Origin of the sequence: Brevibacillus choshinensis (assembly GCF_001420695.1) — a bacterium.
Lineage (GTDB): Bacteria > Bacillota > Bacilli > Brevibacillales > Brevibacillaceae > Brevibacillus > Brevibacillus choshinensis.
Genome location: NZ_LJJB01000007.1, coordinates 325,233 through 555,918, shown reverse-complemented (window position 1 = coordinate 555,918; position 230,686 = coordinate 325,233). Strand labels below are relative to the sequence as shown.

Here is a 230,686-nt window from a genome sequence, read left to right as displayed (position 1 = left end):
GCGAAACCTTGGCAGAGCTGAATCAGCAGCTAGAGGATCATCGTTTGCAAGAAAAGGAATATGCAACGCTTCTCAAACAGCATGAGGAGACGATTTCCCATTATGTGTCACAGGAATCCGAATGGAGCGAGGCTTTGGATCAACTGCGACAACGGCTCGAAGCTTCTCATCAAACGGATGAGCAATGGAGCGAAGCGCTAGCAGAGCTCAACCGACAGCTCGATGCTCACCGTTTACAAGAGGCGGAATACGCAGCGCTTCTCAAGCAGCATGAGGAGACCATTTCCCATTTTGTGACACAGGAATCGGAATGGAGCGAGGCTTTGGATCAACTGCGCCAACAGCTCAAGGCTTCCCTTCAAACGGAAGAGCAATGGAATGAAAAGCTAGCTGAGCTCAACCGGCAGCTCGATGCTCATCGATTGCAAGAAGCAGAATACGCAGCGCTTCTCAGGCGACAGGAGGAGACCATTTCCCATTATGTGTCACAAGAATCCGAATGGAGCGAGGCTTTGGATCAACTGCGCCAACGGCTCGAAGCTTCCCATCAAACGGATGAGCAATGGAGCGAATCGCTAGCAGAGCTTAACCGACAGCTCGATGCTCATCGATTGCAAGAGACGGAATACACAGCGCTTCTCAAGCAGCATGAGGAGACCATTTCCCATTTTGTGACACAGGAATCGGAATGGAGCGAGGCTTTGGATCAACTGCGCCTGCTCAACCGTCAGCTCGACGCTCATCGATTGCAAGAAGCGGAATACGCAGCGCTTCACAAGCAACAGGAAGAGACCATTTCCCATTATGTGTCACAGGAATCGGAATGGAGCGAGGCTTTGGATCAACTGCGCCAACAACTCGAATCTTCCCTTCAAACGGAAGAGCGATGGAGCGAATCGCTAGCAGAGCTCAACCGACAGCTCGATGCTCATCGTTTACAAGAGGCGGAATACACAGCGCTTCTCAAGCAGCATGAGGAGACCATTTCCCATTTTGTGACACAGGAATCGGAATGGAGCGAGGATTTGGATCAACTGCGCCAACAGCTCGAGGCTTCCCAACAAACGGAAGAGCAATTGAACGAGGAGCTAGCAGAGCTCAACCGGGAGCTCGATGCTCATCAATTACAAGAAGCAGAACACGCAGCACTTCTCAAGCAACATGAAGAGACCATTTTCCATTATGTGACAGAGGAATCGGAATGGAGCGAGGCTTTGGATCAACTGCGCCAACAGCTCGAGGCTTCCCATCAAACGGAAGAGCAATTGAACGAGAGTCTAGAAGAGCTCAATCAGCAATTAACTACGTATCGGCAACAAAGTACCGAATTCGAGCAACTCCATGACCAACAAATGGAGAATATTACACGCTATCAAGCCCAATTAGAGGAAATGAATAACTCCCACGAGCAAATCAACCAACAGCTGGAGGAATACCGTCAAAAGGAATTGGAATGGAATGAAACTGTTGCTGCCCTAAAGCAGCGTTTGGAAAATAATCCTGATACGGAATCCCAGTGGAATGAGAAACTGGAGGAACTTACTGGAAAGCTAGAGCGTGCAAAACTAAAAGAAGGCCAACTTAACCATCTGCGTAAGAATCAAGAAGAGACGATTGCAAATTTTCAGGAACTGGAGTTGGAATGGAACCATACTTATGAACGATTAAACCGCAAGCTCAAGGACTCTCTCCATTCAGAGAACCGTTGGAGAGAATCCATGGAAGAGTTGAGCCAACAACTAGATGAGTATCGTCAAAAAGTAACGAAATCCGAAGAGCGGCTCAAAGTCCGAGAAGAGACAATTGCCCATTACCAAGAGCAGGAAGCCGAATGGAAACGGACTCTCGATCAGTTGAAGGAGGAACAGCAGGTTCAGCACTCCAATCACGAACTCGAGATCGAGTATCAACAACTACAGGAGGAAAAAAACGAGATCATTGGCCAGTATCAAATTCAGGAAGCAGTCTGGAAAAAAACAATCGAGTGCCTTAACCATACGATTAAAGAATATAAGGAAAAAGAAGAGAAGTACAAACAGGCCATTCTGGATTTTACGGCAAAGGAAAAACGGGGCTTGAAGGGATATGATCAGCCAAGAAGGCATCAAGCTCAACGGCCTGTAAGTCCTCCTCCGGTCGTTCAGTTGCCCTCAAATACGCATGCAACCTATTTCAAGCAGCATCAAACACCGCAAGTCAACACATTTAATCCTTTCCATTTCGGGCAGAAGTAGCCAACCATATCAATAGAAAGCACATTTTGAAACGAACCATGACTTTCCTCGTCTGGCAAATGTGCAATTGCCGTTCCCCATAAATTGGTTTTGGAATACAACATAATTAGAAATACCGAAAGGAAGGGATCTCTATGACACCTGAAGAAATTCGCAGGTTATATCAGCAACAACAAATGAGGCCCGTTAGAAATCACGCGCCTAATCCTCAAATGAACAAACCAGCCATGCCCAGACCCCCGCAATACCCGTCCAACAACAGTGTTCGCATCGTGAACCCTCTTCCTAACTCGGGATCCACCGGGGGATGCTGCGGAAGACGGCGCAGTCAAGGTTAAGACATTGGAAACCGCTCTTCCGATAAGCAAAGCCGTATGGCGTGAAATGCTCAACCATTGTTTAGCGGAACAGCCATTTGAAGCTTGCGGACTTCTTTCGGGAAAATATGGGCGTGCGGAAACACTATGGAAAATGGCAAATGTGGATCGTAGCCCCGATTCCTTTGCCATGGATTCAAGACAAATCCAACAAGTATTCCATTTGATCAGCAAACGAGGGGAACAGTTGGTGGGAATCTATCACTCCCATCCGACTGCTCCCCCCTATCCATCCATGGAAGATATTGCATACGCCTCTTATACGAATGTAGCCTATCTGATCTTGTCGCTCGCAGGCACCCAGCCTGCCCTTAGATGTTTCAATATTAGGGGAATACATGCTATTCCCCAGCGATTTGTTTTGTTTTAGCCATGTCTGAAAGCGGGAGCCATTACTCCCGCTTTTTATTTTTTCTCCAATCGGAGGAGCTCTATTTTTTCCCAGCTGACAAACTCATCCTCCCACAAGACATGGCAACGGTCCTCTTCGACACGGATGACAATTCCCCGGACTCCATCCTTTAGAAATACGACTTTGTCGCCCTCTTGTATCATTGTGCTTCCCCGCCCATTAACCGAGTCTGAAGATAATTCCGTGGCCGCCTTTTGGGTACTCCCACTTGATGTTTTCATAGGGACAGCCGATACGGCAGCTTCCGCATTCGTGACACCCTTCGTATCCCACATGCATCCGCACCTCTTCCCATTTGTATACTTCCGCCGGGCAAAAAATGGTACATAGCTTATCCGGACATTGGGTCGCGCAAACATCTGCACTTAACACGTGGAGGTGGGACTGCGTATCTGCCTTAAAACGGACTAGATACTGCTTTTCTTCGATCGACTGGCCTTTGGGTATATTCGACATCACTTCATCACCCTCCATGCATTCATCAGATCGCGAGCCATTTTCCATTTGTCTTTAGCAGATCCGAGATCGCTCCAGATCTTTTTCTGCTTGCTCCATTTCGATGTGCCGTCTATCGTAAACATCTGGCTGGCTGCTTTGTTCATCATGGGAATGTACTGCTCAAAGTACTGCGGGAACTTTTCGAAGTGATGGGTAGCGTCCTTATATTTCTTTAAGTCCTGCCCCACAAAGCTATTCAACAGATTCGTGCGGTAGGAATCGAGCATTCGCTCCGAAAAATCCCCAGCTTCTCGCGCCTGCATAATGGTTTCCGCTGCCATCACGCCGGATGCCATCGCCATATTCGAGCCTTCCCGATGGATGGCGTTGACCAGCTGAGCTGCGTCACCTACGACGATGACACCGTTCCCAACCACTTTGGGCATCGACTTATAGCCGCCTTCTGGAATCAGATGTGCCAAGTATTCCTGCTGTTCAACCCCATGTAAATAGGGACGAATCATCGGGTGGTTTTTAACATAATCCAGCAGCTCATACGGTTTGATCTTGTTTTTGATCAGCCCGGAGAGCATCGTTCCGACCCCGATATTCAAGCTGTCCTTGTTGGTGTAGAGCCAGGCCGTGCCGAGAATTCCTTTAGTCGAGTCGCCAAAAATCTCAATCGTACAGCCGTGATCCCCTTCCAGATTGAAGCGGTCCTCGATGATTTTCCGATCCAGCTTGAGGACCTCCATCACAGCGAGTGCTACCTCATCAGGGCGAAATTCCTTGTGAAAGCCCAATGATTTGGCGAGGAGCGAATTGACACCGTCTGCCAGAACGACCACATCCGCAAAAATATCCCCATCTGGTCGATCAGTGCGAATCCCCGCGACTTTTCCATTCTCGATAATGCACTCGAGAGCGACCGTTTCGTTGAGCAGCAACGCTCCCTCTTGCACGGCTTTGTCAGCAAACCACTGATCAAATTTGGCCCGTAGCACGGTGAAGTTGTTGTATGGCTCCTGTGCCCACTCCATCCCCTTGTAGCTAAAATTGAGTGCCGATTCTTTGTCCAGCATCATAAAACGCTGTTCGACAATCGGGCGTTCGACGGGAGCTTCCTTATAAAACTCAGGAATAATGTCCTCCATCGTCTTGCGGTATAAAACGCCACCCATCACGTTTTTAGAGCCTGGGTATTCGCCCCGCTCCATCAACAGGACATTCACTCCTTTTTTAGCCAACGTATAAGCACATGCTGTACCCGCCGGACCTGCCCCGACCACAATGACATCAAACTTTTCCGCCATATTGTACCTCCCTGTCCGGCTTCTTTTGAAACGCTTCCATTAATAAAGGCACAATTTCAAAGGCATCTCCCACAATCCCGTAATGGCACGATTGGAAAATGAGTGCGTTTGGATCTTTGTTGATCGCTATGATCAAGCCTGAATTGCGCATCCCCACTAAGTGCTGGATGGCTCCCGATATTCCAATGGCAAAGTAGATTTTCGGCGTGACGGTCACTCCGGTCTGCCCAACCTGATGATCATGATCGATCCATCCCGCTTCGACAGCGTCCCTGCTCGCCCCAACGGTAGCACCGATCTTTTCAGCAAAACGATGAATCAGAGCAAATCCTTCCTTGCTCCCCAGCCCTTTTCCTCCGGCGACGATGACATCTGCTTCATCCAACCGGACCTTTTCTTTGGTCTCCCGCACGATTTTTAGCACTTTTGTGCGAATATCTTCTTCGAGCAAGGTGATGGTCTCTTCAATGATTTCCCCTGTTCGCGCAGTATCGGGCTCCAATGCCTTCATCACTTTCGGCCGAACCGTGGCCATCTGCGGCCGATGTTTTTTGCACAGGATCGTCGCCATAATGTTGCCACCAAAGGCCGGACGGCTCGCTTCCAGCAGTCCGGTTTCTGCATTGACATCGAGCATCGTCGTATCGGCGGTAAGCCCTGTCTCGAGGTCTGTTGCGACTGCGCTCGCCAGATCCTTCCCTGTGGAAGTAGCCCCGTACAGGATGATTTCCGGTTTGTTCTTGTTTACACATTCGATAACGGCGCGCATGTATGACTCCGTGCGGTAATCACAGAAGATCGGATCATCGTATAAATAGACCTGGTCTGCGCCATAGGGAAAGGCGGTCTGCGCTAGATCCCTCACGCCCTCACCGATCAAGAGACCAGCGAGAGGAACGCCCCTTTTGTCTGCCATTTGACGTCCAGCACCCAAAAGCTCCAGGGAAACCGGTGCGATCCTGCCTTCATGCACTTCCAAGTACACCCAGATGCCGCAATATTCCTCCAGATTCATACCTGACCCTCCTTAACCCGGAACAATCGTTGTTTCTCTGCCAAGATCTCCATGAGCCGCGCGACTTGCTCCCCGGAAGAACCTTCCAACATTTCTCCTCCTTTTGGCTTTTCGGGCGGCCAGACCTTGGCTACGATCGTCGGCGAGCCTTTTAAGCCGAGCAATGTGCGGTCAATATCCCCCAAATCATTCACTGCCCAGATGACCGGATCATAACGTGCCGCTCGCAGCATATTGGGCAACGGAGAATAAGGAACTTCATTTATTTCTTTTTCCACGGAAAAGAGACAAGGCAACGAGGATTGAATGACTTCGTAGCCATCCTCCAGCTTGCGGTGGACGATGGCATATCCTTCTGCCTTGTTCACTTCCACCACCTTTTTGACACTGGTCAGCGGCGGGATATCCAGCCTTCTCGCGATACCTGGCCCTACCTGCCCTGTATCACCGTCGATCGTCATCTTGCCACAGATAATCAGGTCTACCGGCTGAGTCTCGGCTATTTTCTCGATAGCCTTGGTAATCGCGTAGCTCGTCGCCAACGTATCGGCACCGGCAAAAGCACGGTCTGTGACCAGATACCCGGCATCAGCCCCGATTTCAATGCACTTGCGGATCGCCTTGACTGCTGGCGGCGGACCCATCGTCACGACAGAGACCACGCCGCCATAGCGCTGCTTCAGTCGTACAGCTTCCTCGACCGCATGAGCGTCGTACGGGTTTAGGATCGCAGGTGCGCTCGCACGATCCATTGTGTTGGTCTTCGGATTCATCTTGATGATCTTGGTGTCCGGCACTTGTTTAATACAAGCGACAATGTGCAGCATGTAATATTCCCCCCTTGCCGCCTGGCCGCGAACGCTTGCTTGTGCTCGTGCAGATGGTTGTCTCCTTTTCGCGCGATTGCTTCGGGCAGCTTGTCGTTCATTGATATAACCTATTGCATGATCGCTTTGCTTAGACCAGCAAACAGGGAGAAGTGCTGATTGAGCAGAGTTGTGTGGACAGGCTTTGCAAAGGCGCCGGTATGTTTTATTTCCAATTGGAACGATTTCTTTCCAATTCTCTCCGCTTTTTCCTAACACGCCGCATGATCTTCACTCCTTCTCATATGGCACACATCGTGCATGAATACGCTTTTACAAATCTATCGTGAGGTGATTTTTCCATGAATCAGAACCAAATCATGCATAGGCAAAAAAAGCAGGGGCTATCCACAACCGCCATTCATGCCGGTTACCATTCCGATCCGCAAACCGGCGCGTTGGCCACACCGATTTATCAGACATCGACCTTTGTTTTTTCCTCTACTGAAGAAGGGGCAAAGCGATTTTCTGGGGAAGAAGCTGGCTACATCTATTCACGGCTAGGAAATCCGACGATCACTGTACTCGAAGAAAAAATGGCTGCATTGGAAAAAGCGGAAGCAGGTCTTGCTTTTGCCTCAGGAATGGCAGCCGTTTCATCCATTCTCATGGCTCTCGTCAGAACTGGCGACCATATTCTTGGTACAAAAGGATTGTACGGCTGCACCTATGGATTACTAACCTTGATGAAAGACCGTTTTGCTGTCAATTACTCCCTTTGCGATATGACGGATGAAGATTCAATCCGCCAAATGCTCCAACCTACTACCCGTGTGATTTACGTGGAAACACCGATCAACCCAACGATGGAGCTAGTCGACTTGAAGCTGGTCGTAAAAATTGCCAAAGAAATCGATGCTTACGTCGTCGTGGACAACACGTTTATGTCCCCTTATTTACAGCGCCCCATTGAGTATGGCTGTGACATTGTCATCCATAGTGCAACAAAGTTTATCGGTGGACATGGGGATGTCATCGCTGGCGTTGCTGTTGGTCCCAAGTCAATCATGGACAGCATTCGCATGACCACTCAAAAGGATATGGGAGGCATCCTCGCGCCTTTTGATGCTTACTTATTGATTCGTGGTCTTAAAACACTCGGTGTGCGTATGGATCGCCATTGTGAAAACGGCCAGAGAGTCGCGGAGTTTTTGCACAACCATCCGAAAGTAGCAATCGTTCATTACCCCGGCTTGCCCCATTTTCCCCAGTATGAATTGGCTTGCGAGCAAATGGATGGCTTTGGGGGACTCCTCGCTTTTGAACTAGAAGGCGGCATGGAAGCAGGCATTCGCATGATGAACAATGTGCGCTTGTGTAAGCGAGCTGTCAGCCTGGGTGACGTTGACTCTCTCATCCAGCACCCTGCCTCGATGACTCACTCTGTTATCCCAGCCGAAGAAAGATGGAAAATGGGAATTACGGATGGGCTCATTCGCTTGTCTGTAGGAATTGAGGACGTTGAAGATATCATAGATGATTTGGATGCGGCCCTTTCTTTTGCTTGAGCCATTGTAGCCTGGTGCATATCGCACCGGGCCTTTCTTTGCTATGATGGGAGCAAGGAAAAGACTGTGCGACGGGTGAGGTGTGAGTGCGTTGACGGGAATAACAATGGAGATCAAAGGCGTGGACCGGGTCGGGATTACTCATGAGGTCATTGCTTGCTTTGCCGCCAACCAGCTAGACATCATTGGTATGGAAGTGAAGCCCCACTATATTTATGTGAAAATTCCTGCCGTGCCTCCAAGCCAAATCACGACGATCATGGAAATGATAACGCAGGTAAAAGGTATCGAACAGGCAAGGATGATCCCCTACCTCCCTGCTGAAGAGCGTGAAAACCGCATACACACGATCCTCACAACCGTTTCAGAAGGAATTCTACTGCTGGACGATCAGCTGCGAGTCACCACGATTAATCGTGCTGCTCAAGCTATGCTAAACATGGAGCCCGAACAGCTATTACATCACTCCATCGAAAAACTATGGGGCGAAGCTGCGATCGAGATTCAGAGATGTCTCCATGAAGCGATTGAACTGCCTAGTGTTCAAGTAAACTTGGTCATCGGGCAAAAACTCCCCATTTCCTACATCTGTAGCTATCATCCCATTATCCCAGAAGAAAAAAGCGAGCGACAAGGCGTCGTGATTGTACTTCGGGACAACAAGCAAATCCAGGAGCTTCTATCCACTGTTCAGAGAAATGAATGTTTTACTTTTGAAGAAATTGTGCAACAAAGTGAAAACATGAGAAAATGCATAGAGACGGCAAAGCGCGTTGCCAAGAGCGATGCAACCGTATTTTTACAAGGCGAAAGCGGTACGGGAAAAGAACTGTTTGCCAGAGCGATTCATTTTGAAAGCAGCCGTCCGACCGGTCCTTTTGTGCCGATCAATTGCGCCGCCATTCCAGATGCCTTATTGGAAAGTGAGCTTTTTGGGTACGAGCAGGGGGCGTTTACAGGAGCGACAAAAGGCGGAAAACTTGGACTTTTTGAAATTGCCCAAGGAGGAACTCTTTTTCTCGATGAAATAGGAGATCTCCCCCTTCATCTGCAAGCAAAGCTCCTTCGTGTCTTGGAAGAGCGAAAAGTAAGAAGAGTAGGTGGCAGCAAACCGATTCCGATTGATGTAAGAATTATTGCAGCAACCAATCGGAATCTCTCTGAAATGACCAGCAGAGGGCAATTTCGCGAAGACTTGTATTACCGCTTGCACGTCATCCCGATCATGATACCCCCGCTTCGAGAACGGAAAGGTGACATCCCTATGCTTGCTCAATTTTTCATGAATAAAGTATGTCGGGCGACGAATCAGCCCATGATGCAGGTTGCTCACTCTGCCATACGTGCCCTGCAGGCTCACCATTGGCCGGGAAACGTACGTGAGCTGCAAAACGTGATGGAGCGAACCGTATATCTTTGTCCGAGCAATGAAATTCAAGCACAAAACTTGTATCTTGATATCCAGCAAGATTCATCAGGGACTGATCCCCTTTCCTCTCTGCCTTCATCCCACCTTCTCCGAGAACAAATGGACTCGTATGAAAAAAGGTTATTGATGCAGGCCTTGAAAGAACATTCCTCTATTAGACAAGCTGCTACTTATTTAGGTATCAGTCATACGGCAGTCCTGCAAAAAATGAAAAAATACGGTCTATCATACACATAGATAAAGCAAGCGACGATCGTTCCCGATAGAGTTCCGGGAGCGATCGCCGCTTTATTCAACCGTTTGTTATTTTTTGATCGAGAACTCGACTTGAGCGTTCGTAAATTTCTTGGACACTCGGGTCAATTTGATTTGCAGACCGATCTCAGGCAGGATTTTACCGATTTCCGGCACCTCTGGCATCGTGTAGTCATCGCTGTCTTTGAACACGGTAATTCCCTTTAAAGGCTTATAGTCCATCGTGCCAAAGATATAGTCTAGATTCATTCCAGAGGTTTTGTTCGGGCTGAATGCCGCATCGTTCACCTGGTAACGGGAGTCGGCAATCGCATCCTTGTTCCCCTTATCGTTATTCCAGTAACGAACTTCTTGATGGGAATCCACTACACCCAGCATACCGTAGCCTGGATGGTTGCTCGTATTGTTGTCTTGTGTTTTACCATAGCGTCCATCGTAGTACCAGATTACCAAACCTGGATCGTACGTGAAGAATGTGTCGTTGCGGCGGAAGTACTCCAGACCTGCATCTACACCCTCATGAGAGCGCAGTTCCACCAAGTAGTACGCATCGTACATTTTGCCTTCACCGTCGAAGTGGAGGAATCCATCCAGCTCGAACTTCTTGTCGCCTTCTGCGTCATCAGAGAAGACTACTTCGCCGTCAGCTGTAACTTCGAAGTTGTCCAGATAGAAACCGGACATCGCCAGTCCACCATCTGTTACGTAATTGAATTCGACTTTAATCTTTTTGCCAGCGAAATCACTCAGGCTGATTTCTTCCTTATCCCAGCCTTTTGTTTCATCGTCGTATTCCTTGACCTTCGTGCTCTCACCCGTTGCCGTATCAATCACGTTCACGTAGAGATAGTCATACCCTGTCTCGATTGCTCTCCAGGAATCAAAGCTCATGGATGCGGAGCTTGCGCCTGTCAGGTCAATCTCTTCAGAGGTCATCTTCGTGTTCAGGTTGTCGCCTTCATCAGAGAAGTACGAATAGTCGCCATCTTTTGGCTGAACCGGTGGCTTTTTCTCGACTTGCGGCATGTTCAGCTTGATCACTTTTCCAGACTCATCAATGCTGCTACCATCCACGAGAGAAGCTGTTTTTTTGCGTTTTTTCAAATTTTCATAACTGATTACTTCTGGCTCAATCCATTTTCCGCCATACATTTGTTGCAGCATCATTTTGGACCATGGATCAAATCCAATCGGTTGGGTTTGGAAAATTTTCCCTGTGTGACTTCCCGAAGACATCAGTGACCATGCGCCTACTGGCGAATCATGTCCCAATCTCGTCGTATCGTACAGGTCAGGCAGTCCCAGGTTGTGTCCGTATTCATGGGCGAACACGCCAGGTGCGCCATCTTCTGGCTGAATCATATAGTCGTACGCTACCAGGTCGGTTCCTGGAATTTCCGTAGGCTTTTTCAATGTCCAGCGATGCGACCAGATCGCGTCTGCATCTTCTCCCGTTTCTTCTCCGATACCAGAGTGAACGAGCATCAGATTGTCCAGCATACCATCCGGCTCCATCAGATCACCATCGCCATCCAAGTCGTACGGGTCGCGCTGGTCGTATTCGTCTTCATGACCCTTGATTGCATCGCCGACGGATTCCAGTGTCTCGATTACCAAGTCACGAGGGTTACCGTCGTTGCCATCTTTATCGTTGCCACCGTAATATTTTTTATCTTTCTCAGCTGTTTGCCATGGTGTAACGACACCATCTACCATCCAGGTATTACCTGATTGCTCATAGTAATACTTTGCCATGGTCGTCATGCTGATTCCTTCAGGCGTTTCATAGCCTTTGGGGTCAAACAGCATTTCTTTGTAGTGCTTTTGATTAAAATCTGCCGTCCACAAAGAATCGCTCTGTTTTGGTACATGATTGTGCTCCAGATCAGAGAACTCTACCAGGGCAATCACCAGATTATCCGTATGTACTCGTTTGGATGCGCGTACCTGACTGTCTTCCTTCAGCTTGGATACTTTGCTAGCTGCTTTTGACACAGCTGAGATTTGTGATTTGTTTGCTTTTTTCCCGAAAGAGCTAGAATCATCAATACCGTGGGGAACTTTCTTGTCTCTCAAAAACTTCTCCACTGCATCATTGATTTCTTCCTGGTCGGCATCCTCGTCGATTTCTCCCTGATCAATCAACGCTTTGACCAAACGGTCCATGTTCACAGTGGACAAATCCACTTCGAGTGGTGGCTTGTCCTTCGACTTGGCCATCCCTGTAGCCGGAACCGCCGCAATGCCGCTTAATACCAGCGAGGAAGAAAATAGGATGGATAAGAGCTTTTTGCCTTTCTTCACTGCGTTCACCCTCTTCTGTATCTAGTGATTTGTCGGAAAATCAACTACCCCCAGTCCGACTATTCACAATTATTACATGATAATTGAATATTACCAAATTTTTTTATTCGACAAAAAACACTTCTCTATAAGAACAGTTTTTATCCATAAGAAACACGACCTATTTCGACGAGCAGACCGTAAACAAGTCTGTAAAAATCCTTGAAGGTAGTCCCCCCAAAAGACCTAGCTCTTTTTTGTCGAAACAAGTCGTATTTGCATGAATATCCCGTTCGTTCGGACTAGTCTAGCTGTCAAAGCTCCTAGCATTTTACACTCAATGGATCGGTAAATGGACGGTAAATGTCGTGATACCTGCCGTCGAACGCACTTGAATCGTTCCTTTGTGCTTCTTCACAACCTCCTGGACAATACAGAGGCCAGCCCCGCGAGCTGTCCCTTTGGAAACCGTCTTGGTGGAAAACCCAAACTCAAACAGCTTTGCTTGTTGCTCTGGCGTAATATCTGGTCCTGTGTTCTCGACCTCGAAGACGTACCCTTTTCCCTCTTGCCTGCAGCCGATTCGAATCCACTTGTCCCCGATTGTTCCAGCTGTGGCATCGATGGCATTATCAATCAGATTGGAGAGAATCTTCACTAAATCAATCGAAGGAATCTGCTCAAAGGAATCTGGACATTCGGCAAATTGCATCACGATGTGACGGGACTTGGCCTGCTCCCACTTGGTATGGAACAGAACCATCAAGGCTGGGTGAGAAATGCGGACTGTAATATCCAGCACCTTCGTCTCTTTCATGAGAGATTGGACGTAATCGCGCGCCTTGTCAAAATACCCGCACTCGATCAACCCGTACAGCACCTGCATATGGTTGACGAAGTCATGTCGGATGGAGCGAATGGACGAGATCACGGAGCGCAATTCATCCTGATACGTCTGCTCTGCATCCCCGACAGCCGTTTTCAGTTCTCGCTGATACCAGCGTTGTAAACCGAGGATGACAAATACGAGTACGGCTACAAACAGCCCTTGAAACATGAAAACAGGTAAACTGCGTTTCACGACATCACTTCCGATGTCATTGATGAGGCGCACATCCATATCTACACCCACGATTCCCAGGAGTTGCCCACGCTCTCCTAATAGAGGTGCACCCGCGGACATGTATTCCCCGTAGACAGGATCTGAAATGATGCCGGAGTCGTAGGTATACCCACCCCTGATCATGCTGATTTGCTCCGCGTTAACGAAGCAAGGATCTCCAATCTGCAAGGTTTGCTTGGAGTCAGGCGGAAGTGCCGCGACCATGACTCTCCCACCTTGCAAATCTTCATCAATCTTAACGATATAGACATAGAGCGCCCCAATATGGTTCCGCGCTTCTGCCAACTGCTGTTGCAGATGTTTAAATGCCTCATTATCTTTAACCGGGTTCTCCAGAAATGATTGATACGCTCCCGCATCCAGTCGACTCGCCACAAAAGAAGCCGCCTTCATGCTCTGATTGGCAACGGAAAGGCGGACGGATTGAATCGTATTGTAGTAGGATGCAGCAATACTTACGCACGTCATTGTAAAGATCAGCATGCCAGACACTAGCAAGATGATCAGAACCCGATTATTTTTCTTGCAGGAAGTAACCATGTTCTCCTCGACCATTGCCTTTCTCTCTAAAGTCGGCACCATTCCATTCTAGTCTATCTGTTTTGGAAATGTCCACCTCAGGAGAAATGGCTACCCATAATCGAAACTATCAATTTATTCCCGTCACCTTGCTTCATTTGAGTTTTGCAATTGCCCTGACTCCCTTCGCTGTCGACTCATGAATACCAAGGACAATGCAATGACCGTGAGGATAATCCCAAGAACTCGAAATCCCTCGAAGCTAAACTTTCCTCCCATTACGATGCCTATCAACAATGAAGAGAGAATGGTTCCCAAGTATCTTGATGTATTAAATAATCCGGATGCTACACCGATTATTTCTTTTGGTGAACTTTTGAACAAGGCCGCTTGCATACCGACATTATTCAACCCGTTGCTAATACCGAATGCAGCTAAAGCCAAACACACACTGATAACCGGCGATGTTTCATTCAAAGTCACGATCCACACTGACCCAAATGTCATCAGCACTGCAGACACGAGCAATGCTGGTCGAGGTCCTGATTTATCGATCCATCGTCCTGCTATTGGAGAAGCAACGAGCGAGCACAATCCTAAGGCTAGCATGAGAATCCCTGTTTGGTACTCACTTACATGACGCACCATTTGCAAGTAGGACGGAAGCCCGAAAAAGAGCGAGTAAAAAAGCACGTTAACGAGCATGAATTCGACATTGACCCAAGTCATCGCAGGATATTTGGCGAATGTCCGCAAAGGAATAAAGGGTGACGTCGTTTTTAACTCATGTCGTACGAAAGCCAAAAGTAGCACCAGGCCGATCAACCCAACAATGATATGCCACAAGGAGACATGCCCGGATGATTTTGCTGACAGTAATCCAACGAGCAGAGCAACCAGACCCACTGTGAAGAGCAGGATCCCTGATGCATCAATCAAATCCAACCATTTGCGAAAGGACATGTTGCGTGCAACGGATGTTGGAGGTTCATCCTCAGGAATCATCCTCCAAGCTAACAGAAAGCTCGCCACCACGAACGGAATATTTACGAAAAAGATCGAAGACCAATCCCACCAGTGAATCAAAACTCCGCCAATAAAAGGTCCAATGGCTGCCGCTCCGGATAGGAATATGGACAATACGGACAGCGCAGTCGCTTGTTTCTCCGTAATATGAATTCGTACAATGGCCATACCAACCGCAACCATCATGCTTGTTCCGATGGCTTGCACAATGCGAAACACGATGAGCCACCCAAAGTTGGGTGATAGTGGAGCCAATAATGATGCAACGAAGGATACAACAAGCCCGGTAAGAAATATCTTCTTGCGACCGAACAAATCGCTTGCCTTTCCCATGATAGGCTGAGCGATAGCACTCGCAATGTAGAAAGAGAAAATAATCCAGGAAACAACAGTGAAGTCAAGGCGGTACACATTTTGCAACCTAGCAATAGCAACAGAAATCATCGAAGAATTTAATGGGTTCAATAGTATCCCCAGCCCAACGGAAATCATCAACCACCTGCTGCGAGCCCCCATTTTTAGCCCCCCTAAAGCGTTTTGATGATATCGTACTGTAAATCAAGCATTTACTCCAACGCATTTCATGTTATGATTTCATTGATTCGAAGGAATGAGTGGAGGGTGCGAAATGGAACTTCTTCAACTGCAATACTTTCTCGCGGTAGCTCGCTTGGAACATGTGACCGAAGCTGCACGAAGTCTACATGTGACTCAATCGTCACTAAGCAAAACGATTCAACGATTGGAGGAAGATCTAGGGGTCCCTCTATTCGATCGAACAGGGAGAAAGCTGCGATTGAATGAGTTCGGGTGCAAATTCCTTCGCCGTGCGGAAAGAGCTTTGTTTGAATTGGAACAGGGCAAGCAGGAGCTTAGCGATTTATCCAGCCCGGAACATGGTACACTTGAATTGGCGGTTACCACTGCAAGTACGTTGCCCAATATCCTTCGAGAGTTTCGGAAAAAGCGTCCCTATATCCATTTTCATGTACAAATGCTAAGCACGTCGGAAATGGTTACGCTTCTTCATAGGGGAGAGGTCGATTTTTGCTTGTCCTCACCTCCTATACAAGAGGATGACATTGAATGTCAAATCGTGTGCATTGACCCCATCCTCGTAGCTGTTCCAAGAGGACATCGGCTGGCAGACCGAAGCGTCGTTTCCTTGACTGAACTGAGGGATGAATGGTTTGTCGGTGTAAAGAGAGGCTACGGTACTCGCGATTTAGTAGACTCTATATGCAAATCAGTTGGATTTGTACCAAACTATGTGTATGAGGGAGATGAACCTGCAAGGCTAATCACTCTTGTGGAAGCAGAAATTGGCATAGCCTTCATACCAAGCACAGCAAGGGATTCACGGGAACAGATCAAATATCTCCAAGTAGAGAATCACGAATTGGTGCGGGAAATAGCTTTATTATGGCACAGGAGTCGGTACATTTCGCGGGCTGCTCTGGAATTCCGGGAGGTAGTTGTAGAATATTTTGGGACGATATCCAAACAGACAATGTAATCATGCTGCACCACTAATACTGATACCATTCGCGGTATCGGCTCCGGCCGTATTGCGGCTGACTCCCATGTGATCGGCCAAATCGTTCACCCGCAGATATCCTTCCGCCAAAAGCAAAATAAACGACAAATGCTTGACCCGACTAAAAAGACCATACCTATCTCCTTACCGTCCAAAAGCGTCTGTCCTTGCTTGAGCTTCATTATAGAAAACGCTTTTCTGACGGTAAAGTACGTTATTCGACGGCAAATGCGCTTGTGCAGCAGGATGGACAAGTCTATGCTCGATAAATATAGATTGCCAAGCATTTCTGAATATTTTTATAATGAAGAGGTTACATAAATCTTTTTCTGCCAAAAGGAGTGGGTAGCGTGCGTGAAAAGCTTTTTGCCCGATTGCAGGAGATTTATCCGGAGCTAGTCCAATTCAGACGTGATTTACACATGTACCCGGAGCTTTCTTTCCAAGAGGAAAACACGGCGAAAAAAGTGGCTGACAAGCTGGCATCGTTCGGCATTGAGGTACAGACCGGCGTAGGTGGCATGGGTGTCGTAGGATTGCTTCGCGGCGGCAAGCCAGGGAAAACAGTCGCGCTTCGTGCCGATTTTGACGCCCTGCCCATCCAGGATGAAAAAGAGGTAGAGTACAAGTCCCGCATCCCTGGTGTCATGCACGCGTGCGGACACGACATTCACACTTCTGGTTTGCTGGGCGTGGCGCAGGTTCTGAGCGAAATTCGTGACGAGCTGCCAGGAAACGTCGTGTTCCTGCATCAGTTTGCAGAAGAACTCCCTCCAGGTGGGGCCAAAGCGATGGTCGAAGCCGGTTGCCTCGAAGGCGTCGATGTCGTATACGGTGCACACGTCGCCTCTGATCTCCCTGTCGGACAAGTAGGAATCGGTACTGGTCATGTGACAGCTGCCGCCGACGGATTTGAGATCATCCTGTACGGAAAAGGCGGCCATGGAGCTTACCCGCATACGTCGATCGACCCGATCGTTCTCGGCAGCCAGGTCGTCATGAATCTGCAGCAAGTGGCCAGTCGCCAAGTTGACCCGCTGAAGCAAGTCGTCCTCTCTGTCTGCTCCTTCATCGGCGGCGGTGAAGCCTTCAACGTCATTCCGGATCAGGTTCGTCTAAAAGGCACGGTCCGTACGTACGATGAACAAGTGCGTGACGCTGTCGAAGCCTCTCTCATCCGTATCGTCGAAGCCAATTGCCAGGCAGTCGGAGCCCGTTGCGAGATCAAATACCAGCGTGGCTATCCTGCGACGTATAATGACCCAACAGAAACATCTCATGTAGTAGCTGAGGCGAAAAAACTGTTCGGCGAAGAAGGAGTCTACAACATGCCTCCAGGTATGGGCGGCGAAGACTTTGCGTACTTTGCCCAAGAACGCCCCGCTACCTTCTTTATGGTAGGCGGACGCAATCCTGACATCCAGGCGACGTATCCTCACCACCATCCGAAGTTCGATGTGGATGAGCGTTCTATGCTGCAGACGGGCCAATTGTTTATCGGTGCCCTGCTCGCGTATCAGGAGCGCAATCAGGAAGCGGTCGTGGCACAATCATAAACCATACTAATATGTATGAAAAAACGGGCAGAAGAGCTGATCGCTCCCTGCCCGCTTTATATTTTGACTAGAAGAAATTCATACTCAAGTATCGCTCTCCCGAATCCGGTGCGATACACACGACTCGTTTACCCTCACCGAGTCGCTTCGCCACCTCAATAGCTGCAAAGACGGATGCACCTGAGGACGGACCTACCAGAATGCCTTCTTTAGCACCAAGAAGCTTCATTGTCTGCAACGCATCCTCATCGGCAATTTGCATGATCTCGTTGTAAATGCTGGTGTTGAGAATTTTCGGGACGAAGCCAGGGCTGGTGCCGACCAGCTTGTGCGGACCTGGTTTGCCTCCGGACAAGACAGGAGAGCCTTTTGGTTCCACTACGGTGATATACAGATCCGGTAGCTTTTCGCGCAAAGCCTCTCCGGTTCCCGTAATCGTGCCTCCCGTTCCCGCTGTCGCTACGAAAGAGTCCAGCTGCCCATCCAGCTGCTCATAGATCTCCTTTGCTGTCGTCACTCGATGAATATCGGGATTAGCCTTGTTCTCAAATTGCTGGGGAATGAAGCTGCGTGGGATTTCTTTTTGCAGCTCTTCCGCTTTCGCGATCGCTCCCGGCATCCGCAATTCGCTCGGGGTCAGCACAACCTGTGCCCCGTACGCTTTCAACAGGTTGATTCGTTCCTTGGACATGTTGTCCGGCATGACGAGGATCGCTTTATAGCCTTTGGCCGCAGCGTTCATCGCAAGTCCGATGCCTGTATTTCCACTCGTCGGCTCGATAATCGTATCTCCTGGCTCGATCAATCCGGCCTGTTCCGCCTTCAAAATCAGATTGTAGGCTGCCCGGTCTTTTACACTACCGGATGGATTCAGCTTCTCCAGCTTCACATATACCTCTGCCGCTCCAGCCGGAACGATCCGATTGATTCGTACGAGAGGGGTATTTCCGATCAACTCGGTTATATTTTGATAGACGCTCATTATGAACCTCCTACGAAGACACTGGTTGAGACGATATATTCTCTCTTAAGAATAATACAAGTAAGTCGATATGAAAACCCTATATCGCTGCAATGAAAAACCCTCCTTCTCTACCAACAACAGTGAGAAAGAGGGACAAAGCTTGCTTTATTTCGGCGCTACCTTGCTCAGGAGAGCGTTCGCATCTCCATACAGCTTCGACGCCTTTTGTGTAGCAGCCGCCTTTTCATTGTCTATCGCTGTCATGCGTTGCTTTGCCTGCTCCATCGCTTCTGTAGCTGTCTTCACTGCGGCATTAAACGACTTTTGGCGATCATCGGGATTAGGAACACTTCCCTTGATTTCCTCCCAGGTCGTTTTTGTATCTGCCACATCCGTTTCTAGGACGCTCATAATATCCGTCATACGCTTTTTCTTGTCTTTGACACTTGCGTCCATCGACTGCATGCCAACTACGAGGACCTTCATGGCTCCCACCGTTTCCTTCATGACCTCATACTCGGTTTTTTGCAACGCCGGCTGCCCCGCGTACAGTTTGATTTCATCCAAAAGTCCCTGCAGTTCGGTCACGTGGTCCTGGTACACAGAAGCTTCGTCTGAGAACTGCAAGTCTGTCAAATATTGCGCATTTTCTACGAGGTCTGCTTCCAGCCTGCCCGTCTTTTCCACCTTCTGGGCAAATTGGACTCTCGCTTCTTCCTTTGCTCGTTTCTCTGCGACCTCTTTTTTCTTCACCTCTGCCAGTTCATTGATCCGCTTCGTCATCGTTTCCAATTGCTTCTGATAGAGTGCGGGCTGAGTAGCTACGAGCTTTGGCGGAGCTTGTCCTCCGTCTTTTAAAGGGCTCAGGAATACCAGCTCTTTCGCACTGACGGTGGCGTTTACGCCCTCTCCGGACTGCGGCTTTAACGCCAGCTTGTCTCCATCCATACTTCCCGTATACGTGTGCGTATCGGTTTTGATGGCGGGAACACTATCCTGTGTCTCTACATACGTGTCGATGACCTCCACCTTTGTCTGGTCAGAGTCCGGTGTTACTTTGGCAAAAATGATTCGATTCTCTTCTTCGTACCAATAGCCTTCTGCGACGGAAACTCCTCCGAATAGTCGACTCCCGACTAGACCCGCTACAACAACCAGCACGACAAGAGCGATGACGCTCAGAGTGATTTTGTTTTTGTTTTTCTTGCCCATACGGTGACCCCTTACCCTCCTCTTTCTCCTCCATTCGACCCGATTATCCTGCCAAATGGTACCATGTCACCATCATACATGAAGAGAAGGGGAAAACCCTATGAGTCGAAAGGCCAATAATAGAGGCATTGGAAACGAATTCCTTTCCCATTCGTATGTAGAAGGGACACACTTTTCGGAAAGGGGAGAACCTCTCCATGAATGAAAGCTCTCCACACAAAAATGCTCAAGAAAGAAAAGAAGCCGATTCGTTGGTTTGCATACTTTGTTTGTGCATGTGTATTCGTAGGCGGTCTTATTCTCGTGTTCAAGTTGGTGACCTGAGTTCATCCCAACTTCTATAAACCTATACGTCCATTGTCATCACGAGAAACAAAACATCCTTGTTATGAAAGGACCCTACTTCCCGAAAGCCAACCTTCGAATATAGCCTGATCGCTCTTTGGTTAAATGCTGCTACACTCAGTCGCAATTGACTCGGTGAGTAATGCTGCAGCGCAAAGTCAATCCCCCAGTTTAGAAAGGTCTGCCCGAACCCTTGACCTGTTAGCTCCGGTTTCATCCCAAGCCCAAGGTCCCACACATTTTCGCCTTCGTATAGACCTGTCTCTCTTCCCACTGGCACCTGTGCATTCTTTCCAAAGCAAAAGAACCCAATGAGTTGACCTGTGACGTCACGCACAGAAAAGTACGTTCCATCCAGCAGCTCCTGCTTTACTTCCTCATTGTCTTCAAAATGATAGAAGGAGTATGGTTCAGGGTATTTCCAAGTGATGATTTCGTTTGACTCTGCTTCGGTCAAAGTCTTCAGATTCATGTAAGCTTCCCTCATCTTTCTATGCATCCTTTGTCGTTGCTACGGATTTATTTAACTTTAACAGAAACTTCCATATGCAAGAAACGTAAAATTGGTTAATTCAAAAAAGGCGAGGACAAGGGGTTTTCTGACGCCCGTGGAACAGAGGTGGAAGAACACATTTTGATTGGAAGGTCATAAGGGCAATTGAAAGCCACATTTCTACTTCTCAACGAATAAAAAGGAGCGTGTCCCATGTCAAACCTTTTTAAGCGCATTGATACCGTTTTTGTCCCTACCCGCAATATCGAACAAGCCCTGGATTGGTATGTCACTGTACTAGGAGGCTCTCCGGGATGGCGAAGTGAAAAGGGCGAATATCAGAGTGTCACTTTTTCCGATACGTCGATCACGTTGTTTCTGACGAACGATGAAAATGAGTATTTGCCCAGACATTGCGCATTCAATTTTTATGTACCTGGTGCAGAGGCAGCATACGACCATTTAGTCTCTCATGGCGTTAAGGTCGAAGAAATCAGCGAATATGGAGCCAAGTACTTTGCTTTCTATGATCGCGATGGAAATCGATCGGAGGTTTGTGAGTATTAATGGCATCACAATAAGCAACTTTTCCCTCTACCTCCCCCTCAATAACATGCACAAACAACGTACATACGCATCTAGAAGGAGATCACACACCTTTCAAAAAACTTGGCGAACTCCTAGAATCGACGGGAGAAACAGAAGTGAAAGCCTTTGTTGACGGCCAACTGGTTCAAACCGATGTAGCACCTTTCGTAAAAGATGGAAGAGCTTTGGTACCTGTAAGAGCCATTAGCTCCGCTCTGAAGGCAGACGTGAAATGGGATGCTGATACACGTACTGTCATCATTACACGTGGCGAACAGTCCATCACGCTTTATTTGGATAAAAAAGAAGCAACCGTGGATGGAAAGACTATTACACTGGATATCGCACCCGTTCTGAAAAATGGTCGTGCATTCCTACCTCTTCGTTTTATCAGTGAACAATTTAAAGCCAACGTAGATTGGCAAGAAGAAGGAAAGATCGTCATCATTGACGACTTACAGGTGTCAGACGAAACAAATGAAGAAGACCAGGATTCTGCCTCTACCGATGATACAGACGCAGAAACTGCTACTGATACGAACTAATTCATACTACAAGCCCTCGTTATGTTAGCGAGGGCTTGCTGCTGCTTATCGTTCTCAAATTTGATATCCAGCAAAAAAACCACCTTTTACTCAGGGTGGTTTTTTTGCTGAATCGGTTCATTTTCTTTTAGCCAACCTGCTGGATGTTGCTTTGCGCAAACTGGCTATTATACAAGTCTGCGTAGAATCCGCCCTTTTCGAGCAGCTCTTCATGATTTCCTTGCTCGATGACGGTTCCTTCATTCATAACGAGAATCAAATCAGCGTCGCGAATCGTCGAGAGTCGGTGCGCGATGACAAAGCTCGTTCTACCCTCCATCAGACCTGCCATCGCTTTTTGGATCAGCACTTCTGTCCGAGTGTCGACGCTGCTCGTCGCCTCGTCAAGAATCAGGATGGAAGGATCAGCTAGAAAAGCTCTAGCAATGGTCAATAGCTGCTTCTGCCCCTGTGAAATATTCGACGCCTCTTCGTTGAGTACCGTCTCGTACCCTTCCGGCAGTGTGCGCACGAAATGGTCAGCATGTGCTGCTCGAGCTGCTTGCGCGATCTCCGCTTCACTCGCTCCTGCCCGACCGTAGGCGATATTCTCCTTGATCGTGCCATTGAACAGCCACGTATCTTGCAGCACCATCCCGAACTTGCTTCTCAGCTCCCCACGCGGCAGGCTGCGGATATCCTGTCCATCGATCGTGATCCGTCCGTCTCCGATCTCATAGAATCGCATGAGCAGGTTGACGAGCGTCGTCTTGCCAGCCCCAGTCGGACCGACAATGGCCACAGTCATGCCTGGACTAACATCGATGTTCATATTTCGGATGAGCGGTTCACTCTCTTTGTAGCCAAAGGAGACATTTTCAAATTTCACATGTCCTTCTTGGCCAGAAGAAGCAACAGGGGAGACGGTATCCTCCAATTCCTCTGGTTCATCGAGAATTTCGAAAATCCGCTCCGCAGAAACAAGCGTGGATTGAATGATGTTCGCAATGTTGGCCGTTTGCGTAATCGGTTGTGAAAATTGTTGGGCGTACTGGATAAATGCCTGCACGTCCCCGATGGAAATACTACCACGCGTCACAAGGATCCCGCCGACTACACAGACGAGCACGTAACCGATATTCCCCACGAACATCATAAGCGGCATCATGATTCCGGCGATAAATTGAGCCTTCCAGCCGGACTCGTACAAGCGCTCGTTGATCGAATCGAATTTTTCAATCGCTCTTTTTTCACGACCAAACGCTTTGACAATTTTATGCCCTGTGTACATTTCTTCGACGTGGCCGTTTAACGCTCCGAGAGCCTGCTGCTGTCCTTTGAAATGGGGCATGGAACGAGAGGCCACCTGCTTGATGACCACAAAGCTGAGTGGAAGGGTAACTATCACGATGAGAGTCATGAGTGGGCTTATGGTCAGCATCATGATGATCACACCGATCAGTGTTATGACAGAGGTAATCATCTGGGTCAGGCTTTGCTGCAACGTCCCACTGATCGTATCCACATCATTGACTACCCGACTCATGACTTCTCCGTGGGTACGCCCATCAAAGTATTTTAGTGGTAATCTTGCCAGCTTTTCATTCACTTCTTTTCGCAGCGCATAAACAATCTTCTGCGCCACTCCCGCCATGAGGTACTGTTGAATGTACGCAAATAGCGACGAAAAGAGATAGAGTACGATCAAGGTCAAAACGATTTGCCACACAGCAGAAAAATCAAATGTCGCCCCTGGCACTCCTTTTACTTTTCCCATAAAGCCTTCGAAAATGGTCGTTGTTGCATTCCCGAGCAATTTTGGGCTGAGAATGCTAAAGACCGTGCTAAGCGCAGCTGTCAAAAACACGACCACCAGCTTCAGCCGAAATGGCTTTAGATAGCCGAGCAGGCGACGCAGTGTTCCCTTAAAGTTTTTTGCTTTTTGGCCAGGCATGGTCAGCATCCCTGGTCCACCAAATCCCATCGGTCTCTGCGCTCCTGGTCCTGGTCCCGCTCCTGGAGGTCCGGGAGGTGTGCGCCGTTGTTCTTCACTCATGCGATTTCCTCCTCCGTCAGCTGGGATTTCACAATTTCCTTGTATATACGACTGTTCGCGAGCAATTCCTGGTGAGTACCGATACCTGCGACTTCGCCTTCCTCCAGCACGACAATCTGATCAGCATCCATGACTGTATTCACCCGCTGAGCGACAATTATGACCGTCGCTTCCCCCGTTTCATGTTTCAACGCAGCACGCAGCTTGGCATCTGTCTTGAAATCAAGGGCGGAAAAGCTATCGTCGAATACGTACACATCTGGCTTACGCACTAGGGCTCGAGCGATAGACAATCGTTGTTTTTGTCCCCCAGACAGGTTCGCCCCACCTTGCGCAAGAACGGTATGGATCCCATCCTTCATGCCAGCGATAAAATCCGAAGCCTGTGCGACCTGCGCAGCATGGTTGACTTCCTCATCGGTCGCCTCTTCTTTTCCATAACGAATGTTGTCCGCGATCGTTCCCGTAAAGAGCAGCGCCTTTTGTGGTACGAACCCGATTTTAGAGCGAAGCGTACTTTGGGACATATCCCGCACATCCGTATTTCCTATGCGGACACTTCCACTCTCGATATCATAGAAACGCGGGATCAGACTGACAAGCGTCGATTTACCGGAGCCAGTCCCCCCGATGATTGCCGTTACTTGACCCGGCATAGCTGTAAACGAAATGGAAGACAGAGCAGGCTTCTCTGCACCTGGATAGCGGAACGTCACCTGATCAAATGTCACTTGTCCCCAAGTGTCTGCTTCTGTTGCTCCAGCCTTTTCACTGTCGAGAATCACTGGATCAGTCGCGAGCACTTCATGAATCCTGACCGCAGATGCGGAAGCCCTCGGGACCATGCTGAACATCATAGAAGCCATCATGAGCGAGAAAAGAATTTGCATCGCATATTGCAAAAACGCCATTAAATCGCCGACCTGCATGTGACCTGTACTGATGCGCAAGCCACCGAACCAAATGATGGCAATCGAAGTCACGTTCATCATCAACATCATGATCGGCATCATACCTGCCATAATTTGATTGGCTTTGATTGCCGTCTCAGTCAAGTCTTCGTTCGCCTGATTGAAACGGTCCTGCTCATGTTCCGTCCGATTAAAAGCACGGACGACGCGAATTCCCGTCAAATATTCACGCAGAACCAGGTTCAGCCTATCGATCTTGGTCTGCATCGCTTTGAAATACGGAATTCCTTTGGACCCAATCCAGAAAATCGCCAAAGCCAGGATCGGGATTGCCACAATGATGACGAGAGACAGATGAGTATCCTTGGACAAGGCCATAATAATCCCACCGATACACATCATTGGCGCCATGACCATCATCCGCAACATCATGTTCAACACTTGTTGGACTTGCGTAATATCATTTGTCGTCCGGGTAATCAGCGATGCCGTACCCAGCTTGTCGAATTCCTGAAGAGAGAATTTTTCAATGTGGCTAAATACGCTGCTGCGAAGTCTCATCCCAAAACCAGAAGCGGCTCGGGAGGACAAATAGCTGGCGGCGACAGATAACGCTGCCCCTACTGCAGATACTAGCAGCATCAGCCCACCGATTTTCCATATATAGCCTGTGTTCTCTTTGACGATCCCTTCGTTGACGATGTCGGACATCAACGTCGGCAAATACAGATTCGCAATCGATTGAAGCAGCACAAATACCATGGTCATCACGACCATATACCGGTAAGGCCGCAAGAAACGCAGTAATTTTAGCAAAAGAACCACCCTCCGGTATGGATTGAACTATGATGGTACATTCAGACTGATTATCGCGGCGCAGGTTCTCGTCGCGTCTTCTACTTCAGGCTTGAGAAGCTGCTCGGCCTCTTCCATGGTTTTACCTTGTTTGAGCAACGCTTCCCTTTTCCTTTTCAAGAAGCCCATCCCGTGCATAATAGCACCCCAATATTGTTCCGTCAGCAACTCAGGGGACATAAGCCGGATTTGCCCTGCCTCCATTCCTTTTTGGAGCGTCTCCACTACGACCTGCAAATTGTTATCACGCCACAAGAGGTTGTGCAATTCTTCTTTTGTGAACAACTCTTGCAGATCTAGGCGCATTCGGAAAAAAAATAGGACGTGCTCGGAGTTCTCGAATAGATTTTGATACATGACGGTAGCAAATTTCGCACACAGCTCTACCGCTGTTCCTTCCTGTGAAAAATGCTTGCGGGTGTGTAAGTTGGACAACTGAAACATATGCATAAACAGATCTCGAAACAGCGATCGCTTATCTTTGTAGTAGTAATACACCAGCCCTCTAGCTACCCCGGCACGTTCAGCAACATCCCCGATATCTGCCGCGGCGTAACCATTTTCCACATAAACGCTCAGAGCGCCCTTCATAATTTCTTCTTTTCGCCGAAGACGTATCTCTTCGTTCTGCTCTTTCGTGCGAGGCACGAGTCATTCCCCTCCCGCTCGATTTTTGATTGACTTTCTTGTCAGTCAAAATATAAACTCCTCCGGATGATGTGTCAATAGGTGAAAGGATCGTGTTCTAAACAAGGGAGCTATTTCCAAGATTCTGCTACTAGAGTGACCATCTAGGAAGAATGATGTTTGTGCCATACGGGATCGGTCACAAGCGGTCTTGGACAGAACGTCACACCAGATCTGTACTGCTTATGTATTCAAGTGGTGAACGTCTGTTTCATCAATGCTGCAGGCGAATGGTTCCTAGACACCCCCCTGGCCATGTTTCTTTTTTCGAGAAGAAGAACGTGCCCTTATCGCCGGTGACGCTTTTATAAATGTAAGACAAGACCCCCTGTCAGGCGCAATGCTCACAACTGGCTCAGCGAAACTGGCAAATGATTTTAATCGTGTCGCCATTCATTTCTACATCGTTTTGATAGTCTTCTATCTCTTCGTTTTGGGATTACTCTCACTTTTTGTTTATACGTTAAGGTACAAACTACTGAGATCTTCACGCATTATGTATGGGGATGGCACTCTTTTTATGTTCGCACACTTGTGCAAATTTACTCCATTCCTTTGCATGAGCATGTTCATCAGGTTTAATGTAAGCCGCACCCAGAAAATAAAAAAACCTCCCTTCCGACCATGGGAAGAAAAGGGAGGCTGGGTGGACTGGGTTCAAATCTCTAGTTCACCAAGTCGAACAAGTTCGACTACTGCCTGAGATCGACCTTTGACACCTAATTTTTGCATAACATTGCTAATGTGATTGCGTACAGTCTTTTCGCTGATGAAGAGTTGTCCGGCAATCTCTTTGGTTGTCTTATCTTGGACCAAGAGTTCAAACACTTCTCTTTCGCGATTCGTTAACAACGGCTTGGTTTGGTCGCTACCCTTCAATCGTGCCACCCCTCCTTGTGGGCTCTACAGGAACAAGGTTGAGGGATTACAGAGTCACCTTATCCTATGATGGGGGGTGGGTGATGGTGCCGGAATTTCAAGGATTTTAGGCTTTTGCCATACATCCTATTCAAAAAATGGGCAATGGGTTCCGAACACCTACATCTCTGCTGTCTCATTTTCGAGAACCATGTTTCGAGCCTAAGATTCGTGCGATTTCATTTTTCGGTAAAGTTCGGCAGGCGCCGCGAACTCGTTGCACGCCAGGACGACGATGGCCGCCAGTGTAAAAGGAAGCTGGCGTCGGAACCCAAGGCCAACACCGCCCCCGACACTTCAGTCTATTCAGCTGACACCTGTACTGCTCCCGTTCTTTTTCACTTCTTTTCAACCTCGTTTAACGCTCCTCACACAGAAAAAACCCCGGATCCAGTATGATCCAGGGCTTTGCTTCTAGATAAATGGCGTGCGATGGTAAGTCTGCTCGAATTTTTCCCGGAGTCCTTTTGCCAATAGCGTAAAGGAGCCGATTGCCCAGACAAATGCCATCAAAGGCGTGAGAAAGATCCACGTGTAGTTGCTGTATACAAATCCTCGATAGGATCCAAGTAATCCAGCCCACTCATGCGTGATGGAGTGGTACAAAACTGGGTCCGTCGTCATTTTTGTGCCACCGACGAACAGATCAAACATTCCTAAAAGCCCCATCAACGTCATGATCGCGACCATCTCCGTCACCAGGATGATGATGAGCTGCTCTTTTAAATGGGGTAAAATGTGCCGGAAAATAATCTGCTCACGCCCCGCTCCAAGTGATGTCGCTGCCAGTACATACTGAGTTTCCTTGATCTGCTCGGTCTTTTGTCGAATAGACGAAGCGACACTCGGTGCACCCAACACAGCGACTACACCGATAAACAGTGCGACCAGCGTCGATGTGGGCATGAGCGGGTTGATGCTCACCCCTTTGATGAGAAAATATACGGGGATGAAAATCGGCATATAGCTCCAGGCATTTTCGATGGCCATCCACCAGCGCTGAGGCTTGTCCTGTACACCAATATACAACCCAATTCCGGTGCCAATGACCAATCGGATGAGAGCAACAGCCAACGTCACGAAGACAGTGTAAGGAGCTCCGTGCAACAGCAGGGTCAGCATGTCGTAGCCCCACTTGTCCGTACCAAATACGTGCTCATTGGACGGTGGCAGCGGCGGGGAAATGATCACCGTCTTGCCGTTGACCACCTCGTTACGCAGCTTTTCTTGGAAGTCGAGCTCGTACGGAGCCACATAAGGTCCGATCACTCCGACGATGACCAGGATCAGCACCAGAACAGCGCCGATCCATAATGACCAATTCATTCGTTTACGCATAGAACAACCTCACTCGTGGCAATAAAAGTAACGACTATTTATAAACAACCGCGCGTTCAAACAAGTACAAAATCACACGGATCAAGAGATAGACGAGAATGGACAATAAAATAATTCCTAATAACCCCATGACGGCTGCATTGAATTGATACGCCCCGCTCTTACTAAAAATAAACCGCGTCAGACCGACCACATTGAGTAAATACTCGACGATAAACAGGTTGGCGACGGTGATCGCGATCGTTTTTTTCAAGTCAGCCAGTAAAAATGGCTTGATGTTCTTGTACACATGATGGATCAGCACATGCCAGATTCCCATTCCTTTCGCCAGCGCTGTCTTGATATAATCCTCTCCGCCAATCTGGGTATATTTCAGACTGATTACTTTCATGAGAAAGATCGTGGGACCTATCGCCAAGAGCGTCATCGGGAACCAGTTGTTATCTGCGTCGCTCGTCGGTGACAAGGTAATGATGCGGATATTGGTCAGCTTGTAAAATCCGATCGCCGCTAGAATCGACACAAAAATCAGAATAAAATCAGGAATCGTAGCCACCAGATCCAATCCTTTTTGGATATGGCGAACCATCCCAAAGCGTTGCAAGAACAATCCAAACACGAGGCTCACGACCACCGCAATCAACACACTGGAAAATAGCAGCTCAAACGTACTCAGAGCAAATGGAAAAATATCTTCTGCAATACTTCTCTCATTCTCCCCTAAATAATAGGTTCCCAGGGATCCCCCTGCTATTTGCTGGATCAGGTATACCGTGCGCACCACTACATTCTCCGGAGCAAACACGATTTCTTCCTTTACTGTATACAGCATGAACGGCCCGCCACAGACGGCGATGACCAGGAAAAACATTCCTAGCAGTTGTTTCACATATGACAAGCATTCATACCCCCTTGCTATTTCCAACAATACACTATCTAAAAAAAATCATCCAGACAATCAAAAATATTTTATGTTTTTTTATATTTCAGATAACATCTCCACTGACAGCCTTTGTCAGTAGTCAAAGATTACCATAATAGTTAGAACAGCATCCATTTAGGAGGTAATTGATGATGAGCCAGACAAATACTTTACGAGGACTCACTACTATCAGCTTTTGGGCAACTGATTTGATAGCAGCTACGAAATGGTATAGTGAGCTGTTAGGCTTCGCTCCTTATTTTGAACGCCTAGGATACGTCGAGTTTCGCCTTGGCGACTACCAGCATGAGCTCGGTATCATCGATAGCCGCTATGCGCCCGATGGTTTAACAGCTGGCACTGGTGGAGCTGTCGTCTATTGGCATGTTGACCATGTGGAAGCAACTTTTGAGAAGTTACTTTCCATGGGAGCTACCCTGCTTGACGCACCCATTGACCGTGGACAGGGGTTCATCACTGCTTCCGTAATCGACCCTTTTGGTAATATCCTCGGCATTATGTATAATCCACATTATTTAAAAGTTCTGGATACCTTCACTAGCGGTGAATAACGATCATAGAAAGAGGCAGCTCCAATCCAGTCGGGAGCTGTCTCTCACATGATCGATTCAACGAATCAAGTAGTATTCCATTTGGCTTTTTGCAAGATACTGCACCTTGTTTGCGATAAACGAAATCGGCTCTTCCAAATAAACCGGTATTTCCTGATCCCATTCAGGGATGTACTGACGAATGTTGAATTCCATGGCGTAGCAGGTGTTGTTTTGCAGGGCCAATTCACCTCTGATCGGTATCTCCTGCTGCTTGTCGTACATGCCAATGAGTGGTCCCGCTGCATGACAATGGTTTCCTAGTGGATGCGAATAGATCATGGCTTGAATGCCTTCCTGGTTTGCCTGCTTCACGCTTTTCTGAAAAATATCGTTGCCCGTCCGTCCTTCTACGAAATTTTCCGCGATGATCTCTTCCATTCGGATAGCTGTCCGCATCGCAGCCAGTAAGCCTTCGGGAGCTTCCTCCTCACCGGCATGCAGCACGTATGCAAGCTGTTGTGTATCCGTTGCCAGTCCCAAGTAGTGAATCCCAAAGTCAATGTGCACGACATCCCCAGGCAAAATAACGACTCCCTCCAGCCTATCTCCCCCTTTTCTGACTACATCAACGGTAGGATAAAAGGAGGTCTGAACTCCCAAATCGTTGACTCGCTGGCGAATCCAGTCTACAACATCCGTCGTAGTCGTAATTCCCGGATGAATCACCTTGTTGGACAACGCTTCCTGAGCTAGTCCCCTCGCAGTCTCCGCGACCGCAGGGTAGGCGGCCAATTCTTCCGGGCTGCGAATTTCGAGCCAATCGAGTGCTACCTTTTCAGCACTCACTACTCTTGTTGCGTATTCCTGCCCCACGACCTCCCGTAGCTTTTCATAAAACGTATGCGACAATCCATCGCAAAAGCTGTAGTGCTGGGACATGTTCACCCCGATCTGCCTCGGGTTCTTTTCATCTATGAGTCGGGCCAAACATTCCCACTGATCTTCGTCAGCTTGCTTCCATACCCTTTCATAAAAGGGATCAAAAGCGGGATTGGTATGTATGACATATCGATTTACAGTCTTGTCTTCATTCAGGAAGAAGGCAAACAATGTCAACCGACGAGAGCTGTCCACGGCTGCTGGAAAAAGTGTTTCCACGATGGGATCTTCGTGATACTCGCGCCCAACGATGACCCACACATCCAATTGATGCTTGTCCATAATGGCGGGCAGGATAGTCTCAAGCCTCTCCTTCAGCCAACGATCTTTTGTCTTCTCTCTTTCTTTTACAGGTAGAATCGTTCCGCCAAATTCATATCCAGCCATTGCAGTTTCCCCCTTGGAAAGCCTCACGTATAGAATGAATTCTCTTGCTTTCGATGAGTATCACAGTAATGCATGGTGCAGGTAATCGTCAATATTTTCCGACTTTTTTTGCTCATAACAACATCCATAATCTGGATAATAAAAAAGACGGCCTCTGCCGTCCTAATCCACTACCACCATCTGGATTTCCATCCGACCCATATCGTGCAGATCCAGTGGCGCCGAAAGTGATGTACCGGTAATATTCTGCATTTCCTGTTGCAGCAAAAATAGCGGAGGAGTAATATCGACAGCTACACCACGATTGGACAAGATCGTACTCGCATTCCCAGAGATCATATTGCCCAATTCAGATATCGCGCTCTTCCCCAGTTCATCCATTTCCTGAACGGGAAAGCCTCCCATCATGGCGGAAACAATGCGCAAGGCTAACTCTTCCTGCAATCCAAAAAAGACGGTCCCCTGCAATTGGCCTGTCATTCCAATTCGAATCCACGTGTGGTTTTCCGGATAGACCCAATCCTTTTCAGCCATTTCTCCACGAGATATGCCGACATTGCAGACTTGCTGAATCACGGACGAAGCTGATTCAAGAAATGGATCCAAGAAATCATGGTCTTTCATCTGAGCTATCTTCCTTTCCCGGGCAATTATCTCTGTAATAGCCTTATCATAATGTCGATTTTTGGCAGAATCAAGAGTCTCACAAAAACTTTGTAGGAATTTGGTCACACAAACAAGGAACACCGGGAAAGAGAACTTCGACTTTCGCCTCAGGATCACTTGTGAAAATGTACACACAAGTTCGTAAATCCAGCACCTCTACCCCTACCTCATGACTGCTTAACTGCCACATAGGGAGACTCAAGCGCTCAAAGGCAAAGACAGTATCTCCAAACGCCAGGCATTCCTGGATGCAACGTGACGATGGGTAAGTCTCATCGGCTTCCAGTAAATGAATAGGTTCTAAACCAAACTGCTGCATCAAGTGCAGCCTGTCCAGCAATTGTTCCTGCTTTTTTCTTTTCACTGTACGCCGCGGCGATAGCAACGGGTACTCCCTACACACATATTCCCATTTTATCCCGTGATAAAACATGAGTTTTTCCTCCATACAGGTGAACACCCGGAGTAGCAATCGAAAACGCTACTCCGGGTGTATTGATTACCGTTTTTTTCCATTCACATTCAGTTCTGCTCGTGCTTCTCTGCCCAATGAATCCACGGCATTCATCGTCAGTTTGTGTTTTCCATCCAAGACCTGATCGAGCACAAACCGAAATTCTCCGCGGTCGTTGATATCAGCTTGAAATTTACGTTCTCCGTATGAGACGGTAAGCGTAATGGCTCCAGTACCCGTTACTTTTCCGCTGATCGGGACTGACTCACCGGATTTGGCGTCCACTAGTTTTTCTGTGAGGGTCACCGTAGGAGCAGGTATGGCCCTTGCCTGATACGTATAGCGCTGCTCACCTTGATGCAAGACGACGGAACCCGCAATCGCGTCTACATAACCGTATACGACGAGCGCATTTTGATTTCCAGCACCGTCCTTGGCCTCGATCAGGATTCGGTTTTCCCCTTGTTTGAGTGCCAGCGTCTGTGTCAAATTCTTTTGGACCGGCTTTTCCAGCTGATCTTCTTCAAAGCTGGAGACAATTTGCCCATTTAAGCCTACTTGACCTTTGTATGTCTGATCCCGATACATAAACCGGATGGGGACCATCACATGCTTGGTGTTGGCGTCAAACAAGACATCTTCCGTCCCGTCGTTTTGGAACTGCAGGAGCGGCACCGTCGTGTCTACAATCACTCGTTGTGTAAACTGACGTGTGTTTCCGTACATATCCTGTACGCTGTAATTGACGTAATTGAGCCCTTCCGGAAGATGCAAAATGGTCTCGAACGCTCCATCTGCCTCTACCTTCACCGGGGCTTTATTGATCGACAACCGCACCCGATCGAGCAGATCTTCACCTGTGACCTTCCCACGGATCGCAATATCTGGTTGTTTGGATATTTTCACGTAGGTGAATAGATCGTCTGGGAATTCCACGAATGGCGGGACGGTGTCACTTTTTCCGTTAATGTCCACCACACTGATATTCCCGGCAAAGTCATAGGCAACGACGCTCATCCGCTTTTCAGGCTGGTTGATGATCGTGCTGGACACGTTGCTCGAGTAAGGTCCACCTGCTTTTTTACCATTCACATAGAGCACGTAGCCTTGGACGTCCTTGTCCCGACTGCTCCATTGCACACGATTGCCGGATAGTGAAGCGGATATCACCGGCGGCTTGGTATCTACGCGAATCGGCAGGATAAGTGTTTGCCAGTTGGTGTTTCTTCCATCAATTTTTGCCTTGATGACAAATTGATAGGCGCCATCGGGAACTTTTTCATAGATGCCTTTTTCGGACGAAAAGGCTTTGCCATCCCAGCTCCATTCTTCCCGTTCCGTGTAATAGTAGGGTGTCCCTAGCTTGGACTGATCGAATTTGCTGATTCGATCCACTCGCGTCAAAGAACGGATCAGCTTGCCTGATGAATCGGTGACGTCCACGACAACCTGACGGGCATTACGCAGAAACGTAATGGAAGGTGCTGCCGTATCAAAGTGTCCATCTCCGTTCGGGGAAAAGGCGATCTTGGTCGGATCGATCTGAACCGTTCCGTCTTCTCCTACGCCTGTTACACCGAGATAATCCCGGTATTTCCACTTGTCATTTTGCTTGTCGTGGAACCAGGTCGTTTTGATACCCGTACGCTTTTCCTGACTGCCTGCGTCCCACATCGGCTCATCCATCACACGTGGTTCATCCCATTCGCCATAAAAACCGTAATAAGGAACACGCAGCTTCGGAAGCTCTTTTTCATCAGGCTGGAAGGCGATGAAACCCTCCACAAATTGATTTCGTTGGGCTTCCTTCGGGATGGTTAGTGTCACCTTTACCTCTGCCTTGGTTCCAGGAGCAACCGTGACCTGTTGCTTGGAAAACTGCAGCCCGGCACCCTCGATGTTCGTCTCTGTCAGCAGGTTCACACCATTTCTGCGCAAGTCTGTCAGCACGCCAAACTCGTCCTGAACCGTATACGTAATGGGTTTTTTCCCAAATTTGTTGTCCACGAACAAGGAAAACTCGGTTTTCTCTCCGACCTCTCCAAGTGAGACACCTGCTTTACCCTTGCGATCTACGACGATGACAGGCGTCTGGATGGCTTTTACAATCTGCATCAGTCCAGCCCCTTGCACACGAGGGCTATACGGCATTTTTTTCTTTGCTTTTTCAGCAAGTACCGAGACAGCCTGCTGCGGGTCAATGATAGGCTCCGCTGTGTTCATGGCTGCTGCCTTCAATGTCTCGACCAGCACCCTGCCTTGCAGTCCACGTCCTTGCTTTTGATACGCCTCTTTTAAGAGGGCCATGCCTCCAGCCACGTGTGGAGTAGCCATGGAGGTTCCGCTTTTCACGGCATACTCAGACTCGCGAACGGTTGATAAAATGCCGCCGCCTGGAGCTGCAATCTCAGGCTTGAATTGCAGATCAGGCGTCGGACCCCAGGAGGAAAACGCGGACATCGTTCCTCCATCCGGGTACGGCATAGGATTTTGCCCATACTGTCCATCAAAGGTAATCGTCACTTTCTTTCCTTTTTTCAAAGCCTGGGCTAGCTGCTCGCCCATCTGCTTTAAAATAGAAACAGCAGGAATCTGCTTCAAATGCTCCGCACTGATCAGGAGTGGACCTGTCTCATTATTGTAGATGACTGCTCCAACAGCCCCGGCTTCCTTGGCGAGTCGCAGCTTATCATCAAACGAGATGTCCCCTCGCTCCAACAGCACGACCTTCCCTTTGACGGAAACATTGTAGTCCTCTTTCTTCCCTTTGCCCATATAAACCAGCTGATAAGGCTTTAACAACTCAGAGACTGGTGTAATCGCCGCACCGCTCCCTACATGTCCGTGCAGGTAAACGACACGCTCTAGCCCCGATACGCCTTGCACTCCAAAGCTGTAACCCGCCAGTGTCGTCGCATTGACGGAAGCTACGGATAGTGCATCTGGCGTCAGACCGGGAGAACCAATCATGGACACATCGGGGTTCTTCTCCCGTACCTTGTTACTACCGAAGTAAGCATCGTTTCCCGCAGCGGCTACCACAATAACACCGTTGTCCACCGCCCGTTTGACAGCATACTGCTCCGTATTCGACTCGTCCACGTATCCTGCTGAGGAGCCGAGGCTCAAATTAATGACATCCGCTTTTTTGGTGACGGAATCGTTAATCGCAAACAAGATTGACTCGCTTAGACCAGGTACTTCTCCCTGATAGTTCGAGAAGACCTTTTGGCTCATGATTTGTGCCTCTGGCGCAACACCTTTCATTTTTCCATTGGCTGCAATGATCCCCGAGACATGCACGCCATGCTGAGACTCTCCTACATCTACGGTTACTTGATTGCGGTCGGCCCAGTTAAAGCCCGGAATCACTTTTTGCGTGGAGCCTGATTTTTGCTGAGCCAATCGCTTCTCCTTTGGTGCAGGCATATCCGGATGTTTTGGATTCACCCCGGTATCCACTACGGAAACTAGCATGCCCTCGCCTTTCACGCCAATCTCCTCCCACGCTTTGGGAGCCTCGATCATATCCAGCGTCGAAGTCGAGGCTGACGACACCTGTTCCCCTAGAAACGAATCACTAGCACGTGACCACTCATCAGCAGAAGCCCGCACCTCATTTTGTATCGCGACAGACAACCTTCCTGTATAGGACTGCCACTCCGTCCCTCGTAAATCTTGCATAACCTGATTGTAAAAAGCAGAGGAATCAACCTCGGAATCTGCTCTTACCTGAGAAATGTTCACTGTTGTCGCGGGAAGCAAAACCAACGCCAACCCTAAGCTGAAAACTCGTTTTCTCATCGTTTGCCCCCTTTTTGGAAAAGCTTCCATTGTATTTAAGTTTTCACTGGGAATCGCCAAGGTATTCCCCGAAGTGAAAATGTGTAGTTGACATGCCAATCAATTCCGTATATATTTAAACACGTTAACTATTAGCTGCGTGAAATATTCGCAACGAAAAATGTGTGACTTCGACTAGGAGCTGAGGCTATGCAACACGATACCAACCAAGCGATGGAACGCCTGCAGGAAGCTGTACGGTCTACCATGCGCGTCTTGGGTCCACAATTGTCTGAACCAGTCTTTGGCTTGACCGGACCCCAATTTTACATTCTCCATCAGCTAGATCTAAAGGGTAAATGTACGGTCGGTGAATTAGCAGATTCCATGGCGGTCAAGCCAAGCGCCATCACTGCCATGATCGACCGATTAGATAAACACGAATTCGTCGTCCGTGACCGAGATGATCACGATCGCCGGGTTGTCCACATTAGTCTCACAGCATCCGGTCGCGATACGTTGAGCCAGGTGAAAAAACACAGACAGGGAATCCTGAAGCATTACTTGTCCCATTTGACACAAGAAGAGCTGAGCAGCATGATTCATGTCTTTGAAAAGCTCTCACGGGTGGCTCCCGCCCCAAAAAGGGAGTAGGTTTACCTTTTCATACGCTACGTTTGTTACTATCCCATTCCCTTCATCCAAACAACCAGATGTTTTTTGAACAAGAGTAGGAGTGATAGAAATTGGAAGAACAAATGAAGAATCGAGGGTTATTGATTGTCGGATTACTCGTGGCGATGCTCTTTGCCGCGCTGGATGGAACCATTGTTGGGACAGCGATGCCCCGTATTGTAGGTGAGCTCGGTGGTTTAGGGGTCATGACTTGGTTAACCACTGCCTATATGCTTACTTCGACTACCGTTGTACCGATTGCAGGGAAACTGGCTGACATGGTCGGGCGCAAATCCGTCTATGTAACGGGGTTGGTTATTTTCATGATAGGGTCGATGCTGTGCGGCATGGCCCAAACGATGAACCAGTTGATTTTCTTCCGCGCCTTGCAAGGGATTGGCGGGGGGATCATGATGCCGATGGCGATGATTATTATCGGGGATATATTCACCGGCGAGCAACGGGCAAAATGGCAAGGGGTTTTTGGTGCCATCTTTGGACTTTCCTCCATCGTCGGCCCTCAAGTCGGTGGCTGGATCGTCGATTCTCTCGACTGGCGTTGGGTCTTCTACATTAATCTGCCGGTAGGGATCATCGCAACTGTCTTGATTTCCATTGCCTTGAAAAGTTACAAAGCGACTGGACCTGTGAAAATTGATATCTGGGGCATGTTCACCATGATTGCCGGGGTCGTCAGTCTTTTACTTGGACTCACATTCGGTGGAAAAGATTATGCATGGGGATCGTGGCAAATCGTCTCGTTGTTTGCGGCGGCTGTCGTCTTCTTGACCAGCTTCATTCTCATCGAGTCCAGAGTTAGCGAGCCTATCCTGCCACTACGTCTCTTTAAAAACAAAAGCTTCTCCTTGTTATCCGGGATCGGCTTTCTGATGTCCGTGGGTATGTTCGGAGCAATCATGTTCGTTCCCTTGTTCATGCAAGGGGTAGTTGGAATTAGCGCTTCTGAGTCGGGTACTGTGATGATCCCGATGATGCTGTCCATGATGCTGACCAGTATCTTCGGCGGGCGCTTGGTGCATAAGCTCGGGATGCGGACACAAATGTTGATTGGTATGATCGCCATGAGCGTCGGGTTCTGGCTACTCTCTGGCATGGGTATCGATACCACAAAACTGAGTGCCATGAGTTACATGGTCGTGCTGGGTCTTGGTATGGGTCTCGTCATGCCACTGATCACCATTGCCCTACAGGAATCGTTCCCTAAATCAGAACTGGGTGTCGTGACCTCGTCCAGCCAATTCTTCCGTCAGATTGGCGGAACGTTTGGGATGACGATTCTCGGAGCTGTGATGAATGTTCAATCAAGCGGTCTTTTAAACGCCAAGCTTGTTCCGTATCTGGAGAAGCTCCCAGAGCAATCGCATGATATGGTACAGCAGATGGAATCCATGATTGCCACAAATCCTCAAAGTCTCTACTCGATGATGTACAGTCCGGAGACATTGGCACAGATTCCAGCGGCTATTCGCGATACGCTCTTGCCGATTCTAAAGTCTTCCATGGTCGAGTCGTTGCACCACGTCTTCCTGTACGGTATGGTCTTTGTCCTGATCGGTGCTATCTGTACGTTTTTCCTCGGAAAGATTACGATCAGCAAGCCAGTGAAGGCAGATGACACCCCACAGGTCGATGCGTAAATCCGTAAATCGCAACAAAAGCCAGCAGCTCTTTTTAGAGTCGCTGGCTTTTCTTTATTCTTGCACGGCGCTTCCCCATTTTTGTACCCATTTCTCTATCTCTTTCAAGGCAGTCTGAAAGTCGCTTCCTTTTCCGTCAGAGAGTATTGAACGGTAACTGGCACCGTCGGGAAAAGTATCATCCTTCGAATTTTTATTCTTTCCGATCGTACAAAAAAGCGTGCAACCCGAGATTCGGATTACACGCTTTTTTTTACCCAAACGATTACGAGAAGAAGAATTTCTTCACAGCATGTTTGGTTGTTTCTTTGTTCATGTGGGCGATGGAAGTTGTCAGTGGAATGCCTTTTGGGCATGCCTGTACGCAGTTTTGCGAGTTACCGCAATCACCGATACCGCCGTCTTCCATCAACGCTTCCAGACGCTCATGTCTGTTCATTTTACCTGTTGGATGCTCATTGAACAGGCGTACTTGAGAGATCGCAAACGGACCGATAAAGTCGGATTTCGCATTTACGTTCGGGCAAGCTTCCAGACAAACACCACAAGTCATGCACTTGGACAGCTCGTACGCCCATTGACGATCCACTTCCGGCATACGTGGTCCTGGTCCGAGGTCATGTGTACCATCGATTGGAACCCATGCTTTTACCCGTTTCAGTGCATCGAACATACGGCTACGGTCTACCGACAAGTCACGTTGAACAGGGAATGTGCTCATTGGTTCCAGACGGATAGGTTGTTCGAGCTTATCGATCAGGGAAGAGCACGCTTGACGTGGTCTTCCGTTAATAACCATCGAGCATGCACCACATACTTCTTCCAAGCAGTTCGATTCCCAGTTTACCGGTGCCGTTTTTTGGCCTTGAGCGGTCAGCGGATTGCGCTGAATTTCCATCAGTGCACCGATTACGTTCATGTTTGGACGGTAAGGGATTTTGAACTCTTCCTTGTACGGAGTGCTGTCAGGGCTATCTTGACGTGTAATAATCAGGTGAACTAATTTTTCTGCCATGATCAGTTACCTCCTATCTTTTAGTGCTTTTTCTCAGACGTGTAGTCACGTTTACGTGGCGCGATCAGGGAAACGTCGATATCTTCGTAGTAGATTTCAGGCGCAGTTGTTTCTGCATTGAACTTCGCCATCGTCGTTTTCATAAAGTTATCGTCATCGCGTTCTGGGAAGTCTGGTTTGTAGTGAGCGCCACGGCTCTCGTCACGCTTGAGCGCGCCGATTGTGATCGCACGAGACAGAACCAGCATGTTCCACAGGTGACGAGTAAACGATGCACCAGCATTGCTGAATTTGTTTGTATCGTTGATGTTGATGTTTTTGTAGCGTTCCATCAGCTCAACGATTTTGTCGTCTGTTCTTTGGAGACGGTCGTTGTAACGTACTACCGTTACGTTGTCTGTCATCCACTCACCCAGTTCCTTGTGGATCAGGTAAGCATTTTCGGTACCATCCATCTTCAGGATGTTATCGTATTTGGTTTGCTCTTGTTTGGTGAAACCTTCGAAGAGTGTAGAAGACAGATCGTTTGCAGATTGCTTCAGGCCGTTCATGTATTCAATCGCTTTTGGACCAGCTACCATACCGCCATAGATCGCGGACAGGAGGGAGTTTGCGCCCAGACGGTTTGCACCATGTTGGGAATAATCGCACTCACCTGCAGCGAACAAGCCAGGGATGTTGGTCATTTGGTTGTAATCTACCCACATACCGCCCATCGAGTAGTGAACAGCAGGGAAGATTTTCATCGGAACTTTGCGTGGGTCATCCCCTACGAACTTCTCATAAATCTCGATGATACCGCCCAATTTCACATCGAGTTCTTTTGGATCTTTGTGAGACAGATCGAGGTATACCGTGTTTTCACCGTTTACGCCCAGCTTCATGTCTACGCACACATGGAAGATTTCGCGAGTCGCGATGTCACGCGGTACCAGGTTACCGTACGCTGGATATTTTTCTTCCAGGAAGTACCAAGGTTTACCGTCTTTATATGTCCATACACGTCCACCTTCACCACGAGCAGACTCGGACATCAGACGCAGTTTGTCGTCGCCCGGGATAGCAGTCGGGTGAATTTGGATCATTTCGCCGTTCGCATAAATAACGCCTTGTTGATAAGCAGTAGATGCTGCTGTACCTGTGTTGATAATCGAGTTCGTCGATTTACCAAAGATGATACCAGGGCCGCCAGTCGCCAAAATAACAGCATCTGCACGGAAGGATTGAATTTCACCGGAACGCATGTTTTGTGCAGTGATCCCTTTACAGGTTCCTGTGTCGTCCAAAACGGCTCCGAGGAAATCCCAATATTCGTACTTGGTTACCAGACCTTCCGCTTCGTAGCGGCGTACTTGCTCGTCCAGTGCGTAAAGCAACTGTTGACCAGTAGTTGCACCAGCAAACGCTGTACGGTGGTGTTGAGTTCCCCCGAAACGACGGAAGTCCAACAAACCTTCAGGTGTACGGTTGAACATAACACCCATACGGTCCAGCATGTAAATGATGCCCGGCGCTGCGTCACACATTGCTTTTACAGGCGGTTGGTTCGCCAAGAAGTCTCCGCCATAAACTGTATCATCGAAGTGCTCCCAAGTGGAGTCGCCTTCCCCTTTTGTATTCACCGCACCGTTAATACCACCTTGGGCACAAACGGAGTGGGACCGTTTAACCGGAACCAGGGAGAAAAGCTCGACGGGAACGCCTTTTTCTGCTGCTTTGATGGTAGCCATCAAGCCGGCCAAACCACCACCGACAATGATTAGTTTACCTTTTGCCATGAGTAAGTCCCCCTATCCCTATACAATGAAAGCTGACATCGCACGCAAGCCGATGTAAGTAACAACTACGAAAACGATCAATGTGAAGTAAGTAGCAATACGTTGGGAACGTGGTCCGACCGTAATACCCCAGTGAACCAGGAACGACCAGAGTCCGTTAGAGAAGTGGAAAACAGTGCTGATGATACCGATCGCATAGAACACGATCATCGCTGGGCTACTGAAGATGTTCGCCATCATATCGAAGTCCACAGTTGCTCCCATTGCTTTTGCAATGCGGGTTTCCCATACGTGCCAAACAATGAAAATGAGCGTAATGATACCTGTTACCCGTTGCCACAGGAACATTTGGTTCCGGAAGTAGCCGAAGTTCCCTACATTTTGCTTTGCCTGGAAAGCAATGTAGATACCATAAATCGCGTGAAACAGGATCGGGATGTAGATGAAAACGAATTCAACTACTAGTAGAATAGGAACGGATTCAATTGCGCCGACCGTAGTGTTGAAGGCTTCCGCTCCGCGGGTTGCTTGATAGTTTGCTGTTAAGTGGAACAGCAGAAACAGCCCGATTGGAAACAACCCAAGAAGTGAGTGTAGCTTGTGACTGAGAAAGCTATTGCCTTTCGCCATACTATGGTCCCCCTTTCAATGTATGTAACTCTCGTTTCTGTGAAAAACGTCTAGACGTTTTTCATGAAAATTTGATGTGACCGCTAGCGGTCGTCAAAACGGTCGTGACCGTTTTGATAGACCTTTCCCCCATATCCTAACCCATTGCATCATCCATTAGACATTGCATGATTCTCTCCACCAAAATGTCTATAAGCGTCGAAATGTGTCAGAACACGAAAAAAAGTCGGGCAAAACTTTGACCAAAACAATTGTACTCCTGTACTCGGGGAGCGTCAAGACAGTGAATAGACTAAATCCATTGATAGATCAAACTTTCATATAGGCGATATTTTCCTACTATTCTGTCATAAACTCAAACTCTTCCACATAATCTAGTACAGACAGGAGGGGAACACAATGAAAGAGACGGATCAACTGTCCGCCTTGCTGCCTCAGGAGTCTATTGCCTATGCGGAACGGATGAACATGCCCTATCTCGGCTATCATCTATTTCGAGAAACACTAACGAACACCTTGCTCGGTGATAGTGAAAGTCCTATCCTCTATTGGCTTGGAAAAGACATCGGAGTAAAGATTCCGATCCAGTCCTCTGCAGGAATTGTCTTGCCATTTATGCGACTCGGTCTCGGACAATTGGACCTCATGGAAGAATCGGAGCTACAGATTCAGTATAAACTCTCTCATGCCATCTTTTCCTACATGACCGATCAAAGGCTCAGTCGCGCACTCTCTTTAGAGTGTGGGATCATCGCTGGCGCTATTGAGCGGTGGAGAGGAAAGGAAACGACCGCTCAGCTCTTGATGGAAGGGAAAAGTGACATTCGTATTGTCGCTAGTCATTAAATTCTGACCTGACTGGACGTAGCAAACATGGAGAACCCCTCTTCCTCAATAGGGAAGAGGGGAGTGGTTGAATAATAAACAAACCGAGTCTATCTACCTACAATCCATGTACAACCGCGGTTTCTGCTACATCTAGCCCATACGCTGTATGCAAGCTACGAACAGCCAGTTCCGACAAATGGGCCGGAATCACGCAAGAAACCTTGATATCCGAAGTAGATACCATTTTAATAGAAATTTCTTGTTCAGCCAAAACGCGGAACATTTCTGCCGCGACGCCTGGATTGTTAACCATGCCAGAGCCGACAATCGATACTTTGGTCAAGCCTTCTTCGTAATCAACTTTCTCAAAACCTAGTGTTTCCTGATGAGCCGCAAGGGTGTCCAGAGCCTTTTTCAGATCATCGGATGCCACGGTAAAAGAAATGTTGGTCACCGCTGCATCATAAGAGCTCTGAATGATAATGTCCACATTGACCTGGTTATCAGCCAGTGTATTGAAAAGGCGAGAGAGCGTCCCTACTTTTGCAGGCATCCCGACTACCGTTACTTTGGATACATCTTCATCATGCGCGACTCCACTAACCACTCTTCCTGTTTCCATATTGGCAACCTCCTCTACGTACGTACCATCTTCAGCAGTAAAGCTGGAGCGGACTACCAGCCGTACCTTATATTTTTTTGCGGCTTCTACCGATCGTGGATGCAGGACTCCTGCTCCAAGATTCGCCAGCTCCAACATCTCATCATAGGAAATGCTGTCCAGCTTGCTTGCAGCCGGAACGACCCGCGGGTCAGCGGTATAGACACCGGACACATCCGTGAAGATCTCGCATTTCTCTGCATTCAGGCTCGCTGCCAACGCTACTGCCGACGTATCCGAACCACCACGTCCCAGCGTAGTAATTTCCCCTTCATCGCTGATGCCTTGGAAGCCTGCAACGATGACCACTCGACCGCGTCCCAGCTCCGATTGAATGCGCTCAGGATTAATCTGTTGTATCCGTGCTCTACCGTGGATGGCTTCCGTCGTCACCCCTGCTTGCCAGCCTGTCAACGAAATCGCGTCGTAGCCTTTTGTATGCAATGCCATCGACAAAAGCGCGATTGATACCTGCTCCCCCGTGGTCAGCAGCATATCCATTTCCCGCTCCGATGGGTAGGCCGTAATCTGCTTTGCCATGTCTACCAACACATCTGTAGACTTGCCCATAGCAGATACGACGACGACTACATCATGTCCTTCTTCTTTGTAGCTGATAATTCGGTCCGCAACTCGCAAAATTCGCTCAATGGTACCAACGGAGGTTCCTCCGTATTTCTGCACGATCAACCCCATGAGGCTTCTCTCCCTTTTCCTGTTATCCCATTCATTGGTGGTTTTATCCTATACTCGTATGGTTTTCTTTTTTCTCTATGTTCATACCGTAATCATTCACGCTACTAGAAAACTTGGCTACGCCAGGCTTTTTGGCGGAGCCTTAGTACCCAAAGGGCACAAGTCTCGCTTTCTCTCACTTCGTTCGAAGTCTCGCTATGTTGCACTTGTACTGGATAGGATTCTTATAAATTCCTATCTGTATAAGAAAAGGCACCGACTAGGAATAGTACCTGCCGCTGCCTATTGTTTCGACATCCCGGTTCCTCCCTTCCAATACACGCGGCCAGCGCACAGCATGACAAAACCATCCGTCATGACTCACACTGACACACCGTGAGATAGCACTCCATCTAGCAACTGGTGATTGCCGAGATGACAGTCCTGCGTTTGTTCAACGCAGACCCAGCATGAAGAAAATCGGGTCTTTCTTCACACTTCGGCGAATTCCCCTTTCCCATACCCTTCATAGATTCCCGATCTCAGGGAGGTACTCTTGGTTTTCGCGCCTCTACCTCACTCCATAATGGAAGTGAGGCTAACTATTCTGTTTGAAAGGCATTATATCACGGAGCGGGGAGAGGTTCAATTCCTTTTTGCCAAGTTGTCAGGATTCAAGCTTGTGCAAATGGGTAATAATTTCTTTGGCCAGCTTGTCTCCGATCCCCAGCTGCCGGAAATCTTCCACCGTCGCTTCCCGCATTTTTTTCAAGGAGCCAAAGTGCGTAAACAACAGCTTGCGACGCTTTTCTCCGATGCCAGGAATCTCATCGAGCTGGGAGGAGAGCATCGTTTTCGTGCGTGACTGACGGTGAAACGTAATCGCAAACCGGTGAACTTCGTCCTGGACACGTTGGAGCAGATAGAATTCATAGCTGTCCCGCTTCAGCTCCACAGGCTCTGGTGGGTCGCCAAACATCAGCTGAGCCGTCTTGTGCTTATCGTCTTTGGCGAGACCGCAGACAGGGATGTAGAGGCCCAGCTCGTTCTCCAGGACGTCCATAGCCGCGCTGATTTGACCTTTGCCGCCGTCGATGACAATCAGGTCAGGCATGGAGCCACTCTCTTTTAACAAACGCGAATAGCGACGACGGATGACTTCTCGCATGGAGCCGTAATCATCCGGCCCTTCTACGGTCTTGATTTTAAATTTGCGGTATTCCTTTTTATCTGGACGGCCATCTGTAAAGACGATCATCGCCGACACGGGCTCTGTTCCCTGAATATTCGAGTTGTCAAACGCTTCGATCCGATTAGGTGTGCCAATCCCGAGAATATGGCCCAGGTTATGGACAGCCTGAATCGTGCGGGCGTCATCCTTGGACATCAGAGCAAACTTCTCCTGCAGGGCGATTCTAGCGTTCTCCGATGCCATTTGGACGAGCTCACGCTTTTTACTCCGTTTCGGAGAATGTACTTTGATTCCCAGCCATTCTCCCAGCAAATCGGGATCGCTCTGCTCCGGTAGTAGGATTTCCTTGGGCAACGCATTCTGCTTGTCATAGTAGAACTGACTCACGTACGACATGAAATCCTCTTCTTCGTCTCCATAATAAGGAAACGAAGTTGTATCTCGCTCGATCATTTTGCCTTGGCGCATGTAAAACACTTGAACGCACATCCAGCCCTTTTCCACGGCATAGCCGATGATGTCTCTGTCTACCGTATCGGTCAGCGTTACTTTTTGCTTCTCCATGACCGCTTCGATATTTTTGATTTGATCACGGTACTCTTTGGCACGCTCGAATTCCATGCTCTCAGCAGCATGCATCATTTTTTCCGTCAGCTGCTGCTTCATTTCCTCGTGGCCACCGTCGAGAAACTTGCTGATTTCCTCGACAAGCCGTTGATTCTCCACAGCAGAGACATCTTGTACACAGGGCGCCAGACATTGACCCATGTGATAGTACAAACACACCTGCTTGGGCATCGTGCGGCACTTACGCAGTGGGTACAGCCGATCCAGAAGCTTTTTCACTTCCGATGCTGCCCCGGCGTTTGGATACGGACCAAAATAGCGCGCTTTGTCCTTGATGACCTTGCGCGTGATTTCCAGACGAGGTTGCTGTTCATTCGTAATCTTGATGTAAGGATACGTTTTGTCATCCCGCAGCATGACATTGTATCGTGGGTTGTGCTGCTTAATCAGGTTGCACTCCAGGACCAATGCTTCAATCGCGGAGGAGACGACGATATATTCAAAATCGACAATCTCACTGACCAACAGCTGTGTCTTCCCGTTGTGGCTGCCGGTGAAATAAGAACGGACGCGGTTTTTCAGCACTTTTGCCTTCCCCACGTAGATGATTTCCCCGTTCTTGTTTTTCATCAGGTAGCAGCCTGGCTTCTCAGGCAATACAGCCAGTTTATCTTTCAAGGAGCTGTTCAGTGCTGCTCCCTCCTTTTGCCGTTCATTATCGTACCCATTTCATTTATCGACCAGTAGCTGTGGGCTTTTCCAACACGTATAGCTCGTCTTCTAAGGAAGCAAATCTTTCGAGCATCAGTTTCCGGCAATCCTGCACACCCTGATTATAGAGAATGGGCCCTAATTGCTTCCAAAAGAAATCAATCATCTCTTCCGTCTCCAGGTTCCCCAGATCCTCTCCACGCTGCTCGTGAAAAAAACGCTGGACTTGATGGGTAAGAAATTCTTTTTGCTCACGGGACATTTTATCTGCCATGGGAATGTTAGCACCCTTCCTACTACCTATCTCCATAAGAATATACGTTCCTTCTCCATGTTACCACGGATCGGAAACGAAAAAAACTGCCGCCCATTGGTACCTGCGACAGTTTCTTTCTTCGTGATTCTCTTAATGCTTGCGGCCACCTAAATACGCCTCTTTGACGCGCTCATCGTTCAAGAGCGATTCAGCGGTGCCATCGAGTACGATTTGACCTGCTTCCAGTACGTATCCGTAATCAGCAATTTTCAATGCTTGCTTGACGTTTTGCTCGACAATCAGGACAGTCGTACCTTCCGCATTGATCTGCTTGATAACTTTAAAAATATCGGATACAACGATTGGCGCCAAGCCCATGGAAGGCTCGTCCAGCAAGAGCAGCTTCGGACGGGACATCAATGCGCGAGCGATCGCCAACATCTGCTGTTGTCCCCCTGACATCGTTCCGCCAAGCTGCGTCAAACGTTCCTTTAAGATAGGAAACCAACCCATCATTTTTTCCATATCATCTTTGATGCCTTGCGTGTCATTGCGCTGAAAAGCACCCATTTCCAGATTCTCCAGCACTGTCATTTTCCCGAGAATGGCACGACCCTCAGGTACGAGTGCCAGTCCGGTTTTTACGATCTGATGCGGCCTTGATCCGTCAATGCGCTGACCACGGAAAACGATGCTCCCGCTCTCCGGCTTCAGCTGACCAGCGATCGTCCGCATGGTGGTCGTCTTGCCCGCACCATTTGCTCCGATCAGAGAGACGATTTTGCCCTCTGGCACTTCCAGAGAAATTCCTCGGATCGCTTTGATCTGCCCGTAGGAAGTCGTCAGGTTTTGAATACTCAGCATGCTTTATTCCTCCTCCTTGCCGAGGTAGGCTTCAATTACGTCCTGATTGGTTTGCACCTCTGCTGGCGTACCATCAGCGATCTTGACGCCAAAGTTAATGCAAACGACTTTATCACAAAGGTTCATGACCAGACCCATATCGTGTTCAACCAAGAGTACGGTGATACCATCGTCACGAATTTTACGAACTAGTTCCATCAAAGACTTCGTTTCACTCTCGATCATCCCCGCCGCCGGCTCATCGAGCAGCAGCAGCTTCGGCTCAGTAGCCAGCGCCCGAGCGATTTCCAGTCGACGCTGTTGACCGTATGCCAGCGTATCAGAGCGCACGTCACGGACATCAGACAAACCAACGAACTCGAGCAGTGCCTCTGCCTTTTTCTCCACGTCACGCTCTTCCGCACGCTGCGCTGGAGTTTTTAAGAGCGCTGCCCAAAAGCCTGCCTTCATCCGGGAATGGCAGCCGATCTTGACGTTGTCGAGTGCACTCATATGTCCAAAGAGGCGGATATTTTGAAACGTCCTCGCGATTCCCATCTCCGTAATCTTGTTGGGTGCAACCCCATTTAGCTGCTGCCCACCAAAAGAGAAGGTGCCTGTCGTAGGCGCGAAGATCCCTGTCGCCATGTTAAAAATCGTTGTTTTCCCTGCACCATTCGGCCCAATCAAGCCGACAATTTCGCCTTCCTGCACACCGAAGGAGACGTCCCGCAAGGCTGTAATCCCACCGAAGCTTTTCCCTACGTTCTTCAGTTCCAATAGCACGTTACATTCCCTCCTTCGCTTCATTTCCCGTTTTGCCTTTGCGGCGACGGAAAAGCTTTTGGAATGTATCCGTTCCAATCAACCCATGTGGACGGAATGCCATGACACCCACCATAATCAATCCGTACATGAGCATTTTGTACTCAGCCAATCCACGCAGCACTTCTGGCAGCGCAGTCAACACCAAGGCACCAAACAGAGGTCCCCACACGACTTCGCTTCCCCCAATAACCGCATAGGACAAAATCTCTACGACTTTGTGGTAGTTAAAATCGTCTGGCGTAATGGTCGTAGTGATATGTGCAAACAAGCCACCACATACCCCTGCCAGTACTGACCCGATGATAAAGGCGAGCATTTTGTAGTAAGCCACCTGCAGACCCATCGCACGGGCAGCAGTCTCATCTGCTTTGATCGCTTCAAACGCTCGACCCAATCGCGAGCGGTTCAGACGCAAGGTAAGGAACAGAATGACAGCAAACAAAAGCACCATGAACAGGAAGGTAGACAATGACTTCATCTGCATGACAGAGATGCCAAGCGTTTGCGCCTTCAATCCGATCGCTTTCTCAAAATCGTAGAGATAATTCCCGATCGACTGCAAGCCTGTAAGACCCAGGGCACCGTTTGTAACCTTCATGTTCAGGAAGATTACGCGGATAACCTCACCGAAACCGAGTGTCGCAATCGCCAAATACAAGCCGTGCAGCTTGAGCGTAGGTGCACCGATCAAGAGCGCGATTAACCCTGCAGCCAGTCCACCGATGATGATCGCGATAAACAATGGCATGTCTGCTTGCTTGGTCAAGATACTTGCGGTAAAAGCACCAATGCTCATAAAGCCGGCATGTCCCAGTGAAAGCTGACCTGTCGACAGCGTGATATAGATACTAATGGCCAAAATACTGTTTAATAAGATAAACGTGAGTACTTGTAAATTATAGGGATTTAAGATATCCATGGTTTGCACCTCCTTACGCTTTGCGTCCAAATAGTCCTTCCGGTTTCAGCAACAAAATCACGATAATCAAGCCGAACGCGACTGCATCCCGATAGGATGAATCACCATAGGCAACGGTAAAGACCTCGATAATTCCGAGCAATACCCCACACACCATGGCACCTGGAATACTACCGACACCACCCAGAATCAATACGGCCAAGCCTTTGAATCCGAGGGTCATCCCCATGGTCGGAATCAGCGCGGAGTAAGCCATTCCAATCAGGATCCCTGCGATACCTCCGAGGGCGGACGCCAGCATAACAGTAATGATGATGACCATATTCGTATTAATTCCCAGGATGTTGGCGGTATCCGTATTTTCCGACGTGGCACGAATCGCTTTACCCATTTTTGTTTTTTGAATCCAGAAGTGGAGCACAAACATCAGGACCAGTGAAATTCCTAGAATAACAAGATCTACACTTCGTATTTGAATGACACCCAAATCAAAAGGCTTGTCCCCAAAAGATTGTGGAAAAGCACGCGAGTCCGCACCGAACAATTTGTGCATCGCCTCTTCCATGAGAATCGCAAAACCGATCGTACTGATCAACGATGCCAAGTGAGGAACATTCTTTTTGCGCAAGGGACGCAATGCCGCATATTCCAAAACAAGTCCCAAAAGCGCAGAGATGATGATGGACGCAACGAGAGCAACTCCCAGCGGCATCTGCATGCTCGTCATCAAGACGAGTCCGACCAGCGAGCCAAAAATAAAGATCTGCCCATGCGCCATATTAATGATGCCCAAGACCCCGAAAATGAGCGTATAGCCCAGTGCAATCAACGAATAAGTGCTACCTACTGTCAAGCCATTGACTAACTGCTGCCAAAACAAACTGACTCACCTCACTGTAAAGTGGTTACATGATTATCGAGTCGCACTCCTCATGATCTATGAAGACCGCATCATTACGGAAAGTTATTCTCGCTGGATCAGCAAGCGAAAGATCGGCGTTTATACTTTCTGATCCAGTTAGAAAACTTGGCTCCGTCATAATAGACGGAGCCCTTTCTAGCATTCAGGACATGCGTTTCTCGATGACGTACTTTTTTATATCCCATTCTCTTTGAAAGAAGAGCCCGGGAGTCCCCGGGCAGCCTTCCCTATTCAAATGGAACAAATTTACCGTCTTTTGCTACGACTACTACTGCATCGCCGATTGGGTTACGTTTCTCGTCAAAGGAGAGTTTACCCGATACACCGTTGAAGTCTTTCAGCTGTGCGAGTTGACCGCGTAGTTCTTCACGCTCCGCTTTGCCAGCGCCCAACAGAGATTGGGACATGATGTAGAGAGAGTCATACGCTTGAGCTGCAAATTGGTCAGGCTTTTTGTTGTATTTCGCTTCGAACGCTTTTACGAAAGCTTGTACTTTGTCGTCTTGTTTTTCAGGGCTGAAAGGAGTTGCCACGATCAGACCATCCGCTGCAGGACCAGCGATTTCAAATACTTTCGGGTTGTTGAAGCCGTTACCGCCAAGGATCGTTGCTGTAATGCCCAGTTCACGAGCTTTTTTCACAACCATGGAGCCCTCTTTGTACAGAGCGGAAACCAAAAGACCATCTGGGTTTGTTTGCTTCAGCTTGGTCAGCTGAGCGGAGAAGTCAACATCGCCATTGGAAAAAGTTGCTTCGCCCGTGATTTCCAGACCCATTTTTTCTGCAGTTGCCTTCATCACTTTGTAGCCGTTTACGGAGAAGTCATCGTTGGATGCATAGATCAGAGCAACCTTTTTCAGACCTTTCTTCTCAACAGCCGCTTTCATCGCAGTAGGGATCGCGATGGATTCAGGAAGAGAGTTGCGGAATACGTATTCCCCGATGTCGTTGATACCTTCAGAAGTGTTAGAAATTCCGAAAATTGGAACTTCAGCATCGTTTGCAACTGGACCTGCAGCAAACATCTCACCGGAAAGCGTTGGTCCGATAATCGCTACCACATTATCCTGATTTATCAGTTTATTTACAGCGTTAATCGCACCCTCTTTTTCTCCGCCAGAATCTTCAAACTTCAATTCCATCTTGAGTTTGCCTTTGTTTGCTTCGTTCAGCTCACCCAGAGCCAGTTCCAAGCCTGCTTTTTGTGCTTCACCATACGCTGCACCAGAACCGGACAGGAATCCAACCACACCGATCTTGGCATTGATTTCTCCACCGCTTGCTTCTGCTGCAGGTGCCGGTGCTGGAGTCGATCCGCCTCCATTTGCTGCTGGTGCTGCGTTATTCCCGCTGGAACAACCTACCATCAAAACGGCACCTAATGAAATTGTTGCCAGTGACTTTACTAAACTGAACCCTTTCATTGAAAATCCTCCCTTAATTTTTATAAATCTTTCTAAAAAAATTGAATATAAGAATTTTAATCAATGTATTACGAAAACGCAAACAATTTTCTCCCTTTAAACTTTGTTTTTTGACAAACGATCGTTCAGAATTTGTCTGATCTTGTTGAAATTTCTGCAATCCTTGCCCTATCAGCCCTGAATCAATCATGTGACAATTTTCTTTTTCCTTTATCATCGAAAGGAAATCATTAACAGTTTAACAGCATTAAAAAACGACACCTACGAGTAGATGTCGTTTCTTATTTGTTGCCTTTATTTTCTTACAGGTGTTTGCCAACAGTTGCCATCAGAGCTTCTTTTGGTTGGAAGCCGATTACTTTATCAACTGGCTGACCGTCTTTGAAAACGATCAGAGTAGGGATGGACATAACGCCGAAACGTCCAGCAGAACCTGGGTTGTCATCCACGTTTACTTTCACGATTTTGAGCTGGGAGCCCACTTCGCTATCGATTTGTTCCAATACTGGAGCGATCATTTTGCAAGGGCCGCACCATGGAGCCCAGAAGTCAACCAGGACTGTACCGCCTTGCTCTACTTCCTGGGAAAAGTTTTGGTCAGTACCATTTACAATTGCCATGAGAAGTTACCTCCTTGAATTCAATTAAGGGAAAAGGTTCCACACGCATCAGTATATCATCCCATACTGAAAATGACTACGGCGCATAGCACTTTGTGCGCACTTCACGCTTAGTCTATCCAGTCTTATGCCGCCTTATTTCGTCTGGCGATCCAGTCTATCGTACTTGACAGCTTAGAAAACTTGGTGGCACCAAGCACTTGGCGGAGCTCGTGCAAAAAAAGCGTCCCAAATAAAGGACGCTTTCTGCATGAACCATAGTTGGTTCTACACCAACACTTTTTTGAATTCAGCAGTCAGAAGAGGAACCACTTCAAACAAGTCCCCGACAATGCCGTAATCAGCTACTTGGAAAATTGGTGCTTCTGGATCTTTGTTGATCGCCACGATGACCTTGGAACTGGACATCCCAGCCAAGTGCTGAATCGCTCCGGAAATGCCGCACGCGATGTACAGATCAGGTGTAACTACCTTACCGGTTTGCCCGATTTGCATGGAGTAATCGCAATAGTCTGCATCGCACGCGCCACGGGATGCACCCACAGCAGCGCCCAGGACTTCTGCCAGTTCATTTAGCGTGTTGAAGCCTTCTGCGCTCTTGACGCCACGGCCGCCCGAAATGATGACTTTCGCCTCGGACAGATCCACTTTGCCACTGGTTTTGCGGACGACTTCCTTCACGATGGAACGCAGGTCTTTGATTTCCAATTCAACGGGTACCACGGTTGCTGTTTTGGAAGCATCTTCCGTTCCAACCGCGATATTGTTTGTCCGTATAGTAACGAAGATTTTTCCATCAACAAATTTACGTTGCTGAAAAGCTTTTCCTGCATAGATCGGACGCACGAATACTGGCCCCGCTTCCAGACTTGTTACATCAGAAACTAGACCAAACCCGAGACGTGCCGCTACGCGTGGTGCCACATCGCGACCGATCGCTGTGTGACCGAGAACGACTGCATCTGGATTCGCCAGTTCAATCAGTTGGGTCAAAGCTTGCGCGTAAGCATCTGGGGTATATTGAGAAAGAGCGCTGTGATCAGCGGCGTAAACCGTGCTCGCTCCATGATGTCCGAGAGTCACTGCGAGTTCTGCTGCGTTTGAACCGAATACAGCTGCTGTCACTTCTCCACCTTCTGCCAATGTCTGTGCTGCAGCCAATGCTTCCAACGACACATTGCGAAGTTGTCCGTCACGAACTTCTGCTAATACCAGTACTTTTTTCATGGATATCCTCTCCTCCTCGCTTAGATCACTTTCGCTTCGTTGCGCAACAATTGCACCAGTTCAGACGCTTGAGCCGCCAGATCACCGGAGAGAATACGGCCCGCCTGTTTTTTCGGCGGCAGCGATTGATCGACGATTTCGGTTTTTGCTTTTACATCTTCTATAGAGAGACCCAAATCATCTGCAGAGAGACGATCCAAAGGCTTTTTCTTCGCTTTCATAATCCCAGGTAGGGAAGGATAACGCGGTTCATTCAGACCTTGTTGTGCTGTGATCAATACAGGCAGGCTCGTTTCTACGACTTCGAGGTCACCCTCTACATCGCGTTCTACGCGAACTGCTGTGCCGTTCAGCTCCAGCTTCACAACGGTAGAAACGTGGTTGATGCCCAGCTCTTCTGCGAGACGAGGACCACCTTGGCCAGCGCCAGAATCGACTGCCATTTGACCGCCGATGATGATGTCAAAGCCGACTTTTTTCGCGACTGCTGCCAGAACTTTGGCAGTCGTGAATTCGTCACCAAACAATTCCTCATCATCCACCAGAACAGCTTTGTCAGCGCCCATTGCCAAAGCAGTGCGAAGGGCTGTTTCAGCACGGTCAGGACCAATGCTGATGACGGTTACTTCGCCGCCATGCTCTTCTTTCAGTTTGATCGCTTCTTCCACCGCGTACTCATCGTACGGATTGATAATAAACTCTACACCATCTTCGGAAATTTTTCCGTTTTGGATGACGATTTTTTCTTCCGTGTCAAACGTTTGCTTCAACACAACCAAGATATTCATTACGTTTACCTCCCTCTGAGTGGTAATGCTCGAATGACCTTGTTAGCGGTCAGCGAAATTTGGCTTGCGTTTTTCCAAAAAGGCACCTACGCCTTCTTTTACATCTTCTGAGGTAAATGCTTCGCCGAACAGTTTTGCTTCCTTTGCAAGTCCTTCAGACTGCGAAAGCTCTACTGCTCCTTGGATGGCAGCTAGCGCCAGCTTCAGTGTAACTGCGCTCTTTGTCGCGATCGAGGTGGCCAGCTTCTTGGCTTCATCCAACAGCTGCTCTGCCGGATAAACCGCTTCCACAAGACCGATTCGCAAAGCTTCCTCGGCACCGATCATGTCCGATGTGAGGATCAGCTGCGTCGCTTTTCCACGACCAACTAAACGAGGCAAGCGCTGTGTTCCACCATAGCCCGGAATCAGTCCTAAGTTCAACTCGGGCAACCCCAACTTGGCTTCATGGGCAGCGAATCGAATGTGGCACGCCATCGCCAGCTCCAAGCCGCCTCCCAAGCACGCGCCGTTAATCGCTGCGATGATGGGCTTTGGAAAATTCTCCAGACGGTCGAACAGCGCTTGGCCACTTTTCGCCATTGCTTCGGCATCCGCCGACTGCAGCTCGGTAAATTCCTTGATATCTGCGCCTGCAATGAAAAAGCGTCCTTCTCCGGTCAAGATGATCGCTTTTATCTCGGCGTCGTTTTCCCATTGATCCAACAGCTCACCCAATTGCGCGAGCACAGGTTTGCTCAGTGCATTGGCTGGCGGGTTGGTGATGGTGGCCACGGCTACACGATCGGCGATCTGCACATTCCAACGCGAATCCATTTCTCTCCCCCCAAACTGTATCTTTATTAAAAAAGGAATCGCTATTTGCTGAGCGGACGCTCAGTCGTACAACTTCATTGTAACAAAGGTCACCAAGCAAAAAAAGCTTTTTCTTTCATCATTTTCCCTTCATGCCGTACAGGAAGAGGTTATGAACGGATTCCGTATGATAGACCAGGTCGTACTTGCACTGTTTCATCACCCAAGACGTCGTCACTTCATCCAGCGTACCAAAAATCATTTTCCGCGCCACCCGCACGTCGATGTCGGGATGGAATATTCCTTTGTCGATCCCTTCCCGGATCACTTCGTCGATCAGATCAAAGTACTGCTTCATAACATTGCCGATACCTTCGCTGATATGTGGATTGGACTGGCGCAGCTCGATCTGCGTCACCTTAGCGAAATCGTGATCCAAAGATAATTGGCTAAAGTGCGCATGTACGAGTACATACAATTTTTGCTCGATGGATGATGCTTCTGCGATATGTCTCCGGTTTGTTTCAACAAAATTGCCCATTTTTTCGTTGAACAGAGAAATCAAGATATCATCCTTGTTTTCAAAATAGAGGTATATGGTGCCGTCCGCTACCTTCGCCTCTTTTGCAATCTTAGATACTTGGGCGTTGTGATAGCCCTGCCGAGCGATGACGCGTACAGCAGCATCAATAATGGCTTGATACTTTTCCCCCGTTTTCTTTGCCATACGTACCTCCATGTTTACTAGCAATGACAATAAAATGAATGACCGTTCATTCATGTTCAGTTTATACCAGTCTATGGTCTGTGTCAATCGTACGCACGGAGAGATTGCAGAATTGTTTGTACAGTTCGGGCATACTCAATCTAGAAAGGTCCATTCCCCCTAAAGGAAACGGACCTATTTTGCTAGCTATACTTAGCTGGTTTTGATTTGATTGTCTTCTGCTTCACGCCTTTTTTTGTCTTCGTCCTGCAATTGACGGCGAAGCACTTTACCAACCATTGTTTTGGGTAGATCGGCGCGAATCTCATACTTGCGCGGGATTTTATACGCAGCCAACCGTTGCCTGCAGTGCTTTTCCAGCTCTTCTTCGCTTGCGTGCTGCCCCTGCTTGAACACCACGAACGCTTTGACGGTTTCTCCGCGATATGGATCCGGCACCCCAATCACTGCTGCTTCCTGTATGGCAGGGTGTTCGAAAAGCACTTCTTCTACTTCACGCGGATAGATGTTGAAGCCACCCGCGATGATCATGTCCTTTTTCCGGTCCACGATATAGAAGTAGCCTTCTTCGTCCATATATCCCATGTCCCCGGTCAGCAGCCAGCCATCTTGCAAAATCGCTGCTGTTTCTTCCGGGCGGTTCCAGTAGCCCTTCATCACTTGGGGTCCCTTTACAGCCAGCTCACCTACCTCGCCTTGGGGCAGTGCTTCACCCGTAGCGGAATCAACGATGCGGCAGTCAGTATCAGGCCAAGGCAGTCCGATGCTGCCAGTAATACGCTTGCCCCAGATCGGATTGGAGTGAGTCACCGGAGAAGCTTCTGTCAGACCGTAGCCTTCCACGAGCTTGCCGCGCGTCAGCTCCTCAAATTTGTTTTGTACCTCAACTGGCAGTGGAGCTGATCCACTCACACAGGCCTCGATGGAGGAGAGGTCATGGTTTTTTAGGTCAGGATGGTTGATCAGTGCGATGTACATCGTAGGTGCGCCTGGAAACAAGGTGGGCTTTACCTTGTCGATCATGTCAAAAATTTGCTTTACATCATACTTGGGCACGAGAATGATTTCAGCTGCGATCGAAATTCCTTTGTTCATGACAGTCGTCATTCCGTACACGTGAAAAAGGGGCAATGCACCGAGTATGCGTTCTTTCCCTTTTTTCAGCTTGTAAAGAACAGCCTGGCATTGAATCGAGTTGGCGATGAGATTGCCGTGGGTCAACATGACACCTTTGGCTACCCCCGTCGTACCTCCTGTATATTGCAGTAATGCGATGTCTTCCTCCGGATCGACCTGCATTTGCACAGGAGTGGTAGCGCTTTCTTTTACTATAGAAAGAAAAGGCTCAACTTCGCTGCCGTATGAGACCTGCGGATTGTGCCCTTCTTTCTTTTGAACGAGTGGATACAGTAGTTTTTTAATAAAGGGAAGGAAATCACCAATACTCGTCACAATGAGTCGTTTTAATGGAGTAGATGCCTTTATGGAAGAAACTCGCTTGTAAAGCAGGTCCAGCGTAATGATCGTTTCTGCTCCCGAATCGTTCAGCTGGTGAATCAGCTCCCGCTCCGTGTAGAGAGGATTGGTCATGACGACTGTGGCACCTGCGAACAAAACACCGTAATAGCTGATGACAGCCTGCGGAATATTGGGCAGCATGATGGCGACGCGATCGCCTTTTTTCACACCGCGACTCATCAACGCATGGGCAAATTGATACGACATCTGCAATAGATCACGATAGGTAATGCGCTTTCCCATAAAATAGATCGCGTAACTGTCCGGGTAGTCTTTGGCAGACTGTTCCAGAAAATACGTCAATGGAACACGGGGGTATTCCAGCGACGGTGCAGTTTCGGGCGGGTAATTGGCAATCCAAGGCTTGGCATCTGACATGGGTATTCCCTCCATCCCTTAATGGCCTTGCCTCTCCCGTATGATCTACATTCATAAGCTCTTCCTTTCTACATTTTATTCGAAAAATAGCTAATTTTACAACTAATTCACTGATTTATATCCAAATTTTATTCATTGGTATTGTCCTCCCTTTCCGAAATACAAAAAAGGAAGGTACGTCGGGTCCGCCGCCTTCCTCTTCACTCTGTCTTTTTTATTGGGTCATTGCCTGGACAATTTGCTGATGGACACGCTCCCGCTCCGTGCTAGGAACCAAGTGATACCAGCCGAGGATGCCATTGCGCCAGATACGTTCATCCTGTCCGATTAGCGTATCGGTATGGATCATGTTGGGGGTCGGGTCGCCATACGAAAGGAGCAACGAGGCGATCTCGCCCTCTGTCAAATCTGTCTTGACGTGGTTTCCTACGATTTCCATGAGCGAAAATGCTTTGGCGTACGCTTGTACAGACGCGCCTTTGGTTGCAAGCGCTCGGACAATTTCCTGCTGGCGGTTGATGCGTTGATAGTCACTGTCTTCCTTGCCCAAGTCACTCTTGCGATAGCGAGCGTAATCTAGGGCCTGCTCCCCGGAAAGGTTCTGCAGCCCTGGCTTGATATCGATGTATGTGTCATCACTTGGATCACTGTACTTCATCCGCTTTTTGACATCCACAGGCACGCCACCCAGCTCATCGACGATTTGCCGGAAACCATCAAAATCGACAGACATATACCGATCGATTTTCACATCTAGAAATTTTTCCAGTGATTCCTTCACCATTTTCGGGCCACCGAAAGCCATGGCATGGTTCACTTTATCGTATCCTTTTCCACTCAGCTCCATATAGCTGTCACGTGGAATCGAAATCAGGTAAGCAGCTTGCTTGGATGGATGAACGGCGGCCAGCATGATCGTATCGGAACGTGCACTCTCTCCGTCCCTGCTGTCCACACCGAGCAAGAGCATCAGAAATGGCTTTAATGGCTCGCTAGCGGTCAACAGATCGCGAGGGGGTAAGGTAACGGTTGCTTGTTTTACAGTCCCTGCCCTTCCCTCGATAGGTGCATACCATTTCTGCGTCATCTGTTTGTACTGATAGGCTGTGTACGCTACCGCTACCAACGCCCCAATGGCCAGGCACGATATCGTATGAAATGCGATCTTTTTCCCATGTTTCTTCATAAATGAAAGTAGCATCATAGCAAAAAAGCCTCCCCTTCGAGCAAAACCCCCGTCTAGGCTTGCATCGACAGGGACTTGCTTCCATTCTTAACAGGGGAGGCTCTATTTAAACCTTATGGGATGCGCATTTTCATAGGTAACTGACGTACATTAGTCGCGTTCGACGACCATTGCCATCCCCATACCGCCACCGATGCAGAGGCATGCAAGACCCCGTTTGAGCTGACGACGCTGCATTTCATGCAACAGAGTGATGACGATCCGGCATCCAGTCGAACCGACAGGATGGCCTAAAGAGATGCCGCTTCCATTTACGTTCGTAATCTCTCTTGGGAGTTCCAGCAGTTTTTCGACTGCCAAATACTGAGCGGCGAATGCTTCATTGACTTCAATCAACTCGATGTCAGCCAAAGACAGACCTGCTTTTTCCAGCGCTTTTTTGACGGCTGGTACAGGACCGTAGCCCATCAAATCAGGCTCGACACCCGCCCAAGCCCAGGAGACGATTCTACCCAGCGGTTTGATCCCCAGTTCTTGTGCTTTTCCTTCTCTCATCAGAATCGCTGCAGATGCTCCGTCGTTGAGTCCGGAAGCGTTGCCTGCCGTCACGGTTCCATCTGAACGGAATCCCGGTTTCAGCTTGGCGAGCCCTTCTAACGTCACGTCACGACGTGGGAATTCGTCGGTGGTCACCAGCGTTTCCTCTCCCCGTTTCTTTACAGGCACTCCGATAATTTCTTCTGCGAACAGTCCATTGTCAATTGCGCGGATTGCATTTTGCTGGCTGCGCAAGGCAATTACGTCCTGCTCCTCACGGGTGATGCTATAGCGGTCTACCAATCGCTCCGCCGTTTCTCCCATCAAGATTTGATGGTGAGGATCCGTCAGCAGCTCCCACATCGCATCTGTCATTTCACCGTGTTGAAGACGTTTGCCCCAACGAGCATTTTTCAGCACGTAAGGCGCATTACTCATACTCTCCACTCCGCCGGCAATGACGATCTCACTGTCGCCAAGCAAGATTTCCGACGCACCACTCGCAATCGCCTGCATTCCGGAGGCGCATTGTCGTTGAACAGTAAAGCCTGTCACTTCCTTGCCCAGACCTGCATCGAGAGCGGCTACACGCGCGATGTTCGCTTCATCACTTCGTTGAATGCAGTTCCCGAGGATCACCTCATCGATCTGGGAGCCGTCTACCCCTGACTTTGCCAGTACACCGCGAATGACCGTTTCTGCCAGCTTGCGAGCGCTTACATCTCTTAGTACACCACCGAACGAGCCGATCGGCGTGCGTCCAGCAGCGGCAATGACCACTTTCTCCATTTATTTCCCCTCCGCTTTTCATTTTTTTCTATTGTCGCATATGTTAGTTACAAGTTTGCATCCTGAAAACACTATCTCTGTTTTCTCAGCATGACGGTAATCCATTCGTCGGTTTGACGCTCTTTTTCCAGTCGGTAGCCTGCTTGTTCATACATAGTGATCACGTGATCCCGGTTCCATTCTACGATCCCCGAGAGCAAAAGTAATCCCTCTGGCGCCATGTGTCGCTCTACTACGGGAAGCATAGCGATGTCTTCATCGCCACCAATATTCAGTAAGATCAGGTCAGACATCTCCGGTAGCCGATCCGCGACAGAGGGCTCCTGAGCATCCCCGATCACCACGTTCACCGTTGACTCTGGCAAGTGATTGTTAGTTGCATTTACCAGCACCTGGTATTCACTTTGCGGATTGATATCCACTGCGCAAACAGGCTGGCTCGCTCCATTCAGGACGCAATACAAGGAAAGAATTCCTGAGCCCGCTCCAATGTCCAGGACGCGTTTGCCTGTCAGAGAAAGCTCTTGGAGGAACAGGAGCATATCCTGAGTCGTGCCGTGATAGCCAGTACCAAAGGCAGCGCCCGGATCAATCCACAGAATGTGTTCAGCTGTTTCCAGTGCCTGAGGATCGGTCCACGTCGGAGCAATCCACCAATTGCCTACCTGTACCTCACGAAACTCTTCTTTCCATGAATCATTCTCTTCCGGTACGAGTTCCACCTCTTTTAAGGACACATGACCTTTCCATCGCTGAATGTATAACCGGAGTCTTTGCGTATGCGCTTCTTCGCTATCCTGCATCGGCTCGAATAAATAACCGACGACCGGCCCATCCGTATCTTCCGCGAAGTCGTATCCGTTTTCCGTCGTCAGCACCTCGATTTGTGGTTCGATCCAGCCCAGCGTGTATGGACTGGTCAACACCTCCGCGACAAACGGGTCCTCTGTTTCTCTCTCTATCAACAACGTGTATTTCAGCCACATATTTTCCGTCATTGTCTTGCTCCTTTCCGTGTGCCGTCCTTTGACCTTTCCAGCACGTCTTGATCGTTAAAAGACTTCATTTATTGCCACGCCCTGTATCCATCTGCCAATGGCACGGATACTAGTGTGCATGGTATGATAATAGAATGGACTATTTTTCCGTTAGGAGGTTTACCATGTTTGACGAGTTTTTTTATCGACGCCGAAAAAATAAAGGACTGCTCATCACGATGATTGCCTTGATCGTACTCGGAATCGGCATGTTTGCGCTGGGCTTCCTCTATATGTTTTCGTAAACGCAACCCTTTCATTATACCCTACTCAAGCCTGGTGCAATGTAGGGATATCAAGTTTTTACTAGGGTTGCTTTACTTCCCCTTGTTTACTCGATTATACTTGAGAATGTATTTTTCCTGTACGTTTGATATAGAAAGAAGGTTCACTCCATGTCGCGAATTCTCATCTCCGGGTACTACGGCTTCAACAATGCCGGAGACGATGTGGTCCTGTACGGCATCATCAGCTCCCTCAAAAGGGAACAACCCAATATTTCCCTGGCCGTTTTGTCCAATCAACCAGATCGTACAGCGGAATTGTTTGGGATTGAGGCGTATGACCGCTGGAGCTTCGGTACCATCGTCCGCGAGCTGATGCGAAGCGACATGCTGGTGATGGGTGGCGGTACGCTGATGCAAGATGTTACCAGTCCGCGCAGTGTCCTCTACTATTTGGGCATCGTCACTATCGCCAAGCTGCTGGGCAAACCTGTCGTCTTTTACGCACAAGGTTTTGGGCCAATCCTAAAGCCACTTAGTCGATCCATGATCAAACGGGTGGTTAATCGGGTAGACGTCATCACCGTACGTGATTACGAGTCGGGCGAAGACTTTAAATCCTGTGGGGTTAAAAAAGCACCCATTCATATAACTGCTGACCCTGCTCTGACCATATCTCCAGAAGATATTTCGGACGAGCGTGGCAAAGAGCTGCTGCATGGTTTGTTTACTGACCCTGACAAGCCGCTTGTCGCTATTTCCGTCCGTAACTGGAAGCAGGAACAAGCATTTAAAGAGAGCATAGCCCGTGCTGCTGACTGGTTTATTCGACGCGGCTGGAACGTGCTGTTCTTGCCCATGCATGTCCCGAGCGACCTCGCTCCTTCCAAAGAAATCATGGATCAGATGCAAGAGTCCGGGGCTCGGTTACTCGATGCGCCTGTCACCTTCCATGATATTATGTCTGTTCTGAAGCAATGCGACTACGTCGTGGGCATGCGCCTGCACTCTTTGATTCTCGCTTGCATGCTGCGGACGCCTTTTATCGGAATATCCTACGATCCAAAAATTGATCGTTTTGTGGAGCGTGCCGGGATGCCGAATGCCGGCCATATTACTCAGCTAGATGAAACCTCTTTGCTCGCCCTGCTGACCGAGAGGCTCGACCGCCTCGAACAGGAAGTAGAAGTGGTATCCGAACACTCCCGTCTTCTCGAAATAGAAGCAGCCAAAAGCAGCGAATTAGTCCTACAAGCGCTGCACAAAAAAGGCTGACTTGAAAAGGAGGACTAGCAGATGTCCGTTTCCTCTCAACTTTTGATAGGAATGAATCGATTATTCCCTCTCCCGGTCCATCCATTTAACCTGGCCAACAACGGAGAGATGAGCTATACCGAATGGCAATTTCAAAAAGGGGACCAGACCATTCAGTTCTTCCTCCCCTTCCACTCCCAGGAGCAGATGTTCCGAGACAAAACCGTGCTGGATATCGGCTGCGGTGGCGGTGGAAAAACGTGCTACTACGCGACTTACGGTCCCAAAAAAATGATCGGCATCGACATTGTCCCTCACTACGCCGAAGAGGGAAATGACTTTGCTAAACAAAAAGGGCTCTCTGACGTCGTCTCTTTCATGACAGGGGACGCGGCTCGGATGACGTTCGAAGACAACACCTTTGACACGATCATCATGAATGACGCCATGGAGCACGTTGGTGAGCCTGAAAAGACATTGGAAGAGTGCTTCCGTGTATTGAAGCCAGGAGGTCATCTCTACATCAACTTCCCACCTTACTACCATCCGTACGGTGCCCATCTCTCGGATGCAATCGGAATCCCTTGGGTTCACGCCCTCTTTTCCGAACAGGCACTGATCGATGCGTACAAAGAGCTCGTTCGCGATTTGCCAGACGGTTCTGACCGTATTTCTTTCCGTTTTGACAAACGTCCTGACGGTAGCGATACGATCTCGTACATCAATCGCATGACGATCAAACGCTTTCGTCGGATTCAGCAAGGAGTCACACAGCCTGCTGTCTACCAAAAAGAGATTCCTTTACGCAATCAGCTCAAAGGGTTGGTAGAGCTCCCTGCGTTTCGCGAGTTCTTTGTCAAAATGGTCGTATGTGTGTACCAAAAGAAGTAGAGATTTCCCATTAGAAAACTTGGCTCCGCCAAGCCTTTTGCGGAGCCTTAGTACCCAAAGGGCACAAGTCTTGCTATCTCACTTCGTTCGAAGTCTCGCTATGTTGCACTTATACTGGATAAGAATCTTATAAATTCTTATCTGTATAAAAAAGGGTGTCCCCCTGTCTCATGCAGACAGAAGGGACACCCTTTTTGTGTATCGTTACTGTATCTTTGATTGCGTTTCTTTTTTACGAATCGCATTCATCAAGGTTCGGAGTTTGTTTCCACCAGGCAGCCAATCTAGCTCTTTGTCCTCAATCAGTGGGATTAACAGCAGCAGACCTAAATAGACAAACAAGCCAACTCCGACTCCCGCGACAGTCTCAAAGGCACCCAGCAGGCGTATTTTTTCTTTGCCTGCGAGCAGAAAACCAGCGGCTTCCGTAGCGCCCCAAGCCAAAAGCAGCATCAAGTTTGCCACTAGCAGCGGGTATAGCGTATCAAAACGCCAATTGATCGGGACTACTACCAGTCGATTGATCGTCCGCATGTTGAGGATGCAGACAAACGCTGTCGCACATAACCAGGACAAGGAAAGACCGTCCATTCCCAACAAGGAAGTAAATACGAGGGTAGCCGCCACTTTTACCAAGACTCCGTAGAGCAAATGACGTGCAGGGATCTTTTCCTTGCCGATCCCTTGCAAAATACCGTTGGTCGCCAAGAGCAAGGACAGAGGAATCGCACTGATCCCGAGAATGGCCATCGCCCGTGTGCCTTCCATGTCCCCGTAAAGAGCCAGATTCGCCCCCTCCGCTACAGCAGTCAAGCCTAGTCCAGCTGGCAGACCGATCAGCCATGCAAAGCGCAGCGAAAGCTTCGTCAAGGTCGTGACACGCTCATTGTCTTTTTGCCTCACTGCTTCCGCAATCGCCGGTACGATCGATAGCGCGATCGACGAACCGAACAGGCTCGCCATTTGCAAGAGTGGGCCTCCCCGGCTGTAGATTCCGAACCACGTATCCGCCGTCAGACCATCGACATTCCAGATATAGCGAAAAATATTAATGGCGAGAAAGGAGTCGGTCAGGCTGAAAATCGGAATGACCAGGGCACTGACGCAGATTGGCCACGCAATCCGCCACATCGATGCAAAGAAAGCACGATCGTACCACCAATCCACACGATTCCATTGCGCTCCTTGGAACACTGAGTTCTTTCGGTTATGCAACCACATCAGCAGTGCGAGAAAACCAAGACTCAAAAACGTGCTGATCATCGTTCCGAAGTTTACTCCAGTGATGACCGTATCCGTGTCTTCTCCAAGCGACACCAGATAGAGTGAAGCGACCAGGATAAACACCACTCGCAAGGTCTGCTCGACAATCTGGGACAGTCCCACGAACATCATCTTCTGATAGCCGTAAAAGAACCCGCGAATCACGGCAATCAGTGGAACAAATAAGAGGGAAAGGGAAATCGCGCGTATCGGCTCAATTAAATGAGGATTCCCCATTAATTTCGCAATCAGTGGTGAAGTGACGTACAAAATCGCAAACAGGGCGATACCGATAGCTCCCATCATCACCATGCTGCGAGCCAATATTTGGCCGACGGAGACTTGTTTACCCTCAGCTAGTGCTTCTGCGATGACCCGTGATAACGCCACAGGAACACCTGCTGTAGCGAGAATCAGAAAGGTCAAATAGAGCGGATATACCTCTTGGTAGAGACCGAGACCGTTGTCCCCTACGATTTCCTGCAGAGGAATTCGATAGAACATCCCGATCACTTTGGACAAAATTCCCGCTACAGCGAGAATTAACGCGCCTGCGAGAAAATGACTTTTTTTCAACATGGGAAACTCCTTTATAGGGGGGCGTCCCCCGAATCGACATGAACCCACTCTCTATCCTACTATCATTTACCCTTTCCAGCAAACAGGTATAACGATGGAATTTGGCAGGAATACTGATGAAACACAGATTCCAACGACTTCTTAGAATCGTCTGCCATGAACAGGAGGGGTAATCATGCCCGTAACCGGTTTTTTGATCCGTCACGTACAGTGGCCATTGATGGAGCGTCTGAAGGAAAATCGCACGCGCCACTATTTACGAGAATTGCAGCACGCACAGAAAGTATCGCATGAACAGTTGCTAGACCGGCAAAGCCAGAAGCTAGGTAGACTGCTTCAGCATGCGGTTCAAAACGTACCTGCCTACGCTTCATTCGCGGCGGATTGGGACCATAGTCCTGTTACACCCGAGCGTTTTTTGCAGCGACTCCCTGTCCTGACCAAAACACATTTTCGCCAGTATGCTGACGAGTATTTGACAAAGGGAGCTCTGTCAAACAAGCTGATTGGAAATCGCACAGGTGGCTCGACCGGAGAACCGACCCGTTTTTACTTGGATCGTCTAGCCGTGGAACGATACGAAGCAGCGCGCTGGCTCGGTCTGTCCTGGCACGGCATTCAGATCGGCGACCCTTGTGTGATGATCTGGGGCTCTCCTCTGGAATTAAACCAGCAACAAGCTCGACAATACAGATGGAAGGAACGCTGGCTCAAAAACCGGCTGCTTCTCTCTGCCTACGAACTGGATGAACGAAGGCTGGAAACGCACCTCACTCTGATCCAACGATTTCGTCCCGCTTACTTGTACGGTTACGCTTCTGCCCTCCACACGCTGGCGGAGATGATGCTAAACCGCGGCTGGACGGTAGGTGTGCCATTAAAAGGTGTCGTTTCTACAGCGGAAAGTCTGCATGAGCATCAGCGCAAAAAAATCGCCGAAGCCTTCCTAGCTCCTGTCATCAACGAGTACGGAGCCCGTGACGGAGGAATTATTGCTTTTCAATGCTCCGAAGACAGAATGCACGCTTTTAGTGAAAACTGTTATTTGGAGGTCGTCGATCCGATCACGAGCCTCCCGCTCTATCCTGGTGAATCCGGGGTATTGCTCGTCACGGACCTGCACAATACCGTCATGCCACGCTTGCGCTATCAGCTAGGAGATATGGTCGCCCTTTCTCCTGATGCCTGTTCTTGTGGTATTAACTATCCTCTCCTCGAAACAATCGATGGTCGAGAAGACGACATGTTCATCTCTCAAAATGGCCAGTATGTGCACGGGCATTATTTCAATCATATCGTGCGGAACCTGGAAAGCTTTCGCACCTTCCAGATCATCCAGCACGAGCCGCAGAGCCTTAGCCTTAAGCTGGTCAAGGAGCCAGGACGTTTTCACTCTGCTGATGAAGATCGCCTCCTGGCAGGTATCCGTACGGCTCTGGGTGAGGTCAGCGTACAAGTGGCGTACGTCGACCAGATCGCGCCTACAGGATCAGGAAAATTCCGCTACGCGATCCGGGAATGTCCGCTTACGAGCGCCCAGCCGATGGAGTAGATCGTCTGCGTACTTTTTGCAGCAGCTCAGACACGAGTGGCTCACGCAGAACGGCCAATACAGCCAAATAAATCAACGCAGCTCCTCCGATACCGAGGGGCAAATAGATCCATAGAGGTAATAGCGACAACCAAGGGTCTACCAAAACGATGGCCCCTCCCATCACGACACAAGCGAACAACGTCTTTGCTAGCGTCTTGAGAAAGCCTGCCTGAACGGGTCTACCCACCGCTTTCCAGAGCAAAACGAAGAGCAAGATTGCCTGACTGAGAGCAGACAAGGCATTGGCGAGTGCGATTCCGCCGTGTCCCATCACTGGAATCAACAACCAGTTGGCGACAGCGTACACCCCGATTCCAATCGCTCCGATCACGACGGGTGTACGTGTGTTTTCCAACGCGTAAAAAGCGCGAGTCAATAAATCGCGGGCCGCCAAAAAGTAAAGACCTAGCCCATAGAATGGTAAAGCCCAAGCCGTCAAAGCGACGGAGTGTTCATCAAAGGCCCCCCGTTCGAAGGCGAGCCGCACGACAGGCTCCGCGTACAAAGCAAGACCAACTGTCACAGGAATGAGCAAGATCAGCAGATAAGCAAGCCCTTTTTGCAGGATTTGCTTCATTTCTTTCATCTCTCCACGCTTCACGTGGCTCGCGAGCAAAGGGAAGAGCGGCAAGGTGAATGCTCCTACAAATATTGCCATGGGCATCTGTACGATTTGGTTGGCGTTGGCCAGAGCAGAAATGACGCCTGTTCCTACTCCTTCGGCGAAGCCCCTCTCCAGAAACGTCGTTGCTTGTGCTACGACAGCCCCGATGAGAATAGGAATGACCCTCTCCCCCATTCCTTTTAGGGCAGCATCATCACGCCACTCAAAAGACAAACGATGCTCGTAGCCAAAACGGCGCAAGGTCGGAATCATGGTCAGCATCGCAGCCAAGTACCCGAGAGAGGTCGCAATCGCAAGTCCATTTGGACCGTACGCCGGAACTAACAGATACATACTGACGATGACTACCGCCCCATTCGCGACGGTCCCGAGTGTTGGCGTAAAGAAATGCTGATGCGAGTTGCAAATACTCGACCACAGCCCTGTCAAACCTATAAAAATCGCAGAGGGCCACATCCACCGTAGCATGTCAGCTGTCAGGTCCAGCTTGGCTCCGGTCAGGCCAAACATCGCAGCCATTTCCCTAGAAAAGCCCACTCCCAGTCCCGCCATTACGACGAAGACGACGAGTATGATCGTCAGCATTTTGTGGTACAGCTCAGCTGTTCGCTGCTGTTTTTCCATCAGTCCACGCATGGTCGGAATGAGGATGGCATTCACAGCACCCGGCACGACCAAAAACAACGTGAGAGGAATCGTCGCTGCAATATTAAAAGCATCCGACTCCATCCCTGTCCCGTACAAGCTGGAGAGGTAGATACTGCGAAAAAAGCCCAGCAGCCTTCCAACCAGCGTCAGCACGACAATCATTGAAGCGATTTTTAACAAACTCATGTACCTTATCTCCAATCCCTAGTAAACGACGAATGCTGTTAATACCTTGCTATCATATCTTATTTCCACCGTTCCTACCAACCACTTTCCTGCCCTGCTTGCGGCAAGCTAGATGGATTCATTATAATAGACAGGTTAATCCCTGCATGTAGGAGGACTACAAACAAAATGAGAGAAACCGTGTTGAAGTGGGGAAGCCAATCAACCACGTGGTTGTATTTGCTTTTGGCCTATCCTGTCATTGATTATGTGTTGCGGAAAATTCTACCGATTCCCGTCGTTTCATCTTTTTGGGATGAGGCATTGCTCCTCGTCCTGATGGCATTCACGTTCATTGCCTATTTTCAGGGCAAACGGACGATGCCTCCGATCAAGCATCTCTTGATCGCTTTTCTGGTTCTCGGTATCGCCTTGATGGTGACTGACATGGCCAACTGGGATGCCAGCGTAGAAGGCTTCCGCTCGGTCTATCAGTACATCATCGCCTTTTTAATGGGATTCTACCTCCTGCAGTCGATGGAGCAGCTAGACAAGCTCATGAAAGGACTAGCTCTGGTTGGATTTTTGGCCGGACTGGTCGGTGTCATGCAAGTCGTAATCGGTGTGAAAACACCTGAATCCTGGGTACAAGAAGGCGAGGCCGTCACGACTCGTGCCTTTTCCTTTGTGACCAGTCCGAACGTGCTAGGGAGTTATATGGCCTTGATCGCCCCTGTAGCTGCCGGACTGTTTTTGAAGGCACAGACTCGCAAGGAAAAGGTGCTCTGGGCTGTCGTAACACTCACGTCATTACTTGCCTTGGTCATGACTGGATCGCGTGGCGCCTGGTTTGCGCTTGCCTTCTCGTTGTTCATTTGCTGCTACATATGGAAAAAGCGTATCGCTCTATATCTGGCGCTTGTAGGTGTGATCTGTGCAGTTGGCCTGTTCTTTGTACCTGAATCTGTTCCCCTTGTCGGAAAGGTGAGCAACCGTATCTTTACTTTGTTTACCCCCGACTATTTCGAATCGAGCATGAATGGCGGACGCCTCGGACGATGGGGTGAAGCTTATGACAAAATGCGTGTGGAGCCTCTGTTTGGCGTCGGTCTCGGCCACCATGGCGGAGCGGTTGCGTCTCGACATTTCGGCACCATTTATTCGGACAGCTACTTCTTTAAGAGTCTCGCAGAGTTTGGATTGATCGGAATCATCATGTTGATCGGTCTCGTCGCCCAGATCCTGCGCTATGGAATCAAAGTGATTCGAAGCATGACCCAATCACCTTATTTCTTCTCCCTATTGGGCCTATTTGGCGGACTGTTTGCCGTGGCCCTGCACAATCTGGTGGAAAACATTTTTGAGGTGCCTTTCTTGGCCCTCTACTTCTGGCTGTTCGGCGGCTTCTTCTGCGCATTGTACGTCGACCAGACACAAACAAAAAGGTGGTGAATCCCATGCGACGCAATCCTATTCTAGCTACGGTCGGCTGGGCATTGTACGCCGTTGCTCTGCTGCTTATCTACCATCTATTGATCAAACCTGCGTTTCTCGACTTGACGTGGATCGCTCTCTTGGTGTTTCTACCACTGCTCGCTTTTTGCTATTACGTGGTGCATCCAGATGAACGCCGACAAGTACTTGCCTTCACGGTAGGGGTCTTGCTCCTCGACCGCGCCTTGACTCGCGTCGATGTAAAGACTACAGCTGCGCTCTTGATTGGTGGCGCGATTGCCGTCATCGTCATCGGTTTGCTCGTAAAATGGTATGGACGATTAAACTGGAAAGCGGTCGGCTCTCTCGTAGTCATCGCCTTGCTCGCCAATGTCACATTCAATCGTGATACCTTGGCTGCATTAAGCCACTTTACGGTGAAATACGAATCAGACCGTCTGTACAACGGACAATGGGTAGACTATTTCCCAATGGCTCTGTACGACGTGGATAATGATGGCAAACAGGAAATCATCACATATGGAAATGCGGATGAGCTCCCTCTGCCCGAAGAAGCGGCGAAAAAGCCGGAGACCGAAGAGGAGAAAAAAGAGCTGGCAGACAAGCTCCTACACCTGCAGCCTGAGCCTGTCTCCCTGTACGTTCTGACCTGGAAGGACGGCAAGATGGTCCGCATGCCGAACGACCAGATCTCGCCTGAAACCATGGCTCGTATCAAGGAGCAAATGCCGACGGACTACCCAGGATTCCCTTACTATACGATGAAGGATGGCCAGCTCGTGCCGAACGTCCAACGTCAGTCATACGCAGAAGGCATGCTGCAAGTAGGAACGGCACCTTATCGCGCGTTTATGCTGGATATGGACAACATTGCAAATCAGCTCGCCGAAAACGGCGGAAGTATGGATCTACGCCATCAGCTGGGCAGCAAATACAAAGATTTGCATATCAAGGACGGTATGCTGACTGGAACGTATGAAGACAAGCCTTTTGGTGGTACGACCAAAGCGACCAAGCTCTTGACCACCATGATGCTTCCCGATGGAAAAGAAGGCTTGCTCGCCATGGGTGAGCACCTGAGTGTCCTCGAAGTAGAACCGGATGGTACCGTAAACGAAGCGTACACGCTGACCCGCAAGGAAGCGGAGCTGGCTACCGCTGAATTTATTCCGGCTGATATCGATCACGACAAAGTAGACGAGTTGCTGATCGCCGGTAAACCGTCCTACATTTTAAAACCGAAAGCTGATGGCACGTGGGAGATTTTGTGGGCAAGCTCTGATAAGGACAAGAGCTTCCGCTTCTCCAATTTTGCAGCTGTCGGAAACAGTAAGCCTGAAATTATCGCCAAAGCAAAAAGCTGGGTCAGTACCACCGATAGCCGCTATTTGAGCGGGTACGACTATACACCAGATGGTCTGAAAGAAAACTGGCGCATCTACTTGCCACTGATTAACGTACAGGTAGGCGACGTCGATGGCGACAAGCAAAATGAAATCGTCGCGACCATCTACAATACACATCGGGTGCTCGTATTTAAACCACACAATGTCCCAGTCTTCGCACTCACGGTCATCTTGTTTATCGGATTGCTGGGATATGGCGTAGTAAGGAGGGTTCGCCATGCGTAAGCTTACAAAAGCAACGGCTTTGCTCGCAGGCATCTGCGCGGCTGCCCTGCTGGGCGGGTGCACCTATGAGTCCGGACCAAAATCTTTCGCTTCCACCAACTTCGGCACGAAGCCAGAGCAGACGACCACGGCTCAGACCGAATCGGGAGCGGAATGGCTGAAGACTGCCTTGGAAAAAGCCAAGACGGATACCGAAGCTCAGTCTTACTGGTACAAAGGGCATGTGAAGAACATGATCCTCTCTCGCTCAACGACCAGCATGTTTAACGGTGCAGTAGTCAATGGTAAAGGCTACAACGTGGACGCTCGCATCGCAGCGCAGCCTTATCAGTACTATCGCATTGACGATAAACGGTATATCCGTGCCGACGATTACTGGTTGACGGCGAAAGAAGATCCGCTCGCGTTTGATGTACTGGCTGGATTTGATGACTGGCTACCTTTCATGGATGGAGCTGTGCAGCTTCCAGACGACAAAGTGTACGGGACAGTATGTGTTCCCTTCCAGCTGAAAATGACAGGCGCAGATTGGCTGAAAACCAGCAAGAGCACCTTGTTTGAGCCGCTGAAAAAGCAGTTGGGCGACCGTCCTGATCTGGAGTACATCCTGAATGAATCCACGATCAAAACCACGTTCTGGATCGGCAAAGAAGATCGCTTGATCCACCAATACGAAACATGGATCATCCTGCCATTGCCAGAAGCCGGTACGATGGACCAGCAGGTGCTGTTCCAGCTGTTTAAATACGGCGATCCGGGCATCCATATCAAGGATCCTGAAGAAGTAGAGAAGTACTTGCTTTATTAAAAAATGGAATCAAAAAAGAGCTGACGAATCTCCGTCAGCTCTTTCTTTATGGTTTGACTACTCCGGTACTCTGTGACTTCCAAAGTGTCATGCTATATCCACAGGCAATCAGCGAGAATGCAGCCATTGCCATGTACAGCGTCCCTCCCCCAAACTGCTGGAACACCCATCCTCCTGCAATCGACCCAATGATCCCGGAAATACCGAAAAACAGAACCGCCAGTACCGTTTGCCCTGTCGCTTTCCACTCCTCAGGAATGATGCGGTACAAGTACTGAATCGTTGCTGTGTAAAAGATGACGAAGGTCACACCCTGGGTGAACTGCAGATACACGACCCACTCAGCTGAAGGTGCCAGAGCGCACAGCACGTAGCGAATCGTATAGAGAGCTGTTGCCAGCGTAATCAGCTTGATCTCGCTCCATTTTTGCAAAATCCGTGCACTGAGCGCGAAGAATGCTACCTCACTAATCGCCGCCAAAAACCATGCTTGACCCACTGCCCCTGTACTTCCACCGAGGCTCAGCACAAAGACGCCGAGAAAGCTGTCGTTGGTCCTGTGTGGGGTCGCTGCGATAAGCACCAACAAAAAGAACTGGAGCGTCTTTGGATAAAAGAAAAATTGCTTCAGCTCCTGCTTGGACAGCTTTTTGCTGCTGGCTGGTGCATCGGAGACGACGAGGATAAAGACAAACGCGAGCAAGCCATACCCTAAGAAGAGCCAAGCCAACCGATCCATCCCCAACTGATCTACTGTCCAACCGATGATCAAGGACGCTGTCGCATAACCGATAGCTCCGAATGTACGGATGGAGCCAAAGCTAATCTGATGCTCTTGGGCTTTCCGGTAATTCAAGCTCTCCGTCAATGGATCGGTCGGAAGCAGAAAAAAGTACATGGCCCCAACCAAGAGAAAAAGGAGGGAGAAATGGTCCATAGTAAAAAGGAACATACCCACCGCAATAGAGGCACCCAGAGTAAGCAAAATGACTCGTTTGATCGTCTTGTACTTATCACTCACCATCCCCCAGAACGGTTGAGACAAAATTCCTACAAACGAGCCGAATCCCACCATCATCCCGATCTCGCCTGGAGATACTCCACGAAATGTCAAATACACGGGTAAAAACGAAATGAAGATCGACAAAAGGGAAAAATAAAAAAAATTATAAGCCCGCAAATTCTGTATACCCAGCTTCACTGTGAACGTTCACCTATCTTTACTAAAATCCCCCGCAACCTTTGGCTACGGGGGTATTCGTTTCTCCTATGCTCAAGCCTAGTCCAGAATGTCCTCCATGAGTGCAGCGAGCTGTCTTGCCTGCTCACGTCGCTCATACGGCTTGACCCTTTCTGAAAAGTCTGCGCCGCGCTGAGTCTCACTGTTTGCCTCCTGAGCTTTCCATTCCTTGTACAACTGTAAATACGCCTGTTTGACCGCGTCTTTTTCCTCTGGGTCGGCTACTTGTCCCAAGTGGAATTTCTCAATAATTTCTGTGGCTTCTCCCGCTTTGTTCAGCGCGAGGATTGGTTTGCCGATTCCCATGTATTCGTAAAGCTTTCCTGGGATATAGGCTCCAGCATCAGCCGAAACATCGCCGATCAGCAAGAGAGCGTCTGCCCCTTTCATCAACCCCAACGCTTCCTTGTGCGGCAAATTGCCCAACTCTCGCACGATCTTCCCTAAACCGAGCTGCTCCACGCAGTCGCGATTTTCGGAATAACCCGGATAGTCAAAAACACCTGCAAAACTGAGCAGCAAATCGTTCTGATCGACCTCGCCAGCGTCGATCAGCTCGCGGATAGCTTGCAGGAGCAGCCTCGGATTGCGCTTCTGATACAAGATTCCAGCGTATACCGCGTGAAACTTCCCAGGTACCACATGAGCCGGCTTCAAACCATCAAAATCGGCCTGATCAAATCCGTTGTAAATCAGCTCGAGGCGTTTGATACTCGCCTGATGCTTCGCTTGAAAGTTCTTTGCAAATGTCGCCGTGACAGTGGTAATCGCATCTGCATCCAGCATGACATCTGCCTCCATGCGCTCTTCCATCCGTTCCCGCCAGGCTATGCCCGAGGTATGCATATTTTGCGTCCACGGATCACGGAAATCAGCTACCCATTTGGTATCAAACTCACGGGCAAGCTTGCGCGCGACCAAATGATTCGTTACCGGACCCGAAGTCGAAAAGATGACGTCGATCTTTTCTTGCTTCATGATTTCCCGACCGAGCTTTACAGCGTTTGGCATCCACAGAATCTGATCATCTGGAATCATTATGTATGGCTTGGCTTTTTTCAATACATTGACTACTTGTTTTTTCAATACCGTTTTTACGGAAGGCTTGGTAGGCTGATCCCCGCCGTTTGCCGCAGTTTTAGGTGCCACAGCAGCTCCTTTTTTCGGTAGTACCTGCCATTCTTTTGCCCGATGAATCGTCACTTCAGGAGGCAGCTGGGCCAACAGCGAAGGATCTAATGTTGCGTGGTACGCTGGCTCTACCGTCAGTACATGTACCTTCCAGCCAAACTCCCCTAAATATTTGGCCATTTTCAACGGTCTTGGCACTCCGCCACCGCCGATGGGAGGAAAGATATAGCATATGATCAACACGTTGTGGTCATTCATTTTGTAACCGTCCTTGTCCTATTCATTTTCCTCTTTAAGAAAACCTCTATCGCAGGCTTTCCTTGTACGTTAAACGATACCATAAGTGCTGTCTTATTGCGAATCTATCAGGCATCTGCTATAGTGAAAATGGCTTTCTTATTAAGATTCGGGTGAAATTAGATGAGCAAATTACGAGTCCTCCACGTGATAGGCGGGGGAGAATTTGGCGGTGCGGAACAGCATATCCTCAATTTGGTCTCCACTTTTCCCGTTGCGGAAGTGGAGGTAGCAGTCGTTTGTTTTTATGACTCCCTCTTTGCCAGCAAGCTGAGACAAGCGGGAATCACCGTCTTTACACTGGATCAGTTCGGACGGTTTGACTTGCGCCTGCTGCGTGCACTACGGGATACGTTTCAGTCGTTTGAACCAGCAATTATACATACTCATGGCGTTAAGGCCAATTTCTTTTCCAGACTGGCATCTCGGGGGATGAGTGTCCCTCTGCTGACAACTGTGCACAGTTTTTTACGCTACGATTATGCCAGCCCTCTCGCTTATGCGATTGTCAGCCTGATGGAACGGGGTACTCGTCAATGGAACCGTCATTACATTGCGATCAGCGAGGCATTGGCGAGCATTCTTCGCGAACAGGGAATTCCCTCCCGTGACATCAGTGTCATCTACAATGGGATGGACTTATCTCCTTACCGTGAGACGCAGCAGCGGGCCGGGGATCGTGCCCGTCTGCGCGCAGAGTGGGATATACCTGAGGATGCCTTTTTGTTTGGAACGGTAGCACGCTTCGTTCCGGTCAAAGGGTTGCCTGTCCTCGTCGATGCATTCGCTTCATTGGTACGTGATAATGACTCTACTGCTTATCTGGTACTCGTGGGTGATGGTCCAGAACGCGATGGTCTGGAAAATCAGGTTCGCCAGCTTGGTCTGGAATCACAGGTCCGTTTCGCAGGCTTCCGCCAGGACATCCCTGCTTGCCTGAACGCTTGCGATAGCTTTGTTCACTCTTCCTTTTACGAGGGACTTGGCTATACGATTATCGAGGCGATGGCATCAGAAGTACCCGTCGTGGCCAGCAATGTAGGGGGCGTCAAGGAATTCGTCTTCCATGAGCAGACTGGTCTGGTCGTGGAGCCTGGCGATTCATCTGCCCTGTCCCAAGCCATGGGTCGATTGCAGGTATCGAATGAACTACGACAATCGATGGTCCAACATGCGCTGGAAAAAGTCGAGAGTTCCTTTACGATCGAACTGATGACCCAAAAGATCTTGTCCTTGTACCGCAAATTCTTGCCATAAGTAAAAGCACGACTCGCCAGATCCAGAGCGTTCGTCGTGCTTTTTTTTCATGCAAACACGATTCGTTGTTGCCTCGCGTTGGACAATCTGGTTAACATAGAACTGAGGAAATTTTATGAATCGTACGTGAAAGGATGAAAAACAGATGAAAGTATTTCTCTCCGTCGACATGGAAGGGATCTCCGGAATTGTCGATAACACTTATATCAATCCAGATGCAGGTGTCAACTACCAGCGTGGCCGTCAATTCATGACCGAGGATGCCAACGCGGTGATCGAAGCAGCCATCGAAGCAGGGGCAACCGAAATCCTAGTTGCGGACAGCCACAATACGATGAACAACATTTTGTGGGAGTCGCTGCATCCGAAGGCCAAGCTTTTGGCTGGCTCACCTCGTAATTACTCCATGGTACACGGTCTGGACGCCAGCTTCGACGCCGCTCTTTTCATCGGTTACCATACCCGTCAGGGCGTTCCAGGCGTTCTGAGCCATACGATGTCCGGCGTCATCCGCAACCTGTATATCAACGGTCGTGTTGTGGGAGAATTCGGCTTTAACGCTGCGTATGCCGGTGTCTATCAAGTACCCGTCGTAATGGTCTCCGGTGACGATCTCGTCGCTGAAGAAGCCAAGGAACTGATTCCTGGTATCGCCACAGCAGTCGTCAAAAAAGCGGTTTCCCGCACCGCAGCTATTTGCCTGTCGCGTGAAGAAGCAACCGCTGAACTGAAAAAGCAAACCAAGCTCGCCCTCAGCAATGTGAAGCAAATCGCACCTTTCCAAACAGCAGTACCCATGGAAATGGCTGTTCAATTCTGTCACGCAGGACAAGCTGAAATGGCAGCAATCGTGCCGGGAAGCCGTTATGAAACAGAAACGGGTACAGTCTACTACACAGCTCACGATCAGCATGATCTGTACATGACTATGCGTGCCATGCTCAATCTGGCTGCTGGCGCTGATTTTTTTTAGAAAATATCACAAAAAGGCAGCGGCAGCTCCAAATTCTGGACTGCCACTGCCTTTTTTCAGCTATTGAATACTTTCGACTAGCGAGCGATTCACACCATCCCGGAAAAAAGCTCCTTCAGCTCCTGAAGCATCACTCGTTGATACTCGTTTCCAGCTCGATAGAGACTCCCGATTTCACGATACGTCTCATTTAGGCTCTCCTGGTATTTCGGCTCCTGTTTATCCAGATGATTGGCTTTAAACCGATCCATCACCGCTTGAATATAAGCGGGACGAGCCCCCCATTTGCCAAGCACCTCCCCGCTTGTCTTCATAAGTACCGCAATCGGCTGCGCCCTGCCTCCATCGGTAAGAAAAAGTTCCATCGTCTCCAAATGGTCTTCCATTTTCAAAACTTCCGTAGCAATTCGAGCCTGTTCCATTACTCGAAATAATACCGGCACGTTCCAGATGACATCCGGACACCAATCCGTACACAGTATCAGACAATATAGATCCTCGTGATCGCGAATCGAGCCGAAAAACAATTCGTCTTCTGCACATGTCCACGAAAATGTTTCATAATTCAAGATCATCTGCTCTTTGGTGTTAGGGATCCCGCTTAGCTCCATCGTCCGTATCTCCATGTTTTCCATGAATGAGTGAGGTGATATCCCTTGTCCGATTTTGTGTTTTAGGTTCAACGATTTACTCATTTGCAGCACGTCCTTCATTTGATCGATTGTTAAGGAAAGCTTACAAAAAAACTGACCCTTCACAAAGGGTCAGTTTCAACATTAACAAAAAGGTCAGTTTACGTATGTTGCTATGATTGTCTCTTTTCTATGGATCAAAATAGAAAAACAGACCCCGTAATGCGAGTCTGTTGGCTTTTTTGGCTAGACTTTCGTTACATTCGTCGCTTGCGGACCTCGTTGACCATTCTCCACGTCAAACGTTACCTCTTGGCCCTCGTCAAGCGTCTTGTAGCCGTCCCCCTGAATCGCTGAGAAGTGAACAAATACATCTTCTCCACCCTCGCGTTCAATAAATCCAAAGCCTTTTTCACTGTTAAACCATTTCACTTTACCGCGTTCCATTTTTGCCTCCTAGCATGTAACCCTTACATGAATTGAAATTTTTGGCCTTACCTGCTTAGCATTACCTACCCATGCGTAATCTATACAAGCATGGTCAAGAGTGATGAGGTACATGATACGTGTATGGGAGGTGAGTGATCATGGCAGATCGCAATGAAAAGCAAGCCCATCTCGTGAACGAAGATGTAGAGCATAACCTGCAAAATGCCGAGGACGAAAAAGAAATTGAAATTCGCCATCAGTATCAAATGTTTCCCACACCGGATGAAGCATTCGCATCCAAAGTGATTACGGAGTTAAAAGATTAGCGACCCAGACACCTTCCTCACAAGCGAGTGGAGGTGTTCTCTTCATCCTTCAGGCTGTAAGGAAACTTCTACCGAGGCTACTTCACGGAGGGCCGACCGCGTTTTAGAGGAAAGTTTCCATGCGCTCCAGAATTCATAAGCGTCACGTTCTTACACGTAAAAAGACCTCCAGGGACACTCGGTCCATAGAGGTCATTTCACTTATTAGATTCGCACCACGGTTGCCTGGCTTACCAGATCACGCGGGATACGGTTTTTGGTATCAAACAGGATCGGAGAGTTAGCCATCAGACTGGCTACAGCTGCCCAATCTGCTTCTGCGAACTCTTTTTGTACAGCGGTCAGGAATAACGCGTCTGCGCCTTTGACGGCTGCTTCAAAGCTCTCTGCCTTGTGGTCATACGAAGTAGGTACCGCTGGATCATAGGAACGTACCTCTACTCCCTTTTTCTGCAGAAGCTTGATCAAGTCATTCACTGGGCTGACGCGGTCATCGTTGGAAAAGTCCTTCATTGCCAGTCCCAAAACAGCTACACGACTACCAACCAGCGTTTTGCCATTCGCCTTCAATGCATTTTCCAGCATGCCAATCAGCACGTCAGGAACAGCATCATTGGTCATACGGGCTTGTTGCAGCAAAGGCAGACCAACTTCCAGCTCTCTTGCCTTTGGCTGGAGGTAATACAGTGCGTTTGGCAGGCAGAAACCACCAACACCAGGACCAGGAGTCAGGAGATTTACACGAGTGTGCGTATTCGCGACTTTGATCAGTTCAAATGTATCAATTCCAAACGATTCCGCAAAACGGGCAAATTCTTGCACCATTGCGATGTTGACATCCCGTTGAATGTTCTCAATAACCTTTGCCGTTTCCACCACACGAATATCGGAGATGGTTACTTCCGTTTCGCTGATGAACGCGAGCAGTTCTTTCCCTTTCGCAGCGCTCTCCTCATTGATACCCCCCAGTACGAGCGGCATATTGATGAATTCTTCGAAGGCTCGTCCTTCAGCAATGCGCTCCGAACAATAGGTCAGGAAGAAATCTGTACCTGCGACCAGACCGCTTACTTCTTCTAGAATAGGCAAGATGACTTCTTGAGTGGTACCTGGAACAACTGTACTGCGAATCATGACGGTATCGCCTTTTTTCAGTACGCCGCCTAGCGTTTCCGCACAGCTCTTCAGCGGTCCCAGATCCGGATCTCCGTTATGAACCGGAAGGCCAACCGTTACAATATAATTATTTACACTTGCCGCTGCTTCGGCGTATGAAGTCGTCGCATGGAATCGTCCCGCGTCAATCTGCTCACGAAGAATTTCAGGTAATGTTTTACCCTGATAGGACTCCAGGTGATGGGAATGCCCGGCATTGATCTCATCGACAACGCGAGGCAATGCGTCAACGCCTACGACGCTTGCTCCTTTCATGGCATAGGTAAGCGCCAATGGCAAGCCGACAAACCCCAATCCCACAACAGCTACGCGTACAGGCTGAGTCATTTCTGTATCTCCTCTTTCAAGTTCTCTAAGGTAAGGTCCACGCAATGGTAATTACGCGGCCACAGGTAATTCCGTTACGACAGATAGTAAATTCCTGCCGCTACAAAGATGACACATAATCCTATGAGGACCTTGTACAACGTTTCCAAGGCTGAATCCTCCTCATGCTCTTTCATCTGGATTCGGCTCTGTGCCCTTGATGCACTCTGCCAAAGCCTAATTATACTCTCGATCTGTGCCTCGTTCAATCATGGTTTCTGCTCGGGAGTGCCACCTGAGCCCTCCAAATAAACGGTCATCGGACCTGACACATACACCTGACAAGCCAAACGGTAGCCGAGTGACATCGCATCTGCACCTAACCGATATTGCTCGGTTTCAGATGGCATTCCTGCAGAACCTTCAGAAATTACCATTCGCAAGCGACAGGTCGTACATTTTCCTGTCGTGCAATAAAACTCAACGGGCATATTGGCGCGCACTAACCCCAATAGGAGATTGTCTCCGTCCTTCAGAGAAATAGACGTTTGCTTGCTTCCCTCGACAACTGTTACAATACATCGTTTCAAGTCGGGATGATCCATACCTGCTCCCTCCTGTAACTAGACTCTACCTTGTCAGACTCGCGCCAATAATGTAAGAAAAGCCGACGGACAACACCATGGCGGTAAATCCTATCGCCCGGTTGTCCTTGGCAATTTCATCATCGATATTGAAACTCGGTGTCATGTATTCAAAAATAAAGTAGCTCACTAAAAGCAGGAAAAAGCCGAATGTAGCCCCGATCAGAGCCTCCCCCATAGAGGCGTGCTCCTGGATCGAGTACCGGAAGATATTGGCGATGCCGAATATTTTTCCTCCTGTTGCCATGGCAACGGCCATATTTCCCTGCTTTAGCTCGTGCCAGACACGGTAGCGCGTCACCAATTCAAAAATAGACAGGAACAGGATCATCATCAGCCCTGTTACGGTAAAATAAGCTGCCGTAGCAAAGTATTGATTGTGCAGCAGGCTCCCCATGGTGTCCCCTCCCGTTTTTATTTCAGTTCGGCAATGGTGGCACCCACTCCGCCTTCACCTTGCCCACCTAAACGGAATGATTTGACGTTGCGGTGATGACGCAAGTATTCATGTACTCCTTTGCGCAGTACACCTGTACCGTGACCGTGAATAATGGAAACGGAATGCAATCCAGCCAACAAGGCATCATCGAGGAATTGATCGATTTCCCGGATGCCATCCTCTACGTTGTAGCCACGCAAATCCAGATCCATCTTGATGTTGTCGCTTCTGCGTTTGACGGACGTGTAAGGAGTAGCCTGTTGCTTTTGCTGCACAGAGTTCTGGACGTGCATGTCGTCCCGTTTTACCTTCATCTTCATGATGCCGATCTGCACGAGAAACTCCTCTTTGCTTACTTTTTCAAGCACGGTACCCTTTTGTCCAAAGCTCGTCACCATGACTTCATCGCCCACTTTTATTTGAGTGGCACGAACGGCCTTGGCGGGCTTCTTCACTTTTTCTTTATCCAGCTCCAGGACTGCATTGCCCAGACGTTTTTTGGCATCGATCAAGCGATGCTCCTTGATTTCCATACCTTCTGCCATCATCTCACGCAGCTCGCGGATGATCGTCTCTGCTTCTTCCTTTGCCAACTGAACAGCGATACGCGCTTCGTCCTCTGCACGCTCCATCCGCTTGTTCTTCTCTTCGGCAAAGCGCGCACGCTCCTCTTCCAGCTCGCGATGCAGCTTTTCTGCGTCCCGTCGGAGTTCTTCTGCTTTTTGCCGCTCTGCCTCGGCTGACTTGCGGTTGCGCTCCAACGAAGCGATCATGCTCTCTACTTGATTGTCTTCCTCACTGATGGAGCCACGAGCCACATCAATAATCGCCTCCGGCAGCCCCAGTCGTCTCGCGATGGCAAACGCATTGGAGCGTCCTGGCACACCAACCAATAGACGGTAGGTAGGACGCAAGGTCTCTACATCGAATTCTACGCTCGCATTGATCACTTCAGGTCTGTCATAGGCATACGCCTTTAACTCACTGTAGTGTGTCGTCGCAACCAGGCGTGCTCCTGACTCGATAACATGGTCGATGATGGACATCGCCAGGGCAGCCCCTTCAGTAGGGTCTGTACCCGCTCCCAGCTCGTCAAACAGCACCAGGCTTTTTTCGTCCATCGTTTCCAAAATGTGAATGATATTCTTCATATGGCTGGAAAACGTGGAGAGACTTTGCTCAATCGATTGTTCGTCCCCAATATCAGCAAAAACGGAGGAGAATACGGTCATTTCACTTTCTTCCTCAGCAGGAATATGCAGTCCTGCCATCGTCATGAGAGAAAGTAGCCCGATTGTTTTTAACGAGACGGTTTTCCCTCCCGTATTTGGTCCGGTGACGACGATAGCCTGATATTCGCCACCCAGCTCCACACTTACTGGTACGACGACATCACGCGGAATCAAAGGATGGCGCGCTTTTCTCATATTCAAGTAACCACGATCGTTCAATCGCGGGCATATTGCTTTCATACTCCATGCCAACTGTGCTTTGGCAAATAGGAAGTCCAGCTCGGTGAGCGCGTCGACATTTTCAATCAACGCCTCTACTGCAAAAGCTACCTGCTCCGTCAGCAAATACAAGATCCGTTCTACCTCGCGCTCCTCGCGCAAACGCTGCTCCCGAAGCTTGTTGTTCATGGAAACAATGACTTCTGGTTCGATAAAGAGCGTAGCACCGGAAGCAGACTGGTCATGCACAATGCCTCCAAATACATGACGGTACTCCTGCTTCACTGGAATCACAAAGCGATCACCGCGAATCGTCACGATGTTTTCCATCAGCATTTTTTGGTACGAGGAAGAACGAGTCATGGAATCCAGCTTTTCCCGAATCCTCGCCTCCAATTGCCGGATTTCTTGGCGGACCTGGCGCAGTTCGACGCTAGCGCTATCCAAAATATCGCCACTTTCATCAACACAGCGGCGAATTTCCATCTCCAGCTCTCGCAGACCTTCGATGCGCTCCGCCTGATCACGAAGCAACGGCAATTCATGGTCGTCACACATATCGAGCACAAAATGCTTGAGCCTGCGACCGGCAGATACCGTGCTGGCAATATCCATCAGCTCCAAAGGGGCGAGCATGGCGTTGAGTCGTGCACGTTGTACAGGCCCACGGATGTCCCGGATTCCTCCAAGTGGCACGCTCCCTTTCAGTCGCAGGACGGTAGCCGCTTCGGCTGTTCCCCTCTGGGCAATGTTCACTTCCTCCATACGCATGAACGGAAGCAGCTCGGCAGCTTTTTCTTTTCCATATGTGCAAGTCGCTTTATCTACCAACAGAGCGACGATTTTATCATATTCCAATGTTTTTAGTACCCGTTGTTCCACTGAGATCCTCCTTACTTTCCTCCATCGGCTCACCTGTGCCTGTCGCTTGAATGCAGAGGAAGCGGCGACGGTCAGGAATTACGTAAGCCATTTGATCTACTCATTATACCATGCCAACCGTCCTAAGGATAATTTTACACGCCCTCATCTGGCATAGTTCGACACACAAATAGCCAGAATGAAAATGAAACAATTATAAAGGAGGAGTACACATGACGATCATGCGCCATATCGTCCGCTTTATCGTCGCTGCCGTAGTCCTGATGTTTGTCGGCTTTCTGGTTCCTGGCTTTTCCGTTAGCAGTTTTTGGACAGCCTTGTTGGCGGCTGTTGTCATTGCCCTGCTGGGCTGGGTCATCGAAGCGATGTTCGGCGATCGGATCTCGCCTTATAATCGTGGGATCGTCGGCTTTATCGTCAGTGCCGTCGTCATCTACTTGACCCAGTTTGTCGTCTCCGGTTTCCACGTTACCATTCTGGGGGCACTCCTCGCTTCTCTGGTCATCGGGATCATCGACCTGTTCATCCCGATCAAGACCCACATGGATGTCCATAACGGGGATGCAGGAAACAAGCAGGAAACGTAACTGGTTTTGGAAAAGAGCCAACCCGACTCATTGGGGTGGCTCTCCTCTTTTTTACATAGTCTTGCTCGTCTGCTTGTGAATCATCCCAGCCATATAGCCAGCACCGAAGCCATTGTCAATATTCACCACTGCAACTCCCGTCGAGCAGGAATTCAGCATGGATAAAAGCGCAGACACTCCACCAAAGTTTGCCCCGTAACCGACACTCGTCGGAACGGCAATTACAGGAATGTCGACCAGACCAGCCAATACGCTGGCAAGTGCCCCTTCCATTCCTGCCACACAGACAATGACCGAAGCAGACCTGATTTCTTCTAGTCGCCCGAAGAGACGATGAATGCCTGCGACACCGACATCCGCAATCACGCGTGCTTCACTGCCAAAGCAACGAGCTGTCCACGCAGCCTCCTGCGCCACTCCCCAGTCAGATGTGCCTGCAGCAACGACAGCGACATACCCATCGCGCACAGGCCGCAACGGCTTTCGGCTGGAAATGAGCAAGCCTGCTTCCTTTTCATACTGCACGTCCGGCCAGCGCTCCAGTACTCGACTCGCCTGCTCCTCGCTTACCCTTGTGACCAGGACGAGCTCCTGATGCTCCCGCAGCCGTTCCATAATCCCAATCAATTGATCGATACGTTTCCCTGCTCCGTACACCACTTCCGGGAATCCTGTGCGGCCAGCGCGGTCCAAATCAAGCGTGGCGTAATCCAGCATCCCCGCTCCTTGCAAAAGCTCACTCGCCCGTTCAATACTCAGTCTGCCTGCCTGTACTTCCTGCAAAATCGCTTTCACATCAGCCATGCTGTTTTTTCACGTCCGTTCCCAGCACAGCATTCATGCTTCCTGTCTGATACCCGAACAAATCGAGTGTCACATATGTAAAGCCTATCTCCTGAAGCGTCTGATTGATTTGCACGTGTTGCGACAACAGTCTGGCAAAATCATCTGGCCCCACTTCAATCCGAGCGATTTTGTCATGATGGCGTACCCTCACTTGGTGGAAACCAAGACTCAACAGATAGCCTTCCGCTCGGTCAATCTGATCGATTTTTTCCAGCGTAATTTGCGATCCGTAGGGAATTCTTGAAGACAGGCAAGCAAATGAGGGCTTGTTCCATGTCGACAATCCCATTTCCTTGGAGATGGCACGAATATCTTCCTTGTAAAAGCCTGCTTCCTGCAAGGGACTGCGTACTCCTCGCTGTGCAGCGGCAATACGGCCAGGGCGGTAGTCTCCCTGGTCATCCACATTGGCTCCGTCACAAATGACAGCCCGCCACTCATTTTCCTCTGCCATCTTTCCCAGATGTTCGTATAACCCATCTTTGCAAAAAAAGCAGCGGTTCACAGGATTGGAGACAAAATTCGGGTTTTCCATCTCGCGAATTTCCGTCGTGACAAACCTTGCTCCCAGCCCAGCAGCGAGTCGTTTGGCAGCTTCAAATTCACGTGTCGGAAACGTCTCGGAAGCTGCGGTAACGGCAATTGCTGCATCACCCAGCACTTCCACAGCGCGCGCCAACAGGAATGTGCTGTCAACCCCACCGGAAAACGCGATCAGGACCGTTCCCATTTCTCGCAGGATGTTCCCCAGCTTTTCGTTTTTTTCCGCCAACGCTTGCTCGATTAACAGGCTCATCCCAATTCCCCCTTTGTCCCCGTAAGTTCCTTACAATGCGAAAAGAGGGGCACAGGCCCCCCTTTTTTACTCTATCTCTTTTCCATTTGCATCTTCCTGAAGGATCTTCAGCAGCTCTTCGTACTCCTGACGCAGGCGGAAGTATTCATCCGCAATATTGACTGCAGAAAGTACGGCGATCTTGGCCGTGTCCAAACGATGGTTACCGTTCGCGATCTCGTTCATCTTGTCATCAACGAAACCGGCCACCGTACGTATGTGATTGACACTTGCCTTTCCACTGAGCCGGTATTGTTGGCCAAAGATATCCACCGTCAAACGATTTTTCCCATCACCTTGCACGAGGGGTTCCTCCCTACTGCGACCTTTGCTCTACTTATCCATTTTAGGTTACTGAAAATGTCAGATTTCGTCAAGCCATGCTTACATACGCAGCTCGGCACCTGTATTGGATTTCAGCGCTTCGATCACTGCATTGGTCACTTGTTGGATCTCTTCCTCCTGCAAAGTGCGTTCGGAATTACGAAGTACCAAGGCAAAAGCCATGCTCTTTTTATCTTGCCCAATCCGCTCGCCCGTGTACACATCGAACAAGGTAAGGGATTCCAGCAGATCTCCTGCCGCTTGGCGGATGGTTGCTTCCAGCGCACCAGCTGGTACTGTACGATCGACAACCAGAGCCAGGTCGCGCGTCACTGCCGGGAATTTCGGAAGCTGGTTATAGAACCCTACGCCTGCTGCCACTTCGATCATTTTGGCAACGTCGAGCTGGAGCACGTACGTTTCACTCAAATCGTATGCCTTTTCCGTTCCAGGGTGAATCTGTCCTACATAACCGAGACGAGTATCCCCAGCCGATACTTCTGCTGTGCGACCCGGGTGCATACCATTGAGGTCAGCTACAGCGTTGTACTGTACGTTTTGGATGCCCAGACGAGCCAGGAGCGACTCTACAATTCCTTTTGCCTGATAAAAGTCTACAGGCTGTTTGGCACCCATCCAGTTTTGCGGAACCCACTGGCCGGTAACAGCGCCACCCACATACAAGCGCTCTTCTGGCAGCTGGCTCAGCTTATCTTCAGTACTCAAGAATACACGTCCCAGTTCAAAGATGGCCACGTCGTGATTTTGACGGTTTTTGTTATACGCGATGGTCTCCAGCAAGCTAGGGATCAAGCTCGTGCGCAATACGCTGCGCTCTTCGCTCATCGGCATGAGGAGAGCAACTGGTTTTACATTGTTCTGATGCAAGCCTGCCGCATCTTCCACGCGGTCCGGGTGTACCAGCGCATAGGAGATCGCTTCGTTCAATCCGACACCGATCAGATGGCGGCGAATCGTGCGGCGCAGCTGTTGCTCAGGATTCAGGCTTCCTTGGGTCGTTGCTCCGGAAGGCAAGCTGGTCGGAATATTGTCGTAGCCATAGAGACGCGCTACTTCTTCGACCAGATCTTCCGGCAACGTAATGTCTCCACGTCGAGTTGGCACCGTAACCGTCCAGCTGTCATTCGCCGTTTTATAAGGGAACTGAAGACGATCAAAGATCGGAGATACATCGGAGGCAACCAGTGACGTACCGAGATGTTGATTGATTTTGGTCAAGGTAACGGTGACTACTGCAGGCTTTGCTTCCGTCACGACTGCTGACGCGATGCCTTTGGAGATCGTCGCTCCAGACAATTGCTGGATCAGTGCTGCTGCGCGTTCGCCTGCTTCTTGCACACGCGCCTGATCTACCCCTTTTTCCCAACGAACGCAACCCTCGGTACGCATTCCCAACGAACGTGCCGTGCGACGTACCGTTTTCGGCGTGAACCAAGCAGCCTCCAGGATAATCTCATGCGTTTCACCCGTGATTTCGGAGTTGGCTCCACCCATGACTCCGGCGATCGCCAAGCCCTTCGTCGGATCCGTGATCAGCAAAGTCTGCGCGTCCAGCTTGCGCTCCTGATCGTCCAGCGTCACCAGTGTTTCGCCTTCCTCAGCCATACGAACCACAATCGTGCGATCCGCTACTTGACCTGCGTCGAATGCGTGGAGAGGCTGACCGTATTCGAGCAGCACATAGTTGGTTACATCCACCACGTTGTTGATTGGTCGAACGCCAGCTGCCATCAGACGGTTTTTCATCCACTGCGGCGAGCTTGCGATCTTGGCATTGGTGAAATGACGGCCATGGTATTGGTAGCACTCTTCGCTCGCATCAATCTTCACGTTGAGTGGATTTTGCTCTCCACCCTCCGTCAGCTCGATTTGCGGAAGTAAGACTTCTTTACCCAAAATGGCTGCTACTTCATAGGCAACACCGAGCATGCTCAAGCAGTCAGAACGGTTTGGCGTCAGGCCCAGCTCCAGAACGTAGTCGTCCATGCCGAGATAGGAGATCGCATCCATCCCGATTTCTGCTCCCTCTGGCAATACCATGATGCCTTCTTGCTGATCTTTTGCGAGCAGCTTGTCATTGAGGCCCAATTCTTTTGCCGAGCAAATCATCCCTTGGGATTCCACACCGCGCAGCTTGGAGCGTTTGATGTTCAAGCCTCCAGGCAGCTTTGCACCGATCAGAGCTACCAGTACTTTTTGACCTTTGTCTACGTTTGGCGCGCCGCAGACAATCTGCAGGTCTTCGCCTTGTCCAGCATCCACGATACATACGTTGAGACGATCTGCATCCGGGTGCTTGCTGCGCTCTTTTACATAACCGATAACGACGCCAGAAACGCCTGCATTGCGCGATTCTACTGCGTCCACTTCTACCCCACTGCGAGTCAGCTTTTCAGCAAGCTCGTGAGGCGTGCAATCACTCAGATCGACGTATTCCGCTAACCATTGGTACGATACCTTCATCTTTGCCTCTCCTCTCTACTCTCGATTGAACTGACGCAGGAAACGAACGTCGTTGGTATAAAAATGGCGAATATCTTCTACGCCGTATTTCAGCATCGCGATCCGTTCTACACCCATTCCGAACGCGAAACCGCTCACTTCTTCTGGATTGTATCCGGCCATTTCCAATACGCGCGGGTGCACCATGCCAGAGCCGAGGATCTCGATCCAGCCTGTTTGTTTACACACGCGGCAGCCATGTCCACCACAGTTGAAGCATTGCAGATCGACTTCTGCGCTAGGCTCGGTGAATGGGAAGAAGCTCGGACGCAAACGGATTTGTTGATTTTCCCCGAACATTTGACGAGCGAATGTCAGCAAAATTCCTTTCAAATCACTCATGCCGATCCCTTTGTCGATGACCAGTCCCTCGATCTGCGTGAACTGATGGGAGTGAGTCGCATCGTCATCATCGCGGCGGTACACTTTACCCGGGCAGATGATTTTGACTGGCGTTTTGCCCTCTTTTTTCAACATGGTGCGCGCTTGAACCGGGGAGGTATGAGTACGCATCAAGATCTCGTCCGTTACGTAGAACGTATCTTGCATGTCGCGTGCCGGGTGATCTTTTGGCAGGTTGAGCATTTCAAAGTTGAAGTGATCCATCTCCACCTCAGGACCTTCTGCTACCTCAAAGCCCAGACCAACAAAGATGTCTTCAATTTCTTCAATAATTCGGGAGAGTGGATGCATGCTTCCTGCTGGAACTGGACGACCAGGCAAAGTCACGTCTACCGTTTGCGACGAGAGCTTGGCGTTCAATATCGCTTCCTCTAATTCTTGCTGTTTGTTCCCGAACGCCGACTCGAGCGCTTCTCTGACTTCGTTGACCAGTTGGCCTACCAGAGGGCGCTCTTCTGCTGAGAGGCTTCCCATGCCGCGCAGAAGCTCTGTCAGTTCCCCTTTTTTCCCCAGGTACTTGACGCGCAATTCCTGAAGTTGTGCAGATTCCGTTACCTGACCGATCTGGCCCAGTGCGGAGTCTTTCATCTCTTGCAACCGAGTTTGCACTTCAAATCGCTCCTTTATTGTTTTTTTGATTAGAAAACTTGGTTACGCCAAGCTTTTTCGCGGAGGCGTAGTACCCAAATGGCACAAGTCTCGCTTTCTTACTTCATTCGAAGTCTCGCTATGTTGCACTTATGCGAATAAGAATTTTATAAATTCTTATCGTGAAAAAAGAAAAACCCGCCCCCAAAAAGGGACGAGTTACTTTTTTCTCGCGGTACCACCCTTGTTAGACGAAAGCGCAATGGCTATGATCGTTAATCATCATAGACGAAATGCGTGACTTTTGCCTCACTTAAGACCACTGCTAACGGGAGTGACCCGGCTGCTCCTACTGCGTAAAAAACGGTTCAGAGTGCGGCTTTGGAGTGAATTCGGCAGCTATTGTGCTAAAGATGCTCCCAGTCTGCGGCATCTTCTCCCTGAAAACCAATAGGTCCTGCGTACTAGTCTCCGTCATTGCTTTACGTTATAATTAGACGTAGGAAAATTATAGCGCAACAAAAGCGAACTTTCAATTCCACAAATGTTACATATATCAGCTTATCCCTAAATCGCGATTTGTAAAAGAGAAAGGGGACTTTTGCCATGATCGAGAAGGTTTCCGCACTTTACGATAAGTCCTGTGTCTGCCGTCATTGCCAAGCTACCTTCACCACGAAAAGAGTGCGGAGCGGCTCGTTGACGATGGTACATCGGGATACAGACTTCTTCACTCGTTTCAAGGAGCAGTCACTCAATCCCATCCAGTATACGGTCAGCGTCTGCCCAGCTTGCGGTTTTGCCTTTACCGATCAGTTTAAAGAAAAGCTCGCTCCCTGGGAAAAACAAGTGGTGGACGAGCAGATCACAGCAAAGTGGAAATCGAAAGACTTTGGCTCGATTCGCCAAGTTCCAGAAGCCATGGTCAGCTATAAGCTCGCCATCTATGCGGCGGAATTGACCGATCAACCCCATTCTGTAAAAGCTGGCTTGTACTTGAGACTCGCCTGGTTGTACCGTTCCCAGGAAAATCTCTCGGAGGAACTCCGTTTTGTCGGCATGGCTGTCGATGAATACGAGCTCTCCTATATCCATTCTGACTACGCCCGCGGGGACAAGGAAATGTCCGAGGTTCGCCTGCTTTATTTGATCGGTGAGCTGTATCGTCGGCTGCAAAAATTTGATCTGGCCATCAAATATTTCGGAAAAGCACTCGCTTTTCGAAACACGACCATGGAAAGTGGGATTATCCGGATGGCTCAGGACCAATGGCAACTGACACGCGAAGAGCATAAAGAAAAACAAAACGAACAAAAGATCGGCTAAGATAGCCGATCTTTTCTTTTTCGTTGTGCCTCGTAGACGAACACACCTGCTGCCACCGCTGCATTCAGCGATTCCGCCTGTCCGTAAATCGGAATGTGCACAAGGTGATCCGCCCGCTCTATCATAGTTGCAGATACGCCTCGCCCTTCGTTACCGATGACAATTGCCGTCTTTTGCTCGTAGCCAACCTGATCATACGAGACGCTCTTCTCATGGAGGGTAGAGACGAGCAGATGACCACCCAGTGCCTTCCATTCATCCGCTACCTCTGACAAGGAACGTGTGAAGACCGGTAAACGAAACAGGGAGCCCATCGTGGAACGCATCACTTTGCCGTTATACAGATCGACACTCCCTTTTCCCAGTACCACACCATCTACGCCTGCTGCTTCCGCTGTCCGCAGGATCGTTCCGAGGTTGCCTGGGTCCTGGATTTCGTCCAGCAGCAAGAGAAGCATGTCCTTCTGAGCCGCTGTTTTCTCCTTCATCCACTCGCTCCAATCCGCTTGGCTCTTTTTCACTTCGGCCACAATTCCTTGGGGGGACTTGGTTTCCGAAAGCTTGGCCAGAACAGCTGAGGAAGCCGCGATGACTTGCACGCCTTGTGGATGATTCTCCAGCGCCCGTCTGCACGCAGCGTCCATATCGCGCTCGTTGTCGTACAGAATCGTCAATACTTCCGCACTCTTTAGCGCTTCCTCGACTAAATGCGCTCCTTCTACGAGAAAACGCCCTTGCGCTTCTCTTCCTTTGCGATCCAATAATTGATGCAACCGCTTGATTTGCGGATTTTGGATAGAGGTAATACCTTCATGTGCCATGTGCCTATGCTCGCTCCTCAAATGCCTTCAAATCCTTGTTATTCCCGATCACTACGAGTACATCGCCGTATTGAATGACTTCGTCAGGGCTTGGAGCGATATTGAATTTGTCGCCGCTCTTGATGGCGATGACGTTCACCTCGTAATTTTTACGAATGTCGAGCTGACGCAAGTTTTTCCCTACGAATTTCGAGGAAACCACGACCTCTGCCACGCTGTAATCATCAGCCAATTCGATGAAATCAAGTACATTGGCGGAGATGAGATTGTGAGCAACACGCACTCCCATATCCCGCTCAGGGAACACCACACGATCCGCTCCGACCTTGTACAGAACCTGTCCATGGCGTTCGTTTTGCGCCTTGGCCACGATCTTTTTCACGCCCAGTTCCTTCAAGGTCAATACGGTCAAAATGCTCGCCTGTATATCTACACCAATCGCTACGACCACAACGTCAAAGTTACGAATCCCGATCTCCTTGAGAGCACGTTCATCCGTGGAATCTGCAGCGACGGCATGAGTGACAAATTGAATGTTCTCATTGATTCGCTCTTCATTTTCATCGATTCCCATTACCTCATAATCCATTTCATACAAGGTCCGGGCTACACTGGACCCAAAACGCCCCATCCCGATAATGGCAAATTGCTTTGACATCCTGATCTACTCCTTCATCATGCCGCTTCCCCTAGGGGGCTTTTTTCCAATACCATGCATTATAACACACCGGTATCCTTGTCTACAAAAGAGGTATGAGCAATCTCCACCGAACAAATACTAAGTCCGAATCGATTCCTAGAAGAGAGGTGTACGGACCGTTATGAACATTGCCTCGCTCAACCTGCGTCAAGCCATCATGTACAAAATGCAAGGGTCTGACCCAGATGCCGTAGAAGAGACGATCACAGACGCAATCTCCAGCGGCCAAGAAAAAACCTTACCCGGACTGGGTGTGCTGTTTGAAGTGCTGTGGCAAAACAGCGATACGTCGTCTCGTCAGGAGATGGTGAATACCATCGCAGGACATTTGCCTGAACAGGCAGACAAACCGATGTAGGGATGCTGACGAACAGAGTCAGCTACACAGAAAAGGGAGAGACACTACGTCACTCCCTTTTTGCTGTCGTATGATTCGTCGGTCTTCTGCTTGCGAAACCATTGGATGATCGCCAGGAGCACAGGCATAAAAACAGTAGTCAGATATCCGAAGTAAGTCAGATGTTTCGTATAGGCAAAATACTCGACGATGTTCTGAGGCAGCAGCGTAATATAATAAAACGGAAAGATGAGGATAATCGCCATCATTCGCTGAAATCGGATGCCTTTACCAAAAACCAGACGAATGCCGTAGATCGTCGTATAGTACATGTTTCCCAAGGTGGTAAAGACTGATGCGACCCAAATGGCTAAAAAGGCAGATTCCAGCCTCTCCAAAAACCAGCCTGTCCCCTGTGCCGTTTTGACCAGCTCTAATGTCGGCCAAATCATGTTTTGCAATTCCTCATAGCCAAACACCACAATGCCAGCTGCTGCTGTTAGGGCGTAGGAAATGATGGTAAATCCAATACCAAACCACGTCACCAAGCCGATTTTTGTCCCAGGAATGGCAAATCCGAAAAAGATCATGAGTAATTCATATCCCGTGAATAAGGAGAACGTGTTTAGTCCTGTCTTAACTACTTCCGACCACGAATCCAAATGTAGGGGCAATAAATTGTTCCAATCTGCATTGCTAAGGGAGACGTATGGGATCAGGAAAACTGGGATGAGCATGATGGGAAATAATAGCTCATTCACCCTTGCTACCACATCAATCTCATGCATGCAAAGGAACAGGACGATCAGAAAAAGACTGATAAGAATGGCCTCCAGCGGTGTTTCCAGCAACACCGCTGTTACAACCACCTCTCCAAATCCTCTAGCCACCATACCAGCATTTAAAAACTGAAAGGAAAAGAACAGCAGGAACCAGGGAAAGCATAAGATCCTTCCTACCTTCTGATGACGCTCTCCTCCAAAAATGAGGGGACTGTATTCAACAAAGGTACGCCCGGGGAACTCTCTGCTCAAATACACGATGGCGCTCAATGGGAGTATAGCGATCAAGCCACCAATCAATGGCCCAAGCCACCCCATCTCATGCAACCTTTCACTGACACTGCGGGGAAGGGACAAAATACCGACCCCAATCATGGAGCTAATCAAAATACTGGTTAGTTGCCAAGTACTAACGACTCCCCGATGATTTTCCATTTTCATCTCGCTCCTATTGCATCTCCATCCCTAAGCGACGAATCTTGATCGTATAGATAGCATTGACTGGGAAGTTCTTAAAATCCTTGTTCCAGTCGTGCTTCTCCCAGTAGTCGCGGTAATGATGGGCGCGTAGTGCAAGCCCCAGTTTCAGGATGTCGCTGTTGTAATCCTTTTGCAGCTGCGTGAAGAGCTTTTTCGCCCGAGCTTCCATTTCCTTTTTGACCAATGCTTGCATTTTCTTGATGAATTCCTCGGGTGGAATCTTCAAGTTTTCCGTTACCTCCACGATATCTCCCTGCAGTTCACAATAAAAGGTCGCTGAATGGTCACTCTGCTGCTTTCGCTCATTATTGTGCCCTTCATGTAAATCCAGCTTGGTTTTTACAAAATGCGGACGAAAGGTCACGAAACCATTCTTCGTGCCTGGCAAAGGAATGATGACATCCCCACCACGCTGCTTATTTCGCAGCTGCAGCAACGACCAGGATTGGATATCGTTGATCGCTCCTACCATTTTGTGACCCCGAAATACCGCGATCCCTTTCCAGCGCACTTCCGTCTCACTTGCCTGAACGTAATTCAAAAAGGGTTCCATTGATTTGTTTGATGTCTGGTTAAAATAGTCGCCAAGTGTCTGTTCAGGAATTGTACCCATCTTGGCACCGTTCTCGATCAAGTCCATCAAAAACACAACGGGAATCTGTGCCAATAGAGGTTTGATCTTGAGGAGAGAAGCAGCCTCTCCCTTCACAATAATGGGCCACATCAACCGTCGGATTTGCGGCTCCCGACGATAACCATCCATAATATCCTGAATGCCTCTTCTCGCCACCTCTTCACTGACGGCTAGGACACGCGTATGGCCTAGAAATAGCTTCTGATTCAACCTCAGCTGCAGATTATTCGCCGCATCCGTGATCGTTCTACCTGTCACACTCATGATTTTGACAGCATTCGAATTACCACCCCCACCTTGACCACTACTACCAGCGATTTTGATCGCGATCGGGATTTGCACTGTCATCTTGTATAAATCTTCTCTGCCCTCAACGATATCCACCGCGACTGCGAGCACTGAAGTACGTTCCTCTAATTCCCGTCTGTCCCAGCATCCTGTTAACAGTGTAATACAAGCCACGATCGTGGCTATCTGGCACCATTTTTTAGCCACCTGCTTTCCTCTCCTTTTCCCCCTGAACCATCCCTTTCATATACAGGATGATCCAGTAAAGAATCGGCACGCCTAAATTTAGAGCAAGGCTCACGAATCCCAAGTAAGAGCTGACCCGAAAAATTTCCACAATATTTTGCGGCCATAGAGCAATAAAGAAAAGGGGGATAAACATGAGTGCGGAAACGATTCGCTGAAACACGATTCCTTTGTTAAAGAGTTGGCGCAAACCATAGACAAAAGCGTAATAAGCATTAGCCACCGTAGTAAACACGGCGGCTACCCAAACGGCTAAAAACGCAGATTCCAACCTTTCCAGGATCAGACCTGGCACCTGCGTGGTCTTTACCAGCTCCAGTGTCGGCCAAGTAACCCGTTGTAGCTCCTCGAAACCAAACACCACGATGCCTGCCAATACAATCAACGTATAGACAAACATGGCGATCCCGATTCCATAAAAGCCGGCCCTTACCTTACTATTGTTCTCATGAGCGTAAGCAAAGAAGATCAGCATGATTTCGTACCCAGAAAACGAGTAGACAGCCTCATACACTCCATCGAAAAGTGACTTACCCGACGCTCGAAATAATGGGAACATATTGTTCCATTCTGCTTTTTGAAAGGAAGCAAGAGCAATAAAGAGAATAGGAAACAAGATGAGGGGAAACAACAGCTCGTTTACCCTCGCTACTACCTCTACTTCATGCATGCAGAGGATCTGTGCCAGGAGAAACATCGTGATAATAATGACTTCTAGGGGAGTATCCAGCAGGACAGAGGTCACGACTACTTCCCCAAAAATACGCGACACAATCCCAGTAGAGGTGTACATAAATAGCAGATAGCTAAGCATCCAGGGAAGACTAAGCCATCTCCCTTGTCGAGGCCGCTTGGCCGAGCCCCAAATAATCGGACTGTATTCAATAAACGTCTTCCCGGGGAATCGACGGCTGAGCGCAGCGATCATCCATATGGAAAAGAAGACCCAGATGGATCCCAAAATAGGAGCAATCCACCCAGCCTCAAATAGTCTCGAGGTAGTCGTCCGCGGCAAGGTCAACACGCCTACACCAATCAACGTGCTTGTAATCAGGGACGTCTGCTGCCACAAGGAAAACGTATAGATTTGGCTGCCCTCGTCCTGCTTGCTCACGGCTTATCATCCTCTCGCATACGTACTTTATCGTGAACATGAAACATGCCCGGCCGCGTTCTCATTAAGTGATGAGGGGCTCGAAAGAACAAATCTCGCATGCCGAGCAAGTTTAACGGGCTCAACGGTGACATGTAAGGCACTCCAAACGACTTGATCGATGACACATGGACCGTGATGACGATTAAAAACAACATGATTCCGTAGAGGCCGAACATTCCCGCCAACAGCATGACCGGAAACCTCAGCATACGAATCGCAATAGCAGCACTGTAGCTCGGTGATGCAAACGACCCGATCGTCGTAACCGCCACGATAATAACCATGACAGGGCTAACGAGACCCGCTGATACAGCAGCTTCGCCGACTACCAAAGCACCTACGATCCCAATGGTCGGTCCAATGGGGCCAGGCAAGCGCACACTCGCTTCCCGCAAAATCTCGATCGCGAGTTCCATGAATAACGCTTCGACTAGCGAAGGAAAAGGAACCGTAGAACGTCCAGCTGCCATCGCAATTACAAGCCGGGAAGGAATCATCTCCGGGTGAAACGAGCTGAATGCGATATAGAGAGAAGGTAGCAGCAGGGCGATCGAAATACTGATGATGCGGATAAAGCGAATTAATGTAGCGATGTAAAAGCGCTCGTAGTAATCCTCTGGACTTTGATAGAACTGGGAGAACACGGCTGGAGCGATCAAACCAAAAGGTGTTCCATCCACCAAGATCCCTGCTTTTCCTTCCAACAAGTTGGCGACTACCTTATCCGGCCTCTCTGTGTTCTGAATTTGTGGGAAAGGAGACCACCTGCGGTCCTGAATCATTTGTTCGATGTACCCACTCTCTAGCACTGAATCCACGTTGACCTTTTCGATTCTACTTATGATCTCTTCTATCATGGGCGGGTGGGCCAACCCTTCGATATACATGACGTAAATATCCGTCTGCGTCCGCTGCCCAACCACCATATGGCGCACCCTTAGGTTGGGATCCTTGAGCCGAAAACGGATGAGGGCTGAATTGACACAGAGCGTTTCGGAAAAGCCATCGCGTGGCCCACGCACGACTGACTCGGTTTGTGGCTCTTCCACCCCTCTACGATCCCAACCTCGTGTATTGTTCAAATACGCCTGACACTTTCCGTTAATCATCAATACCGCTGTTCCTGACAGGATGTTGCGAACCACCTGTCTCAGCCGATCCGTTGCTTCTAATTCGTTGGTTGCTGGACCTTCGTACGTCATGTCAGCTGTTGTCATGTACGCAATAATGAACTGACTAATGACGTTACGATCCACCATTCCATCCAAAAAGACGAGGACACAATCTTTTCCTTCCTTGTTCTGAAAGCGCCGAACAACCAGATCATCACATTTGCCTAATTGGAACTGAATTAAGGAAACATTCTCTTCCACATCGGTCGTGAGCTGCAAATCGGAGACGCTCTCCATACTTTTGTCAGCATGCTTTTGAAGTGTATTCGCTTGAAGGGTGTCCTTCCGTTTTTGCCACGCTTTCCAGAACTGGCTCAACGCTCTCCCCCCTTTGGCTCGCTCGTCGATAAAGATGTACGGATAGTGTGCCCAAGAAAGGAAATGAAAACCCCTTTTTGTGCAAACAAAAGACGGATGCGAATATAGCCTTCACCTCAATTAAAAAAGGACTCCGCACGAAACATCGTGCGAAATCCTTCTCTTCTACTGACCAATAGCTTGCAACAGCAGGAACAGTTGCAAGATACAGAACACAGGAACGACAATCATGAACGAGATATGCTTGGTCTTGTGGCGATAGGTCAGCATTCCTGCCAAGGCTCCGATCCCCCCACCCAAAATAGCCGTGAGCAGCAGGCTCGCTTCAGGAATTCGAAAGCCTCGTTTGGGAGCCAAACGTTTATCCGTCGCCATCAAATAGTACGCATACCCGTTCAAGAGCAAACCGCCTACTCCTGCCATCCACAGCATGGGGGTGACATAGCCCACGATCATCATTGCCCACCCCACGACGAGAATTAGATTGCGGTTGCGCTTATGAGCTTCCAATTGACGATGAAACATTTGTTAATCTCCTTTTGCCCGATACGCGCGATTGCTCAGCACATACTTGCGCACGAGAAACCCGATCACGATCAATACAACTAGCGTGAGCAACGTATAAAAGCCATACTTCCGAATCATAGCCACGATGTCTTCGACGTGATTCCCAAAAACGTACCCCAGCATGTAAAAGGCAATCGTCCACACCAGTCCGATTGGGTAGGACAAGAGGGCATAGCGGCGATATGTCATACCACCCATCGCTACCAAATACGGTACGACATGGCGAACGACTGGTAACAAGTAACTGATACAAAGCGCCGAGGTGCCATACTTCCGCAAAAGCTCTGTCGATCGTTCGACGGCATGCCGCATCTTCTCGCTTTTCGAAAGCCACTGCAAAATGGGCTTGCCAAAATACTTTCCAAGTAAAAAGCCTATCGTCAATCCGGAGGCCACACCCAGATACCCTGCCAAAAAAGAGTACACCGGGTTTAAGAGGCCAATCGAGACCAAGAATCCTCCCGTCGCTACGACCAACTCGTCAGGAATTGGCAATCCTACGATTCCCAGCCAGAGCAGAAAGAAAATGGCCAGGTAACCGTATTGCTCTATGATTGACATCAGCAGGTTGATTTCCATGAGCAAAATCCCCTATCCTCGCCACAGTGCGGCTGTTTCTAGGATTGCATGCAAAGGCTTGCTGTACAATTGTGACTTCTATGTAATACGTACGAGCGAGCTAAAAAGGTACTTGTCTATTTTGCTATAGATGCCTTTGTTTTATCAAGCGAAGAAATTTGTTCTTCTATAAATGCTTGAGCGCCTCTCTGCGGCTGAGGTTTGCCATCGATGTCATCTCCACAAAGTGACGCACAGCATCGGGGTTGGTCTTGGTATACTCCCTTAATGACCAGCCTATCGCTTTTTGGATGAAAAATTCCTTGGATCCCACACAAAATCGAATGTTATTGAAAAGAAGCTCTTGATTTGTCTTGTCCTTGTAAGATAGCTGGAACAAGAGAGCCGTTCGCTGCAACCACATATTCGAGCCTTCCAGCCAGCGCTCGTTACTAGTGAGAATCAGAGTGGGATAGAGTCGAAGCAATGTACCAACCGTATGTGAGGCCAAATAATCGACCGTATCCCACCAAGATTTCGTCGTAATCAGTTCTTCCGCCAACTCCAGATGCTCGGGAGTGAACCGTTTTTTCACTTTTTCCAGTAAATCGAGCGCGATGTACTGGTATTCACGCTCAGGCAGTGACCATAGCTCTCGAACGACAACGTCCCAGTCCTCCGGGATTCCCTGTTCTCGAAACAAACGCTTGCCCAGCTCTCTGCGCAAAGGGGATTTGATCCCCAAAAACGGAAACTGGTTCTTCATGTACGCTTCCATTGGTCCAGCCGTGTCCCTGTGCGGTAAACAAGTGAACGGCTGCATCCGTGAACGAGTGGGACATGTCTCTCCCCCTTTTGCTCCCAGAGACTTATGCGCTGGCTACAGGCAGTTGGTTGACGATGGTAAAGTCGTTTTGCTCGCCTTCCTTGTACGGATAGTAGACGACCAGCGTATAGTTGCCTTCGATGACGTCGCCCGTTTTGAGCCAAGTCTCAATATCAAAGCTCACCTTTGCTGTTAGCGTATGCTTAAAGTAATCTTTTTCCACAGATGCATGGCGGGCAAAGTCTTCACGCAGTTGCTCGCGTTGTTCGTAGACTGCCGCAAACGCCCCTTGCATCTCTTGTTTGTCCATGACATCTTCCCACCAGAGTCTTCTCGGGCGATGCTTCTGATTGTGCAGAAAATCGAACTTCATCAAGCTCATGACGTGATCGAGACGCTCCACCTGTTGGGTGTGCAAAAAGCTTTGCAGACGCGTGAACAAATCTTCCAGCTGATGACCGATACGGCTCCAGCCTTGATTTTCCCAGAAGTCGCCAAACGACTGGAAGAAATCAAACGGCGATTCAAATACCTGCTCCAGCATCCACTCCAGCGTATGATCCATCCGGTGGGCATTCCAGTACTTCTCGAGAACATCCTCGACACGCTTGATTTTTTGCATGTCACCAAAGGAAAGCACGTTATTACCGAGAATTTCATATGGCGATTCGTCCATGTAGACGTACCCATGATCCGCTGCGCGCGCACGTACACCTGTCCCCCGCAGCATTTTCAAAAAGCCCAGCTGCAGCTCTTCAGGGCGCAACGCAAAAACGTCATTAAACGTCTTGCGGAAGGACTGATAGTCTTCTTCTGGAAGACCTGCAATCAAGTCCAAATGCTGATCGATTTTGCCTGAGTTTTTGATCTGAGTAACCGTGCGTGACAAGCGGTCAAAGCGCTGAATACGCTGAACGAGTCGATTGGTTTCATCGTTTGTGGACTGTACGCCGATCTCAAAACGGAAAACTCCCGGTGGCGCATTTTCGGTCAGGAAGTCTAGCACGTCTGCACGCAAAATATCGGCCGTGATTTCAAATTGGAATACGGTTCCATTGTGGTTGTCGATCAAAAACTGAAAGATCTCCAGCGCATATTTTTTATTGATATTGAACGTACGGTCTACGAATTTGACAGTCTTAACCCCGTGATTGATCAAGCGGAGCAACTCTTCCTTTACCCGTTCCAGGCTAAAGTAGCGGACCCCATCTTCAATGGAGGACAGGCAATATTGACACTTGAACGGACAGCCTCTGGAAGCCTCGAAGTAAACGACACGGTTGTTCAGCTCATCCAGATGATCCTGGTATGGAGACGGAATGGAGTCCATCTCCTCGATCTGTGCGCGCGGCATGGAGAAACGCACGTACTCTCCATCGCGGTACGCAATCCCGGCTACCTCACGCAAACGAGGTGGTTGCTTTGTCTCGAGTGCCTCCTGATAGACTTGCAGCAGCTCCAGAAAGGTCTGCTCCCCTTCCCCAATCGCGATGACGTCGATCTCCGGATGCTTTTTCATCCAATGATCAGCATCATAGGTCACTTCCGGTCCACCCAAAATGACGGGCACATCCGGGCATACTTTTTTCAGGTTGCGAATAACGTCAAGGGTCTCGCGGATATTCCAGATATAACAGGAAAATGCCACGACGTCTGGCTTGCGCTTGTATATGTCGGCAACAATATTTAAAGTGATGTCATTAATCGTGTATTCGACGAGCTCAATAGTCGGGAAGGACGCCCCGGCATAGCTGCGCAAATAGCGCAAGGCCAGGGATGAATGGATAAATTTCGCATTTAATGTGGACAACAATATATTCATGTTTCGTTCTACTCTCCTTGCACATTCCGGCACCAAAATGACCCGTTGCACGGGTCCAGTAGGTGATGCCAGTCATATTCCTTTCGTAACAGTACCATAAGCGGACAATATACAGCAAATACAGTCCATGGTTATTTGTGTCTATCCGTTAAAAAAAGGGCACCCAGCGCATTTCGCCATGGCACCCTCCTGTCCTCTTTCATCGGTTCAGTTCGCGTACCACGTGTCCTAGCTCTGGGACGATCAGCTTGTTCATAGCCAACCGGACAGCTCCCGTCGATCCAGGTGTTGAGAAGATCATTTTGCCACTCCGCGTCCCGGCAATGGCGCGGCTCAGCATGGCGGCAGAGCCAATGTCTTCTGTATAGCTTAACATGCGAAATAGCTCGCCGAATCCAGGCATCTCTTTGTCCAGCAATCCGGACACCGCTTCAAAGGTATTATCGCGTGGAGATATACCTGTTCCACCGTTTAGCAATATGACTTGGACCTCTGCATGAGCGATACCGTTCTCGATCGCCGCAATGACCTCCGTAGGCTCGTCCCGCACGATCTGGTACAGCGCTGTGGAATGTCCCGCTTCTTCCAGCAATTGCTTCATGAGCTGGCCGCTTTTATCCGTTTCTTCGGTTCTCGTATCGGATACCGTGATCACCATGCACGTAACTTGTTTTGGCGACAAGGCTTTATGTTCTTGCGTACTCATGAAATGTCAGCTCCCATCCCTGTTCTCTCTCCTTCCATGATACCATGCTCTTTCTTTCCAACGGGAGTTTTTCTGATTGCCCTATACCGACAAACCTTTCTTTCCTATATAATTCTCATGACTGCTATTTTTGACAGACAAGGAGGCGCAGCCGGATGGCAAACCGCCCTTTTTTCGCTTTTCACTTCCATAAACAAGCCCATACCCCGATGTACGTACAACTCGCGGAGCAATTACAAACGGCTATTTTACGTGGCGCTTTCCTCGTAGACGGACAGCAACTCATTTCTTTGCGAGATATGAAGACCGTCAGCGGGTGCTCCCTCGAAACGGTAAAAAAAGCTTACGATCACTTGGCCGAAGAAGGATGGCTGGAAGCTGTCCACGGCAAAGGCTATTATTTGACGCAACGTGCCAAAGAAGCACGGCTGGAAAATCGGCTACCTCTCACCGATATTCCGATCGCCTCCCTGGCTGATTCTTCTCCCCGCCCTGGCGAAGAGCTGGTTAAGCGATTGCGTGGAGCCTTTTACGACAGCCTGACGGTGCTGGACGAACCTTCCGCTCAAAAGAAAGTCAGACGCGCGCATGCTGCCAAAGTATTTGCCGATCATTTGAGCCGACGAGGCCTCCCTCATTCACCAGAACGCATCCTTTCCTTTAACCGAAGCACGAGCGGCTTTGCTTTTTTAGCGCAGCGCGTCATGAATCCTCGGGATGTCGTCTACGTCGAAGAATATAGCTATCCCGTCTTTCTGCGATTGCTGAGCCAGTGCGGGATCACCGTACGCCCAATCCGGATGGATGATGAAGGGATCTCCATCGAGGCTCTCGATGCCGAACAGGAACATTACCCTGCCAATTGGCTCCTGATCAACCCTCACTATCATTTTCCTACAGGGATCAGCTATTCACACGAGCGCAAGGAAGCTCTTCTGGCATGGGCAGCACAAAAGAACGTGCGACTGGTAGAGAACGATCATTACGGTGACTTGTGGTTCTCTGCACCCAGCTCCCCTCTGTACCAAATGGCGATAGATGCGCAGAGCTCCGTACAGGTATACTACTTGCACTCCCTGTCCAAGACGCTCGCGAGGGATCTGCAGTTGGGTGTCCTGATGCTTCCTGCCGACCTGAATGAAGAAGACCTGGAGCGCTACCGTCAGATCGTCTCCATGACAGGTGCCGAGCCTTCCCTCCTGATCGTAGAAGCTGCTGTACGCCTGCTGGATGATCCATGGTTCTCCGAGGTGTACCTGGCAGACAGACGTTCCTTGTTTCAATCACGCTTTGAACGCTTGTGGAAGGAGCAACATCACGCTCTCCCTGCCCATGCCCGTATGTACCCGATTTCAGGTGGCTTGAACACTTGGATTGAATGGGGGACCCCTTCTTCTAAAGCGACAGAGAGCGAGGACAGAGTCATTGCCATGTTACTCGAGGAAGGTCTGGAACTTACTCCGGGGCATGCCTTCCGTGTCGCGGATGAGCCTGTAGATTCTGTACGCCGTCCAGCGGTCCGCTTTCCCCTGGCACCCATGGAAGAACGAGAGCTCAAGCACTGGCTGTATCGACTGGGAGCTGCTTTGATCCGATAGTCTGCCACTCTCGATTTTTTCGTTGTTTTCAATTTCTCACTTGCCCATTATACTTACAGTTGTTCCTGCCATACTAAGGTGAGAATGCCAAGTTTTTTACATAATCGAAAAGTCGAGGTCCTCCTCCCTATGATTCGTAAAATCGTCGAAAAGCTTCATCTCGATCCTCCCAAAACGCTGGTGCTTGGTTTTGCTTTGATTATCTTAATTGGGGCCACTCTCTTGACCTTACCCTCCGCTACAATGGATGGGATGGGACTTCCTTGGATAGATGCCTTATTTACTGCAACTTCCGCTACCTGTGTGACCGGTTTGGTCGTGGTGGATACGGGAAGCACATTCACGGTATTTGGTCAGATCGTCATTTTATCGCTCATCCAAATCGGTGGTCTCGGATTCATGACGTTCGCCACTTTTTTTGCTCTGATCATGCGGAAAAAGATCTCACTGCGCGAACGACTGATCCTGCAGGAATCGTTGAATCAGATGACGATTGAAGGCGTCGTTCGCCTTGCTAAAATGATCTTGATTTTTACGGCGCTAGCTGAGTTAATCGGCGGCATTCTGTTGTCCATCCGTTTTGCTTTTGATTTTCCATTGGGGAAGGCGATCTATTTCGGCTTTTTCCATGCCATCTCCAACTTCAATAACGCCGGATTTGACTTGATGGGTGATTTCGCCAGTCTGACCAGATACGTGGATGATCCCGTCGTCACGCTCGTCGTCTGTTCCTTGATTATCCTAGGCGGGATCGGCTTTATGGTGGTGAGCGAAGTTTATGATTACCGGCATACTCATCGGCTATCTCTGCATACCAAAGTAGTACTGTCTACTACAGCTCTGTTGGTGGTAATGGGGACCGTGCTCATTTTCTTGCTGGAATACACGAATCCCAAGACGCTGCAGCCGTTATCGATGCTCGGCAAAATACTCGGCTCATTCTATCAATCCGTGACGGCACGGACGGCCGGCTCCAATACGCTCAGCATCGGTGATATGCATCAGTCTTCCTTGTTCCTGATTATCCTGTTGATGTTTATCGGTGCCTCTCCCGGATCGACCGGGGGTGGGATCAAGACCACGACATTTGCTACCCTGGTCGGCGCAGTCATCGCGCAAATAAAAGGCAAGGAAGATGTCATTTTCTTCCGCCAACGTATTTTGCCACACATGATTTACAAGTCTTTGACCGTCACCATGATCGGACTTTTCATTGTGATTCTCATAACCATGGCGCTCTCTATCACAGAGCCGGGTGCCCAGTTTCAAATGATTCTGTTTGAAGTCACCTCGGCCTTTGCCACGACCGGATTATCCATGGGTCTGACACCGGAGCTGTCATCGTTAGGGAAATCTTTAATTGTGCTTACGATGTTCGCAGGGAGGGTAGGTCCCTTGACCATCGCCTTTGCTTTGGCCCAGCGAAGACAAAAGGAATACTACCGCTACCCGAAAGGAAAGATAACGATCGGGTAACACAAAATACCCCGTACTTCCTAAGCTTTTCCGGAAGTGCGGGGTATTTTTTTCACCACTTACCTCGTATCAGCCTGCTGTAATGCTAAATCACGACGAGCTTCTCTTTTCCAGTACCACCATCCTGCGAGTAGTGCCAGTGCACTCCAGATGCCACTGACAACGATCGGATCAATCCCGGTGACAGGCATGAGCCACCACGTCCAGAGGAGCGAAAACACGGGAGCTCCCCATATCGCGCCAACTGCCCAATTGGACTGAACCGGATGAATGTGGAACAGATAAAACACGACAGGGAAAAAGATCGTAACCCCGCGCAAGGTCATCGCCAAAAACGCCCAATGTAAAATTTTCGCTTGGTCGTCCCAGCAGACAATGGCGTAAGAAATCGCGATGATGGTCAGGATTAGACATCGGGATACAACCAATTTGCGAGCGTCCTCTCGAAAACGAGAAGTGTAACGTTGAATCACATCCCGGTTCAAAATCGTAGCAATACTCAGCGTCAAAGCAGCCCCTGTCATGACGACAGATAGCAAAATGATTGCGTAAGCCCCACCAGCCAGCCAAGCAGGCGAATGCATCAAGAAAAACTGCGGGATGGCCTCGCGAGGAGTCAATTCGGGATGAGCATCATACATAAACAAACCAATCCATGCACTAACCAGTCCGATCAGAATGATAATCACACCTGCGGTTATCGCTCCACTGCGTGCCTCTCGTGCTGAACGACTAGCGAAAATCGGCTGCAAGTACGCTTGCGTCGAAAAAATACCCACGACCATCGAGGCTCCCTGTGCCCAGCCCATTCCGGCTTCCGGTACGACGAGATCCAGTCTCCCTTCCTGCCACCATCTGACGTATGTTCCTCCGTCAATGCTCGCCAAGAGCCAGACACCCGTCCCAAGCAGTAGCAGGACGAGCATGATCGTCTTGAGCGTACCGACGATGCTCGCGCCCATGAATCCTCCCGCCCACACATAGGCGATAATCAACAAGGCTGGAATCAACGCCAAGATGGACAAATGCGTCTGCCAAAATACCGATACAAACGGGAGGGCAGCCAAAATTTGAGCAATCACTTGAATGAACATTCCTAGTGATAAAAAGATACTGCTTCCCAATTGCGCGCGCGAACCGTACTGCAATCCGATCAACTCAGGCAGTGTCTCGACTTGAAGCTGACGAAAACGGTTGGCAAAAAATCCAAGGAGAATGACAGCCACTCCCCCGCCAAGAGTAAACCAGAGCGAAGCAAGTCCATGTGAGAAAGCGAGCTCCCCTGTGCCCACAATCGATGTCCCACCGACAAAGCCGCCAACCAACGCGCCGGCTACCATCCCGGAAGTCAGGGAGCCGCTAGCATTGGTGAAATCGCTCGTCTTCTTGACCCTACGTTTCGCTGCAATTCCAACAATGACAGTCAGGAAAAGAATAAACATGAAGCAGAGGTAAAACGGTAATGATGCCACTTGCGTTCCCTCCAAAGCATCTGACAAGCCAAGTATATTAGTGTGTATAGTATACATTAATACTGAGTACAGTAATGAATAAAAAATTCGTTGGTCTAAGCTTCTTGCACAGCGCAAGCAAGAAAAACGCGGGAACTACACCCTCTTCCTTTTTTCACTCGTTCAGACTGTAGTGGAGGAGAGGAAAAAGGGGGAAAACGCTCCAGCTTCATAGGAACACCTGCTGGGGGGCATCCCTGTCCGGCTTCATATAAAAAACGAAACCGCGTCCAAAGCAGCCGTCTCAGGGAGCTTAATCAGAGGTGGACGCTTACAACCGTGTTTCGTTTTTTCTATTGCGCCTCGGTTGGTGTTCCAAAGATCTTCCGCTTATTTCCCCTTTTTCCTCGGCCAGCTTTGGCTCTTTCACTTGCCTTATTCCGGGGCTTTCCTAGGAGTTTCATTGAGAAAACCCTACTTGGGGCAATGCCTTTGAAGAATGAAAGCTTGGTCTTCCTTATTCAACCGCTCCTGTGACACTTCAAACGAACAAATTTGATGGCTTCGTTCTTCTATTGATTCACCCGTGTCCTTCAAAGCGAAAGGATTGGGAAACTACTCTTCTGAACAGAACCTCGTAATACCTAGAAACCACAACAGCTGGCAGGAGAAGCAGGTTTCCAGACGGAGCGACTCCGGAACCCTACATAGCGGAACAACGAATTCACAGGATCCAGAAGCGGTACCTCTGAGTTGTCTGCGGAGCAGCTACTACTTTACCGCTTCCCCGTGAATCGTTGTGGAGCGGACAGTCTCATCTTCTTCGCAGGGCCGCCGAACCTGTTCGGTGGGGAAAGGTCGAAGCGTAGATCTGAAACCTACTTCTCCTAACCTCCGCTATGTTGGTATCACCATAACTATTTTCAATTCTGATCAATCAAACGAAAAACCCTGCCAAATTTCCCGAAGGAAGGAGGCAGGGTTTTCTTGCTTATTTTTGCACCAACATTTTGGACAGTTCGTCGCGTACCAGTTGGCCCATCTCCAACGTACCAATTGCTTTGCTGCGATCGGTAGCGATGTCGCCTGTGCGATGACCAGCTTCGAGAACAGACCACACAGCATTTTCCACTGCATTTGCTGCATCGTCCATACCGAGCGACAGACGGAGCATCATCGCTACAGACAGGATCGTTGCCAGTGGGTTGGCGATTCCTTGACCAGCAATATCAGGTGCAGAACCGTGAACTGGCTCATACAGCCCAAAGCTGCCTGCCGCCAGACTCGCAGAGGAGAGCATCCCGATCGATCCGGTGAGCATCGCTGCCTGGTCACTGAGAATGTCGCCAAACATGTTTTCTGTTACGATCACGTCAAACTGCTTGGGAGCACGCACCAGTTGCATGGCGCAAGAGTCTACCAGCTGGTGGGAAAGCTCAACATCTGGATAGTCAGCTGCTACCCGCTCAGCGACTTTGCGCCAGAGGCGGGAGCTTTCCAATACGTTGGCCTTGTCGACGGAAACGAGACGCTTTTGACGCTTGCGAGCAATGTCAAAACCGACGCGAATGATTCGTTCGATTTCCGCTTCATTATAAATGCATAGATCTTCCGCTACTTCCCCATTCGGTCCATCGTAGCGTTTTTTCTCTCCGAAGTAGATCCCGCCTGTCAGCTCACGAACGACGATCAGGTCTACACCGGATACGACTTCTGGCTTGAGCGAGGACGCGTCTACGAGAGAGCTATGCATGGTCGCTGGACGGATGTTTGCAAACAGTCCCAGCGCTTTACGGATACCTAAGAGACCTGTCTCGGGGCGCAAATGACCCGGATTTTGATCCCATTTCGGTCCGCCTACAGCACCCAGAAGAACAGCATCTGCATGTTTCGCCAGCTTCACTGTTTCTTCTGGCAACGGTGTTCCGTCTGTATCGATGGCAATTCCGCCGATTCTACCTTCTTCACACGTAAAAGTGACACCTTCCCGTTCTCCGACGAGAGTGAGGATTTTGACCGCTTCCTGCATGATCTCCGGTCCAATACCGTCGCCTGGAAGAACGGCAATGCGATAATCTTTTTTCATCGTCTATCCCGCTTTTCTATTCTATAGTGGTTTCCGTTCTCTACTGATTTCCTTCGTCCTATCCAATTGTGGAAAGAGGATTGTTAGTTGACGCCGACTGGCACAGATTCGCCGCGACGCTCCAAAATCTTGTTGATCGCACGTACATAGGCTATCGCACTTGCTTCCAAAACGTCTGTGCTCACTCCACGTCCTGTCAACGTGAGATCACCTTGCTGCAGGCGGACGAACACTTCACCCAACGCATCTTTCCCTTGTGTAACGGAAAGGATCTTGTAGTCCACAAGCGTCACATCTTCGCCTGTCGCACGGTCAATCGCTTTGTAAATCGAATCGACGGAGCCATTCCCAATCGCTGCTTCTTCTACCGTGGAGCCATCCGGGCGCAGCAACCGTACGCTGGCCGTCGGTACCGAGATGTTGCCGTAAGCGAGCTGGACGGATTCCAGCTGGAAGGCTTCTTGGCCTTTTACCATTTTGGTATCGACGAGAGCGAGAATGTCGTCATCGCTGATTTCCTTTTTCTTATCGCACAGCACTTTAAAAGCTGCAAACGCGGTGTTCACTTCGTCCTGTTCGAGATGATAGCCGAGCTCGACCAGCTTCTCCTTGAACGCATGGCGACCGGAGTGTTTGCCGAGCACCAGCTTGTTTGACTTGAAGCCAACCGATTCAGGGCGAATGATTTCGTACGTCGTTACTTCTTTCAGCACGCCATCCTGATGAATGCCGGATTCGTGGGCAAACGCGTTTGCTCCCACAACTGCCTTGTTCCCGGGAACAATCATCCCAGTCAGACGACTCACCAGTTGGCTGGTACGAGCGATTTCTTTCAGGGTGAGCTTGGTCGTCGCCTGATAGTAATCCTTGCGAGTCTCCAACGCCAGCGCTACTTCTTCCAGAGCCGCATTACCAGCACGCTCGCCAATTCCGTTGATGGTGCCCTCGACTTGTGTCGCACCAGCCTCAACGGCAGCCAAGCTGTTGGCAACTGCCATCCCCAGGTCGTCGTGACAGTGGCAGCTCAAACGAATGTTCTCAGTAGCCGGCACCATACGTCTCAGATCGCTGAAGATTTGTCCGTACTGAATCGGCGTCATGTACCCGACCGTATCCGGAATATTGACTGTCGTCGCACCAGCCTTGATGACCGCTTCGACGACCTCCGCCAAAAAGTCGATTTCCGTGCGCGCCGCATCCTCTGCGGAAAATTGCACTTCCGTGAAGTACTTTTTCGCATACGTGACTGCTTCCACGGCACGAGCAAGCACTTGCTCCTTGCTCATGTTCAGCTTGTACTGGCGGTGAATCGGTGATGTTGCAAGAAAGACGTGGAGGGATGCGTTTTGCGCGTTGCGGAGCGCTTCGTATGCCTTATCCATGTCGTCTTTAACGGCACGTGCCAAGCTTACGATGGTGGAGTTTTTCACCCGCTTCGCCACTTCGGCCACAGACTTTTGGTCACCAGGGGAGGCAGCTGCAAAGCCTGCCTCGATTCTCGTAACGCCCAACTTTTCTAGTTGAAGGGCAATCTCCACCTTTTCGTTCGTGCTAATATTGACACCTGGAGACTGCTCTCCATCTCGTAAAGTCGTATCAAAAATCTCAATGGTCCGCATGAACTTTCACCTCCACATTTTTTTCCTACATTATATATTGTCTGTGAATCGGCCAATTATTGGCCGATTTTTACTTCTTCTTTTTTCGTATCTTTATTCAACCAAGACATCATGCCACGCAGTTGCTCACCAACCACTTCGATGCCATGCTCGGATTCCAGACGACGGCGGGAAGTGAAGCCAGGACGGTTCGCTTGGTTTTCCAAGATCCAGTTGCGAGCAAATGTACCATCTTGGATTTCAGCCAGTACTTTTTTCATTTCTTTGCGAGTCTCGTCAGTGATGATGCGGCGGCCTGTGCTGTAGTCACCGTACTCAGCAGTGTCAGAGATGGAGTAGCGCATACGAGCCAGACCACCTTCATACATCAGGTCAACGATCAGTTTCAGCTCATGCAAGCACTCGAAGTATGCGATCTCTGGAGCGTATCCAGCTTCAACCAGTGTATCGAAACCTGCTTTTACGAGTTCGCTTGCGCCACCGCAAAGTACTGCTTGCTCACCGAACAGGTCCGTTTCAGTCTCTTCACGGAAGCTAGTTTCGATAACACCAGCTTTGGTGCAACCGATACCGCTGGAGTATGCCAGTGCGAGGTCTTTCGCATTACCAGTTGCATCTTGATAGATTGCGATCAGGCCAGGTACGCCAAAGCCTTCTTGGTACACGCGGCGAACTAGGTGACCTGGGCTTTTTGGAGCAGACATGATTACGTCTACGTCAGCTGGTGGTACGATTTGCGCATAGTGGATGTTGAAACCATGAGAGAAGCAGAGAGCTGCGCCGGATTTCAGGTTTGGAGCTACTTCGTCACGGTATACTTGTGCTTGACGCTCATCTGGCATCAAGATTTGTACTACGTCAGCACGTTTGGTTGCTTCTGCTACTGTCAGAACTTCAAAACCGTCTTTAACTGCTACATCCCAAGACTTCCCTGGGCGAAGACCTACTACTACTTTATAACCGCTATCGCGCAGGTTTTGTGCTTGTGCGTGTCCTTGGCTGCCATAACCGATGATTGCGATCGTTTTTCCGCGCAGTACCTCTTGTTTTACGTCTGCTTCATAATACATTTTTACCATTTGTGTAGCCTCCCTAAAATAATGTTTAGCTTGAATTTTTATTCTGAATTTTGCAATTTAAACCGTTGCAGCGGCTGTTGCTGGAACAATACTGCGGGCCATCGCTACCGAGCCCGTTCTCGTCAATTCGAGAACCCCATAGTTTTGTAGCAAAACGAGCAGGGCATCAATCTTTTCGGTGTCCCCCGTTACTTGCACGATCAACGAGGTAGGCCCTACGTCGACGATCGCTGCGCGAAACGGTTCTACAATCCCATTCAGCTCAGCCAATTGGCTAGGAGAAGCACTGACCTTGATCAGAGCCAGTTCGCGTGACACATACGAGTTGGCACTGAGATTGGTAACAGAGATGACATCGATCAGCTTGTTCAGCTGCTTCATCAGTTGATCAATCTGGCGATCATCTCCCCCGGTCGTGATAATCATCCGGGACAATCCTGCCTCTTCTGTTCCCCCGACCGTGATGCTGTCGATATTGAATGCGCGCTGTCCAAACAACGTGGATACGCGAGTCAAAACTCCGGGGTAGTCGTTAACGAGTACGGCAATGGTCTGTTGCTGCATCTTAGTCATCCCCCAATTCCATCTGATCTAGCGTGTTGCCTGCAGCTACCATCGGATAGACGTTTTCTTCCTGTGCGACACGGAAGTCAACAACTACCGGGCCATCATGCGCCAGCGCCTCTGCCCACACCGCTTCGGCTTCTTGCGGAGTGCTTGCACGCAAGCCCTTCACGCCGTATGCTTCGGCCAGCTTGACGAAGTCTGGGCTGCAAGTCAGGTCGATTTGGCTATAACGGTTGTCGTAGAAGAGTTCTTGCCACTGACGAACCATTCCCAAGCACTGATTGTTGACGATGGCTACCTTCACCGGAATGTTGTACTGGGATACGATTGCGAGCTCCTGATTGGTCATCTGGAAGCCGCCGTCTCCTACTACAGCAATGGTTATGCGCTCTGGGTGAGCGATTTGGGCGCCGATCGCAGCCGGGAATCCAAAGCCCATCGTACCTAGACCACCTGATGAGATGAAGGAACGGGCATTTTTGAACTTGTAGTATTGTGCTGTCCACATCTGGTGCTGTCCTACGTCTGTAGTGACGATCGCTTCCCCATCTGTGGAGCGGTACAACAGTTCAATGACTGCCTGCGGCTTCAATGTGTCTCCGTCAGTCTTGTACTTGTACGGTTGCTTTTCTTGCCAGTCCTTTAACTGTCTGATCCACGCTTCTGATTCACATGCGGTGATCAGTGGAATCGCTTTTTCCAAGGTGCTCTTCACATCGCCTGTAACCGTCACGGCCGTCGAAACGTTTTTGCCCAATTCAGCTGGATCGATATCCACGTGAACGATGCGAGCATTCGGTGCGAACTCTTTGGTACGACCCATGGTGATCCGATCGTCAAAGCGTACACCCAAGCCAATTACGCAGTCTGCGTTGAGCAATGCTTGGTTGGCGGTGAAGTTTCCATGCATCCCTGGCATGCCGAGCGACAACTCGTGAACCCCTGGGAAACCACCTAGACCCATGAATGTATTGATGACTGGGATACGTGCTTTCTCTGCGAAAGCCAGCAGCTCCTGATCGGCGCTGGCTGCGATAATGCCGCCACCTGCCATGATTACTGGTCGCTTTGCCGCCTTGATCGCAGTGACAAAATGTTGCACCTCTTCATCGTCTGGCACCACAGAAGCGCGGTAGCCGCGGACGTCCACAGTCTCTGGATAGGTGAACGGTGCGATTGCGTTGGCTACATCTTTAGGGATGTCGATCAACACGGGGCCCGGACGACCTGTCGTTGCAATGTGGAAGGCTTCCTTCACGATGCGAGGAAGATCACGCACATCCCGGACAAAATAACTGTGTTTCGTAATAGGTACCGTGATTCCCGTAATGTTCGCTTCTTGGAACGCATCTGTTCCGATCAGCGATTGAGCTACGTTACCTGTGATGCACACCAACGGTACGGAGTCCATCTGAGCGGTGGCAATTCCTGTTACCAGGTTGGTTGCCCCTGGGCCAGACGTTGCGATACAAACCCCTGGTTTACCTGTTGCGCGAGCGTATCCGTCCGCAGCATGGATGGCACCTTGTTCGTGGCGGGTCAAAATGTGTTTGAAGTAACTCCCGTACAGTGAATCGTAAATCGGGAGAACTGCCCCACCCGGATAGCCGAAGATGTATTCTACTTGTTCGAGGAGCAAACACCGAAGCAACGTTTCTGCTCCCGATACCTCTTCACCGAATTGAATTGGTGGAATACTGTTCTTTTTCTGAATTTCGGCCATTTCAACACTCATTTCCTCTCCTCCTCCCACTTTCCAACAGGTATTGAAAATAACTATAGGAACATAGAAAAACCCTTTCGCCCCGACACGGTTAGATTTCCATGTCTTTTGGGGCGAAAGGGTTCGCGGTACCACCCAACTTTATCGGCGCCTCACGGTCAGCCGATCTCAGCCAGTCACAACGGATTGTGGACTGTAACACGCTAACGGGTGTTAAACGGTTCTGCCTACTACCTACTCGCGTAAGTTTCAGCGAAACAGCTCGGAGGCGAGCAATGCGCGCGCTCTTTACCCGGTTCTCAGCAATCCGGGCTCTCTGTTAAAGAGTTGACGCGCATCCTCCTCGTCATAGCCTGCTATTATAACAATTTTTTCAATATTGTTGTTGTCAGAATATAAAGTGTTACGTCTGATTATAGCTAGGCACCTAGGGGGTGTCAACGAAAAGAACCACAATTTTTTAGACTTTCGTCCGAACGAATGCTCAGTAAGAAATGGCTTTGTGGTAACTGTTTTGGGTGAAAGCGCATTCACAGACAACCTAGTTTGTCCTCCTAAAAAGCAAAAAAACGGAACGGTTCGACCCGTTCCACAGACCCGCTATCAACCTTTCAGCTCCCTCTCACGCATCCCCTCGATCAAAATCTTCGCCACTTCCGGTCTACTGAATTGCGGCGGTGGTGTCACGCCATTTCGCAGCATTTCGCGCACTTTGGTTCCGGACAAGGTCAGATGCTGATCGCCCTCGTGCGGACAGGTTTTGGTCGTGGCCATACCTTCACATGCATTGCAGTAAAAGCTGTGCTCGAAAAAGAGCAGCGATATCCCTAGTTCTTCTGGCGCAAATTCTGCGAAGATGTACTGTGCATCGTAAGTTCCGTAGTAGTCGCCGACTCCTGCATGATCGCGCCCCACAATAAAATGAGTGCATCCGTAGTTTTTGCGGACCAACGCGTGGAAGACTGCTTCTCGCGGGCCTGCATAGCGCATCGCTGCCGGAAAAGCGGCGAGCAGGACTCGTGTGGGAGGATAGTAGCTTTCAAGTAATGCCAGATAGCTTTTCATTCGGACGGTTGCCGGGACATCATCTGATTTCGTCTCACCCATTAACGGATTCAAAAACAAACCGTCTACGATCTCCAGCGCGGCTTTCTGAATGTACTCGTGCGCTCGATGCACTGGATTTCGCGTCTGAAAACCGACGATGGTCTTCCAGTTGTTACACTCGAATATTTCTCTCGTCTGGGCCGGAGTTAGATAGTACTCAGGAAACTGTTCCGGTACAGGCCGTTGAAGGACTTCCAGCGGACCGCCCACATACAGGTTACCTTTTTCAAACAGCTTTTTCACTCCAGGGTGGGCCACATCCGTCGTACGGAAAACAAGCTCTGCCTCCCGGTTTTTATCCGGTCGATAGCAGCTTTCTACTTGCAGGATCGCGTAGTTCACTCCGTCCTCACCCCGCAGCAGGACTCGTTCACCTGGCAGGATGTCTCCGTGGAGCTCCTCATCGACACCTAACGTGATCGGCAGCGGCCAGACCGCACCATTTGCCAAGCGCATTGTTTCCACAACAGAGAGATAATCGTCCTCGACCATAAAACCAGACAGTGGGGAAAAAGCGCCAATTGCCAGACAGTCGATGTCAGACAGCGTCCATTTGTCGATCGTAATGGTCTTCTTTGGCAGAGTCGAATACGTCATAGGTACGCCTCCCCGCTGGTCATTTGTGCAGACCACATTCCGTTTTTTCATGACCTGCCCATCGTCCAGAACGCGGATCTTGGCCTGACTTTACAGCTCGCGTACAAACACTACAACCAATGCTAGGATAATTTCGATCGTGCAAGGGATTGTAAGGAACATCGTTTGCGTGTATATACTCCCATACCTGTGCGTCCGTCCAATCCGCCAACGGGTTGAACTTCACTAGGTTGAACTTCTCATCCCATTCCACTTTTTTCGCGTTCGCACGGGTAGGTGATTGTTCCCGCCGTATACCGGTGACCCACGCTTCATACTGGGAAAGCACCCGCTTCAACGGCTCTACCTTTCTGATCTCGCAACAGAGGTTGGGCTCTCGCTCCCACAGCTTGTCACCATGCTGCTGTGCCTGCTCTTCCAGCGTGATTTGGGGAAGTACTTGAATAAACGTCGTCCCGTACCGCTCTTGCAGCCGATCACGGGTATGATAGGTCTCAGTAAAATGCTTGTTTGTGTCTAAATAAAAGACAGGGATAGTAGGTGCCAGCTTGTGCAGCATGTCGATCAGCACTACGTCTTCCGCTCCAAAACTGGATGCGAGGACGATGCCGCCCGCATAATTCTCTACTGCTGTCACCAAGACGTCCATCGGCGCCTTGGCTTCCAGACGGTATGCCCACACGTGCAACTCCTCATCCGCCATCATGTGGCGTTCGCTCATCTGCCAAACTCCCTTCTTGCATTGATTCACCCATCATCATATGTGGCAGAATCGCAAGTGGCGATTCGTCCCGAGAAAAGAAAACAGCCGTCAGACCCGTGTTGTCTGACGGCATGTTTGTTCGATTATTTTTTGTTGTTGTCATTTTCCGGTGGTGAAAAGAAATGAGCGGGACCGTAAGTGGGTACTTGTTTCTCTACGTGCAGGTACGTGGTTCCAAATAAAGTCGAAGACGGTGTTTCGTACGAATCATTCTTGTCTTTTGCAAACGCACCTGGTGCGAGCAATGCGGCACAAACCACAGCAGAAGCGCCCATCATCATCCATTTTTGTTTTTTCATCTAGTCTCTCTCCCTATCCAATGTTTTCCTGTAACGCTTTTTATTGTATGGCACAGGGGTGTCAACTCGACACGGACGTATGATTGTTTTTTATTCCAACCTGAGTCGGAGTTGCACTTCCAGCTTTTTCCCGATGCAAGACGAATTTGTTCACGTACACATAAAAAAGCACCCGGAGAAGTTCCGAGTGCCTGTAGTATTTTATCGTTCAATCATCAGTGCGATCCCTTGCCCGCCACCAATGCATGCCGTGACAAGTCCACGCTTGCCTCCCCTGCGCTTCAATTCATAAGCGAGCTTGGTGATGAGCATGGAGCCGGTCGCCGCAATCGGGTGGCCATGAGCAATTGCCCCTCCTGTGACGTTTACCCGATCGGGATCAAAGTGAAGCTCACGATCGCACGCGATTACTTGGGCAGCGAATGCTTCGTTGATCTCGACCAGATCGATATCGTCCATGGTCAGGCTCATTTTCGCCAGTAGCTTTTGCGTGGCAGGGACGGGTCCGATGCCCATGATGTTCGGATCCACGCCTGCTACTGCCCAGCCTGTGACGCGTGCCAAAGGCTCCAATCCTCTCTTCTCCGCTTCACGACTGTCCATGAGAACCAGTGCGGATGCTCCGTCATTTACCCCTGAGGAATTGCCCGCAGTCACCGTTCCGCCTTGTTTGAATGCAGGCTGCAGCCTTGCCAGCGCTGCTAGAGTCGAATCTGGTCTCGGATGCTCATCTGTGTCAAACAGAAAGCTTTCTCCTTTTTTGCTCGGAATGCTCACGGGCAGAATCTGCTCGGCAAAGAGGCCCGCCTCCATCGCTGTCCTCATCTTTTGCTGGCTTTGGAAGGAAAATTCGTCCTGCTCCTCGCGACTGATCCCATAACGCTCAACGAGATTTTCAGCTGTAATGCCCATCGGTGGATTCCCGATGCTTGGCGGAGACAATTCGCGGCGGACGAATTTCGGTGGTGTGCGATCATACGCCTGACTTGATGATTCCATCAGAAACGGGATGCGGGTCATGCTCTCTGTTCCGCCCGCCACCATGATCCCGGCACTTCCCGCCCGAATCGCTTCCGCTGCAAGCGCCACACTGTTGATACCAGACCCGCACTGGCGATCAATGGTCAATCCCGCCACAGAGACTGGCATGCCTGCCATGAGCGCAGATAGGCGAGCTATATTTCCACCACCATTGAGGCAGTTGCCAAAAATGACGTCATCTACTTCTTCCCCTTGCAGGTTCGCTCGTTGCAGCGCTTCCCGGATGACCAGTGCTCCGTACTCTGCCGGCTGCATGTCCTTTAAGGCGCCTTTTACTTTAGCGATGGGCGTACGCACTGCCGAAACTAGTACAGCTTCGTTCATCCGACTTCTCCTCCTTGGGCAAGCCTGCGCTGTTGCTCTTCCTCCAGCAACGTACGGCGCAGTATTTTTCCTACCGTCGTCTTCGGCAGCTCAGTTCGGAATTCGATCATTCTCGGCACCTTGAATCGGGCCAGTCGCTCCGTGCACCAGGCGATGATTTCGTCAGCTGTCACCTGTTCATTTTGTCGGGTGACGATCGCTGCCTTAACGGTTTCCCCACGGTAAGAGTCGGGCACGCCATAGACGACTGCTTCCGCAACGGCCGGATGCTGGTAAATGACCTCCTCCACTTCGATGGGGTAGACATTGAAACCGCCCGCGATGATTAGATCCTTTTTCCTACCGACGATGTAAAAATAACCGTCCTCGTCCATCGTGGCGAGATCCCCCGTGTAAAACCATCCGTCTTTCAAAACGGCCGCTGTTTCCTCTGGCTTTTTCCAATAGCCCTTCATCACCTGTGGTCCTTTGATAATCAGCTCACCCGGCTCTCCAGGAGGCAGCTCCCGCATTCCCGTCTCCATATCTACGATTTTGCTGTCCGTATTTGGCAACGGAATCCCGATACTGCCCGCTTTTCTGCGAGTAGATGGGTTGACATGTGTGCCAGGTGACGTCTCTGACAAGCCGTACCCTTCAATAATCGGCACGCCTGTTTTCCGTTCAAACTCTTGCATGACCTCCACCGGAAGTGGTGCCGATCCGCTCCCGCACGTCTTGATGCAATCGAGATCACCCGGCTGCAGCTCTGGATGATTCAGGAGTGCAATATAGACTGTCGGAACAGCGGGAAAGCCTGTCGGACGATGCTTGCGAATCAGCTTTAGCACAGTTTCTACGTCAAAGCGCGGCAGACAGATATAGGCCTGTGCATTGAAGATCGTCCCGTTCATCCGACTCATGCCATAGACGTGAAACAAGGGCGGCATTCCCAGAATCCGTTCCTCCACCCGCCTGACTCCCCCGCCAAAAGTAAACCCTTGATACACCGTACCGACCAGATTGTAATGAGTGAGCATGACGCCCTTGGAGCGTCCAGTTGTCCCCCCTGTATATTGCAGAACAGCAATATCCTCCCGTGGATTGACTTCGAGTGGCGGCATGCTGTTGTGACGTTCGCTGATCAAACGATACAAGCTGTCCTCTTCGAGCGATTCTGGATCCGCCCAGATTGTGTACAGCTTTCCTTCCATCCCGATCTGTTCTAGCTTTTTCGCTTGCTCGCGATACCCGATAAACCACTCTGCCTCGGAATCCTGTAGCAAGTACTCCAGCTCAGATGGCTGGTACATGGGGTTTACCTGGACGACCACTCCTCCGAGACGATGGATGGCGTAGTAGGACAAAATGTATTCGGCGCTGTTCGGGAGCATGATGGCCATGCGATCTCCTTTGCGCGCACCTCTGCTATAAAGGGCCGCAGCCAGACGCTCCACATCGGTCTGCAGCTGGGCGTAGGTCCATTCCCGGTCGCCATCGATGACTGCCGGTCGCCCTGGATAATCCTGTGCGGAGCGCTCCATGAGCTGGTAAAGCGAGATGGAAGGGATTTCGACTTCCGCAGAAACACCTTCCAAGTACCAACGATGCCAAGGTCTTTTCATTTGACTCCCTCCCTCGTATGGTTCTTGTTTTCGCATGGTGGCGGCTGCAAGCCATAGTCCACATACTCACCATGCATGCCGTGCGCCGACAAAAATCCTTGGTAATAATCTTGTATGGGCTCACCGTGCTTGAGGAGTCTCTTCAGATGCTTCACGACGCCCATCGTTTCAAAGGTCAAAAGCCGTGGCGTTTCACGTACGTTTTTTTGCAAATAAAACACTTCCTGATGAATCAGTTGCTCAAAAGACACGCCTTTTCTCACTGCCTGCAAGACTTTTTCTTCTCTCTTGTCAATGATCGCCATGTAGGTCTCTAATAGTCGCCTGTAATCGGATCGCTCCACGACACCCTTTTGATGCGACGTAACGAAGGTATCGGCATCGACCTGCAGGGTCATCTGCGCAGATGCAATCATCGCGTCAATATCGCTGTCGGCGTTGTTGTACCACGGTCCAAAAGAAGTCAGATCAAAATCACCAACGTGCAAGACTCCATACTCCGGAAAATACGGGCAGCAAAAACCTGCGCAATGACCGGGGGCATGCAGCATGATCACATTTACTCCCGCCAGTTCAAATGGCTGATCATAAGGATAAACGGACTTATCCCCAGCGAGAATACTCGCCCATGAAATTTTCTCGTGACCTTCTCTTATCTCGCCTGCTCTTGGCATCCTTTCTTCGCGCATCATCTGTCTGGCCTGCTGCTCGCCGAAGATCGCGTAATAGCCGTTTGCTCGAGCTATTTCGTCCAGATCGGAAAATTTGAGGATGTCGTAATGATTAATCCACCCTTTTGCCTCGGGAAACAGGTAGAGCCCCCAGATGTGATCGAGATGGTAGTGCGTCATGTAAATGTCGTGAATGCGGTGCTCCTTTTTCAAATGATCAAAAACGGTACGTCCTGCCCCGCAATCGATCAGTGCATCGGCTTCCTTACCCTTAATCAGGATGGAGGTCGAATACGGCGTACGGCTCTGTTTTTCACCCATGAACACTTCAATCGGTCCGATCTGCAGATGGCTCATGATTTTGTTCTCCTTTACGTCATCTGCAGTGCTTTTTTACACTCTTCCGTCAACAGTGGCACTACTTCAAAGAGATCGCCAACGATGCCGTAATCGGCCACCTGAAAGATAGGTGCTTCAGGGTCTTTATTGATCGCGACGATGACCTTGGCATTCGACATTCCCGCCAAGTGCTGGATTGCCCCTGATATCCCGCAGGCGATGTACAGATCGGGTGTGACGACCTTTCCTGTCTGCCCGATCTGCAGACTGTAATCACAATACTCCGCATCGCACGCGCCTCGAGACGCTCCGACCGCTCCCCCGAGCACAGCTGCCAGCTCCTGCAACGGCTTAAAGCCTTCCGCGCTCTTGACACCTCGACCACCGGAAATGATGATCTTGGCCTCGCTCAAATCGACGGTGCCTGCCGTTTTCCGTACCACTTCCTTGATGATCGTTCGCAAGTCTACTGCTACAGGCTCGAACGGAATGATCTGCGCCTGCCGACCGCTTTGTTTGACCTCAAAGTTGTTGGCACGCAGAGTGGCAAACACGATCCCTTCCAGGAACGCTTTTTGCTGAAAAGCTTTACCCGCATAGATCGGACGAGTGAAGATAATCCGTTCCTCCTGCACATCTGCATCTGTGCAGTCAGACACGAGTCCGATCTGCAGCCGTGCCGCTACACGAGGCGCGACATCTTTGCCCATCGCCGTGTGTCCTGCCAGAATCACATCAGGTTTTGCCTGCTCAATTAGCTGCACCAGCGCTTGAGAATACGCGTCAGGAGTGTATGTTTTCCAAGCCTCTCCCTCAATGACGTACAGGGTGTCAGCCCCGTGCTGTCCGATCTCGTTTTGAAAGGATGCGGCTTGTGAGGAGAACAGGACAGCCTGCACTTCCCCGCCGTCACTCAGCTGTCCAGCGAGCGTAAGCGCTTCCAAAGAAACATTTCTTAATTTTCCGTCTTTTTCTTCCAGAACGACCAGGATACGTTTACTCATCTTCCACTCCTCCTATCTCTATAACACCTTGGCTTCTGTACGCAGCATTTGGACCAGCTCACTCACCTGCATGGATATCTCTCCGCTCAGGACACGTCCTGCCTGTTTCTTTGCCGGGAGGAACTGCTGGATCACGGTCGTCTTTGCCGTCAATCCCGTTGCGTCCAATTGCAGGTCGGAAGCTTCTACACGCTCCACTGGCTTTTTCTTAGCTTTCATGATGCCTGGCAACGAAGGGTATCGCGGCTCATTCAATCCCTGCTGCGCCGTCGCCAAGAACGGGAGATTCACCTGTACCGTCTCCAGGTCACCTTCCACATCTCGCTCTACCGTCGCGGTACCCCCTTCGATGTTCAATTTGGTAATGGTCGAGACATGCGGGATTCCCAGCTGTTCGGCCACCCGGATCGCCACTTGACTTGCTCCCGAGTCGACCGCCATATTGCCTCCTAGGATCACGTTGTACGGTCGGTCTTTGATGCTGGCCGTGATCAAACTAGCAATCACGTGCTCGTCAGCTACTTCCGGTTGCTGGATCAAAATCGCACGGTCTGCTCCCATCGCTAGCGCCGTACGCAAGGAATCCTCCGCACGATCTGGACCGACAGTGACCAACGTCACCTCACCGCCATGTTGTTCCTTGAGGCGTATCGCTTCCTCGACGGCGTACTCATCATAGGGATTGATGATAAACTCCACGCCGTCCTCTTGAATAAGGCCATTTTGAATCACGATTTTTTCTTCCGTATCAAACGTTTGTTTTAGCAAGACCAGAATGTTCATAGGGTTTCTCCCCTCTCCAAAGGATGCTTGTTGTCCTCTATTCTTCTATTGCGCTACGACTTCCGCTGGCTTTTTCGACAGCCATGGACCTTTACTCATAAACAGAAGCGGGATATAGACGATCACTCCAACAGCCACTGCGATTGCGATCCATGTGCTCCATCCACCCGAAGCGACCACGGAAGGCAAGACGAGATTCATCACCACAGGTACGACACGGATGATCGCCCCGTGCAAGCCCCATGCTGAAGACTGCAGCGATGCTTTCACATCCTCCACATTTTCCGAGAACAGGGCATTCCACGGACCATACGTAATGCCCATGAGCCCACCCAAGATCGAGACGTAGACGATCATGGCACCCGCGCTGACATCGGTTCCGAACAAACTGACAAAGTAGATCATGTACAAGGCAAAGGCAACTGCCCCGAAGAGCGACACAATTTTCCTCAGCTGCAGTCGATCAGAAATCCAGCCCGCCACCAGTAAGGTCAACAGATTCAGAAACCAAAAGTACTTGGAAATGCTGGCTGCCTGATGCGCTTCGAATCCAAAAGAATCCACCAAAATCTTGGGACCGAAGCTAGCCATCGTGAAATACGTGAGCAAGAACAGGGAGATACCGATGCTCGAAAGCCACAAATGAGGCACTCTCAGCACTTGCTTCATCAAGGAGCCTTCTTCTACTTTTTTCTCTGCCTTTGCTGGCTGCTCATTGACTTGCTCCATTGTTTTCTTGGAATGGATGATCTGCGCTCGCAAGCGAGGGGAAAGGTCGCGAATCGTGAACAAGATGACAATCGAGGAGACGAGTGCAACAGTCCCTGCGATATAAAACTGGGATTGCCAGTGTCCGTATACAGGTAGGGTCCAACCCGCGATCGCAGCGGCAAAAAAGTTAGAGCCGACAGGTCCGAACGTCCAGAAGCCATAGGCCAGCGCTCGGCCCATCCGTGGGGAAAAGTCGCGTACCAATCCAGCTGTTAATCCAAACGCAACTCCATCGACAAAGGATAAGACCACACGCAGTGCAAACAGCTGGGAAATCGTATCCACGAAAGCCATGCCATATACACAGACAGCCGTTAAAAACAGACTGGGGACGAGAAATACGACACGGCCATGACGGTCGGCTAAAGGGCCAAATACCAGAGAGGACAAGGCAGCAGCGAGAATACAAACCGCAGATAAAATACCGTATTGATGCAAATCCATGTGGAGATCATTCAGCAAGAGCGGAAGCACAGGAGCGATCTGCGATTCATATGAGGCAATAAAATTCGCCAAGATGGCAATAAACAACAGCCAAACCCGAAAACCGCCCGTCGGATATGTATCCAGTTGACGGGAAAGAAAAGCTCCACCTCTTGACATGGTCTCTCCTCCTTCAAATTACCTTTGCTTACGCCTGCTCTGCCCGGGCAGACAGCTTTCCTTTCAACCCTACCCGGATGAAAAGCACAGTCGCTACAAGCAGGCCGCAGGCAAAGAAATATGGAAATCGTTCCTGATAGGCAAACAACCAGCCAGCTATCAACGGACCAATCGTTCTTCCCAAACTATTGAAGGTCATCTGAGATCCAAAGCTGCTTCCTTGCGAATGAACTGTTGTCCGAAGAGAGATCGCAGAGGTCATTGCCGGGAAAGCAAAGCCTCGACAAAACGCAAGCAACGTGATCGCCACAAACACCCAAACCACGCTGGTGGACAAGCCTAGCGTCAAATACCCAAGTGCGCCAAACGAAAAGCCTGTAACAATCGTCGCTTTTTCTCCCCATCTTTGATACATGGCAGAAAACATTGCCACCTGGATCAAGGCTCCTACACCACCGTTGACCATAAACGCCCAGCCTGCCATCGCCTGCGTAGAATGAAGAGTATCTGTCAGGAAAAAGGCCAGTGTGGACGTGACAGTCGCATCCGCCAACGTGAAAGCAAAGGTTCCTCCCAAAAAAGGTGTAAGGCTTCGGTCGAAAAATGCTCTCAGGTTATGCTTGATTTGCAAGAATCCCCTGAAAGAAAGCTTGGTCTGTTCATCCCCGACGGGTCTGGGAGACTCTTTCGGGAGTAGCCATAATGCCACAATGCCATTTACGATCGACAAAATTCCGACTGAAACGAATGGCACCTGTAAACCAAACACACTCAAGACAGCTCCTAGTGGTGGACCGACGATGAAGCCGATCCCGTTTACAGATCCCATATACGCCATGACTCGAGGTCGCATTTCCGGTGTGGTTGCATTTGCCGCCAGGCTCAGGGACGCGGGCATGACGGCAGAGCAGAGTGCACCTGATAAAAACCGCAGCAGGAGCAGTACCACAACATTGGGCGACAGCCCTACGAGTGCCGAAGTCACCCCATAGCCGACAATTCCGAGGATGAGGATCGGGCGTTTTCCCACCCGATCAGACATCCCTCCCCAAAAGGAACTGAACAGCAATTGGGCAATAGCAAACGCGGATAGAGCGAGACCCAGTTCAAACGTGCTGGCTCCTACTTGACGCGACAAAAACGGAAGTGTCGGAAGAATAATCCCAAACCCAATATTGGCGATGAACATCGTGGACATCAGAAACAACACAGTCGTCGGCATCACGTCCACTCCTATCCTCGCTGCGCGTTTTTGGGGATGCGATCTGGTCGCACCTCTTTTTCTAAAGCAGGGTCAAGGTAGCTTCTCCACTGGTGAGAGCTTTGCCCGACTCACGCTCTACACCGAGCTGCAATTCGATCTTACCGGCTTCTTTTTTCACCACCTTTGCCCGGCAGGTTAGCACATCACCTGGAAAGACCATTCCCGCAAAGCGCACCTTCAGTTCACTGACAAATGCCGAAGTCCCCGCTAACTGTCCAGCGTACTGTCCCAAAAAGCCCATGCTCAACATGCCGTGTGCAATCGTGCCTGGCAAACCTACCTCGCGTGCCGTCTCCACATCGGTGTGAATCAGGTTGAAATCGCCTGAAGCACCTGCGTACTTGAGCAGCTGGACTTTGCTAATCGCTGGCTTGACCAGTGGTTCCAGCTCATGCCCGACCTCGACATGCGCCCAATCAATCTGTACGGTTTGCATCGCGATCCCCTCCTCTCAACGTAGAATGGTCGTGCTCTTGCTCGTGTACACCAGCCTGCCGTCCAAATCCTCGCCTCTCACTTCTGTCACGAGAAACGTCATCTTGCCGCCTTGCTTCCCTTCTCTCTCGTATACGTCCGCCACGCGACTGACGCAGCGCAGTACGTCGCCAGCCACAATCGGCCGCTCGTAGCTGTACTCTTGTCCCCCATGCAGCACGCGACTTAATTCAAAGCGCACGTTTGGAATGGGGACGCGAAACGTTGTAGGAAAAGTAGGTGGGGCCACGAGGCTGGCATAACCTTGTTGACGGGCAAACGCTTCATCGGTACACAACGGATTGTCGTCACCGATGGCATGCGCGAATGCGCGGATTGCCCCTTTTTCTACCTCAATGGTCGTCGCCTCGCTCGTGCTCCCTACTACTGCGGGATCAATCAGCATGCCACATCCCTCCTTTTTAATTGGTTATTTGTTGCGACCTTATGACAGCAATTCGCCTACTTTTACATTGCCTTTTAGCAAATTGCGGGAAATGATATATCGCTGAATTTCGTCCGTGCCTTCAAAAATGCGCCACAAGCGAATTTCACGGTACCAGCGCTCGATCGGAAGCTCTTTGGTGTAACCCATCCCACCATGAATTTGCAGGACACGGTCAACGACCCGGTCTGCCATGTTGGATCCGTACAGCTTGGCAATGGAAGACTGATGGCGGGCATCCAAACCATTCTCCGCCATCCACGCTGCACGCAAGACGATCCAGCGAGTCGCTTCGATCTCTACAGCTGAGTCGGCAATCATCCATTGAATCGCTTGTCGCTCTGCGATCGGTTTCCCGAATGTATGGCGTGTATTTGCGTAATCAATCCCCATTTGCAGCAATCTCTCAGCCGCTCCCACCGCACGGGCCGGAATCACCCAACGGCCTTGGCCGATCCACTTCATCCCCAGCTCAAAGCCTTTGCCAATCTCGCCCAAGATGTTTTCTTCTGGCACCCGGACGTTATCAAAGACCAAGGATGCCGGGCCCCACTCGCCCATCGTATGGATCGGCTCTGATCTCCAGCCCATGTCACGGTCGACGAGGAAGCAGGTCACTCCGCCGCGTGCTCCTTTTTCCTTGTCCGTGACAGCGAACACCATGGCGAAGTCAGCTTCGTTCCCGTTGGTGATGAATACTTTCTCTCCGTTCAATACCCACTCGTTGCCATCTTTTACAGCAGACATCTTGATGTTCGCCGCATCGGAGCCTGCTCCAGGCTCGGTCAGGGCAAAGCAGGAACGACGCTCTCCCTCGATTGTGGGAATCAAATAGCGTTTCTTTTGCTCTTCGTTGCAATAGTACAAAATGTTGTCAGCCGAGCCGCCAAAGCTGAATGGGACAAAGGTACGCCCTAGCTCCATCGTGATCAGCGCGGTCATGACAGGCCCCAGGTCGGCTCCACCGAATTCTTCTGGTGTATTAATCCCCCAGAAGCCTGCTTCTTTTGCCTTTTGACGAATTTGCCGAACCTCTTCCTTGGTGATTCCATCCCGACCTTCACGCTCATTGCGAAGCACCTGCTGCTCCAGTGGTACCAGCTCGCGTTGAACGAAGTCACGGACAGTCTTTTGCACCATTTTTTGCTCATCGGTCAATGTAAAATCCATTTTTTAATCCCCCTATATGGAAAGTTTGTTTGGAAGCTTAGCGATTTCCACCGTTCACGTAGATGATCTGCCCCGATACGTAGCCCGCTTCGTCGCTGGCGAGGAATGCGACTACGTTGGCCACATCCTCGGGCTGACCGACTCGTCGCAACGGAATACGCTCAGAGGCAAGCTTCTTGTTCTCCTCAAAATCGATTCCGATTCTCTCCGCTGTCGCCTTGGTCATGTCTGTCGCTATGAAACCGGGAGCGACTGCATTCACATTGATGTTGAACGGTCCGAGCTCAATGGCGAGAGTCTTGGTAAAGCCCTGCAGTCCTGCTTTGGCCGCAGAGTAATTGGCCTGCCCGCGATTCCCCAATGCGGACGTACTGCTCGTATTGACGATTTTTCCATAGCCTTGCTTCACCATGTGCTTTTGCGCTGCCTTACTCGCCAGAAAGCTGCCTTTCAGATGGACGTTCATCACTGTGTCCCAGTCGTCCTCCGACATCTTAAACAACAGGTTGTCGCGCAGTACACCTGCGTTATTGACCAGAATGTCGAGACGACCAAAGCGACCGACGACTGCTTCTACCGCTTGGTCTACCTCTTCGGCATTCGCCACGTTGCAGCCGATCGCGATCGCCTCTCCACCTGCTGCTTGAATTTGTTCCACGACCTCCAGACACGCTTCTTCCTTCAGGTCCAGCACGCCTACCTTGGCTCCATCCTGTGCCAGACGCTTGGCCGTCGCTGCCCCAATCCCTCGTCCTGCTCCCGTAACGATGGCGACTCTCCCTTGCAAACGACTCATCTTCTACCGACCTCCTCGTTCGTTTGTACTGCGTAATACCACATCACGCCGTCGCACTGCTCTCGTAAGACACGCGACTGCTCCTGCAACAAATCCAGATGACCCTGCACCTCTGACAAGCCGAGGAACAAGGCGTTATCCTGTAGCCAAGGAAACATCTCCTTGCAAATTTGCATGACGTTGCGTGGCCGATCCGCCAGCAATGTTGTGATTTTGTCGCATCGTTCTGCCTGTTCCCGTCGCCGTTGGTCAATGAGCTGGCGATGGTCAGTGAACGGAGCACCATGCCCTGGATAAATCGTGCCAAATGGTAAGTCGTACACCCGCTGAAACGACTCCCTCATCTGCAGCAACGGCTTGGGCCGCTCTAGTTTTGCAGAATCAGGCGGGACAATAAAGGCATTAGCTGATATTTCTTGCAACAGAAAATCACCCACGATCACATCACCAGAAGTTTGATCCCACAAGCAGATATCAGATTGACTGTGTCCCGGGGTATAAATAATCTTCCAGTCTCTCCCCCCAGCGGCCAGCGTGTCTCCATCCTCCAGATAACGAACTTCTCCCCAGGCTTCCTCACGGTACTTTCGATTCCGTGTGAGAATATGCGCTGCCCCACAGTCTTTGATAAATGAATGCATAAATTCTTCTGTCTGCAAAAACTCTTTCTCACCGCTCGCAAGCGTCTTTTTGGCCTGCGCGTGCACATAGACAGGGATATGATTTTCCTGCAGGATCGTCTGGACGCCGCCGTAGTGATCTGTGTGCATGTGTGTTACAACGATTTGCTCCAGATCTCGAAAGGAGAAGCCTGCCTCGTTCATCCCTTCCCTCAGCTCTTGTATGGAGGTGGGTAAATGCGTCCCGGAATCCACCAAGGTGACAGGGGACTGCGGTAAAATGAAGGCGTTTACATTTCCTTTCGCAAAAGTCGTGGTTAGTTTGATTGGAATGACACTCGTACCGATTCACCCCCCTCCATCGGATCTATCGCTGAACGAAGTCCATGTACGGATCGCCAGCAAAATGACTTTTTCAATATTCTAACTATTGCAAACGTCGTGCCAACCGCCTAACAAGCGGAAAAAAACAGGGGCATCACCCCTGCTTCCATCGAATCATTCATTTTTGACTTAATTCATCGTCAAAATGCAATTCAAATGTGAGTCAATAATTCATTTTTGTATCGCGTGAGCAGCATGAGTCTGCTCTATCTCCAGATGATCTATAAAATGGGTCGTCGTCAAATTGTACTTCTTCAGCTTGCGGACGATCGTTGCCTGCGAGGTTCCCAGCTCTTCTGCCAGCTTGTAGGTGCTATGGAAATGCTGCACAGCCATCGCAAGCACCTCTTTTTCCGCGATTTCTGCGGCTTCCTTTAGCGGAATGAGCCGCGAGAAAGTCAGGGTCGTCCGATCCTGCTCCCGATATTCGTCCGGCAGCTCCTTGATCGTGATGACTTTGGAAGGAACCGTCAAGATCAGCCGCTCTACCAAGTTGGACAGCTCTCTGACATTCCCGGACCAATGGTGGCGATAGAAAAACTCCTGCATGCAGGGGCCAAATTGCTTGGACAGCTCGTATTTACTATTGAGCTTGTGGAGAAAAAAACGGACCAGTGGCAAAATGTCAGGTTTTCGCTCCCGCAAAGCAGGAATCACAATCGGAATGACGTTTAATCGGTAATATAAGTCCTCACGAAACGTTCCTTGTTTGACCATCTGTTTCAAGTCTCTGTTTGTGGCGGCGATCAGGCGAACGTCTACTTCTTTTGACTTCGTGGCCCCTATTCGCTGGATCTGCTTTTCCTGCAAGACCCGCAGTAGCTTGACCTGCAGCGCCATGGGGAGCTCTCCCACCTCATCCAGAAACAGCACCCCTTTATCCGCTTGTTCAAAAATGCCTCGTTTCCCCGTACGGCTGGCACCTGTAAACGATCCGGGCTCATAACCAAACAGCTCAGACTCCAGCAAGTCATGAGGAATAGCGCCACAATTGATTTTGACGAACTCCCCGCGATCCCTTCGTTGACTCGCTTGATAGATATGACGCGCCAGAACGTCCTTTCCAACCCCTGTTTCCCCGAGAATCAAGACGGTGGCATCGACATTGGAAATGCGATTCGCCATATCGTAGATTTCTACCATTTGCTTGCTTTCTACGATAACGCCAGGGTCTGGGAGACCTTTCGTCTGCAGCTTCTCTAGCACTTTTTTGTACTCGTTGTTCTCCTCCAATGCACGAATCAGCTCTTGATGGAGCCTGTTTTGTTTGGAGAGATCTCGAACGTAGGTGATTACTTTTTCAATCTTGCCCTTTTCATCAAAAATCGGAATCGCTGTTTTCAGTGTGTTTTGGTTGGAATCACTCACCCGTGGGGCTGTACGGACCGGCTTTCCTTGCTCAACCACTCGAAATGTGAGCATTTCCTTCAACAGTCCGATCGCCATAAGATCACGTACATTTTTCCCAATGAACGCTTCCTTGGGAAATCCTGAAAAGCGCTTGATGGCCCTGTTCGTCCGCAGCGTCATTCCATCCGGATTGGTGATGTAGATCACATCCTCTGAGCTCTCCATGACCGCGTCCAATTCACGCTCCAGCTCCAGTGCCTGTTGTTTGAGCGCACTCGGATAGCTGCCGTCCATGATGATCCACATGGTACTCGCATGCTCTTCCTGAGGCTGCTGGCGCGCAAGCAAAAACGGCTGACTGCGATGTCGGGCGAGCACCAGATTCGCATCCCACTCCTCCCACGAATCAAAGAACGCCATCAGATTCATCCCTTGCAGCGTACTATGCTCCGTCTCCAGTTCTTTCGTGACGGCGAGCTTGTGAAACCGTTCGTTCCCGCTCTCCATCGTAAGATCTCCCCGTGTCAACACCACAGGAAATGGGATAACCTCCAGCCAGTCTCGGAAATGCATCGTACATGCTCCCTCCTTCAACATCTCGCTATGGGTCAGAGTTGGATTGGAATGTGTCACGTTCAAACGGGAAAAGGAGCCCTGGTTCAGGCTCCAAAAATGCGGCTCTCCCTATACATCCACCGCTGTCTTCGTTTGCTTATACAGCTCTTCTATCGTTTGCCCTTTTGCCCGTGCCAGCACTTCCATGCGCACCGCCAATTGCTTTTTGGAAAATTGCTGCAGATCATCGACACGGACACCGTATGCACTTGACTTCCTTGTCGGATCGATGCCTTGATAGAGCTGACTCGCTAACGGGGCTAACTCTGTCATCTTATTGACGATCACATCGTATACGTGAGGGTGTTCACAAATGAGCCGCTGCAAGAGGAACGTGCCGTAGCTGATATGACGCGACTCATCCGTCTTGAGGTAGCCGATTCCTTTCATCAGTCCCGGCATCACACCCGCTTTGCTCAATCCTTCATAGAAGGCATAATAACCTGTCTCGGCCAGAACCCCCTCTACGAACATGTTGTAGACAGTGGAGGCTTCCGCTACCGCTTCTGGTGACTGGTCCGTCAACAGGCGATTCAGAGCAGTGGGCAGAATGTCATGGAAGATCTTTTTGTAGACATCCCCGTGAAATTGGTTCAAGTCTCTTTTTTCACCGATTGTATCCACGACCAGACGGAAAAACTCGGTATGCTTTGCCTCTTCAAACAAGAATGTGGTCAAAAACATCTCTTCCTCGAGACGACCTTCCTTTGCAATGACCATGATCAATGGCAAAAGATCTAAGGTAACCGCCTCTTCTCCTCCCAAGAAGCCAGCGATCCGCCCCAAGGTCTCATTCTTCTGTTCCTCAGTCATATTGGCATAGTCTTCACGATCTTGTGAGAAATCGATATCTTGGGGATTCCACATGCCAAACCGTTTTGCTTTCTGGTACAGCTGATACGGCAATGACTCCGTATTTAACCCTCTCTGACTGGTAGAAATAAAATCTTGTCTCATCGTAACCCTCCTATCGTCCTTTTGATACAAGGCAATTCCTTACCCTCTCGCTTCTACCTTTTCTGAAACATGTAGGAAATGTTGGATCGCACTCAAGACTTGCTCGGTCTGCTCCAAATTCACCAGATGAGCCGCCTGATCGATTATTGCCAGCTCGGAATGGGCGATGCGATTGCGAAAATCATCTGCGTACGAAACAGGCATGAAGCGATCTTGCTGCCCCCAAATCAACAGCGTCGGTGCTTTGATGCGGTGAATACGATGCTTTAATCCTTTATCAGGGATCGGCCATAGAAACTTGGCGGCTGCCTGCATGTTCTGCATCCGGTGAATCGTCGCTTCGATGCGTTCCTCTGGCTGACTCGGCATATACCGAAGCATTTCGGCTACGGGCGAAGACGGGTCCGCTACCATCATGTTCGCCAGTTCGTGCGGAAGCATGGCGAACATATCCGGCACAGGCTCCTCCTCTTTAAACAATCCCGCTGGTGCAATCGCGACAATCTGTTTGATTCGGCTCTGGTCCGTCGCAGCCAGCTCCAGTGCGATCATTCCCCCGAGCGAATGTCCAATCACGGTAGCAGATTCCAGTCCCAAACCATCAAACAGATCGTAGTAGCACAGGATCAAATCCCACAGGTCACGGATGTTCTCCAGCCCGGAAGATTGTGCAGTTCCTGGCATGTGCGGTGCGATTACCTGATAATGATTGGACAATTCATCAAGAAACGGATCCCACACGAGACCTCCCGCACCGTGCAGGTAGACGACAGGCTCCCCTTGGCCTGCTACTTGCACGGCAAAGGTGACATTCTCATTTGCCTGAATCAACTGCTCTATTGGTTGAGCCACCCGCTCCCCCTCCTCTTCCGTGTGCTACCTCTGGACGGTAGCTTCCTCCACCTGCTCCTCTGCATATCCTTTTGGCCAGTAATGGGAGTGATCCCATTCGCTGAAAATAGAGCTCAAATGCGGTTTTACTTCCTCTGCGAACAGCTGCATGTTCTTCTGGACGAGCCAGTGTGGCATAGAGCCGATATGAAACAGACAGACGACATTGCCGACCCGCATATCTTGCAAACTCTCCCGCATAATGTCCCGAACGGTAGCAGGTGACCCCGCCACGATGAACCCGTGATCGATCAGATCTTGCCAGCCCATTCCATCCTTCAGCATCTGACTCGCACTTTTTTGTGTCCCGTCAAATTGGGAAGTGAGGCCTGCGCGCAAGCTTTTCACGGTACGGTACCCCGGGGCTTCGGCTACGCGTCTGTCCACATGCAAGCATTTGTTGAAGAAATAGCGCACGTGCTCCTCGTAGTCGATCTGCGCCCGCTCATCGGTTTCCGAGACGCAAATGATCTGGCAATACCCAGCTTTGTATGGGTTGCGATCCGCCCCCAGCTCGTCGTTTCGCTCCCAGAACGGACCCATCACTTTTTTAGCGTACTTGTGACCAAAATAGCTCAAATAGGAGAACGAGTAGTTGTGGTTGATCGAAAAATCGTACGTCTCTATGCTCCCGCCACCTGGAATCCAGACTGGCGGATGTGGTCGCTGAGCCGGACGAGGCCACGGATTGATGTATCGGAATTGATTGTACTTGCCGTTGTACGTCAGGATATCATCGCTCTTCCACGTCTTCATGATGAGATCATGTGCCTCGTAATAACGCTCCCGTAGCTCAGCAGGATTGATACCGTAAGCGTAGTTTTGGTCCATCGACGTCCCTACCGGAAAGCCCGCAATAAACTTGCCTCCTGAGAGGACATCGAGCATCGCCATCTCCTCCGCCACGCGAATGGGGGGATTGTAGGAAGCCAGGCTGTTTCCCAGGACGATCAGGCTTGTTTTGTCACTGTTCCGTACCTTGCGAGATAGGATCGAGCCCATCAGATTGGGCGAAGGCATCAGTCCATAGGCATTGCTATGGTGCTCATTCACTCCGATCGCATCGTAGCCGAGATCTACCGCAAACTCGAGCTCATCCAGATAATCGTGGTACATGCGATGACCTTTTTTAGGATCATACAGCTCTTTGGGTGGTGTGACCCAGACGCTCGGGTACGTATTCTCGAAATCGGCAGGCAAATCTCGATAAGGCATCAAATGAAAGGCGACAAACTTCATCGGCGACTCCCCCCTTTGCGATCACATCGTTCATCCATTTACTTTACAGCCGCTCAAAAACCGAACGCAGACGACTAGATACTTGTGAAACGGCTTGCGCACCTTGGTCCATGATGCCTGCCATCCAGAAGAAACCGTGAATCATGCCATCATAGCGAGTGAGCTCGACAGACACTCCTGCCTTCTTCAGTCTTTCGGCGTACATTTCTCCTTCATCTCGGAGCGGATCGTATTCTGCCGTGATGACCAGCGCAGGCGGCAGTCCACTCAGATCTTCTGCTAGCAACGGGGACACTCGTACGTCCGTTTTCTCTTCCTCCGTATTCAGGTACTGCTGGAAAAACCATTGCATACTGTCCGCCGTGAGGAAGTAGCCTTCGCCATTTTCCCGATAAGACTCTGTGTCACAGCCTACTTGTGTGACTGGATAAATAAGTACCTGGAGCGAGATCTCTGGGCAGCCACGCTCTTTTGCCAGCTGCGAGATGACCGCTGCCAGGTTTCCTCCCGCGCTATCTCCCCCTACTGCGAGACGGGACGCATCCCCATTCAATTCCTGGGCGTGCTCGGCTACCCATTGCACAGCTGCGTAGCAATCCTCCACCGGTATAGGAAATTTATGCTCGGGAGCCAAGCGGTAATTCACGGAAGCCACGACACTCTCCGACTCGTGGGCAATATTTCGGCAGAGCGTATCTACCGTCTCTACATCCCCGATGACCCAACCACCGCCGTGAAAATAGACAAACAGCGGGAAGGTTCCGGCACCTTCCGGGGTGTAAAGGCGCAGCTCGATCTCTCCTCCATCCACCGGAATCATTCGGCTCTCCACTTTGGCCAGTGTCTTCGGCTCTCCAGACAGGGCCTTCAAGCCCGCAGTGCGCTCGCGGTTTTCTTCTGGTGTCAGTGTGCTCATGGCGGGCTCTCCTGCGGCAGCCCCCATATCAAGAAACGCTTTTGCCTTCGGGTCGAGTGTCATCGTGCAGCCTCCTCCTCTACGGATAATGGCAAACCTGCTACCTCTTGGGTAATTTTCATAATCGTATCTGGCGGTATCTTGAATGCGAGCGCAGTCGGATCACGGAGCACCGCCGGAACAATCTGCGTCAGGCTTTCCGGATCCAATCCGAATTCTGCAAAAGTGTCAGGCAAGCCGACGGTCGCCCGCAGTTCGCGGATAAACGCGATGACCTGCTGTAGACACTCCTGTGGCTCGACATCGCGAGCGGATAGCCCCAGCGCTTCCGCGAACCCGTTGATTTTTGGCAAGTATAATTGCGGCAAGGCAGCCATCACATTCGGAAGCAGAACGGCATTCGCCAATCCATGCGGAATCCCGAACTTCGCTCCAAACGCATGTGCCATATTGTGTACCGGGATTGCCGTAATCGCGAGACTGAAGGAGGTGATCGCCATGGAGCTCGCCATCAGCATGTTCGCTCTCGCTTGCAGATCAGCTCCGGAAGACACAGCCATCGGCAAATTTTCCACGATCATTCTCGTCGCTTGCAGGGCAAAGGCGTCTGTCATGGGATTGGCTCGTGGTGAGAAATAGGCCTCGACCGCGTGGGTGAGCGCATCGTATCCAGTAAAGGCTGTGATTTTCGGTGGAAGTCCGACCGTCAGCTCAGGATCGAGAACGGCGATATCCGCATTGATAAATGGACTGGACAGATTGGTTTTGATTTTTAGCTGATCGTTGTACACGACTGCGATAGGAGACACTTCTGCACCCGTCCCTGCCGTGGTCGGTATCGCGATATGCGGAATGGGGATCGGCTGTGCTTTGGGCCACATTTCCCTCGTCGTCCCCTGCATCAGGTCGCGAATGTCATGATGCCTTTTATGCAGCAACCACTTCGTCGCCTTGCACGCATCTAGAACGCTTCCTCCCCCGACGGATATCAGCGCATCTGCCTGACATTCCTTTACAAATCGGGCTGCCTTATTTACGTTTTCCGCCTTGGCATCTTGCTCGATCTCATCAAATACGCCTACTAATTGCACAGGACCAGGCATCAGCTCGAACAACTCCTTGATTTTGTCCGTGATGCCTGCACGATTGAGACCCTGATCGGTAAAAAGCACGGCCCGCTTTGCTCCCAGCCCCCGCAATAGCTCTGGCAGCAACGTTCGTGTCCCTGCCCCGCTGATTATTTCTGTCCTAACCCCATAACGAGTGAATGCTGTCGTCATACGCTCACCTGCCCTCCTCTTAAAATAACATCCCTGCCCACGGACGCTGCTTCAGCTCTGGTGCCAAAGCTGCATGGACATGCTTCACCTGAGTATATTCCTCCAACACGTGACGACCCAGCTCACGGCCAAATCCGCTCTGCTTGTATCCGCCAAAAGGAGCATCCGGTCGCATCGCGTGCCAGTCATTGATCCAGACCGTACCTGCTCGCAGTTCCCGACCGATTTTCAAGGCCTTATTGGCATCCCTGCTCCACACGCCGGCAGCCAGACCAAAAATGGTATCGTTGGCTATTTCAATGGCTTCCTCTACCGTCGAATAACGAATGACGGAAGCAACTGGCCCAAATATCTCTTCCCGAGCGATTCTCATATCGTTGCGCACATCTGCGAAAACGGTTGGCTCCACATAGTACCCGCGTGCAAGCTCTCCTTTTGTAGCACGCTTGCCACCGCAGACCAGGCGCGCGCCTTCGTCAACACCCGTTTGGATATATCCGAGCACGGTATCCAACTGATGGCGTGACACCAATGGCCCCATACCAGTCGTCGCATCCAGCGGGTTACCGAGCTTGACCTTGGAAGCCAGCTGCGCCAGTCGTTCCAGTACCTCATCGTACAAGGAATCGTGAACGAGAATGCGCGTACCGGACTCGCATACTTGTCCCGAGTGTAGGCAAAATCCATACAGGAGTCCCGGAACAGTGAGGTCGAGATCCGCATCAGGCAACACAATAGCCGGTGATTTCCCGCCCAGCTCCAGGGTGACGCGCTTGACAGTCCCCGAAGCCAACTCCATGATCCGTCGACCTACCTCCGTGGATCCCGTAAACGCTACTTTATCCACCCTCGGATCCTTCACCAGTGCTTCCCCAATACTCGCACCTGGTCCCGCTATGACATTAAACACCCCTGCCGGAATTCCTGACTCTATTGCCAGCTCGGCTAGCTTCAAGGTCGACAGTGGCGTATAGGACGCGGGCTTGACCACGATCGAATTGCCCATCGCCAAGGCCGGTGCGAGCTTCCACATCGCCAATATCATCGGAAAATTCCAAGGAGTGATGGCAGCAACTACTCCAAGTGGCTCTCGCCAGACCTGATTGTTGCTCGCCCCCGTCATCGCCAGACCCTCCACATAAGGAAACTCCAGCGCAAAAGCGGCTGTTTGCTGAAGAACGAAGGCAATTCCTAAAATGTCTGTGCTCATGGCTCGTCGTATCGTCGCCCCTGAGCTGATGACTTCCAGGTACGCCAGCTCCTGCCCATGCTCCATGATCTTGCGAGCAAAGCGATTCAAAATATCTGCGCGCTCCTTTGGTGTTTTTCGAGACCAGACCCCCGAATCATACACCTGCCTCGCCGTCGCAACCGCAGCTTCGACGTCTTCCAATCCTGCCTTGGCGACACGTGCCGCAACTTCTCCTGTAGCCGGATTGATCACATCAAACGTCTCTTTGCTGGCAGCTGGTGTCCATGTACCATTGATGAACAACTGGTAGTCCAGTGCCTGGTGTGTGGTGGCTGTCATGACTATCCCTCCTTTTATTGTCGAATTATTCCGAATATAGATTCTTTACGCATGGATAAGCATTTTGTTAAAATGAAAGCGCTACATTTTTATTATATGTCGTGACAAAAAACGGATATATCCCCAAAAAACAGGTAGTGCACGACCCCTAATATGGAGGGAGGCTGTCACTCCATGGTCAGTCCAGCTTTGCGAGAGTATATCCAACGCATCGAAATGGCTCCTCATCACGAAGAAAAATTAGTGCTTACCGTTCGCGGATTCATTGACCTGTTTCCTTTTATGGGTGCTGTCCTGTACAACTATTCCATGCTCAGCCAAATGGGTGAAGGCTTGCTCCGGGCAAATGCCGAGGGACTGCATTCCATTCGGGATCAGCGCGAAGACATCCGCAATATGCCCCCCATTTATTCTGCCATCCGTGAAAAGCGAGCCGTCCTGCTCGATTCCGTTCTCATCAGGCAAATTCCAGCGAAGTATGTACACGGCGCCACCTACGCACTCGTCGTCCCTATTTTCCACGGTGCCAACGTGATTGGTTACGCTGGCATTTCCGGACATCCGGACGGCTGTGACGGGATCAACAGCAGTCTGGTGCACGCGATCAGCTTCTACGGTGAACAGGTAGGAAAGGCATTGGCCACTGATTCACTCATGGCCAAATCAGTCAAATTGACCAAGCGCGAAGTAGAAGTATTGCAACGGATGTCTTGGGGTGAGAGCATCAAGGAGATGGCTGACCGCATCGGCATCAGCGAATTTACCGTCCAAGATTACGTCAAGTCGGCCTTAAAAAAATTAGGTGCCCAAAATCGGACCCAAGGAGTCGCTGACGCACTACGGCGAAGAATTATTCATTAATCACCTGACATGTCTGTGCTTCTTATCCAAAAGAACAACCGGCGCCTCTCGTCACGGAGCCGGCTGTTCTTTTCCTTTTTCTTACGAGTCCACCGCAGTCGGTATCCGCCCTGATAACGGGCGTTTGAACCAAGGACCCTTGCCCAAGCAGAGCAGAGGTATATAGATGATCGCGCCTATCAGCGTAATCCACAACCACGTATCCCACCCGTATCGTACGGCGATCAGATTGAGCGGTATCGCGGAGATGATGGCATATATACGGAGTACGAAGCTCCATACTGCCCAGCCCGATGCCTGTATTCCTCCATGCAGGTCTTCGAGGTTTTCTGAATAGAGTGCCATCCAAGGGCTATAGGCAAACCCGAGACATCCTCCCATCAAGGAGATCAGCAAAATCATCGTCGTTTCTGAAACGGGATTGTGCATGGTGAGGATCCAGATGCTCATTACCGCAATCATTCCGAGAACACCTATCAGCGAAATTACTTTTCGGAGTTGGAGTTTATCCGAAATGTAACCGCTTACAATTAGGGTAACGAGACTGAACAACCAGAAAAATTGGGAGACGAAGGCTGCTCTGGCTGGCATGTAACCAAAAGCCTGGACAAGAATCAACGGCCCGTAGGAGGCAAGGGTCAGATACAGCATCAAGAAGAATGTACAGCCGATAGCCAAAGCCCAAATGTGCTTTTGCTTCATGGCGAGTCGGAGTGTCTGCATAGGAGTCATCGCGTGCGAGCCTGTGGCATCTTCCACCTTTCCACTTATCGCTTGGCTCGTTGTCTTGGTTGCCTTCCGTTCAAATTCAGGCTGTGGCTGTACGTTCGGCTTGTTCACCTCATCTGCTGTGGCGCTATTCAGAATCACTTTTTCCCGCAGTCTTGGAGACAGATCGTGTATGGTAAACATGACAAATATGGCGACAATCAGACTTAAAAAGCCAGCAATGTAGAACTGAGATTGCCATGTTCCAAAATACGGCAGTGTGTATCCCGCCACAAGAGCAGCAAAGAAATTGGAGCCGGATGTCCCGTAACTCCAAAATCCAAATGACAACGCTCTCCCCATTCGCGGCGAAAAATCGCGGACTAAGCCTGCAGTTGCCCCGATGAATCCTCCTTCAATAAAATTGAGTACAACCCGCATAAACAATAGGGAACCAAAGGAATTGACGAATATCATTCCAAATACACAAAGAACCGTCAACAACAAACCAGGAACCAGGATCAGCGTGCGTCCGTATCGATCTGACAAGGGACCTCCTAAGAGCGCTCCAAAAGCAGCCGCTACGACAGACAATGAGACGATCAAGCCATACTCAGGATTGGAGATTCCGATATCTTTCAAAATCAATGAAAGCACAGGAGCCATCTGTGACTCGTAGTTCGCCACAAAATTGGCCAATATCACCACAAACAAGAGAAATATTCGCTTTCTCCCCGTAGGATACGCATCCAACTCCCTTACGAAAAACATCCATTTTGGCCTGCTCATTTTTTGCTTACCCTCCCCTTTTTTCTTAATTAACAGAATTTTCTCATTAATTATATCCCGTTAAAAGGACCAGCGATATACCACTGAAACAGGGGGAGGATCTACCTGATTTGGGGGGACCGTTTTTCCTCAAAAAGAAAAAGCCGATCATTCCCAGTAGGGAAGATCGACTTGATTTCTATTACGCGTTCAGTTTGCCTTTTGCAACAGCAGCCAGATCGTTGAAAGCTGCTTTGTCGTTCACAGCCAGGTCAGCCAGCATTTTGCGGTTAACTTCGATGCCAGCTACTTTCAGGCCATGCATGAGACGGCTGTAAGACAGGCCGTTCAGGCGAGCTTGCGCGTTGATACGAGTGATCCACAGTTTGCGGAAATCACGTTTCTTTTGACGACGGTCACGGTATGCGTACAGCAGGGATTTCATTACCTGCGCATTAGCGGATTTAAACAGGCGATGTTTGGAACCGAAGTAACCTTTCGCCAGTTTCAAGATTTTCTTATGACGACGGCGTGTAACAATGCCACCTTTTACTCTTGGCATACTAAACTCCTCCTGGTCTTTCCAGCATGGCGGCCTATCACTAGGCGCTTAGGGAGCTCATGCTGCGTGATGGTGTGTAATAAAGAAAAACTTACAGGTATGTGAGCATTTGCTCCATACGTTTTTGATCGCCTTTGGATACCAGTGAAGCTTTACGCAGGTGGCGTTTCGCTTTTGTGGATTTGTTAGCGAACAAGTGGCTACCAAAAGCGCGGTCGCGCTTCAATTGGCCGCTTCCGGTTTTTTTGAAACGTTTCGCAGCAGCCTTGTTGGTTTTCATTTTAGGCATCTGAAAAATCCTCCTGTCTAAACTACTATCTTACTTTTCCGCTTTCGGAGCCAGAATCATGATCATGCTGCGGCCTTCGATCTTCGGCCTGCGCTCAGGCGAAGCGAGATCTTCACACTGGGCAGCAACACGTTCCATAACGGCAAGTCCGATTTCGGAGTGGGTGATTTCACGTCCACGGAAACGGATCGTACACTTCACCTTGTGTTGATCCTCCAAGAACTTACGGACGTTGCGAAGCTTTGTTTGGAAATCGTGTTCCTCGATGTTGGAAGAGAAACGCACTTCTTTGAGCTCGATGATCTTCTGGTTTTTGCGTGCTTCCTTTTCCTTCTTGGCCTGCTCGTACTTGAACTTTCCATAGTCCATAATACGGCATACAGGCGGCTTGGCTGTAGGAGCAACGTTTACCAGATCCAATTCAGCTTCCTGGGCAATGCGCAAAGCTTCCCTAAAGGCTACGACTCCCAATTGGCTCCCGTCAGCACCGATTAATCGGACTTCACGGGCACGGATCGCTTCGTTAATCAACATTTGATCCTTGCTAATACTTGCCACCCCCGTCAATTTCGAGAAGGAACAAAAATGTGCGAACGCATTTTGCGCCCGCACATATCTCACCTAGCAAATTCATCAGATCCAAGGATCTTTGCGTAAGAGTTACCTGTCAACAGTCATGAATGACGTCGACCCAGGTGAGAAGCTGGGCGCCTCTGCTTGTTCTCGAAGTATGAAGTGTTTCGTGTTTATACACGCTTTTTATAATACAGGGCACATTTCCCTTTGTCAAGCACTGCTTGTGGTTTCTGTCAGCCCCCGATATGGGACATTTCCACCTTGGAGCGCTGTTGTAAGCCTGGCGTGTCGTCCAGCCTTACTTCTGAATAACGTTCGTCGCGCTGCGCCCAGATCTCACGAATCAACTCGCGGATCTCGTCATCGGTCTTTCCCTCACGCAAAGGCTCTCGCAGATCATTGCCAGAGGAGGCGAACAGACAGTTGTACAGCTTGCCCTCTGCAGACAAACGTGCACGTGTGCAGGTAGAACAAAAGGCCTGGGTCACCGACGAAATCAAGCCGATTTCCTGATCCGTTCCCACGTACCGATAGCGCGAGGCTACTTCTCCGTAATAATTGGGATCGATCGGCTCCAATGGCATCTCTTCGTGAATCATGCGGACGATTTCACTGGAAGGAACGACCTGATCCAGCTTCCATCCGTTACTGTTCCCCACATCCATGAATTCGATGAAGCGGAGGGTGTGATTCTGTTCACGGAAGTACCGAGCCATCGGCAAAATATCTTCATCGTTGACACCGCGTTGAACCACCATGTTCATTTTGACAGAAAGCCCAGCCTCGGCTGCGGCTTCGATCCCCTTTAGCACATCCGAAACGTGATAGCCTCTCCCGTTCATTCGTCCAAACCGCTCATCATCCAGGCTATCCAGACTGACCGTTACCCGATCCAGTCCTGCCTCCTTCAGCGCTTTTGCGTGACGAGCAAGGAGCGAGCCATTCGTGGTCATGGCGATATCCTGGACACCCTCTACTTGTCTGATCATTCTAATTAATGTAGGTAAATCTTTCCGCATCAACGGCTCTCCGCCTGTAATCCGGATCTTGCCCACTCCCACCGACGTGAAAATCGTCGTCAATCGCGTAATTTCTTCAAATGAAAGCAGCTTGTGCTGCGGGAGAAATTCAAAATCCGGGCCGAAAATTTCGGCGGGCATACAGTACTGGCAACGAAAATTGCATTTGTCTGTCACGGAAATACGCAGATCTCGGAGAGGGCGATTTCGTGTATCAAGTATTTGCTCTGGCACTGGTGATCACTCTCCTTATCCTAAAATGGGCCTGCATCCGTTGTTCCTCTATTTCATTCTTATATTTCTGACATTGATGTTGAAAAAACAATCTTTCCTGAATCGCGGCAGCTATATCCACCCAATGCTTCCATTTCTGCGACGAACTCGTCCGAACGGATACAGGTGAGAAGCTCCTGGCCTTGACTGCTCAGATAGAATGCTCTGGTCATCAACAAGTCATATCGTTCTTCTGATACCGGGATAAAATCCAGCTTCATCGCTGCTGCCGCTGAATAGATGCCGAGACCAGCATCTGCTGTTCCCCCTGCGACGGCTGCCGCAACACTCAGATGAGAGACTGCCTCTCGAGAGTAGCCGTAGATGCCCTCTCTGTCTACAGCTTCTTGCTTAAGCAAATAGTCAAAGAGCAACCTCGTCCCTGCTCCTCGTTGACGATTGATATAAGTAATTCCTGGTTTCGCCAAATCGTGTACGGACGAAATCCCAAGCGGGTTGCCTTTTTTCACAAACCAGCCTTGTTGTCGGTACACAAGCTGGACCAGTACGACATCTTTGTCAGCGAGATACTTTTCGATGTACGTCTGATTATACGTACCCGTTTCTTCATCGAACAAATGAACACCCGCGATATGCGCTTCCCCTTTTTGAATGGCCAAGATGCCACCCATACTACCGACATGCGATGAAATGAGGAAACGTCCCGGATTCTTCTTGCGTATAAGAGAATGAAGCACGTCCATAGATAGATCGTGGCTACCGGTGGATACAATCGTATGTTGAATTTGTTCCAACGGACGATACAGCTCTACGTCTACGACTTCGCCTTGCTCATATCCTAGGTTCCCTGGTGGAATGCGCAACAGCCCATCTGCACGTACCATGGACATCGTGACGCCAGCTGATCTAGTCAAAGGATTGGCGATAAACTGACCATCCATACAACCGATGGTCACACGAATGAAATCCTCTGCCCCCATAACGGATACGATACGTCGCCCGACCGTCGCTTGAATCCGCTGTCGCTCTGGCTCCAGCAGACCGTAATAATGGAAGACGAGCGAACGAGCAAACCATTCCAGATTCAGATAGGCAGATACGGGATAACCAGGCAGTCCAATCACCGGCTTTTCGTCAATGACACCTACGACAACCGGTTTACCCGGACGTGTCGCAACGCCATGCGTCAAAACCTCTCCCAACTCTTCTACCACATGGACGGTGAAATCCTCCCGCCCTGCAGATGATCCTGCATTTAAGAGTACCATATCCGCGTCCTGGACGGCGGATTTTACTGCACTTTTGATTAACTCGTAATCGTCTTTTACGATGCCGTGGTAGACAGGCTCTGCTCCCCACTCCTGCAAATAAGCGGCAAAAACAGTCCCATTAAACTCGATGATTTCTCCCTCTGCCACATTCTCAGAAGGCTCAATTAGCTCGGTACCCGTCGGAATAATCGCAACACGTGGCTTACGCAGAACAGGCACCGTGACATTGCCACCTGCCATTAAAGCCCCGAGATCTACCGGACGTAATTTGTGCCGATCTGGAACGATCACCTCACCTATTACGACATCCTCGCCGATCGGTCGAATATGCTGCCAAGGAGCGACCGCTTCCAATATTTCAACTGTCTCTTTATCGATTTGATGGACATGCTCGATCATAATCACTGCGTCGAATCCATCTGGGATCGGGTCGCCCGTATCTACTTCTACATAATCGACCTGATACCTCAATCGTACCGGATGCTGCTCATCGGCACCGTATGTTTTTTCCGCTTTCACGGCGATACCGTCCATGGCGGAAGCGTGAAAATTCGGCATCGATACCTTGGCGTAAATGGGCTGGGCAGTGACTCGTCCCAGTGCTTCACGCGTCGGAATCACTTCCACCAGCGGCATGAAGTGAATCCGGTTCGCAATCTGCTGCTGCGCTTCCTTAAGCGGCGTATCTTCTAAGTAGATTTTGCGCATGGTACCCCTCCTGCCATTGCTTTCGTCGTACTTTTATATGGTGTCTCTCATGGACAGACTCACTGAAATAGGTGTACATGTACGATTTCGCCTTCCAAAATTCCCTCTTTATTTGCGGATATTTCGACCATGCCATCACTTTTGACCAAGGTCGATATCAATCCAGATTTTCCGAAGACAGGAACGGCCCACAAGCCGCCCTCCCGCTCCTCCAGCTTAACACGGATGTAGTCCGAGCGTCCCACTGCAGACGCAATATTGCGAGAAATACGCGCAAGAATCCTCTGATCGTATTGGGCAAGCTCCTGCCCTTGCAGCCTTTTGATCAAGGGAGCGACAAACAGATGGAAAATAATCAATGCAGAGGCGGGGTGACCCGGCAGCCCCACGACAGGCTTGTTTCCTGCTTTCGCAAGGATCGTCGGCTTTCCTGGCTTGATAGAAACCCCGTGAACTAAGACGCCAGGATCCCCCAATGACTGCATAACCTGTTCGGTGTAGTCGCGCGTTCCTACCGAGCTACCTCCTGATAAGAGGAGCAAATCGGATCGCTCGAACAATTCCTTCGCTTTCTGCGCAAATGAAGAATAGTCATCCGGTACGATCCCGCCGTCTATGACCTCTGCTCCGCATTGTCTTGCTGCCGCGGCTACGGTAATGCTGTTAATATCGCGGATTTCTCCTGGGGCAAGCTCCTTTTTATCCGCAGGCACGATTTCGTCTCCCGTAGACAAAATGGCAACAATCGGTCTAGGGTAAACAAGCACTCTCGTCTTGCCGATCGCAGAAAGGACTCCCAGATCTTGCGGACGCAGTCGCTGTCCCGCCGCGATGACCAGCTCACCCTTTTCCACGTCGTCCCCTGCGCGGATAATGTTCTCACCAGGCGCTACCTGTCTATATACATTAAGCATGTCACCTACTTCCTCCACGTGCTCGATCATGACGACACTGTCAGCGCCATCAGGTATCATTCCACCTGTCGGAATCGACTGAGCTTGTCCTTCCCTGATGAGTAGGGAAGCTTCCTTGCCCATCTCAATCTTGCCAGTCACATCGAGAAAAGCCGGCAACGAATCAGAAGCTCCATAAGTATCGCGTGCCCGTACCGCATATCCATCCACAGTCGAACGGGCAAAGTGAGGGACCTGCTCACACGAAATAATATCTTCGGCAAGGACCATATCCAGTGCATCTATCAACGACACCTCAATGGGAGGTCGGTTCGGTCGAAATTCACCTGCAATCACTTCCAACGTTTCCGTTACGGTTTTCACATTGAAGAATTTCATGATTGCCTCCATTATCTAGAACGTTTAGCTTGGTCGCTACTTGAAGTATTAGAAATCTCCTTGGCGCAAGCAAAGCTTATGATCCACTTATACTATCAACATTAGATTTTTACTATTTACAAATAGTATAATAAAAAGAAAAAGGGGAATATTCAAAATGAGAGTGAAAGTCTTTGCCAACTTTCGAGAGATCTGCCAGGCAAAATCGGTGGAAGTACCCATGGACAGCGGCGATCGCGTCATTGATATTCTCGAAGCTTTGATTCGGATGTATCCTGCTTTAGACGAAGAAATCTTTACACCGGAGCGAACATTCAAACCGTTTGTCCATGTGTTCATCAATGGGCGTAATGTTATTCATGCGAATGGACTGGAGACCCGCGTACTGGAAGATGACCAGTTTGCGCTGTTCCCGCCGGTGGCAGGAGGATAAGATGATCGAGCAAACCATGGAGCTGCGCGGGATCCCACTACCCCACCTCGTATCCTACTTGATTGAATGCGGTGGCGCAGCCAAATCGGAAGTGCTGCCGATTTTGGTCAAGGGTGATCGTTGGCAAGCGGTATTGTTGCGGGAGGAGACAGTAACCATTACCTCCCGCTTTCAGGTCAACGCGGTCTTTATCTATTTCTCGGCAACCGATGAAGATAGTTTCGAGCGACTCATGAAACAATTTCGTGTCAAAGTCATGAGAGTCGGTGGTTAGCTCTATGATCAAAAATGGTGTGAAAAAGGTGGAAAGCAAGTTTCCACCTTTTTCTTGCTTTTAGAAATGGTTTTACACGATGTTCAGTTCCTTGAGTTTTTCTTCTGGCACGACACCATCAACCCATCCACGCACCTGATAGTATTCGTTTAGCATGACATCCATCCGGCTGACATGACCCGCGCTGTTTCCGCTAGCTGGCTCATCTGTAAAGCGTTTTGGCAAGTGGTCGTCCTCCCGCTTGTCAAAGCCCGCCAGATTATTGTAATGGCGCTCCAGGTTGTAGATGCGCTCGCCAATTTTCATGACGTCATCGGCCGTGACATTTACCCCTGTCATGGTGGAATATTGCTCGGCATAGTGCTCCGCATTCTCGGAGAAAGAGGAGAACTTGCAAATATTCATGGAATCGGAGAATGCCAAGAGGTCCTGGAACACTTTGAGCAGCTCCCCTTTTCCCTCTGGTACTAGACGGTCGGTCGGCATAGGAATCCCCGCAATTTCACTGGCTACCGTATACCCGCGCAAGTGACATGCTCCGCGGTTGCTGGTCGCATAACCGAGCCCGATCCCTTGGATACCGCGCGGATCGTAAGCAGGTATCGCCTGACCTTTGACGCACATTGCCAGGTTTTCATCTCCAAACGCTTTGGCTGCACGGGCTGTTCCTTCTGCGAGAATATCTCCGACTCCTTTGCGGAAGACCATCATCTCGGTCAGCTCGATCATGCGATCAGCGTCGCCCCAGTCGACTTTTTCTTCCGTCAGGCCTCTTTCGTACGCTTCCATCATACAGGACAGGGTGTTACCCAGCTCGATCGTGTCCATTCCGTATTCGTTGCACAAATTAATCATAAAAGAAATCGGTGCAGCGTCGCTCACGCCGCAGTTAGCTCCGAGCGCCCAACCAGATTCGTACTCAAAGCTCTCCACACGCGTCTTGTACTTGCCCTCTTTGACTTCGACTTCCTTCTTGCAAGCAACGGGACATGCGTGACAGGTGTTGTCGGCAACCAGCAGCGTAGCATTAACAGTTTCTCCACTGTGCCCCTCAGCTCCATCCCAGTGGGTGAACTTGGAGTTCATCGTTGGGAGCGCACCGACTTCATTAATAATGCTTGTTAAGACGTTCGTGCCGTAAACCGAGAGTCCACCTTTTTTCGGAGCAGTAAGGCCGCCCTCCATAATTGCCTTGAGAGCTTTTTGGTTTGCTTTTTTGTATTCCTCATCTTGCACTGGTTGCGGCATGTTCCCTTTTTGTCCTGCTTTGATCACGATCGCCTTGAGCTTTTTGGAGCCCGCTACCGCTCCCGTGCCACCACGTCCTGCAGCGCGGTCGTGCTCATTCATGAATCCTGCGTACCGCACCAGATTTTCTCCCGCTTGTCCGATGCAGATCACACTCAGGTCTTCCTTCCCATAGCGCTCTTGCATCGCCTTTACAGTGGCTCGCGTACCTTGTCCCCACAAATCACCGGCGTCCCGAAGCTCGCCCTGTCCGTTTTCGATGTACAGATAGACAGGTTTGTCACTCGCTCCTTTGAAGATCACATTGTCAATGCCAGACCACTTGAGCCGTGCAGCAGACCATCCTCCTATGTGCGAGTCCGTAACCGTTCCCGTCAAAGGTGATTTGGTAACCATGCACATGCGTCCGCTCATGGACGAACGCGAGCCTGTCACCGGACCAGTCATTAGACAGAGGATGTTGTCTTCGGAAAACGGCTCCACCTGAGCGCCGTTATCGTACACGTACTTCACTCCAAGGCCGCGACCACCGATGAATTTCCTCGCCAGCTCTTCATTGATCGGGCGATAGTCAACCGCACCTGCGGAGAGGTCAATCAGCATTTCGCGATTCTTGAATCCCCCCAAATTCATCACTTGTTCCCTCCTCATTTCTTCATTCTTATTAAACCAACGAAATATACGTACTCTTTCGACTATTATATGGGTAATCCTTCCTGCATACCACGAAAAACCAGCAATATTACTAATTTTTCGATTATTTTCTTGCCTAGCTACCCATTGGTAAAGTATGTTATTTATAGACCAAATCATGTAAAACCAACAAAAACTAACTTGAACCAATTCAACCAAACTGAAAAAGGGGGTGACATTTTGGAAAGCGATTACTTAACCCCGGATGAAGTGGCGGCCGAGCTAAAACTCACCCGTTATACCGTCTACGAGATGATCAAACGCAAAGAATTGCCAGCCTCCAAAATCGGACGCACACTTCGCATCTTGCAGTCTGATCTTGACAGCTTCATGCAGAAAAGCAAATCACGGGAAGTTCATCTTCCTTTTGCACCTTTTTCATCCCATCGAGAGTCAGCCCAACCATTTGAAATTATATTTGCAGGCAGTCATGATTTGACGATTGATCTGCTTACCCGCAAGCTGGCTGAACGTGGGATTACCCTTTTACCCGCCTTTTCGGGTAGTCTCGACGGGCTTATTGAACTTTATAAAGGACGTGTCGAGATGGCGGGCACACATCTACTGGATCGTACAACTGGCGAATACAATCTGCCTTACATCCGCTGCCTATTACCTAACGAAGGGGTAACAGTAGTCAATCTGGTAAGCCGTTGGCAAGGATTTGTCGTTCCAAAGGACAATCCGCGAATGATCACCAGCTGGGAAGAGTTTTTCAGCGGGAGCCATCGGATCGTGAATCGGCAGCGCGGTTCTGGTACACGTGTGCTGCTGGACTTCAACATGCAGCAGAAAGGCGTATCTCCGGAGACGATTCCCGGCTACGATGTGGAACTGAACACCCACTATGCGACCGCAGCTGCTGTCCTGCAAGGATCGGCTGATGCAGCGTTAGGAATCGAAAGTGTGGCTCGTGGACTCGGGCTAGATTTTTTCCCGATTCAGGAGGAGCGCTACGACCTTGTGATCCCTGCCCGCTTCATCAAGCAAGAGCGATTTCTTGAACTGCTCTCTGTGCTGCGCGACCCGGTTTTTAAACAAGCTATCGTCGCCCAGGGAGGCTATAACGTTTCTCTTACTGGCAAAGAAATTGACAGAATGCATTGACTATTTAACCTTGCGAATGGGAGTGGAAAGGATGAAGCATCTACGTATTGTCACGTCGTTTCTCATGTTGTCACTATTTTTGTTGCTCTCTGCCTGTTCCTCGCAGACTCCACAGCAGCCGTCTGCAGCTGCACCTGCCCCAGAGAAAAAAGAAGCCAAAGAAATTACACTCGCCACTACAACTAGCACGCAGGATTCCGGCTTGCTCGACTACTTGCTCCCCATTTTTGAGCAACAGTCCGCGATAAAAGTGAAAGTAGTCGCAGTCGGTACTGGACAAGCCATCAAGCTCGGTGAAGACGGCAATGCAGACGTACTGCTGGTTCACGCCCGCAAATCAGAGGATGAATTCGTCGCAAAAGGATTTGGCATCAATGCTTACGACGTCATGTATAACCAGTTTTATATCGTCGGACCTGCGGATGATCCTGCTGGAGTCAAGCAGGTCCAAACAGCTAAGGAAGCCTTTGGCAAAATCGCTGAGAAAAAAGTCACATTTATTTCTCGCGGGGATGATTCCGGTACGGATAAGAAGGAGAAGAGCATCTGGACAGAAGCCAAAATCAAGCCAGATAACAGCTGGTACCTCTCTTCGGGACAAGGAATGGGCGAAACCCTGCAAATGACCGATGAGAAAAAAGCATATACCTTAACAGATGAAGCAACCTTCCTCTCCCGCAAGCTGAATCTGGCCGTTGTGATGCAAGGGGACAAGTCTCTGTTGAATCCGTATGGGATCATCCAAGTCAAATCTTCGACCAAGCAAGAGGAAGGCATGAAGCTGATCGAATTTTTCACAGGGGCTGAAGGTCAAAAACTGATCGGACAATTTGGACAAAAAGATTACGGGAAAGGCTTGTTCGTTCCCAACGCCAAGAAGCGCTAGGTGATTTCACACATGATGCTTACCCAGGATGTATGGGAGGTCATCTGGCTCTCCTTGAAGGTTACGACTTCTTCCGTTCTGATCGGAATGCTAGCGGGTATTCCCTTTGGCGCGTTCCTCGGTCTCTACTCCTTTCCCGGGAAGCGATTGATCGTCGCCCTGATTTACACCTGTATGGGACTGCCTCCTGTCCTGGTTGGCGTTATTGTATACCTGCTCCTCTCCCGCTACGGTCCACTCGGCTCATTTGACCTGTTGTTCAGTGCAAAGGCCATGATCATCGCTCAGGTCGTACTCGTGACGCCGATTATGGCCGGTCTGACGATGGCAGCGGTACACAGCAAAGAGCGTGCCTACTGGGAAACGGCAAAAAGTCTGGGAGCAAGTCCCCTGCAGATGATGCTTACCATTATCCGCGAGGCTCGTGGGGGAATCTGGTCGGGGGTGGCGGCTGCTTTTGGTAGAGCCATCTCTGAAGTGGGCGCAGTCATGCTGGTCGGCGGCAATATCGAACACCACACCCGCGTGATGACGACCGCCATTATTTTGGAGACGCGAACAGGGAATTTCGCCGCTGGCCTGCAATTGGGTCTCGTTCTTTTGGCTATCAGCTTTTTGTTCAACAGCTTTCTGATGGTGGGTATGATGAATCAAATGAAATCAAGGCGGAGATGAACAGATGGAACGAGTAGAATTGCAAAATCTCGAGGTCGCCTACGGGGAAAGGGCTGTGCTGCAGGTCGAACAAGCTGTATTTGAACGGGGAGGAATCTACGGGATCGTGGGTCCTAGTGGAGCAGGAAAAAGCACTCTCCTGCGAGTCATGAATCTGCTGGAAAAGCCTTCCCGCGGCCATATGCGTCTTTTTGGAACGGATGTGGAACTTCCCACACTCACCTATCGCAAGAGTGTTCCGATCCAACGACAAATGGCTTTCGTGGCGCAAAAGCCTTCCATGTTTCAGGCAACCGTTTTTGACAATGTGGCATTGGGACTTCGCTATCGAAAAATGGACAAGGCTCACATACGATCCAATGTCGATGCAGCATTGGAGCTCGTAGAACTCTCCCACCTGAGTGCACAGCAAGCCCAGACATTATCTGGTGGAGAAGCGCAACGAATCGCTCTGGCACGAGCGCTCGTCTGTGAACCTGACTTGCTGCTGCTCGATGAACCTACCGCAAGTCTCGATCCATACAACATCTCGATTTTTGAGCGTGTCATCCAGTCAGTTAATCGTGAAAAGCACACCACTATTCTCATGATTACTCACAACCTCCCACAAGCAAGAAGGCTGGCCCAGTTCTGTCTCTTTTTGCACAAGGGCAAAATCGTTGAATGGGCTGATACGAAGACCTTTTTTCATCGACCAGCTAGTGAGGAGCTTCAAGACTTTGTGTATGGGCGAATGATTTGCTGATCGTTTGAAAGGAGCAAAACCATGGATTCCATCCGCTATTCCAGACAAATGCTGTTTAGCCCGATTGGTCCGAGTGGGCAGGAGGTGCTGGCGAATAAAAAGGTAGCGATCGTCGGGATGGGTGCTTTGGGTACGGTTCTAGCTAATCATCTGGTTCGGGCAGGGGTCGGCCATGTCCGGATGATCGACCGTGATTTCGTGGAAGCAAGCAACTTGCAGAGACAAATCCTCTACGACGAAGCGGATGCGCGGGATCATTTGCCAAAGGCAATCGCGGCTGCAAACAAGCTTCAAGCCATCAATTCCAGCGTCATTGCCGAAGGGATCATCGCAGACCTGCACGCTGGAAACGCCCAGTCTCTGCTAGCAGATGTAGACCTCATTCTCGACGGCTCGGACAACTTTCAGGTCCGCTACCTGATCAACGACATCGCCATTATGTATGACATTCCGTGGGTATACGGAGGAGCCGTCCATTCACGAGGGATGTTCGCGGTGATTCGTCCGGGCGTCACTCCATGTCTTCGCTGTTTATTTCCACATGCACCGGTGGGACGGGGGGAAACCTGCGACACCGTAGGCGTCATCGGCCCCCTCGTCTCCATTATCGCTTCGTATCAAGCGACAGAGGCAATCAAGCTGTTGGTAGGTGACTTGGACCACTTGAATCCGTACCTGGAGCAACTGGATGTTTGGCAAAATGACCATGACCAGCTGTCCATTGCGAATGGCCGAAATCCGGACTGTCCCGTATGTGTCCGAAGGGAATTTGACTACTTGGCGACCATGGAGGGCACAACGGAGGACTTCGCTGCCCTGTGCGGTCGCGATACCGTGCAAATTCGCCCGGTTCACCCTGAGAATGTCGACCTAGCCCTGCTTGCAAAGCGATTCGAACCACTTGGAGCCATCGAGCATAATCGCTTTTTGCTCCGTTTTCATGTGGACGGACACACCCTTGTTTTTTTCCAGGATGGGCGTGTGCTCGTGCAAGGGACGGATGACCTGACGAGCGCCCGGACCTTGTATGCGAAATACGTTGGCCATTAGATCAAAAATGGGCGCAGGGTACGCTCCAAAGGAACGAAAAAAGGGCAGCCCCTTACTCAGAAGGGAACTGCCCTTTTCTATGCTAGCGTCAGACGCTATTACTTCATTTCATTAATTTCTGCACGAATTTTTTCGACGAACTCGTCAACGCTCATCGCGCCTTCGTCACCTACACCGCGTCTACGCACGGACAAAGTGCCGTCTTCCATTTCTTTTTCCCCAATAACGAGCATGTACGGAATTTTTTGCACTTGAGCTTCACGGATTTTGTAGCCGATTTTCTCGTTGCGTGCATCCAGCTCTACGCGGATACCAGCTTGTTGCAGTTTTTCCTTCACTTGCTCTGCGTATGGAGTGTGCACTTCGCTGATGTTCATCAGGCGAGCTTGGATCGGAGTCAGCCATACAGGGAATGCACCTGCGTAGTGCTCGATCAGAATACCGATGAAACGCTCCATAGAACCGTACATCGCACGGTGCAATACGACCGGGCGGTGTTTTTCATTGTCTTGACCTACATATGTCAGGTCAAATTTCTCAGGGAACTGGAAGTCCAACTGGATAGTACCGCATTGGTGGCGGCGTTTCAGAGCGTCAGTAATGTGGAAATCAATCTTTGGACCGTAGAACGCTCCGTCCCCTTCCTCGATCTTGTAAGGTAAGCCGGATTCCTCGAGCACATTTTTCAGAGAGCCTTCTGCGATTTCCCACAGCTCATCGGAGCCCATCGAGTCTTCCGGACGAGTGGAGAGCGCAACACTGTATTCAAAGCCGAACACCTTGTAGATGGTGTCGATCAGTTTCATCATGTTTTTAATCTCGCTCTCGATCTGGTCAGGGCGGACAAAGACGTGTGCGTCATCCTGACAGAAAGTCCGTACGCGGAGCATTCCGTTCAAAGCACCGGAGTACTCGTGGCGATGAACCTGACCAAACTCGGAATAACGGATCGGCAGGTCACGATAAGAATGCATTGTGTTTTTGTAAATGAGCATATGCCCTGGGCAGTTCATCGGCTTCAATGCGTAAGTCGCGTTGTCCACCTCAGAGAAATACATGTTCTCATGGTAGTGATCCCAGTGACCGGATTGCTTCCAGAGACGCTCATTCATCAGGAACGGGGACCGCACCTCTGTATATTGTGCCAGCTGTTGCAGACGACGGGAGAATTGCTCCAGCTCGTTGCGGACAGTAAAGCCGTTTGGCAGGTAGAACGGCATGCCTGGTGCTTCCTCGGAAAACATGAACAGTTCCAGTTCTTTACCCAATTTGCGGTGGTCGCGTTTTTTCGCTTCCTCAATGAAGTGCAAGTATTCTTCCATATCCGCTTTTTTCGGCCAAGCAGTACCGTATACGCGTTGCAGTACTTGGTTTTCCGATTTACCGCGCCAGTAAGCACCTGCTACGTTCATCAATTTGAACGCTTTGATGAAGCCAGTCGATGGCAAGTGCGGTCCGCGGCACAGGTCGAAGAATTCACCTTGCTCATACAGCGTAATAGTCGCATCCTCTGGCAGGTCGCGAATCAGCTCCAGCTTCAGATGGTCGTTCAGGCCTTGGAAAATTTCAGTTGCTTCGTCGCGGCTTACTACTTTGCGGCGAATTGGTAAGTCTTCTTTCACGATCTTTTCCATTTCCGCTTCGATCTTGCCGAGGTCTTCCGGACTCAGCGACACAGGGATATCCATGTCGTAGTAGAATCCGTCTTCGATCACAGGACCGATCCCGAATTTCACTTCTTTGCCGTAAAGGCGTTTGACTGCTTGTGCCAACAAGTGAGCGGTGCTATGACGGTATACTTCCAAGCCATCTGTAGAATCCAAAGTCACGATCTCAATCGCCGCATCTTCTTCCAACGGAGTGTAAAGATCAACTACTTTGCCGTCTTTTTTACCAGCTACTGCTTTTTTCTTCAAGCTGGCGCTAATGGATCCAGCAATGTCTTCGATGGTTGTCCCGGCCTCGTACTGACGTACTGCTCCATCCGGGAAAGTCACATTAATTTGTGCCACGTTGGGTTCTTCCTTCCTGTTTTTGTAATTTAAAATGAGAAATAAAAAAACACCCATCCCAAAAAGGGACGAGTGTATTCTCGCGGTACCACCCTACTTCAAGTCTGTCAGTCATACCAAACAGACTCCTCAAGGAAAAATAACGGTTTAAAACCGGCTCACCGATACTTAAAAGGCATGGCCTTTGTTCCCGGCTGCTACTCAAAGGGGGTAGATCCATATGGGTGCGCAGCGGGCTTCCAGCCATGTCCCGCCTCTCTGTGAGCGACCTGCATATCGTCCATGTCCTTCTCATCGTATTGTCATGATGTGAAGTTGTTGTTGCTATTATAGTTTAGTCGGATTGTGCACGTCAAGTACACGTCTTTCTGCTAAACAGAGGGGGCACGATTGGCAGGTACTCAACCTGCTGTCAAAAATGCTGCGGATCGTCTGCGTCAGTCCTGGCCTGTCTGTCGCCATATGGAGGACAATGTTCTCCGGTGCAAGCGTCACTAGTGCACTGACCAAATAATCTTCGTCCCGGCAGTTTTGTTCGTCCATGCTGAGCACGGCGTCCAATTGGTCCAGCCACAGTCGATCCCCTTTTTTATCATAGAGATGGAAAGGTTTGTCCACACTAGGAACGACGTGAACCACCTCCTGCTTGGTTTCCTGGACAGCAATGAAATACCGTAGAAGCTCTACAAATTCCTGATATTGCTTGTCTTCCAGATATTCGTCTATCCCGGATTCCACCAACTCGAACAACTCATTCCAATGATCTTGCAGTCGGAAGCGGACAAAACCCAATGCATTGATCGATCGTTCTTGGTCGAGATACGTGAATGCTTTACGATAAACATTTGCTTTGCGTGTCGTGGCGGTAAACAGCTCTCCGCCAACCGGTTCATGCTCTTGGCACATGCGCTGGATGTAAGGGAGGATCTCGACCCATTCCTCTTCCAGCTGTTCAGCCTGAAGCAAATCTCCAGCCATTTCCTCTACGATTTCCGGTTCCTTGACCTGCATAATCCATTCTGCCAAAGACAGCGCTACAAAGGCCCTGGCCCAATCAATCGTCTGCGCATCGTATTCCTCTTCGCACCAGCTTTGAAAAAAGAACAGGTTGTAGTCATCCTGCTCCTCCTCCTTGTATGTAATACGCACCGGTGCAGTGTTGACCCGTTCCGTCATCTCTTTCAAGATGGATCGATACGTGCCACAATGCGCAGGGACATTCTCCAGCAATACGCGGAACGTCTGCATAACCATCCCCCCAACCGCAATTGTACTTACAGTATATGTCCCGTCAGGAGTGATATACTTTTAAACGGTTGGAAACACAGCACAAAAAAGGCACGGACCCTATCGGCATCCGCGCCTTACGTACCAGCACATTTAGTTCTGCATCACAAAATCTTTTTCTGCCGTCTCGCCGTCTTTGAAAACACGCAGGATGTCGTACTGGGTGTTGCGCTGCGCAGGAATCTTGCCTGCCCCGCGGATCAGCTCCAAAATTTGGTTGGTATTCACTTTGTGGGTACAAGCTGCAGCAGACACCACGTTTTCTTCCATCATCGTCTGACCGAAGTCATTGGCTCCATAGGATAGAGACAATTGGCCGTAGTGTGGGCCCATCGTCACCCAGGACGACTGGAAGTTCTCCACATTATCCAGCATCAGTCGGCTGATCGCCAATGTTTTCAAATACTCTTCAGGCGTGTTGTTAACTGCCTTCATGTTCGTGTTATCTGGCTGGAACGTCCATACGATGAACGCTTTGAAGCCGTGTGTTTCATCCTGTGCTTCCCGAATGCGCAGCAGGGAGAGGACGCGTTCTTCCATTTCCTCACCAAAGCCGATAACCATCGTCGCTGTACCTGGCAAGCCTGCACGATGTGCCGCTTTTTGGGTGTCGATCCAATCCGTCCAAGAGCCTTTCAGTCTGGAAATCTTCCGACGAGTACGATCGTCTAAAATTTCTCCGCCTGCTCCTGGCAAGGAATCCAGACCAGCAGACTTCAGTTCTCTCAATACATCCTCTACAGACATATTCGAAACCTCGGCAATTTTCATAACCTCAGCAACAGACAGAGAATGCATGGTGATGTGCGGGAAGCGCTGCTTGATAGCCCGCAGCAGGTCGGTATAGTAGTCGAGCTTTAAGTCCGGATTGGTTCCGCCCTGCATCAAAATTTCGGTACCGCCAACATCTACTGTCTCCTGAATTTTTTGGAAAATAGTCTCTCTTGGGAGAACATATCCTTCCGAAGATCCAGGCGCGCGATAAAACGCGCAAAAGCGGCAATACGTGTCGCAAACATTGGTGTAGTTGACGTTACGGCTAATGACGAATGTAGCGATTGGGTCTGGATGGTGCTTTTGCATCACCAAGTTCGCGTAATGCCCCATTTTTTCGATTTCACCACTTGCAAACAAGGCCAAACCATCTTCAAGGCCCAGGCGTTCGCCTGCAAGAGCCCGTTCCAATATACTGTCGATCATAAGGATCACTCCTTGTTACCTACGTAAATTCCACTCCACATGATATCACACTTGGCCTACCCCGGCTATTCCCAAGGTGCATAGGTGTAAAAACTTACATATCTAAAAAAACAACCCTGCCGAGGGCAAGGTCGTCTGTTTTTGCTATTCAAAACCGATTTGCTCGTATACTTCTGGCTCCCAATAAATGACCGTTTGGGCGAGTGGCAGATTCGTCTCGCGAGCGCCGTTTGGCTGGCCATTGAAGTAAATAATTTCCGTCACGGATACTCGTTCTCCTCGAACGTCAATTTCTCCTGACAGCTGTAAATTGGTACCATTTGGTGCGTAAAAAATGACTTTCCCCGAGCCTAGCGTTTTCATGAGTCCCCTCCCAATGATGTTTGTCCTCTCTCTATAGTAGTGGATATTATTTCCTACCGTCAACGATAAAACAGGACTTATTGACCAAGTAGGGAGTCTGAGATTGAATTCTTTTTGCGACTTCGGGTCTGTCTCCCCTCGCTTTGCTGGTACAGCGTATCGGTTGTTTCAATGCCTTGAGTCTGTAACGCATCCGTAGTGCTTGACGTATCTTCCATTATCCCGTATTGATCCGGTCGATAAGGCGATGGAGAAAAAGCAGGATTGGCATTCACTGGCGTCAAGGGCTTTTCTGATGGAGCGACTCGCGTTCCCCTCACTGTCTCTCTCATGAGATTCGCGGACATCGGGCCTTTTTCATTCACCTGTGACTGCATCGGACTCGGTATTGCTGGGCCGTCTGCTGACTCCGCTTGGGGACGTACTGGCTGATAACCACGCAGCAATTCAGCATTGGTCGCTTCCGGCATGGCAGCCCAGGTGTAATAGCCTTTGCGCTGCATATATCCCCACATTTCATGAGCCTGATGGGCGCAATTGACCGCCCCTTGTAAAAGCAGTTCACGAATTTGGGGATGCCCTGCCTCCAGAGTAGCTGCCATTTTGAGCTTTGCCCCGTTTTTGTACATGCCGAGCAGAGCTGAAGCCACGTCACGGTCATCGATTTGCGCGCCGTAATGCGGCTCTGTCCCTTGGGAAGGCTGAGACATCCCAGTGGAAGTCGGTGAAAAGGTTCGAGTCGGACGATAGGGCAAAAGCTCACCTGCCCCCAGGCCTTGGACCGTGTACACCAAACCATTGTACTCTCCTTGCATAAATTGCACCTGGTGGTGAACCATTTGCGCAAGCTCGGGATCACGAATAAACGGGACGTATAGATGGGCGGTATTGATCACGTCAACCGCGCCGTTTAAAACCTCATGCAGTTCGATCACTTCGTGTGCTCCATACGGATGGGATTGCATCGTGGTGTTGACGCCTCCTTTTCACTCGCTCTTGGAAAATCCCTAACAGTATGTCCGAAATTTTTCCATCCTAGTAGCAGGTGCTGAGTTTGGACAAACCGACATATCTTAACTACAGAAACCAGAATCTTTCCTGTATAATTGCTGGGAAAGGAAAATTCGTAAGGAGATGCCCATGCTTGAACAAATCACGCAACTTTTTATGAATTACGGAATATGGGGACTCTTCGGAATGGCATTTTTGGACTCGTTTATCAGTCCAATTCCACCTTTTTTCATGCAAATTGCGATGAGTTTGCTCGACCCAGGCTCTGCATTGCGATTTGCGACCGTTGCTTTTACTGCTTCGATTCTCGGTGCCCCCATCGGATTCATGCTGGGGAAATGGCTGGGGAAACCTCTTTTGCAAAAACTGCTGCCCGCTAAATGGACGACTCTCGCAACTGAGCAGTTTGCTAAAAACGGAGATGCTGCCGTGCTGATCGGCGCTTTTACACCCATCCCCTTCAAGGTGTTTACGGTGTTGAGTGGGGTATTCAACTACTCGCTGACAAAGCTGATGCTCTTCGCCATCATTGGGCGAGGATTGAAATTTTTCCTAATCGGCACTCTGTTTCATTTTTACGGAAAGCATGCAAAAGTACTCCTGGATGAATATCTGGAGCTCACGATTCTAGGGATTGGTGCCTTGGTTGCCATCGCCTGGTTCGTCTGGAACAAGCGCAGAAAACGGTATTCGTAAGCAGATGAGATAATTACACAAGCGCAAAAAGAAAAAGCGTCCAAGCCGATTCATTTGGCTGATGGACGCTTTTTTCATAGAAGGAGATTTACTTTGCAGCGTTGGATGTTTCCGTTGCTTTTTTCAATACGGTGTTCAAACGCTCAACAGCCTGCTGCAAAGCTTTTGCATCATTGGCTTGAAAAGCTTCCGCAATAGCTGGCAATGGTTGAGCTGCGTAGCCTGTCGTCAGACCCGGTGCCCAGATCTGATGTTTGTACCATGGGCGGCTCGGCAGACCTTCCGATACGATCAGATCACGCTCTTGCTGCATCATCGCAGCGTTTATTTTTTCTAGCTGACTGCGTTCTGCATCAGTCACTCCATCTGCAATCATCTTGCCTGCCAGCTCCTCCAGCTCTTTAGCAGAAGCTTGCCAGGTACGTGCCTGAGCGATGACAGAGGACAAATCGATACCTAGCGTTCCCTTTGCCGCGACCTCATCGAGCATGCTCACGACGTCAGCGGCATAAGCGGAGTATTGGAACGGCAAGGCATCCGCATTGGCCAGACGAAGAGCAGTGATCCCTACTAGCTGCGAGCCTGCAGCCTGATGCTCATAGCCCGGGTCAATGAAGCGCTCCATCAAATCCAGATTGTCGTAGGCGCTGTGATAAAGGCCACCTGCGACTCCGAAGCCCATGTCCAGCGACGGCACCCCCAAGTGCTGGATAAACGGTGTATAGTCGGAACCACTGCCGAGTTTGCCAATGTTAGGATCTTTACGTCCTTCTCTCACATACCAATCATCATAGATCGAAGTTCCGCTCCGAGGTTCGATCACTTCTTTGGTGACATCGTAGATCAGCTGTTTCACCGACGGAACAGCTGATGCCCCGAAGAACTGCCCGCCTGTTCCATCCATATTGATGTAAGCGACGGCGTTTTCAGTCAGTTCCTTTCGGTGCTCCTCGGCCCACTCTACAGAGCCGAGCAAGCCGTATTCCTCACCATCCCAGCCCGCCAATACAATCGTGCGATCTGGCTGCCACCCTTTCTGCACCATTTCTCCTAGCACTCGAGCGATTTCCAACGTCGTCGTCCAGCCCGACGTGTTGTCTCCTGAGCCGTATGCCCAAGTATCCCGGTGGGCGCCGATCACCACTGTTTGCTCAGGATGCTTTGCCCCTGGAATGCGGACGATCACGTCGTTAACAGGTTGATTCTTGTAATCGATGTCCAGAGCGATCCGCACTTTTGTCGCTCCAGGTCCGATCTTGTACGTAAAGGGAAGTCCCCCCTGCCAAGAAGCAGGTGCATCGTCTCCTTGCATCGCTTCGAGCAAGGGTCGGGCTTCTCCATAGGAAAGCGGTGTGGTGGGAATTTGCGGGAGTGACACCGCTTCGGACGGATCAAGTCGTTTGGTTGCTGGAACGGACGCTTCTCCTGGCGTCAACGGATCTCCCGGATAACGGAATATGTACAGAATGCTTCCTCGTTGAATTGCATCGTCTGGTCTCCATGGACCTTCCGGATAGACAATTCCTTTTGTATAGCCATCGTCAGCCGGATCACTGTAAATGAGCATGCCAATCGCTCCACGCTTTTCGGCTTGCTCAGGCTTGACGCCGCGGAAATTGGCACCGTATCGGGTAATGACGATCTTGTCCTTTACTGAAATCCCCCGTTTCTCTAGCTCTGCGAAGTCCTCTGGTCTGCCGTAGTTGGCGTAGACGATTTCAGCTTCTACCGTTCCTGCTGCCGAGTAGGCATTGTAGCCGGGAATGACCTCATTTGCGTACGGAGTTCCCTTTGGCAGGTTCTCCATGACTTGCAACTCGCGTTTTTCCGGATAGGTCTGGGAAACGGCGATCTTCTTTGGAACAGACATGTACACATCATACGTCTTTACTTCCGGCTCGAGTCCTGCCTTTTTCAGCTCCTCCACGGCAAACTTCACATTAGCCGCATTTCCAGGTGTTCCTACTACACCGGAGCGTACACTCATTTCTTTGGAGAAGCGGGAGATCGACTCCTTGCTCACCATCTGGGCAAACGCTTTTTCAAACGATAGCTGCCACTCTGCCTTTTCCGGTGAAAAACCAGCTACTGATTTGGAAGCAGCCAGTGTCTGGGAAGGGAATACTGCCGTCAGTGCGAGCGCCGACAGCACGGAAACGCGAAAAAGAAAGGGAGCTCGTCTCCCTTTTGAAGCGGATCGATCTTTCTTTTGATTCAAGGCATATCACTCCTAATTTTTCTGAATAATTTGACTAATACAAATTTACTACAAAGAGGACAGGATGAGACATAGTCCTTTTTTCTTATTTTTTCCATATTATTATAATTTGATAAAAATCGTTTCATTCTGACAGTACTCGACAAGCTAAGAGAAAAATTATTTCCGCCAATCACCGATTGCTAGTGCGCCCATATATTGTAATTGTGAGTTTTTGGAGGAGGTGAAGCAATGGCCGTAATCAAAACAAACTCGAGTGACGTAGCTTTACTAGCTCGATTGCTTCGTGCTGAAGCGGAGGGAGAAGGCGAGCTGGGCATGCTGATGGTCGGCAATGTCGGCGTGAACCGCATTCTTTCCGACTGCCTAGACTTTAAAAACATCCGAAACATGAATGACATGGTGTTTCAATCTCCGGGCGGTTATGAATCGGTGCAAAAACCGTACTTTTATCAACGCGCCAGAGATCGTGAGAAACGTCTAGCCAAGCGCACGATCAATGGGGAACGGACACATCCGGCTTCAAACGCCTTATGGTTTTATCGACCAGTGGGCAACTGTCCGCCTACCTGGTGGGATCAACGGAATTCCGGACGTTATAAAGCGCACTGCTTCTTCGTTCCGACACCGGCAGATTGCCCACGCGTTTACAACTAGAGAAGGATAGATAAAGGAGCGAGTTCATCATGAGTCAACAAATGCCTTACCCTCAGTATCCTCAACAACAATACGGATACGACATGTATCAATCGCCTCAAATGCCATATGGCTTTCCACAGCAGCAACAGCCTCAAATGGTACCTATGCAGCCCAGCGGTTCTCCGATTCCTGGGATTCCTTACACACCCGGTCAAATCGTCGAGGAGTCTTACATCGAAAATATTTTGCGTCTGAATCGCGGCAAAGTCATCACGGTGTATCAAACATTCGAAAACAACAGCCAATGGAATGCAAAGATTTTCCGCGGAGTACTGGAAACTGCCGGTCGCGATCATATCATCCTGAGTGATCCCCAAACCGGCAAACGCTACCTGTTGCTCATGGTCAACACAGACTACATCACAGCGGATGAAGAGTTGAACTATATTCCACCGTCTCTTCCTCCAGGTATTCGGTAAATTGATTCGAAAAGACAGACTTCCCGTCATCTTTGCTACAGGAAGTCTGTCTTTTTGTGTTCTGCTATAATGGTAAGAATCAAAGGACGAACCAAGACCGATAAGGATGAACGCCCGTGGCATTTGGAATTACCCGAGAAGAATTGAACCAATGGAAGCAAGCCGTGACGAGGGGGGAAATCGCCTACCTGACTCATTATTGGCTCGACCCACGCTTTCCCGATTCAAAAACAGTCACGAAGGTAGGCTGTTCGAATCGCACTATTCTAGTGAATTGGTGTGTGGCGAACGGATTGAATCCAGCGTACATCCATGAGCGCCCTCCCTTTCCTCACTTCGACCTGATCGGTTCCAAACAAAAGGAAATCTTGATGAAGGAAGGCTTGTGGGCACAGCTGGAGCGTTTTCACTTGCTGGACTGATGAACCAAGACGCCGAAAAAGCTGCCATTATGGCAGCTCTTATAGCTTTTTCATCTCGTTGTAGCCTTTGTCACCATAAGGCTGAAGCTTGTCGAGCCACTTGTCTTCCAGTTTTTCCAAGGCATCTGCGGCATCGAAGTAAGGCTCGTTCTTTTTCTCCAGTACCTCCAGTACTTCGAACACAAAGGCTCCTTCTCCGTACTGATCCCATTCTTTTTGCAAGGCCTTACTCGTATGGGACCCATGCTTAAGCATAAACTGTTTCCCGTTCATCGTCTTCAGGTTCGTCGTACTATCGATCCAGACTTTTCCATTTTGTGTATTTCGGATCTGATAGACGCCCGCTTCTGTCTTCACTTCTTTATACATTTGCTTGAGCTCTTGTTTTCGATTCATTTGCTTCTCCTGCTCCTCTCCGTTGTTTTTTACCCAATACTGGCTACCATCCGGGTTGCGACCCAAAAAGGAATAATCAATCAAGTACCTTCGAACGGTAACGTAATCTTCTTCATAAGTCCCTTCCAAAATGGCGTTCACTTCTTTTTCACTGTAAACCTGTGCAGGGTCAAATCGTTTGGCGATCTCCTCGAGTACCACCAAGCGATGCTTGTGCTTGCGTGGGATTGTATTCAATGCGCCAAGCGTACCTTCGGGAAAATATTTTTTTGTGATTTCGGCATACTCTGTAGGTGATACGGTCAATTCGGCATCTCGCTTTTTGCCGGACGCAGAAGGGGCAGGGGAAGCATGCGCGGCCTTTTTGCCCGTACCTTTCATGAGCTCCATCATCACAAGAAATACCTTGGCTTGGCGCTCTTTTTCCTTTAACGCAAAACGATGGTTGCGGATCGTAGACGCGCTCCCAATGCCCAGTTCCTTTTGCACATCCTGATCACTCATGCCTTGGTAAAAAAGGCGCATGAGGCTATTTTGATGATCGGACAAGCCTGTAATTCGTTTATCCAACTGACTCAGATGCTCAAATACAGATCCATGGTCAGCCTCAATATGGTGACGCATATATTTCGCAGCCTCATAGAGAAGTCCATCGACAGGGTAAATGATCCCTTTTTCAACCGTCTCACCACAGAGCAAACACAAATAATCATGCTCTTGTTCCGAATATCCCAGCCTCAATTCTTCAAAAGAAGCATTCCAAAACTGATCGGCAAGCGACATCCATAAACACTACTTTCTTTTGTTTGATTTATAATAGACAATTTATCATTTAGTTTATTATATGTCAAACGAAAAAGCTCCTCGTTGGCTCATAGGCACAACATAGGAGCTTTTCGTCTAGTTCGGGCTGGACTGCAGGCTGAGGTCAGACTGTTGCATCAAAAATTCGCGTCTACCGCCTTTCCAAAAGCGACTGTCCCTCACTTCTTTTTGATTGCGATAGCGGATGGCCAGCCGGTTCACCAGCCTGTTGATCTCGAGATGCTGAGATTCTTCCATCGTGAATCGGACTGCATATTCATAAAACTCTTCTTCCCAGAGTGTCGTTCGAACGATGTGACCGTACATCGTAATCGGCTCCGCACACAGCTCAGAATCGAACTGAAGAACGAGCTGGTCGTTTGCAGGCATTTTCAAATGGGACAGAAAACGGAGTCCTCCCGCCCCTAAATCCTCTACCAATACCTTCGTGCTTCCTATTTCCATGGCCTTGCCCTTGATGAGGACGATCGTCATGTCTGCACAGAGGGGATACTCCAGCTTCAAACGATAGTACTCTCGTTGATGCACCCCTGTACCGCTTGTCATATCGCTCACCTCTTCTCTGGAAATAGTTGCACTGGACTGTCACACCTTGACTGGCAACAGAAAGAGCGCCTGATATCGGCGCCTTCTTCCTTTTACTTTTTCTTCTTTGGATAACGTATGTCCTGCAAGTTCACATCATATTGTTCCCAAAGCTGACGCTGGTCGTGCGTGATCGAATCGCGACGGTCTAGACGGAAGAGGAGTTTGACTACAAACCAGACCACGAGTAAAAAACCAAAAAAGATGACGAGCGTTAAATAAATCACCCACTTACCCCCCTCCCATTTTGTACCATGATATGGGAGGCAAGAAGTAAAGATACCTACTTGTGTCAAAATCGTGACAATTTCACATTTTAGAAAGGCGTCGTGCTCCTCGGCTTTTCTCTTGCTGCAAAAAGCCTGTCCAAAAGCGGAATCGCTTTTTCATCACTTACCTCAGCTAGTCCATACAGATGCAATTTGCGCAAGCCGACCGCCCCCATCACGAGGGAAGAAAAGTCAGAAATATCCATCCCGAGCTCAACATCGGCTGTTCCTTCCTCGATGACATGAGGGAGTCCCTCCCGAAAATCAATCAGCCAGCTTCCCTCGTTCTCCGGAAGAAATGTATCGCGTATGTTCAAACGCAGCAGACAGCTCTCCTTGCCAAAACGACGCTGGGACAGCTGGTGGAAAAATCCGGTTACATCAATCACACGATACATCAGGCCGACACCAGACACGTGACTCTCGTGATAAACACTTGGCAGTATCCTATCCGTACCGTTTCCGGGGTCAGACAGCAGGACATGAAAATCCTCATCCGCTGTCGTCAGGACGATTCGATTGATCTGATCCGATTGACTTTGCAAAAAGGACAGCAGCTGCGCCATCGCTTCATACGTCTCGTACAAAAATTCTTTAACTACGATGTCATTTTGCAAGCGGTTCTCGTCGTGGCAGCGTTGGAACTGAAACACTAAATAGCCATTTATTTTCCCCTCTTTTTTATATCCGACAACGACCTGTTCCGGTTGTTCCAGAAAGCTCTTCAGCTCCCGCTCTGTCTTTTTGATCATTCCGTGCGTTTGTCGGACAATGCGATGATAGCAAGCCAGAATCTGCTCCCTGTCTGCCTCTCCCAAGTAGAAGACCTGATCCTTGGACGTATAGGGCAGACTGGCAGGCTTTATCCGGTATTGATTGATCTTGGTCCCTACCCCAAAACCCATCTTCTTGTAAAAATCAACACGAAATGGGTAGAGCGATACCAGACTGACCCCACGTTCACGGTAGGTCGTGAGAAATCCTCGCAGCATGGCCTTCGCCACTTTTTCCTTCTTATGCAACAAATCAACTGCGACAGTCCCGATACCGCCTGTCAGCAGCGGAACTCCATGTACATTCATCGGTAGATCGTGCCACTTCATGACTCCTACCAGACGTTGTTCCCGAAACAACCCATGGAAGCTGGCATTTTGGTCGTTATCCAGCGTGTCTCGTACTCGTTCGGTAAAACGTTTCTGGTTTTCGGGTGCAAGGAGATTGCTTCCTGGGTAAGCCATCGCAGTAATTCTGACAACCTCATTGATATCCTCAAGTGAAATCGGCCGAATTTCCTCCATCGTCCACTGCACTCCTTCTGTCGCGATTTGTATTTCCCCATTTTCTTACAGGAAAATAGTACCCAACATTCTGGGGATTAGGCAATCATATTTTTGAATTTTTTGGAAAAATGTACTTTTTTGAACACATAATTAGAAAAACCCGGGAACTTCGCCCGCGTCCTTTGGTTTGGTGGTCAATCAAACTGTGGTGGAGGAGAGGAAAAAGGAGAAAACGCTCCAGCTTCTTGGGTCCCCTGCTGGGGGTCATCCCTGTACATCTCCATAGATAAAGCGAAACCGCGTCCAAAGCAGCCGATTCACGGGTGAATCTCAGAGGTGTACGCTTAAGACCGTGTTTCTCTTTTCCCATTCCGCTTCGGCGGGTGCCCCAAAGATCTTCGCTTATTTCTCCTTTTTCCTCGGCCAGCCTTGAATCTTCCACTTGCCTTTCCCCGGAAATTCTTTGAGAACAACCTTACATGGGACAATGCCTACGAAGAACGAAAGCTTGTTTCACCAACTCCCTTAGAAGCGCAAGCGATTGGGAGAATAAGTATTTCCCCCCATGAATCTCGTAAAAACCAGGTAGCTAGAAACCACAAAAGCTCGCAGGAGAAGCAGGTTTCCAGGCGGAGCGACTTCGGAACCCAGCTTAGCGGAGCAACGAATTCACGGGATCAAGAAGCGGTACCTCTGTGTTCCCCGCGAAGCGACTACTACTTTACCGCTTCCCCGTGAATCGTTGCGGAGCGGACAGTCTTACCTTCTTCGCAGGGTGTAGACCGGAGCGGAGATCGGAAACCTGCTTCTCCCCGCCTCAGCTATGTTGATATCCCCATCTTTTTTATTTTCCTATTGATAAATAAAGAGCTTGTAATCCCTCAAAATTTTTACTTTCCGATATTATGAAAAAGACGCCGGCCAAATCACCGACGTCTTTTCTTATTTCCCTTTCATTTCAACAGTCCCACGTTGCGCTTTTGCGATCATCAGAGCGAGAACAAAGCTGCATGCAGCGACCACTAATGTCCCCGTGAAAACGACGTGTACTCCTGACGCTAAAATGTCGCGGATGTGTATCAGCTGCTCGACGGGCATCCCACCACTCTCAAACGAGGAGCCGAGATTTTTTTGACCGCTCGCTACCGTCACCATGTTGAAGAACATACCGAATACAGCTGCCCCAAAGGTCTGGCTAAACGTAGCGGTGAAGGTATTCAACGCGACTGCTGTCCCGCGCTTGTCTACTGGAACGGACGCTTGAATCTTGACCATGACGATCGGACTGATGAGCCCCATCCCCAAGCCGATCAAGCCGACCGCCACATAAATGAAGAAGCCTGGTGAATGAGCCGATAGGAAAAATAGAAGTATCGATGCGATCGTCAGTACAGCCGTGCCACCAGTAATCAATTGTTCCACGCGCAGTCGTCCTAGCAAATTGCCTGAAATGACCGAACCGAATGTCCAGCAAACGGGCATGGGCGTGAGGACGAAACCAGCCATGGTCGCGCTCTCTCCCAGTACCCCCTGACTCCAGATCGGCAAGTAGACCACCAGACTGATCACGATCGCATTGATGAGCAGAGTCAGCACGTTGATCAGTGTGACGTTGCGGTTCGTAAACAAGGAGAGAGGGATCAAAGGCTCAGGTGACTTTCTCTCTACTGACACGAAGATCACATATGTCATCAAGCTAAATACAATCAAGGAAATAATCGTCGGGCTCAACCACGACTGATTTTGGCTACCTGTCAAGAGGGCGTACAGCAGAGCAATCGTCCCGATACTGAAGATGAGCGCCCCTGGATAATCAATATGACGCTTGGCCTTGACGCCGAGCTTCTCCTTGTAAAAGAGAACGAGCATGAAAAAGGACAAGAAACCAAAAGGCAAGTTCAAGAAGAAAATGTAACGCCAAGAGATGGTATCAACCAAGAATCCGCCTACCAATGGACCTGCTACACCGGACAGACCCCATACCGCACTAATCCATCCCTGTGCCTTTGCACGTGAGGACTGGTCATTGTACAAGTCCCCGATAATGGTCATCGTAATCGGCATGACAGAACCTGCTCCCAAGCCCTGTATCGCACGATAAATAATCATCTGCTCCATGGACATCGCGAGTCCACATAGTGTAGAACCTACCAGAAAAATACCGATTCCGAACATGAGAACGTTTTTTCTACCAAACAAATCGGCCAGCTTTCCGTAAATCGGCGCAGAAACTGCCGTTGCCAGCATGTAAATGGCATACACCCAGCTGACCTGTTCAAATCCTGACAACTCACTCGTAATCCGAGGCACTGCCGTACTCACAATCGTCCCTTCCATCGCTGCCAGGAACGTCGCCAGCATCAACGCCACCATGATTTTTGCCCTCATTGAAATCTCCTCTCTATCTACCCATGCATCTCTATCTAAAAAAGCATTGTAACAGTATAGCACAGTTCCCCCAAGACTTGCCGAGGTCGCCTGTAAATAAAAATACCCGCCTGACATGCAGCAGGCAAGGTATTATTCCCCAACATATTCCGTTTTATATGGCATTTCCAAGCACGCGTATGGCGGTAAATACCTGCTGATAGTAATGGCTCTCGTGCGGCACAAACGCCGTTTGATCTACTTGCAGAACGACGTCTTGCCTCGTCCCATCCGGCTCGGACAAAAATCCTGCCACTTCGAGCTTGTCCCCGCTTCCCGCAAACAGTAGCTCCAGTTCGTCCAGATCAACCCAAACCAGACCCGTGACTTCTTCCGGTTGCAGAACATAGTCGTGCAGAGGCTGGTCAAATGGATAGGCAAACACATGGCATAGCTCCTTGTCGATAATGCCTGGAGCGGTCCCCACATCCTTGATCACCCCGATGCGATGGAGCTCATCAAAGGAAACAGTAAGCCCCAGTTCCTCCTCCAGCTCTCGTACCCCGTCCTCTGGCTCCTCAGAGGCTACCAGGTGCCCCGCTGACGTAATGTCCAAGAGATCCGGAAACGTATCCTTTTCGGGATGTCGTTTTTGAAACAGCAGCTGAATCTTGCCTTCAAGCACCCGATAAATCCAGCAATGAAAGGTCTGATGCCAGTGTCCAAGGCGGTGTACCTCTGATCTCGCTGCGACTCCGATATGCGCCCCTGTTTCGTCGAAGATATCCAGCTGTTCTTCCTTCATTCGATTCCACCTCTTCGTGAATGACGTTCTAATAATACCTTACCAATGATCACGAGTGTTGACTACAGCAATGTATGATAGCCGTCTATGAAGACCTTGCCCGCGAAATAGAGAAAAAGCAGGGCAGAAACAAACGAAAAACCACGAACGAGTCTGTTTCCTAACCATTTGCCCCCTTGGCTCGACACCCCTGCCATAAACAGTGACCAGGTGATGGAGGCCACAAAGAAGCCACCGAAAAACAGGAGAAGATCTGCTGTCGAATCTGCATTGGATGAAGCGATGACACTTCCGCCAATCGTCGCGAACCAAAGAATTGCGGACGGGGAAGCTAACGCCAGACCGAGTCCTGAGGAAAAGTCCTTCCAGCTCCGTCTGCGATCGATCTGTCGCTCTTCCGATTCTTGCAGGTCAATCTCCTTTGGTCTGCGGAACTCTTTGATCATGTTCCAGGTCATGTACAGCAAGATGACCGTTCCACCCAGCCAGAGCACCCAGCGGACGATGCGATTTTCAAGGAGCAAAGAAATGCCTAACATGGAAAGTAAGGCGTAGATCAAGTCACCAAAGCTGGAGCCGACCCCGATCAAAAAGGACGGAAGCAAGCCTCTCGCCACACCGGTACGAATAATGGCGACGTTCACGATACCCAGATCCAGACAAAGTGAAAGCGAAAGAAAAAAGCCGGAAAGAAACCAGCTCACACAAATCCCCCTCCCAAAAGAGCTATATGTCAGAAAATATAACATATTTCTAACATTTCATCGAGGGTTTTAGCGACGATTTCTTTCCTTTCGAATCAGGTTCCACCCAAATTCGCTCTAATATCAATACAATCAGCACTCCCACCAAAAGACCATTGCCCGCGATGTATTGGACGATAGCAGGCGCCGCTGCAAACGTATCCGCTGGCAAGAATAGAAGCGATGTCCCCACGAGGAGTGTCACCCCTAAAATCGTCAGTCTCCGCTCAGTCATGGCCTCCCGCATAATGGCCCTCACTCCCAGGCCTACCATGGGGACAAATGCGGCCAGCTCGACAGCATAGGCAACAGGTGCGGGCAGCATCGTCAGCACACCAATGACGGCTGGCATGAAGGAAAGACACGCCATGATCAGCCCACCTATCAAGAAAGGAGCGATTCTGCGATGCCCTGTCATCCGAACATAACCAGCACTTCCCCCTAGCGGAACGATGCCTACCGTAGAAAAGGAAGCAGAAAGCAAATGCGTCACCCCACTTACTGCGGTGCTTCGAAACACATGCTTCGGGTCCTCCTCTGCCTGCTTTTCGAGAACCTGATCCATCGATTCAGTCGCAGCCATGGTGCTAGAGAGCAGCATCAAGATAAGAGGGAAAACCGCTATGGCCATTCCAAGATCCAAGTGTGGCGCTCCCCAGACAAATACTTCCGGAAGTCGAAACCAAGTGAGATTCGCAACACTCATTGGTCGCAGCCCCAGACAGGAGAAAACGAGCCAACCGACTGCGATCCCGATCAGGACGGCATAGCTTTTCCACCATCCTTTTCCCCATACAGACAAACCAAAGACAAATAGAAAAACGCCTATCGCAATGAGTCCAGGTAAAGCATGCGTACTCGTCAAGGGGCCATGCCCCGCCCCCAGCATTCCTTTCAAAAACACGCCTCCCAATTGAATGGAGAGCAAGAGCATAAAGGAGCCAGTCACCAGGGGTGTAAACCAGCCCGCAAATCGATGTGCCACTCTGCTGATGAGCAGCAGGACAATTCCTGCTAGCATCATGCTACCCGTAAGCAATGACAAAGTGTTTGCAGGATCACCACCACTCCGTAGCGCCATATCTCCGAGAATGACAAATACGCTCAGCCAAATGCCAGCAGGCCCATCAATAATCGGCCGGCGATGTCCGAACACTCCTTGCAGGACAGTCGTTGCTCCTGCCACGAGGAACGTTCGCTGCATCAGTCCTTCTACCTCGGGAGCAGGCAAATGGTACAGCCCTCCGATCACGATGGGGATAGGAATCGAATAGACGAGCAAATAAACAAACCATTGCAAGGCTCCCAGCGATTCATGCCAGCCTGGGGATTGTATTCTCATGATGAGGGGTTCCTCCCAACAGAATCGGGGGATAGCGCGATACGCCATCCCCTTTTTCTCTATTGAATCGTTACCTTATCCAGCATCAGGTATCCTACTGGACTCAACCAGAAGCCACGAACATCTTTTGCTGTCACCGATACATGATCGATCGTACGGATCGGAATGACCGGCGCTTCTTTCAGCTCGATTTCTTGCAGCTTGGCGTAAATTTCATTGCGCTTCTGTGGATCTTTTTCACGGCGTCCGTCTTCAATCAACTTGTCCACTTCTGGATTGTTGTAGAATGCGAGGTTGCCGGCACTACCTTTGGAAGAACTATGGAACACGTTGTACTGGTTGTAGTCACCATCTCCCGTGGCATTGCCCCAACCGCCGATGAACATATCGTGCTCACCTTTGTCGGTGAATTCGAGATAAGCTCCGTACTCCATCACTTTAATTTCCACATCGATGCCAATCCCCTTCAGCTGGGATTGAATCACCTCTGCTACGTTCATCCGCTCTTTGCGGTCATCTGTCACGATTGTCGTTTTAAAGCCGTTTGCGTAGCCTGCTTCGGCGAGGAGCTTTTTCGCTTCATTGACATCATAGGAGTAGTCCTGCAGATTCGGATTGTAACCGATCACTTTGGAGGACATAGCGGATACCGCTTCGTTCCCTACGTTGTTATACACGCCTTTGACGATCGCTTCCTTTTCAATGGCATGCGCGATAGCCTGACGAACGCGAATGTCATCAAAAGGTTTTTTCGTTACGTTGAAACCAATGTATTCGACTCCCAAGCCTTCCGCGCGAACCATGGTCATGTTCGGTGATGTTTGGGCGCGTTCTACTTCAGTCACAGGCAACTGATCTCCGATATGAGCCTCGCCTGCTTCGATCATGGCGATACGAGTTGTGTCTTCTGGTACGACCTTGTAAACGACTTTATCTACCTTTGGTTTTTCACCCCAGTAGCTGTCATTATTCACGAGCGTCATTTCTTGACCTGGCGTCCAAGATTCAAACTTGAACGGTCCCGTCCCCACTGGCTGCTTGGAAAGCGTGTCAGAATGCTCGCTAATCGCTTTTGGACTGAGAATGCTGCCCTCAGAGCTCGCCAAGATGGAGAGCAATGGAGCAAATGGATAATCCAAAATAAATTGCACGGTCTGATCGTCAACTGCTTTGATCTCCTTGATCATGGAGAAATTGGATGCGCGTGGCGAAGCGACCTTTGGATCCTTTGCCCGTTCAAACGTCTTTTTCACGGCTTCCGCGTTGAAAGGAGCTCCGTCATGGAAGGTTACGCCGGTTCTCAACTTGAACTCCCACGTCAGATCGTCCACTTGCTTCCACTCCGTCGCAAGTGTAGGCTTGTACTCGGAATTTTTATCTCGTGAAATCAAGCTTTCATATACTTTGCCATAGATGTAGTTTGCGGATGGAATATTGGTAATGAAGTGAGGATCGAGATTGTTCGCGTCTGCTTTGCGAGCCACGATCAGCGTTCCTCCTGCCTTCGGACTTTCCGCTGGTGCCGAGTTTCCTGAACCTGTTTGCTCTTGTCCTGCACCGCAACCTGTCAATACTGCTCCGACGGTTAGCGTCAAGGCGAGCAAGGATCCAAACAAGCGTGCTTTCTTCATCTGAATGTCCCCCTGTAAGATGCTGTCGAAATTTCTGCAATGTTTGCTTAACTGCATTATACGGCAAGGGGTCAAACTAGCCTTTCAGCATCTTTACATCTATTTATAATATTTTTACTTTTGTTTAACTTCACACATTATGATTCCTTTTGCCAAACGAGGCTGCCTTGAAACATGACAGCAGCTTTCGTAGATTGTCGAGCGATGGCTTCTGCTGAACAACTCGCGTCAACAAATACAGCATCTGCCCTATCACCGACTCGAGGCCAAACGCGATTGCCTTTATCGTCCAAAGGAGTCACTCCGCCCGTGATGAAGCTCAGCGCCCGGGACAGCCTCCCTTCATCCGTCCAGCGGAAACGTTCCGCGAGTCGATTCGCTTTTTGCAGCATGTCCCCCGTACCGAATGAATCCCAGTGATCGGTAATGTTGTCGTTACCAAGAGATACACGGACTCCTTTTGCCTGTAAGAGCGGAACAGGTATGGTGGGCATGTCGATCGGAACCGCCGATATGACGGAAATTCGCAAATGAGCGAGTAGCTCAGCGATTTCTGCCGCGATAAGCTCTGGGACTTCTCCCAATCCATAAGCGTGACTGATGGTTACACGTCCCTGCCAGCCGGCTTCCTCGGTCAAGGCAGCCAATCGCTTCATAATGAATACCCCCAGGTGTCCCGGCTCATGCAGGTGCAGATCGATATCCGCATTTGCTTCTACCGCTAAATCCATGACCGTATGTAGCGACTTTTCAATATCTTCATCAAATGTAGCAGGATCCACCCCACCTACCAAGTTTGCCCCATTTTGCAGAGCTTCTCGCATCAAACCTACCGACTGACTCCGCAGTAGTCCATGCTGGGGGAAGGCCACCATTTCCCAGGAAAGTTTCCCCCTGTAAGTCTCCAGAGCTCGAAGGGTAGCCTCCATGTTTTTCAACCCGATGACCGGGTCAATATTGCAGTGGGTACGAACATGCGTAGCACCGTTTGATTGCAACAAGTGCAACAGCTTTTCTGCCCGCTCTTGTACCACCGGGAGCTGTTTGGGCAACAGCTCCTGCTCCTGTTCAATACGGAAAAATCGATTGGGAGCAGGGATACACGCCTGCCACGGTCCGCCATAAAACGTTTTATCCAAATGAATATGCATTTCCCGAAAGGAAGGCAGCATGAGAAGTCCGCAGGCATCCCAGCTCTGCACTCCTTCTGGAAGCGATTCTGATGCAGGGACGATCTTCTCGACGCGCTCCCCTTTCACTTGCACATGAAACCGCTCCGTTTGAGTACGGTCTACCCTCCCTTCCTTCCATTCAAAGCCGCATTCCAACATGGCATTGGCAATCCAGAAGCTTTCGTTTCGATCCGTCATTCATTTCTCTCCCTATCACTCAATCGTAATATCATTGATCATCATATACCCTGATGGACTGATCCAAAATCCTTTTACGTTTTTCCCTACCGCTGCGACGTTCTCCAAATTGCGGATCGGAACCATCGGCGCTTCGCTTGATTCAATTTCTAGCGCACGTGCATAAATGTCTTTTCGTTTTTCCGGATCTTGTTCCCTGCGTCCTTCTTCAATCAATTGGTCCACGGTGGCATTTACATAAAACGTCGTATTTCCACCTTTGCCAAGAGAGCTGGAGTGGAACAGATTGTATTGGTTGTAGTCGCCGTCTCCTGTGGCATTTCCCCAACCGCTGATGAACATATCCGTCTCTCCATTATCTTCCGCATCCAGATAGGCTCCGTATTCGAGAACTTTCACTTGCACATCGATGCCGATTCCTTTTAATTGCGACTGGATGACCTCCGCCATATTGATCCGCTCTTTGCGATCGCCCGTCCAAATGGTCGTCTTGAAGCCGTTCGGGTAACCTGCTTCTTTTAGCAATGCCTTCGCTACATTGGGATCGAAAGCGTACCCCTGCAGCTTTTTGCTGTAGCCAAGTACTTTTGGGCTCATCGCGGAATTGGCCTTGGTTCCTACCTGATTGAATACTCCCTGGATGATCGCATCGGTCTCAATCGCATAGCTGATCGCCTGCCGTACACGCACATCATCAAACGGCTTTTTCTTCGTATTGAAACCGACGAATTCCGTTCCCAAACCTTCACTGCGGTACAAATCGATCTGCGCGGAGCTTTTTACCCGATCGATTTCCGTGACTGGCAAAGGCTCTGCGATGTGAGCTTCTCCTGTCTCCACCATGGCGATTCTTGTCGTATCTTCTGGAACGACCTTGAAGACGGCCTTATCCACCTTTGCTTTTTGTCCCCAGTAGTTATCATTTTTCACGAGAACGATTTCCTGACCCGGAGTCCATGACTCGAGGACAAACGGCCCCGTGCCTACGGGATGCTTGCTCAAGTCTTTGCCATATTGTTCGATGGCTTTCGGACTAATGATGCTTCCCTCGTGATTCGCCAGAATCGAAAGCAGCGGCGAGTACGGATAGTCCAGCTTGAATTGGACGGTGTAGTCATCGATGACCTTCACTTCTTTAATCATTTTAAACTGAGTAGCCCGTGGAGAACCCACTTTTTCATCAAGCACACGACCGATGGTTGCCTTTACTGCTTGTGCATTAAATGGTGTTCCATCATGGAATTTGACATCCTGACGCAGCTTGAATTCCCACGTCACGTTATCTAGCTGCTTCCACTCGGTTGCCAGCATTGGTTTGAATTCCATGCTTTCATTCCGCTGGATCAGCCCTTCGTAAACTTTATGCTGGACCACACTCGCCGCATTGATGGCGGAAATAAAATGCGGATCCAAGTTGTTGGCATCAGACTGACGAGCGATGATCAATGTCTTTGGCGCAGATTGCGCTTCATTTCCGGCTGGCTTGCTGGCTGTCTCTTGCTCTTTCCCAGTCGAACACCCTGTCACCAATAGTCCTGCCGTAAGCACACTTGTAAAAACCCATTTCCACGCTTTGTTTTTGCACATGCTTCAACGCCCCCATCGATCATCTAATTTCTATACGTATTCTTTATAGACCAACAGCATAGCTCGACCCCGACAGGCATCTCGCTATGCTGCTCAACTGACTCGTTATTATGGAAGAGTTACGTCGTCAACCTCGATGTGACCAGCTGGGCTGATCCAAACGCCCTCTACACCCTTTTGAATAGCTGCGAGATTCTCAGAGAAACGGTAAGGAATCAGCGCGACGTCATTCATTTCGATTTGCTGTGCTTGCTCATAAATCTGCTTGCGCTTGTCCGTATCTTTTTCCTTGCGACCGTCTTCGATCAGCTTGTCCACTTCTGGATTGCTGTAGAAGGAGTGGTTTCCTGGTGCACCCTGCGATTTAGTGTGGAACAGGTTGTACTGATTGTAATCCGCGTCTCCAGTGGCATTTCCCCAACCGCTGATGAACAGATCCGTTTCACCTTTGGATGCTGCGTCGATGTATGCACCGAATTCCAGAACCTTCACTTGCAGATCGATACCGATTTGTTTCAGCTGTTGTTGAAGAACCTCTGCTACGTTAATGCGGGCTTTGTTGTCATTCAAGTAAATCGTTGCTTTAAAGCCATTTGCATAACCTGCATCGGTCAGCAATTGCTTCGCTTTTTCCAGATTGTAGTCCATACCTTTTACGTTTTCGCTGTATCCGACCATGGCCGGTGTGATGGAGGAGTGCGCTGGTTTACCTACGTCATTATATACACCTTTGATGATCGATTCTTTATCGACTGCATAGGCGATTGCCTGGCGGACGCGTGCGTCATCAAACGGCTTTTTCTTCGTGTTGATTCCGATGTGATCGCTAGAGAAGGAATCGAATCGTCCTAGAGTCATACTTCCGGAATTTGTCACGCGATCTACTTCGGTAACAGGTAATTGTTCGGCTACTTGTGCTTCGCCTGTTTCTACCATGGCAATGCGGGTCGTGTCCTCTGGAACGGTTTTAAAGACGACCTTGTCCAGCTTCGGCTGTCCACCCCAGTAGCTGTCGTTTTTCACGAGAACCACTTCTTGTCCAGGTGTCCACGATTCAAATTTATACGGACCGGTACCAGTCGGATGTTTGGTTAAATCTTTTCCGTACTGTTCGATTGCTTTTGGTGAAAGAATGACACCTTCTGCGCTTGCCAACACAGACAAGAGCGGCGCAAACGGGTATTGCAAAATAATTTGAACCGTCTGGTCATCCACGACCTTCACTTCTTTGATCGCTTCAAACAGATTGGCCCGGTTGGAACCGACTTTCGGGTCTTGTACGCGAGCGATTGTCTTCTTGACCGCCTCCGCATTGAACGGCGCGCCATCGTGGAACGTAACGCCTTGGCGCAGTTTGAATTCCCACGTCATATCGTCCAGCTGCTTCCATTCCGTAGCCAGAGATCCGATGTACTTGCTCTCCTTGTCCATCCGAACAAGTCCTTCGTACACCTTGTGATGAATAATGGCAGCGGAATTGATTTGGGTGAGGAAGTGCGGATCCAGATTGTTCGCATCGGACAACCGTGCGATAACCAATGTTCCACCCGTTTTGCCCGCAGCTGCGCCGGCTCCCGGCTGTGCGGATCCATTGGTGCCCTGACTAGCTTCCTGACCTGACGAACAACCAGCCAACGCTGCCGAAACGGCAACTGTCAGCGCGATCAGCGTCTGAAAAAAGCGCGTCTTTTTCATGTAGATGTCCCCCTCTTTCGCGCGTCCTTATTATGTTAATTATTTCATCATTCGCGCATGTCTCATTTTACCTACAATTCTGTCTATATTTTTTCACTCTCTTTACTTCTATTTTCACTTTCTTTACTGATTTTTAATGCTAACTATACACATCCATTTTTCCGATATATTCCATTGTTGAATAGGCACGTCTACGGAAGACATTTGAGCATCCTCCCAAGCGTTGGCTTCGCTACCTGAATAGCTCAAGTCGCTCATCAACAAATTTACGTATTGATGCCACAAAAAAAGGATAGAGGCGGTCAGAAATGATCTGATCCTCTATCCTTTTTCATTACTATTGAATCGTCACATCATTGATTTCCACATAACCGGACGGACTGATCGTCACGCCTTGCACGTTTTTCGCGATGGCGGCGAGATTTTCGCTGCTGCGGTAAGGGAGTAACGGGACTTCGTCCATCTCGATTTGCTGCGCCTGCTCGTAGATTTCTTTGCGTTTTTGCGGATCTTTTTCCTTTCGTCCTGCTTCGATCAGCGCATCGACCTTTGGATTTGAATAAAAAGAGTGGTTGCCTGGCACCCCGTGCGATGTGCTGTGGAATAGATTGTACTGATTGTAGTCGGCGTCACCCGTTGCATTTCCCCAGCCGCTGATAAACATCTGCGCTTGACCTTTACCCGCCAGGTCCAGATACGCCCCGAATTCCATCACCTGGATTTGTAAGTCGATCCCGATGCCTTTCAACTGTGATTGCAGAACCTCCGCTACGTTGATGCGAGCCTTGTTGTCATTTAGGTATACCGTTGCCTTGAAGCCATTCGCATAACCCGCTTCTGCGAGCAACTGTTTCGCTTTGTTCAGGTCGTATTCCGGTGTTTTCAGATTGGGGCTATATCCGATCACTTTTGGTCCCAGTGTGGAGATCGCGACTTTCCCGACATTGTTATACACGCCTTTGATAATGGCTTCCTTGTCGATGGCATGGGCAATGGCTTGACGGACCCGCACGTCATCAAAAGGCTTCATCGTGACATTCATCCCGATGTGATCGACCGCAAAGGATTCATAGCGCCCCAGAGTCATGCTCGAGGAATTTTTTACGCGCTCAATTTCCGTCACTGGCAATTGTTCAGCGATATGCGCTTCACCAGTCTCGACCATCGCCACGCGCGTGGTGTCCTCTGGTACTGTTTTAAAGACAACTTTGTCTATTTTGGGCTTGGTTCCCCAATATTTTTCGTTCTTCACCAAAACGATTTCTTGTCCCGGCGTCCACGATTCAAAGACGAATGGTCCCGTTCCGACTGGATGTTTGTTCAAATCTTTTCCATATTGCTCCATCGCTTTAGGACTGATGATTCCACCCTCTGCGCTCGCCAATACGGACAACAAACCAGCAAACGGATAGTGCAGGATGATTTGCACTTTATGCGAATCCACTACCTTTACTTCTTTAATCATGCCAAACATATTCGCCTTCGGTGTCGGCGCTTTTTTGTCCAAAATGCGGGCAATCGTCTTTTTCACTGCTTCTCCATCAAAGGGAGTACCGTCATGGAAAGTCACACCGTCACGCAGGACAAACTCCCATGTGAGGTCGTCGAGCTGCTTCCATTCACTTGCCAGGAGTGGCTTGTACTCGCTGTTTTGATCCAGCATCACGAGTCCCTCGTACAACTTGTGTTGAACGACTGCCATGGAATTGATTTGAGTACTGAAGTGAGGATCGAGATTGTTTGCATCTGAAAGACGAGCGATGATCAATGTACCTCCGCCTGTTGCTGGCGCTGCTCCTGTCTGACTGCTCACTGTGGTGCTTGCATTGTTGGATGGACTGATTGGCTGTCCGGATGAACAACCTGCGAGAACCGTTGTGAACAGCACGGATAGGGCGAGAATGGATTGTAGCATGTGTTTTCTTTTCAAATGAATGCCCCCTCTTATTTCAGATGAAAACAAAAATGAATCATTCCGTAGTTCTAATTTTAATAATTTTCTAACTATTTTTCTTTCGACTATCTTTACCTTTCTTTTCAATATTTTTACCATTCCTATTTTTTGCGATCATAAACTTTTGATCGATAAGGAAAAGGGAGAAAAAATGCTCCAGGTTAGTAGGGTCACTTGCACGGAGGACATCCCTGCACGGCTCCATTTCAAAAGTGGAACGGCGTCCATTCAAGTTGGACGCTCAGGCGTGTTCCACTTTTTCTATTTCGCCTCGGCTGTGCCCCAAATACCTTCGCTTTTTTCTCCCTTTTCCTGGTCAGTTAATGATTTCGTCAGAGATTTGCAAGCCCGAATCACGAAGTTTATCCCACCTCACCCAAAGAAAAAAGGGACAGCCTTGTAGCTATCCCAAAATGATCCATGCAATACGCCAAAAAAGCACAGCCACCCTGATGAGAGGGCAACTGTGCCTGTTCCTTCGTTGATGCCATGCTACTTCGTTACTTCTACGGACCAGCCGAACTTGTCTTCCAGCAGTCCATATTGGATGCCAGTCATTTGATCGTACAGCTTAGTCGTCAATTCACCCGTTTGCTCGCCATTGATGATCATTTGGTGGCCGTTCCAGTTCATTTCGCCGATTGGGGAAATCACAGCAGCCGTACCCGTTCCGAACGCTTCTTCGAGCTCATCTTTGGTGTAGGCTTCATACAGTTCTTCCATAGAAATGCGTTTTTCAACGACGGTAACGCCCCAGTCTTTCAGCATATGGATCGTGGAGTCTCTGGTGATGCCTTCCAGGATGCTGCCATTCAATGCAGGCACCCACACTTCACCTTTCACTTTGAAGAAGACGTTCATGCTCCCGACTTCTTCCACGTATTTGTTCTCGATACCATCCAGCCACAGGACTTGCTCGTAGCCTTTTTCCTTTGCTTCTTCCTGTGCTTTCAGGCTACCCGCGTAGTTTCCGGCTACTTTTGCGTTACCTGTTCCGCCTCGTACGGCACGAACGTAATTGTTTTCCACATAAATTTTTACCGGCTTCATCCCTCCAGAGTAGTAAGCGCCTACTGGGGAAAGCAGAATGATGAATTTGTACGTATGCGAAGCGCGGACGCCAAAGCAAGGCTCGGTCGCGATCACAAACGGACGAATATATAAGGAAGTTCCACTATCTGTTGGAATCCACTCTTTTTCAGTGGCAACTAGCTGCTTCAGAGCTTCGATCATGAATGCCTCGTCAATCAAAGGCATGCTGAGACGGCTCAGGGAACGATTCATTCTTTTGAAATTTTGATCTGGTCGGAACAACCACGCTTTATCTTCATGGTTGCGGTAAGCCTTCAAGCCTTCGAATACAGCTTGGCCATAGTGGAACACCATTGCAGCTGGATCGAGTGTGAGCGGGGAATACGGTACGATTTGCGGATCGTGCCAGCCTTTTCCTTCTGTGTAGTCCATTGTGAACATGTGGTCGGTGAAATGCACGCCGAAACCGAGTTTGTCACTAGCAGGCTTTTCTTTTTTCTGTTCTGTCAGGGTAACCGTTAACTGACACTCCATCTTCTACATCTCCCTTGAATTTAAATCCTACACTTCTAGTACTACATAATTATTATTAAAATATCAACTATTTTGAACGATTTCTAGCGTAAGTTTATTCCGAAAATAATTATTTTGGTAAAAAACACACTTTCAGGCTTGTTCTACATCCAATCTTCATAAACCTTCATACTTTTTTCAGAGCTACTACAGAAATGTCGTTTATAACTGGTTATGAAGATGATCTCCCTTGGGGAAAGGGAAAGATGGAGGATGAATACCATGAAAAAAACCTGTCGTTTTCTCACACTCACAGCTGTAATGGCTGTTACTGCTTCTTTGGCTGTTCCAGCATTTGCGGCTAGCGAGCCAGGCGAAACTGAAGGCACTTCTAGCTTCTTCAGCACATTTGTTGGGGAAAATCACGCTATCACAAATCCAGTAACAGAAGAAGTCGCACCTGTTCCATCAACTACAGATGGTACTACTGCTACAACTACACCTGCAGTTGACACAGCTGACGTTCCTTTCTCGCTCGGCGGTGGCTGGATGAACTTCCCAGTACAAAGCGACAACGACAACAAAAGCTAAGTAGTCGCCTAACAGAAAAGGTGCTCCGCATTACTGGAGCGCCTTTTTTTTACTGTGAAGGCATTTACTCCTTATATTCCTGAGAAGCGTAACTATTTATAATAATAGTGAATAAGGAGGTCTTTTTCGATGACTAGCCCTACCATTTTAATTGCAGATGATGATCCAGATATCGTGCGCTTGCTGGCGGAAAGCTTCCAGGATGAAGGCTTCCTCACAGTCGAAGCGCAAAATGGCAAAGAAGCGTTGGAAAAAGCACTTGACCCCACTCTCTCCTTAATATTGCTCGACATCATGATGCCGGAGATGGATGGTTTGGATGTGTGCCGAAAAATACGTAATTCCGTCAACATTCCCATTTTATTTCTCAGTGCGAAGGATCGGGAATTGGATCGGGTCATCGGGTTGGAAGTGGGTGCTGACGATTATATCCTGAAGCCGTTCAGCATCTCCGAGTTGATCGCCCGCGTACGTGCGCATTTGCGCCGGGAAAATCGATACATATCCGCTACCAAATCGATTCATAGTGGGACTTTGACCATCAATAAAGATACCTTTGAAGTGTTTCATCACGACAAACGGGTGGAGCTTTCCACAAAGGAATTTCAAATCCTTTTGTACATGGCGGAAAATGCAAATCGTGTATTAAGTCGGGAACAGATTTACAATGCGATCTGGGGAGAGACCGAATTTGGGGATATCAATACGGTAACGGTGCATATCAAAAATTTGCGGTCCAAGCTAGAGCATGACAAGCACTACATCAAGACCGTCTGGGGTATCGGTTATAAATTCGTCGGTGACATGCAGTGAAACATCATATTCAGGTAAAGATGCTCATCGCCCATTGCATCGTTCTTTTATTAAGCCTCTTGATCCTCGGAATTTATTATTGGAAATTTGAAATCGCGGACTTTGCAACGGAATGGGAAAACCTGCGTCATCAGTTTCAGCAACAGGACCGTCATTTTATCAATGAAATCAACGAGCGTCGCGGAAAGATAGACGAGACACGTGCGTTTTTGTACAGCTACGCGCAGGATCAATCCATGCGCATCAGTATGTATGATCGAGCGACTGGGAAGTCCTTTACGGCAGATTCCTTGTCGCACAACGTGTTTTCCGTCACGCTGCAAGATGATCAATACACCGATGAAAAGCATCAATATGTATTTACGTTTACCCACCCTGTCACGTGGGAAATGCTACGACCGCTCCAGGTATCCAGCCACATCCTGGGCGTATCCGTTTTGCTCTTTTGCCTGTCTACCATTTTCCTGGCGATCTACAGCAGAAAACTGGCAATGCTGCCACTCGTGACGTTTTATCAAAAGCACAGCGAGCTCTTCCAGACAGACATGCATCGCTATTCGAATGAGATGCAGTGGGAGAAGATTTACACTTCGTTGATTCAGGCGAATGAAACCTTGTCCTTGGAAAAGCGAAAGCAATCCGCAGCGATGGCAGCGATCTCACACGACCTCAAGACACCGCTGACCTCGATCAAAGGATACATCGAACGCCTCATGAAAGGCCGCGTTCATTCAGAGGAAAGACGACAGGAATACTATCAAATCATTTATCGCAAAGCGACTGAAATTGAAAAGCTGACCCAGGACCTTTCGGAGTACGTCCAGAACGACAACCATCCACTACTGGTTCGAAAAAAAGTATCTCTCGTCACTTTTACAAGATCGATCGCGTCTGAGTATGAAGAGGAGCTACCTACTTTTTCTGCGGAAATCAGCTATATTTGCTCCATCGAGGGGAATCCCTTTTTATTCGTGGATGAACAGCGAATTCGTCGGGTTTTTGCCAACATCATTCACAATTCCCTGAATCATGCCCACACGCAAAGCTACGTTCGCATTTCCTTTCGGGTCTACACGGAAAATCGGAAAGCGGTTTTCGAGCTGGAGGATAACGGGCCAGGAGTGCCTGCGGAGGAGTTGCAAAAAATATTCGAGCCGTTTTATCGGGTGGACAAAGCCAGATCCAAGGTAAAGAACGGCAGCGGACTTGGACTTGCGATCTGCAAAGGAATGATCGAAAAGCAAGATGGCCACATCCATGCCTATCTTCCAGCTAAAGGAGGACTCGGCATTAAGATTGTCCTTCCCATCCAGGAAGTGGAGTAAAAGATGCCCAGTCCACGCAACTTATCTGTTGCACAGACTGGGCCATTTATCGTACCGGAAGGATCCTACTCGATGACGATCACCACTTTGCCGCGCCCGTGTCCAGACTCGAGCTCACGATGCGCATCGCTTGCCAAACGAAGTGGGAATGTTTCCCGAATGAGCACCTGAAGCAAGCCACGGTCATACAGATCCACTAGGGCTTGCAGGCGGGTAGCAGAGCGCTGACTGCGAATCACTCGCACACCAAGCTGCTGGGCCAGATCAAACTCCACGATCGTTCCAATCCGATCTCTTTGTTTGACCAGCTCCACCGAAGCCGCTAAAGCCTCTCCCCCTATGGCGTCCAATGCCGCGTCTACACCATTTGGCGCCACCTCTCTCACCCGATCAACCAATCCTTTCCCGTAGCTGACAGGGATGACTCCGAGAGAGCGCAGGTACTCATAGTTACTCTCACTAGAAGTACCGATAACGGTCGCGCCACATGCACGGGCAATTTGTACAGCAAATGTACCTACACCGCCAGCAGCCGCATGAACCAGCAGCGTTTCACCCTCGTTCACCCCCAGCACTTCCAGAGCCGTATGTGCGGTCTGTCCCGAAGCAGATAGTGTCGCCGCTTCCTCCCAAGGCATCCGCTGCGGTTTTCTGACCAACTGATCCTGCGGCACCACGACATACTCAGCCTGGCATCCCAGCACACGAAAGCCGATGACCTCGTCTCCGACGGAATAACCGGTTACCTCCTCCCCCACTTGATCCACGATACCTGCGAACTCGTTGCCCAAAATCTGTGGAAAATGGACCTTTCCTCCCGGTGGAGTCCAACCACTCCGCACGGACAAATCAAAGGGCTGAACTCCAGCTGCCTTCACCCGAACCCTCACTTGATCGGCATTTGCTTGGGGCGTATCTACCTCGATCAATCGCAAGACCTCTGGACCCCCAAAAGCCAAGATCCCCGCTGCTTTCATGAAAATCATCCTCTCCTCAACCACATTTATCTTCCACGTGGAAACTGCCGCGATCTTGTTGTCAGCTTGCAGGATTTATTCTACAATCATCCTTACATAAACAGAAATATATCTTTCCTTATCTCTTCATACACTCGGGTATATGAGAAGGGGTGTAACGAGTGGAACTACTGCAACTGCAATACTTTTGCAAGGTTGCCAAGCTGGAACACATGACTAAGGCTGCTCAAGAGCTTCACATTGCACAACCCGCACTTAGCAAGACCATTTCTCGTCTAGAAGAACATGTGGGCGTCCCGTTGTTTGATCGGAATGGACGACAGATTCAGCTCAATGCTTTTGGGAAGGCGTTTCTGAAAAAAGTAGAGGCGGCTCTCAGCTTACTGGAAGAAGGTCAGCGGGAGCTCATCGATCTGGCAGGAATGGAGCGTGGACGCGTCATGGTCGCAACGACGACGCACAAATGCTTCTCAGAAATGATCGGTTCATTTATGTCCTTGCATCCCGACGTCCAGATGCGCATTACCCAGGCGTCATCCGAGGAAAAAGAGCAGCAGCTCCAAAAGGGCGAAATCGATTTTTCCATCACCTTTCCTCCACTGGAGCTAGACGGAATAGACGGAGTGAACATCCTCACAGAAGAAATCATGCTCGCCGTTCCTCCCACCCATCACTTGGCCAGCCGGGACTCGATCAATTTGGCGGAGGTTGCTCACGAGCCATTCATTTGCATCAAAGAAGGCAATCCATTTCGTGCGATGACGGACGCATTCTGCCAGCAGGCTGGTTTTGCACCGAACATTGTTTGTGAAGTAGATGAGCATTCCGCAATCAGTCATTTTCTGCATGCAGGGATTGGGATCGCCTTTTTACCGGAGACGCTCGGGGACAAAGTGAACTCCTTGCGCTTGATACGCTTGGAACGGCCATTTTGCCAACGCACGTATCAGCTCGCCTGGCGAAAGGACCGTTACCTCTCCGTGGCTTCGCGTACATTCCGCGATTACGTCATCAGCTATTGTGCGGGTCTCCAGAAGCATAGCACTGTCGCTACCTCTGAAGAAAAGTGAACAAACTTCTATCGAGACTGGTTCCTTTCCGCAAAAAAGTCAGCCTGCGCACTTCTACAGGCTGACTTTCATCATGGTAAGGTACTTATTCTGGTTCTCCTGATTAGGAGAAAAAGGCTTCTACCTGATCGTGATCGTGAGAAGCATCTCTCGCCTCGTGATCACGCACCGCCTGATTGCTCGCCGCCATAAACGCCTGCGCGACTGCCATCAGCACGTCCCGATGCTCGGAAACTCCTTTGAAATGACTGCCGTTTGCACTGACTGTCACGATGGCTTCCCCTGTCGCATGCTCGCCGGAAGACAGGGAATAGAGCTCCATGTCGGTGAACTCCACCTCGAACGGCAACGCCTGCTTGATACCTGCGACCAAAGCCTCGACAGGTCCCTCACCCGTGCCAGAGTATGCTTGTTCTTCTCCTGTGGCATTGTTCGTAATCGTGCAGGAAGCCATACGATTTCCAGATGTCCCTGTCAACACCTGTGCATTCACCAGAGTAAATGGCTCCAATACCGCATTCACCGTGTGTCCTACCAGCTCGAGCAGCTGATGATCCTGCACGACCTTTTGCTTGTCAGCCAGCTCTTTAAACTGGTTGTACAAGGTCTCCATTTGCTCGTCTGTCAGCTGCACACCAAATTCGTTGACCCGGTGCTTGATGGCATGTCGTCCGGAATGCTTGCCGAGAATGATCATGTTACGAGGAACACCCAGTCTTTCTGGATCCATGATTTCGTACGTGCTGCGCTCTTTCAAGAGACCATCCTGGTGAATCCCCGCTTCATGCTGAAAGGCATTGCGACCGATAATCGGCTTGTTGAAAGCAATCGGGAAGCTCATCGCACGGCTCACTTTTTGCGAAGTCGTGTAAATGTGTTCCGGTCTGATTCCGGTCTCCGCGTCCAGGGCTTCCTTGCGCGTCTCAATTGCCATCACCAGTTCTTCCAAGGAGCAGTTGCCTGCCCGTTCACCGACGCCGTTGACCGTTACTTCGACTTGGGTCACACCTGCGCGGATCGCCGCCAGACTGTTCGCTACCGCCAGACCGAGGTCATTGTGGCAGTGTGCGCTAAACTCGACCTTGTCGCTACCCCGGACGTTTTTCATGACGCGAGTGAACATCGCTCCGTACTCTTCAGGCAGTGCGTATCCAACCGTATCCGGAATATTGATAATGGTCGCTCCCTCTTCAATCGCCGCTTCAATCATCTCAAACAGGAACTCGTCTCCCGTCCGTGTCGCATCCATCGGAGAAAATTCGATCCGGTCGACGAACTGTTTCCCGTATGCAATCATAGCCCGAGCAATCTGAATGACTTGCTCTCTGGACTTCTTCAGCTGGAAGTCCAGATGGATGTTCGAGGATGACAAGAAAATATGCAGTCTGCGTCGCTCTGCTGCTTCTGTAGCTCGAACTGCTGCATCGATGTCTTCCTTCATCGCGCGGGCAAAGCCACAAATCTCCACTCCATGCACTTCTTGAGAAATACGCTGTACGGCCATGAAGTCCCCTGGACTGGAAATGGGGAAACCCGGTTCGATGACATCTACACCAAGCTCTGCCAGCTGCTTGGCAATCACGATCTTTTGCTCGGGGTGCAGAGAAGCACCTGGTGCTTGCTCGCCGTCACGTAAAGTAGTATCAAAAATATGGATTCGTTTTGTCATGGGTATTGCCTCCTCATGGGGTAGTTGTTTTCGTCTTTTTTGGGAACAGAAAAAGCCCGCCGTCTCCTATACAAGAGACGACAGGCCTGTCAGCTGCCGCGGTACCACTCTCGTTGATCCCCTTTTGTAGAGGGAATCCACCTCGTTGCCCCGATGACGTGAGACGATCCGTCAAGGTCTACCGTCCATCGTCTACCATGGCTCTCAACCTTGCCGCTCCCGGGTGAGATTCAAGCATTTCCTGACTGCGTCGCACCTACCCGCAGCTCTCTGGACAAGAAATTCGCTTTACTAGCTCCCGTTCTTTGCGTTTGATTATATGTCGTTTTTTCAACTAAAAAAGGCCTGTCGTCTCTATTCGAAGAGACGACAGACCTTGTCTATCGCGGTACCACTCTCGTTGACCCCTGGCCAAAGCCGGAAGTCCACCTCAAGTACTGATCACATACGATCAGTACGACCCGATCACGGAGGTAAACCGTCAGAACTTACTTACTCGATGCAGCGCTACATCTTTTCAGTCCTGCCGCTCCCGGGCGAGTTTCATTGGCTTCTCTGACTGCGTTGCACCTTCCCGCAGCTCTCTGGACAGATCACACCACTTACTGTTCCCGTTCTACGCGTTGTTTGTTATCGATGTTTGAAATTGTATTCCGTTTGTTTGCGCTTGTCAATGGCACTTGATGATAAACATTATTTTATTAATCAACATTTCATCTAATACCAGCTCTGGGGCTGGTTGGGTTGAGACACTCCATCGAAAAAACGATGAATTCACCTGTTACACAAGCAAGGAAAGAATGAGCGACACGGAGTTATCAACGAATGATCGCTCGGGACGAGACTTCATCATCACAGTAAGTCCGATTAGCGACACGACTAATGTCTGTGCGAGAGCTTTTGCATGTAGATCCTTGGAAAGCTCTCCTGTTTGGATGCCGCGCTCAATAGTTTCCTGGAAGAGTACGGATAGATACATCTGATGCTCCCTTGTAAGGATTTCAAATATCTCGTCATGAGGCGCTAGTTCTACCATGGTATTGATGCAAAAGCACCCACGATTGGAACCTCCCCCATATTCCGCTTCCACTAACCCCTCAAAATACGCGCGAAACGCTTCTTTTACGGATGGACGGCTCTGCAGCTTGGCTCGAACATAGGTAACGTGAGATCGTGTGTATTTGCGTAACGCAGCTTCGAATAATTCCTTTTTGCCTCCAAAGGCGGCGTACAAGCTCGGGCGCTGAATCCCCATTTTAGCTGTCAAGTCACTTAAAGATGTAGCTTCGAATCCCTTTTCCCAAAATAGTTGCATGGCCGCTTCCAAGGCCTTGTCCTCATCAAATTCACGAAGTCGAGCCATATAAACGCCCCTTTTTATATCGGTCAGTATATTATGATTTTATATGTAGCAGGAACTGATGTCAACTTCCGCATAGATCATCAGCATCTAACACTCCACGGCGTTGACAAACCAAGTTTTCAGGAGTTATATTTTTCTAAACTCATTTTGTACCAATCAGTATATTATACTTTTCGGTACATAATCATCAGAAAAAGGAGTGTAAAAGATGGCGAAGATGAATCCTAGAGGTGCAGTCATTGCAGACGAGTGCGTCGCTGATCTAGAGAAGATAGATGGGGCGCTCAAATGTGTCCCCGTCTCTCCCATGCCACGCTATGTGGCACTGTTATTTGCAGTTGCCTGCGGCTTGGCCGTTTCCAATATCTACTATGCACAGCCGTTGCTTGACGCTCTGGCAAGCGAGTTCGGTATCTCCCATGCATCCGTAGGCATCGTAATTACCGTTACACAAATTTGTTATGCGCTTGGCCTATTCTTTTTGGTACCACTCGGCGATTCTCAGAATCAACGCCTGCTTATCGTAGGTATGATGCTTTTTAGCGCGGTAGCGCTGATTGTAGTGGGTTTTGCTCCCACCATCCCTGTGCTGTTCACGGGCTTAGCTGTTGTCGGAATGCTGGCAGTCGTGACGCAGGTACTCGTATCGTATTCGTCCACTTTGGCTGCTCCGAACGAACGTGGACGAATTGTCGGCCAGGTGACAAGTGGAGTAGTCATCGGGATTTTGCTCGCCAGGACCGTTGCTGGTGTATTCACTGACCTTCTCGGTTGGCGTTCTGTCTATCTCGTCTCTGCAGCGCTCACGCTTCTCATGGCTGGTGCATTATTTTGGTTACTACCGAATTATCGAGTGGAGAAACCTTCACTAGCCTATCCGCAGCTACTTCGCTCGGTGCTCGAGCTCTTTGTGCAAGAGAGGGTCCTACGCATCCGCGCCCTGCTCGCTTTCCTGATCTTTACTGCTTTTAGTACGCTATGGACTTCGCTGGTGCTACCTCTCAGCTCGCCTCCCCTGTCTCTTTCGCACACCGCAATCGGGGCATTCGGTCTCGCTGGAGTTGTGGGAGCACTAGCTGCAGCCAGAGCGGGTCGACTCGCTGATCGAGGCTTAGGTCAAAGGACTACCGGCATTGCACTGTTGCTGTTGTTGGTATCGTGGTTACCCATCCGCTATACCGAATTTTCGTTGCTTGCTTTGGTTATCGGCATCGTTCTCCTTGACTTGGCTGTTCAAGCTGTTCATGTCACCAACCAGAGCTTGATTTTTACCGTTCGTCCTGAGGCGCGAAGTCGGCTTACCGCCGGTTACATGATATTTTATTCGATCGGCAGCTCCACGGGCTCTATCGTTTCGACTAGCATATACGCGTACGCTGGTTGGAGCGGGGTTTGCCTGTTTGGTGCCAGTGTCAGTGCGTTGGCCCTCCTATTTTGGGCTTTGACGCTCCGTACATCGGACATCGTAAAAAAGGAATAGAAAGAACACGAACAGACCTTTGAGATATTCCTCAAAGGTCTTGCTTTTTCACGAGAAGCCTTACCTGTTATCCGTGCTGGGCTGAGAGCCATCCTACGATTTTTTCTTGCAGCTGTTCCATTTGGCGGGAGAAACTATGGTCGGCCTCCTCGATCAAGTACAGCTCTTTTGGCCCTGCATACACCTTGGTAAAATGCTCTGAGCCTTCTGCAGGTACCGCCGTATCCGCTGTTCCATGAATCAAGAGCACCGGATTGTCATAGGTTTGGCAAGCCTTCAATGGGGAATGTCCATGCTGGATGATGTCACGAACGAAATCAGGTTGCAAGGCCATCCCTTTTCCGTAAAAATGACTGATTCTCTCTCCAGACTCCGCCGCTGCCCAAAGCTCGGGGCCAAGGATCGTATCGTGAAAGTTTTCCTGTGTGTGAATCACGGGAGCTAATGCCATTCTACCGGCTACTGGTAGATTTGCGTCATCGTGGAGGAGCACGATGCAGCCTCCTAGACTATGTCCGAGCAAGTAGATCGGGGAGTTTTGAAAAGCCGGTTGTTCCTGTACCCACTCGACGACTATGTGCAAATCGTCTTTCCAGCCAGAGATCGTGGTATCACGTTCAAATTCGCCCGCACTTTCTCCCGAGCCTGAAAAATCAAACCGGACAGCCGCATAGCCTGCCGCTTCTACCGTGTTCGCCAGACGCAAGACGAACTGATTTCCCCCTACTTTTTCACCCGTGAACCCGTGGCAAAAAATGATAACGGGCGGATTCTCAACCTTTTCTGGCGTGTGAATCATTGCTGATAGACGCTTCCCATTTCGCTCCACCCATTTGTGGTCCTTCACAGCGATCCCCTCCCCCAATAAATTCCTATTATACGTTCCATTCCATTTTTTTTGCAACATTTTGACGGTAGTCTGATTGATAACAAGACAAGCACAGCCACTCCTTTCGAAGCGCGGCTGTGCTTGTTTTTTCGTTACCTATGTTTTTGGATTACGGCTTCTGAATCCGAAAGGAAGGAGCGAACAGCGTTTCTTGCCCTAGTTGTTGGTAGTCTCTCTCTACGTAGCCTTGTCTCATTTTTTCAAAGTAGCGCTGCCCTCTTGCCTTGATTTCCTCCAGGTCTATGCCTGGAATCAATCGGTCCTTCATGACGACACGTCCCCCGATAATCGACAGCTTGACGTCGCGACCAGAGCCGGACATGATCAACGTACGGATCGGGTCTTCGATCGGTCCGAGGTGAAAGCCATCCAGGTCGATGACGATCAGGTCCGCTTTCGCTCCTGGAGCCAATCGCCCCAGATCCTCCCTGCCCAAGAAGCGAGCCCCACCCAATGTGGCCGCTCGGAAAATGTCCGCGTAAGACGAATCTACGACATCTCTCTCCAAGAGGCGGGAGAACATGCTTGCCGTCCGGATGTTTTGGATGAAATCAGGAGGGAAGGTATCTGTCCCGATCGCGATGTTAATGCCGCGCCGTTTGTAGCGGGCAAATGTCTCCAGCGCATCTCCGTGACGCCCAATCACCAGCGGGCAGTGGATCACCGTAGTGCCTGTCTCCTGTAACATCGCCAGGTCGTCTCCTTCCCCGATCGACGCTCCACTGTATCCGGGAACATAATGAGCATGAGGAATGGCTGTTCTCTCGCCTAGAAAGCCCAAGTTATGCAGGAACTGGACAGGGGATTGATTGTGTCGGCGGTGCATTTCGTTGTATTCAAAGCTGCCTTGAGCGGCATGAAGGCGGATCGGGCAGCCTAACTCCTCACTGTAGCGCTTGGTGTTGATTAAATTGTCCGGCGTCTGTGTCTCGATCCGCTCTGGTGCAAGCATCCCACGGATCAGACCGTTATAAGCACCATCGAAATCTTTCACGAATTGAACCGCTCGTTCCAGGCCTGCACGTCCCTCTTCTTCATTCCACAGAACTTCCATTTCACCGTTTGCCTTTACTACTCGCATCCCCGACTGATAGCTCGGCCCCATGTACATCCGCAAGCCCAAGCGTCCTGCATGCTCGGCTGCGGCTGCCAGCTCCTCGTACGTCTCCGCCCAGCGTTTGTAAAAGACCGATGTGATCGGCATCGCTGTCGTCACGCCGTTTAAAATCAGCTGGCTGTAGGCGTACAAGGATTTGAACGCCTCTTCTTCAGGAGTCATGACCTCATGGTAGCCTTGGCGGTAGTACTGTTCGGACCAGAGCAGGTTCTTTTGTCTGCTGGCTGGAGCCTCCAAGTGAACGATGTCGTGATCGATATCTCCCAAAGCATTTAAGTCGATGAACCCCGGACTGACCACCGCGTTGCCAGCGTCGAGTACCTCATCCGTTTCCCCCTCGTACTTATGACCGACGAACAGGATCGTATCATTCTCATAAACCACTTCACCATCTCGAATGATCACGTGGTCATCCCCGTCAAAACCGATGACATATTTGGCTGTCACTTTCGTTTTCATCTAGCGCTCCCCCTCGTGCTTTTTCTTCCTCTATGTGTCCAAGACTTCTTCTGACTATCGTAAGAAATATTCTGGCAAATGTGTTGCACTCACTTTACTTGTATTTGCACAATCTTTACTACTTTTTGAAAATAACGTTTTTTCATCCAACACGTAAAGATCATGCAAAAAAAAGTAAAGAACCTGAAACTAGATGTTCGAAATATTCTTTACAATTTAAGTGACAACATGACCATAATGAAGTAACTGCCCGTTTGAATGAGACGAATGAAGGGACGGATTTTGCATGATGAATGCTTTTTGGTTAACAAATGTACGCTTGGACAGCGGTTTTGAAAAGGGACCAGATGGAGTCGACCATACTCTTACGGAATTATCCCACCTGCTCATTGAGGATGGACGCATCGCTCGAATCGAATCGGCCGATCAGCCCTTGAACACGCCCCTGCCTACGCAGGATGCCCATGGACTTTTAGCTCTTCCTTCGTTTGTGGAAAAACATAATCACCTCGACAAAACCTATGCGGGCGCAGCCTGGAAATCGTGTCTGCCACCGAAGAAACTCATCGATCGCCTGCAATTCGAAGAACAAGAAATGCCACTGATTTCCGGCACGACCAAGCAGCGCGCGCAAGCCATGCTCTCCTGGTTGCTTGCTGGCGGGGCTACTCACGTGAGGACACACGTGAACATCGATCCTTTCATTGGTCTGAAAAACCTCGAAGGAGTGCGCGAAGCTCTGGAGTCTTACAGCGACAAAATGACCTACGAAATCGTAGCATTTCCTCAACAAGGCCTGTTGCGGACAAAAGCGAGCGATCTGATGAGGCAAGCCATGCGCGAGGGCGCTACTCACGTCGGTGGATTGGACCCGGCGGGCATCGATAACGAGCTGGAAGGCTCCCTGCGTGAAATGATGGACATCGCGGTAGAAGCCAACGCTGACGTCGATATTCACCTGCACGATCCTGGCACACTCGGTTTTTATACGATCAAACGAATTCTCGACCTGACCGAAGAGGCTCGCTGGCAAGATCGGATGGCGATCAGTCATGCCTTTGCACTCGGAGACGTGTCCCCCGAGGAAAGCACCGAAATGGCGGATCGCCTCGCGCAAAATGGCGTGCAGATCATGACGACCGTCCCGATCAATCGCCCGATGCCTCCTGTACCGATCCTCCATGAAAAAGGAGTGCGTGTCGCGCTTGGCTATGATGGCTTCTACGATTCCTGGTCTCCCTACGGAACCGGTGACATGCTGGAGAAGCTGAACCGTCTGGTTGAGCGTTATCGTTGGGTGGATGAGCGTTCTCTCGTTCAGTCGCTCTTTTTCATTACGGGTGGAAAAACGACGCTGGACAAGGAAGGGAAACGCGCGTGGCCGATGGTGGGCGACGAGGCGAGCATCGTCTTTGCAGAAGCCAGCTGCTCTGCTGAAGCGGTGGCGAGACGTTCGCGACGTGCGGCTGTCATGTTTAAAGGGAAGATTGTGCTTGGGGAGCTGGAAAACGCAGCCATTGGTGCTGGGGAGTAACGGTAGAAAACGGCACAGATAGATCTTTTGATTTACAAAGAAAACACCGCAAAAAGCCGGTGTTTTCTTTGTATCAGGCAACAACACAGTTCATTCTACATGGTTCTCCTAAAAGTGCGGATCCCTCTTACAACTCCCGCAGCACTGCCCTCACTGGACTCCCATCTGCCTCGACAAGCGGGAGGGGAAGCGCGATTAACTCATAGTCACCTGGCTGTACGTCTTCCAGTACGATCCCTTCCAATATGTGAATGCCAAGGCGGGTGAGCTCGTGGTGCGCAGGAAGTTCCTTGCTATCTAGCAAATCAACGGAAGGAAGATCTAACCCGATGAGACGGACTCCGAACTGGGCGAGATAGACGGCCAACTCCGGTTCCAAAAAAGGAATGCTTTGTGGAAACGCCTGACGGTTCACCCACGCGCCAGTGCGGATCAACAGCCGGCTGACCCCTTCCAAATTCACGTTTTTCACATCATCAATCCCGATCGAGTTCGTAGCAGGAATGTGAATGACGCGCGCTGGTCCGACATATAGCTCCAGATCTAGATCGATGACTCGCTTCCCTTCATCATCAAAATGAAAGGGCGCATCGATATGGGTTCCCGTATGAATACTCATGACGATTTTCCCTACATTTACAGAACCGCTCTGTGCTTGGTTCCAGGCCAAGGAGAATGAAAACGGCGTATCTCCCGGCCAACCCGCTACGTGGTTATCCAGTCGTTGTGAAATGTCGATCAGTCGTTTCAAGGAAAGCCCCTCCTACAATTGCGTGCGCAGACTCCATAGCTCAGGGAAAAAGCGATGATCCAGTGCACGCCTCAAGTAGCTGACCCCGGACGATCCCCCAGTTCCTGACTTTTGCCCGATAATCCTCTCAACGGTATTCATGTGATTGAACCGCCACTGCTGCTGCTGGCTTGCAATGTCCACCAGTTTTTCAGCTAGCTCATACAGATCCCAGTACTTGTTTACATCGCGATACACGGTCAGCCATGCCTGCTCTACACTCTCGTTAGGCTGGTACATCTCCGACCAGTTCCGTTGCAAGCAAACAGCTTCTACCGGCAATCCGCGGTTCGCCATGGCGGCAATGGCCGCGTCATAAATACTGGGCGCGTCCACTAATTGTTTCAGCTTGCTGTACAATTCTGGCTCGTGCTGATAGACGGAAAGCACATGCTCATTTTTGTGTCCGAGCATAAACTCAATCATCCGATTTTGATACGATTGGAAACCGGAGGAATAACCCAGTTTGTGACGGAATTGCATGTATTCAGCTGGTGTGAGCGTAGAGAGCACGTCCCACGACTTGATCAGCTGCTGTTGAATACGAGATACCCGAGACAACATTTTAAAAGCCGGCTCTAGTTGATCCTCCTGTATGCTCACCATGGCAGCGGACAGCTCGTGCAGGATCTGTTTCATCCACAGCTCACTCACCTGATGAATCACGATAAACAGCATCTCATCATGATGATCGGACAATCTCGTTTGACTAGCCAGCAGCCGATCCAATTGCAAATAATCACCATAGGTCATGTCTTTGCCGAAATCCGTATGAATGTCTTTTTCCAGTTCATTGCTGTTATTGATCTGATGTTGCCCCGATTGATTGGTCATCCGCGCAGGTCTCCCCTTTTTTATCCCAATTTAACCGATTGTTTGAACGCTAACGTCAAGCGCTCCATCCCGATCTGAATTTTTTCCGGACTGGAGTGAGTAAAATTCAGTCGAAGCGTATTTTGCTTCGGATCTTCTACAAAAAACGGAGCTCCGGGAATGAATGCTACTCCATGCTCTAAGACTTGTGCCAACAATTCGGTCGCATTGATGCTCTCATGTACCTTCACCCAGATAAACATCCCGCCTTTGGGCTCTACCCAGGAAACCATGCTATGATCCAAAGTTTTTAAATAATTTTGCATGATGCTCATATGTTGATAGTAATTTTTGCTGAGCATCCGGATATGTGCATCCAGGTCCATGTCTCGTAACAAGTAGTACAATGCTTGTTGATCCAGCGGGCTCGACATGAGATCTGCTGCCTCTTTAATCTGGGACATATATTTGAGCACGGGTTCAGGTCCCGTCACCCACCCGATGCGCAGTGAAGGGACGACCGTCTTGGAAAAGGAGCTTGTATAGACGACCTGCGTTTTACGATGATCCATGGCGGCGATGGGCGTGTACTTTTCTTCCGCATGAAACTGAATGTCTCCATACGGATCATCTTCTAGAATGATCGTATTGTATCGATACGCCAGCTCCAGCAGAGCCACACGTCGCTGCTCGCTCCACACTTTTCCATCGGGATTCGAAAAGGTAGGGACAACATAGATGAATTTCGGCTGGTATTGCTTGATTTTTCTTTCCAGATCTTCGGGGTCCATCCCATCTTTGTCCCCTTCTACGGCAACCACTTTCGCCTCGTACGATTCAAAGGACTGAACCGCAGCCAAGAACGTTGGATTCTCCGTCAAGACCACATCTCCCGGTGAAAGCATCACGCGACTCAGTAAGTCGATCGATTGTTGCGACCCTGTCGTCAGCAAGATATCCTCCGGCTTTGCCTGGATGCCTTTGGACTTGATCCGTTCGCTAATGGCTGCCCGTAATGGCATGAATCCCGTTGTCAGCCCGTACTGCAGACTTGCATTTCCCGATTCAAAAACTCTTTCAAACGCCTGTTTTATTTCTGCATTTGGGAAATAGGGTTCATACGGATTCCCTCCAGCAAAAGAGATAACATCCTTCCCCTTTTTTTGGATCATGCCACCAATCTCCCGGATAGCCGAGGTTTTAAACATTTTGGTCCGCTCTGCAAAACGATAGCTCATAGTCTGAACACTCCTTTCCATTATGTAAAAGTTTAAAAAATGAGAATATTATTTCGAGTGGGATAGTTAGAAATATGACGCGATGTCATTAATATAAAATAAATGTGACATGACGTCAAGTAATGCCATCTAACCGTCGTTGGCGCCTTTGATTTCCTATCATATTTGTGTAATATCAGTAATAGAAAAGGAAATATGGTCGAAAAGAGGAGCATACGTGACGAAGATCACCGAACATATAGACGGTAGAAATCTACGCTCGATCAATACCCGTAAACGATTACTTGCTGCCGGTCACGATATATTTATTGAATATGGATTTCAAAAAGCAACCATCTCCCAAATCATCAAAAAAGCAAAAACCGGCTATGGTACGGCATATGTTCATTTCAGCGGGAAGGACGACTTGTTAATCGTGCTGATGGAAGATGTCATGAATCGCTTTTATGAGATTGCGAAAATGAGCTTTGAACCAACATCCAAACAAGAAGCCATCGACATGATTACGATGCAAACGCGTTTATTCCTGGAAAACGCTATCAACGAACAAGCGATCATGCAAGTATTTGTGGAAGCCATTCGCCATTCGGATAAGGTACAGGAGAAGTGGAGCGAAATCAGAGAAAGCTTCGTGGAACAAATTGCAAAGGATGTCGCCTACGCCCAAACGAACGGACTAGCCCGGACAGATTTGGATAACTATTTGGTCGCGAGAAACTGGTTTTCGCTCAATGAAACGCATTTATGGGATATTGTGAACCATACCCATAAACACACAGTAAGCGAAATTGTTCATAATATTACGGCGCTTTATACGGGGGGACTGTATTATTAGTTCTGGGAGAAGTTCAGTGGGGTATCCAAGCATGTCCACGGCATTCCCCCCTTTATAACTAACAAAAGGGTGTCCCCTCTAGTAGCTTCCACTACTTCAGGTGACACCCCTTTTCTTTATCTAGTCATATAAAATTCATCGCATTGTCTTGTTGATGCCCTATCTGTCTCTTACAAAGAATCTTACAAGGAACCGTGCACGACCTTGCCTTTAAACATAACCGCTTGACGTTTGGAGCGGCGAGCCACGGCTTCACCCGCGGATGCAGCGTGGAGGAAGACGATGTCTGCTTCGTCGCCGACGTTTGGCCATTGGCGGTTGCCTTCTTTGTCCAGCGGTGTCTTGCCACCCGTGATGAAACCGAGCGCTTGGGAGAGGGAGAGTTCGTCCTGCTTGCGGAACCGCTCGGCGAGGCGTCCCGCTTTCTCCAAGCTGTCTCCTTGGCCAAATGGCGACCAGTGATCGGTAATGCTGTCATCTCCAAGGGAGACGGATACGCCTTTTTCATGCAGCAATGGAATTGGAATCGTCGGCTTGACGACCGGAACTGTGCTCGTGATGGAGATACCTTGCGCTGCAAGCATCTCGGCTACATCTGCTGCTTCTTCCAGACTGATGTCTGCCAGCGAATTGGCGTGGCTAATGGTGACTCTGCCTTTCCAGCCTGCATCCTCCGTCATTTTCGCCAGTCGCTTGAAGGTAAAAATCCCCAAGTGATCCGGATCGTGCAGATGCAGGTCGATCGGTGCGTCCGCTTCGACTGCCAGTTCAAAAACGGTAGCCAGCGACTTTTCGATGTTCTGATCCACAGTAGCCGGGTCGACACCACCCACGTAGGTCGCACCCATTTTCAACGCCTCACGAATATTTTCCACCTGATTGCTGCGCAACAGGCCTTGCTGAGGAAATGCGACCACTTCGACGCTCAGCTTTTCGCGGAATGTCTCGATGGCAGCCAGGGTCGCCTCCAAATTTTTCAGTCCGATATACGGATCGATGTTGCAATGAGACCGCACATGAGTCGTACCTGAGGAGAGCAAGAGGGCTAGCATCTTTTCCGCGCGCTCTTGTGCCGTCGGCAACAGTTTGGTCATGAGATTTGCTTCTTCCGCCAGTCGATCCAAAATGGTCTTGATTGGCGTGACTGCTTTCCAAGGGCCGCCGTAATACGTCTTGTCGATGTGGATGTGCATATCCCGAAAAGACGGCAATGCCAAAAGTCCAGCCGCGTCCTGTTTGGGAAGGTCGGTCTGCGGCACTTGTGCGCCGTATTCGATTCGTGCGATTCGTCCGTCCTCTATCAAAAGATGCGCTACCTCAGTCTGCGTGGCAACGACCTTATCATTTTCCTTGCGATACCCGCTCTCCAAGCGAACGTTGGTGATCCAATAGCCTGTAGACATCTATCCTGACACCCTTTCTTTGTAAAAATATACGATGCGTAAGTGAGCGCAGCCTACCACGTTCCGGATACTCGGTTGCCTTGATACAACACGACCCTACGCTGAGCGCGTCTCGCTACCGCTTCTGCCGAGCACGAAGCCTCGACCGCCATCAAGCTGGCCTCATCTCCTACCAACGGCCAAATCCGATTGCCTTCATCATCGAGCGGGATACGTCCTTCTGTGACGTATCCGAGCGCGACTGATAATGACCGTTCGTCGATCAGACGAAAGCGCTCCGCGAGTCGTCCTGCTTTTTCAAGCAAGTCCCCAGATCCAAACGGCGTCCAATTGTCTGTCAGGCTGTCGTTACCCAGCATGACGGCGACACCAGCCTTATGGAGCAAAGGAATGGGGATCGTCGGACGGTTGATGGGGACGGTAGAAGCAACAGAAATGCCGAGTGACGCTAGCTGCTGTGCCATATCCTGCGCCTCATCTACCGACACCTCTCCCAGTCCCATTGCGTGACTGACCGTGACGCGACCTTGCCAGCCTGCTTCTTCCGTCAACGCCGCTAGTCGCCTGATCGTGAATAAACCGAGATGACCCGGGTCATGCAGATGCATGTCGATATCCGCATCTGCTTCGACAGCCAGTTCTATCATCGTGTGCAGCGATTTCTCTATATTTCCGTCAACCCCGCCAGGATCGACGCCACCCACGTGCGTAGCCCCTTGACGCAGCGCTTCTCTTACACTGCCGGCCGCATTTGTACGAAGCATGCCGTAGTGAGGAAACGCGACGATTTCGTGAGACAGTCGTCCAGAAAACGTCTCAAAAGCCCCGAGCATTCCCTCCAGAAAGCCAAGTCCCACTTGCGGGTCTACGTGGCAATGCGTTCGTACGTGGGTGACTCCTGTTTCCACCAGCAAGGACAGGATGTTTTCCGCCCCCTGTCGCGATTGCTGCAAATATTTGGGTAACAATCCCTTGTCTTCTTCGTGCCGTTCAAACAAGTTTTTTACCGGTGTAGTCGCCTTCCACGGTCCACCATAGTAGGTCTTTTCCAGATGGATGTGCTTTTCTGCCATAGACGGCAAAATGAGCAGCCCTCGGGCATCCTTCTTCGGGAGACCGTCTTCCAGAATCTCGCTTGAAGGAACAATCCGGCTGATCTTTCCATTTTCAATCAGCAAATCGCATAGCTCTGTCTGGGTAGCGCTGATCGTACCTTGCTCCCGTTCATATCCGCACTCCAGGCGAGCATTGATGATCCAGTACGGGGACGGCATATGGACTCAAGCCTCCTCAGCGATCACTTCTTCCAGCTTTCCTGCTGCCAAGTTGCCACGGAAGAATACAGCTTTGCGATCCGCACGTCTCGCCACAGCTTCTGCTGTGCAGCTCGCCTCTACCAGTACAAGGCTGGCGTCTGTACCTACTGCTGGCCACAGCTGGGTACCATTCACATCCAGCGTCGTTTTTCCTCCGGTAATAAAACGCAGCGACTGGGAAAGAGACAGCTCATCCAACCAGCGGGAACGCTCAGCCAATCTCCACAAACGCTCCAGTACGTCTCCATTTCCGTACGGCTGCCAGGTGTCGAAGATGTTGTCGCAACCCACAGCTACGTCTACACCGTTTTGGTGCAGCAAAGGAACCGGTGGAATGACACGGCTGTACGGAACACTCGTGATGATCGTAATGCCTGCTTCACGCAGGATCGTCGCCATTTCTTCTGCTTCTGGTGCTGGAATGTCGCCGAGTGCAAACGCATGGCTGATCGCCACTCGTCCTTGCCACCCTGCGTCTATCGTCATGGCAGCCAAGCGCTTCATGGTGAAGGTTCCCAGATGCCCTGGATCGTGCAGGTGCAGGTCTACTCCCGCATTGGCTTCCACTGCCAGCTCCATCATTTGATGCAGAGATTCCTCAATATCTCCATCCACCATTGCAGGGTCTACACCCCCGACATGTGTCGCTCCTTGTGCCAACGCCTCACGCAGCAAGCCTTTTGCTCCCGTGCGCAACAGTCCGTGCTGCGGGAACGCAACGATCTCATGGGAGACGAGGTTCTGATAAGTGGTGAGTGCTTTTTTGACTTCTTCCAGATTGGAGATACCTGCCTCCGGATAGATGTCTACATGTGTGCGCACATGAGTGGATCCGTACGACAGAAGTACCGCGAGCAAATTCTCTGCACGTTCCTTCGTCGTCGTCGGCAGTCCTGGCAGCACGCGCTTTTCGATCTCGCAGCGTTCAATGATGTTGGAGACCGGAATGACTGCCCGCCACTCCTCGCCCAGCAAGGTCTTGTCCAGATGCACGTGTTTTTCCACAAAAGACGGGATTGCGAGCAATCCACGAGCATCCCTTTGTTGGATACCATCCTGTAGCACTTCTGTTGCCGGAGCAATCCGCGCAAATTTTCCGTCTTTTATCAAGATGTGAAACAATGAGGCTTCCGTCCCGCTGACGACACCGTTATCTCGGCGATAGCCCGTCTCCAAACGAACATTGGTCAACCAATAGGTAATGCCCATCCACCATCCATCCTCTCTGCTTTTGGCTCTCTCCATGCCTTTCTTCCCCATTATCATGCACGCTCCGCGACTAGATTTGCACAATCTTTACGTCTATTTTCACTATTTTTACGAGTTGTTCAAATTGCCTTTACTTCATACATTTTTCTGATAACTTTGGACTAAGCAAAAGGAGGGTTGCATCATGAAGGTTGAGTATGCTACACCAACCAATCAAGCTATTCCACCCAAAACTGCGGCTGCACGCCCAGGCAGGTGGCGAACTTTTTACCGCAAGCTACGCAAAAATAAACTTGCCATGGTCGGCGGCTTCATCGTCGTGTTCTACATCGCGATCGCCTTACTGGCACCACTGATCGCCACACACGATCCGTACGAAATTGATCTGGTGGGCAAGCTCAAGCCACCCTCAGCCGAGCACTGGATGGGAACTGATGACAAAGGCCGCGATGTGATGAGTCGCTTGTTGTACGGGACACGCTTGTCCATGTCCGTCGGTTTTGTTGCCGTCTTTATCGGAGCGTTTTTTGGAATCATTCTTGGTTTGTTGTCCGGCTATTACGGCAAATGGGTAGATACCGTAATCTCCCGTGTCATTGATGTTCTACTGGCGTTCCCCGGTATCCTGCTTTCGCTTGCCATTGTGAGCGCACTCGGTCCGAGCCTGTTCAACGTTATGATCGCCGTCGGTGTGTTTTCGATCCCCGTGTTCGCTCGGATCGTTCGTGGTTCGACCTTGACTGTGAAAAAATTGGAGTACATTGATGCGATCCGTTCGCTCGGAGCCAGCGATTTTACCATCATCTTTAAACATATTTTTCCAAACATTCTGTCACCGATCATCGTGCAGGCTACTATGCGCTTGGCGACAGCGATCCTATCAGCAGCCGGTCTATCCTTCCTCGGCTTGGGCGCTCAGCCTCCTTTGCCGGAATGGGGCGCAATGCTGAGTAATGGACGGGACTTTTTGTTCACGGCTCCGTACCTCGCCATGTTCCCTGGACTCGCCATTTCGACGCTCGTTCTCGGCTTCAACATCTTCGGAGACGGCCTGCGGGACGCTCTCGACCCACGGATGAAACAATAGGAGGGAATGCTCAATGTTAGTCTACCTAATTCGTCGCTTGCTGCAGATGATTCCCGTCCTGCTCGGTGTCATTTTGGTCGTATTTCTCATTATGCAAATGGTTCCGGGTGACCCTGCTGTTCTGCTCGCTGGTGAAGGTGCTTCAGCAGAAACCATCGCCAATATTCGTACACAGCTCGGCTTGGATCAACCTGTCATGGTCCAGTATTTCCATTATGTAACGGATGTTGCTACGGGTGATCTGGGCACGTCCATGCGCTCGAATCTGCCCGTGTTCGATGAGATTATGGCTCGTCTGCCTGCTACCATCGAGCTTGCCCTCGCCAGTATTTTTGTCACGATCGTACTCGGCATGATCGCTGGTATCATTTCCGCTACCAAGCAGTACTCTGCCGCTGACATTACTATCATGATCGTCGCTTTGCTCGGGGTATCCTTGCCCAGCTTCTGGTTAGGTCTGAGCCTGATCTACTACTTCTCTGTCAAGCTTCATCTCTTGCCTGTAGCTGGTTGGGGTACGTGGAAGCACGTCATTTTGCCAGCCATCACACTGGGTACGGGTGGCGCTGCGATTGTCGCACGGATGACTCGCTCCAGCATGCTCGATGTCGTACGTCAGGACTACATCCGCACTGCCAAGGCAAAAGGGCTGCGTGAACAAGTAATCATCTACAAGCACGCACTGAAAAACGCGCTGATCCCGATCATCACTGTCGTTGGTCTACAATTCGGTTACCTGCTGGGCGGTACCGTCCTCGTTGAATCCGTCTTTGCCATCAATGGTCTGGGTCGTCTGATTGTCGATGCCATCCGCATGCGTGACTTGCCTGTTGTCCAAGGCGGAGTACTCATCGCCTCTATTATTTTCGTTTTCGTAAACTTGCTCGTCGATTTGTTGTATCGCTATTTCAATAAACGAATTGACTTGAACTAAGGAGGGATCACCATGCCGGGACAACAAGATAAAATCCTGGACGTTCGCAATCTGCAAACGCACTTTTTCACAGACGATGGTGTCAGCAAGGCCGTGGACGGCGTTGATTTCTCCCTGAATAAAGGAGAGACGCTAGGTCTGGTAGGGGAATCAGGTTGTGGAAAAAGTATTACTTCCCTCTCGATTCTGCGATTGATTGCCAGTCCTCCGGGAAAAATTGTAGGAGGAGAGATTCTCTTTAAAGGTCAGGACTTGCTGAAAAGATCCGAGTCTGAGATGCGCGCCATACGTGGCAACGAGATCTCAATGATTTTCCAGGAGCCAATGACTTCACTCAATCCGGTGTACACCGTAGGAGAGCAAATCGCGGAAGTGCTGCGTCTGCACCAAAACATGGGCCGCAAAGAAGCGTGGGATAAGGCCGTCGAAATGCTCAAGCTGGTCGGTATTCCTTCTCCTGAAAAACGGGCAACGCAAGAGCCACATGAACTGTCCGGCGGGATGCGTCAGCGGGTCATGATCGCTATGGCCTTGGCTTGTCGCCCTGAAATTCTCATCGCAGACGAGCCGACTACTGCTCTGGACGTAACGATCCAGGCTCAAATTCTGGAGCTGATGAAAAATCTGCAGGTGGAGCTGGGCATGAGCATTATCATGATCACTCACGATTTGGGTGTCGTAGCGGAAACCTGCGATCGCGTGGCCGTCATGTACGCAGGGAAAGTCGTCGAGTATACGACTGCGAAAAACTTGTTCGAAAACCCTCGTCACCCGTATACGATCGGACTAATGAACTCCCTCCCCCGTCTAGATGAAGACGTGGAAGAATTGCAGGCGATCAAAGGGAACGTTCCTAGCCCTTACAACATGCCTGTCGGTTGTCGGTTTGCCCCTCGCTGTCCACATGCGACAGCGCTGTGCGAGACCCGCTTGCCTGAGCTTCTGGAGCAAGCAGATGGCAGCCAAGTGCGCTGCTGGATATACACCCCGGAGTGGGACGGACAAACGAAGACTGCTATGGAAACGGGGGTATAAACACATGACAGGACTGGTTCAACACGAGAAAAAACCGTTGCTCCAAGTAACCAATCTCAAGCAACACTTTCCCATCAAAGGCGGCATTTTCGGTCGTACGGTCAACCAAGTAAAAGCGGTAGATGATATCAGCTTTACCATTTTCGAAGGGGAGACGCTTAGTATCGTGGGAGAATCCGGCTGTGGCAAATCCACGACCGGACGTGCCATTCTGCGCCTCGACGAACCGACAAGCGGATCTGTCTTGTTCGAAGGCAAAGATCTGCTCGCCATGTCCAAGTCGCAAATGCGCGATATGCGTAAAGATCTGCAGGTCATCTTTCAGGATCCTTTCGCTTCCCTCAATCCACGACAGTCTGTATCCCAGATTCTCGGTGAGGCACTGGCGATCCAAAACATCGTCCCTGCGGGCAAACGACGTGAGCGCATTATTGAGCTGCTCAGCTACGTTGGTCTTAGACCTGATCAGATCGATCGCTTCCCTCATGAGTTCAGTGGTGGTCAGCGCCAGCGGATCGGGATCGCCCGCGCTCTCGCTATGCAGCCCAAGCTGATCATTTGTGACGAAGCCGTATCCGCTCTGGACGTATCCATCCAGGCGCAAGTGCTCAACTTGCTCAAGAGCCTGCAGCGTCAATTCAAGCTGACCTACTTGTTCATCTCCCATGATCTCGGTGTAGTCCGCCACATTTCGGATCGAGTCATGGTCATGTACTTGGGTAAAGTCGTAGAAATCGCTGACAAGAAATCATTGTTTGACAGCCCGCAGCATCCGTACACGCAGGCGTTGCTCTCCGCCATTCCTGTCCCGGATGTGACCAAAAAACAGGAACGTATCATCTTGCGTGGTGATGTTCCTTCACCGATTAATCCACCGCAAGGATGCCGCTTCCATACGCGCTGCCCGTACGCTGTGGATCGTTGCAAAACAGAAGTACCTGCTTTGACGAGCCTGCATCAGACCCATCAGGTTGCGTGTCATCTCGTTCAGTAAGTAAACATTAAAATTTGATAAAATTGAAAAGCAACAGCTTCCTCATGCTAAGATGAGTAGTAGTAAATAATGAGAAAACATCGTACAGAAGGGATCTCATGATAAGTTTTGAAGGGTTTACGTTGCTCATTCTGTTCTTCATTTTGGCTCCTATCATAGGAGCTATTGCTTTATTGTTCTTGTTTATTTTTGAAAAGCGAATCGACCTCCTAGAAAACCGAAACGTAAAGATCGAGCTGGAAAAAGAATTGCAACAAGCGCTGTACAATCAGCTAAACCAACAAATCCAGCCCCACTTTCTGTTCAATACATTGAATGTCATCCTCAGTCTGGCTCGGCTCAACCGGACCCGCGAGCTGGTACGGGCACTGGAAGTCCTGTCCCAGTTTCTCAAATTCAAGTACAAATCGACAGAGCCGCTCATCTCGCTGCGAAGAGAAATCGATTATACCGAGCAATACCTCGAGATCCAGAAGCTGCGCTTCGGGAGTCGTCTCTCCATTCATACCGACTGCCCGGACGATTTGCTGATGGCATGCATTCCTCCCTTTGTCTTGCAGACCTTGGTCGAAAATGCCTTCAAACACGGACTGGAACGCAAAATGGGGGAAGCTGTGCTGCAAATCCGATTAAGCTCGGACGATGACAAGGTCCGGCTAGAAGTTATCGACAACGGCTCTTCTAACATGGATGAGCTTCTCCATGAACTCCCATTAGTTACTGATCCCCCACCAGAAAAAAGTGGCCACGGACTGGACAACATCCGCCGCCGGCTCCACTTATGTTTTGGTGATCATGCCCAGCTTTCTTTGACCCCACAAGAAAACGGAGGGACTCAGGTGCTGGTGGAATGGCCCTATGTGATGTGTGACCCCTATGAAAGTGAGGTGAGAGGATGAACGTGCTGTTAGTGGATGACGAACCTCTGGAGCTGGATCAGCTTGAATATTTGATACAGCCCATGTTCCCCTTATGGAATCTCTACAAGGCAGCGGATGGCAGCCAGGCCATGGCAATCAGCCAGAAAGTGCCTCTCCATCTCGCCTTTCTGGATATCAATCTCCCTGGAAAATCGGGCCTCGCACTAGGCGAAGAGCTGCGTGCCCAACACCGTGACATCGAGTTGATCATCGTCACCGCCTATCAGGATTTTCATTATGCCAAACAATCCATCCGGCTCGGGGTGGAGGATTATTTGACCAAGCCCCTGATCGAAAGCGAGTTGGTCGAGCTTTTGCAAAAATACCAGAAAAGCCCTGCCCTCTCTGCGTACACCCGAGTCATTACGGACGCAATGAACATCATTCATCAGAAATTCGCGGAGAAGTTGAATCTGGCGGATCTTGCCTCTGAAGTGCATATCAATCCGACTTATCTCAGTCGGCGCTTTCACGAGGAGGTCGGCGTCTCCTTTTCCGAATATTTGATGCAGTACCGGATTCAGATGTCCAAGAAGTTTCTGCTCGGACATCCTGACTGGAGCATATCGACTGTTGCTGAGCGAACAGGCTTTAACAGCCAGCATTATTTCAGCACGATCTTTCGAAAAGTGGTCGGGAAAACACCAAAAGAGTACCGGGACAAGGGGAATGTATCTTGACCTATCAATCGTTTCGTGAATACGTCCTGGGAGCTTTCAAGATCGGCATCGGGCTAGGAGTCGTTTCCATCCTCGCCCGGTGGGTCACGGGGAATACCATCTTTGGCTCCCCAGAAGCATTGGTCAAGTACGGTATTTTCGGCGGGATTGGCTTTGCAATGATGGGGGCATTTGCTCTGATCGCCTTTGGCTGGCTCGGTCGTAAAGTTCGGAGTGATTTTTCTGGAGGCATGACCATCGGGGACTATATGCAAAACAAGCTGCATCCCTTTGGTTATTGGTTGATGATCGCCATCCTGCTCATGACCAGTATCGAGGGCATGTTTGTTCAGGGTATGGCGGGAGGTGTGCTGCTGAATATCTTGTTCGGCTTGCCCATCCCGTTGGGCCTGCTTTGTTTTTTCGTGTTCTGTGTGCTGTTTGCAGGCATTGGCGGTATTCGGTCCATTCACCGCTTTGCAAATGTGCAGATCATCATTACGTTTGCGACCGCCATCCTGATCCCGGTCTACTTCTTTGTCGGAAAAGGTGTCGAGCACGTCTTCAACGGCCTGCGCCTGTATCATCCCTATTTGCTGGTGCTGAACAACCACGAGGGCTTGCTCTTTATCGTCACAGGCGTGCTGATCGGCTTTGGACAAGTGTTTGTTGATCAGGCCACGTGGCAGAGACTCTACATGATGGAGGATAAGAAAGTGGTATCTACCTTCGTCCTGTCGGGTCTGATCTTTGCCACAATTCCGCTGGCTTTCTCCTCGTTAATTTTCATCGTCCTTTTCTCTGGTGGGTTTCATGATATCTTTTCGCTGTTGTTTGAGCTCGTCAGAAAAATCGATACGCCGTTTTTGCTCGTGCTCTTTGTCCTCTGCTCCTTTGGGGCCATTACCTCCGCGTTTGGCGCAGGTCTGCACTCGATGATCAGCCTTATGGTCAACAATGTCTATCAGCTGTTTCGTCCGCATGCGAGTGAGCGACAAAAAATACGTCTGGGCTACACCCTCGCGATTGCGATTGGTGCTGTTTCCTTTTGCCTTACCATGTATTTCACGCCGACTCTGCTCGACTTGCTCTTTTTCTTTGGCATTATTTACGCCTCCTTGTTCTTGCCTGTGATCGTGATCGTCCTGACCAAAGGCAAAGCAAGCAACTTTATTATTATCAGTGTAATAGCCGGGCTCGCGAGCGGGTACGTCAGCAGGGCATTTGTGGACAACATGAAAGCGATCTGGATCGCCTCTTCCAGCACGGCCCTCGTCCTGCTCGTCTACTTGTGCATCGCCAGTGTACGGAAGCATTATATGCGAACGAAAACCCGTACCTAGCAGCACGCGCCAATGCTCCTGACTGATTTTGGAAGGAACGAATGTCACATGCTGCGCTCCTATTTGCTACTCATCTTTTGTGTAACCGCTTGGGGAAGTAACTTCGTTTTCGGAAAAATGCTCGTTGCGGAATTCTCCCCTCTGCTGTTATCCGCTTTGCGCTTGTTATTCATCACCATTTTCCTGCTCATCTGGTCACGCGGGCGTCTTTGCATGCCCACTCTCACTCGCACGGATTGGCTGCTACTCGGAACACTTGGGATCGTCGGCGTGTTCATCAATCAGTGGTCATTTTACAAAGGGCTGGTCACCGCTGATCCGACCACTTCTGCGCTCGTTTTAGCTTTGACACCTGTCACCACGGCTTTACTGGCTGCCATTTTTCTCAAAGAATCCCTCACCCCGCGCATGGTTCTAGGATCAGTCATCGGGACCGCAGGTGTACTGTTTGTCATTTACAACGGGGCGGAGCTTCATTTTGACATCGGTATTCTGTGGATCTTTTTGACCATGATCTCCTTTGCGGTATCGATTATTCTCGTTCGTCTGCTCGGTCACCGTCTTCCACCGCTCGTCACGACTCTGGCTTCCAATCTTATCGGCTTTGGGGCGATGCTGCCGTTCGTACTCATAAGTGCTCCTCTGGCTACGGTCAGTCATCAGCTGTCGTCCTGGCTGTTGCTGTTTGTCACCGCTGTCGTGATGCATGGGATCGTCACCCTGATCTGGAATAGTCAGCTGCAGAAGGTCGGAGCGGCAAAGGCAGCGATGTTTTCCAATCTCGAACCTTTCATTGCCATGGTGTTTGGCTTATTGCTGCTGGCCAAGCCTGTCACGGCTGTACAGCTCATCGGTGCTCTCCTGATTATTGCGGGCGTCACTCTGACCACGACATCCAAGGAATCGCAAAACCAATCAAAAACCCCCTCTTTATCCCATTGATAAAATCGGAATAGTTGGGTATGACAGTTGTGATTGCCCCTCCTACTCCTTTATACTAGAGAGTACCTGGATGACTGGCGAATCACTGACTGAGATTATTCAAGGCGAGGAGGAGCTTTCCATGTCTACCGTCAAGCTTTCACAATGGGAAATGATGCTACTAGAGGCAGCCCGTGCCAATGGGTTTGTCGACGAGGAGATCATTCATAAACTGCGTACCGACAATCGGACGGCATTCGCAGAAGTAGAGGATGGTCGATTCGATTTCAGCGATCTGTTCGAGCTCGCCCAGCAAGATCCACTCACGATGGAAACGGCGATCCGCGAAGGCTATCAGATCAAATTCACAACGATCAACGGCGTCAAATTCCTGCTGAACAAGCGCTACGGACTTTCCGCCGAGACAGATTACGCCGTACAAGAAACCGCGCTGGATCAGATCCGGCTGGCGGACGACGCACTAGCCGCCGTACATACGACGCTCTCCCCAAATTGGCGCATTGTCGAGCTGGAGAAGCTTCCTTCCCATAAGGAGACAGTCGTGCGGATAGAGCTAGCTCGATAAAAGAAAGAGCACTTCCTTTTGAATAAAGGAACGTGCTCTTTTCTACTTTCATTACCCTTTCACAGCCCCCTGCGTTAGACCCTCCACCAAATATTTCTGGCAGAAAGCAAACAGCAGCATCGTCGGAATGACGGATAACACAGTGGCCGCCGACATGGCTCCCCACTCAATGTCGTACTTCTTGATAAAGGCGTTCATGGCTACCGGTATCGTCTTGACCGACTCTTCATCGATGAACAGGACTGCCATGATCAGCTCATTCCAGCATTGCACAAAAGCAAAGATAAAGGTGGCGGCTATTCCCGGGAGCATGATCGGTACGATGACTCGAAACAACGCACTGAACCGCGAGCATCCATCCATCATTGCCGCTTCCTCCAAGGCAGTAGGAATCCGCTGAAAAAACCCTGACATGATGATGGTGCAAAACGGAATCAGCATGACCGTGTAGACGAGCATGAGCGATGCCAGGCTGTTGAGGATGTGCATGCGTGACATCATCACGTACAATGGCGCCATTCCGATAAACATGGGGATCATCTGGGTGATCAAAAACCCGAGCATCACCTGCCGTTTGCCCCGAAAGGAAAAGCGAGCAAGCACATATCCGCCCAGCATGGCGATCATGACAACCACTGCTGAGGCAACCAACGATACGAGAAAGCTGTTCCAGATATACACCTGAAAGTGGGAAATACGAAAAATCTCGATGTAGTTGAGAAATGTCGTCTTTTCCGGCCAATAGCGGATCGGCAGCGCAAAGATTTCCTGCTGTCCTTTGAGTGATGTGATGACAATCCAGTACAACGGAAAGATCGCGAACGCCAGGAACCCCCCGAGCACGACGACCCTGCCTGTCTTCCACCAAACATTGTCTCGTTCCATCAGAAGTCACCTCCCTTCTCAACGCGAGTCGCTTTGACGTAAAATACGGTGAACAAGAGTAAAATCAGTACGATGATGACCCCGATGGCAGAGGCTTGACCGTAATCCTGTCCGAAAATGACCTTTTCGATCATGAACGTGGCAAATATATGCGTCGAACCGGCCGGCCCCCCGCTCGTCATCGAGTAAATGATATCAGGGAAGTTCAGTATCCAGATGACGCGCAGCAAAATCGTCACCAGCATGGTAGGCAGGATGTACGGCAGCGTGACGCTCCACAGCTGTTGAAATCGCCCGGCTCCATCCATCGCAGCCGCTTCGTACAGCTCCTCCGGGATCGATTGCAGCGCGGCGAGAATCATGATGGCAAAGAAGGCAACCCCATACCAGATATTCGCCATGATCACAGCAGCCATGGCCCATTTTCCGTCCGCCAAAAAAGGGATGGGTGCATCAATGATGCCTGTCTTCAGCAGCAAGTCATTGATGACGCCAAACTGGGCATTGAACATCCAGCGCCAGATCAGCCCAATCAGAAATCCGGACATCGCCCAAGGAAAAAAGACGAACGCCTGATAGAGTCCTCTGCCGCGAAATCGTCGCCGCATCAGCAAGGCGAGCACCAATCCAAACAGAAGCTGGAAAAACAGCGAGCATACCACCCAGAAAAAGCTGTTCATCGCCACTCTGGGGAAATCAGGGCTCGTCACGACGCCCGCAAAGTTGTCCAGTCCGATGAAATGAATGTTCAGCAAATCAAATAGCGTGTAGTTCTGAAAGGACATGACGACTCCGCGAAGTAGCGGATAGTACGTAAAAACAGCTACGAACAGCAGGGCCGGGAGAAGGCACAGAAAAATGAACATGCCTTCCCCCTTTAGCCGAAACGGCTTTTTGAGCTCCGTTGCCACCCTCTTGTTCGCCATGACGACTGGTTTCTCCGATTGCACGCAGGCACCCTCCCTCCGCTATTTCCGCTCGGCTTTTTCTTTGGTCCAGTATTGATCCCACTGTTTCAGCAGGTCTTCAGCCGAGATCTTGTCGAGCAAATAGCTCTGGATATCTTTGTCTGCCGCGCTTTGCCATGCTCCCCAGCCTTTGTAGTCGACGGGTCTGGAGACATCGATGTAGGTCTGACCTTGCGCATTCATATCAATAAACGGTTTGAAATAACCCGTCTTGTAAAACTCGTCTTCCGCTGCACTTTTGACGACCGGAATGACCGAGGTGCGCTTGGCGTAGGTGGTACTCTGTTCGGGATCGGAGAGAAATTCGATCAGCTTCCACGCCTCTTCCTTGTGCTGGGAGTAAGCGGTCATACCCCAGCCTGGTCCGCCGACTACCTGCTGCGCTACCCCGGACGGTCCTATCGGAAGAGGTGCTGTCGCCCACGTGCCTTCTTTCATTTTTTCCTTGGCCCCGTCAATCACGTCCGGGTCCTGGATCAGAAAAGCTGTTGACCCCGAGACGAAGCCCTGCACCATCTCCTGGAAGCCCCAGCTGACGGAATCCGCTGGCGACGCCTCCTTGTATAGCTGTTTGTAGAACGTAAGTGCTTCGAGCGATTCGGGAGTCGAAAACACGGTGCGTCCATCCTTCAAGAAAAAGGCGGAGGCAGGGTCGACTTGCGTGCCATTGTAAGCCCATATAGTGATCAACGCATAATCCCAGCCAGTCGGCCCACCCCGGAAGCTGTAGCCAAAGCGATTTTTTGCCGGATCTGTCAGTTTTTTCGCAGCTACGAGCAGCTCCTCCCACGTTTTCGGAACTTCCAGGCCAGCTTCTTTCAACCAATCCGTCCGGTAAAACAAGACGCGCTGATACAAGCCGTTCGGGATGTAATACGGCGTGTTGTCCACCCACGTAGCACGGCGTTTGGCGATATCCGTGAGCTGGTCGTAATTTTTCCACTTATCCGTGTACGGCTTCAGATTTTCGATAAAGCCGTTCATAGAAAACTGCTTCGCATTGAATTCGCGCACTTCCAGCACATCGAGCGCTTCTTTGGCCATCAGCATCTGCGTGATTTTCTGATCGGCTCCTTCAAATGGGGGTGAAATCAAGTCCACCTTGATGCCCGGATTTTTCGCTTCGAACTTGGCGAGCATTTCCTTGAGTAGCTCCGTTCTCTGCGGACTGGTGATACTCTCCACCATCTTCAGCGTGATAGTCTGTCCCGCTTGCCCGGTACCTCCTGATGAAGAAGCAGGCGGATTGCTCGCAGGCTGACTACACCCAGCGATGAGCCCACCTGATAGAACCAGACTTAGGACAGCGGACAACCATTTGGAGACTTTCATACACGAACCCCCTCTAATCTACGGATGAATGCCAGTGTGTTAGCATTGTACTAAATATTCAGAATAGTGAGTTTCAATATATTTACCTATTCTTTCACTTTCTTTACCAGTTGTTGGATCACACATAAGAAAAACGCGGGGAATACATCCGCTTCCTTTTATCCACTAGGTCGGACTGTAGTGGAGGGGAGGAAAAAGGGGAAAACGCTCCAGCTTTATAGGAGTTTTTTGAGAAAAACCCTTCGTGAGACAATACCTTTGCAGAATGAAATCTTGGTTCTCCTAATTCAATCGCTCCCGTGACACGTCGAACGGACATATTGGATGTCTTCGTTTTTCACTTGATTAACCCATATCCTTCGAAGCGCAACGATTGGGAAAGTAAGCTTTTGCTCCCTTGAACCTCGTAATACCCGGTGGCTAGAAACCACTACAGCTCGCAGGAGAAGCAGGCTTCCAGGCGGAGCGACTCCGGAACCCTACTTAGCGGAACAACGAATTCACGGGATTAAGAAGCGGTACCTCTGTATTCCCTGCGTAGCAACTACTACTTTACCGCTTCCCCGTGAATCGTTGTGGAGCGGACAGTCTATTCCCCCTATGCAGGGTGTAGGCCGGAGCGCAGATCGGAAACCTGCTTCTCCCCACCCAAGCTATGTTAATAAACTCATCTTTTTTTCCCAAGGAATTTATACTCCCCCTGTACTTTCCGGTAGTATAAAAAAGCGGCAGTCAGGACGAAGAAAAGTCCGAAACTGCCGCTGTATGATAGAGCTATCCTTTTATGCTTGTTTCCAATCAAGAATTACTTCTTCGCAGGCGCGGGCTCGATCTCGCTTTCGATCACCCATTTATGATTCTTGACTTCCCCGCCACCCGTTGTCGGGGTGTAATCGACCATGTACACAGTCGTCGTTTCTGCCGAGTCAATTTTTGCTGAGGCATCCATCATCCCTTTCTCATGATCCGCTTTCAGGATGACCTCCGTTCCAGGAGCATACGGCTTTTTGACGTGACTCTTGATTTCCTCGTGAATGATCCATTTATGATTGGTCACTGGTGCTCCGCCTGTCGTAGGCGTATAAGTAACCGCATAAGCCGTCGTTTCGTAAGCTGCCACTACTTTGCCTTTCGCCCCTTGCATGCCAGGCTTATGGTCAGCTTTGATAATCACTTCGCTTCCTACTGGGTAGGTTGCGTTTTGTACATTTTTTACGTCTTTAGGGACCTCAGCTGTACCCGAACCACAGGCTGAAAGGCCTATCACGGCAACGAGCATCAACGTAATCAGTCGCAGCTTTTTCATTCAAATACACCTCCGGATTCATAGTTGTCCACATGAACAGTATACACATAGAGACGAACAAGTCCAAATTCGCTCCGTCATTCTTGTGCACGGATTGTCGGGGTTCCCTCTGCACTACCTGCTATTCTACTAATGAAAAGGAGGTCAAACCACATGGATTTGCTGGAAAAGCTGAATGACGCCCTAGACTATATCGAGGAACATCTGACAGAGGAAATTGATTTTAAAGAAGTGGCGCGGCTAGCCCTTTGCTCCGAGTATCATTTCAAGAGAATGTTCCCATTCCTCACAGGTGTTTCGCTATCAGAGTACATTCGTCGCAGAAGATTGACGCTGGCCGCATTCGATCTAGCAAACAGCCAGGATCGTGTCCTCGATATCGCTGTAAAGTACGGGTATAGCTCTGCCGATTCCTTTACGAGAGCATTTCTTGGCTTACACGGTATTACTCCGTCCGAAGCGAGACATCACGGCCATTCCTTGAAAGCCTATCCACGGATGACCTTCTATTTATCCATTCAGGGAGGTAGTGAAATGAACTATCGGATCGTTGAAAAAGAAGCGTTCACCATCGTGGGCATTAAAAAACGCGTCCCCATCCAATTCCATGGGGTGAATCCAGAGATAGCTGCGATGTGGGCCTCTCTAACTGAGGAAGGGATCAATCAATTGAAGGGTCTCTCTAATGTCGAGCCTCTGGGATTGCTCAGTGCCTCTACGAACTTTTCGGAAGGAAGAATGGAAGAAAAGGGGGAATTTGACCATTATATCGGGGTGGCAACCACTGCTGACTGTCCTCCTCACCTGACACTTTACGAAGTACCTGCCATTACATGGGCTGTATTTGAATCAGTCGGTCCCTTTCCCGAAACGTTGCAAAACATCTGGGGCCGTATCTATTCGGAATGGTTCCCCTCCTCCCTTTACGAGATAGCGCAAGGGCCAGAAATCTTGTGGAATGAACATAAGGATGTCACGTCCCTTACATTTCGCAGCGAGCTGTGGATACCCGTTGTGAAAAGATAATCCGCAAAAGTGAAACAAAAAGATCCGGCCTCTCTCTGCCGGATCTTTTTCCTGCTTATTTACTTCCTCATCCATGATTCATAGGTTAGACCGTGGCCATAAGGGTACAGCGTCCCACCTTTTCCATCCGGGATAGTCACGGGCAGTCTTCCTGTGGGCTGATTCCAGCCAAAGATCGTCTCTGCCGTCGCAGCAAAGCTCGCAGCTCGATAACCATATTGGGCGAGATACGCATCCACTTGCGGATACGCCATGATATCGTACGGATTGCGAATGCCTACACCAATCACTGGCTTCCCTGTTTGCTCGATGATCTGTCTATACATTTTCATGCGCGGATCATTCACGGACCTGCCTTTTACATCGGCTGTGCAGGAAGCGAGAATGACGACATCTGCCTGTATGACCTGCTTCCACTGTTCCGTTGACAGTCCCTTATTTTCGACGCGAACTGCTGTTGTTTGGGCATGGTACTTTTTCAGGGCATCTACCAGATTGTCTACGTACTCGTTTCCGACCACCACGATTCGCTGTGCTTCCACCAGCTTCAAAGGAAGTACGCCGTTGTTTTTGACCATCGTAATCGAGCGCAAGGCAGCATCTGCCTCTACATGCTTGTGTTCCTCCGAACCAATCACTTCCTGTGCCTGAATCTGTTTCACTTCGATCGTTTCCGGATCTTCCTCCTTCATGATCCCTCGTTTGATTTTCAGCGTCAGGATGCGCCTGAGTGACTGATTGATCCGCTCCTCAGAAATTACACCCTTTCTCGCTGCTTCCAAGACTCCCGTCATAACTTTATCCAGCTCGACTGGCATCAACACAATGTCTGCCCCAGCCTGTATCGCACGAACCGCCGCATCGACCGGGCCAAAATGATCGGCAATGGCTTGCATATTCATCGCATCGGTAAAAATGACACCATCAAATGCCAGTTCGCCACGTAGCAGCCCCGTGATGACCTTGGGGGAGAGAGTCGCGGGAAGGGCGATTTTCGACCCGTCCTTCTTGGAGATCACTGTCGTATCATCGATCTTCGGAAAGGTGACGTGAGCGGTCATGATGGCATCCACTCCCGCCGCAATCGCCTGTCTAAACGGATAGAGCTCGATCTGGGAGAGTCGCTCCAAATCATGTGGAACCTGAGGCAACCCTATGTGGGAATCGACTGCGGTATCGCCATGCCCAGGGAAGTGCTTTACGGTTGCCACAATCCCGTTATTTTGGAGTCCACGCATGTAGGCTACGCCTAAATCGCTGACCAGCTGCGGATATTCCCCGAACGATCTCACGCCGATAACGGGATTGTCCGGGTTGTTATTCACATCCATGTCAGGCGCAAAGTTGGTATTGATTCCTAAGCTGGCAAGCTCCCTGCCGATGGTGTCTCCCGCTTTCCAGGCCAGCACTTTGGACCGCGCCGCTCCCAGTGCCATGTTCCCTGGCAGATCAGTCCCCTGCTGCAGTCGGGACACGACCCCACCTTCCTGGTCAATCGCGACGAGCAGACCGTATTTTTGTGCCGCTTGCTGGTATTCGTGAACGAGCCGAATAGTTTGATCGGTATTCCCTACGTTTTCCCGAAACAGGATGACCCCACCGACCTGATACGTCCTGACCAGTTCCGCGATTTCCGGTAACAGCGTCGTGACGTTTTTACCGTGTGCCCGGCGAAAATCAGGCATTATCATTTGACCGACCTTTTCTTTCATTGTCATGCTGGCCATCGATTTGCTGATGAGCTGATATCTCTCCCCTTTTTGCTTGATGACAGTAATCTTTGGCCTTCCCTGATCCCGGTAGACGAGCTCGATTCGATCTTCCACTTTGCCATCGGAAACGGAGATAAATGCGGTACCCTGATCATTGGTAAAATGGACGAGGCCCTGCCCGTCGACAGTGGCCACATTCTTATTTGAGCTTTTCCATTGCAATCTCCGCGTTACTTTTTCGATATGTCCATCTCGGTACACATGCAATGCTTGCAGCTGGAGAGTGTCGCCCATTCGCTGATCGTCCACCTCGGGGATGTTCAGATGAATGATGAGGTCGGGAATTTGGGTATGTGCCATTGCATTCGACGGATAGCCTGAAGTGCCTGTGCTCGAAATGACAGCAAACACCAGTACTACGAGTACGACAAGTACCATGCTAATTCGTTTATCGCTTCCTCGCATCATTTCCTCACCTTCCTCGACTCTACCTGTTGCCAGCCTTCCGATTTCCACACGACTCCAACCTCATGTCCATCTGAATCAAAGACTGCTGGGCGATGGACGTACCACCCACGTCCGTTAATCGTCTCATCTGTCGCGTAGCGAAACCGAATGAACCTTGCACCTGGCGGAAGCCCCCACGAGACGCTTTTCCAGTCGCTCTCTCCTGTCACCGCCTTGTCCATTTTGTCCCAGCTGCTCCCGTCTCGTGACACTTCCACGTAGCCATAGTCGTATTCATTTTCAATCCGAAACCATGTGTCATACGTCAGTGTCCCTACCGTGGTGAGATTTACTTCAGCCGTCAGAATGGATTGCTGATCGTCACCTACTCCGGAAAACCACGCCCCGTCCTGCCATGGGATATCCACGGGAATCGCCAATGCGACCTGGCGCATGATACGATTGCGAATCGGGTTCATGGCGACTGTATCACGGATCGGGTGGATCCGGTTCGAAAGTAAAATGCCGATCGTCTCCTGAGATGGACTCACCACGATCGAGGTTCCGGTAAATCCGGTATGCCCCATCGCACGGCTATCACTGAGGGCATCCATATAGGTGCCACGATCCAGCTCCCAGCCAAGCCCGTGCGCATCACCTGGGAAGGCTGACATCTGGTTTTCTGTCATCCAGGTGACGGATTGGCTGGACAAGATCCGCTTCCCATCATAAATACCCCCGTTTAGCATCATTTGCGCAAATACAGCCAAGTCGCGAGCTGTACCGAACAACCCGGCATGTCCAGCTACTCCCCCCAACCACCAAGCATTTTCGTCCTGCACTTCCCCCCAGACGAGCCTACGATCCGGAGCTGATTGGTATTCCGTCGCAGCCATATGATTTTGCAATGACTTCGGTGGGTTGAACATCGTCCGCGACATCCCCAAGGGCTCGGTGATGTTTGTGTGGATATACGAATCCAGTCGCTTGCCCGTCACTTTTTCCACCAACGCCCCCAGCGTGATCATGTTCAAATCGCTATAGACATAGGTACTCCCCGGTCCGTTGACGAGAGGCTGACGCAAAACAATCTGCATTCTCTCTGCCTGGCTTGCCCCTTTTTTGTACAGCGGGATGTACGTCGGAAAGCCTGATGTATGCGTCAATAGCTGGCGAACTGTCACGTGCCCCTTGCCATTTGCTGCAAATTCGGGCAGATAAGTAGCCACAGGCTTATCCAGCTGAAGCAGCCCTTTCTCGACTACCTGCATGACTGCCGTAGAGGTAAACAGCTTGCTGATGGATGCCAGATCAAAAATCGTGTCCGTCTGCATCTGTATGGGCTGATCCATCAAGGTGAACTCATCATCTCTATATTTGGCTGCAAATCCATACGCTTGTTCCTTGACTACCACTCCGCGTCGGGCAATCAGCACGACAGCACCCGGTATGTAGTTTTGTTGGATCGCAGTCTCGATCGACGCATCTATTTCATCCAGCGGAACGCTGTACATTCCCGCCTCTGTCGGTGTCCCTGCCTGCAAAACACTACGGGATTCTCCTGGTTGATCCCAGGTATGGGTCAAAGGCTGCCGGACGGGCTTCGCCTTCTTTTCCCTATCCGGCATATCCAATGCCAACGCTGCCCATGACAAGCTGACGCATAACAAGACGATCCCTACCCTTTTTTTCATTCACCATCACTCCGTGCCATACAGCAAAAAAGTCTTTCGCTGATTTTCAAACGCATTCAGCTTCTCCTGCCACTGGGACACGATCTCATTTACAGATGTGCCCTGATCAAGCGCTTTGCGGACAGCATCTGTGCCCATGAGCTTGTCGATCCAATGGTCTTTGCGCCAGGAAAACTGTCGCGGATACTGTTTTTTCACCTCTGCCATTACAGAAAGGGCAGTTCGAACAGGCTCGTACTTGTTCCGGTCCGTGATGTAAAATTGCACCCCGCCAATATTCTTGCCTGCATGCTTGGAAAAGGCAGGCTGAAAAAAGGCCTCGCGAAACGCCACACCCGGTAATTCCAGCCGATTCAAGCGCTGAGCCAGCTCCCAGCTGTTGATATAAGGCGCCCCGATCCATTCGAAAGGTCGAGTCGTTCCACGCCCTTCGGAGAGATTGGTTCCTTCAAACAAACCGTTGCCTGGGTAGACCTCCGCCGTATCGACGGTCGGCATATTCGGAGACGGCGGGACCCACGGCAAGCCCGTTTCTTCAAACAGCATCTGCCGCGTCCACCCTCTCATGGGGATGACGGTGAGCTTTGCCTTTGTTCCGAATTCTTTCTCCAAGTATTGCTTCTGGATCCACCCTGCCAGCTCGCCTACTGTCATGCCATGTCGCACAGGAATCGGGTAAAGGCCGACAAACGACTGGAAGTGAGGATCGAGGACGGGGCCCTCTACTTTTTCTCCTCCAATGGGATTGGGTCGGTCCAAGACAATGAATGGCTTGTCCTCTATAGCCGCTGCCTTCATCGCATAGGCCATGGTGGAAATATACGTGTAAAAGCGAGAGCCAATATCCTGAATATCGTACAGAACCACGTCGACATCACGGAACAATCGGGCGATCTCTCGCGGATTTTTGCCGTACAGATTATAAAATGGAAGGCCTGTTTTGGGATCCTGGAATGACCCGGATGCAGAGCCTGCTTGCTCCGTTCCACGTATTCCATGCTCCGGTCCATACACCGCGACCAAATTGACACCTCTCGCAAGCAGCGCATCTACATCGTGAACGAGGTCCTTTGTTACCCCGGTCTGATTTGTAATGAGGCCGACTCTCTTGCCCTTTAGTTGATCGGGATTTTCCAGTAGTCTCTCGATCCCTGTCTGGACGATGGGAGTCGTCCGGTTTTCTTTGCCTGCCACCTGCTTCGCCGTCGCTCCAACGGTGAGAGAGCCGATCAGGCCAAGGATACACACCAGTCGAATCCAAACGGATACAGCCACGCAGCATCACCTCTGGTTGTAGCATGTCAAAAAATGTCTTCCTTCGTCATTATGGGTCAATTTTGGTGATGGCAACCCTTTCTTACGGATCCGAATGGCATGAAAAAAGGGCGATCCCAACAGCTACTGCCATAGCTGAGGACGCCCTTGTTCTTTTCTCTATTCTCATTGACTCCTGCAAATTACTCTGATCTCGTCAACATTCTCAATCCTAGCAAAGCGGCCCATACCTTCTGCTCAGTCTTGAAGAAGAAGCGAATCGGCATTTCATTCGCTTTTATCACCAGCGTGTCACTACCGCTAGGACGAAGTTCAAACTCTGTTCCCGCTACATCTACTACCGGATTGCCCTCTCGCAGGAAAACACTCATGTGCCCACCTTCCGCAGATAGGTACGTTCCCACCAGCTTTTCCAGTTCCTCAGGGGACGCCACGTAATCGGGCTCCCGCTCTTCCTTTTGATCCAGCGGAAACCCTAAGCAACCATTGACAGCCGCCAACCACACATCGCGGATCGGCACCTGATCGAGATTGGACAGGACTGCGACAACCAGCCCTTTTTCCGGTACAAAACCGAAGTTCGACGAAACACCTGACTGGCCTCCACCATGCTCAACCAACGTGACACCTACTGCATAGTTCGGCACCACTCTGAGAGCATAACCATACCACGCCGTTCTCGTAAGCGGATGGACAGGCTGCCACATCCCTTGCAACAGAGCTTCACTGGCAATCGCTTTTTCATGGATGCGGCCGCCATTCACATACAGTTGTCCGTATTTCAGCAAATCTAGCACATTAGAGCGAATCCCTCCACCTACCTCGTAGTTTCCGAGGGTCGGCCATTCCGCTTTTTTCACTTCGGACAGCCCTGCCTGCTTGACGTATGGGACCGATACATTTTGCAAGCGTGCCAGTTCTTCCAGGCTAAACGTGGAGCGGTGCATCTCAAGAGGCTCCAGTAGCAGATCGCTTACGTAGCGTCTGTACAGGCGTCCCGTCACTCTCTCGATAATGGCACCCAGCAAAAGGAACGTGTCGTTGCAATAACTGATGTACTCCCCGGGCTCTCCTAACAGCTCATAGGATGCGGAGGCCAAATAGTCCAGATGGTCATTTAGCTTCGTCAAATCCTCCCGACGCACCATCGGGGGGACGCCCGTTGTATGAGAGAGCAAATGACGAATCTGTACGCGACTAGAGTCGCTTCCGTCAGAAAGCTGGAACGAAGGAATATGCTTGATGACCGGATCCTCCAAAGCCAGCTTGCCCTCTGCAACGAGCTGCATAATGGCCATAGCCGTAAAGGACTTGGTCACAGACGCAACCCCAAAGATGGTCGTAGGCGAAACCGGTTCTTTCGTCTCCAGATCGCGCATGCCAAATCCCTTTTGGTAAATGACCTCTCCCTCTTGGGAAATCGCGATGGCGAGTCCTGGAACCTTTTCTCGGTCCATGAAACGCTCAACGAACGCTTCAAACTCAGTCTCATTCAATAAGGATAGTGTCACGGAGTGTTTCCCCCTTTTCATTTCCTTCCTCTCTGGCAAATATCCGATACCCGTCTATATGTAGGTCTCGAACGGAAATGCATGTACGGTGTTCCCCCGTCTTCCAGTCGTTGTCTCCGCTTGCGAGATGGAATTGTAGATGGCCTCCTCTGCCGCTTCTGCTGCTGCGGCAAAAAGCTGATTCATCACAGAATGGTCCTCACGCAGCTGAGTGCGCGTCTCCGCCATCTGTTCGGACTTGTGGGCAATTTTGTGCGCAGTGGAAAAAGCTATCACGATGTCACCGCTCCCGTGGCTGAAGTGGCTCCCCGTACGCCCCAGACCGATCCCGGTTCGTTTGGCGACACGCAACAGCTGGCGATCACTCAGGGGCGCATCCGTTGCCAAGACCAAAATGATCGAGCCGTCCGTTGGCTTGTCTACGGCAGGTAATGCGCTTTCCTTTCCACGAAACAGCTTGTCGATCAAAAACTCGTTTTTGCTTCCGAAATTGCTCAGGACAAGCACACCGACGGTATAAGAAACATCCTCTCCCGATACGATACGTGAGGAAGAACCGATCCCACCTTTATAGCCAAACGCGACCATGCCAGTCCCCGCACCTACCGCTCCTTCCACCACAGGGCCGTTCGTCGCTTTGCGAATCGCCTCCATCGCATCCTCTGGTTGTACGACGCAACGCCGAATGGAATTCAAATGACTGTCGTTGCATTCGCCCACTACGATGTTGATCGTTCCCGTTGTATCGCCGATTTCCTCGTGTCCATCCAGCATGTATTGCAGCGTTCCTTGTGTAACAGCGGGCACCGAAAAGGTATTGGTCAGCATAATCGGAGACTCCAGTACCCCCAGTTCATTTACCTGCACGAGTCCTGTCGTTTTGCCAAAGCCATTGATCACGTAGCTGGCCGCCGTCACTTTTTCCCGAAACAGGCTCCCGCCATGTGGCAAGATCGCCGTTACACCCGTGCATGCGTACTCTTGATCTCCTTCTAATTCCCGCTTGATCGTGACATGCCCGACTCGTACGTCAGCGACATCCGTGATATCGTTTTTTTCTCCTGCAGGCAGCTGCCCGATTGTCACGCCATACGCTCGAATTTTTTTTGCTTCCCTCTCTGCCATCGCTTCTGCTCCTCCTTTTACAAGACATTTGATTGTCCAGGCCTAACTACGGTTACACAGGACGATTACGCAAAAAGTTTTCACCCGCAAACCCGCGCACTTCTTCCTCAGAGTAATGCTTCAACAGCTCGTTGATGAGATTGTGAGTCGTCCCTGCATGCTCTAGACCAACGACCTTCGTGGTAATCCCATCAAAGTCAGAGCCCAGGCCGATCTGACGAACCCCACCCAGCGAGCAAAAATGATCGATGTGACGAATCAGATCTGGAATAGTCGCCTCGCCTTGTTCCTTGACGAACATCGGGCAGTAGACCACATGTACATTGCCACCCTTGGCAAACATAGCCTTTGCCTGCTCATCACTCAGATTGCGCGGGTTGTCACACCATGCTCTGGAGTTCGAATGGCTGGCAATCGGGTACTTGGCTACATCGAGCGTATCCCAAAAGCTCGCTTCGCTCAGATGCGACACATCGGTCAAGATTTTGTGTTCGTTATGAAACTGAATGATTTCTTTTCCAAACGACGTCAGTCCTGCGTTTCGCGGTTCCAAAGCACCATCTGCCGCAAGATTGGCATAATTCCAGGTCAAGCCTACTGAGCGCACCCCCAGCTGATACAGGATGTGCAGCTTTTTCAAGTCATTTCCGATAGGCTCTACGCCCTCTAGTGTCAGCATGGCTCCGATCTGTCCGTCCTTCAGCTGATCAAAATCACTCCATTCGCGGATCTGCTTCATCTCTGGATTGTTAGCCAAAACGTTCGCGTAAAAATGGTGAATCTGATCCAATGCCGACTGAAAACGTTGCTCGGCCTTCATATCGGACGGTGTGTAAATGGCAAAGCACTGGACTTTGATCCCGCCCTGAACCAGCCGCACTTTGTTCGCGTCCAGCTCTTCGGCATCCGTAAAAGAAATCTTGCCGTCTTGCTCCCATATTTTCAAAAGCGCGTCGCAGTGAAAATCGATGATGTCCATTCCCGCCATCGTTATCGCCATCCTCATCTATGTTCTAGCAAGTCTCTTGATTTTACGTTAATGTATCTGTAAAGACATATCCAATAAAAGATTGCTATAGGCGTGTTCAAAATTTTACATAATGGAGTATTCCCCTATGAATATGGAACAGATCGAAGCGTTCATTTTCGTCGCACTGACTGGTAGTTTCAGCAAAACGGCGGAGCTGCTCTATCTCTCACAACCGACCGTCAGCATGCGCATCAAGGCGATGGAGACGTCGATGGGCTGCAAATTATTTCAACGTACCGGCCATACGATTTCTTTGACCAAAGAAGGCGACCTCTTCCTTCCGTACGCCAAAAACATTCTGCACATGCTACAAGAGGGACAGCAAGCCATCCAGCGCTCCTATGGCGATGTGGAGGGCGAGCTGGTCATCTCTACCGTCTTTGTCGCTGCCTTTTACATCCTTCCTGATCTGGTCGAGCAATTTCAAAAACTGTATCCCAAGATCAAGCTGACGATTCTCACGGGACATTCCCATCAAGTCCTGGAAATGGTGCTCAATCACGAGGTTGCCTTTGGCATTGCCCGAGAGGTGACCCACCCGCAGATTAATCGCATTCAGCTCATGTCCGACGATATGGTACTCGCCATCTATCCGGAGCATTCATTCGCCAGCAGACATCAATTCTCGATCGAAGAAGTGGCACGGGAGCGTCTGATTTTGTTCAACCGCGGTTCGTTGGACTGGAAGCTGATCAGCAGTGCCTTCAGTCATCATCAGCTACAGAACAACGTCGTGATGGAAGTAGATAACATCGAAGTCGTCAAACGGATGGTCAAGCAAAAGCTGGGCATTGCTTTCTTACCCCGTTTTTCCATCCAAAAGGACTTGTCTGAGGGTGAGCTGCTCGAAGTAACCGTACATAACCTGCCCCAGATCAATCGCAACTTCGAACTCATTTATCTCAAGGACACCCCGCTCCACGGGATCATGCGGACGTTTATCGACTTTTTAATGCAGAGCAAAGTCCTCCAGACGTGACCCCACCATTCCATCTTGAAGAAACAAAAACCGCGGAGTATACCCCCGCGGCTATTTTGCTTTTCCTCTACTCGACTAGTGGCTTCCCAGCAAATCTTCCAACACTTTTTGCACCTTTACCCCTGTCTCAAACGTCACCAATCTCGCCTCTTGCCCTTCGATTGCTTGGGCAAATTCATCCAGTAAATGGGCAAGGCGGTCAATCAAGGGAATGTCTACCGGGGACGGTGCTTCATTGTCTTTCCCTACGAACAGATTGGTCCAGTTTTGCAGGCTGAGTGTCCCCTTTGTCCCATATATACGATAGTCCAAATGCTCTTGGTGCGCGATGCCAGCCAATCCGTTGATGGTTACAGGTGTCCCGTCAGCCAATCGTAGAACAGCGGATACACCTGTCTCACACGCTTCCTGATCAGCCGGATAATCTACCTCCGAACGGATGACCTCCAGATCACCAAACAAGGCATAAGTCAGGTGCGTGAAATGAGGCAGGACTTCTCGAATGAAACCGCCCTGCTCACGACCCGAGAGCCAAGGCGTTTGCTGCCAAGGGCGTGGCCATTGATGGAAATGGGTAAGAATATCAATCCGGCGAATTTGTCCGAGCTCTTCCAGACGACGTTTCAGCTCTGGAAAGATCGCCTGATAGTACGTCGGGAAGTTCATCGCGTGTACGACTCCTGCGTCTTTCGCGGCCTGCAGCATTTCCTCTGCTTCCTCCAAGGAGTTTGCCAACGGCTTTTCGCACAGGAAATGCTTTTTGTGCGCCAACACATCCAAAGCGATCGCGTGATGGAACTTAGGTGGCACGGCCAAATAGACGGCATCCAGCTCTTCATTCTTGAGCAGTTCCCGATGATCGGTATACCAAGGGACGTCCCCGGACAGCTTGGCTGCCTCTTGCGCACGCTCTGCCGAAACATCACTAATAGCTGCTATTCGAAACGTTTGATGAGTTCGCAGGGCATTCATCATCCGCTCCCCCATCACACCCGCTCCAATGACACCAATTTGATAGACTCGTTGACTCATTGAAAAATCCCTCACTTCTCGTCTACTGATTTTTTCAGATATCTTCACTACCCCATTTCTCCATTGACCTGAACAATCCTTGTGTACAAGCTGTTGCTACGAAAAAAGAATTTCACTCACGTCGATGGGTAAGAAAAACGCGGGAATTACACCCTCTTCCTTTTTCCACTCGGTCAGACTGTAGTGGAGGGGAGGAAAAAGGGGAAAACACTCCAGCTTCATAGGAACACTTACTGGGGGTCATCCCTGTCCGGCTTCATGGAAAAAACGAAACCGCGTCCAAAGCAGCCGTCTCGAGGAGCTTATCAGAGATGGACGCTGAAAACCGTGTTACGTTTTTTCCATTACGCCTTTGTTGGTGTTCCAAAGACCTTCCGCTTATTTCCCCTTTTTCCTCGGCCCGGCTTTTGCTCTTCCACTTGCCTTCTCCTGGGAGCTTTCCGAGGAGTTTCTCTGGGAATAACCGTATATGGGGCAAAGTCTTTGAAGAATGAAAGCTTGGTCCTCCTTATTCAATGGCTTCCGTGACATGTCGAACGGACACCCTGTAATACCTGGTAGCTAGAAACCACAAAAGCTGGCAGGGGAAGCAGGTTTCCAGGCGGAGCGACTCCAGAACCCTACCTAGCGGAACAACGAATTCACGGGATTAAGAAGCGGTACCTCTGTATTCCCTGCGTAGCGGCTACTACTTTACCGCTTCCCCGTGAATCGTTGTGGAGCGGACAGTCTATTCCCCTATGTAGGGTGTAGGCCGGAGCGCAGATCGGAAACCTGCTTCTCCCCACCTCAGCTATGTTGATAAGCTTATCTTTTTTCCCATGGTTGACGGTCCTTTTTACTGTAGCGGATATCCGAAAGTTTGTATTCATATCCGTGCAGACCTTTATAATACGCTGGGTACAGAAAGATAAAGAGGGCCCTCTGTGAGGACCCTCTTCTTTCCTACATCAAGCTGAAGCAGATTGACCTTGCGCAGACTCCGTATCTTTGCGGAATACCCCTTCCCATTTCGCCACAGCGATGCAGGAGAAGACATGTCCAAAGACGTTGACTGCTGTACGTGCCATATCGATGACCCGGTCGATCCCGATGATCAGAGCGACACCTTCAGGCGGCAAGCCTACTGCTGTAACCGTCGCCAGCAATATGACCATAGACGAAGATGGCACCGCTGCGACACCTTTACTCGTCACGATGAAAAAGAGCACCATCATCAGCTGTTGCTGCCACGACATGTCAATACCAAAGGCTTGGGCGATAAACGGCCCTGCAATCGTCAAGTAAAGGGTGGTTCCATCGGAGTTGAGCGGCATGCCAGCAGGAATGACGAACGACGTGATGTACTTGGGGACGCCGTACTTTTCCAATCGTTGCATCAGCTGCGGTACGACAGTCTCCGTGCTTCCTGTCGATGCGCCGACAATCATCAGATCCCACACCATTTTGTAGATTTCCTTGATCGGAACGCGCAGGAACAGGGCAACGAGGGAAAAGAGTCCAAACACAACCACAGCCAGCCCCAGGTAAGCGGTACCAATTAGCTTCAGAAGAGGAACGATCAATGCGATTCCGTACGTCCCTATGGTGTTTGACATCAGGGCAAACACACCGATCGGGGCTGTCAGCATAACCATGTTCACGAGCTGGAAGGAGGCTTTGGAGGCAATCTCCAGCATGGACACAAACGGTTTGGCTTCATTGCCAAGCTTGACCAGAGCAATCCCAAATAGCATGCAGAAGAAAATAACGGCCAGCAGATCATTCTTTGCCATCACATCGACGATATTGGTAGGAATGATATGAAGAAGCAAGGTTTTGCCATCGAGAACGGTCGAAGTATTGGATGCGATCGTAGACAGATCTGCCTGAGGAATATTGGAGAGATCGATGCCTTTGCCCGGCTTCACGATATTGGCGATGGCAAGTCCGATAAACAGAATCAGTGTGGTAATCAGTTCAAACCAGATGACCGTTTTGATCCCAATTCGCCCCATCCGTTTGATGTCACCGATCCCCGCGATCCCTACGAGCAAGGTCGTGACGATGACCGGGATGACAATCATTTTGAGCAAACGGATAAACATGTCACCGAGAACCTTGATATCCCGTCCGAGCTCCGGAAAAAAATGACCAAAGGCTGCACCCAGCACGGTAGCACCTAAGATGTAAAACGCAAACTTAGTCTTCATAAAATTCCCCCTGTTCGTAAAATTCATAGGCATGAAATGATTATTGCAAATTACAACGGCTCATGCCATAATAATTTCACAACTAAGGAGGTAATGAAATGAATATTTCATCGTTGCAAACTACCTTTCAAAAGACTCGACCAAACTCTGCGGCTTTTTTCGAGCGCGCTAAGCATACGATTTCCGGTGGCGTAAACGGCAATCTACGCTTCTTTGCACCGTTTCCGATCATTTTTGAAAAAGCAGAAGCTGCCAGCCTGATCGATTTGGACGGTCACCGTTATGTCGATTATTTGCTTTCCTATGGAGCTCTGATGCTCGGACATGCTCATCCAGAGGTACTGAAAGCGACCCAAAAGGTGTGGGCAGAGCAAGGGACGAGTAGCTTTGGCGCGACTCATCCGCTGGAA

203 protein-coding genes, 1 pseudogene, 1 riboswitch and 2 other annotated features (2 of these 207 only partly in view) are annotated in these 230,686 nt (G+C 49.9%); of the genes and pseudogenes, 58 read left to right on the top strand and 146 right to left on the bottom strand.

The window, feature by feature from the left end; genetic code table 11:
* Together AN963_RS02610 and AN963_RS30020 are read left to right on the top strand one after the other, a co-directional pair.
* Nucleotides 1-2,234, top strand: the 3' portion of a protein-coding gene (locus AN963_RS02610) for a hypothetical protein (RefSeq protein WP_055743003.1). 1,267 nt of this gene lie to the left of the window's left edge; the window shows 2,234 of its 3,501 coding nt (coding positions 1,268-3,501); its start codon lies off the left edge, out of view; it ends in the stop codon at nucleotides 2,232-2,234.
* 342 nt (nucleotides 2,235-2,576) lie between these two features.
* Nucleotides 2,577-2,981: a M67 family metallopeptidase gene (locus tag AN963_RS30020; protein WP_269084371.1), complete on the top strand. Its 405-nt coding sequence runs from the start codon at nucleotides 2,577-2,579 to the stop codon at nucleotides 2,979-2,981.
* 35 nt (nucleotides 2,982-3,016) lie between these two features.
* Here AN963_RS30020 and AN963_RS31330 read toward each other — a convergent pair whose 3' ends face one another.
* The 5 genes from AN963_RS31330 to AN963_RS02590 are packed head-to-tail and all read right to left on the bottom strand — an operon-like array spanning nucleotide 3,017 to nucleotide 6,616.
* Entirely contained in the window at nucleotides 3,017-3,298 is a 282-nt protein-coding gene (locus AN963_RS31330; protein ID WP_055743002.1) for a hypothetical protein, read from the bottom strand.
* Entirely contained in the window at nucleotides 3,183-3,479 is a 297-nt protein-coding gene (locus tag AN963_RS30015; RefSeq protein WP_083496761.1) for a ferredoxin family protein, read from the bottom strand. The genes AN963_RS31330 and AN963_RS30015 overlap by 116 nt, the downstream gene beginning before the upstream one ends.
* Nucleotides 3,479-4,774: an FAD-dependent oxidoreductase gene (locus AN963_RS02600; RefSeq protein ID WP_055743001.1), complete on the bottom strand. Its 1,296-nt coding sequence runs from the start codon at nucleotides 4,772-4,774 to the stop codon at nucleotides 3,479-3,481. The genes AN963_RS30015 and AN963_RS02600 overlap by 1 nt, the downstream gene beginning before the upstream one ends.
* Nucleotides 4,758-5,789, bottom strand: coding sequence for an electron transfer flavoprotein subunit alpha/FixB family protein (locus tag AN963_RS02595; RefSeq protein ID WP_055743000.1), 1,032 nt, complete (start codon nucleotides 5,787-5,789; stop codon nucleotides 4,758-4,760). Before AN963_RS02595 ends, AN963_RS02600 begins: the two co-directional genes overlap by 17 nt.
* Nucleotides 5,786-6,616: an electron transfer flavoprotein subunit beta/FixA family protein gene (locus AN963_RS02590; RefSeq protein ID WP_055742999.1), complete on the bottom strand. Its 831-nt coding sequence runs from the start codon at nucleotides 6,614-6,616 to the stop codon at nucleotides 5,786-5,788. The genes AN963_RS02595 and AN963_RS02590 overlap by 4 nt, the downstream gene beginning before the upstream one ends.
* A 359-nt stretch (nucleotides 6,617-6,975) precedes the next feature.
* Here AN963_RS02590 and megL point away from each other — a divergent pair, with 359 nt between their 5' ends.
* Together megL and AN963_RS02580 are read left to right on the top strand one after the other, a co-directional pair.
* Nucleotides 6,976-8,163 (top strand): methionine gamma-lyase, encoded by a 1,188-nt coding sequence (gene megL / locus AN963_RS02585; protein ID WP_055744421.1) that lies wholly within the window; start codon nucleotides 6,976-6,978, stop codon nucleotides 8,161-8,163.
* A gap of 91 nt (nucleotides 8,164-8,254) precedes the next feature.
* Complete coding sequence (locus AN963_RS02580) at nucleotides 8,255-9,829, top strand: sigma 54-interacting transcriptional regulator (protein ID WP_152985597.1); 1,575 nt, start codon at nucleotides 8,255-8,257, stop codon at nucleotides 9,827-9,829.
* 66 nt (nucleotides 9,830-9,895) lie between these two features.
* On the opposite strand, the gene AN963_RS02575 is transcribed toward AN963_RS02580, so the two are convergent.
* The 3 genes from AN963_RS02575 to AN963_RS02565 all read right to left on the bottom strand — a co-directional run bounded on the left by AN963_RS02575 (nucleotide 9,896) and on the right by AN963_RS02565 (nucleotide 15,314).
* Nucleotides 9,896-12,151 (bottom strand): immune inhibitor A domain-containing protein, encoded by a 2,256-nt coding sequence (locus tag AN963_RS02575; protein WP_055742997.1) that lies wholly within the window; start codon nucleotides 12,149-12,151, stop codon nucleotides 9,896-9,898.
* 316 nt (nucleotides 12,152-12,467) lie between these two features.
* On the bottom strand, nucleotides 12,468-13,808 hold the full coding sequence (locus AN963_RS02570; RefSeq protein WP_236707858.1) for an ATP-binding protein: 1,341 nt from the start codon (nucleotides 13,806-13,808) through the stop codon (nucleotides 12,468-12,470).
* Between the two features lie 108 nt (nucleotides 13,809-13,916).
* Nucleotides 13,917-15,314 (bottom strand): MFS transporter, encoded by a 1,398-nt coding sequence (locus tag AN963_RS02565; RefSeq protein ID WP_055742996.1) that lies wholly within the window; start codon nucleotides 15,312-15,314, stop codon nucleotides 13,917-13,919.
* Between the two features lie 112 nt (nucleotides 15,315-15,426).
* Between AN963_RS02565 and AN963_RS02560 the strand changes: the two genes are divergently transcribed.
* Nucleotides 15,427-16,314 carry a LysR family transcriptional regulator gene (locus AN963_RS02560; RefSeq protein ID WP_055742995.1) on the top strand — a complete coding sequence of 296 codons (888 nt, stop codon included), beginning with the start codon at nucleotides 15,427-15,429 and terminating at the stop codon, nucleotides 16,312-16,314.
* A 371-nt stretch (nucleotides 16,315-16,685) separates the two neighbouring features.
* Nucleotides 16,686-17,891 (top strand): amidohydrolase, encoded by a 1,206-nt coding sequence (locus tag AN963_RS02555; RefSeq protein WP_055742994.1) that lies wholly within the window; start codon nucleotides 16,686-16,688, stop codon nucleotides 17,889-17,891.
* A gap of 67 nt (nucleotides 17,892-17,958) precedes the next feature.
* On the opposite strand, the gene cysK is transcribed toward AN963_RS02555, so the two are convergent.
* The 3 genes from cysK to AN963_RS02540 form a co-directional block, all read right to left on the bottom strand.
* Nucleotides 17,959-18,873, bottom strand: a complete 915-nt coding sequence (gene cysK / locus AN963_RS02550) for a cysteine synthase A (protein WP_055742993.1) — start codon at nucleotides 18,871-18,873, stop codon at nucleotides 17,959-17,961.
* Between the two features lie 147 nt (nucleotides 18,874-19,020).
* Nucleotides 19,021-20,067, bottom strand: coding sequence for a hypothetical protein (locus AN963_RS02545; RefSeq protein WP_055742992.1), 1,047 nt, complete (start codon nucleotides 20,065-20,067; stop codon nucleotides 19,021-19,023).
* Nucleotides 20,068-20,413: 346 nt separating this feature from the next.
* Nucleotides 20,414-20,884, bottom strand: coding sequence for a GNAT family N-acetyltransferase (locus AN963_RS02540; protein ID WP_055744419.1), 471 nt, complete (start codon nucleotides 20,882-20,884; stop codon nucleotides 20,414-20,416).
* A gap of 234 nt (nucleotides 20,885-21,118) precedes the next feature.
* Here AN963_RS02540 and AN963_RS02535 point away from each other — a divergent pair, with 234 nt between their 5' ends.
* Entirely contained in the window at nucleotides 21,119-21,472 is a 354-nt protein-coding gene (locus tag AN963_RS02535; protein ID WP_055742991.1) for a VOC family protein, read from the top strand.
* Nucleotides 21,473-21,609: 137 nt separating this feature from the next.
* A complete protein-coding gene (locus AN963_RS02530; protein WP_236707857.1) occupies nucleotides 21,610-22,038 on the top strand; it encodes a copper amine oxidase N-terminal domain-containing protein in 429 nt (142 codons plus the stop codon).
* A gap of 127 nt (nucleotides 22,039-22,165) precedes the next feature.
* Here AN963_RS02530 and AN963_RS02525 read toward each other — a convergent pair whose 3' ends face one another.
* Genes AN963_RS02525 through AN963_RS02515 form a run of 3 tightly spaced genes read right to left on the bottom strand, consistent with a single transcriptional unit; the run spans nucleotide 22,166 to nucleotide 26,487 of the window.
* Entirely contained in the window at nucleotides 22,166-24,073 is a 1,908-nt protein-coding gene (locus tag AN963_RS02525) for an ABC transporter ATP-binding protein (RefSeq protein ID WP_201783696.1), read from the bottom strand.
* Nucleotides 24,070-25,800 (bottom strand): ABC transporter ATP-binding protein, encoded by a 1,731-nt coding sequence (locus AN963_RS02520; protein ID WP_055742990.1) that lies wholly within the window; start codon nucleotides 25,798-25,800, stop codon nucleotides 24,070-24,072. Before AN963_RS02520 ends, AN963_RS02525 begins: the two co-directional genes overlap by 4 nt.
* 27 nt (nucleotides 25,801-25,827) lie before the next feature.
* Entirely contained in the window at nucleotides 25,828-26,487 is a 660-nt protein-coding gene (locus AN963_RS02515; protein WP_055742989.1) for a TetR/AcrR family transcriptional regulator, read from the bottom strand.
* 275 nt (nucleotides 26,488-26,762) lie between these two features.
* Between AN963_RS02515 and AN963_RS32425 the strand changes: the two are divergent.
* Nucleotides 26,763-26,857, top strand: a pseudogene (locus tag AN963_RS32425) (MBL fold metallo-hydrolase); the annotation flags it as partial.
* A gap of 326 nt (nucleotides 26,858-27,183) precedes the next feature.
* On the opposite strand, the gene AN963_RS02510 reads toward AN963_RS32425, so the two are convergent.
* The 3 genes from AN963_RS02510 to AN963_RS02500 all read right to left on the bottom strand — a co-directional run bounded on the left by AN963_RS02510 (nucleotide 27,184) and on the right by AN963_RS02500 (nucleotide 29,680).
* On the bottom strand, nucleotides 27,184-27,405 hold the full coding sequence (locus AN963_RS02510) for a helix-turn-helix domain-containing protein (protein WP_003387736.1): 222 nt from the start codon (nucleotides 27,403-27,405) through the stop codon (nucleotides 27,184-27,186).
* 453 nt (nucleotides 27,406-27,858) lie between these two features.
* Complete coding sequence (locus tag AN963_RS02505; RefSeq protein WP_055742988.1) at nucleotides 27,859-28,782, bottom strand: ABC transporter permease; 924 nt, start codon at nucleotides 28,780-28,782, stop codon at nucleotides 27,859-27,861.
* A 34-nt stretch (nucleotides 28,783-28,816) separates the two neighbouring features.
* Nucleotides 28,817-29,680 (bottom strand): ABC transporter permease subunit, encoded by an 864-nt coding sequence (locus AN963_RS02500; protein WP_055742987.1) that lies wholly within the window; start codon nucleotides 29,678-29,680, stop codon nucleotides 28,817-28,819.
* Between the two features lie 176 nt (nucleotides 29,681-29,856).
* Between AN963_RS02500 and AN963_RS02495 the strand changes: the two genes are divergently transcribed.
* Nucleotides 29,857-30,276 carry a VOC family protein gene (locus AN963_RS02495; protein ID WP_055744417.1) on the top strand — a complete coding sequence of 140 codons (420 nt, stop codon included), beginning with the start codon at nucleotides 29,857-29,859 and terminating at the stop codon, nucleotides 30,274-30,276.
* Nucleotides 30,277-30,333: 57 nt separating this feature from the next.
* Here the strand turns inward: AN963_RS02495 and AN963_RS02490 are convergent, their stop codons facing one another.
* The 4 genes from AN963_RS02490 to AN963_RS02475 form a co-directional block, all read right to left on the bottom strand.
* Complete coding sequence (locus AN963_RS02490) at nucleotides 30,334-31,584, bottom strand: M24 family metallopeptidase (RefSeq protein ID WP_055742986.1); 1,251 nt, start codon at nucleotides 31,582-31,584, stop codon at nucleotides 30,334-30,336.
* 162 nt (nucleotides 31,585-31,746) lie between these two features.
* Nucleotides 31,747-32,208, bottom strand: a complete 462-nt coding sequence (locus tag AN963_RS02485) for a chemotaxis protein CheX (RefSeq protein ID WP_055742985.1) — start codon at nucleotides 32,206-32,208, stop codon at nucleotides 31,747-31,749.
* 79 nt (nucleotides 32,209-32,287) lie between these two features.
* Nucleotides 32,288-32,683, bottom strand: coding sequence for a hypothetical protein (locus tag AN963_RS02480; RefSeq protein WP_055742984.1), 396 nt, complete (start codon nucleotides 32,681-32,683; stop codon nucleotides 32,288-32,290).
* A gap of 66 nt (nucleotides 32,684-32,749) precedes the next feature.
* The gene (locus tag AN963_RS02475) at nucleotides 32,750-36,508 is read right to left on the bottom strand and encodes a S8 family serine peptidase (protein WP_055742983.1); all 3,759 of its coding nucleotides are present in this window, start codon (nucleotides 36,506-36,508) and stop codon (nucleotides 32,750-32,752) included.
* 189 nt (nucleotides 36,509-36,697) lie between these two features.
* On the opposite strand from AN963_RS02475, the gene AN963_RS02470 reads away from it, so the two are divergent.
* Nucleotides 36,698-37,141 carry a MarR family winged helix-turn-helix transcriptional regulator gene (locus tag AN963_RS02470; RefSeq protein WP_055742982.1) on the top strand — a complete coding sequence of 148 codons (444 nt, stop codon included), beginning with the start codon at nucleotides 36,698-36,700 and terminating at the stop codon, nucleotides 37,139-37,141.
* A 92-nt stretch (nucleotides 37,142-37,233) separates the two neighbouring features.
* Complete coding sequence (locus AN963_RS02465) at nucleotides 37,234-38,820, top strand: MDR family MFS transporter (RefSeq protein ID WP_055742981.1); 1,587 nt, start codon at nucleotides 37,234-37,236, stop codon at nucleotides 38,818-38,820.
* A gap of 265 nt (nucleotides 38,821-39,085) precedes the next feature.
* Here AN963_RS02465 and sdhB read toward each other — a convergent pair whose 3' ends face one another.
* The 3 genes from sdhB to AN963_RS02450 are packed head-to-tail and all read right to left on the bottom strand — an operon-like array spanning nucleotide 39,086 to nucleotide 42,243.
* A complete protein-coding gene (gene sdhB, locus AN963_RS02460) occupies nucleotides 39,086-39,835 on the bottom strand; it encodes a succinate dehydrogenase iron-sulfur subunit (RefSeq protein WP_055742980.1) in 750 nt (249 codons plus the stop codon).
* A gap of 20 nt (nucleotides 39,836-39,855) precedes the next feature.
* Nucleotides 39,856-41,613 (bottom strand): succinate dehydrogenase flavoprotein subunit, encoded by a 1,758-nt coding sequence (sdhA, locus tag AN963_RS02455; protein ID WP_055742979.1) that lies wholly within the window; start codon nucleotides 41,611-41,613, stop codon nucleotides 39,856-39,858.
* An 18-nt stretch (nucleotides 41,614-41,631) separates the two neighbouring features.
* Nucleotides 41,632-42,243 carry a succinate dehydrogenase cytochrome b558 subunit gene (locus tag AN963_RS02450; RefSeq protein ID WP_055742978.1) on the bottom strand — a complete coding sequence of 204 codons (612 nt, stop codon included), beginning with the start codon at nucleotides 42,241-42,243 and terminating at the stop codon, nucleotides 41,632-41,634.
* 399 nt (nucleotides 42,244-42,642) lie between these two features.
* On the opposite strand from AN963_RS02450, the gene AN963_RS02445 reads away from it, so the two are divergent.
* Complete coding sequence (locus AN963_RS02445; RefSeq protein WP_055742977.1) at nucleotides 42,643-43,089, top strand: DUF2507 domain-containing protein; 447 nt, start codon at nucleotides 42,643-42,645, stop codon at nucleotides 43,087-43,089.
* A gap of 97 nt (nucleotides 43,090-43,186) precedes the next feature.
* Here the strand turns inward: AN963_RS02445 and AN963_RS02440 are convergent, their stop codons facing one another.
* From AN963_RS02440 to AN963_RS02360, 17 genes are all read right to left on the bottom strand, one after another.
* On the bottom strand, nucleotides 43,187-44,428 hold the full coding sequence (locus AN963_RS02440) for an aspartate kinase (RefSeq protein WP_055742976.1): 1,242 nt from the start codon (nucleotides 44,426-44,428) through the stop codon (nucleotides 43,187-43,189).
* 373 nt (nucleotides 44,429-44,801) lie between these two features.
* Nucleotides 44,802-44,989: riboswitch (Lysine riboswitch) on the bottom strand.
* Nucleotides 44,990-45,074: 85 nt separating this feature from the next.
* A complete protein-coding gene (gene uvrC / locus AN963_RS02435; protein WP_055742975.1) occupies nucleotides 45,075-46,856 on the bottom strand; it encodes an excinuclease ABC subunit UvrC in 1,782 nt (593 codons plus the stop codon).
* A gap of 43 nt (nucleotides 46,857-46,899) precedes the next feature.
* Nucleotides 46,900-47,151, bottom strand: a complete 252-nt coding sequence (locus tag AN963_RS02430; protein ID WP_055742974.1) for a DUF2164 domain-containing protein — start codon at nucleotides 47,149-47,151, stop codon at nucleotides 46,900-46,902.
* A gap of 132 nt (nucleotides 47,152-47,283) precedes the next feature.
* Nucleotides 47,284-47,997, bottom strand: coding sequence for an ABC transporter ATP-binding protein (locus AN963_RS02425; protein WP_055742973.1), 714 nt, complete (start codon nucleotides 47,995-47,997; stop codon nucleotides 47,284-47,286).
* A gap of 3 nt (nucleotides 47,998-48,000) precedes the next feature.
* The gene (locus AN963_RS02420; RefSeq protein ID WP_055742972.1) at nucleotides 48,001-48,762 is read right to left on the bottom strand and encodes an ABC transporter ATP-binding protein; all 762 of its coding nucleotides are present in this window, start codon (nucleotides 48,760-48,762) and stop codon (nucleotides 48,001-48,003) included.
* 1 nt (nucleotide 48,763) lies between these two features.
* Nucleotides 48,764-49,723, bottom strand: coding sequence for a branched-chain amino acid ABC transporter permease (locus AN963_RS02415; protein ID WP_055742971.1), 960 nt, complete (start codon nucleotides 49,721-49,723; stop codon nucleotides 48,764-48,766).
* 13 nt (nucleotides 49,724-49,736) lie between these two features.
* Entirely contained in the window at nucleotides 49,737-50,603 is an 867-nt protein-coding gene (locus tag AN963_RS02410; RefSeq protein ID WP_055742970.1) for a branched-chain amino acid ABC transporter permease, read from the bottom strand.
* A gap of 269 nt (nucleotides 50,604-50,872) precedes the next feature.
* A complete protein-coding gene (locus tag AN963_RS02405; protein ID WP_055742969.1) occupies nucleotides 50,873-52,069 on the bottom strand; it encodes an ABC transporter substrate-binding protein in 1,197 nt (398 codons plus the stop codon).
* 302 nt (nucleotides 52,070-52,371) lie between these two features.
* Nucleotides 52,372-52,689: a thioredoxin gene (trxA, locus tag AN963_RS02400; protein ID WP_055742968.1), complete on the bottom strand. Its 318-nt coding sequence runs from the start codon at nucleotides 52,687-52,689 to the stop codon at nucleotides 52,372-52,374.
* Nucleotides 52,690-52,956: 267 nt separating this feature from the next.
* Nucleotides 52,957-53,916, bottom strand: coding sequence for an electron transfer flavoprotein subunit alpha/FixB family protein (locus AN963_RS02395; RefSeq protein WP_055742967.1), 960 nt, complete (start codon nucleotides 53,914-53,916; stop codon nucleotides 52,957-52,959).
* Between the two features lie 20 nt (nucleotides 53,917-53,936).
* The gene (locus tag AN963_RS02390) at nucleotides 53,937-54,704 is read right to left on the bottom strand and encodes an electron transfer flavoprotein subunit beta/FixA family protein (RefSeq protein ID WP_055742966.1); all 768 of its coding nucleotides are present in this window, start codon (nucleotides 54,702-54,704) and stop codon (nucleotides 53,937-53,939) included.
* A gap of 42 nt (nucleotides 54,705-54,746) precedes the next feature.
* Nucleotides 54,747-55,520, bottom strand: coding sequence for an enoyl-CoA hydratase (locus tag AN963_RS02385; protein WP_055742965.1), 774 nt, complete (start codon nucleotides 55,518-55,520; stop codon nucleotides 54,747-54,749).
* Between the two features lie 118 nt (nucleotides 55,521-55,638).
* Nucleotides 55,639-56,226, bottom strand: a complete 588-nt coding sequence (locus AN963_RS02380; RefSeq protein WP_055742964.1) for a TetR/AcrR family transcriptional regulator — start codon at nucleotides 56,224-56,226, stop codon at nucleotides 55,639-55,641.
* 192 nt (nucleotides 56,227-56,418) lie between these two features.
* Entirely contained in the window at nucleotides 56,419-58,122 is a 1,704-nt protein-coding gene (locus tag AN963_RS02375) for an AMP-binding protein (RefSeq protein ID WP_055742963.1), read from the bottom strand.
* Nucleotides 58,123-58,336: 214 nt separating this feature from the next.
* Complete coding sequence (locus AN963_RS02370; RefSeq protein ID WP_055742962.1) at nucleotides 58,337-59,326, bottom strand: LCP family protein; 990 nt, start codon at nucleotides 59,324-59,326, stop codon at nucleotides 58,337-58,339.
* A 132-nt stretch (nucleotides 59,327-59,458) separates the two neighbouring features.
* A complete protein-coding gene (locus AN963_RS02365; protein ID WP_055742961.1) occupies nucleotides 59,459-60,634 on the bottom strand; it encodes a thiolase family protein in 1,176 nt (391 codons plus the stop codon).
* Nucleotides 60,635-60,705: 71 nt separating this feature from the next.
* Nucleotides 60,706-61,632: a 50S ribosomal protein L11 methyltransferase gene (locus AN963_RS02360; protein WP_055742960.1), complete on the bottom strand. Its 927-nt coding sequence runs from the start codon at nucleotides 61,630-61,632 to the stop codon at nucleotides 60,706-60,708.
* A 434-nt stretch (nucleotides 61,633-62,066) separates the two neighbouring features.
* Here AN963_RS02360 and csaB point away from each other — a divergent pair, with 434 nt between their 5' ends.
* Both csaB and AN963_RS02350 read left to right on the top strand, forming a co-directional pair.
* On the top strand, nucleotides 62,067-63,170 hold the full coding sequence (gene csaB / locus AN963_RS02355; protein WP_055742959.1) for a polysaccharide pyruvyl transferase CsaB: 1,104 nt from the start codon (nucleotides 62,067-62,069) through the stop codon (nucleotides 63,168-63,170).
* Between the two features lie 21 nt (nucleotides 63,171-63,191).
* Nucleotides 63,192-64,040 carry a class I SAM-dependent methyltransferase gene (locus AN963_RS02350; RefSeq protein ID WP_055742958.1) on the top strand — a complete coding sequence of 283 codons (849 nt, stop codon included), beginning with the start codon at nucleotides 63,192-63,194 and terminating at the stop codon, nucleotides 64,038-64,040.
* Nucleotides 64,041-64,244: 204 nt separating this feature from the next.
* On the opposite strand, the gene AN963_RS02345 is transcribed toward AN963_RS02350, so the two are convergent.
* A complete protein-coding gene (locus AN963_RS02345; RefSeq protein ID WP_055742957.1) occupies nucleotides 64,245-65,882 on the bottom strand; it encodes a putative polysaccharide biosynthesis protein in 1,638 nt (545 codons plus the stop codon).
* 175 nt (nucleotides 65,883-66,057) lie between these two features.
* On the opposite strand from AN963_RS02345, the gene AN963_RS02340 reads away from it, so the two are divergent.
* Nucleotides 66,058-67,434, top strand: a complete 1,377-nt coding sequence (locus AN963_RS02340; protein ID WP_055742956.1) for a phenylacetate--CoA ligase family protein — start codon at nucleotides 66,058-66,060, stop codon at nucleotides 67,432-67,434.
* Here AN963_RS02340 and murJ read toward each other — a convergent pair.
* The gene (gene murJ / locus AN963_RS02335) at nucleotides 67,409-68,935 is read right to left on the bottom strand and encodes a murein biosynthesis integral membrane protein MurJ (protein WP_055742955.1); all 1,527 of its coding nucleotides are present in this window, start codon (nucleotides 68,933-68,935) and stop codon (nucleotides 67,409-67,411) included. The genes AN963_RS02340 and murJ overlap by 26 nt on opposite strands.
* Nucleotides 68,936-69,103: 168 nt before the next feature.
* On the opposite strand from murJ, the gene AN963_RS02330 reads away from it, so the two are divergent.
* Genes AN963_RS02330 through AN963_RS02320 form a run of 3 tightly spaced genes read left to right on the top strand, consistent with a single transcriptional unit; the run spans nucleotide 69,104 to nucleotide 72,808 of the window.
* Nucleotides 69,104-70,366: an O-antigen ligase family protein gene (locus AN963_RS02330; protein WP_055742954.1), complete on the top strand. Its 1,263-nt coding sequence runs from the start codon at nucleotides 69,104-69,106 to the stop codon at nucleotides 70,364-70,366.
* Between the two features lie 5 nt (nucleotides 70,367-70,371).
* Entirely contained in the window at nucleotides 70,372-72,000 is a 1,629-nt protein-coding gene (locus AN963_RS02325; RefSeq protein WP_055742953.1) for a hypothetical protein, read from the top strand.
* Nucleotides 71,993-72,808 (top strand): hypothetical protein, encoded by an 816-nt coding sequence (locus AN963_RS02320; protein WP_055742952.1) that lies wholly within the window; start codon nucleotides 71,993-71,995, stop codon nucleotides 72,806-72,808. The genes AN963_RS02325 and AN963_RS02320 overlap by 8 nt, the downstream gene beginning before the upstream one ends.
* A 46-nt stretch (nucleotides 72,809-72,854) precedes the next feature.
* Here AN963_RS02320 and AN963_RS02315 read toward each other — a convergent pair whose 3' ends face one another.
* Together AN963_RS02315 and AN963_RS02310 are read right to left on the bottom strand one after the other, a co-directional pair.
* Nucleotides 72,855-74,009, bottom strand: a complete 1,155-nt coding sequence (locus AN963_RS02315) for an MFS transporter (RefSeq protein WP_055742951.1) — start codon at nucleotides 74,007-74,009, stop codon at nucleotides 72,855-72,857.
* A 78-nt stretch (nucleotides 74,010-74,087) separates the two neighbouring features.
* Nucleotides 74,088-75,437: a glycosyltransferase family 4 protein gene (locus AN963_RS02310; protein WP_055742950.1), complete on the bottom strand. Its 1,350-nt coding sequence runs from the start codon at nucleotides 75,435-75,437 to the stop codon at nucleotides 74,088-74,090.
* 162 nt (nucleotides 75,438-75,599) lie between these two features.
* On the opposite strand from AN963_RS02310, the gene AN963_RS02305 reads away from it, so the two are divergent.
* A complete protein-coding gene (locus AN963_RS02305; RefSeq protein ID WP_055742949.1) occupies nucleotides 75,600-76,733 on the top strand; it encodes a glycosyltransferase in 1,134 nt (377 codons plus the stop codon).
* Between the two features lie 145 nt (nucleotides 76,734-76,878).
* Entirely contained in the window at nucleotides 76,879-77,706 is an 828-nt protein-coding gene (locus AN963_RS02300) for a M55 family metallopeptidase (RefSeq protein ID WP_055742948.1), read from the top strand.
* A gap of 89 nt (nucleotides 77,707-77,795) precedes the next feature.
* On the opposite strand, the gene AN963_RS02295 is transcribed toward AN963_RS02300, so the two are convergent.
* Nucleotides 77,796-78,401 (bottom strand): thioredoxin family protein, encoded by a 606-nt coding sequence (locus tag AN963_RS02295; RefSeq protein ID WP_083496759.1) that lies wholly within the window; start codon nucleotides 78,399-78,401, stop codon nucleotides 77,796-77,798.
* Nucleotides 78,402-78,584: 183 nt separating this feature from the next.
* Nucleotides 78,585-78,785 (bottom strand): cold-shock protein, encoded by a 201-nt coding sequence (locus tag AN963_RS02290; RefSeq protein ID WP_055742947.1) that lies wholly within the window; start codon nucleotides 78,783-78,785, stop codon nucleotides 78,585-78,587.
* A gap of 140 nt (nucleotides 78,786-78,925) precedes the next feature.
* Here AN963_RS02290 and AN963_RS31325 point away from each other — a divergent pair, with 140 nt between their 5' ends.
* Nucleotides 78,926-79,093 (top strand): hypothetical protein, encoded by a 168-nt coding sequence (locus tag AN963_RS31325; protein WP_162531859.1) that lies wholly within the window; start codon nucleotides 78,926-78,928, stop codon nucleotides 79,091-79,093.
* 204 nt (nucleotides 79,094-79,297) lie between these two features.
* On the opposite strand, the gene AN963_RS02285 is transcribed toward AN963_RS31325, so the two are convergent.
* The 4 genes from AN963_RS02285 to AN963_RS02270 form a co-directional block, all read right to left on the bottom strand.
* A complete protein-coding gene (locus AN963_RS02285; RefSeq protein ID WP_055742946.1) occupies nucleotides 79,298-80,596 on the bottom strand; it encodes a nucleotide sugar dehydrogenase in 1,299 nt (432 codons plus the stop codon).
* Between the two features lie 248 nt (nucleotides 80,597-80,844).
* Nucleotides 80,845-81,180 (bottom strand): 2Fe-2S iron-sulfur cluster-binding protein, encoded by a 336-nt coding sequence (locus tag AN963_RS02280; protein WP_055742945.1) that lies wholly within the window; start codon nucleotides 81,178-81,180, stop codon nucleotides 80,845-80,847.
* A 25-nt stretch (nucleotides 81,181-81,205) separates the two neighbouring features.
* Entirely contained in the window at nucleotides 81,206-81,616 is a 411-nt protein-coding gene (locus AN963_RS02275; protein ID WP_055742944.1) for a DUF350 domain-containing protein, read from the bottom strand.
* 17 nt (nucleotides 81,617-81,633) lie between these two features.
* Nucleotides 81,634-83,991 carry an endonuclease MutS2 gene (locus tag AN963_RS02270; protein ID WP_055742943.1) on the bottom strand — a complete coding sequence of 786 codons (2,358 nt, stop codon included), beginning with the start codon at nucleotides 83,989-83,991 and terminating at the stop codon, nucleotides 81,634-81,636.
* Nucleotides 83,992-84,203: 212 nt separating this feature from the next.
* Between AN963_RS02270 and AN963_RS02265 the strand changes: the two genes are divergently transcribed.
* The gene (locus AN963_RS02265; RefSeq protein WP_055742942.1) at nucleotides 84,204-84,578 is read left to right on the top strand and encodes a phage holin family protein; all 375 of its coding nucleotides are present in this window, start codon (nucleotides 84,204-84,206) and stop codon (nucleotides 84,576-84,578) included.
* 51 nt (nucleotides 84,579-84,629) lie between these two features.
* Here the strand turns inward: AN963_RS02265 and larB are convergent, their stop codons facing one another.
* The 5 genes from larB to pheS form a co-directional block, all read right to left on the bottom strand.
* A complete protein-coding gene (gene larB, locus AN963_RS02260) occupies nucleotides 84,630-85,382 on the bottom strand; it encodes a nickel pincer cofactor biosynthesis protein LarB (RefSeq protein ID WP_055742941.1) in 753 nt (250 codons plus the stop codon).
* Nucleotides 85,375-86,220: an ATP-dependent sacrificial sulfur transferase LarE gene (gene larE, locus AN963_RS02255; RefSeq protein ID WP_055742940.1), complete on the bottom strand. Its 846-nt coding sequence runs from the start codon at nucleotides 86,218-86,220 to the stop codon at nucleotides 85,375-85,377. The genes larB and larE overlap by 8 nt, the downstream gene beginning before the upstream one ends.
* 66 nt (nucleotides 86,221-86,286) lie before the next feature.
* Nucleotides 86,287-86,562, bottom strand: coding sequence for a cell division protein ZapA (gene zapA / locus AN963_RS02250; RefSeq protein WP_055742939.1), 276 nt, complete (start codon nucleotides 86,560-86,562; stop codon nucleotides 86,287-86,289).
* Nucleotides 86,563-86,643: 81 nt separating this feature from the next.
* Nucleotides 86,644-89,067 (bottom strand): phenylalanine--tRNA ligase subunit beta, encoded by a 2,424-nt coding sequence (gene pheT / locus AN963_RS02245; protein WP_055742938.1) that lies wholly within the window; start codon nucleotides 89,065-89,067, stop codon nucleotides 86,644-86,646.
* 15 nt (nucleotides 89,068-89,082) lie between these two features.
* Nucleotides 89,083-90,117 carry a phenylalanine--tRNA ligase subunit alpha gene (gene pheS / locus AN963_RS02240; protein ID WP_055742937.1) on the bottom strand — a complete coding sequence of 345 codons (1,035 nt, stop codon included), beginning with the start codon at nucleotides 90,115-90,117 and terminating at the stop codon, nucleotides 89,083-89,085.
* Between the two features lie 585 nt (nucleotides 90,118-90,702).
* Here pheS and AN963_RS02235 point away from each other — a divergent pair.
* A complete protein-coding gene (locus AN963_RS02235) occupies nucleotides 90,703-91,422 on the top strand; it encodes a DUF2225 domain-containing protein (protein WP_055742936.1) in 720 nt (239 codons plus the stop codon).
* On the opposite strand, the gene rlmB is transcribed toward AN963_RS02235, so the two are convergent.
* Nucleotides 91,419-92,243, bottom strand: coding sequence for a 23S rRNA (guanosine(2251)-2'-O)-methyltransferase RlmB (gene rlmB, locus AN963_RS02230; RefSeq protein WP_055742935.1), 825 nt, complete (start codon nucleotides 92,241-92,243; stop codon nucleotides 91,419-91,421). The two genes, AN963_RS02235 and rlmB, sit on opposite strands and share 4 nt — an antisense overlap.
* A gap of 4 nt (nucleotides 92,244-92,247) precedes the next feature.
* On the bottom strand, nucleotides 92,248-92,901 hold the full coding sequence (locus tag AN963_RS02225) for a potassium channel family protein (RefSeq protein ID WP_055742934.1): 654 nt from the start codon (nucleotides 92,899-92,901) through the stop codon (nucleotides 92,248-92,250).
* Between the two features lie 163 nt (nucleotides 92,902-93,064).
* Here AN963_RS02225 and sspI point away from each other — a divergent pair, with 163 nt between their 5' ends.
* Entirely contained in the window at nucleotides 93,065-93,301 is a 237-nt protein-coding gene (sspI, locus tag AN963_RS02220) for a small acid-soluble spore protein SspI (protein ID WP_055742933.1), read from the top strand.
* Between the two features lie 44 nt (nucleotides 93,302-93,345).
* Here sspI and AN963_RS02215 read toward each other — a convergent pair whose 3' ends face one another.
* The 9 genes from AN963_RS02215 to AN963_RS02175 form a co-directional block, all read right to left on the bottom strand.
* Nucleotides 93,346-94,497, bottom strand: coding sequence for a GerAB/ArcD/ProY family transporter (locus AN963_RS02215; RefSeq protein WP_055742932.1), 1,152 nt, complete (start codon nucleotides 94,495-94,497; stop codon nucleotides 93,346-93,348).
* Between the two features lie 13 nt (nucleotides 94,498-94,510).
* Nucleotides 94,511-95,671 (bottom strand): Ger(x)C family spore germination protein, encoded by a 1,161-nt coding sequence (locus AN963_RS02210; RefSeq protein ID WP_055742931.1) that lies wholly within the window; start codon nucleotides 95,669-95,671, stop codon nucleotides 94,511-94,513.
* Nucleotides 95,664-96,824, bottom strand: coding sequence for a GerAB/ArcD/ProY family transporter (locus AN963_RS02205; RefSeq protein ID WP_055742930.1), 1,161 nt, complete (start codon nucleotides 96,822-96,824; stop codon nucleotides 95,664-95,666). Before AN963_RS02205 ends, AN963_RS02210 begins: the two co-directional genes overlap by 8 nt.
* Nucleotides 96,821-98,356 carry a spore germination protein gene (locus AN963_RS02200; protein ID WP_055742929.1) on the bottom strand — a complete coding sequence of 512 codons (1,536 nt, stop codon included), beginning with the start codon at nucleotides 98,354-98,356 and terminating at the stop codon, nucleotides 96,821-96,823. The genes AN963_RS02205 and AN963_RS02200 overlap by 4 nt, the downstream gene beginning before the upstream one ends.
* Before the next feature lie 165 nt (nucleotides 98,357-98,521).
* Nucleotides 98,522-98,881, bottom strand: a complete 360-nt coding sequence (locus tag AN963_RS02195; protein ID WP_055742928.1) for a DUF1294 domain-containing protein — start codon at nucleotides 98,879-98,881, stop codon at nucleotides 98,522-98,524.
* Between the two features lie 3 nt (nucleotides 98,882-98,884).
* Nucleotides 98,885-99,502 (bottom strand): DedA family protein, encoded by a 618-nt coding sequence (locus AN963_RS02190; protein ID WP_055742927.1) that lies wholly within the window; start codon nucleotides 99,500-99,502, stop codon nucleotides 98,885-98,887.
* A 166-nt stretch (nucleotides 99,503-99,668) separates the two neighbouring features.
* Nucleotides 99,669-100,247 (bottom strand): DNA alkylation repair protein, encoded by a 579-nt coding sequence (locus tag AN963_RS02185; protein WP_236707856.1) that lies wholly within the window; start codon nucleotides 100,245-100,247, stop codon nucleotides 99,669-99,671.
* Between the two features lie 103 nt (nucleotides 100,248-100,350).
* A complete protein-coding gene (locus tag AN963_RS02180) occupies nucleotides 100,351-102,129 on the bottom strand; it encodes a B12-binding domain-containing radical SAM protein (protein WP_055742925.1) in 1,779 nt (592 codons plus the stop codon).
* Between the two features lie 199 nt (nucleotides 102,130-102,328).
* Nucleotides 102,329-102,835, bottom strand: coding sequence for a MogA/MoaB family molybdenum cofactor biosynthesis protein (locus tag AN963_RS02175; RefSeq protein WP_055742924.1), 507 nt, complete (start codon nucleotides 102,833-102,835; stop codon nucleotides 102,329-102,331).
* 155 nt (nucleotides 102,836-102,990) lie between these two features.
* Between AN963_RS02175 and AN963_RS02170 the strand changes: the two genes are divergently transcribed.
* Nucleotides 102,991-104,433 carry an aminotransferase-like domain-containing protein gene (locus AN963_RS02170; protein WP_055742923.1) on the top strand — a complete coding sequence of 481 codons (1,443 nt, stop codon included), beginning with the start codon at nucleotides 102,991-102,993 and terminating at the stop codon, nucleotides 104,431-104,433.
* A 129-nt stretch (nucleotides 104,434-104,562) separates the two neighbouring features.
* Nucleotides 104,563-105,909, top strand: a complete 1,347-nt coding sequence (locus tag AN963_RS02165) for a TrkH family potassium uptake protein (protein WP_055742922.1) — start codon at nucleotides 104,563-104,565, stop codon at nucleotides 105,907-105,909.
* Between the two features lie 59 nt (nucleotides 105,910-105,968).
* Here the strand turns inward: AN963_RS02165 and AN963_RS02160 are convergent, their stop codons facing one another.
* The 28 genes from AN963_RS02160 to AN963_RS02020 form a co-directional block, all read right to left on the bottom strand.
* Complete coding sequence (locus tag AN963_RS02160; RefSeq protein ID WP_055742921.1) at nucleotides 105,969-107,381, bottom strand: sodium:solute symporter family protein; 1,413 nt, start codon at nucleotides 107,379-107,381, stop codon at nucleotides 105,969-105,971.
* 970 nt (nucleotides 107,382-108,351) lie between these two features.
* Nucleotides 108,352-109,446 carry a 3-isopropylmalate dehydrogenase gene (gene leuB / locus AN963_RS02155; RefSeq protein ID WP_055742920.1) on the bottom strand — a complete coding sequence of 365 codons (1,095 nt, stop codon included), beginning with the start codon at nucleotides 109,444-109,446 and terminating at the stop codon, nucleotides 108,352-108,354.
* An 83-nt stretch (nucleotides 109,447-109,529) separates the two neighbouring features.
* Nucleotides 109,530-111,065, bottom strand: coding sequence for a 2-isopropylmalate synthase (locus AN963_RS02150; protein WP_055742919.1), 1,536 nt, complete (start codon nucleotides 111,063-111,065; stop codon nucleotides 109,530-109,532).
* Between the two features lie 56 nt (nucleotides 111,066-111,121).
* Entirely contained in the window at nucleotides 111,122-112,144 is a 1,023-nt protein-coding gene (gene ilvC / locus AN963_RS02145; protein WP_055742918.1) for a ketol-acid reductoisomerase, read from the bottom strand.
* Nucleotides 112,145-112,201: 57 nt separating this feature from the next.
* Nucleotides 112,202-112,708, bottom strand: coding sequence for an acetolactate synthase small subunit (gene ilvN, locus AN963_RS02140; RefSeq protein ID WP_055742917.1), 507 nt, complete (start codon nucleotides 112,706-112,708; stop codon nucleotides 112,202-112,204).
* A gap of 1 nt (nucleotide 112,709) precedes the next feature.
* Entirely contained in the window at nucleotides 112,710-114,446 is a 1,737-nt protein-coding gene (ilvB, locus tag AN963_RS02135) for a biosynthetic-type acetolactate synthase large subunit (protein ID WP_055742916.1), read from the bottom strand.
* A gap of 591 nt (nucleotides 114,447-115,037) precedes the next feature.
* Complete coding sequence (gene sat / locus AN963_RS02125) at nucleotides 115,038-116,138, bottom strand: sulfate adenylyltransferase (RefSeq protein ID WP_055742914.1); 1,101 nt, start codon at nucleotides 116,136-116,138, stop codon at nucleotides 115,038-115,040.
* Nucleotides 116,139-116,157: 19 nt separating this feature from the next.
* Nucleotides 116,158-116,859: a phosphoadenylyl-sulfate reductase gene (locus AN963_RS02120; RefSeq protein WP_055742913.1), complete on the bottom strand. Its 702-nt coding sequence runs from the start codon at nucleotides 116,857-116,859 to the stop codon at nucleotides 116,158-116,160.
* 125 nt (nucleotides 116,860-116,984) lie between these two features.
* The gene (locus AN963_RS31320) at nucleotides 116,985-117,200 is read right to left on the bottom strand and encodes a hypothetical protein (protein ID WP_055742912.1); all 216 of its coding nucleotides are present in this window, start codon (nucleotides 117,198-117,200) and stop codon (nucleotides 116,985-116,987) included.
* A gap of 201 nt (nucleotides 117,201-117,401) precedes the next feature.
* Nucleotides 117,402-118,565 carry a thiolase family protein gene (locus AN963_RS02110; RefSeq protein WP_055742911.1) on the bottom strand — a complete coding sequence of 388 codons (1,164 nt, stop codon included), beginning with the start codon at nucleotides 118,563-118,565 and terminating at the stop codon, nucleotides 117,402-117,404.
* On the bottom strand, nucleotides 118,562-120,169 hold the full coding sequence (locus tag AN963_RS02105; protein ID WP_055742910.1) for a long-chain-fatty-acid--CoA ligase: 1,608 nt from the start codon (nucleotides 120,167-120,169) through the stop codon (nucleotides 118,562-118,564). The genes AN963_RS02110 and AN963_RS02105 overlap by 4 nt, the downstream gene beginning before the upstream one ends.
* Nucleotides 120,166-121,197: an MBL fold metallo-hydrolase gene (locus AN963_RS02100; protein ID WP_055742909.1), complete on the bottom strand. Its 1,032-nt coding sequence runs from the start codon at nucleotides 121,195-121,197 to the stop codon at nucleotides 120,166-120,168. Before AN963_RS02100 ends, AN963_RS02105 begins: the two co-directional genes overlap by 4 nt.
* 14 nt (nucleotides 121,198-121,211) lie before the next feature.
* Nucleotides 121,212-122,183 carry an electron transfer flavoprotein subunit alpha/FixB family protein gene (locus tag AN963_RS02095; RefSeq protein WP_055742908.1) on the bottom strand — a complete coding sequence of 324 codons (972 nt, stop codon included), beginning with the start codon at nucleotides 122,181-122,183 and terminating at the stop codon, nucleotides 121,212-121,214.
* A gap of 18 nt (nucleotides 122,184-122,201) precedes the next feature.
* Entirely contained in the window at nucleotides 122,202-122,966 is a 765-nt protein-coding gene (locus AN963_RS02090) for an electron transfer flavoprotein subunit beta/FixA family protein (RefSeq protein WP_055742907.1), read from the bottom strand.
* 45 nt (nucleotides 122,967-123,011) lie between these two features.
* Complete coding sequence (locus tag AN963_RS02085; protein ID WP_055742906.1) at nucleotides 123,012-124,340, bottom strand: MFS transporter; 1,329 nt, start codon at nucleotides 124,338-124,340, stop codon at nucleotides 123,012-123,014.
* Nucleotides 124,341-124,368: 28 nt separating this feature from the next.
* Entirely contained in the window at nucleotides 124,369-125,562 is a 1,194-nt protein-coding gene (locus AN963_RS02080; protein ID WP_055742905.1) for an MFS transporter, read from the bottom strand.
* A gap of 61 nt (nucleotides 125,563-125,623) precedes the next feature.
* Nucleotides 125,624-126,040: a MaoC/PaaZ C-terminal domain-containing protein gene (locus AN963_RS02075; RefSeq protein ID WP_055742904.1), complete on the bottom strand. Its 417-nt coding sequence runs from the start codon at nucleotides 126,038-126,040 to the stop codon at nucleotides 125,624-125,626.
* A 15-nt stretch (nucleotides 126,041-126,055) separates the two neighbouring features.
* Nucleotides 126,056-126,484 carry a MaoC family dehydratase N-terminal domain-containing protein gene (locus AN963_RS02070; RefSeq protein WP_055742903.1) on the bottom strand — a complete coding sequence of 143 codons (429 nt, stop codon included), beginning with the start codon at nucleotides 126,482-126,484 and terminating at the stop codon, nucleotides 126,056-126,058.
* 39 nt (nucleotides 126,485-126,523) lie between these two features.
* The gene (locus AN963_RS02065; RefSeq protein WP_055742902.1) at nucleotides 126,524-127,693 is read right to left on the bottom strand and encodes an acyl-CoA dehydrogenase family protein; all 1,170 of its coding nucleotides are present in this window, start codon (nucleotides 127,691-127,693) and stop codon (nucleotides 126,524-126,526) included.
* 37 nt (nucleotides 127,694-127,730) lie between these two features.
* Nucleotides 127,731-128,489, bottom strand: a complete 759-nt coding sequence (locus AN963_RS02060) for a beta-ketoacyl-ACP reductase (RefSeq protein WP_055742901.1) — start codon at nucleotides 128,487-128,489, stop codon at nucleotides 127,731-127,733.
* A complete protein-coding gene (locus tag AN963_RS02055) occupies nucleotides 128,486-129,436 on the bottom strand; it encodes an MBL fold metallo-hydrolase (protein ID WP_269084387.1) in 951 nt (316 codons plus the stop codon). The genes AN963_RS02060 and AN963_RS02055 overlap by 4 nt, the downstream gene beginning before the upstream one ends.
* A gap of 228 nt (nucleotides 129,437-129,664) precedes the next feature.
* Nucleotides 129,665-131,416 carry a sigma-54 interaction domain-containing protein gene (locus AN963_RS02050; protein ID WP_055742899.1) on the bottom strand — a complete coding sequence of 584 codons (1,752 nt, stop codon included), beginning with the start codon at nucleotides 131,414-131,416 and terminating at the stop codon, nucleotides 129,665-129,667.
* 111 nt (nucleotides 131,417-131,527) lie between these two features.
* Nucleotides 131,528-132,415, bottom strand: a complete 888-nt coding sequence (locus AN963_RS02045; RefSeq protein ID WP_055742898.1) for a R2-like ligand-binding oxidase — start codon at nucleotides 132,413-132,415, stop codon at nucleotides 131,528-131,530.
* A gap of 39 nt (nucleotides 132,416-132,454) precedes the next feature.
* The gene (locus AN963_RS02040; protein ID WP_055742897.1) at nucleotides 132,455-133,267 is read right to left on the bottom strand and encodes an alpha/beta fold hydrolase; all 813 of its coding nucleotides are present in this window, start codon (nucleotides 133,265-133,267) and stop codon (nucleotides 132,455-132,457) included.
* A 24-nt stretch (nucleotides 133,268-133,291) separates the two neighbouring features.
* Nucleotides 133,292-134,545 carry an LLM class flavin-dependent oxidoreductase gene (locus AN963_RS02035; protein ID WP_055742896.1) on the bottom strand — a complete coding sequence of 418 codons (1,254 nt, stop codon included), beginning with the start codon at nucleotides 134,543-134,545 and terminating at the stop codon, nucleotides 133,292-133,294.
* Between the two features lie 43 nt (nucleotides 134,546-134,588).
* The gene (locus tag AN963_RS02030; RefSeq protein WP_055742895.1) at nucleotides 134,589-135,524 is read right to left on the bottom strand and encodes an alpha/beta hydrolase; all 936 of its coding nucleotides are present in this window, start codon (nucleotides 135,522-135,524) and stop codon (nucleotides 134,589-134,591) included.
* The gene (locus AN963_RS02025; RefSeq protein WP_055742894.1) at nucleotides 135,521-136,741 is read right to left on the bottom strand and encodes an iron-containing alcohol dehydrogenase; all 1,221 of its coding nucleotides are present in this window, start codon (nucleotides 136,739-136,741) and stop codon (nucleotides 135,521-135,523) included. Before AN963_RS02025 ends, AN963_RS02030 begins: the two co-directional genes overlap by 4 nt.
* A gap of 19 nt (nucleotides 136,742-136,760) precedes the next feature.
* Nucleotides 136,761-138,272, bottom strand: a complete 1,512-nt coding sequence (locus AN963_RS02020; RefSeq protein ID WP_055742893.1) for an aldehyde dehydrogenase family protein — start codon at nucleotides 138,270-138,272, stop codon at nucleotides 136,761-136,763.
* Nucleotides 138,273-138,446: 174 nt separating this feature from the next.
* Here AN963_RS02020 and AN963_RS02015 point away from each other — a divergent pair, with 174 nt between their 5' ends.
* Nucleotides 138,447-139,133: a helix-turn-helix transcriptional regulator gene (locus AN963_RS02015; RefSeq protein ID WP_055742892.1), complete on the top strand. Its 687-nt coding sequence runs from the start codon at nucleotides 138,447-138,449 to the stop codon at nucleotides 139,131-139,133.
* An 81-nt stretch (nucleotides 139,134-139,214) separates the two neighbouring features.
* Here AN963_RS02015 and AN963_RS02010 read toward each other — a convergent pair whose 3' ends face one another.
* The 7 genes from AN963_RS02010 to AN963_RS01980 all read right to left on the bottom strand — a co-directional run bounded on the left by AN963_RS02010 (nucleotide 139,215) and on the right by AN963_RS01980 (nucleotide 146,560).
* The gene (locus AN963_RS02010) at nucleotides 139,215-140,630 is read right to left on the bottom strand and encodes an MFS transporter (RefSeq protein WP_055742891.1); all 1,416 of its coding nucleotides are present in this window, start codon (nucleotides 140,628-140,630) and stop codon (nucleotides 139,215-139,217) included.
* Between the two features lie 181 nt (nucleotides 140,631-140,811).
* Nucleotides 140,812-141,171, bottom strand: coding sequence for a 50S ribosomal protein L20 (gene rplT, locus AN963_RS02005; protein WP_055742890.1), 360 nt, complete (start codon nucleotides 141,169-141,171; stop codon nucleotides 140,812-140,814).
* A 91-nt stretch (nucleotides 141,172-141,262) separates the two neighbouring features.
* The gene (gene rpmI / locus AN963_RS02000; protein WP_055742889.1) at nucleotides 141,263-141,460 is read right to left on the bottom strand and encodes a 50S ribosomal protein L35; all 198 of its coding nucleotides are present in this window, start codon (nucleotides 141,458-141,460) and stop codon (nucleotides 141,263-141,265) included.
* A 30-nt stretch (nucleotides 141,461-141,490) separates the two neighbouring features.
* Nucleotides 141,491-141,994, bottom strand: a complete 504-nt coding sequence (infC, locus tag AN963_RS01995) for a translation initiation factor IF-3 (protein ID WP_201783732.1) — start codon at nucleotides 141,992-141,994, stop codon at nucleotides 141,491-141,493.
* 275 nt (nucleotides 141,995-142,269) lie between these two features.
* A complete protein-coding gene (gene moaA, locus AN963_RS01990; RefSeq protein WP_055742888.1) occupies nucleotides 142,270-143,289 on the bottom strand; it encodes a GTP 3',8-cyclase MoaA in 1,020 nt (339 codons plus the stop codon).
* A 59-nt stretch (nucleotides 143,290-143,348) separates the two neighbouring features.
* Nucleotides 143,349-145,268: a molybdopterin biosynthesis protein gene (locus AN963_RS01985; RefSeq protein ID WP_055742887.1), complete on the bottom strand. Its 1,920-nt coding sequence runs from the start codon at nucleotides 145,266-145,268 to the stop codon at nucleotides 143,349-143,351.
* 59 nt (nucleotides 145,269-145,327) lie between these two features.
* Nucleotides 145,328-146,560 carry a molybdopterin molybdotransferase MoeA gene (locus AN963_RS01980; RefSeq protein ID WP_055742886.1) on the bottom strand — a complete coding sequence of 411 codons (1,233 nt, stop codon included), beginning with the start codon at nucleotides 146,558-146,560 and terminating at the stop codon, nucleotides 145,328-145,330.
* Between the two features lie 157 nt (nucleotides 146,561-146,717).
* Here AN963_RS01980 and AN963_RS01975 point away from each other — a divergent pair, with 157 nt between their 5' ends.
* Together AN963_RS01975 and AN963_RS01970 are read left to right on the top strand one after the other, a co-directional pair.
* On the top strand, nucleotides 146,718-146,993 hold the full coding sequence (locus tag AN963_RS01975) for a ubiquitin-like small modifier protein 1 (protein ID WP_055742885.1): 276 nt from the start codon (nucleotides 146,718-146,720) through the stop codon (nucleotides 146,991-146,993).
* A gap of 1 nt (nucleotide 146,994) precedes the next feature.
* Nucleotides 146,995-147,267, top strand: a complete 273-nt coding sequence (locus tag AN963_RS01970) for a hypothetical protein (RefSeq protein ID WP_055742884.1) — start codon at nucleotides 146,995-146,997, stop codon at nucleotides 147,265-147,267.
* 72 nt (nucleotides 147,268-147,339) lie between these two features.
* Here the strand turns inward: AN963_RS01970 and AN963_RS01965 are convergent, their stop codons facing one another.
* Nucleotides 147,340-149,148: an aldehyde ferredoxin oxidoreductase family protein gene (locus AN963_RS01965; protein WP_055742883.1), complete on the bottom strand. Its 1,809-nt coding sequence runs from the start codon at nucleotides 149,146-149,148 to the stop codon at nucleotides 147,340-147,342.
* Nucleotides 149,149-149,388: 240 nt separating this feature from the next.
* On the opposite strand from AN963_RS01965, the gene AN963_RS01960 reads away from it, so the two are divergent.
* The 5 genes from AN963_RS01960 to AN963_RS01940 are packed head-to-tail and all read left to right on the top strand — an operon-like array spanning nucleotide 149,389 to nucleotide 153,671.
* Nucleotides 149,389-150,315: a substrate-binding domain-containing protein gene (locus AN963_RS01960; RefSeq protein WP_055742882.1), complete on the top strand. Its 927-nt coding sequence runs from the start codon at nucleotides 149,389-149,391 to the stop codon at nucleotides 150,313-150,315.
* Nucleotides 150,316-150,346: 31 nt separating this feature from the next.
* On the top strand, nucleotides 150,347-151,201 hold the full coding sequence (locus tag AN963_RS01955; protein WP_055742881.1) for a substrate-binding domain-containing protein: 855 nt from the start codon (nucleotides 150,347-150,349) through the stop codon (nucleotides 151,199-151,201).
* A 12-nt stretch (nucleotides 151,202-151,213) separates the two neighbouring features.
* The gene (locus tag AN963_RS01950; protein WP_055742880.1) at nucleotides 151,214-151,876 is read left to right on the top strand and encodes an ABC transporter permease; all 663 of its coding nucleotides are present in this window, start codon (nucleotides 151,214-151,216) and stop codon (nucleotides 151,874-151,876) included.
* Between the two features lie 4 nt (nucleotides 151,877-151,880).
* A complete protein-coding gene (locus AN963_RS01945) occupies nucleotides 151,881-152,621 on the top strand; it encodes an ABC transporter ATP-binding protein (RefSeq protein ID WP_055742879.1) in 741 nt (246 codons plus the stop codon).
* A 21-nt stretch (nucleotides 152,622-152,642) separates the two neighbouring features.
* Nucleotides 152,643-153,671 (top strand): ThiF family adenylyltransferase, encoded by a 1,029-nt coding sequence (locus tag AN963_RS01940; protein ID WP_055742878.1) that lies wholly within the window; start codon nucleotides 152,643-152,645, stop codon nucleotides 153,669-153,671.
* A 98-nt stretch (nucleotides 153,672-153,769) separates the two neighbouring features.
* On the opposite strand, the gene thrS is transcribed toward AN963_RS01940, so the two are convergent.
* The 5 genes from thrS to AN963_RS01915 all read right to left on the bottom strand — a co-directional run bounded on the left by thrS (nucleotide 153,770) and on the right by AN963_RS01915 (nucleotide 159,498).
* The gene (gene thrS, locus AN963_RS01935; RefSeq protein ID WP_055744414.1) at nucleotides 153,770-155,683 is read right to left on the bottom strand and encodes a threonine--tRNA ligase; all 1,914 of its coding nucleotides are present in this window, start codon (nucleotides 155,681-155,683) and stop codon (nucleotides 153,770-153,772) included.
* A 327-nt stretch (nucleotides 155,684-156,010) separates the two neighbouring features.
* The gene (gene ytxC, locus AN963_RS01930) at nucleotides 156,011-156,931 is read right to left on the bottom strand and encodes a putative sporulation protein YtxC (protein WP_055742877.1); all 921 of its coding nucleotides are present in this window, start codon (nucleotides 156,929-156,931) and stop codon (nucleotides 156,011-156,013) included.
* Between the two features lie 132 nt (nucleotides 156,932-157,063).
* Complete coding sequence (mqnC, locus tag AN963_RS01925; protein ID WP_055742876.1) at nucleotides 157,064-158,170, bottom strand: cyclic dehypoxanthinyl futalosine synthase; 1,107 nt, start codon at nucleotides 158,168-158,170, stop codon at nucleotides 157,064-157,066.
* Between the two features lie 144 nt (nucleotides 158,171-158,314).
* Entirely contained in the window at nucleotides 158,315-158,533 is a 219-nt protein-coding gene (locus AN963_RS01920) for a hypothetical protein (RefSeq protein WP_055742875.1), read from the bottom strand.
* Nucleotides 158,534-158,610: 77 nt separating this feature from the next.
* Nucleotides 158,611-159,498 carry a spore coat protein gene (locus AN963_RS01915; protein WP_055742874.1) on the bottom strand — a complete coding sequence of 296 codons (888 nt, stop codon included), beginning with the start codon at nucleotides 159,496-159,498 and terminating at the stop codon, nucleotides 158,611-158,613.
* Between the two features lie 175 nt (nucleotides 159,499-159,673).
* On the opposite strand from AN963_RS01915, the gene AN963_RS01910 reads away from it, so the two are divergent.
* Nucleotides 159,674-160,240 carry a YqaA family protein gene (locus AN963_RS01910; RefSeq protein WP_055742873.1) on the top strand — a complete coding sequence of 189 codons (567 nt, stop codon included), beginning with the start codon at nucleotides 159,674-159,676 and terminating at the stop codon, nucleotides 160,238-160,240.
* A gap of 88 nt (nucleotides 160,241-160,328) precedes the next feature.
* On the opposite strand, the gene AN963_RS01905 is transcribed toward AN963_RS01910, so the two are convergent.
* On the bottom strand, nucleotides 160,329-162,458 hold the full coding sequence (locus tag AN963_RS01905) for a M28 family metallopeptidase (RefSeq protein ID WP_055742872.1): 2,130 nt from the start codon (nucleotides 162,456-162,458) through the stop codon (nucleotides 160,329-160,331).
* Nucleotides 162,459-162,689: 231 nt separating this feature from the next.
* Between AN963_RS01905 and AN963_RS01900 the strand changes: the two genes are divergently transcribed.
* The 3 genes from AN963_RS01900 (at nucleotide 162,690) to AN963_RS01890 (ending at nucleotide 163,998) form a co-directional block, all read left to right on the top strand.
* Nucleotides 162,690-163,115, top strand: a complete 426-nt coding sequence (locus AN963_RS01900) for a cell wall hydrolase (RefSeq protein ID WP_055742871.1) — start codon at nucleotides 162,690-162,692, stop codon at nucleotides 163,113-163,115.
* Between the two features lie 29 nt (nucleotides 163,116-163,144).
* On the top strand, nucleotides 163,145-163,576 hold the full coding sequence (gene gerQ / locus AN963_RS01895) for a spore coat protein GerQ (protein WP_055742870.1): 432 nt from the start codon (nucleotides 163,145-163,147) through the stop codon (nucleotides 163,574-163,576).
* Nucleotides 163,577-163,692: 116 nt separating this feature from the next.
* A complete protein-coding gene (locus tag AN963_RS01890; protein ID WP_055742869.1) occupies nucleotides 163,693-163,998 on the top strand; it encodes a hypothetical protein in 306 nt (101 codons plus the stop codon).
* Nucleotides 163,999-164,037: 39 nt separating this feature from the next.
* On the opposite strand, the gene AN963_RS01885 is transcribed toward AN963_RS01890, so the two are convergent.
* The 14 genes from AN963_RS01885 to AN963_RS01815 form a co-directional block, all read right to left on the bottom strand.
* Complete coding sequence (locus tag AN963_RS01885; RefSeq protein ID WP_055742868.1) at nucleotides 164,038-165,177, bottom strand: DUF2087 domain-containing protein; 1,140 nt, start codon at nucleotides 165,175-165,177, stop codon at nucleotides 164,038-164,040.
* Nucleotides 165,178-165,294: 117 nt separating this feature from the next.
* Nucleotides 165,295-165,765, bottom strand: a complete 471-nt coding sequence (locus tag AN963_RS01880) for a PilZ domain-containing protein (RefSeq protein ID WP_055742867.1) — start codon at nucleotides 165,763-165,765, stop codon at nucleotides 165,295-165,297.
* A 92-nt stretch (nucleotides 165,766-165,857) separates the two neighbouring features.
* Nucleotides 165,858-166,031 (bottom strand): hypothetical protein, encoded by a 174-nt coding sequence (locus AN963_RS31370; RefSeq protein WP_169791899.1) that lies wholly within the window; start codon nucleotides 166,029-166,031, stop codon nucleotides 165,858-165,860.
* Between the two features lie 89 nt (nucleotides 166,032-166,120).
* Nucleotides 166,121-167,371, bottom strand: coding sequence for a GNAT family N-acetyltransferase (locus tag AN963_RS01875; protein WP_055742866.1), 1,251 nt, complete (start codon nucleotides 167,369-167,371; stop codon nucleotides 166,121-166,123).
* Nucleotides 167,372-168,295: 924 nt separating this feature from the next.
* On the bottom strand, nucleotides 168,296-169,741 hold the full coding sequence (locus AN963_RS01865) for an MDR family MFS transporter (protein ID WP_055742864.1): 1,446 nt from the start codon (nucleotides 169,739-169,741) through the stop codon (nucleotides 168,296-168,298).
* 154 nt (nucleotides 169,742-169,895) lie between these two features.
* On the bottom strand, nucleotides 169,896-170,525 hold the full coding sequence (locus AN963_RS01860; RefSeq protein ID WP_055742863.1) for an NUDIX hydrolase: 630 nt from the start codon (nucleotides 170,523-170,525) through the stop codon (nucleotides 169,896-169,898).
* A gap of 62 nt (nucleotides 170,526-170,587) precedes the next feature.
* Nucleotides 170,588-171,229 carry a LysE family translocator gene (locus AN963_RS01855; RefSeq protein WP_236707855.1) on the bottom strand — a complete coding sequence of 214 codons (642 nt, stop codon included), beginning with the start codon at nucleotides 171,227-171,229 and terminating at the stop codon, nucleotides 170,588-170,590.
* 49 nt (nucleotides 171,230-171,278) lie between these two features.
* Nucleotides 171,279-172,610, bottom strand: a complete 1,332-nt coding sequence (locus tag AN963_RS01850) for a purine/pyrimidine permease (protein WP_055742861.1) — start codon at nucleotides 172,608-172,610, stop codon at nucleotides 171,279-171,281.
* Nucleotides 172,611-172,669: 59 nt separating this feature from the next.
* Nucleotides 172,670-174,241 (bottom strand): glutathione ABC transporter substrate-binding protein, encoded by a 1,572-nt coding sequence (locus tag AN963_RS01845; protein WP_055742860.1) that lies wholly within the window; start codon nucleotides 174,239-174,241, stop codon nucleotides 172,670-172,672.
* A 137-nt stretch (nucleotides 174,242-174,378) separates the two neighbouring features.
* Nucleotides 174,379-175,611 (bottom strand): amidohydrolase family protein, encoded by a 1,233-nt coding sequence (locus tag AN963_RS01840; RefSeq protein ID WP_055742859.1) that lies wholly within the window; start codon nucleotides 175,609-175,611, stop codon nucleotides 174,379-174,381.
* Nucleotides 175,612-175,626: 15 nt separating this feature from the next.
* The gene (locus AN963_RS01835; RefSeq protein ID WP_055742858.1) at nucleotides 175,627-177,198 is read right to left on the bottom strand and encodes a glutathione ABC transporter substrate-binding protein; all 1,572 of its coding nucleotides are present in this window, start codon (nucleotides 177,196-177,198) and stop codon (nucleotides 175,627-175,629) included.
* A gap of 108 nt (nucleotides 177,199-177,306) precedes the next feature.
* Nucleotides 177,307-178,893 carry a glutathione ABC transporter substrate-binding protein gene (locus AN963_RS01830; protein ID WP_055742857.1) on the bottom strand — a complete coding sequence of 529 codons (1,587 nt, stop codon included), beginning with the start codon at nucleotides 178,891-178,893 and terminating at the stop codon, nucleotides 177,307-177,309.
* 337 nt (nucleotides 178,894-179,230) lie between these two features.
* Nucleotides 179,231-180,823: a glutathione ABC transporter substrate-binding protein gene (locus AN963_RS01825; protein WP_055742856.1), complete on the bottom strand. Its 1,593-nt coding sequence runs from the start codon at nucleotides 180,821-180,823 to the stop codon at nucleotides 179,231-179,233.
* A 516-nt stretch (nucleotides 180,824-181,339) separates the two neighbouring features.
* A complete protein-coding gene (locus AN963_RS01815) occupies nucleotides 181,340-182,413 on the bottom strand; it encodes a branched-chain amino acid aminotransferase (RefSeq protein WP_055742854.1) in 1,074 nt (357 codons plus the stop codon).
* Nucleotides 182,414-182,674: 261 nt separating this feature from the next.
* On the opposite strand from AN963_RS01815, the gene AN963_RS01810 reads away from it, so the two are divergent.
* The 3 genes from AN963_RS01810 (at nucleotide 182,675) to AN963_RS01800 (ending at nucleotide 185,121) form a co-directional block, all read left to right on the top strand.
* Nucleotides 182,675-182,983: a hypothetical protein gene (locus AN963_RS01810; RefSeq protein WP_055742853.1), complete on the top strand. Its 309-nt coding sequence runs from the start codon at nucleotides 182,675-182,677 to the stop codon at nucleotides 182,981-182,983.
* Nucleotides 182,984-183,112: 129 nt separating this feature from the next.
* Complete coding sequence (locus AN963_RS01805; protein ID WP_055742852.1) at nucleotides 183,113-183,796, top strand: response regulator transcription factor; 684 nt, start codon at nucleotides 183,113-183,115, stop codon at nucleotides 183,794-183,796.
* Nucleotides 183,793-185,121 carry a sensor histidine kinase gene (locus AN963_RS01800; protein ID WP_055742851.1) on the top strand — a complete coding sequence of 443 codons (1,329 nt, stop codon included), beginning with the start codon at nucleotides 183,793-183,795 and terminating at the stop codon, nucleotides 185,119-185,121. Before AN963_RS01805 ends, AN963_RS01800 begins: the two co-directional genes overlap by 4 nt.
* A gap of 65 nt (nucleotides 185,122-185,186) precedes the next feature.
* Here the strand turns inward: AN963_RS01800 and AN963_RS01795 are convergent, their stop codons facing one another.
* Nucleotides 185,187-186,098 (bottom strand): NADP-dependent oxidoreductase, encoded by a 912-nt coding sequence (locus tag AN963_RS01795; RefSeq protein WP_055742850.1) that lies wholly within the window; start codon nucleotides 186,096-186,098, stop codon nucleotides 185,187-185,189.
* Between the two features lie 161 nt (nucleotides 186,099-186,259).
* On the opposite strand from AN963_RS01795, the gene AN963_RS01790 reads away from it, so the two are divergent.
* Nucleotides 186,260-187,168, top strand: coding sequence for a LysR family transcriptional regulator (locus tag AN963_RS01790; protein ID WP_055742849.1), 909 nt, complete (start codon nucleotides 186,260-186,262; stop codon nucleotides 187,166-187,168).
* A 103-nt stretch (nucleotides 187,169-187,271) separates the two neighbouring features.
* Here the strand turns inward: AN963_RS01790 and AN963_RS01785 are convergent, their stop codons facing one another.
* The gene (locus AN963_RS01785) at nucleotides 187,272-188,837 is read right to left on the bottom strand and encodes a 2-isopropylmalate synthase (RefSeq protein ID WP_055742848.1); all 1,566 of its coding nucleotides are present in this window, start codon (nucleotides 188,835-188,837) and stop codon (nucleotides 187,272-187,274) included.
* A gap of 70 nt (nucleotides 188,838-188,907) precedes the next feature.
* Nucleotides 188,908-189,152 (bottom strand) — a binding site (T-box leader).
* A 44-nt stretch (nucleotides 189,153-189,196) separates the two neighbouring features.
* Nucleotides 189,197-189,465: a binding site (T-box leader), on the bottom strand.
* 153 nt (nucleotides 189,466-189,618) lie between these two features.
* Nucleotides 189,619-190,200 (bottom strand): TetR/AcrR family transcriptional regulator, encoded by a 582-nt coding sequence (locus AN963_RS01780; protein ID WP_055742847.1) that lies wholly within the window; start codon nucleotides 190,198-190,200, stop codon nucleotides 189,619-189,621.
* A gap of 307 nt (nucleotides 190,201-190,507) precedes the next feature.
* Here AN963_RS01780 and AN963_RS01775 point away from each other — a divergent pair, with 307 nt between their 5' ends.
* Nucleotides 190,508-191,680, top strand: a complete 1,173-nt coding sequence (locus tag AN963_RS01775; protein WP_236707926.1) for an MFS transporter — start codon at nucleotides 190,508-190,510, stop codon at nucleotides 191,678-191,680.
* Nucleotides 191,681-191,747: 67 nt separating this feature from the next.
* Here the strand turns inward: AN963_RS01775 and AN963_RS01770 are convergent, their stop codons facing one another.
* Nucleotides 191,748-192,527: an alpha/beta hydrolase gene (locus tag AN963_RS01770; protein ID WP_055742846.1), complete on the bottom strand. Its 780-nt coding sequence runs from the start codon at nucleotides 192,525-192,527 to the stop codon at nucleotides 191,748-191,750.
* Nucleotides 192,528-192,678: 151 nt separating this feature from the next.
* Entirely contained in the window at nucleotides 192,679-194,145 is a 1,467-nt protein-coding gene (locus AN963_RS01765) for an amidohydrolase family protein (RefSeq protein ID WP_055742845.1), read from the bottom strand.
* A gap of 286 nt (nucleotides 194,146-194,431) precedes the next feature.
* Between AN963_RS01765 and AN963_RS01760 the strand changes: the two genes are divergently transcribed.
* Complete coding sequence (locus AN963_RS01760) at nucleotides 194,432-195,679, top strand: amidohydrolase family protein (protein ID WP_055742844.1); 1,248 nt, start codon at nucleotides 194,432-194,434, stop codon at nucleotides 195,677-195,679.
* A 127-nt stretch (nucleotides 195,680-195,806) separates the two neighbouring features.
* Here the strand turns inward: AN963_RS01760 and kynB are convergent, their stop codons facing one another.
* Genes kynB through AN963_RS01745 form a run of 3 tightly spaced genes read right to left on the bottom strand, consistent with a single transcriptional unit; the run spans nucleotide 195,807 to nucleotide 198,520 of the window.
* Nucleotides 195,807-196,430 (bottom strand): arylformamidase, encoded by a 624-nt coding sequence (gene kynB, locus AN963_RS01755; RefSeq protein ID WP_055742843.1) that lies wholly within the window; start codon nucleotides 196,428-196,430, stop codon nucleotides 195,807-195,809.
* Between the two features lie 12 nt (nucleotides 196,431-196,442).
* The gene (gene kynA / locus AN963_RS01750) at nucleotides 196,443-197,303 is read right to left on the bottom strand and encodes a tryptophan 2,3-dioxygenase (protein ID WP_055742842.1); all 861 of its coding nucleotides are present in this window, start codon (nucleotides 197,301-197,303) and stop codon (nucleotides 196,443-196,445) included.
* Nucleotides 197,304-197,323: 20 nt separating this feature from the next.
* The gene (locus AN963_RS01745; RefSeq protein ID WP_055742841.1) at nucleotides 197,324-198,520 is read right to left on the bottom strand and encodes an aminotransferase-like domain-containing protein; all 1,197 of its coding nucleotides are present in this window, start codon (nucleotides 198,518-198,520) and stop codon (nucleotides 197,324-197,326) included.
* 217 nt (nucleotides 198,521-198,737) lie between these two features.
* Between AN963_RS01745 and AN963_RS01740 the strand changes: the two genes are divergently transcribed.
* A complete protein-coding gene (locus tag AN963_RS01740) occupies nucleotides 198,738-199,355 on the top strand; it encodes a TetR/AcrR family transcriptional regulator (RefSeq protein WP_407922527.1) in 618 nt (205 codons plus the stop codon).
* A gap of 182 nt (nucleotides 199,356-199,537) precedes the next feature.
* Here AN963_RS01740 and AN963_RS01735 read toward each other — a convergent pair whose 3' ends face one another.
* The 3 genes from AN963_RS01735 to AN963_RS01725 are packed head-to-tail and all read right to left on the bottom strand — an operon-like array spanning nucleotide 199,538 to nucleotide 203,283.
* Nucleotides 199,538-200,758 carry an amidohydrolase family protein gene (locus AN963_RS01735; RefSeq protein ID WP_055742840.1) on the bottom strand — a complete coding sequence of 407 codons (1,221 nt, stop codon included), beginning with the start codon at nucleotides 200,756-200,758 and terminating at the stop codon, nucleotides 199,538-199,540.
* A 53-nt stretch (nucleotides 200,759-200,811) separates the two neighbouring features.
* Nucleotides 200,812-202,032, bottom strand: coding sequence for an amidohydrolase (locus AN963_RS01730; protein WP_055742839.1), 1,221 nt, complete (start codon nucleotides 202,030-202,032; stop codon nucleotides 200,812-200,814).
* 6 nt (nucleotides 202,033-202,038) lie between these two features.
* Entirely contained in the window at nucleotides 202,039-203,283 is a 1,245-nt protein-coding gene (locus AN963_RS01725) for an amidohydrolase (protein ID WP_055744411.1), read from the bottom strand.
* A gap of 184 nt (nucleotides 203,284-203,467) precedes the next feature.
* On the opposite strand from AN963_RS01725, the gene AN963_RS01720 reads away from it, so the two are divergent.
* The 9 genes from AN963_RS01720 to AN963_RS01680 all read left to right on the top strand — a co-directional run bounded on the left by AN963_RS01720 (nucleotide 203,468) and on the right by AN963_RS01680 (nucleotide 211,762).
* Complete coding sequence (locus AN963_RS01720) at nucleotides 203,468-204,370, top strand: ABC transporter permease (RefSeq protein WP_055742838.1); 903 nt, start codon at nucleotides 203,468-203,470, stop codon at nucleotides 204,368-204,370.
* Nucleotides 204,371-204,383: 13 nt separating this feature from the next.
* Nucleotides 204,384-205,304 carry a nickel ABC transporter permease gene (gene nikB, locus AN963_RS01715; protein ID WP_055742837.1) on the top strand — a complete coding sequence of 307 codons (921 nt, stop codon included), beginning with the start codon at nucleotides 204,384-204,386 and terminating at the stop codon, nucleotides 205,302-205,304.
* A 12-nt stretch (nucleotides 205,305-205,316) separates the two neighbouring features.
* Nucleotides 205,317-206,339 carry an ABC transporter ATP-binding protein gene (locus AN963_RS01710; protein ID WP_055742836.1) on the top strand — a complete coding sequence of 341 codons (1,023 nt, stop codon included), beginning with the start codon at nucleotides 205,317-205,319 and terminating at the stop codon, nucleotides 206,337-206,339.
* A gap of 4 nt (nucleotides 206,340-206,343) precedes the next feature.
* The gene (locus AN963_RS01705; RefSeq protein ID WP_055742835.1) at nucleotides 206,344-207,333 is read left to right on the top strand and encodes an ABC transporter ATP-binding protein; all 990 of its coding nucleotides are present in this window, start codon (nucleotides 206,344-206,346) and stop codon (nucleotides 207,331-207,333) included.
* Between the two features lie 98 nt (nucleotides 207,334-207,431).
* The gene (locus tag AN963_RS01700) at nucleotides 207,432-208,232 is read left to right on the top strand and encodes a sensor histidine kinase (protein WP_055742834.1); all 801 of its coding nucleotides are present in this window, start codon (nucleotides 207,432-207,434) and stop codon (nucleotides 208,230-208,232) included.
* Nucleotides 208,229-208,933: a response regulator transcription factor gene (locus AN963_RS01695; protein WP_055742833.1), complete on the top strand. Its 705-nt coding sequence runs from the start codon at nucleotides 208,229-208,231 to the stop codon at nucleotides 208,931-208,933. Before AN963_RS01700 ends, AN963_RS01695 begins: the two co-directional genes overlap by 4 nt.
* Nucleotides 208,930-210,255, top strand: a complete 1,326-nt coding sequence (locus AN963_RS01690) for a sodium:solute symporter family transporter (RefSeq protein ID WP_055742832.1) — start codon at nucleotides 208,930-208,932, stop codon at nucleotides 210,253-210,255. Before AN963_RS01695 ends, AN963_RS01690 begins: the two co-directional genes overlap by 4 nt.
* A gap of 48 nt (nucleotides 210,256-210,303) precedes the next feature.
* Nucleotides 210,304-211,197, top strand: coding sequence for a DMT family transporter (locus AN963_RS01685; RefSeq protein ID WP_055742831.1), 894 nt, complete (start codon nucleotides 210,304-210,306; stop codon nucleotides 211,195-211,197).
* 121 nt (nucleotides 211,198-211,318) lie between these two features.
* Entirely contained in the window at nucleotides 211,319-211,762 is a 444-nt protein-coding gene (locus tag AN963_RS01680) for a hypothetical protein (RefSeq protein WP_055742830.1), read from the top strand.
* Between the two features lie 51 nt (nucleotides 211,763-211,813).
* Here the strand turns inward: AN963_RS01680 and AN963_RS01675 are convergent, their stop codons facing one another.
* From AN963_RS01675 to AN963_RS01660, 4 genes are all read right to left on the bottom strand, one after another.
* Nucleotides 211,814-212,647, bottom strand: coding sequence for a carbohydrate ABC transporter permease (locus AN963_RS01675; protein WP_055742829.1), 834 nt, complete (start codon nucleotides 212,645-212,647; stop codon nucleotides 211,814-211,816).
* A complete protein-coding gene (locus AN963_RS01670; RefSeq protein WP_407922536.1) occupies nucleotides 212,647-213,573 on the bottom strand; it encodes a carbohydrate ABC transporter permease in 927 nt (308 codons plus the stop codon). The genes AN963_RS01675 and AN963_RS01670 overlap by 1 nt, the downstream gene beginning before the upstream one ends.
* Nucleotides 213,574-213,615: 42 nt before the next feature.
* Nucleotides 213,616-214,947 carry an ABC transporter substrate-binding protein gene (locus AN963_RS01665; RefSeq protein ID WP_055742827.1) on the bottom strand — a complete coding sequence of 444 codons (1,332 nt, stop codon included), beginning with the start codon at nucleotides 214,945-214,947 and terminating at the stop codon, nucleotides 213,616-213,618.
* Between the two features lie 805 nt (nucleotides 214,948-215,752).
* A complete protein-coding gene (locus AN963_RS01660) occupies nucleotides 215,753-216,253 on the bottom strand; it encodes a YdhK family protein (RefSeq protein WP_055742826.1) in 501 nt (166 codons plus the stop codon).
* A gap of 153 nt (nucleotides 216,254-216,406) precedes the next feature.
* Between AN963_RS01660 and AN963_RS01655 the strand changes: the two genes are divergently transcribed.
* Nucleotides 216,407-217,279 (top strand): AraC family transcriptional regulator, encoded by an 873-nt coding sequence (locus AN963_RS01655; protein WP_055742825.1) that lies wholly within the window; start codon nucleotides 216,407-216,409, stop codon nucleotides 217,277-217,279.
* A 59-nt stretch (nucleotides 217,280-217,338) separates the two neighbouring features.
* Here the strand turns inward: AN963_RS01655 and AN963_RS01650 are convergent, their stop codons facing one another.
* The 6 genes from AN963_RS01650 to AN963_RS01625 all read right to left on the bottom strand — a co-directional run bounded on the left by AN963_RS01650 (nucleotide 217,339) and on the right by AN963_RS01625 (nucleotide 226,031).
* Nucleotides 217,339-219,456 (bottom strand): glycoside hydrolase family 3 protein, encoded by a 2,118-nt coding sequence (locus AN963_RS01650; protein ID WP_055744410.1) that lies wholly within the window; start codon nucleotides 219,454-219,456, stop codon nucleotides 217,339-217,341.
* Nucleotides 219,456-221,132: a serine hydrolase domain-containing protein gene (locus tag AN963_RS01645; RefSeq protein WP_055742824.1), complete on the bottom strand. Its 1,677-nt coding sequence runs from the start codon at nucleotides 221,130-221,132 to the stop codon at nucleotides 219,456-219,458. The genes AN963_RS01650 and AN963_RS01645 overlap by 1 nt, the downstream gene beginning before the upstream one ends.
* Before the next feature lie 6 nt (nucleotides 221,133-221,138).
* The gene (locus tag AN963_RS01640; RefSeq protein ID WP_055742823.1) at nucleotides 221,139-222,407 is read right to left on the bottom strand and encodes an exo-beta-N-acetylmuramidase NamZ family protein; all 1,269 of its coding nucleotides are present in this window, start codon (nucleotides 222,405-222,407) and stop codon (nucleotides 221,139-221,141) included.
* Between the two features lie 182 nt (nucleotides 222,408-222,589).
* Entirely contained in the window at nucleotides 222,590-223,918 is a 1,329-nt protein-coding gene (locus AN963_RS01635) for a serine hydrolase domain-containing protein (RefSeq protein ID WP_269084365.1), read from the bottom strand.
* Nucleotides 223,919-223,972: 54 nt separating this feature from the next.
* The gene (locus AN963_RS01630) at nucleotides 223,973-225,043 is read right to left on the bottom strand and encodes a DmpA family aminopeptidase (RefSeq protein WP_055742821.1); all 1,071 of its coding nucleotides are present in this window, start codon (nucleotides 225,041-225,043) and stop codon (nucleotides 223,973-223,975) included.
* Nucleotides 225,044-225,095: 52 nt separating this feature from the next.
* The gene (locus AN963_RS01625; protein ID WP_083496752.1) at nucleotides 225,096-226,031 is read right to left on the bottom strand and encodes a dipeptidase; all 936 of its coding nucleotides are present in this window, start codon (nucleotides 226,029-226,031) and stop codon (nucleotides 225,096-225,098) included.
* Between the two features lie 127 nt (nucleotides 226,032-226,158).
* On the opposite strand from AN963_RS01625, the gene AN963_RS01620 reads away from it, so the two are divergent.
* Nucleotides 226,159-227,052 carry a LysR family transcriptional regulator gene (locus tag AN963_RS01620; protein ID WP_055742820.1) on the top strand — a complete coding sequence of 298 codons (894 nt, stop codon included), beginning with the start codon at nucleotides 226,159-226,161 and terminating at the stop codon, nucleotides 227,050-227,052.
* Between the two features lie 75 nt (nucleotides 227,053-227,127).
* Here the strand turns inward: AN963_RS01620 and AN963_RS01615 are convergent, their stop codons facing one another.
* The gene (locus AN963_RS01615) at nucleotides 227,128-228,084 is read right to left on the bottom strand and encodes a Gfo/Idh/MocA family protein (protein WP_055742819.1); all 957 of its coding nucleotides are present in this window, start codon (nucleotides 228,082-228,084) and stop codon (nucleotides 227,128-227,130) included.
* Nucleotides 228,085-229,034: 950 nt separating this feature from the next.
* Complete coding sequence (locus AN963_RS01605; RefSeq protein ID WP_055742817.1) at nucleotides 229,035-230,276, bottom strand: dicarboxylate/amino acid:cation symporter; 1,242 nt, start codon at nucleotides 230,274-230,276, stop codon at nucleotides 229,035-229,037.
* A 98-nt stretch (nucleotides 230,277-230,374) separates the two neighbouring features.
* Here AN963_RS01605 and AN963_RS01600 point away from each other — a divergent pair, with 98 nt between their 5' ends.
* A protein-coding gene (locus AN963_RS01600; protein WP_055742816.1) for an aspartate aminotransferase family protein crosses the window boundary here: on the top strand, nucleotides 230,375-230,686 show its 5' end (the start). 1,047 nt of this gene lie beyond the right edge of the window; 312 of the gene's 1,359 nt are visible here — the first part of the coding sequence; the start codon lies at nucleotides 230,375-230,377; the stop codon falls past the right edge of the window.

Excerpts from the sequence above, each read along its gene's own strand:
- AN963_RS02150 (WP_055742919.1), bottom strand. The coding sequence starts at position 111,065 with ATGCGGACCATTGAGATTTTTGATACGACTTTACGAGATGGAGAGCAG.
- AN963_RS02535 (WP_055742991.1), top strand. The coding sequence starts at position 21,119 with ATGTCAAACCTTTTTAAGCGCATTGATACCGTTTTTGTCCCTACCCGC.
- AN963_RS01745 (WP_055742841.1), bottom strand. The coding sequence starts at position 198,520 with ATGAGCTATCGTTTTGCAGAGCGGACCAAAATGTTTAAAACCTCGGCT.
- AN963_RS02225 (WP_055742934.1), bottom strand. The coding sequence starts at position 92,901 with ATGTCAAAGCAATTTGCCATTATCGGGATGGGGCGTTTTGGGTCCAGT.
- AN963_RS01940 (WP_055742878.1), top strand. The coding sequence starts at position 152,643 with ATGGATTCCATCCGCTATTCCAGACAAATGCTGTTTAGCCCGATTGGT.
- gerQ (WP_055742870.1), top strand. The coding sequence starts at position 163,145 with ATGAGTCAACAAATGCCTTACCCTCAGTATCCTCAACAACAATACGGA.
- AN963_RS02450 (WP_055742978.1), bottom strand. The coding sequence starts at position 42,243 with ATGGCGAAAGGCAATAGCTTTCTCAGTCACAAGCTACACTCACTTCTT.
- AN963_RS01850 (WP_055742861.1), bottom strand. The coding sequence starts at position 172,610 with ATGAGAATACAATCCCCAGGCTGGCATGAATCGCTGGGAGCCTTGCAA.
- AN963_RS02195 (WP_055742928.1), bottom strand. The coding sequence starts at position 98,881 with ATGTTTCATCGTCAATTGGAAGCTCATAAGCGCAACCGCAATCTAATT.
- AN963_RS02295 (WP_083496759.1), bottom strand. The coding sequence starts at position 78,401 with ATGAGTAAATCGTTGAACCTAAAACACAAAATCGGACAAGGGATATCA.
- infC (WP_201783732.1), bottom strand. The coding sequence starts at position 141,994 with ATGTTGATTAACGAAGCGATCCGTGCCCGTGAAGTCCGATTAATCGGT.
- larE (WP_055742940.1), bottom strand. The coding sequence starts at position 86,220 with ATGAGCCTGTTAATCGAGCAAGCGTTGGCGGAAAAAAACGAAAAGCTG.
- AN963_RS01910 (WP_055742873.1), top strand. The coding sequence starts at position 159,674 with ATGCTTGAACAAATCACGCAACTTTTTATGAATTACGGAATATGGGGA.
- AN963_RS02345 (WP_055742957.1), bottom strand. The coding sequence starts at position 65,882 with ATGTTGAAAAAAAGTCATTTTCTCGCAGGCGCGTTAATTCTCGCTGTA.
- sdhA (WP_055742979.1), bottom strand. The coding sequence starts at position 41,613 with ATGGCAAAAGGTAAACTAATCATTGTCGGTGGTGGTTTGGCCGGCTTG.
- AN963_RS02175 (WP_055742924.1), bottom strand. The coding sequence starts at position 102,835 with ATGAGTACGCAAGAACATAAAGCCTTGTCGCCAAAACAAGTTACGTGC.
- AN963_RS02310 (WP_055742950.1), bottom strand. The coding sequence starts at position 75,437 with ATGAATGACCACAACGTGTTGATCATATGCTATATCTTTCCTCCCATC.
- AN963_RS01725 (WP_055744411.1), bottom strand. The coding sequence starts at position 203,283 with ATGGGCATTACCTATTGGTTGACCAATGTTCGTTTGGAGACGGGCTAT.
- AN963_RS02405 (WP_055742969.1), bottom strand. The coding sequence starts at position 52,069 with ATGAAAGGGTTCAGTTTAGTAAAGTCACTGGCAACAATTTCATTAGGT.
- AN963_RS02475 (WP_055742983.1), bottom strand. The coding sequence starts at position 36,508 with ATGAGAAAACGAGTTTTCAGCTTAGGGTTGGCGTTGGTTTTGCTTCCC.
- AN963_RS02215 (WP_055742932.1), bottom strand. The coding sequence starts at position 94,497 with ATGGAAAATCATCGGGGAGTCGTTAGTACTTGGCAACTAACCAGTATT.
- AN963_RS01605 (WP_055742817.1), bottom strand. The coding sequence starts at position 230,276 with ATGAAGACTAAGTTTGCGTTTTACATCTTAGGTGCTACCGTGCTGGGT.
- AN963_RS01815 (WP_055742854.1), bottom strand. The coding sequence starts at position 182,413 with ATGGAGTGTCAGTTAACGGTTACCCTGACAGAACAGAAAAAAGAAAAG.
- AN963_RS02015 (WP_055742892.1), top strand. The coding sequence starts at position 138,447 with ATGGTCAGTCCAGCTTTGCGAGAGTATATCCAACGCATCGAAATGGCT.
- AN963_RS01705 (WP_055742835.1), top strand. The coding sequence starts at position 206,344 with ATGACAGGACTGGTTCAACACGAGAAAAAACCGTTGCTCCAAGTAACC.
- rplT (WP_055742890.1), bottom strand. The coding sequence starts at position 141,171 with ATGCCAAGAGTAAAAGGTGGCATTGTTACACGCCGTCGTCATAAGAAA.
- AN963_RS02305 (WP_055742949.1), top strand. The coding sequence starts at position 75,600 with ATGAGCAAATTACGAGTCCTCCACGTGATAGGCGGGGGAGAATTTGGC.
- csaB (WP_055742959.1), top strand. The coding sequence starts at position 62,067 with ATGTCGCGAATTCTCATCTCCGGGTACTACGGCTTCAACAATGCCGGA.
- AN963_RS01965 (WP_055742883.1), bottom strand. The coding sequence starts at position 149,148 with ATGAATTTGGGGGGATTCAAGAATCGCGAAATGCTGATTGACCTCTCC.
- AN963_RS01775 (WP_236707926.1), top strand. The coding sequence starts at position 190,508 with ATGCCACGCTATGTGGCACTGTTATTTGCAGTTGCCTGCGGCTTGGCC.
- AN963_RS01810 (WP_055742853.1), top strand. The coding sequence starts at position 182,675 with ATGAAAAAAACCTGTCGTTTTCTCACACTCACAGCTGTAATGGCTGTT.
- AN963_RS01650 (WP_055744410.1), bottom strand. The coding sequence starts at position 219,456 with ATGCGAGGAAGCGATAAACGAATTAGCATGGTACTTGTCGTACTCGTA.
- AN963_RS01860 (WP_055742863.1), bottom strand. The coding sequence starts at position 170,525 with ATGAAGGAAGAACAGCTGGATATCTTCGACGAAACAGGGGCGCATATC.
- AN963_RS01845 (WP_055742860.1), bottom strand. The coding sequence starts at position 174,241 with ATGAAGAAAGCACGCTTGTTTGGATCCTTGCTCGCCTTGACGCTAACC.
- AN963_RS01765 (WP_055742845.1), bottom strand. The coding sequence starts at position 194,145 with ATGAAAACGAAAGTGACAGCCAAATATGTCATCGGTTTTGACGGGGAT.
- AN963_RS02285 (WP_055742946.1), bottom strand. The coding sequence starts at position 80,596 with ATGACTCAGCCTGTACGCGTAGCTGTTGTGGGATTGGGGTTTGTCGGC.
- trxA (WP_055742968.1), bottom strand. The coding sequence starts at position 52,689 with ATGGCAATTGTAAATGGTACTGACCAAAACTTTTCCCAGGAAGTAGAG.
- AN963_RS02265 (WP_055742942.1), top strand. The coding sequence starts at position 84,204 with ATGACGATCATGCGCCATATCGTCCGCTTTATCGTCGCTGCCGTAGTC.
- AN963_RS02050 (WP_055742899.1), bottom strand. The coding sequence starts at position 131,416 with ATGCATTTCCGAGACTGGCTGGAGGTTATCCCATTTCCTGTGGTGTTG.
- AN963_RS02380 (WP_055742964.1), bottom strand. The coding sequence starts at position 56,226 with ATGGCAAAGAAAACGGGGGAAAAGTATCAAGCCATTATTGATGCTGCT.
- AN963_RS02010 (WP_055742891.1), bottom strand. The coding sequence starts at position 140,630 with ATGAGCAGGCCAAAATGGATGTTTTTCGTAAGGGAGTTGGATGCGTAT.
- megL (WP_055744421.1), top strand. The coding sequence starts at position 6,976 with ATGCATAGGCAAAAAAAGCAGGGGCTATCCACAACCGCCATTCATGCC.
- AN963_RS02370 (WP_055742962.1), bottom strand. The coding sequence starts at position 59,326 with ATGATGCTACTTTCATTTATGAAGAAACATGGGAAAAAGATCGCATTT.
- AN963_RS31330 (WP_055743002.1), bottom strand. The coding sequence starts at position 3,298 with ATGTGGGATACGAAGGGTGTCACGAATGCGGAAGCTGCCGTATCGGCT.
- AN963_RS02070 (WP_055742903.1), bottom strand. The coding sequence starts at position 126,484 with ATGCTGATTGATCCCGCAGTAGTAGGGAGCACGAGCGAGGCGACGACC.
- AN963_RS02100 (WP_055742909.1), bottom strand. The coding sequence starts at position 121,197 with ATGAGCCATCTGCAGATCGGACCGATTGAAGTGTTCATGGGTGAAAAA.
- AN963_RS01620 (WP_055742820.1), top strand. The coding sequence starts at position 226,159 with ATGAATATGGAACAGATCGAAGCGTTCATTTTCGTCGCACTGACTGGT.
- AN963_RS01615 (WP_055742819.1), bottom strand. The coding sequence starts at position 228,084 with ATGAGTCAACGAGTCTATCAAATTGGTGTCATTGGAGCGGGTGTGATG.
- larB (WP_055742941.1), bottom strand. The coding sequence starts at position 85,382 with ATGGCTGATGTGAAAGCGATTTTGCAGGAAGTACAGGCAGGCAGACTG.
- ytxC (WP_055742877.1), bottom strand. The coding sequence starts at position 156,931 with ATGCAGACGTTCCGCGTATTGCTGGAGAATGTCCCTGCGCATTGTGGC.
- AN963_RS01630 (WP_055742821.1), bottom strand. The coding sequence starts at position 225,043 with ATGGCAGAGAGGGAAGCAAAAAAAATTCGAGCGTATGGCGTGACAATC.
- AN963_RS01985 (WP_055742887.1), bottom strand. The coding sequence starts at position 145,268 with ATGCGCAAAATCTACTTAGAAGATACGCCGCTTAAGGAAGCGCAGCAG.
- AN963_RS02185 (WP_236707856.1), bottom strand. The coding sequence starts at position 100,247 with ATGAAGAACCAGTTTCCGTTTTTGGGGATCAAATCCCCTTTGCGCAGA.
- AN963_RS01840 (WP_055742859.1), bottom strand. The coding sequence starts at position 175,611 with ATGACGGATCGAAACGAAAGCTTCTGGATTGCCAATGCCATGTTGGAA.
- murJ (WP_055742955.1), bottom strand. The coding sequence starts at position 68,935 with ATGAGTTTGTTAAAAATCGCTTCAATGATTGTCGTGCTGACGCTGGTT.
- AN963_RS02505 (WP_055742988.1), bottom strand. The coding sequence starts at position 28,782 with ATGCGTAAACGAATGAATTGGTCATTATGGATCGGCGCTGTTCTGGTG.
- AN963_RS01830 (WP_055742857.1), bottom strand. The coding sequence starts at position 178,893 with ATGAAAAAGACGCGCTTTTTTCAGACGCTGATCGCGCTGACAGTTGCC.
- AN963_RS02565 (WP_055742996.1), bottom strand. The coding sequence starts at position 15,314 with ATGGGGGCTCGCAGCAGGTGGTTGATGATTTCCGTTGGGCTGGGGATA.
- AN963_RS01915 (WP_055742874.1), bottom strand. The coding sequence starts at position 159,498 with ATGCAATCCCATCCGTATGGAGCACACGAAGTGATCGAACTGCATGAG.
- AN963_RS01900 (WP_055742871.1), top strand. The coding sequence starts at position 162,690 with ATGGCCGTAATCAAAACAAACTCGAGTGACGTAGCTTTACTAGCTCGA.
- AN963_RS01660 (WP_055742826.1), bottom strand. The coding sequence starts at position 216,253 with ATGAAAAAGCTGCGACTGATTACGTTGATGCTCGTTGCCGTGATAGGC.
- AN963_RS02395 (WP_055742967.1), bottom strand. The coding sequence starts at position 53,916 with ATGAAAAAAGTACTGGTATTAGCAGAAGTTCGTGACGGACAACTTCGC.
- rlmB (WP_055742935.1), bottom strand. The coding sequence starts at position 92,243 with ATGGCACATGAAGGTATTACCTCTATCCAAAATCCGCAAATCAAGCGG.
- AN963_RS01955 (WP_055742881.1), top strand. The coding sequence starts at position 150,347 with ATGAAGCATCTACGTATTGTCACGTCGTTTCTCATGTTGTCACTATTT.
- AN963_RS02385 (WP_055742965.1), bottom strand. The coding sequence starts at position 55,520 with ATGGATTCGCGTTGGAATGTGCAGATCGCCGATCGTGTAGCCGTGGCC.
- leuB (WP_055742920.1), bottom strand. The coding sequence starts at position 109,446 with ATGAAAAAAGATTATCGCATTGCCGTTCTTCCAGGCGACGGTATTGGA.
- AN963_RS02440 (WP_055742976.1), bottom strand. The coding sequence starts at position 44,428 with ATGGGGTTGATCGTGCAGAAATACGGAGGAACCTCCGTTGGTACCATT.
- AN963_RS01680 (WP_055742830.1), top strand. The coding sequence starts at position 211,319 with ATGTCTACCGTCAAGCTTTCACAATGGGAAATGATGCTACTAGAGGCA.
- AN963_RS02490 (WP_055742986.1), bottom strand. The coding sequence starts at position 31,584 with ATGGCTGGATATGAATTTGGCGGAACGATTCTACCTGTAAAAGAAAGA.
- AN963_RS02290 (WP_055742947.1), bottom strand. The coding sequence starts at position 78,785 with ATGGAACGCGGTAAAGTGAAATGGTTTAACAGTGAAAAAGGCTTTGGA.
- AN963_RS02360 (WP_055742960.1), bottom strand. The coding sequence starts at position 61,632 with ATGACGGAAAATATGTGGCTGAAATACACGTTGTTGATAGAGAGAGAA.
- AN963_RS02470 (WP_055742982.1), top strand. The coding sequence starts at position 36,698 with ATGCAACACGATACCAACCAAGCGATGGAACGCCTGCAGGAAGCTGTA.
- AN963_RS02080 (WP_055742905.1), bottom strand. The coding sequence starts at position 125,562 with ATGCCGACGACTGTGTTGTTTCTGATGTCCACGATGTTCATCGCCAAT.
- AN963_RS01670 (WP_407922536.1), bottom strand. The coding sequence starts at position 213,573 with ATGGCGAACAAGAGGGTGGCAACGGAGCTCAAAAAGCCGTTTCGGCTA.
- AN963_RS01865 (WP_055742864.1), bottom strand. The coding sequence starts at position 169,741 with ATGAGGGCAAAAATCATGGTGGCGTTGATGCTGGCGACGTTCCTGGCA.
- AN963_RS02190 (WP_055742927.1), bottom strand. The coding sequence starts at position 99,502 with ATGGAAATCAACCTGCTGATGTCAATCATAGAGCAATACGGTTACCTG.
- AN963_RS02280 (WP_055742945.1), bottom strand. The coding sequence starts at position 81,180 with ATGGATCATCCCGACTTGAAACGATGTATTGTAACAGTTGTCGAGGGA.
- AN963_RS02045 (WP_055742898.1), bottom strand. The coding sequence starts at position 132,415 with ATGAGACAAGATTTTATTTCTACCAGTCAGAGAGGGTTAAATACGGAG.
- AN963_RS02320 (WP_055742952.1), top strand. The coding sequence starts at position 71,993 with ATGCGTAAGCTTACAAAAGCAACGGCTTTGCTCGCAGGCATCTGCGCG.
- AN963_RS02120 (WP_055742913.1), bottom strand. The coding sequence starts at position 116,859 with ATGAGCGAACGCCACATGATGGCGGATGAGGAGTTGCACGTGTGGGCA.
- AN963_RS02025 (WP_055742894.1), bottom strand. The coding sequence starts at position 136,741 with ATGACGACAGCATTCACTCGTTATGGGGTTAGGACAGAAATAATCAGC.
- AN963_RS01760 (WP_055742844.1), top strand. The coding sequence starts at position 194,432 with ATGATGAATGCTTTTTGGTTAACAAATGTACGCTTGGACAGCGGTTTT.
- AN963_RS01970 (WP_055742884.1), top strand. The coding sequence starts at position 146,995 with ATGATCGAGCAAACCATGGAGCTGCGCGGGATCCCACTACCCCACCTC.
- AN963_RS01875 (WP_055742866.1), bottom strand. The coding sequence starts at position 167,371 with ATGGAGGAAATTCGGCCGATTTCACTTGAGGATATCAATGAGGTTGTC.
- AN963_RS02075 (WP_055742904.1), bottom strand. The coding sequence starts at position 126,040 with ATGCAAACCGTACAGATTGATTGGGCGCATGTCGAGGTCGGGCATGAG.
- AN963_RS02170 (WP_055742923.1), top strand. The coding sequence starts at position 102,991 with ATGGCAAACCGCCCTTTTTTCGCTTTTCACTTCCATAAACAAGCCCAT.
- ilvB (WP_055742916.1), bottom strand. The coding sequence starts at position 114,446 with ATGAGTGTTGAAATGGCCGAAATTCAGAAAAAGAACAGTATTCCACCA.
- AN963_RS01665 (WP_055742827.1), bottom strand. The coding sequence starts at position 214,947 with ATGAAAGTCTCCAAATGGTTGTCCGCTGTCCTAAGTCTGGTTCTATCA.
- AN963_RS02300 (WP_055742948.1), top strand. The coding sequence starts at position 76,879 with ATGAAAGTATTTCTCTCCGTCGACATGGAAGGGATCTCCGGAATTGTC.
- AN963_RS02020 (WP_055742893.1), bottom strand. The coding sequence starts at position 138,272 with ATGACAGCCACCACACACCAGGCACTGGACTACCAGTTGTTCATCAAT.
- AN963_RS01655 (WP_055742825.1), top strand. The coding sequence starts at position 216,407 with ATGGATTTGCTGGAAAAGCTGAATGACGCCCTAGACTATATCGAGGAA.
- cysK (WP_055742993.1), bottom strand. The coding sequence starts at position 18,873 with ATGAGCGTCTATCAAAATATAACCGAGTTGATCGGAAATACCCCTCTC.
- AN963_RS01720 (WP_055742838.1), top strand. The coding sequence starts at position 203,468 with ATGAAGGTTGAGTATGCTACACCAACCAATCAAGCTATTCCACCCAAA.
- AN963_RS01885 (WP_055742868.1), bottom strand. The coding sequence starts at position 165,177 with ATGTCGCTTGCCGATCAGTTTTGGAATGCTTCTTTTGAAGAATTGAGG.
- ilvC (WP_055742918.1), bottom strand. The coding sequence starts at position 112,144 with ATGGTAAAAATGTATTATGAAGCAGACGTAAAACAAGAGGTACTGCGC.
- mqnC (WP_055742876.1), bottom strand. The coding sequence starts at position 158,170 with ATGATCGACAGTATATTGGAACGGGCTCTTGCAGGCGAACGCCTGGGC.
- sat (WP_055742914.1), bottom strand. The coding sequence starts at position 116,138 with ATGACGTATTCGACTCTGCCAAAGAAGACCATTACGATCGACAAATGG.
- AN963_RS02570 (WP_236707858.1), bottom strand. The coding sequence starts at position 13,808 with ATGGTCGAGGAGAACATGGTTACTTCCTGCAAGAAAAATAATCGGGTT.
- AN963_RS01695 (WP_055742833.1), top strand. The coding sequence starts at position 208,229 with ATGAACGTGCTGTTAGTGGATGACGAACCTCTGGAGCTGGATCAGCTT.
- AN963_RS01700 (WP_055742834.1), top strand. The coding sequence starts at position 207,432 with ATGATAAGTTTTGAAGGGTTTACGTTGCTCATTCTGTTCTTCATTTTG.
- AN963_RS02365 (WP_055742961.1), bottom strand. The coding sequence starts at position 60,634 with ATGGAGAAAGTGGTCATTGCCGCTGCTGGACGCACGCCGATCGGCTCG.
- AN963_RS02390 (WP_055742966.1), bottom strand. The coding sequence starts at position 54,704 with ATGAATATCTTGGTTGTGTTGAAGCAAACGTTTGACACGGAAGAAAAA.
- AN963_RS02235 (WP_055742936.1), top strand. The coding sequence starts at position 90,703 with ATGATCGAGAAGGTTTCCGCACTTTACGATAAGTCCTGTGTCTGCCGT.
- AN963_RS01645 (WP_055742824.1), bottom strand. The coding sequence starts at position 221,132 with ATGAAAAAAAGGGTAGGGATCGTCTTGTTATGCGTCAGCTTGTCATGG.
- AN963_RS02105 (WP_055742910.1), bottom strand. The coding sequence starts at position 120,169 with ATGAAAAGACCTTGGCATCGTTGGTACTTGGAAGGTGTTTCTGCGGAA.
- pheT (WP_055742938.1), bottom strand. The coding sequence starts at position 89,067 with ATGAAGGTATCGTACCAATGGTTAGCGGAATACGTCGATCTGAGTGAT.
- AN963_RS01730 (WP_055742839.1), bottom strand. The coding sequence starts at position 202,032 with ATGCCGTCCCCGTACTGGATCATCAATGCTCGCCTGGAGTGCGGATAT.
- AN963_RS02095 (WP_055742908.1), bottom strand. The coding sequence starts at position 122,183 with ATGAGTAAACGTATCCTGGTCGTTCTGGAAGAAAAAGACGGAAAATTA.
- AN963_RS01625 (WP_083496752.1), bottom strand. The coding sequence starts at position 226,031 with ATGGCGGGAATGGACATCATCGATTTTCACTGCGACGCGCTTTTGAAA.
- AN963_RS02065 (WP_055742902.1), bottom strand. The coding sequence starts at position 127,693 with ATGGATTTTACATTGACCGATGAGCAAAAAATGGTGCAAAAGACTGTC.
- AN963_RS02545 (WP_055742992.1), bottom strand. The coding sequence starts at position 20,067 with ATGGGCAAGAAAAACAAAAACAAAATCACTCTGAGCGTCATCGCTCTT.
- kynA (WP_055742842.1), bottom strand. The coding sequence starts at position 197,303 with ATGACCAATCAATCGGGGCAACATCAGATCAATAACAGCAATGAACTG.
- AN963_RS02445 (WP_055742977.1), top strand. The coding sequence starts at position 42,643 with ATGAAAGAGACGGATCAACTGTCCGCCTTGCTGCCTCAGGAGTCTATT.
- AN963_RS01785 (WP_055742848.1), bottom strand. The coding sequence starts at position 188,837 with ATGACAAAACGAATCCATATTTTTGATACTACTTTACGTGACGGCGAG.
- AN963_RS02525 (WP_201783696.1), bottom strand. The coding sequence starts at position 24,073 with ATGAGTGAAGAACAACGGCGCACACCTCCCGGACCTCCAGGAGCGGGA.
- AN963_RS02590 (WP_055742999.1), bottom strand. The coding sequence starts at position 6,616 with ATGCTGCACATTGTCGCTTGTATTAAACAAGTGCCGGACACCAAGATC.
- AN963_RS02485 (WP_055742985.1), bottom strand. The coding sequence starts at position 32,208 with ATGAAAGACCATGATTTCTTGGATCCATTTCTTGAATCAGCTTCGTCC.
- AN963_RS31320 (WP_055742912.1), bottom strand. The coding sequence starts at position 117,200 with ATGAAAAAACAAAAATGGATGATGATGGGCGCTTCTGCTGTGGTTTGT.
- AN963_RS01710 (WP_055742836.1), top strand. The coding sequence starts at position 205,317 with ATGCCGGGACAACAAGATAAAATCCTGGACGTTCGCAATCTGCAAACG.
- AN963_RS02060 (WP_055742901.1), bottom strand. The coding sequence starts at position 128,489 with ATGAGTCGTTTGCAAGGGAGAGTCGCCATCGTTACGGGAGCAGGACGA.
- AN963_RS02180 (WP_055742925.1), bottom strand. The coding sequence starts at position 102,129 with ATGAATATATTGTTGTCCACATTAAATGCGAAATTTATCCATTCATCC.
- AN963_RS02350 (WP_055742958.1), top strand. The coding sequence starts at position 63,192 with ATGTCCGTTTCCTCTCAACTTTTGATAGGAATGAATCGATTATTCCCT.
- AN963_RS02480 (WP_055742984.1), bottom strand. The coding sequence starts at position 32,683 with ATGTTTTATCACGGGATAAAATGGGAATATGTGTGTAGGGAGTACCCG.
- AN963_RS02600 (WP_055743001.1), bottom strand. The coding sequence starts at position 4,774 with ATGGCGGAAAAGTTTGATGTCATTGTGGTCGGGGCAGGTCCGGCGGGT.
- AN963_RS01835 (WP_055742858.1), bottom strand. The coding sequence starts at position 177,198 with ATGTGCAAAAACAAAGCGTGGAAATGGGTTTTTACAAGTGTGCTTACG.
- AN963_RS01920 (WP_055742875.1), bottom strand. The coding sequence starts at position 158,533 with ATGAAAACGCTAGGCTCGGGGAAAGTCATTTTTTACGCACCAAATGGT.
- AN963_RS02085 (WP_055742906.1), bottom strand. The coding sequence starts at position 124,340 with ATGTCAAGAGGTGGAGCTTTTCTTTCCCGTCAACTGGATACATATCCG.
- AN963_RS01795 (WP_055742850.1), bottom strand. The coding sequence starts at position 186,098 with ATGAAAGCAGCGGGGATCTTGGCTTTTGGGGGTCCAGAGGTCTTGCGA.
- AN963_RS01735 (WP_055742840.1), bottom strand. The coding sequence starts at position 200,758 with ATGTCTACAGGCTATTGGATCACCAACGTTCGCTTGGAGAGCGGGTAT.
- nikB (WP_055742837.1), top strand. The coding sequence starts at position 204,384 with ATGTTAGTCTACCTAATTCGTCGCTTGCTGCAGATGATTCCCGTCCTG.
- sdhB (WP_055742980.1), bottom strand. The coding sequence starts at position 39,835 with ATGGCAGAAAAATTAGTTCACCTGATTATTACACGTCAAGATAGCCCT.
- AN963_RS02495 (WP_055744417.1), top strand. The coding sequence starts at position 29,857 with ATGAGCCAGACAAATACTTTACGAGGACTCACTACTATCAGCTTTTGG.
- AN963_RS02275 (WP_055742944.1), bottom strand. The coding sequence starts at position 81,616 with ATGGGGAGCCTGCTGCACAATCAATACTTTGCTACGGCAGCTTATTTT.
- AN963_RS01950 (WP_055742880.1), top strand. The coding sequence starts at position 151,214 with ATGATGCTTACCCAGGATGTATGGGAGGTCATCTGGCTCTCCTTGAAG.
- sspI (WP_055742933.1), top strand. The coding sequence starts at position 93,065 with ATGAACATTGCCTCGCTCAACCTGCGTCAAGCCATCATGTACAAAATG.
- AN963_RS01880 (WP_055742867.1), bottom strand. The coding sequence starts at position 165,765 with ATGACAAGCGGTACAGGGGTGCATCAACGAGAGTACTATCGTTTGAAG.
- AN963_RS01675 (WP_055742829.1), bottom strand. The coding sequence starts at position 212,647 with ATGGAACGAGACAATGTTTGGTGGAAGACAGGCAGGGTCGTCGTGCTC.
- AN963_RS30015 (WP_083496761.1), bottom strand. The coding sequence starts at position 3,479 with ATGTCGAATATACCCAAAGGCCAGTCGATCGAAGAAAAGCAGTATCTA.
- AN963_RS02165 (WP_055742922.1), top strand. The coding sequence starts at position 104,563 with ATGATTCGTAAAATCGTCGAAAAGCTTCATCTCGATCCTCCCAAAACG.
- AN963_RS02340 (WP_055742956.1), top strand. The coding sequence starts at position 66,058 with ATGCCCGTAACCGGTTTTTTGATCCGTCACGTACAGTGGCCATTGATG.
- AN963_RS02375 (WP_055742963.1), bottom strand. The coding sequence starts at position 58,122 with ATGTCAGATGCCAAGCCTTGGATTGCCAATTACCCGCCCGAAACTGCA.
- AN963_RS01780 (WP_055742847.1), bottom strand. The coding sequence starts at position 190,200 with ATGGCTCGACTTCGTGAATTTGATGAGGACAAGGCCTTGGAAGCGGCC.
- AN963_RS02030 (WP_055742895.1), bottom strand. The coding sequence starts at position 135,524 with ATGACACTCGACCCGAAGGCAAAAGCGTTTCTTGATATGGGGGCTGCC.
- AN963_RS02560 (WP_055742995.1), top strand. The coding sequence starts at position 15,427 with ATGGAACTTCTTCAACTGCAATACTTTCTCGCGGTAGCTCGCTTGGAA.
- AN963_RS02540 (WP_055744419.1), bottom strand. The coding sequence starts at position 20,884 with ATGAATCTGAAGACTTTGACCGAAGCAGAGTCAAACGAAATCATCACT.
- AN963_RS31325 (WP_162531859.1), top strand. The coding sequence starts at position 78,926 with ATGGCAGATCGCAATGAAAAGCAAGCCCATCTCGTGAACGAAGATGTA.
- rpmI (WP_055742889.1), bottom strand. The coding sequence starts at position 141,460 with ATGCCTAAAATGAAAACCAACAAGGCTGCTGCGAAACGTTTCAAAAAA.
- AN963_RS02430 (WP_055742974.1), bottom strand. The coding sequence starts at position 47,151 with ATGGCAGATAAAATGTCCCGTGAGCAAAAAGAATTTCTTACCCATCAA.
- AN963_RS01945 (WP_055742879.1), top strand. The coding sequence starts at position 151,881 with ATGGAACGAGTAGAATTGCAAAATCTCGAGGTCGCCTACGGGGAAAGG.
- AN963_RS02090 (WP_055742907.1), bottom strand. The coding sequence starts at position 122,966 with ATGAACATTCTGGTCTTGCTAAAACAAACGTTTGATACGGAAGAAAAA.
- AN963_RS01685 (WP_055742831.1), top strand. The coding sequence starts at position 210,304 with ATGCTGCGCTCCTATTTGCTACTCATCTTTTGTGTAACCGCTTGGGGA.
- AN963_RS02415 (WP_055742971.1), bottom strand. The coding sequence starts at position 49,723 with ATGGATATCTTAAATCCCTATAATTTACAAGTACTCACGTTTATCTTA.
- AN963_RS02425 (WP_055742973.1), bottom strand. The coding sequence starts at position 47,997 with ATGCTGAGTATTCAAAACCTGACGACTTCCTACGGGCAGATCAAAGCG.
- AN963_RS02110 (WP_055742911.1), bottom strand. The coding sequence starts at position 118,565 with ATGAACGAAGCTGTACTAGTTTCGGCAGTGCGTACGCCCATCGCTAAA.
- ilvN (WP_055742917.1), bottom strand. The coding sequence starts at position 112,708 with ATGCAGCAACAGACCATTGCCGTACTCGTTAACGACTACCCCGGAGTT.
- AN963_RS01975 (WP_055742885.1), top strand. The coding sequence starts at position 146,718 with ATGAGAGTGAAAGTCTTTGCCAACTTTCGAGAGATCTGCCAGGCAAAA.
- AN963_RS01980 (WP_055742886.1), bottom strand. The coding sequence starts at position 146,560 with ATGAAATTCTTCAATGTGAAAACCGTAACGGAAACGTTGGAAGTGATT.
- AN963_RS02595 (WP_055743000.1), bottom strand. The coding sequence starts at position 5,789 with ATGAATCTGGAGGAATATTGCGGCATCTGGGTGTACTTGGAAGTGCAT.
- AN963_RS02035 (WP_055742896.1), bottom strand. The coding sequence starts at position 134,545 with ATGAAGTTTGTCGCCTTTCATTTGATGCCTTATCGAGATTTGCCTGCC.
- AN963_RS02325 (WP_055742953.1), top strand. The coding sequence starts at position 70,372 with ATGCGACGCAATCCTATTCTAGCTACGGTCGGCTGGGCATTGTACGCC.
- AN963_RS01805 (WP_055742852.1), top strand. The coding sequence starts at position 183,113 with ATGACTAGCCCTACCATTTTAATTGCAGATGATGATCCAGATATCGTG.
- AN963_RS02330 (WP_055742954.1), top strand. The coding sequence starts at position 69,104 with ATGAGAGAAACCGTGTTGAAGTGGGGAAGCCAATCAACCACGTGGTTG.